Source organism: Paenibacillus sp. FSL H8-0280, from assembly GCF_045040665.1.
GTDB lineage: Bacteria > Bacillota > Bacilli > Paenibacillales > Paenibacillaceae > Paenibacillus > Paenibacillus xylanexedens_A.
Map to the genome: position 1 here is coordinate 4,613,715 of NZ_CP150296.1, position 230,686 is coordinate 4,844,400.

A 230,686-nucleotide genomic window follows, 5' to 3' on the forward strand; every position below is an offset into this window, starting at 1 on the left:
TAATGGAAATGATCCGGTTCATGCCGGCTTAAACAACGCCATTAGCTACTGAAACCTGATCTTTATGATCAGGAAGAACAATTTAGTCCTTATGGAATGACTTTTCGTTTCTGAAGGCAACTGGTTATTTTAGGATAGGAGGTGTAATCTATGTCTCGCAAATGTTATGTGACAGGTAAGAAACCGGGCACCGGTAACCACGTATCCCACGCTAACAACCGTAACCGTCGTACTTGGGGCGTAAACGTTCAGAAGGTCCGCATTCTCGTTGACGGCAAACCAAAACGTGTATACGTAAGCACCCGTGCACTGAAAGCCGGTAAAGTGACTCGCGTATAATCACGCAAAGCTACTATAAATCGGGTAAGCAAAAAGCACCTTGTTCCTTGCAGGTGCTTTTTTGGTATTCAAAAAAGGGATTCTTGAATACGCTCATTAACATGTGAATGGCCGCCGCATGGCGCTTCGCAGGTACGAATTCCAGATAAGCCTGAGCCGAAGCGGCGGTATTCCCTGTTACCTTATCAATCGGATCAGTTCTTTTGAAACGTATTAAGAATCGCCTTTACAAACCCTCCCAAAAACTTCGGCAGTTTGAATGTGTAAAATTTCATAATTCACCCTCCCCATCATGCTCATGCGTCCGCCGTATCCTATGCTTCAGGCCTTCTTTACCTCAAACACGACAAAAAAGGCTACATGAGAAACCTGCTCATGTAACCATATTTATGCGGAACCTTCGATCCCTATTCCACAATGACAAGCCCGAAGATCAGGTCATTTACGTTTGGGCAGGAATATATTGATAGGCAGCGATCATGAAAACACTCAGTAAATAATACAGTATGCCGAATATGACAAAAGTAACCCGATGTCCCGTACGATCAAATTTGCGGAAATACATAATAACAACGCCTACCCCGATTAATGACGTAATAGCATTGAACGGGGATTGAATAACCGCAAACAAAGCAAGCACAAGTCCCGTCACGAGACTCGCAGCCATCGTCCACAGTGTCTCCTTGAGGGTCATAGATCAGCCTCCGTAGCTACGGCGAATTTCAGTAATCGCGGCAGCGCGATCCTCACGGCCAAATACGGCACTCCCAGCAACGAGCACATCTGCTCCGGCTTCCACCACAAGCGGGGCTGTATCGGCAGCAATTCCGCCATCTACTTCGATATGTACATCATGGCGTCCCTTTTCGTTCAACCAGGTACGAATCTGCTTGATTTTGTTCATCGTACCCGAGATAAATGCCTGTCCACCAAATCCAGGATTGACCGTCATAACAAGAACCATGTCCACATCATCCAGAACTTCGAGAATGGCAGACGCTGGCGTTCCCGGATTAAGGGCTACTCCTGCCTTCACTCCCTGTTCCTTAATTAGATGAATAACGCGGTGCAAATGCACACAAGCCTCAGCATGAACGGTAATTACCGCTGCACCCGCTTTGGCAAATTCCTCAACATAACGCTCCGGATTCTCAATCATCAAATGCACATCGAGCGGCAAGCTTGTATGTGGAGCAATCGCCTTCACAATCGCAGGTCCAAGCGTAATATTAGGGACGAAATGACCGTCCATAACGTCAACATGAATCCAGTCTCCTCCTGCAGCTTGGGCTTCTGCAACTTCCGCACCAAGACGGGCAAAATCAGCTGATAATATCGATGGGGCAATTTTAATCATGTTAATACCTCCGCTTCTTATCTTTCATTTCGGTCAGGAACAGCACATAGTGCTGATATCGGCTTTCGGAGATCAGACCTTCCTCCTTGGCCGCAAGCACACGACAGCCTGGTTCATGTGTATGGGTACAACCTCGGAATTTGCACTGATCTGCAAACTGGGCGAATTCCCGGAAACAAGTGGAGAGTTCCTCCACACCGATCTCCAGAAAGTCCAGTTGGCTGAATCCTGGCGTATCCGCAACAAATCCACCATTATCCAACGGAATAAGCTCCACGTGCCTGGTGGTGTGTTTCCCTCGTCCTAGACGCATGCTGATCGCATTTGTCTCCAGCGTCAGGCCCGGCATCAATGCATTTAACATCGAAGACTTGCCTACACCGGATTGTCCGGAGAATACGCTGATCTTACCAGCCAGACGGTCTCTGAGCAATTCACTGCCTTCACCGGTACGTGAACTTGTGGAGATTACTTCATAACCAACCTGTTCATACAATGCTTTCACTTCAGCCACAGTGTCTTTGGCTGGATCAGCCAAGTCGAGTTTGGTTAACACAATGAGTGCATCCAGCCCCGCCTGCTCGATGTGAACAAGGAACTTGTCCAACAGGTTCAGGTTCATATCCGGTTCCTTCACAGAGAACACGAGAACAGCCAAACTTACATTGGCCACAGGAGGACGGATAAGTTCCGTCTCACGCTTCCGAATTTCATCTACCGTTCCTTCTCCGTTCTCAGTCAACATGTAGCTGACGCGATCACCTACAAGCGGTGATGTTCCCCGCTTTCTGAAGATACCTCTGGCTCGACATTGAACGGCGGAACCTTCAACCGAAGGAACCCCGTTGTCTTCCACTGGCATGACATAATAGTAACCGCTTAGCGCTTTAACGATGATACCTTCTGGCATAGCTCCGACGCCCTCCTTTAGATGGTGGTACATTTACTCCAGACGCCAGCATAAGCCGCCCTTATGGACGGCTTGATGCGTTAATGACTTCCTTTTTCTTCTCTTTTTCCTTGCCGTGCCCCTTACCATTATTCATGGCAGAAGTGTCCTCATCTACGCTGTCACCTTCACCGTCTGCCGGTGTGGACTCAGGTTCACCTTCCTGATTGGGATCAACACTTCCCTCATCAACGCTACCTTCACCTGGATCAGGCTCATTTTCTGGCGGCGTCTCAGTGCTTTGTTCCGGGTCAATGGAAGGAACGTTTACTGTTCCGTTTTTGGCTTCACTGTAGGAGACAAGATACGTATCCAGGAACTGTCCATCACGATATACGGACACAGCCCCATTTTCATTTGGAGCGAGCACAAGTGGAATGGTCAAGGTCTGGGTTGAGTTCACAGTGCGTGTTCCCCATTCCTGATTCTTGCCACGTGCATCTTCATATGTGATACGGATTTTACTGTTTTTTCCATCTTCTTTGGGTGATACAATGATATCAAAAGCATATTGCAGCGCTTCAGGCGGATACCCTGTGCTGATAAAGATCGTAATCTTATCGCCAGGACGTACGTCTGCGCCCGCTTCCACAGGCCATTGCTGCGTCACTTTGCCCTTTTCCACCGTATAACTTAGTTCTTCCTGCACCTGAGCAAGTTCCAGTCCAGCAGATTTAAGTTTTTCTTCGGCTTCACTGCGGGTAAGATTTTTCAGATCAGGCATTTTGACTGTTTCAGCACCTTTACTTACGGTTAACTCAATCTGAACTGTCTCTGGGTCGAATTCCTCATTGACACCCGGTGTCTGGGAAATAACAGAACCTGAAGCCACATCATTGGAGAAGTCATCTTTCCGCTGAATCTGATCTTCCTTAATACCAAGAGCAGTCAGCTTCTTGACAGCCTCATCATAAGTTACTTGTTTGACATCAATCATCTTCAAAAGTTCTTTTTCTGCACCAACACTGATCTGGACCTCGGATCCTTCTTTGACAACATCGCCTTCTTTTCTGCTCTGTGCATAGACGATACCGGGTTCGACACCTTCCTGGTACAGACGGATGACCTCATCACTGACGACGAGTCCTTTCTCCTCAAGCATTTCCCGCGCCTTTTCTTCCGTCTGGGTGATCACGTTAGGCACGGTTACTTCAGGTACAACCAGCATCCCCTTGACATACCATACAACGCCCACCATGGCGATTAGAATAAGAACAGTTAATGAGATGAGTAGAGCTGGCTTCTTCCAGCTCTTGGATTTTGCCTTACCCTTGCCAGTTTCTTCGTCAGACTCCATCACAGGCACTGCACCCGTCGATGTAACTCCGCGAGGTTCAGGCTTGATCGCTGGCATAACGCGAGTCTGGTCTATATCATCCTCATCCGGAAAATCAATCTTCGTTTCATTCCGTCTCTCCGGCATCAGGCAAGTTTCCAGATCGGTCTGCATTTCTTTGGCTGACTGATAACGTTCCTGCGGATTTTTACGCATGGATTTTAAGATGACATTTTCCACACTTTGCGGAATCAATGGATTGAATTTGCGTGGTTCATCGAACTCTTCCTGCAAATGCTTCAATGCCACACTGATTGGACTTTCACCCAGAAACGGAAGTTGCCCGGTAAGCATTTGGTAAAGTACGATTCCAAGAGAATATAAGTCCGATTTTTCACCAGTAACGATGCCTTTGGCATGCTCCGGTGAGAAGTAATGTACAGAACCAACTACAGAACCCGTCTGCGTAATCGTTGTAGATGTAACGGCACGAGCGATTCCGAAATCCGTTACCTTCACGCGGCCATTCCGGCCAATTAATATATTGTGAGGTTTGATATCCCGATGAATGATTTGATTATGATGTGCATGATCAAGAGCATCTGCAATCTGGGAAGCGATTCGCACCGATTCGTCCACCTGCAGAGGGGCACGTTCTTTAATAATTTCATTCAGGTTTTTGCCTTCCACATACTCCATGACAATATAATGAACGTCATCTTCCTGCCCCACGTCATAAATACTGACTACATTCGGATGAGACAGCGATGCTGCCGATTGTGCTTCCCTGCGGAAACGGCGAATAAATTCTTCGTCATGCACAAACTGTTGTCTAAGGACTTTGATCGCTACATTCCGGTTCAACAGAAGATCCTGGGCTTTGTACACAAGAGCCATGCCGCCACCGCCGACACGCTCAATCACTTCATAGCGTCCGCCTAGCTGGTGCCCAATCATGACTCACACCCCGTTTCCGTATCCACGGAACCTTCCCTCTGCAACTCGAACAAAGCAACCGTGATGTTGTCGTCTCCCCCAGCAAGTAAAGCCAACTGAAGCAGTCGGTCTGCACGATCTTCCAATGCCAGTTCCAGATTGCCGGCAACCTGAATAATCTGCTCATTGCTGACCAGGTTACTGAGACCATCACTGCACAGGAGAAGAACTTCGCCTTCCTCCAGCTTGACGGTATCCAGATCTACCTTCACCTCGGCATCTGTTCCAAGCGCACGAGTTAGTACGTTGCGACGTGGATGATGGGACACATCCTCTTTGCTAATCTGACCATTTTTGAACAATTCATTCACCAGTGTATGGTCCTCGGTTAGCTGGATCACAGCTTTGTTCGCAATTTTGTAGGCTCTGCTATCACCGATGTGTCCAATAACACCTTCCGTATCGTTCAATAAAGCCGCAACTACCGTTGTTCCCATGTTGTGATACTTGTCATCTGTTGATGCCGTGCGGAAGATAACTTCGTTGGCATGCAAAATAGCATCGCTGAGAGCCGCAGACAGAGACGCATGTGACAGACCTGGTTCCAGTGTTCCCAGATCTTTCACCAACGTCTCTACTGCCAAGCGGCTTGCCGTATCCCCTGCAAGATGTCCACCCATGCCATCGGCAACAATACCCAGAATATATCCTGTATCGAGATTACGAATCCAGGCTGAATCTTCATTCACCGAACGCACTCGTCCGATATGGCTCACATGAACTGTTTTGATCAAAACGTTCTCACCTCAACTCCATATGCTTTGCACGAAGCTGACCGCAAGCGGCAGCAATATCATGTCCCTGTTCACGACGAATGGTTACATTAACACCCTGTTCCGAGAGAATCTTCTGAAAATTGAAAATGTCGCTTCTCGATGTTCTTACGTATTTGCGTTCAGGTACATGGTTAACCGGAATCAGATTCACGTGGCACAACATGTTCTTAAGCACACTTGCCAGTTCTGCTGCATGCTCTGGCTGGTCGTTTACCCCACCAATAAGTGCATACTCGAACGTAATTCTCCGACCTGTTTTGGCCAGATAATAACGAAGGGACTCCATCACGTCTTCAAAAGGAAAACGACGGTTAACCGGCATCAATTTCGAACGCAGTGCATCATTTGGTGCATGGATCGAAATGGCGAGGTTAATCTGTGTATCTTCATCTGCAAACTTGTAGATGTTCGGAACGATTCCGCTCGTGGATACCGTGATGTGACGCTGACCGATGTTCAGCCCTTTTTCATGAATCATAATGCGCAGGAAAGTCATCGTAGCTTCATAGTTTTCGAAAGGTTCACCTGAACCCATGATCACGATGCTGCTGACACGCTCGTTGCGTTCATCCAGAATTTTCTGAGCCTGCACAACCTGGGCAACAATCTCCCCAGCCGTAAGGTTACGCTTGAGACCACCCAATGTGGATGCACAAAACGTACAACCAATACGACAACCAACCTGTGTGGTTACGCAGATGCTGTTCCCGTAGTTATGCTTCATGATTACTGTCTCAATGGCATGATCATCATGAAGACCAAAGAGGAATTTAACCGTTCCATCCTTGGATTCAAACTTGGTAATTTCCTTAAGCGTTACGAATTCAAATTGCTCTGTCAGTTTTTCACGCAACGGCTTGGACAGATTGGTCATTTCACTGAAATCATTCACGCGTTTTACATAAATCCAGTCAAAGATTTGGCCACCGCGAAACGCCGGCTCCCCATTCTCCACAGCCCATTGCTGCAGTTGTTCCAGAGAATAATCATATATAAAAGGTTTCATTTTGTTGTCAACACCTATTCCTTCTTTTCTTTTCGTTGGCTTCCTTCTTTTCGTTCCATTCGTCCTATTCTATCACAAAGACCACGTTACATCCATGTATACCCTTGATATCTGTACTTCATGCATTATAACATCTCAATGCCGCCATCGCACCCTGTCATCACATTCTCTGACAATTATATCGTAGTCCCATCACAAAGAAATCCGCCGAAGTTCCCCTCGGCGGTCATACTTCCGTGCTCTATTAAACTGTTATTTCGCTGTTTTTGTCAACCGTGCGATGAAAAATCCGTCGCTGTGAGCGTATTGTGGCAAAATCTGAATACCACCATTCACAACCTTCAAGTTCGCTGTCTCCGATTCAGACCAGACGGATGTTTCTGCTGGACTATATTCCGGATGTCGATTCAAGAAGTCTGCAACCATATCCTCATTCTCAGCAGGCTCAATCGTACACGTACTATACACCAGAATACCACCTGGTTTTAACAACGGCGCAACCTGATCAAGCAATTCACGTTGCAAGCCTGCGATATCTTCGATATCTTTTACGGTTTTGGTCCATTTCACATCAGGCTTGCGACGAATAACACCCAGACCTGAACATGGTGCATCCAGCAAAATGCGGTCAAACGACGCTTCCGGGTACCGTTCATTCAGGTCTAGCGCATCTCCAGTTACAGCATCGATACAGCTCAGACCGAGACGCTCCGCCTGATCCAGGATCAGCTGGCGCTTGTGAGCATGTACATCATTGGCGACAATACGACCGCGATCCTGCATTTTCTCAGCCATGTGAGCTGTTTTACCACCTGGAGCTGCGCAGCAATCCAATACAAGTTGGTCTACTTCTGGCGAAACTGCTTCAGCGACAAGCATGGAACTTTCGTCCTGTACAGAGAACAACCCGTCCCGATACCAGGACGTTAGAGCCATGTTTCCGCCACTACGTACAAGAATTCCATCGGAACTCAGCTGAGAAGCTTCAACGACTGCACCTGTACTGGTCATCTCATGCATCAGTTTCTCCCGTGTGGTCATTGTTGTGTTGACCCGGACACTCACCGCTGGCGGCTCATTATTCGCACGACAGATCGCTTCCGCCGTCTCTTCGCCGTACTGGGCAATCCAGCGTTCAACCATCCATAACGGGTGGGAATGCTCCAGTGAAATACGTTCGGCAACGGGCAAATGTTCTGGAATACGAAGTTCATCCCGATTGCGGATCATATTGCGAAGCACTCCATTCACCATACCCGAGATTCCCTGATGGCCCAGTTTCTTGGCCAGATTAACCGCTTCGCTCACCACGGCATGCTCCGGAATACGATCCAGGTATATCATCTGATATACGCTGATTCGCAGCAGGCTACGAACCCATGGTTGCAGTTTGGATACTCCTTTGGCGACGTAACGTTCCAGAAAATAATCAAGTGTATTCAATCTGGCGATTGTTCCATACACCAATTCGGTAGCTAGTCCAGCATCTGCGGGGCTTAGATCCGCCTCTTTCAGACGGCGGTTCAACTCCAGATTACTGTATGCTCCATCTTGCTCAACAGCACTCAGAACCTTGACTGCCAATGTACGAGCAGATGTTTTGGGTTGCTGGGAGCGCGATGCACCACCCGATTTACCCGAATTCGGACGACGGTTTCCTTCACGTCCGGATGCATTTCCATTAGCTTTCTGGCCTTTTCCTGACGAACGACCTGGTATGTTACCGCTCATCGCAGCACCGTTCCAGGTTTCAGTGTACCACCGCGAGCAAAGTCAGCGGCCTGCATCACCTTTTTACCTGCAGGTTGCACTTCAGTCAACCAGAGAGACCCATTGCCTGTGCGGACTTCAATCCCTGCCTTGTTCAATTGCAGCACCGTTCCCGGCTCTGCTTGTCCAGCATCCGAAGAAGTTGCCAGGTCCACCTGATCGGGATTAGCCGCAGCCCATACTTTGAAGACCTGATCATCCCACATCGTAAATGCACCGGAGAACGGCACTAGACCACGAATCTGATTGAACAGTTCACGTGAAGTACGACTCCAGTCCATTTTCTCGTCATCCCGAGTCAGATTGCGAGCATACGAAGCCTCGGCATCATCCTGAGGGACCGCCGTTGTCTCGCCTGCAATCAATCGTGGCATTTCTGCCTGAAGCAGTTTGGAACCAGCCTCACTTAATTTATCAAACATCGATCCTGATGTATCTTCATCCGTAATTGGCAGTTCCACACGCGAAATCATATCTCCGGTGTCCAAGCCTTCAGCCATATACATCAATGTGACTCCTGTCACGGATTCCCCGTTAATAATGGAACGTTGAATCGGGGCTCCTCCCCGATATTTCGGTAAAAGAGAGCCGTGCACGTTCACACAACCACGAACAGGCATATCCAGCACGGCTTTGGGCAGAATCTGTCCAAAGGCCGCGGTTACGATCAGATCCGGCTTCCATTCAGCCAAGCGGGATACCGCTTCCGGATCACGCAATTTAACAGGTTGAAACACCGGCAGACCGTGGCGTTCTGCCGCGGCCTTAACCGGTGTTGGCGTAAGTACTTTTTTGCGTCCTTGTGGTTTATCAGGCTGAGTCACCACACCCACCACATTGTATCCCTCTGCCATCAGCATATCGAGAGAAGGAACTGCAAATTCAGGTGTTCCCATAAAAACAATATTCAAATCGATCACTCCTTAATTACGACGCGGTCCCGTTTGATCGGCTGCAATTTCGTACACTTTCTCGGCGACATCCGTAAAGAGTACGCCATCCAGATGATCAATCTCATGCTGGAATGCACGGGACAGCAAGCCACTACCCGTAATAATCAGCTCTTTACCTTCACGATCCAGACCTTTAACTGTAACGGTCTCGAAACGGCGAACATCACCATTAATTCCAGGGATACTCAGACAACCTTCCGGTCCAAATTGTTCTCCCTCACTTGCAATGATCTCCGGGTTAATCATCTTGATCAGCCCTTGCTCATCACCTGCGTCAATAACAATCAGACGTTTCAAAATACCAACCTGTGGCGCAGCAAGACCCACACCTTCTGCATCGTACATGGTATCAGCCATATCATCCAGCAATTTTTGTACATTTGGTGTAATTTTGGTTACTTCTTTGGCTCTCTTGTGGAGCACCTCATCTGGTTCTTGCACGATAATGCGAATCGACATGTTGTAAGCACCTTCCTAATCCTCATCATAATTTCAGGACGATATCTGTATTTTGGGGTATTCATTTTAATCTATGTTTATACCGCTTGTTTACATCCGCATTGCTGCAAAATGCTTACATTAACATTTGCGGGTCTACATCCAGACTAATAAGCAATTTTTGCGCCTGAACATCATCGTCCATGCGCCGGGCCGTAGCCAGAGCGAGTCCTATGGCGTCTACATCCCCCCGCCATTTTATCATACATTGGAATCTGTATCTATTCTTGATCCGAGGAATCGGAGACGCTACTGGCCCTAGTACATCAAAGGCATCATTGCTGAATCGATCCAGACTGCCGAGCCATCCAGCCGCATTAGCCTTCTCTTTCAGTATCCGCGTGTAGTTCTCGGCAAGACGAATCAAAACCGGAAGTTGTTCATGCGAAAAGGTCACCAGAATCAGGCGACAGTAGGGCGGATATTGCAAATTGCGACGGTGCAGCAATTCCTCACGTACAAACGACACATAGTCATGCTGACTCGCATGCCCGATTGAGTAGTGTTCCGGCGTATAGGACTGAACAAACACCTCACCAGGCAATTGGTGTCGACCAGCTCGGCCAGCTACCTGTGTTAGCAACTGAAACGTTTTTTCCGCAGCACGGAAATCAGGTAAATTCAACGCTGAATCCGCTGTTATCACGCCAACCAGGGTTACATCCGGGAAATCAAGTCCCTTCGCAACCATCTGGGTGCCCAGCAATACATCCGCCTTTTTCTCACGAAACTGTTTCAGCAGCTTCTCGTGAGCCCCTTTTTCCGTTGTTGTATCCACATCCATCCGAATGACCCGAATGCCCGGAAAGAGCTTCGCAAGTTCTTCCTCGACTCGCTGTGTACCTGTACCAAAGTATCGAATATGCTCACTACCACAGTCCGGACACACTTCCGGAGCCGCTTCCGCATACCCGCAGTAATGACAACGGAGATTATTAGAGCGCTGATGATACGTCAATGAAATATCACATTCGGGACAACCTGCCACATATCCACAACTTCGGCACATGACAAAAGTCGAATATCCACGGCGATTCAGCAGAAGTACCGTCTGTTCACCACGCTCCAAGCGCTCCTCCAGCCCTTTGTGCAAAGCCCTGCTGAACATGGAGCGGTTGCCATCCTTCAATTCTTCACGCATGTCAACGATTCGCACTTCAGGTAGCTTGTTACCCAGTGCCCGTGTTGGCATCTCCAGTAAGAGTGGTGCAAAATCATCATTACTTTGCGAGCGTGCCGCATAGTAACTTTCCAGCGAAGGTGTCGCTGAACCCAGAACAACCACGGCCTGGTGCTGCTGTGCTCTTTTTACCGCCACATCACGGGCATGATATTTCGGAGTTTCCTCCTGTTTGTAGGAAGTCTCGTGTTCTTCATCCATAATGATCAACCCAAGCCGACTGAATGGAGCAAATACGGCTGAACGCGCCCCAATTGCAACCTTCACCTGACCCTCACGAATCTTGCGCCATTCATCATAACGTTCACCACCAGACAGACGACTGTGCATAACAGCAACTTGGTCCCCAAATCGCCCTTTAAAACGTTCTACCATCTGTGGTGTGAGCGCAATCTCGGGCACCAGTACGATAGCCTGCCGATCCTGTTCGATGCATTGTTGAATGGTTTGAAGATAGACTTCCGTCTTGCCACTTCCCGTAACACCATGTAACAAAAACACCCCATGGCGTTGTTCCTGCAATCGGCCATTAATATTGTCGTAGACAAGTTTTTGCTCATCGGTCAGAACCAGCGGTTCAGTCGCTTTGAACGTCCTGCCCTGATACGGGTCACGGAAGACCTCAACGTCCTCGGTGACAATTAGTCCCTTTTCCTCAAGCCCCTTAATCGTTGCAGCCGATACCTGTAGTGTAGATAACACTTCTTTCATCGGCATGGGCAGCAGTTCTTTCATTTCCAGCAAAAAAGCCAGAATCTCCTTCTGCCGCTGTGCTTTCGCCGGGAATGAAGCAAGTGCTTCCTGAGCAGCAGCAATATCTACAGCCAGATCAACGGACTTCATCGTTTTTTTATTTAACTTGTCCTTGATGGCCTGACTTTCCAGCAGCACACCACCAAGCAATAATTTCTTAATTAGTGCAGCATGATTGGGATATTTTCGACTCAGTTGTTGCAGCGGTACCTGACCCCGACTTTTGACAAAACGGATGATATCCTGCTGTACTTTCTCAGTCGTAGACTCTTCTCCCCAAACAAATAACACCTCATCATCCGGTTGTGCACCCGCCATCTGTCCATCAAGTGCATCTCCCAGCGAGATGTATCGCTCTGCTTTCCCTTTCAATGCCGTCGGCACCATGACCTGCAATGACAAAATCCGGTTACTGGCATAACGTCCACTCATCCATTCGGCCAACTCAACCAAATCCTTTGACAACGGGGGAACAATGTCCAGTAACTCCTGAATCTGCTTAAGCTTGAATGTTTCCTCTCCGGTACGCGGCACAAGATCAATCACGAATCCCTGCACCGTCCGATGACCAAAAGGCACACCCACCCGGCTGCCAATCTCGATCCATTCTCTCATCGATTCAGGTACCAGGTAATCAAACGGCCGGTCTGTTTCCTTCACGGGAACATCGACTATGACCTTGGCAATCTCCATATCCTAATTCCTCCCGGCAATGCGCTCCGCCGCAATCCGGAGCAACCGATGAGCCACATCGTCCTTGGCTATCACTGGAAGCTCCTCCACCAAACCTTCCCGGTCATAGATATGTACCGCGTTGGTGTCTGTTCCAAATCCTGCACCCGTGCGGGTTACATCATTGGCTACGATCAGATCACAGTTTTTCCGTTCCAATTTCTCACGTGCAAACATCTCAACTGACTGAGTCTCCGCAGCAAAACCAATCAAAAACTGATGGGTTTTCTGTTTGCCCAGCGTTTCAAGAATATCTATATTTTTAACAAGTTCGAGCGACAGCGTGTCGCCTTTCTTCTTGATCTTCTCGGTATAAACTTCCTTTGGACGATAATCGGCAACTGCCGCCGCCTTAACCACGATATCAGCATCGTCCCATTCGCGTGTTACCGCTTCATACATATCCTGTGCAGACTGTACAGGGATCAGCTCAACGTTCTCCGGTGGCTTGGCTTGGGTACTGCCCATAACCAATTTCACATCTGCCCCCAGATCACGCGCAGCTGCGGCGATGGCAAATCCCATTTTGCCAGATGAATCGTTCGTAATGTATCGTACTGGGTCAATGCGCTCAATCGTACCTCCAGCCGTAACAACAACCTTCTTGCCTTGTAACAATGGAGCTTGTCCCTGCCAGCTAATGTCTGCAGACTCGCGCTGTTCAAAGAAACGTTCCACCACATCCACAATGCTCTCCGGTTCTTCCAGACGTCCCTTGCCCACATATCCACACGCAAGCAGACCTTCACCTGGTTCGATCATCATAGCGCCCCGTTCAACAAGCAGGCTCATATTATGCTTTACAGCTGGATGATCATACATATGTACATTCATCGCTGGAGCAATCATGACAGGGGCTGTCGTCGCAAGAAGAGTCGTTGAGAGCATATCATCTGCCATGCCATGCGCCATCTTGGCAATGACATTGGCTGTTGCCGGAGCAACCAGAACAAGATCCGCCAGATCGGCCAGATGAATATGAGATACAACTGCTGGCTCACGTTCATCAAATGTATCGGTATATACGGTGTTTCGGGTCAACGTTTGCAGCGTCAATTCGGTAATAAACTGTGTAGCGGAAGCTGTCATGATCACATGAACATCCGCTCCCTTTTGCACCAGTCTGCTGCATAATGTTGCCGCTTTGTAAGCGGCTATGCCGCCAGTCACACCAAGCACGATTTTTTTACCGTTCAACATGTTTATTTCCCCCGATATTTATACGACGTCTAGGGCGCGTCTGAAAACTCCGAAGGAAGCAGATTTTCCCGAATTTTCGTTCCAAGCAAGGAAGTTTTCCGCAGGCGTGCCGGGGCACGTCAAGGGAAAGTGACGCAGCAGGGGGCGAAAAGGCGGTAAAAGATGCACTTCAGCGAGTTTTGAGACACGTCCTAAGTAAGATTCCGTTAAAATATGCTTATTCGTAAAAAAATAACAACCTCGCGGTTGTCAATTAATCCGGCTTGCGCCGTATGCAGTTGAAGAGCAGCCGCAGGCGGCTTACTCTTCTTCTTCGTCCTGTCCTTTGATGACAACGAGCAGGTCTCCATAGATTTCTTCCAGTGCAACGCCCACTTGTTTATGGGATCTCGCACCTCTTAAATCCGATTTTTCACCTTCACGTAGCTGTCTAGCCCGGCGGGAAGCAGCAACAACAAGGGAATACTTGCTGTCGACTTTGTTCATCATTTCATCAATAGAAGGATACAGCATATTAACAAACACCTCTTCGCATTAGTATAATCGCAAGTTGCCGCCTGACAGAACTGATGTGGCATGTCTTCACACCCGGGCATTCCGAGAAGGAGTGCTTCAGTATATGATATGACAACTGCCCCACTTATATCGCATTCTGCAGCGGCAAAAGGGATTATTTATTGATCTTACAATGTTCGGCGATTATAATGCTTTCTATTCTCTTGCACGCCAAATCAATTTCATCATTAACAACAGCGTAATCATACTGCTCCAGCAGACTGATCTCATCAACCGCCACGGACATCCGGTGATCAATGGTCGCTTGGCTTTCGGTACCACGGCCCTGAATGCGATCTTTCAGCTCGTCCAATGAAGGAGGAAGCAGGAAAACAAAGATCCCTTCCGGGAATTTCTCTTTCACTTTTAACGCGCCTTGAACCTCAATCTCCAGAATGATGTCGCGGCCTTCGTTAATCGTTTTCTCCACAAAATCACGCGGTGTTCCGTAATAATTACCAACATACTCCGCATGTTCCAACAATTGATCTTCAGCAATCATGTTCTGGAACTCTTCATGACTTCTGAAGAAGTAGTTCACACCATGTTCTTCACCAAGACGAGGCTGACGGGTTGTCGCCGATACGGAATAGATCAATTCCGGCACCCGTTTGCGCAAAGCGCTGCATACAGTACCCTTCCCGACCCCAGATGGGCCGGACAACACTACCAGTAATCCCTTAGACATATTACACTCCATTTTATTCGTCGTTATCATCATCTTTCGAAGAAAGACGATGGGCGACCGTCTCAGGCTGAACTGCAGACAAAATGACATGATCGCTATCCGTAATAATTACGGCACGAGTACGTCTTCCGTACGTTGCATCAATCAGCATGTGACGATCTCTTGCCTCTTGTATAATTCTCTTGATCGGCGCCGATTCCGGACTCACGATGGATATAATCCGGTTCGCCGATACGATGTTACCGAATCCAATGTTAATGAGTTTGATTGCCATAATCAGGTTCTTCCCCCTATACATGCGACTCTTTTGCCGAAATGTGGCCGTTCATTCGATATTCGCAGCTTGCTCACGAATCTTCTCCAGCTCCGCCTTCATCTCGACAACACGATTCACCAGAGCCAAATGGTTGGCTTTTGATCCAATCGTATTGACTTCCCGATTCATCTCTTGAATTAGAAAGTCCAACTTACGACCTACGGGCTCATCACTCTTCAGCAGTTCCCTGCTCTGTCCAAAATGACTCTGTAGACGCGTAAGCTCCTCTTCTATGTTAGAACGATCGGCAAACATTGCAATTTCCATACCCAATTTATGCTCATCAAAAGGGAAAGAGCCTTCTTCCTGCATTTCCGTAAGCCTCTGTCTTAGCTTGTTGCGGTAATCACTTACCACAGTCGGTGCAAGATCAAGCATCTCGGTATGCAGTGACTCCAGACGGGTAATCCTCCGTTCCAGATCACTGGCCAGATGAAGACCCTCGCGAGCGCGCATCTGTTCAAGGCTGGACAGAGCCTCTTTCAATCCTTCCTGCAGAACTCGCTCCCATTCGTCCTTCTGCTCTTCGGGAATGGAACTTGTCCCATCCGAATGAACCATGACGTCCGGCAGCGCAAGTATATCCACAATACTTGGTTTGCCCTGCATTCCATATTGGGTTTCCAGTTGCTCCGCAGCCTGCAGATAGGCCCTGACCGTCTGTTCATTCAGAACAGCGGGAAGAGCCTGGTCTTCCTCTTTTTCTTTCATTACATAAACATCAATCCGCCCACGTTTCAAACGACTCTGTACGATCTTCCTCAAACCGTCTTCATAATACGTCCACTCTCTTGGCAGACGCATCATCACTTCGCAGTAACGATGATTAACAGATTTGATCTCTAATTGTACCTTATAGCCGCCAAAATGAAAGGCGGATTGACCGTATCCGGTCATACTGAATGACATCGGCATCACATCCGTTTTACTATTGTAATTGATTATTAGGGTTGAAACAAGTAGGACATTGATGCTCCGACTTCTCCCATACGTATTGAGTCAGTTCGGCCGTCATGCCGTAGAACATAAACGGTGTCATAAGATAGATGCCTTTGAAATGCGCTGTTGCTACGTCCAGCAATTCCTTGGCAATTTTTACCCCCATCGCACGGCCTTCTTCGCCTTCCAGACCTGCCATACGGGAACGCACTTCATCCGAGAGCTGAATTCCGGGAACCTCGTTGTGCAGATACTCTGCATTCCGTCCACTCGCCAGCGGCATTACACCTACAAAAATGGGCACATCCAGATGTTTGGTCGCTTCGTGCATTGCTACAATCAACTCAGGATCATAGATCGGTTGTGTCATGATGTAATCAGCGCCAGAGGCAATTTTCTTCTCCAGACGTTGTACAGCTTTCTCCAAATATTTCACATTAGGATTAAATGCCGCTCCAATTACAAAACCAGCTCTTTGCTTCAGCGGTTTACCTGAGAAAGCCACTCCATCGTTCAACTGTTTGATCATGCGTATGATTTCAAAAGAAGTCAGGTCGTATACCGAGCTTGAACCCGGCAGATCACCAAATCTTGCAGGATCTCCTGTTACAGCCAGTACATGATTAATGCCCAGAGCATCAAAACCCATCATGTGTGACTGTGTTCCAATCAGATTGCGGTCACGGCAGGCAATATGCACAAGTGGACGAAGGCCCGTGCGATCCTGAACGAGGTGACCCAGCGCCATGTTGCTCATCCGTGTTACCGCGAGTGAGTTATCGGCCAGTGTCAGGGCATCGGCTCCTGCTGCTTTCAGTGTCTCGGCACCCTTCATGAACTTGGCAATGTCCAAGTCACGTGGCGGGTCAAGTTCAACAATGACCGTGTGACGCTGTTTGACCAGATCAACGATTGTAGGCTGTCCTCCACGTCCGGAACGCTCATCCACATTTTCATGCAACACGATACGTGGTTTGGATTCTGACGGATCAGGCTCCAGAATGGGCGAAGGCACATAGTCAGCAAGCGCCTCTTTCATAGCGGTAATATGATCAGGTGTCGTACCACAGCAACCACCGATAATACGAGCACCCAGTTCAGCAAATTGCACTGCCGTCTGACCAAAGTACTCCGGAGTCGCACCATAACGGAACTGACCATCCACATAATCTGCGGCACCCGCGTTCGGGTAGACGGACATTGGAATACCAATACGTCCGGAGACGGTTTCCATGGCACGCATAATCCCGTTTGGACCTGAGCGACAGTTAAAACCAATGACGTCCGCACCCTGCTCCCGCATAATACGGAAGGCTTCAGGCATTGTATATCCGTCCAGTGTGTGTCCTACATCCTCTACCGCGAACTGTCCAATCACGGGCAGATCACTTAGCTTGCGCGCTTGCAAAAGGGCAATATCCATTTCCTCGATATCATAGAAGGTCTCAAGCAAAATGCCATCCACGCCTTCATCAAGCAGTGCAGAGATCTGTTGTTGATAAAAGCGTTTCAGTTCACTCGTTGATACATTCGTCCGCTTGCCACCTCGAATGGAACCAACTGCACCAAGCACATAACCGGTATCTCCAGCTACCTCTTTGGCAATGCGTACGCCGGCACGGTTCACGTCCTCCACCTTGGACTCCAGACCGAACTTGGACAACTTGTCGTAATTGGCAGAATACGTATTTGTTTCAAATATTTCTGTACCTGCATCCCGATAACGGCGATGTACATCCGCCACTACTTCAGGTGAAATCAAGTTTAATTCTTCATATGAAATCCCCACCGGGAACCCCATTTGGTACAGAAATGTTCCCATGGCCCCATCTCCAACGAGAACCCGTTCCTGCATAACTTTGCGCAAATCCGCCTTCATCCCATTTCCCCCCGCCTAGCTGTGATCATTTACATACTAATGTAACACAAAAAACGCTAAAAAACGAAGAAAAACACAGGTTTTTAATGAGTATCCAGCTCATATGGACTTTCTTGCCATACAGCCCCCAATATGTCTCTGTACAGGAGACACGACCTGTCCTTTTTGACAAAAAAAGAGGCCCGCAGGCCCCTTTGGTTAAACCTTTCACTTTTTATGAAGTGATTCCCTTAAAAACAACTTCAGCAGGTCCAGTCATGTACACATGATTGTCAGCTTCATTCCACTCAATGTGGAGATCCCCACCCTTGAGGCTGATGACTGCTGTACGATCTGTATGTCCATTCAGGACAGAGGATACCAGTGTCGCACAAGCTCCGGTTCCGCAAGCTAGTGTTGGACCCGCTCCGCGTTCCCATACACGCATGTCCACATATCCACGGTCACGAACTGTGGCAAATTCCACATTGATTTTTTTCGGGAACATCGGATGTACTTCAAGAAGCGGTCCCCAGGTTGTCAGATCAAAATTCACAGCATCATCAACATAGATAACCGCATGCGGGTTACCCATGGATACGGCAGTGAATTTGAACGCATGTCCATTCGCTTCAATGTAGTGATCAACCACTGGGTTGGCATCCACCGTTGTAGGCACTTGAAGACCGTTCAGAATCGGCTCACCCATATCGACACGAACCGTTTCCACTTTACCATCACGAATGTTGAGACTCACAGGTTGTACCCCTGCACCAATCGTTTCAATGGTGATCTGCTCCTGGCTCACGTGACCATGATCGTATACATATTTGGACACACAGCGAATGGCATTACCGCACTGTTCTGCTTCCGAACCGTCCGAATTCATGATACGCATCTGAAAGTCCGCCTTCTCCGAAGGCAGTATATAAACCAGGCCGTCCGCACCGATGCCAAAGAAACGGTTGCACCATTTCACAGCCAATTCTGCTGCATCTGCCGGAAGCTCCTTTTCACCAAATACAACGATAAAATCGTTACCAAGTCCATGCATTTTCGTAAATTCCATAATCTTGCCCACTCCTTTTGGCAGTCTGCTGCCAAAGCTATATTCTTGCTCTTCTAAAGGATTACCATAGAAATTCATATTCAACATTACACAAAAAAGCTATCCTGCAAAATGCCAAAGCTTCCGCTTTGAATCATTTTGAGGATAGCATAACGAAATGGGTAAGGAAAAGGTATTGATTTTATGCCGAAAACTTTGTACTTTTCGGTACGAAGCGGCCAGAACCACCCATACGGCGGCGGTTACGACGACCACCCCAGACGCTGCCTGCACCCATAAGGAACGTTGGAATGCCCGCAGCAACGATGCAGATCGCCCATTCACGCAAACCAAGCGGTACGGTTTTGAAGATCGGCTGCAATGGTTCAACGTACATGACAACCAGCATCAGTACAACCGATGAAATCACAGCAAGAACCAGATATTTGTTCTGTAAAGGATTCCGGTGGAAGATCGACCGCGAACTACGGCAATCAAAGACATGAATGAGTTGCGCCAAAACGAGTGTCGCGAATGCCACCGACTGTGCCTTGATCAGTTGCCCCGGATTATCCGGTGCAGCCTGAAGGGTAAGCCAGAACGCTCCGAGTGTACATAATCCAATCAACACACCCCGGCTAACGATTTTCCAACCCAGTCTCCGCGCAAAAATATTTTCCTTGGCTCCACGGGGTTTGTGTTCCATCAAATCTTTCTCAGGCTGATCTACCCCGAGCGCCATTGCAGGCAAACCATCCGTCACCAGGTTAACCCACAGAATCTGAATAGGCACGAGTGGTAGCGGCAGGCCCATCATCATTGCAAAGAACATTGTCAATATTTCGCCCACGTTTGATGCCAGCAAATAACGGATAAACTTGCGAATGTTCTCATAAATATTACGGCCTTCTTCAATGGCAGCCACAATGGTTGAGAAGTTATCATCACTCAGAATGAGCGCCGAAGCTTCCTTCGTGACATCTGTACCCGTAATGCCCATCGCGATCCCGATGTCTGCTGCTTTAATGGCTGGAGCATCATTAACTCCATCACCCGTCATGGCGACGACATGCCCTTTGCGCTGTAACGATTTCACGATGCGAAGCTTGTGTTCCGGAGATACCCTTGAGAACACGTATATGCCCTCTACCTGTTTATCCAGTTGATCGTCTGTCATGCCTGCCAGTTGCTGACCACTTAACGAAGCCCCTCCGCGGGGAAGAATCCCCAACTGATGAGCAATGGCTTCTGCCGTTGTTCCATGATCACCTGTGATCATGACGGTACGAATGCCCGCTTTGCGGCATGTAGCAATCGCATCTCTCACTTCACGACGCGGTGGATCAATCATACCTGCAAGTCCTACGAAGACAAGCTGACTCTCGGCGGCGTGTTCGTCAGCCACTTTTTCTTCCGGCCGCACTTCACGGTAGGCCATTCCGAGGACACGTAGTGCCGCTCCGGCCATGCTCTCGTTAGCTGCCATCACTTTCTGCCGCAGCGTTCCAGTGAAAGGTACAACCTTGCCTTCCCACAAAATATAACTGCAGTGTCCGATTAACACATCCGGTGCACCTTTGGTGTAGATCATTCGGCCTCCCTGATGATGAACCAGGACCGACATGCGTTTTCGCTCCGAATCAAACGGGAATTCCTGCTGGCGGGCATACAACTCTTTGAGTCCGGCAGGAGTAAGCCCCATTTTGGAGGCCAGTGTGACGAGTGCCCCTTCCGTCGGATCGCCTTTCAGCTCCCAGAATACATTGTCTCGTTGAACGGTTTCTTCTTGGAGATCACCTTTTTTCGTATTTTTCTTGCCGTCCTTTTTGTTATCCTTGCCCTTTTTCTTGCTCCCCACCTCGCTTGCAGCACTTTCCACAATACTCGCATTGTTGCAAAGCGCGCTGATCTGAAGCATTCTGCGCAGGGACTGGTCGCTCTTCAGTTCCACCGTACGACCGTTCTCCAGCATCTGCCCTTCAGGTGCATAACCATCCCCGGTAACCTTGATGTTACGTCCCTCCAACCACACATCCGTTACCGTCATCTTGTTTTGGGTGAGCGTGCCAGTCTTATCCGAACAGATTACGGATGCACAGCCCAGAGTTTCGACAGAAGGCAGTTTGCGTACAATGGCTTTACGTTTGATCATACGCTGCACGCCTAGTGCAAGTGCAATGGTTACAATGGCCGGCAGACCCTCCGGTATGGCAGCCACCGCGAGGCTGACCCCTGCCAGAAACATGCCAACAGCTGGTTGTCCGTGCAATATCCCTGCGACGACAACCATAATGGTTAATCCCAATGCGACAAAAATCAGAATTTTGCCCAATTGCTCCAGCCTGTGCTGTAGCGGTGTTTCTTGCTCCTCCGTATTTTGGATCAGATCGGCGATTTTGCCCATCTCCGTCTCCATCCCCGTACGGATAACCACACCTTTGGCTGTGCCACGAGTGACCATGGTACCCATAAAACCAATATTCTTCTGATCACCCAGCGGAACGTCCTCGTCCGCAATCGGAAGGCAATGTTTGCTTACAGGAACCGATTCCCCGGTAAGTGCCGACTCCTCGACATCCAGACTGTTCGTTTGCAGCCAGCGCACATCAGCGGGTATACGGTCCCCACTCTCCACCATGACAATATCCCCGGGGACAAGTTGTTTGGCGGCAAGGTGTACTTCCTGGCCTGAACGAAGCACTTTGGCAAGAGGTGCAGACAACTGTTTCAATGCACGAAGAGATCGTTCAGCCCGGAATTCCTGTACAAACCCCAGAATTGCATTCAGTACGATAATAGCCACAATCGTTACCGCATCCAGATACTCACCCAGTAATCCGGATACCAACGTTGCTCCCATTAACACCAGCACCATAAAATCCTTGAACTGATTCAAGAGCAATGTAATTGGAGAAATGCGTTTCCCCTCGCTCAGCTCATTCGAACCGACCACTTTCCTCTTCTCTGCTACGGCTTCATCCGTCAATCCTTCCTGCGGGCTGACGCCAAGAGTGTTACGAAGCTCTTCATCACTAAGTTGATGCCACTTGGTATGTTCCATGCTTCAAGTTTCCCTCCCAGTCTGTATTTCATCTGCAAAATAAGCTCACATGACTCACCGGCGCGCTGGTCGACAGGCTGTACACTATGCCGGACAAACTACCTGCTCTATATGTATTCGGACAGGTCTGTGATTAGCACCCGGAAGGTGAATCCTTTCCCTGATGGACAGAATAGGCTAAAATAAAAGTCTGCGATGTTCTGCGCAGTACCAATTCCAGCGTTCAACAAGCAAGCAACGAAGAATCTGTAGCCAGTCCTTGTTTTTTTACATACCTGGTTGCACGTTTCAGTTATATAGATGAAGCATTTGGCATGATAAATGCAGATGCTCGATAGAGAGAGGAAGTGGAAAAAATGGCATTGGACGGCATTGTAACACGGGCCATTGTTCATGAACTGCAAGGCTGCATTGGTGGACGTATCAGCAAAATCCATCAGCCGAATGGCCATGACGTAGTTCTCACCCTGCGTGCTCAGCGCGGAAATAGTAAATTGCTTGTTTCGGCAAGCCCGACATATCCCCGTGTGCATTATACGGAAAAGACATTCCTTAACCCTACGGAAGCACCCATGTTCTGCATGTTGCTCCGTAAGCACTGTGAAGGTGCAATCATTGAGGAGATCCGTCAGATTGGCATGGAGCGTATTATCCACATCAATGTGCGCCAGCGCGACGAACTGGGGGATGTTTCGGTTAAACGGATCATCATTGAATTGATGGGGCGTCACAGTAATATTATTTTGCTTGATCCTGTAACTGGAACGATTCTGGATGGCATTCATCATGTGACTCCTTCCATCAGCAGTTACCGGGTAATCATGCCTGGATTCGCGTATACTGCCCCACCCGAGCAACATAAAAGTAATCCGCTCGAAGTGAGTCGTACAGCATTCGAGGACAGCTATCATGCCGCTGAGGAAGAGGCATCACGCTGGCTTGTGAACTCCTTTAGCGGTCTTAGCCCGTTAATTGCGGGAGAGATTGCTGCTCGTGGAATTGCTGCTGAGGGCACAGTGAGTACTCAAGCTTTGGTTGAGGGTGAAAGCCGAGTTGAGGCTGGTGCACTCTGGAACGCTTTTGAAGCCGTGATGGGGCCTGTCAGAGATCATATCTACACACCTGTAACCGGAATGAACGCCAAAGGCAAAATGATTTTCTCGGCCGTTCATCTTCAGAGCATTCAGGATTTGGAGAAAACCTATGACACGATGAGCAAGTGCATGGAGGATTATTACGGAGACAAGGCTGAACGGGACACGGTAAAACAGAGAGTAAGTGATCTGCTCCGTTTTCTGCAGAATGAGCGAAGCAAAAACATCAAAAAGCTGGACAACCTGAACAAGGACCTGCTGGAAGCGGACGATGCGGACAAGTTCAGACTATGGGGTGAGTTGCTGTTTGCCTCCCTGCATCAGGTTCACAAAGGGGACAAGAGCGTGGAGCTTGTGAACTTCTACGATGAAGACCAAGCCAACATTACCATTCAGCTTGATCCACTGCTCACACCGTCTGACAACGCACAACGTTATTTCAAGCGGTATAACAAATACAAGAACAGTCTGGCTGTGATTCATGAGCAGCTTGGCAAAACCAAAGACGAGATTAACTATCTCGATAACCTGTTACAGCAGCTGTCCATTGCATCCATGAACGATATTGAGGAAATACGGGACGAGCTTGTGCAGCAAGGATACCTTCGTGACCGCAATAAAAAGGGTAAAAAGAAGAAGAAAAGTGACCGTCCAACCGTACACCAGTTCACCTCCTCCGAGGGAATTGATATTCTTGTGGGCAAAAACAACCTGCAGAATGAGTACGTGACCAACCGTCTCGCTTCTTCCAATGACACTTGGCTGCATACCAAAGACATTCCAGGTTCACATGTCGTTATTCGCAGTACGGACTTTGGTGAAGCTACATTGGAAGAAGCAGCACAGCTTGCTGCCTATTTCAGCCAAGCCAAGGAGTCCAGCAGTGTGCCTGTGGATTACACGTTTATCCGTCATGTACGCAAACCAAGTGGTGCGAAGCCAGGTTTTGTGATCTATGATCATCAGAAGACCTTGTTTGTTACACCAAATGATGAATTGATCAAGAGTCTGCCATCCACGATTAAAAATGGATAAGGCTATATAAGTTAAACTAAAGATTATTTACACTGACACTACGATGACAGAACAACCTTCCAATCGCTGTTATCCCCAGATTTTTCTGATCCCCTTTTTCAAGGGTAAATCCGGGGATAAAGGCGAAGTTTATGCTTTCGAAGTAGCTTTCCTGCAGAAAGCTTTTAGCTCGGCTTTTTCAGGTTTTTTCTGTCCTCTCCGTTATCGTGTAAATGATTAGTTCAACTTATATAGATGTAACAGTAACAATAGAAAAATCCCCTGACCATTAACGGTTCAGGGGATTTTTCTATTGCATTATATGTTTGAATGATAGTTGAAGCTCAGCTTATTTATCATTTTATTGAATATTAATTCATTTATATGTATAATAATTCAATTCTAAGAAATATAAATTACTGTTAAGGAAGTGTACCATGACCATACATATCAGAGAAACTCAACCTAATGATCTGAAACCCCTAATGTCATTAATGCATGACTATGTGGTGGGATTCTACAACAACCCCTGGCCTGGTGATCAATCCATCCAGCTTTTGATTAACAACCTGCTTAATCAGCAGATCGGCGCTCAATTCGTGGCAGAACAGGACGGAGAGCTTATCGGATTTTCCACCCTGTTCTTTACCTACAGCACGATGAAAGCAGAACGTGTCGCCATCATGAATGACCTATTTGTTACGGAAACATTCAGAGAGGGCGAAGCAGAAGCTAAATTATTTGCACACTGTCAGCAATATACGCGTGACCATGGATGCGCATATATGTCTTGGATCACAGCAGTGACCAATGAGCGGGCACAGCAATTATTCGAGCGTCTTGGGGCTACACGTGGCGCTTGGGTAAACTATTCCATTACGTAGACTCTTTTGAGCACAAAAAAAAGGGACATGTAAACATGAAGGTTCAGCCCTATCATGTTTGCATGTCCTTTACTACTATGACTTAAAATGTATCCCAGTAATACAGAATTTATTATAGTCAGATAGAGCGCTGCAACGTCTCGCTTACTCTCCCTTTTGCTGTGAAGCAGCTGCCTTCAGCCTTTCCAACACATCAACCGTTACCGTCTTGCTACCAAGATCCCCGTGGAAAACAACACCTTGCCGTTTGCCATGATAATCAGATCCACCTGTTTCAATGAGGTCGTATTCCTTGGCCAGCTTACCATACCTGCGTTCCTCTTCCGGGCCATGATCCGAATGAAACACCTCAATGCCATCTGGACGAGAGTCTTCGATGATACGTCGCACCAATTCATCATCATTATAGAGACCCGGATGGGCAATCACAGCGGCTCCACCTGCGGCCCTGATCCACTCGCACGCATCCTCTGGTGCAACGCGGGGTACAGATACGAAGCCAGGCTTACCCTCAGCAAGATACCGATCGAATGCATCCCGCATGTCAATAGCGTAGCCTTTTTTCACCAGCACATCGGCCATATGAGGTCTGCCAATACTCTCATCCGGCTCTAACGGTCGTCCCAGCTCATCCAGTACCTCCTGCCAGCTTATATCAAGCCCGAGTTCTTGGAGCTTGGCGATAATCAGATGATTCCGCTCATCTCGCGCTTCTCGTAATCCGCGCAACCGTTGCAGGAACTGCTCATCCTCTGTATTCACATAATACCCGAGCACATGAATATCTTTCCCACCAGCCCGAGTGCTGATCTCCACTCCGGCAACAACATCAATATCGTACTCTTTTCCCGCTTGCTGTGCTTCCGCTACACCAGCTACTGTATCATGGTCCGTTAGGGCAACCGCAGATAGCCCTTTTTGTTTGGCAAGCTTCACATTATCAGCAGGTGGCTGCATTCCATCGGAAGCCTGACTATGCGTATGAAGATCACAGCGTCCTTGGCGCTGATCCATGATCAACAGCTCCTTTGTGTAAAATTGATTATGATTCAATCTTATCTATCATTGATGTTGCCAACTCTATTATGCCTTCCCTGTCTTGTGTACCGACTTAGGCTGCTCCTGCTGACGCAGATAATTCAGGAAAGCGACTGCTGACAGGGGCAACAAGGACGATTTTAGATGGATGGCATAGAACTGCCTTTTGAATTCGAGTCCGCGGATATCCACAATATGAACAAGTCCCAGAGCCAGTTCATGCTGCACCGAAGAAGGAGATAACATCGTAATGCCTACCCCTGCCTCCACGGCCGATTTTACCGCTCCTGTACTGCCAAGTTCCATCACAACATTCATATCCTGTGGATCAATCTTTTTCTTTTGCAATTGGTCTTCCATCACCTGACGTGTACCCGAGCCCTTCTCACGCAGCACAAAAGGATAATTCATTACATCCTCAAGATTCACTTTGCTACGCTTAGCCAGATCATGCCCGGCAGGTACGATCAGTTTCAGCTCGTCCTGCATGACAGGCTCTACAATCATGTCCGGGTGGTGCACTGGCGCTTCAATCAGACCAAAATTAAGCTGGTGCTTCAATATATCATCCATAATTTGCGTTGTATTCATCACTTTCATGACGATGGAAATATCCGGATATTGTAGTGCAAATGGTCCGAGCATGCGTGGCAGCACATATTCCCCGATCGTTAAGCTGGCTCCCAGCTGGAGTCGGCCCTGTAACATCTGAGTAAACGCCGACATCGCTTCGTCCGTCTGTCTGACCAACTCTACACTCCGTTTCGCATGAGGTAATAAAGTCCGGCCAGCCTCGGATAATTCTATTTTTTTGGTGGAACGATGCAGTAACTTGGTGCCAAAATAGTCCTCCAATGATTGAATCTGCATCGTTACTGCCGGTTGAGTCATATGTAATGCTTGTGCCGCAGCCGAGAAACTCCCTTTCTCTGCTACCGTATAAAAAATATGCAATTGGTGAAAATTCATATCTTCGCCCCTCTTCGATTACACTCTATACATTGTAGCCGATTTCCCGCTTGGCAACAAAAAAAGCATGCAGCTTGTCTGCATGCGATAATACTTGAATCTATGATTTCAACATATTGAATCTACTCAGGCTTACTTATGCTTGCGGCTATTTTTGACCAGCGTCATTCTTCTTGAATGTCTTAACCATGAATAATATGACTTCAGGTCCCTTAATTCAATGGTCTCCGACATACGTCCTAGAAACGTAACTACAATCATTTTGTGCAACGGGTTGCCCGCAATATCATATTCTCCTTCAAGTTCGGAAAATTCGGCGACCACCACCAGATCCTCATCAATCAGGTAGACGTCCTGTTCATTACGGTAGTATGGTGTTATACGGTCCTGCTTCAGACACTCCCATAACCACGCCGCAATATGGTCATCATCACTACGTGCAGGCTCAATACGGTCTGCATACCGCATCTTGGCATGATGGGTAATGACGATGTCGGCCACTTTCTTGTCTCCAAGAGCCACGAAAAACGGCTCGTAGGTGCTCCAACGTTGCATCACCTTATCACGCATGGGAATCACTCTCCACCAGATAGGACTTTCTATCTATTTATTACCAAATATATTACAACATTAGTCCCGCAACCTCAAGGCGTAAGTTTAACTTTTTTTCACAATAGCCAATTTGTGTATAATTCAAGAAAAGAGCGACCCCAAAGGGTCCCTCCAGTTTCTCGTCTATATTCCGTAAAAGCTCGTTTTGTCCATCGTTTTGCTGGCATACTCGGTTTTGATCTCATTACGATACGAGCGTTCGATCTTGCGCACATAGGAAAGTCGCTTCACATTTTTCATCGTATCATCTGCCCGTTCTGCATTAACATACATGACTACATAATGCATACGGCGGGAGATATAATGCACGGTGCCATATTTTTCGAGATTACGGGCAGCCTTCAAATCACTGACCCAAATAATGAATCCTGTCCTTTCCGCAAACATCATCGTTCCCCGCCCTTCTATAATGATGACTTAACTGCAACCACACTTGCCGCCACTACCGCAGCCGCCCTTTGGATTCGGGTCATTACTCGGTACCTTAATGGTCGTTGACACTGCAAATGCAATGGTCTCTGACATCTGGAATAACATATCATCCAGGGACTTCTCTGCCTGTTTGAAGCGGATTACCGCCTCGAAATTTTCCAACTCCTGTTCCAGAGCCTTCACCTGGTCTTTTGCTGCATGATAATCCGGGTGAAAATGACCGAAACGCTGTGTTTCTTCAAACAATTCCTTCTTGGCATTCAGCTTCCGAATCCCCATCTGAATCTCAGGGGTAGTCTCGACTTGCTGCTTCCAATATAAATAATCCGATACTTCGGCAGATTGGTTAATCATGTCGCCCAGTTCATATGCGCCCGTTAACACTTGGGCCATATCGACCGTGTTCATTTCCGCTACGCTCATGAAATATTCATCCTATCTATATATAAAGTTCTACTTAACGTAGACTACCTCATCATAGCATATCCATGAATAGTTAAGAAGAGTTTTTCCTGCAATTAGAAATAGGGGGAACTCGAAAATTCGCCTTTCAACCTGATATTCACGTGAAATAGTCAGGTTATGACATCATCTGGCAGGATAAGACGCATTGTATCCCACTCTGACGGGGAGAATGTACGCCATTCCGTCTCTGATGTATTTTCACTTAAATCCAACATGCACCAACCACTTAAAGTCCATTGTTCATGACCCTCTACCTGATGTGGAATGAGGTATTGCGTACGATTTTCCTGTTGTATCCCCAGCTTGGTCTGCCACTCAATGGCTTTGGCAACAATCTGTCGGGCGGTTGAAGTATGATATCGACGCCACTCCTTGTACCAGGTCTCCGGTATCTCCTCGAATCCCAACAGAGAGAACTTCTTCTCAATGACAGAATGATCACGCTCCAACCCATGCAGAGAAGCAGAGACATCAACCAGACCTAGATTATCGGGAGTGTAGAAAGAAGAATATACACCGCTCAACATATCTTTTTCTAATAACTTCGGATCATCTGCGGAGCCTGTACTTGCCTCCACTACCTCCCTGTTCCGCTCTACAGTCAACGGTGTAGCACCCGTCTCCTTGCCCCAATCTGCTAATGCAATCCGTACATTCTCCGGTATGCCTGTCAGCGCATATTGATCCAGAAACTCCATCACTTCATGTAATTCATACCCTCTGGCTAGGGCAGAAATGAATCGTTCTCTTGTCAGACGGTAGATGGACATTCGATCACGCGTTACCCGTTCTGCGCATTGCTCCAGCATCCAGATCACATCAGGCCCTGCTTCGGGCGGTACCAACATTTCGAAATCAGGTTGCATGTAAAATCCACAAGGCTCCGTCTCACTTACCATCTCGCGTTCTGGATATAACAGGATCTGCGGTTCGATCAGCCAACGGAATGCCAGCGCTCCCGACTGATCTTCTCCTACTTCACCATAACCCCAGCCAGCCAGTGCGTAGAGCCAGCCCCTGACCCGTGGTATCAATTCCGAATTCTCTATATGGCACCATATGTTTTTTTCTGGAGCAAACACTGCCAATTGATAACGGAAATGCTGCAACGCGGGTTCAGCTTCACCGTATCTTTCCATACACGCTTGATATATTTCCCGATGCATCTGTCTCCACGAGAGCTTCAACCATGTTTGTAACCGATGATCTACAATCTGAATTTGGCCATCTGACTTCTGAACGAGATTCAGACTGAGCAGTAGATCGAGAAGGATTGCTACGTGGGTCGGATACAAATCCGAATGTTCATATCGGATACCCAGACCTTCAAAGTCTGTCGAAGATATTACCGTGATCACACTTAATTTTTGAACACTTTTCTTATGTATAGTGCCCTTACCTGTCAAAGGAAGTCCTTCTCTTTCAATCCACGCGATCAGATGAAGTAGTTCTGCAGCAATATCCGGCTTTCCTTCCTGTAATACATGAGCATGCTGTGCCATCTGTTTAACGGTTATACCCACTCTTTGTGCGTAAGCAATCGTCAATGTCTCCAACAGCGAAGCAGGAATATAGAATAATCGCTCCCCCCAACTTTTATATACAGATTCAATCCATCTTTGCTGCCTAAGGTTGGCGAATGAAGAATTGGCTTCTGCGACACTTAGTCCTTCGATGGCCCACTGTTCTCGCGGCAGGAGGGAGGAAAAAGACTGACCGGCATGTTTGTGAAAAATTGCACCAAGCACTTTTTGTTCCACCAAAGTAAGCTTTGACCATGAATCAAGGTTCAGTATCACAGGCTCATCTATTGGTTCAAATGAAGACATATCCCAATCCTCCTCTTTTCGCGAGTATAAATGGACTATTCGTTCTCATGAACGATGGCATATTCATATCCCTGCTCCACCAAGAACATCTGACGGTTTAATGCAAACTCCTGTTCCTTACTATCCTCTGATACCAGCGCATAGAAATATGCTTTATTTTCTCCAGCTTTCGGTCTCAGAATTCTCCCCAAACGCTGTGCCTCTTCCTGCCTTGACCCGAAACTCCCGGATATCTCAAGTGCAACAGCAGCATCGGGCAGATCCACAGCAAAATTGGCAACCTTGGATACCACAATTGTTTTAATCTCTCCACGTCGAAAAGCGGCAAACCATTTGATTCGCTCTTGCTGTGACATGGTTCCCGAGATCAAAGGTGCTTCAATTTCCCGGGCAATCAACTCAAGTTGATCCAGATATTGTCCAATCACTAGCGCAGGCAAATCCCTATGACGTTCCAGCAAACGCTTGACTACACGTACCTTCGCCGGATTCTCGGCAGCCAATCGAAATTGGTGCTTAACCTCGGCTTGCAGATAATTTGATCTTAGTTCCGGGGAAAGCGGGATACGTATCTCCTGACATTGTACATCGGCAATCCACCCTTGCTGCTCCAATTGTTTCCAAGGCATATCATAGAGCTTCGGACCAATCAACGAAAACACATCCTGTTCACAGCCATCCTCTCGAACCAATGTGGCCGTTAATCCCAGCCTTCGCGTAGCTTGAATATCCGCAGTTGCACGAAACACTGGTGCTGGCAGCAAATGTACTTCATCATATATGATCAGCCCCCATTGCCGCTCACTGAGCAGTTTGATGTGGGTAAAATCAGCATCCTTTGATTTCCGGTGTGTAAGAATCTGATATGTAGCTACAGTCACAGGTTTCACCTGTTTTTTCTGACCGGAATACTCACCGATCTGTTCGCTGGTAATCGTGGTTTTGTCTTGAATTTCCTGAATCCACTGTCGCACAGACGTTGTATTGGACGTCAAAATAAGGCATTCACATTGAAGCCGCTCCAGAACGGCCATGCCAATGACCGTTTTGCCTGCCCCGCAAGGCAGCACTAGCAATCCGCTTCCTCCCATGCCCTCACTGCCTTCGAATGCATCCACGGCCTCTCTCTGATATGAACGCAACGCAAATCGCTCTGAGTGGTCCCCTGGATCATTAGACCGCCAATCAAATGTAAGCTTGGTTCCCTCCCGATACCCCACGTAATCAAGTACGGGGTAACCCAATCGTGTTAATTCCCTTTTTAATAACCCTCGCTGTTCTCCTGGGAACAGAAGTTCATGAGCGTCCTTGCGTTCCATGCGAAAGGCAGCTATCGATTTCAATCCACTTAATTCATCCAGCAACCGCTCATCCTCACTGTAAAGGCGCATTCTGGTGTGATCTGCTTCGGAATGCAGCTTTAATTTGCCATACTGATCCATGATTCTCCGAACATCCTGTATCAGTGCAGCAGGCACGTTCCAGCGCGATACCATCTCCAAACTTGCGATGACCTGATCTGCATTCCATCCCAGTGCAGCCGCATTCCAGAGCGATAACGGAGTGATTCGGTAGGTATGAAACGCTGCCGGTGTTTTAACCAGTTCTGAATACATCCCAAGCTGCTCTCTTGCTCTTTCGAATCCGGGGTGGCCAACTTCCAGCAAAACTGTAAAATCTCGCTGAACGATACAAGCATCTGTCCTTACCGTATGTTCTGTTCCTTCCATTTGGAGCCTTCCTCCTATCACAAAAAAAGTCCAGTTCCGGCAGCTTCCGAAAATGAACCTCTATAAAGTGCACGTTCAAAAAGTCTAGTTTTCAATACCGAAAAGTGGACTTTTTGAACAACATCTATAAAATCCACAAAAAAACATCCTGCCCATACCTCGGTATGAACAGGATGCCCAACTAGCTATAAAGTCATTCGGCTGTGTAACCCTTGGCCATCGCGATAAATAATCTCACGGCAGTCTGCATCGCGTCTTCATCAAAATCAAACATCGGATGATGATGCGGATAGATCGCATTTTTATCCGGGTTGCCTGCTCCAACAAACATGAAGCACCCTGGAACCTTCTGCAGATAATAGGCAAAATCTTCCGCTGGCATCAGCATCGGGGAAGCTTGCACTCGTTCTGCCCCAAATAATTCTGTAGCTTCTTTGAAGAAACGCGCTGTCTCCTGTTCATCATTAACCACAGGCGGATATCCCATAATATATTTCACTTGCGTCTCTGCCCCATAAGCTGCCCCTGTCTGGGCTACCATCGTAAGCACACGCTCTTTCATTCCGTTTCGGGTCTCTTCATCAAACGTTCTTACCGTACCGCTCATTTTGCATTGCTCTGCAATTACATTCTGAGCCGAGCCCGCCTGCATTGTACCAATGGTCAGCACCGCGGGTTGCAATGGATCAACCGAACGACTGACAACGGTCTGAAGCTGCATCACAAGCGCAGAACCCGCGATAAGACTATCTATCGTCGATTGTGGCATCCCGCCATGTCCACCTTTGCCTTTGATCTCAATGTAAAAATCGTCCGCCGCAGCCATCATCGGTCCTGCTTTACTGGCAACAACACCTACAGGCAGTGGGGTCCACAGATGAATGCCATATATGACATCCACGCCTTCAAGCGCACCATCCGCAATGACCTGGACTGCACCGCCCGGAAGCAGTTCTTCTGCTGGCTGGAACAAAAAGCGAATCTCTCCTTGGATCTCCTGCTTGTGACGGCTGAAATACAATGCCGTACCGAGCAGGATTGAGATATGACCATCGTGACCGCATGCATGCATCGCTCCTGCTTGTTGTGAAGCATACTCGATATTCTTCTCATCCTGAATTGGCAGTGCGTCCATATCGGCTCGCAGCATGACGACAGGACCCGGCTTGTCCCCACGGATTGTACCAATGACCCCGTGACCACCAACATGACGCCTCACTTCAACGCCAAAACTCTCCAACATATCCGCTACAAAAGAGGATGTCTTCTCCTCATGAAAGGAAACCTCTGGATTGCGATGAAGGTGACGCCGCCATTCCACCATGTGGATCTGCAGATCTTCCCACCATATATTATTAGTCATGTCTCTCCACCCTTTCAATCTTAAACGGGACTTGGATCAAGCCCGAACCTTCCTCTTCAAACCTATTGCTGTATATTGTAGCAGAATTGGAAGAAAACCGATACGAAACGCCTTGGGAAAGCTTGCACGGGAAGGGGAAACATACTATCATGAACTAGAGAAATACTCGAGAAATTATACTCGGAAGCTTATGAGGAGGATCAAACGCTTATGATTTTTGAGAATACAGGCTTGGATGGCTTGAAGAGCGACTTGGCATACCTGGATGAGAGCGCCGAGAAAGTCGGATTTGTCCGGTGGCAATGGGAATATTACCGTGCTACATATGACTACAAAATTGAAGATGAACAAACCAACTCAGAATACTTTGTACGCATTAATACCCGCGCTGTGGAAGGCAAATTGGAAAAACCGGATACCGTTCTTGCTGTTGAAGCAGTATACCTTGGCAAAGCCACTTTCCCTCACGGCCTGGATTATGACTCTTCCGTTCCGCAACCAGTCGTGAAGCTGGCAGCCCAAAAATTACAGCAGCTTAAAGAACTGCTGGAAGCATAGGCTGGGCCAAACGATGAAACAACAAACGGCCCAAACGAAAACGAAGAGAGGCACGCCGGATTTTCAACTGCTAATCCTCACTTTATTGTTGGTGGGCTTTGGACTGGTGATGGTATTCAGCTCCAGTTCCAGCATTGCAATCGCAAGCGATAAATTTAACAATGATGCCCTTTACTTCACGAAAAAACAACTTATGTGGGCGATTATCGGTCTATTTGGCATGTTTTTTGCCATGAATATCCGCTTCAACAAGTACAAAAAGCTCTATGCACCCTTTTTCCTGCTCACTACGGTCATGCTGGTGATTGTTTTGATCTCAGGTGCAGTATTGAACGGTGCACGAAGCTGGATTCACATTTTCGGTTTCAGTCTTCAGCCTGCAGAGTTTGCGAAAATTGCTATCATTCTCTATCTCTCTGCTCTTATTACCAAAAAAGGTGAGAAATTCAGGGTTTTCAAGACAGGGTATTTTCCCGTCTTGTTCATCGTTGGATTCATCGCAGGACTGATTATGCTGCAACCAGACTTCGGTACCACCTTTATCCTGGTGTCCACCTGTGGTCTCTTAATCTATGCCGGTGGAGCCAGTATGAAACATATCCTGGGTTCAATTCTCTTGGTTGTACTCGGTGGAGCACTGGCGTTTGGAGCAAATTCCCTGTTTTCTTCCATGTCTCCTTCCGACACAACGACTGCTGCAACAGCAGTGACTGCGGAGCAGAACTACAAGATCGGACGTATTCAAGCTTTCTTGAATCCATTATCCGATATTAATGGCGGAAGTCTTAACCTTTACCGTTCTCTTGTTGCCATTGGTGATGGCGGCATGACAGGTTCGGGAATTGGACAAGGTACGATGAAGCTGCATTATTTGCCAAATGCGTATAATGACTTTATTTTCTCCGTAATTGGGGAAGAACTCGGATTCATTGGAAGTGCATTATTCCTGCTTGTTTACCTGTACTTCATCTGGCGAGGAATTATTGTCTCTCTCCGCTGTCCCGATCCATTCGGAACATTGGTCGGCATAGGTATCATGGGACTAATCGCGATTCAGGCATTTATCAACATCGGTGGTGTAACTCAGACCATTCCGGTGACGGGGGTTACGCTTCCGTTTATCAGTTATGGGGGTACCTCACTCTTTGTAATGATGGTTGCCATGGGCATTCTGCTCAGTATCTCACGTACTAACAATCTGGACGTGATCAAGGAAGAGAAAACGAAGTCCGTGACTGTACAGACACAGACTCGTACCTCTCCTGCTCTTCGTTCACGGGAGTCCATCCGTCGGATTCGATAAAAAAGCAACACAAAAAAGGCTGTGCACCCAATGGATGCGCAGCCTTTTTCTGTGTACTGAATAAACTCTGTCTATCAAGATGAAGAACAGGTCAATATCGCTCTGTCCTCCATTGCGGATTGCGATTTCTACAGATCGTCGCCTTTGAAAGATACGCCTTCTACCTTTACATTGACTTCAACCACGCGTAATCCGGTCATGGTCTCTACCGCTTCTCTTACATTCTGCTGAAGCATACGGGAAACTTCATGAATCGGGGTTTCGTACAGGACGATGATGCGCAGGTCAATGGCTGCTTCCAGCTGGCCGACCTCAACGCTCACGCCTTTCTGTACGTTTTTACCGCTGAGTCGCTTCGCCCAGCCCTCTGACAATCCTCCAGACATTGCGGCAATTCCGGGTGTTTCCATTGCAGCCATTCCGGCAATTTTTGCAACCACGTCATCGGCAATCCGGATGTTTCCGCTCTCCAGTTGAAGTTGTTCTGCCATGCCACATCCTCCTTCACTTCGTTACTCGTATTTTAAATCCTTTCCACCCCAAAAAGCAAATTAAACTCAAAAAGATGCGTTTACAACCTACCACCATTTGGTTATATTGAAATATGAAAATAATCTCATAAGCGATTTACAATGCAATTCAAAACAAAATAATTTATAACCGAGGTGTTTGTTGTGAGAAACCGGATTTCATCCATTTTGCTGATTGCGTTCTTTGCACTCAGTGCCATCGCCCACTACTTGAAATGGGATTCGATTCTACAGTTCGTGATATCAGCCATTTCGGTTATTTTTGTGGCCGGTTTTTTAGGCAAAGCCACCGAAAATGTTGCCCACTACGCCGGACAGCGGCTGGGTGGATTCTTGAATGCCACCTTCGGCAATGCCGCCGAATTGATCATCGCCATTTTCCTCGTGAAAGAGGGACTGTTCGACATGGTCAAAGCAAGTCTGACAGGCTCCATCATCGGAAATCTGCTGTTAGTGCTCGGGTTAAGTATTTTTGCCGGAGGACTCAAGTTCAAAATCCAGAATTATAATGTTTCACTCGCAGGTCTGAATGGTTCCCTGATGATTGTTGCCATCATTGCCCTGTTTATTCCGGCAGTCTTTCTCAACACACATTCCATTACACAGAAAGACACCAATACACTTAGTCTCATCGTGGCTGGATTGCTTATCCTCGCGTATATTGCGTGGTTGCTATTCTCCATGGTGACACATAAGAACTACCTTGCAGACGTTACTGAGGATCGCGATGAAGAGCTACCTCATGAGCATGCTCCGGCGTGGTCCAAGAAAAAATCTATTCTCTACCTGGTGCTCGCAACAGTCATGGTTGCCTTCGTTAGTGAATGGCTGGTCGGGACGCTCGAAGTATTCACTTCAGAATTTGGACTTAGTGAACTGTTTGTCGGTGCATTCCTTGTGGCCATCATCGGTAATGCGGCCGAACACAGTGCAGCCATCATGCTTGCCATGAAAAATAAAATCGGAGCCGCCGTGGAAATTGCGGTTGGCAGCAGCTTGCAGATCGCACTCTTCGTTGCTCCTGTACTGATTTTTGTCAGCTACTTCACAGGCAGAACCATGGATATCGTATTCACAACGATTGAGTTGGTCGCCATCGGCGTATCCGTATTTATTGCAAAGTCCATTACCCAAGATGGTTCAACGAATTGGTACGAAGGTTTACTCCTGCTCGTGGTATATATCATACTCGGTGTATCCTTCTTCCTGGTGTAACCAGGCCCTCACATAGCGATTAAAATATACAAGCCACAAGAGGCAGCCCGAATTTACATTCGGTGCTGTCTCTTTGTTTGTGTACACCTTCCGGCTGGCTTGCATCTCCATCCCCGTTCAGACGCACAAAAAAAGCATGCATAAACGCCTGCATGCCTTCTATTCTGACCCGCGCATTTGCAGGCTATTGCTCATTCTTTTTGTTCAAGGCTTCATATAAAATTGCCAAATTCCGCTCAAGCGCGCTAACCAGCTGCTTACCTGCACCTTCTGGAAGGAGCCCTGCACGAACAGCAAAATCAACTTCTTTGGAGAACCCATACATCTGTGTATCCAATACTTCCTCATAGAGAGGGCAGTAGCGGGTAGCCAGATTCTCCATCTGTACTTCAATAAGCTTCTGTATTTTATCTGCATCTTCTTGAAGAAGACTGATCGCTTTCAAATTCAGCTGGTCCTGCAGATCAGATGAAGTCATGCATTTTTCCCCCCTATGTCCCAAAAATCGCGTAAAGACGTTCTACCTCTAATATTAGACGAAATGAAGAGCTAATACAAGAACCTGACCAAAATAAGCCCGCAAAGTTAAGCCTTCTGTTGAAGCTAAATCCACCTGTTCCAGTCACGTCCAGACGAGTATTCAGATCATTCCATGCCAAAAAACACCCCTGCCAAAAAAGGCAAAGGTGCTTCTTGAGAGCTATTACTCAGATGCGATGCTTACATTCAGTCCATGCTTGGCAAATACTTCTGACATGGCTGCTTTTGCTTCAACTGCATCTGGACCATGAACATGCAGTTCATAGCTGTGCGTGCTGATCAGCGTTGTAAACAATCCGAGAATACTTTTCACATCGATATACTTGTTCTCCGAATGAAGCACGATTGAAGAAGTAAACTTGCCTGCTGTTTGAGCAATTTCTACTACAGCCGCGTTATTACTCGACATAGGAATCCCTCCGTCTTTTTACTATTGGTATCATCTATTAATTACCACTACATGATACCGTGAATCCGCTTTCCTAGCAACAGCAAAATCCTGTTCCTACTTCAAACGGTCCGGATTCAGGCATTCCAGCTCAGGAATGACAAAGATACCGTCTTTACGAATCAGCACATCGTCAAAATAAATCTCCCCGCCGCCATAATCTGGACGCTGGATCAATACGAGATCCCAGTGGATGGACGAGCGGTTGCCATTGTCAGTTTCTTCATACGCCTGACCTGGCGTAAAGTGCAAGCTGCCTGCGATTTTTTCATCGAACAGGATATCTTTCATCGGATGAAGAATATGCGGGTTAAAGCCAATCGCGAACTCACCAATATGACGAGCACCCTCATCCGAATTCAGGATTTCATTCAAACGCTCTGTATCGTTACTTGTCGCTTCGACGATTTTGCCATCCTTGAACGTGAACTTGATATTTTCAAAAGTCACTCCATTGTACAGGGTTGGCGAGTTATAACTAATCGTTCCGTTCACGGAATTACGCACAGGGGCACTGTACACTTCGCCATCCGGGATATTTTTTTGGCCAGAACATTTCTCTGCACCGATATCTTTAATGGAGAAGCTCAGCTCTGTTCCTGGTCCGGTGATACGAACTTTATCCGTCCGCTTCATCAGATTAGCGAGCGAGTCCTGCGCTTTGTCCATTTTGGCGTAATCCAGGTTACATACGTCGAAGTAGAAATCTTCAAACGCTTCTGTACTTGTATTGGCGAGTTGCGCCATACTTGCGTTAGGGTAACGAAGTACAACCCATTTCGTATGTTTGACACGTTGTTCACTATGTACCGGGTGGGAGTACAACGAATTGTACATTTTCATTTTTTCTTCCGGCACATCGGACAGATCATTCACATTTTCTCCCGCACGAATACCGATATAACAATCCATCTGTTTCATACGGTTCAGATCAATCTCTGCCCATGTTTTCATCATTTCTTCTGTGGCATTTTTCAGCATCGCACGCTGTACGGTTTTATCAGTCAACTGTACAAAGACGTTACCACCTTTTTTGCCTACTTCTTCAATAATGGCGTTAATCAGATCACGTTCCGATCCAATCATCTCAACCAATACATTTTCACCAGGCTGTACATCTACTGAATAGCCCACCAGGTTTGCTGCAAGCTTTTGAATTCTTGGGTCTTTCATCTTGGTAAAATCCTCCTGTCATCTGCCATACTTGAATTGAACAACGGTAAATTACGATACTATTGTAGCACGCGAACAGTCATCCCGTCAGCAGGCAGTCCCTCACTTCGTTTATTGATATGACTTGAAGTTAACATCGGTGACAAGGGCTTCTTTGTTACTTTTACGGTTGTTGTCTGTGTAACTCATCTGACTTTCAGAGGATAAGCGAAGAGGCAGACTGCTCTTCCGATCTACCGTGAGATGATATACCGTCTGCACGCTCGCTTGTTTCATCATCTGTTGCATCGTTGTTTCGCCCTGTTTCCAAACTTTCTCCAGATCCTTCTCAAGCTTCTCCTTACGCGCCCCTTTCACCGTAGCTGCCTTATGCATATATTCTGCCCGAATGGCGTTCATCTCGTCGTTTAGCTGGGTTACAGCCCATGATTTGGCGTCCTCCGGTGCAAGTTCAATCCGTAATGTTCTGGTTCGACGACCGGCCCCATACTCCGATTGAATGGTTTTGTGCATCCCATCGATCTTCTCCAATTGGGCAATTGGGTTAAAACGAGAAAGAGACCCACGCAGCGGCTCATGCTGCGCTGACAATGCCATCCATTGCCCTTGTTTCCGCTCGAAAGAGGCGCTAAACCCACTGGGCTGTCCATTATTTTTTACGGCAGTTGTTTGAATGCCTGTGCCCACAGCAGTTACTTCTCCAGGTAATCGGGTCTGAAGGGTCAGACGATCATGATTCTCCAGCTTGCCTTCAAATTTGAACTGATTTTCGAACAGCCCACTGTTCTCCCGTCGAAGTCCTGCCTCTCCTTCAAAACTCAACGTTTCTTTTCCCGCGATCCCCGATAAAGCCAAGGAAAAAACCTCCTCAGGCGTTTGATCTCGCTGGATTAATCCACAACCCGGAACACCAATAATCACGATGATCACAAATAACCATAATGTACGTACTGAATGGCGGTTAAACATGTCTATCTTCACCCTTCCGTGAACTTTCTCCATAGATTGCCCCGCCCGTATACGCTTATACTTCCTGCTATACACAACTTGATCTCCGATGCACAAAAAAAAAAAAGAGAACGACTCCGCAATTGGAATTGTTCTCTCTTAACGTGTTACATCCTGTTCCTCTACAACGATTCTGTTCCGACCACCATTCTTGGCACTGTACAAAGCCATATCAGCCCGATAAAACAAGGACTCCACACTGACCTTTTCATCCATCCAATTCCACTCAGCGATGCCACTGGATACCGTAACGGGCGGTCTGGTCTCTTCTGCGACTCTCTTTCGAATCACTTCCGCATAATCTAACGCCTGCCTTACACTCACCTGTGGCATATAGATCGCCAGTTCTTCTCCACCCCATCTGGCGCAGACATCCTCCGAGCGAACAGAGCTGGTAACGATCTCACTCACTTGCTTCAATACTTGATCCCCCGTCTGGTGTCCGAATGTATCATTCACCTGTTTGAACTGATCAATATCCACCACAATGAGGGAGCCACAGAATTCATGAGCCTGTCGCTCGTGAATCACACTGTCCAGGTAATGCCTCACGTACAGACCTGTCAACATATCCAGATTAGCCAAGCGCCGAACCTCGGCATGCAGCGTGGCATTTGACAGGGCAAGCCCGATATGAATGGATAACATCTGTAAGAGCCGATAGTTATCATATGAGAAGTAGTGCTCTCTACTGTGTCCCAGCAGAATGGCACCCTTCACTTCACCATTGACTCGGATCGGTGATGCAATCAGTGACATGGATCCCGTATCTTCCATGAAAAAGGAGGACACTTTATCAAATTGCGCATAATTGGCTATAATAAGTGGTTCCTCTGTTCGATACACCAAACCTGCGATACCGTAGTCTACAGAAAAGGATTGGTGAAAAACATCTTTCACGTTAGATGACATGACTTCGAAGTCATTGGTACTGTCATTGAGTTGAAGGATGCAACACGTTTCAGCCTGGAATATTTCCTTTAACTCTTGCTCGGATAGTTGATAAATCTCCGAAAGATGCAGGCTTTTGTTCAACCGCTGTGTAAGATCATTAATTAAACGAAGTTCCTGAATTAACATATTGGATTGTTCATGCAACTTGGCGTTCTCAAAGGCCGTCCCTGCAGTGTCTACCATCATCGTAATCAATTGCAAGTCCGATTCTTCCATAATCTCTTCATTCATTTCGATATGGAACACACCGTATATGCCTTGTTTGCCTTTCAGCGGAATCCCTACATCTACAATGCGGTTCTCTGCATCATGTGAGCGAGCAATGATCAGCTTACCTTCCATAAATGAACGCACACAAATATCTTCTCCTCGCTCGTGGACAAGCAACGGTTTAATCCGTGGATCAGAGTTGCTCTGATCCTGAGACATATACAATTTGATATAAGTGGCCGGGTACAAGTAATCCATACTGTCAAATACCTCATCCAATATGGCCTCGACATCCATTTTGTCATGCATTCGCTGTACAATCTGAAAGAGGATGGACCTCCGGTGTTCCTCACGAGCTGTTTGTTCATGAGCATGTAACAGGTCCGTCATAAATATGTATTCGAATCTTCGGTAAAAGCAGGTGTGATAATGCAATGCCTCAGATTGAACCACAGCTTCAGACGTTTCATATCCATTGGATTCATAGACCACAGCAGTGAATACGGCAAACATATCCTTGTTAGTTCTGGAGAATAAGGGATGTGTTATTATAAGATATTCTCCGTGTTCGCTTGTCCCTTTAAGGGACAGGACCTGTCTCTCATCCAAACATTCCAATACCAGCCTGCGTGCATTTACGTCCGAATCAGCTTCATGATCGCTATCGTATCCTATGCAATCACCTTCCGTGTTCCACACGCTGTAAAAGGTTGATGTTCTGGCCAGCCTTGAACCCACTTTGGAGTTCCAGTCACTGTATGCCTGCTCTAGCAAGCTACCTAAATATGAAAAATCAAAAGGTGTGATATCCATTTTTTGCATCCACAACACATGCTCTTCATGAGAATGAGGAGCGGCAAAAGATGCGGAATCGCCCGAACTTCGTGAATTCAAGCTGGCAGGTAAACTTCTTAGATGTTCTAACATGTCAGGCGCTCCTTTGCACCGTTTTTGCATCCACCAGGATGCATTAATCTGCAGACGTTATCGCAAACCTGCAAATCCGTAGCGATAACCTTGTTACATAAAGATGATTTAAAGTTAAGATACAATCTATTTTACTCTGTTTAAAGCTTTTTTGCATCCATATTTCAGAAAATTGTCCCATTATTTTAGGCCCAATGACCTATCGACAAATTTAGACGTTTTTTTGCTTTTATTCTACGCTTGACTTTGTTTCTCTTAAACTGTAATATAAATTGTTGATGAAGACTACTAATGGGTCTTTAAATTTGGGCATTACCGGTTGTGTCACCCTCATTCTTTTTGTTGCTTTCAGGACAGCGGCTGAACTTTCCTGATCGTTCTATGCGAGGCCAAGCCCGCATCAACAAATTGGAGCGCAAACAGAGCCCTAATATGAACTTTAACTAAAAAGGAGCTACTTTAAACATGGCACGTTACACTGGTCCTAAATTTAAATTGAGCCGTCGCCTCGGCATTTCCCTTAGCGGAACAGGCAAAGAATTGAAACGTCCTTTCCCTCCAGGTCAGCACGGAGCTAACCAACGCAGAAAAATGAGCAACTACGGTATGCAATTGCAAGAAAAACAAAAATTGCGCCACATGTACGGTTTGGGCGAGAAGCAATTCCGCACACTGTTCTCTAAAGCTCAAAAAATGCAAGGTATTGCCGGTGAGAACTTCATGTTCTTGCTTGAGTGCCGCCTTGACAACCTCGTTTACCGCCTTGGGTTTGCTAACTCCCGCGCTGGAGCGCGTCAGTTGGTAGCACACGGTCACGTAACTGTAAACGGCAAAAAAGTCGATATCGCTTCTTACCAAGTAAGCACTGGCGATGTAATCGGCTTGCGTGAGAAGAGCCGCGCTCTTTCTTCCATTAAAGAAGCTTTGGAAGGCCGTTCGCATCTTCCAGCATACGTTGAATACAACGAAGCAGCTGTAGAAGGTAAATTCATCCGCTTGCCTGAGCGTGCTGAATTGTCCCAAGACATCGATGAAAAACAAATCGTCGAGTTCTACAACCGTTAATCGTTGCAATCACATTAAAGTTTCACTCCAAACAGCTGTCGAGATTTTCTCGGCAGCTGTTTTTCTATGCTTTTTTTTAATTATCTTCATTATAGGAACGTAAATAACGATATAAAATATAGACTCCCTTCAGGAGAAGCACACATCCATATTTACATCACAAGAATAACATCGAGGGGGATTAAAACATGCATTTTTTTCGCAATCGCAAGCTCGCTGTTAAGCTTGGACTTTTACTCGGGATCGTATTACTCTGTTGTATTGGAGCCCTAATTGCATTTAATACCAAATCCATTTACGACAAAAGCCTCCAGTACGGCGAAACCGTTGCGGGACAGGCAGCAAACCGGGCTACGAATGAGTTTATGACTGACATTAATCAGGTAAAAAACACGTTGGACACCATGAGTACCACGTTATTGGATGCCGCTCAGAACGGATCACTCAACCGTGAAGAAGTCGTCAGACTCCTTGAACAATATCTGAAAAAGGACGAGAAAGTTTTTGGCTTTTATACGGGCTGGGAACCAAATGCCTTTGATGGAAACGATGCGGAGCACATCAATAAAAAAGAATATGATGATGCTACGGGGCGATTCGTTCCATACGTTATACGCGATGGTAACTCCCTGCATTTTGAGCCTATGCCTACTTATGAGGGAAGCGGTGAAACTAGTACTTACTATCAGCAGCCAAAGAAAACCAAATCCATCTATTGGTCTGAGCCTGTTACCTACACGGTTGGCGGAAAAGAAACACTCCTCGTTTCGATTGTCCTCCCTCTATTAGATGAAAACAAAAATTTTCTCGGCATTGTTGGGGCCGATTTTACCATTGATCGTTTTCAGCAAAATATAGCTTCACTTAATCCGGATCAGGGTTATGCCATGCTTATCACTAGCGAAGGACAGATTGCTGCACATGGCTCCAAACCGGAACTGGCTAATGAAGGAGCCGTAATTCCATCTGAGATGAAGACAGTCATTCAGCGTATACAGTCTGGCGAGTCTCAGTTTTACGCTACAGACCCTGAAGTAGGTGAAGAACTGTTTATTGCCGAGCCTGCCAAGTTACAAGGAACAGATTCAAACTGGTACCTTGTATCGGCGCTGCCAAAGAGCCATATCCTTCAACCCTTCTATGACAGCTTGAACTGGTCCATACTGATTGCCGCACTGGCTGTACTTCTGCTTGCAGGCGTGGTTACCTACACCATCATCTCCATTGTAAGACAGCTGAATCAAGTCAATATCGTCGCTGGACAGCTGGCTGACGGAGATTTAACACAAAAGTTACCGGTACGATCCAAAGATGAATTTGGTGTCATGGCGGGTCATATGAATCAGATGATGGATACACTGCGTCATACCATATCGGTTATATCCGAACACGCTCTATCTGTGGGCTCTACCTCTCAACAGTTGACCGCAGGTGCTGAAGAAACAGGTAAAGCTGCAGAACTGATTGCATTAACAGGAGTGGAACTTGCAGATAAAGCAGGTAAACAGGTGCAGGAGCTCCAAGAGTCCTCCCGTTCCATGAATGAAATATCTGCAGGGATCGGAAGAATTGCAAAGGCCGCCTCCGATGTATCCGATTCATCGCGAGCTGTGGCTGAGCGAACAACGGTTGGAACCGATAAGGTTCAGTCCGCCATGCGTATGGTCGATAGTGCCACCTCTTCTGTGCAGACGTCCATGACCGCACTGGAGAATTTCCGCCAACGTTCTGAAGAGATAGGTCATATTACAGGCATGATCTCGGAAGTTAGCCGTCAAACCAATCTTCTTGCCCTTAATGCTTCCATTGAAGCATCGCGAGCAGGAGAACACGGACGCGGGTTCGGTGTTGTTGCTTCCGAGATTCGTAATCTGGCGGAACAATCCAGAATATCAGCAGCGCAGATTGCAGCATTGATTCATAACGTTCAGCAAGAGGTCCTTTCTCTCGTTGAAAATATGGAACAGGGGAATGCAGAGGTAAGCCATATAGCGGAAGTCATTCATGAAAGTGGTGAACTATTCCTCTCCATTTCATCACAGATTTCAGATGTTAATGAGCAGATTGAGCATGTCTCAGCCATTGCCCAGCAGATGTCGGCTGGATCACAGCAGGTTGATGCCACATTAGTGCAACTCAAAACCATTGGTCATGAGACAGCAGATCATGCAACTCGTGTTGCATCTGCCTCTGAAGAACAACTCGCATCCATGGAAGAGATTACGGCGGCATCTGCCTCACTGGCTAATCTTACCCAGGAATTATTAGAGCTGATTCAACGCTTCAAAACCTAATGTAAAAGACCTCCAATACGACTAATTATTCAGGTCACCCTATGCACCTCAGCATGGAGGTGGCCTGCTTATTTTGGCTTACAACTCATGAAATGTGCTTCAATATCGCATGATATATAGCATAATGCATGGCAGAATGGCAAATTTCGACCATTACTTGTATTTCTCAGGCATGCAAACCCGCCTTTTTATGCTATAATAAGTGCTGTTAAAAGGAGGAAGACACTGAATGGTTGATGTTAATAAGAAAAAGCCCGATGAACAGCCTGTACGCAAACGTAGCTTTGCCCGCAGACTGGGAAGTTTCGTCAAATGGATGGTTGTCCTTGGATTTATGGGGGCACTATTTGTAGGCGGTGCTTTGATGGGATACGTCAGTTCCATTGTGAAAGACGAGCCTGTCCGTTCAAGGGCCCTGATTGAACAAAAAGTCAGCGAAAACTCCATCACAGGCTTTGCTTACTTTGCCGACGGCAGTCCGATCGGTCAATTACGTACGGAAGAAGACAGGCGTCCGGTCACTACGGACCAGATCCCACAAAAGGTTATTGATGCTGTCATTTCGATTGAAGACAATCATTTTTACGAACATAAAGGTGTAGACATGAGCGGAACTCTACGTGCCGTGAAACAGAAAGTGCTGAAAGAATCAGTACAAACCGGCGGTAGTACACTGACTCAGCAATTGGCGCGTCGTGTGTTTTTGAATCTGGATCGCACGGAAGATCGGAAAGTGAAAGAAATTTTGCTCTCACTCCGACTCGAACGTTTCCTGACCAAAGACGAGATCATGACTGCCTATCTGAACAAAGTTCCTTTTGGTAATGGTTCCAGCGGATACAACGTTTACGGAATCAAAGCCGCCGCCAAAGGATTGTTCAATATTAACGATCTAGAAAAAATCAACATCGCTCAGGCTGCTTATCTTGCTGGATTGCCGCAACTCCCCTCCTCTTACTCCGCTTTTAACGGTAAAGGTGATTTTGTAGAGGAGAATTTTGACCGCGCAATCAACCGTCAGCATTTGGTATTACGCCGTATGCTTGAATTGGGCAAAATCAATCAGTCCGAGCATGACGAAGCTCTAGCTTTTGATATCAAAAGCTCACTCGCTCCGAAGACCATCAAGGCTTACAACACTTATCCATATCTTATGATGGAAACGGAACGACAAGCTGCACAGATTTTGATGAAACAGTTGAATTCCGACACAGCTGAATCTACAGATAAAGCTACGGATGCAGACACACCTCAGAAGGAAAGCAGTGCATTATTAGAGGAAGCTCAGACGCAACTGCGGACAGGTGGATATCGTATATACACGACCATCAACAAAAGTATCTACAAGACGATGCGTACCATTGCGGAAGATGACAGCAATTTCTCAGCAGATGATCCTGTCAAAGGAAAAGAACAAACTGCTGCTATGCTGATTAATCACAAAACCGGTGCAATTCTAGGGATGATTGAGGGTCGGGATTTCCAGGACGAACAGATGAACTATGCAACACAGATGGTGCGTCAACCAGGTTCAACGATGAAACCTATTGCAGCTTATCTGCCAGCTCTGGATGAGGGTCTGGTCCAACCCGCTTCTATTATTGATGACTCACCGATCATTCTCAAAAATGGTCCGAGCGGCTATCACATTGCCAAGAATGCCAACAACCGGTATCAGGGACTGGTCACTGCCCGCAGAGCACTGAACTATTCTCTTAATATACCGGCTCTGAAGTTGTTCAATGAAGAAGTAGGGATCGAGAAGGCTTGGACCTTCGCCAAGAAACTGGGGATTACCACCATTCAGAAGGAAGACTATCAGGCTCAGACTGGTGTTCTCGGAGGTCTCCAATACGGTGTAACCGTTGAAGAATTAACCAGTGCCTATGGTGCTATCGCCAATAATGGTGTATATAACGATTCTTACATGATTAGCAAAATTGTAGATTCCAAAGGAAACATCGTTTATAAACATGATACTGAACCTGTCCAAGCCTTCTCGGAGCAGACAGCATACCTGATGACCGATATGCTGCGGACCGTTATTACAGAAGGAACGGCAGATAAAGTACGTGAAAATTACAAATATTCCAAGAGTGTGCCAATCGTAGGTAAAACGGGTTCAACTCAAAACTACGCAGATGTCTGGTTTGAAGGTTATACACCAGATGTCACACTTGGCGTGTGGGTTGGATACAAACAGCCCGTGAATACGCTGGAAAGTAAATCACAGAGAAAACGTGCGCAGCAACTGTGGTCGAAAATCCTGAACGAAGTGATCGATACGCAAAAAGATCTGTTCGTCACGGATTCGTTCAAAAAACCATCTGGCATCGAAACGCGCACGGTGTCTGCATACAGTGGCAAGTTGCCAACATCCATGACTGATAAATTTGTTACGGATATTTTCAACAGCAAGTTTGTTCCGAAGGATAGCGATGACGGTGTAGCCAAAGCCAAGTACATTACTTACAATGGTGTAAACTATATTCCGCGTGATGGAACACCTTCGGACATGTTGAAGGAAAAAACAGTAATTAAGCGTAAAAAACCAATCTCGGATCTCATCAAAGAATTGCAAAATGCATTCTCACGTATGAGTCGACATGAGTCACTTGCTTATTATCTTCCTGAAGATGCTGGTGCAGACATGCCAACACAGATTGATCCAAGGACAGATAACGGCAAAGCTCCTGATGCACCAGGCAACGTACGCATCTCAACCTCAGGTGACAGAGCTGTCATTACATTTAATGCCACACCTGAAAATGATGTCGTGGGTTATCGTCTGTACCGTTCTGTAAACGGTGGAGGATTCCAGAACCAGGGTCAGGTTGTCTTGACTGGTGAATCCAGATCATTCTCTGCATATGCAGCGCAAGGCGGTAACTTCGCCTTCTATGTAACGGCAGTGGATGTTGCCGGCAGAGAATCTGCTCCTAGCGCTACAGTAAATAGTGCTGGTGTAGCTCCTCCTGTGGAAGAAGAGATTGATGAACCGATTGAAGTTCCAGGTACAGTCATTACGCCGGGAGAAACGCAGACCGATAATACAACAACGACAGCCCCAGGCACACCTGGTCAAGTCAGCGTATCTGCCCTCACTCAAGGACTGCGTATTCAATGGGCGGCCAGTCCAAACGCAGATAGTTATACTGTATATTACAGTGAAACAGGCTCGGCTCCATACACCAAAATTGGAACAACAGCGGGAAATACCATGGATTATGGAGTACCCGCGTCTACCAGTGGATGGTTCAAGGTATCTGCCAGCAACAGTGCGGGTGAATCCGAACCTTCTGCAGCCCTACATTTTCAACCCTGATTCAGGCATAGCGTTCCAAAACAAGCCGCATCCTCAGACTGTATCTGAGTGTGCGGCTTTTATTTGTATTTACAGCATCCAAAAAGCCTGCTTCATGCCATTGGCATAAAGCAGGCTTTTACAATCCATTTTAATGGGTAGAGTCACTGTATTCGGAACCACAGAAGATTAGCTTCTTCCCCACTACTCAATGTATCATCATTGATACCGACACATTGATGATCCTAGCACTGTCGCGTTAGTCTTCAATGGTGGATAGATCTCCTGTTGGCAGATCAAGCTCCCAGGCCTTCAGCACACGGCGCATGATCTTGCCGGAACGTGTCTTGGGCAGTTTATCCTTAAACTCAATCTCACGCGGAGCAGCGTGGGCAGACAGGCCCTCTTTGACAAAACGATAGATCTCTTCTTTCAGCTCCGGTGTCGCCTCATATCCTTCACGAAGCGCCACAAAGGCCTTGATGATCTCCCCACGTGTCACATCCGGCTTACCGATTACACCCGCCTCTGCTACCGCAGGATGCTCCACGAGCTTGCTCTCGACCTCAAAGGGGCCGATACGCTCGCCTGACGAATTAATCACATCATCAATACGTCCCTGGAACCAGAAATATCCTTCTTCATCCATATAAGCGGAGTCACCGGATACATACCAACCCGTAAGCCTGAAATACTCCTCGTATTTCACAGGGTTATTCCAGATCTTCGCCATCATGGATGGCCAAGGTGCCCGTATGGCCAGATTACCCATACTGTATGGCGGCAATTCCTGCCCGCGATCATCAATAATCGCTGCTTCGATTCCAGGCAACGGACGTCCCATGGAGCCAGGTTTAATCGGCATTCCGGGATAGTTACAGATCAGCTGAGCGCCTGTTTCCGTCATCCACCATGTATCATGAATTCGTTGACCATAGGCTTTCCACCCCCAACGAACAACCTCCGGATTGAGCGGTTCACCGACAGACATGACATGACGCAGACTGCTCAGATCATGCTGGGCAATGGTCTCTTCTCCCGCTCCCATCAGCATACGGAAGGCCGTTGGTGCACTGTACCAGATCGTGACTTTGTTCTTCTGGATGGTGCTGTACCAATCTTGAGGACTGAAACGCCCACCCCGTATCACATTGGTCACTCCGTTGAGCCATGGAGCAAAGATACCGTAAGAAGTCCCTGTCACCCAACCAGGATCAGCAGTGCACCAGTACACATCATCCTCACGTAAATCTAAGACAACCTTACCTGTATAATAGTGCTGAATCATGGCATTTTGAACATGGTACACCCCTTTGGGTTTACCCGTAGAGCCTGAGGTATAATGAATAAGCAAACCATCCTCACGATTCAGCCACTCTACTTCCATCTCATCCGAAGCGGCAGACATCTCTGCATCAAAATCGATGAGTCCTTCTTCAGTCTGCACGCCCCCACCCACAATAAATATATGTTTGAGTTCGGGCAATTCGGAACGTTTGATGCGTTTCAGTAATTCCGGAGTGGTGACGAGTGCTACTGCTCCGCTATCCTCCAGCCGATCCTTCACAGCCGTTTCCATAAAAGCTTCGAACAACGGGCCCGCGATGGCTCCAGCTTTCAATATGCCCAGGAGACTAAAATACAGCTCAGGACTTCGAGGCATAAAAATAAACACCCGTTCCCCTTTGGCTATGCCATATTTGCGGAGAACGTTCCCGAACCGACTCGACTGTTCACTCAGATCAGCGAAAGTATAGGACTCTTCACGTGAAGCATCGCTATACAATAAAGCGGTTTTCCCGCCCCTTCCTTCCAGTACATGACGATCAATTGCTTCATGCGCCATATTTACTTTTCCGCTGGCGTGCCACGTAAAGTGCCTTTCCACCGATTCCCAATCGAACCGGCTTCTCGCCTCCGTGTAATCGCCCAGATTAGATTCAGACACAACCGTTTGCAGCATCTCACCATGTGCTTGACTCATGCTTGCCAGCCTCCTTCAACTCGACATTTCGATTCCCATTAGGGGTCAATTCTCATTGCCTTTGTGTTGACTGAACTTCCAGTTAGCGCTTACATTAGTAGAGAGAACTTTTCATCATGTACTTGCTCGGCCAAACAGATGTTAACTATACTGTATTGAATTGTGAACATTTTTTGTCTACGCAATTATAGCAAATCTTTTCAATTGTCGTCTATGGCTTTTCAATTTTTTGGATTTTTGCTATAAGTAGGGGGAGAGGAGCATGAACCATGGAACATATCAAAGAACATCATATGCGTTCCATCTTCAAGTCCGGACACCGGATTACTGTTGAAGGCCCCGTGCAGGCCGAGGAGATAACCCGTCTTGCATTCCATCCGGATCTGGATGCCTTTCGGCGCCCAACGGAGCAGCAGGAAGCTCTGGCCGAGATCGCTGCATTGCCTGAAGGTCGAATCATCATTGCACACGAAAATGAAACGATTATCGGCTATGTAACCTTTCATTATGCGGATGATTGTGAACGCTGGTCCGAGGGTAACATGACTGATCTGATTGAGCTTGGGGCAATCGAGGTTGCGGATGACTATCGTTCGCTTGGCATTGGACGTGAGATGTTGCTTACCGCTTTGGAAGATAAATACATGGAGAACTACATTATTTTCACCACAGAATATTATTGGCATTGGGATCTGAAGGGCAGCGGACTAAACGTATGGGATTATCGCAAAATGATGGAGAGGCTGATGGAAACGATCGACATGACCTGGTATGCAACAGACGACCCTGAAATCTGTTCACATCCTGCGAACTGTTTGATGGTACGTATCGGAAGTCAGGTGCCCATCACATCGGAAGAACAGTTTGATCGTGTACGCTTCCGCCATCGGTTCATGTACTAATTCAATGATCTGTTCGAAAAACGATATACATAACAAAAACCGCCTCTCGCAGCGTTGCTCCATACTTCATGGAACAGCTAATCGAAGGGCGGTTTTTCAAGTTACTTCCATTACATATTTTCTAACATATGCTCCACAATGCGGTGTGAACGCTGGGAAGATTCAACCGTAAATTCAGCAAAGTTAACATGCGCCGAACCATCCGCTTTATCAGACATCCCACGCAGGACAACAAACGGTACACGATTCATGTAACAGACCTGAGCAACTGCTGCCCCTTCCATCTCGGCACATGCACCGTCCATTTCGGTATATAACATGTTAACCGTATCTTTATTTGCAATAAATTGGTCTCCAGATAACACCTTACCGATCAGGTAATTGGCTCCCTGAGCTTTACATGCTTCTTCAGCCAATGTAATAAGCGAAGCCTCGGCTGGGAATGCAGATGTCTCCTGGTAAGGAATAACCCCGCGTGCGAAACCCAGTGGCGTTACATCCATGTCGTGCTGAACACATACAGACGATATAACCATATCTCCGATGTTCAGATCGGGGTTAACTGCACCCGCAACACCTGTGAAGATAATCCGATTAACCTGAAAACGATCAATCAAGATCTGCGTTGTAACCGCTGCATTTACTTTGCCTACGCCGGATTTGCACACGACAATTTGCTTGCCCAGCCACTCGCCTGCAACGTATGTAATGCCGGTTTGTTTAACCGTCTCAAGCTGCTTCATACCTGCCAGCAAAAGCTCGACTTCCTCATCCATCGCTCCGATAATCCCAATCGTTTCACGCATCTTCCGAATACCTCCTGTTTTCACTTTTAACCTCATTCAGCACAAAAGCTCCGTCTCCGGAGCTTTCGCATATCCACTATGTAGAGAGAATGACTTCTCCCTTACTGTATATAATCCCGATTAAACTACATCTGCGTGACTTACAGACAGACGAAGAATCGTTTCATGCGGCAAAATAACCCGTGGGTTCTCCACATTTTCTTTCTTCATCAACTTGGTCAGCAAACGCATCGCTACTGCGCCAAGGTCGTACATTGGCTGAGCCACTGTTGTCAACTGAGGACGCACCATGGAAGCCATACGGATGTTATCCACACTAATAATGGAGAAGTCATCCGGTACTTTCAGACCGTCATCCTGAATGCTGTGAATGGCACCAATGGCCATTTCATCTGTAGCAGCAAAGATAGCTGATGGTTTTTTCTTGAGTCCAAGGAAATATTTCATTGCTTCCACACCAGATTCATATCGATAGTTACCGATTCGAACAAGATCCTCCTGGTATTCAATCCCGGCTGCTTCCAGTGCTTTTTTGTATCCTTGGAAACGGGCATATCCATTCGCCGGATCTTGCAGTGTACCACTGATCATCGCAATTTCCTTGTGTCCATGACGAATCAGGGTGTTTACCGCGTCAAATGCAGCCGCCTCATGGTCAATATCCACTGAAGGGAATGTGCCCTTCTCATCACTTGTTGCACAAAGTACGATCGGCACAGCAGCAGACTGGAACGCCTGAATGTGTTCGTCCGTTACTGTTCCACCCATGAAGAGCAGTCCGTCAACTTGTTTTTCGAGCAACGTGTTAATAACACGAATTTCTTTTTCTTTCTTCTTATCTGCATTACACAAAATAATATTGTAGTGATACATATTCGCAATATCTTCAATTCCGCGGGCAATCTCCGCGAAGGTTGAGTTCGAAATATCCGGAATAACAACCCCGACCGTGGTTGTCTTCTTGCTTGCCAGACCTCTGGCTACCGCATTCGGACGATATCCCAACCGTTCGATGGCTTCATATACTTTTTTCCGCGTTTGCGGTTTGACATTAGGGTTATTATTAACTACCCGTGATACCGTTGCCATAGACACTCCAGCTTCACGTGCCACATCATAAATGGTTACCGTCACAGTACTTCTCTCCATTACCAGTAAATTTTCATACCATTTTCATTAAGATTTATATTACGACAAATTTTTGCATTAATCAATTAAAATAGGCTTTAGGACTCACTCAAAACATTCGTAAGTGTGGTTCTAGTAATATCTGAATGGGAAGTATGCCATACAGGAATTCCCTTTTTGATCAGGATTGCCTGTGGAGATTCGTGCTTAACACCCAGCTTGTCTGCTGCTTCATTCGATACCGGGCGATCTTCCACAACATAGATGATGCCATATTTCACTTGTTCATTGGCATTGTTAAGCAAATAATCGTTCATCTCCTGATAAGCGTTCGAGCTGATCGGACAGCGCGTGCTGTGCTTAAACAGAAGCAAGGGTTGATCCTTGGTAGCCTCCACTGCGGAGTTTAGCTGTTCAATACTTGTCATTTTAGTCATGTCAGCCATTAGATATACATCCCCCTTTACCAGGAATACCGCTATGTTGAGCGTTTTCACTCTTCGATATCTTAACAAAAAGTGAGCGAAAAAGCCAATTTTCATGAAAACAAGCATTTTACACGTCAAAATTAGACAGCATTTGAGAAGTACTCCTGCCACACAAATCCGGATAATTGACTTAATCTACGCTCCGTGGTCTCAATCCACGCTGCATCACCAGACTTCGTTGCGTAACCCATAATGTCAAGCAGCAGATTGATACGCTCCTCCACTGCTTGCTGCATTCGATATTCCATCTCCCGATCGGTCGCATCCGGCCAGGCCAGCAGTAGCTCATGAAACAGGTCTGCCAATTCATTACGTTCACCAAAAGATACGTCTTGCTTCACGGGCTGTTCACCCAATGTGTTTATGCATTCTGTTAAGTCCGGCTTGACCGGCGGAAGCACTTCGTATGATACACAGTCTGTACACGCAAATACGGGTACGTTTCGAATCTCCACTTTTTTGGCGTATACCACTGTTCTTAATTCCAACTCCATTACATGTCCACATCTGCACGACTTGCGCACCACCATCACCTCATTCGTTCTGTACTCTATATAAGTACCATTCGACCTATTTCGGCTCAAATCCTGCTATAAACGAAAGGTTGCACAAATTACCACTCCCTCCAGATGAAGGTTGTCGAATGCAGGCAGTTACTGACTTGTAATCGCTTCCTCCAAACTGAATATGCACTTCCATGAAGTCCCTTGGAGAATCTGTTACAATTAAAGACGCAACAGACCTAATCACCGCAAAAAGGAGAGATGGACATGAGATTAACCGGTAAAAAAGTCATCGCTCTGGTCGATGAAGAATTCGAGGATTTAGAATTGTGGTACCCTGTACATCGGGTTCGTGAAGAAGGTGCAGAAGTTCATCTTGCTGGAGAGAAAAAAGGAAAAACCTATATTGGCAAATATGGTGTGCCTGCTGAAGCCGAATACAGTTTCGATGAACTCGACAGTTCAGATTACGATGGCATTCTCGTGCCAGGCGGCTGGGCACCAGACAAGCTGCGTCGTTATCCCAAAGTACTGGAGCTTGTAAAGGAAATGAATGCAGACCGGAAACCGATTGGACAGATCTGTCATGCGGGCTGGGTGCTGATTTCTGCCAAAATTCTGGACGGGGTTACAGTAACCTCTACACCAGGAATTCGGGATGACATGGAAAATGCAGGTGCGATCTGGAAAGATGAAGCGGTTGTTGTTGATGGACATATCATCTCAGCACGTCGTCCGCCCGACCTTCCCCCTTATGGCAAGGCATTCTGTGATGCACTCGCTGACAAATAAAAACAACCCCATTGTGCTCTCATGCACAGTGGGGTTGTTTTATATAACAATTTTTCCTATAAATAATATCACAAATGTAAATATATTAACTTAAAGGTATTTATATCCAGTTTCCCTAATTACGATGCGTTTGAACCACTTTGTTCATCCGGACTTCCCGTGGAGTCATTAAAGACTTGCAGTCGCTCCTCAATATCTCCGCTGGTCCGTAAAGCGAAGCACTTTCGCGCTTCTTCTTTGGCGTCCGATGCTGTTGTGTTCAGCACTCTGTGCTTCACACGTAACAGGGATTGTGGAGACATACTCAAGTGGCGAATGCCAAGCTCCAACCAAAGCGGAATGGCACGTTCGTCCCCTGCCATCTCTCCGCACACACTGACATCAATTCCAGCCGTATGAGCCGCATCTGCTGTCGCACGAAGCATCCGCAGAACAGCCGGATGATAGGGGTGATACATATGAGCGATCTGCTCATTCATTCGATCTACTGCAAGTACATATTGAACCAGATCGTTCGTACCAATACTGAAGAAATCAGCTTCCTCTGCGAGCAGATCAGCAATCATCACCGCTGCAGGAACTTCAATCATAATTCCCACCTGAATGTGAGGGTCGTATGATAATCCCCGCTCGTCCAGATCGGACATCGCCTCACGGAGAATCTCATTGGCCTGCTGAAGTTCTTCCACCGAAGAGATCATCGGGTACATGATTTTGACATTTCCGGCAGCGCTGGCGCGCAGAATGGCTGTAAGCTGTGTTTTGAACAGATCCTTGCGGTCGAGACTAATCCGAATGGCACGGTAACCCAGAAACGGATTATCTTCCTCCGGCAATTCAAAATAATCGAGTTGCTTGTCACCACCGATATCCAGTGTACGAATAACAACGGATTGTCCTGCTGTTTTCTCTGCCACAAGACGGTACACCTCATACTGTTCTTGCTCACCCGGGAAAGTAGCACGGTCCATATACAAGAATTCTGTTCGGAACAAGCCTACCCCTTTGGCTCCTTGTTTCAAAGCAAGGTCCAATTCCTTCACCGAACTGATATTGGAAGCCAAGTGCAAAACGGCCCCATCTTTGGTTACGGCATCCACGGTAGCAAGAACTTGAAGTTGTTCCTTTTTCTTCAGTTGCTTGCTGCGAAGCATGGTATACCGTTCAATGGTCTTGCGATCCGGGTCCGTAAATACCAAGCCATTGTCACCATCCACAACAAGCATATCCCCTGTCTCTACCGGCATGCCAAGACTCGCTTCCAGACCGGAAACGAGAGGAATGCCAAGGGCACGAGCCATAATCGCAGAATGTGATGTTTTCCCGCCAATCAAGGTTACAATGCCTAGTACATGGGTGGGATTCAGATGCGCCAGTTGAGATGGCGATAATTCTTTGGCAACGAGTACATACGGCTGGGTATCCGAAGGAAGTGTAATCTCCGGTGCACCGAGCAAATGCTTAAGCAGACGGTTACCCACATCCTTGATGTCAATGGCCCTCTCCTTCATATACTCGTCTTCCAGCAAGTCAAACATCGTGACAAAGTGGTCAATGGCTTCTTTGACCGCCACTTCTGCCGCCTTGTACTGACGTTCGATAATACCGCGAATTTCGTTCATGAATACCGGATCTTCGAGGATCGCCAGATGTGCATCAAAGATACTGGACTCCTCTGGACCAACGACTTCCTTGAACTCATTTTTGATATATTCGATCTCATCCTTTGATGTCCGTATGCCCTCATACAGCCGTTCGAACTCTTGGGCGAGATCCACCGAATCCATCTTCTGATCCGGCAGATCCCATTCCCAACTGGGCAGGACAAATGCTTTGCCGATGGCTATGCCTGCAGCTCCGTTGATGCCTTGTATCTTCATTCTACCCCTCCAACGTTCCTGTCATAGAGCACCACGGACATAACGGATGCCTGACCTTTCTTAACTTGCTTAAATGGAGCAAAACTCCATGATTTTACACGATCCGGATTCGTAATTACCATTGGTGTTGTCAGTGACGCCGCTTGCTCGCGGAGTACTGCCAGATCAAACTTGATCAACAACTGCCCTGGCTCCACCGTATCGCCCTCCTGAACAAAAGCTTCAAAATGGCCTTTCAACTGAGAGGTATCGATGCCGATATGCAGTAACACTTCAAGCCCCTCACGGGTAGATATACCCAAGGCATGCATGGTCGGGTACAAGTGCATAATCGTTCCGTACACGGGTGAGACCAGCTCTCCCTTTTCCGGAACAAAGGCTACACCATCACCGACAAGCTTGGCTGCAAAGATCTGATCCGGCACCTCTTCAATCGGGAGCATTTTCCCCTGAACGGGGGCACAGAACAGCACCTGTTGCAGATCTCTTTCCAGCAGCTTCGCGATTTCTTCCCGAATCAATTCTGAGTAGGTCCCGAATACCACCTGTACGTTACCGCCACCCAACTTGATCAGTCCAGCGGACCCCATACTCTTCATGGCACCCGTGTCGATCAGGCGGTCATCATGCACAGTCAGACGAAGACGTGTAATACATGCTTCAACCTGTACAATGTTACTCTTCCCACCCAATGCTTCGAGGATTAAAGGTGCCTGATAAGGAATGTTACCTACCCAATCTTCCAGCATGGAGCCCTCTTCTCGTCCTGGTGTTGGAATCTTGAACGTACGAATCGCCCATCGGAACAGAAAATAGTAAACCAGCCCATATAGTATGCCAATCGGAATGAGCTTCCAAGCATTCTCCGATAGATGGAAATTGAGTATGTAATCAATAATACCTGCGGAGTAAGAAAATCCATGCCGGATATCAAGCCAGTAACTAATCCACATGGCAACGCCGGACATCACTGCATGCACAATGAACAGATAAGGAGCCGCGAACAAAAAAGCAAACTCAATCTGTTCCGATACCCCGGTTAGAAAACAAACGAGTGCCGATGTCAGAAAAGTTTTCTTGATTTTTGGTTTCAGATCTTCCCTGGCTTCCTGAATAATAGCAAAGGCTATTGCCGGAATGGCAAACATCATGATGGGAAACAAACCTGCCATAAAGAATCCTGCTGTTGGATCACCTGCAAAAAATCGAGGCAAATCCCCTTGCACAATGTTACCATCAGGCGTCTCAAACGTCCCTAACTGGAACCAAAACACATTGTTAAGCAGGTGATGAAGCCCGAAAGCAACCAGCACCCTGTATAACACCCCGTAGATGAACAGTCCAAAACCCCCGAGACTGTATTCCCAGGTAGCAATGCCGTTCAATCCATGCTGTAGGATCGGAGCGAGCCATAACATAAAACAGGAGAACAATGCCGAACAGAGTCCGACGATGAGCAAAACAAACCTTGAACCTCCAAAAAATTGTAAAATTTCAGGCAGTTTAATGCTTTTAAACCGATTATGCATCCCACCGGCAAGCGCGCCGAGTATGATTCCGATTAAGGAAGCGGGCTGAACGGTGCCATCCCCAAAGTTCCGAGTTACCTGATCATATATCACGATACCAGCCAGAGCAGCAAGTCCCGCTTGTCCGGCCTGGTTGGAGAGTCCCAGTGCTACACCGACAGCGAACAGATACGGTAAGAAATAAAAAATACCGTGTCCGGCCACGGTAGACACTTCACCGACAATATCCAATCCCCAGGCGTCCCAAGGCAGACTGCCAACACTGAGCAAAATTGCGGCGGCGGGCAGGACCATTGTAGGCAGCATTACCGCTCGTCCGAGCTGCTGCAAGGATCCGAGCCAATTCATGGCGACCTCTCCTTTCTATCCTAGATGGTAAGCTTTACGCAACGTTTTGTCAAAGCAAAACAGTAACCAATTGGTAATTAATACGGCAAAAATAGAGCAGAAAAAATCCCGTCAACTTCAAGTTAACGGGATTCATCCTGTGTTCATTCAATTGGGACAGATCAGGAGATCATTCGATCACAGGTGAACGAGCCTCTCAGCCGCGTCCAGCGCCGCGCAGAACGATGGAATCCTCTACCTTGATACAACGATTCGTTACCGCTGTCATGCCGTTCTCTGCAGCAATCTGGACCGCTTCATCACTATGGATGCCAAGTTGCAGCCATAGCACATTGGCTTTGATGGCAGCGGCGTCACGAGCGACATCCGCGCAAAACTCTTCGCGACGAAACACATTGACAATGTCTACCGGCTCTGGAATATCCGCGAGTGTGGCATATACCGTCTCGCCAAGGATTTCACCTTGCACCTGTGGATTAACCGGGATGATGCGATAACCTCTGCTCTGCATGGCTTCTGCCACCATATAGGAAGTGCGATCTGATTTGTCTGATAAGCCGACGACTGCGATGTTGCCTGCCTTGCGCAAAAGTTGTCCAATTTCTTCACGAGTAGGGTTGTTAAATTCCATGTTCAAGCACCATCCTTTTCTGATTAAAGTGCGTGTTCAAAAAACAGGTTTTCAGTTATTTACTCTTTTACCCATTGAACCGAGGCGCCAAGCGCCTGCAAATGATCGAAATATTGCGGATAAGACTTGGCTACATGGTGTGCATCCCGAATACGAAGCGGCTCCTTGGAACGCAGACCAACGACAGTGAGCGCCATAATTACGCGATGATCGTAGTGAGCGTTAATCTCAACGCCGCCTTCAACGCCTTCTGGACGTCCATGTACGATAATCTCAGCTTGACGCTCTTCAACGTTCGCTCCTGCCTTCCGCAGTTCGTTCAAATAATCGGTGATTCGGTCACATTCCTTGTAACGCAGGTTCTCTACATTATAGAACCGTGACGTGCCTTCCGCAAACACAGCTGCGGCTACCATAGCCAAAACGGCGTCCGTCGCGGCATCCCCGTCGAATTCGATCGCTTTCAGTCTGCCATTACCTTGAACGTGTACAACATCGTTCTCATGTGTCAAGGGCACTTCCATCATGCGCAGAACGTCAACGATGGCACGTTCACCCTGTTTGCTCTGCTCCATCAGGCGCAGAATTTTCACATCAGACTGTGTAACCGCTGCTGCGGCAAGAACGGCTGCCGAGCCCGGATAGTCCCCTTGAACCGTGTAGGTCGTTGGCTGGTAAGCCTGTCCACCTGGTACACGGAAGGACATGTAATCATCACTTGCATGGATAACGATGCCTGCCTGCTCCAGCACTTCCAGCGTCTGTCCGATAACGACCTTGGACTTCAGGTCATTCAGTACTTCAATGGTGCTGTCTTCTGCAAGCAACGGCGTAACAAACAACAATGCACTCAGATATTGGGAGCTGACGGAGCCGGATACACGAATGTGTCCACCTTTGGCATTGCCACCTTTGATTGTAATCGGCAAGCGTCCTTGTTCGTGCTGTACTTCTACACCTAATTGGCCAAGCGCATCGATCAGGTCATCATGGGGGCGTTTGCCCAGTGAATCCGGGTACGTATTCACAAATGTAACGTCAGGGCAGAGCGCTGTAACGCCCATCAGGAAACGAAGTACAGCACCCGCATTCCCAACATTTAATTCACGCACATCACGGGGATGACTGCCAAAGCCCTGGATCACAATCTTACTGTCGTCTTCTTCAAGTACTGCCCCCAGATCACGAATACATCTGCGCATGGCATCACTGTCTTCACTGTGTGCCGGGAAATGGATGGTACTTGTGCCTTCTGCCAGCGCAGCAGCCAGCAAATAGCGAGTAGTGTAGTTTTTGGAGGACAGAGCCCCGATTTCCCCGTTCAGCGTGGGGGTTGGTTTAACAATAACGTCCATGGATGAAATTCTCCTTCATTGATTATATTGTGGCCAAATTGACATTCCGTGCATCGCTTGGGTATCATTATAGCGTTAAGTCCATACAGAAAAGAGGACCTGAATATGACACAAATAGCTGAAATTGAAACGTCTGAGCTGCGCCGCCGTTTACAGGCGGGAGAGAAGCTGCAGATGATAGACGTCCGCGAGGACGATGAAGTCGCGCAAGGCATGATCGAAGGAGCCAAGCATATTCCGCTTGGACAGATTCCAGACCGGCTGTCCGAGATTGAGAAATCAGGCGAGATCGTGATCATCTGTCGTAGCGGTTACCGCAGTGAGCGTGCATGTGAATATCTGCAGCAACTGGGATATGAAGGCTGTACAAACATGGTCGGCGGTATGCTTCAGTGGCAACAGAAAGACTAGAGAAACCCGAAGAGAAGCGAAGTCATATGTAACCTTTTGACTTCTGCTCTGCTCCACTCCTAGAAACGGGCCTAATGGCCCGTTTTGTTATATCTGCCACCACCTATCAACTATTAAACTTCCATGATAACAAGCTTAGACGCGGTAATGCGCTAAAATTAAACGAGTCACTTCAGCAGCGGATAACTCAGTTGTATCCACCGTATAATGTGCGAACCGATATGCGTCTTTTCGTTCTTCCATAATTGTCTTGATGCGTTCCTCTGCATTGCCTGCAAGAAGCGGACGATTGTCACAGCCGCTAACACGTTCAACAATCACTGCCGGGTCAGCAGTCAGGGCAACAACCCAACCATTCTTCGACATTACGTCACAATTATCCGAACGTAGCACCACGCCACCTCCGGTCGCTATGACCTGTGACTTTTTCTCCAGCACCGAGCATAACATGCGGCTCTCGGCATCACGGAAATACGTCTCTCCCTTGCCAGTGAACAGTTCAGGAATCGTACAGCCTTCCTCTTTTTCCACCGCGGTGTCCACATCAATCAATCGATAACCAAGCTCGCGTGCAAGCATGTCAGCGACGGTTGATTTGCCGGTTCCCATCATACCAATGAGAATAATATTGTTAGACTTGCTCAAGGTGTACACTCCTTTAATTAAAGCAATTCGTGAGCACTTTTGTCCTATCATAACACAGCCCTGCGGACTGGGAAAGACCATCTCCTCACCGACTTCCTTTCCACCATCCGCAACCTTTCAAGACAGATCAAATAACTCCCGGCATCTAAGCCTACGTCAGATCACCCTCAAGCAGTTTTGAGCCCCAAACATCTCAATCAGTAATCATCCAGCAACCTAACGAACTCCAATGACCTTATTTACAGTAAAAAAAGAGGCCCAGCGTTGACCGGCAATCACCGGAACGCCAAACCTCTTTTGAGCCCCTCAGCAGGCCAAACCTCTTGCTTAAGGGCACTTTGACCAAATCTACTTGTATATGTGGTACTACTCCATCCAGTTGTGGTGGAAGCTACCTTCTTTGTCCACACGTTTGAACGTGTGAGCACCGAAGTAGTCACGTTGAGCTTGCAGCAAGTTTGCTGGCAAACGCTCTGTACGGTAGCTGTCGTAGTAAGAAAGAGCGCTGGAGAAGCCAGGTACCGGAACACCTTGTTTTACAGCAGCCGCTACAACTTCACGCCATGCGCCTTGATAAGACTCAACGATGTTTTGGAAGTAAGGATCCAAGAGCAAGTTTTTCAGAGCTGCGTCTTTATCATAAGCTTCCTTGATGTTTTGCAGGAACTGTGAACGGATGATGCAGCCACCGCGGAAGATCATGGCAATGTTGCCGTATTTCAGATCCCAGCCATACTCGTCGGAAGCTGCACGCATTTGTGCAAATCCTTGTGCGTAGGATACGATTTTACTTGCAAAGAGGGCTTTACGCACGCTCTCGATGAACGCTTTTTTGTCGCCGGAGAACGCTTCAGTCGCTGGTCCATTCAGGATTTTGCTAGCTGCTACACGCTCGTCCTTCATGGCAGACAGGAAACGAGAGAATACGGATTCCGTAATCATGGACAATGGTACGCCGAGATCCAGCGCGCTTTGGCTTGTCCATTTACCTGTTCCTTTTTGTCCAGCCGCGTCCAGAATAACGTCAACCATTGGTTTGCCCGTTTCCGGATCGTATTTAGAGAAGATATCTGCTGTGATTTCGATCAGGTAGCTATCCAACTCTCCTTGATTCCATTCCGTAAAGATCGCGTGCAGCTCTTCAACAGAAACGTTCAATACGGATTTGAGCAAGTGGTACGCTTCACCAATCAACTGCATATCTCCGTACTCGATACCGTTATGCACCATTTTCACATAGTGTCCGGCACCATCAGGTCCAATATATGTACAACATGGATCGTCACCGACTTTGGCCGAGATCGCCGTCAGGATCGGTTCAACCAGTTTATAAGCACTTTCCTGTCCACCTGGCATGATGGAAGGGCCTTTCAGTGCGCCTTCTTCACCACCGGATACACCTGTACCGATGAAACGAATGCCTTTGTCTTCCAACTCTTTGCTGCGACGTTGCGTGTCAGGGAAGTATGCGTTCCCTCCGTCAATGATGATGTCGCCCTCATCCAGGTGAGGAAGCAGTTGTTCAATGGTAGCGTCGGTCGCTTTGCCGGCTTGTACCATGATCAAAATTTTGCGCGGGGATTCCAGGGATGCTACGAACTCTTCAATGGAGAATGAGCCTGTCAGGTTTTTACCCTCAGCTTCTTTCAGAAGATCATTGGTTTTCTCCGGGGAACGGTTAAATACCGATACTGAGAAACCTTTGCTTTCAATGTTAAGGGCCAAATTTTTGCCCATGACAGCCAGGCCAATTACGCCAATTTGTTGTTTTGTCATCTGGTCCTCCATCCTTTGCTCCAATTAATTTTATTGAAATAAATTCTCAACAATACTCCCATTTTAACGGTTTTATGTATAGAAGTGAACCCCGTGGTACAGGTACGCAACGAGAAAACACCCCAATCTGCTGAGGTGTTCATCGTATTTTCATAAATAGAACCGTGAAGACAATAGATCATGCCAGATAAATCCAATATTGTTTTGTACAATGTTATAATTATATCCAATGAAATTCGAACAAAAAGGAGGAGTGACATAATGGCCTTAGAGCAGCTCTCAAAAGAGGAACGGTTTTCCCTGGATATTCGAAGAACATTTCTTCTGGGGGCGTATATGAATGAATGGGGGGTGCCAGAGCTCAGGATCGTTCTTTCGAAGCCAGAAAGAAACATTCATGTAGAAATCTATTATTTTCCTGCCACAATTCAATCTGGCATCGCAAGATTCGTGACGGTTGGGTTGTCTCAGGCAACACGGCCCTCAGGAGAGCTTGTAGCTGCTGAATGGATGCTTGCGCTGCAACCGGATCTTGGCGGTGAAGAGGTGGAGCGTGTCAACACCTACCTGGTCGATCTGATCTCCCATCACATCGAAAATGTGCCGGATTCAACGGTTCCCCGTGTGATGGAATCAAGCGAATTAGCACCAGCCCGATGGAATGCGACTGCCTTTCTCATTGATGAATTGCGGGGAGAAAAAGAATCCCTCGAACAGATTCATGTGGGTCATGAAACGATAGCATTACTGTGGGCAGTACCCATCACTTCTTTTGAAGCCAACCTGTTGCTCACCAAAGGATTGGATGAATTTGATGCCTGGATTGAAAGCTCGCAATATTCCATTATCAACCCCTGTCGTCCGTGATGCCCGTCAGGCACAAAAATAGAGCCCTGGCTTGCGCTGGGGCTCTAATGTAGATGACTTTCAAAAGCGATATTCATCAACCTTCCAGCATTAACAGATGTCCGGACAACTGTTTCAATGCTTCGCGGCAGGCGTTTGCCTTTTCTGTATTATTCAGCTGAACTGCCGTATGCAGGCGTTCCAGTTCATCGTCCACTTCCATGCGCAACAACATGAGCCTTTCCTCACCTTCACGCGAGAGGAACATTTCTTCCATCTCTTCCGCCGTCGGCGCAGGTTCCTTTTGAAAAATGACACGTTGTTTGAACCCGGACACTTCCACAAGCCGAATGACTTCACCGAATAAAATGTTCTCCACGGTCATCTGCTGATCCTTGAACCGCTTCACAACTGCATGCCCGCGTGTATCTCCAATCAGCTTCTCCAGCCACTCTGCAAGTTTTGCATCCTTAATGATATAATCTCCAGTCATCTTGTAGTTCCCCGTGCGTGTCTGTTGAAAGCGGAGCTTTACCAGCTTGCGGCCGGTCCGGACTGACAGGATAAAAAAGGATTCGTCCTCGCTCCAATATAGTGAATATCCCTCACGAATAAGGTCTCTGATCAAATTTTGGATATGCCGACGGTTGAACCGCAGCTCCAGATTGCAATATTCAACTTCATAACTCTTATTCACGGCACTCCCTCCATCTGTACCGGATCAACTCCGGCCCTCGTCTTCAATCGCTTCTACTCAATCGGCTTACCCTATTTTATACTTCATTTTATGTAAGGGTACTTGGTTATTTGACTATTTTTCACCGAAAGGACCGCCGGATTGCAGCTTTCCGCAGACGCACAGGGGCAAGCCCCCGATTATCGTGATATAACGGACGCGAAAAAGGGAGCTCCACAACCAAGACAGTTGGTGGAACTCCCTTTTCTTTTGCTTATTTGGCCGGAGCAGTGCGAAACGGATTGCGGGATAACACAAAGTGCACAACGGCAAGTCCCGCCATGACGATGGCACTGCCAATGAATGGGGCTGGATGGCTAACGTGGTCCCACAGCAGTCCGGAAACAATAGGGCCTACAACCATGCCTGATCCCTGCAGTGTGAGGAAAAATCCCCAGATCGCTCCCCGCTCCCCTTTGGGAATTAGTGTGGCTACAAAAGCATTCCAGGCGGGCAGAATCATGGCATAACTGATGCCCACCAACATGACAACACCAAACACCACAGGAATGGATGTTATGGAGGAGAATGCGAACAGACTCGCCGCTGCCATCAAAAAACCAACGTTCAGGAACGGTTTCGTGCCAAACCTGTCTACCATTTTACCTACAGGCAGTAAGGCAATAACGGTTATTCCACCTCCCGCAATCAGCAACAAACTGTAAAGGTTCGGTGAGATGTGCAGGTCTGTGCGTGTATATAGCGTGATTACTGGACTGAGCAGCCCGATGACAAACGACTGCATAAACAAGGCAGGATACACCAGTGGATTAACATTAAGCGTGCTGCGTACCCGTTGCAGTGTGCCCTTCACACTCTTTTGCAGCCGGATGAACGGTGTGAGCAAATTCGGTTTGGCTGGATATTTCACATCACTATTCTTCGCTGCTTGCTCGGCATGCTCGCCTTCAACAATGACACGTCCAGGAAGAATCATGGCCACCAGAATAACGAGAATGGCACACCCCATTAATACAAGAAAAATGGTGCGATAATCATGATGCGTGCGCTCCAGCAGCCAGTTCATGCCTATAGGTCCAAGCCCCGTTCCGCCGAGAGCAGCCATTTCCAGCGCCCCCATTGCTGTACCATTCTTGTTCTGTGGGCCTGACATCGCCGTCACGCCTGTCATGGCGCAAGGCCAGAGCGGTGACGTACCAATGCCAAGAATCAGACAGGCCATGGCCAGTCCAACGGCACTTTTGAGAAAAAGGATCATAATAACAGCGATTAAGGTACAGATTAATGCTGTAACCATCGTTGCGCGGAACCCGATCCGTTCTGCTGCCCAGCCGGAAGGCGCCCGGAACAGATTATCTCCCAGATATTGAAGAGCAAATGCCACACCAATAACGCCTGCGGACAGACCCAGAATATTATCCATATACACGGGCAAAACAGCTACCAACAGAGCCCCTTTGATAATTTCAACTAGAAAAAGTGTCAACCACATCGCGATAAAAAATGGTGATCGCAAAATTTTGGCTGGTTTTGTATCGGTTTGCATTCTTTTTCCCCTTTCGGTGTTCATTTGCCTATTCCCTATCCTTAGTGTAACCGTGGGGAATGTGCCCAAATCTCGGCAATTTAAAAAATTGTCGATTTATACTGTTGCATTCGGTTCTTAATTTGCTATACTCATCTTTGTTTACCAATTTTATTAGGAAGGGTTGTGACAGCACTGATGAATCACCACCGTACGCCGCTGTTTACCGCTTTAAAAAATCATGCGGCACTCAATCCGGTACAGTTTCATATTCCGGGCCATAAAAAAGGATTGGGAGCGGATACCGAATTCCGTGAATTTATTGGCGATAATGCCTTCTCCATAGATTTGATTAACATCGCACCGTTGGATGACTTGCATCAGCCAACCGGTGTCATTCAGGAAGCACAGATTTTGGCAGCAGATGCCTTCGGAGCCGATTATACCTATTTTAGTGTACAAGGCACAAGCAGTGCCATTATGACCATGATTCTGTCTGTATGTTCACCAGGTGACAAAATTATTGTGCCCCGTAATGTGCATAAATCGGTTCTGTCCGCCATTATTTTCTCAGGCGCCAAACCCGTATTTGTTTCTCCTTCACAAGATGCCAATCTGGGCATTGACCATGGAGTGACTACACAGTCTATCCGTCGCGCACTTGAGCGTCATCCAGATGCCAAGGCATTGCTTGTAATTAACCCGACCTATTACGGCGTGGTTACCGATCTGAAAGAGATTGTAGAGTTGGCACACAGCTACCAAGTCCCTGTACTTGTTGATGAAGCACATGGTGTGCTCATTCATTTCCATGAGGATCTGCCGTTGTCTGCGATGGCAGCAGGTGCCGATATGGCTGCAACCAGTGTCCACAAGCTTGGTGGCTCCATGACACAGAGTTCCGTACTCAACCTGAACACAAAGAATGGGTTCGTGAATCCACAGCGTGTACAGACGATTCTGAGTCTGCTCACCTCAACATCAACTTCATACATTTTGCTTGCTTCACTCGATACATCAAGACGTAACCTGGCACTCCACGGTCGTGAAATTGCACAGAAGGCGATTGAACTAGCTGAGTTTGCCAGACGTTCGATTAACGATATGGATGGCCTGTATTGCTTCGGTAGAGAGCTGCTGGGTACAGAAGCGACTTTCAACTATGATCCAACCAAAGTAACGATCCATGTTCGCCATCTGGGTATTACAGGGTATGAGACAGAGAACTGGCTGCGTGAACATTACAACATCGAGGTTGAACTTAGTGATATGTACAATATTCTGTGTCTCATTACGCCAGGAGATACGGATAATAGTGTAGATATCTTGCTGAACGCTTTGCAGGATCTCTCCCGTACCTATTATCAAGTTAACCCGGCCCATGAACTGGTGGTAAAAGTTCCGGATATTCCACAGTTGATGCTGACTCCACGTGATGCATTCTACGGTGATACCGAAGTGATTCCGTTTAAGGAATCCGCAGGACGTATTATCTCGGAATTCATCTATGTCTATCCGCCAGGAATTCCGATCCTGTTGCCGGGTGAGGTTATCACCCAGGAAAATATCGACTACATCATCGATCATGTCGAAGTTGGATTACCCGTCAAAGGACCCGAAGATCGCAGCGTAACCAACGTTAAAGTGATCGTGGAAGCCGATGCCATTTTCTAAAACAACCCCCTTGCGCTGTGCATGGGATAAACTTAAAGGACCAAGCCCTAGCTTGGTCCTTTTTTATTTTATGGGACAAGCGAGTTTGCATTTTCCCGTCTATTTCGTCGTTCAAACCGGTGGTGTAAATGCTCGTATACCTCTTAAAAAACAAACAAAAGGCCCCCTGAGATCAAGGAGCCTTCATGTTATGTTCCAAAAGAATGACTATTCTTGTGATGCAACGAGTTCGTTGTAAGCCGCTTCAACGCGGTTCCACTCTTCTTCGTCTTCAATATTGTAGAGCACCATTTCCTCGTCTTCTTCTTCCATACGCAGGATGATGCCGTCAGCTTCAGGATTGTTACGTTCCAGCAGGAGCGCATAAACATGCTTCTCCACGTCAAACGTCTCCACCAAAACCATCTCCACGTCTTGGCCGTTCTCGTCTGTTAATGTGAGAAGGACTTCTTCATGCTCGTGGTCGTGGTCGTGGTCTTGCCCGCATCCGCAGCCATCGCCGTGTTCATGTGTGTGATCGCTCATTGAAATACCTCGCTTTATAAATAGAAATTGTGTAACCTTGCATATCGTAACATGTTCAATGACCCAGGTCAATTTAACTCACAGGGTAATTTTCGCTTCAATCGTTCAGCGCTGTAATGATTTTCTCCGCTACCAGGACGTAGCTGCTGTTTGCATTTTCTTTAATATGAAAGCCGACCTGATACTTGCCGGCACGACTGAAATCGTACGTAAAATCATATGTGCGGAACCAGAAGTTATCCTTCTGGGTCGTAAGCTCCTGGGACTGGATATCCTTCACCTGACCGCTCGGGTTAGTGATTGTTACTTTCACGGCAGCTACATCTGCTGTTAGACTATCCACTTGTGAAAATACATTAAATTTCAGCTTACCTACGTTAACGTTGCCAAATACAGTGTCTCCCTTGAAGAGAAAAATATGTACATTCGGTTTGATCACCGTTACTCTCTTGTTACTGCTGTCCCATTTGACGACGCCTCCGGCTTCCCTGACAGGTACATAGGTCGTTCCATCAATGAGATAACCTCCATCAGCTGCTTCCTTGCCGTTAATGAGAACACGAATCTTCTCGTTCACCGAATCAGCAAACAATAAAGACCCGCCGAGCAAGGAGAATACCGTGACACAAAGCAATATTCGTTTCCATTTCATCCCGTCAATATTCCCTCCCCTGCTGCTAGCTGTTGTACATTTATACTGCAGATTCATCCACAAAGTTGCGCTGTTTTTCATCATTTTTCATTTTTTATCCAGAATTTTTTCCACCCCTTGGAATGCACAAAAAGAGGCGATCCTCATTAAAGGATGCCCCTGATCTATAATTGTTATATATACGGGATTATACGAAGAGTTATGATGAAGTATGGCGGGTCAGGATACAGGGAACACCCTTGCCTAATGCCCCTTCAATTCTCATACGTGCAGCGTAATCCATGCCTCGTGTACATGGTGTCTTACATCTCTCGCATACATCCGATGTGACCAACTTCATGGATACACGTATTTTATCACTCTTTAATGCGGGAGCTTTCTTTCCTTTTGCTTTTGCCATCCCGGATTCCCCATTTCCCCAAGTGCTTACTGATGTAATGCATCATATGGGGATTCGCCCGGTTGTGTGTCTATTTAGAAAACGTATTTAAATAATAAAAATATGACAAGGAGGATACCTCCGAGAATGAGCCAGTTGCTGATTTCATACCAAATGCTCTTGCCTCCGGACAGGTATTTCTGTTCATTCTCCTGATGACGCTGACGGTGGGTATCGGTCTCAGAGCCATGGGGTGGTTTACTAAAATCCATCATAAGTACATTCCCCTTTCAGCAGTTTTGTGTAAACTTACTACCATTATAACCCACAATTGAGTGTGAAATTGATTTTTATGCATAAAACACCAAAAAAACCTCCGATTTCTCGGAGGCTTCTTATCAACAACAAATAGTATCAGTGATTACGCCAGTTCCACGTTAACATTCACGTTTCCTTTGATTCCTTTGGAATATGGGCAGTAGTCATGGGCAAGTTTCACAAACTTCTGTGCTGTCTCCTCATCCAGACCAAGAATTTTAACTTCCAAATCTACTTGAAGCTTCACGCCGTTATCCTCAGAGTCCGTCACCAGCATTACGGTTGCAGCTACGGTACTTCTTTCAATCTCAACTTTGTGTTTCTTCAATTGAAACTCCAGTGCGGAGTTAAAACAAGCACTATACCCTGCTGCAAACAACTGCTCCGGATTGGTAGCTGTCGTCACTTGTCCTCCGAGTTCAGGTGGTGCAGCAACATCCAACATAAACACGTTATCTGGGGATTGTACGATGCCTTGACGTCCACCTGTATTGATGACTGTTGTTTCATATAATGTTTTCATTTGTGAAAACTCCTTTAGTTGATTAGATTTATTTTGACTTAATTTTGACTTCTTTTGTATCGCTAACAATTACATTGTACACAATTTAATTGTGTATGTAAATACTTAATATAAAAAAATATAGTTTGAAACACGTTTGGAGAATAATTCATCTCTAACCCCGGACAGCCCAAACATAGAGTCAGAGCACTTTCTGAGTTGTTCGCTTGTATCCAATAAACTTGGCCTGACTTCATTCTCTAAATAAAAATGGTACCCAAACACTGCACTTCATTTTCAAAGTGTCCGTGTTTAGGTACCAAATTACTGCACGTATGTCTTTTATTGATCCATGCAGATAATCTATCTATTCTCGTCGTCATTCCAATACAAATCATGCACCTTGTTCATCTTCAGACATCTTCCCAGTTTGATTAATTACTCCAGATATCCACTTTCATCTGTGCACATTTGAAATACTTGGCCTCGGCCTTACTTGTAGTCAGTTTTAAAAGACATTGCAGTTCTCCATGTTGGAACACCCCACCGCTAAGGTCAGCAGCAACACCGCCATATTGATCATCCGCACCAAGCCATACGGACGGTCTCTCGAACCCAGCTGAGAACTGTAACCCTGTACAGAGCAGCACAGTGAGATTCTTACGGTTCTGTGCTTCATCTCCTGCTACGCCATGTGTGGTGAAGAACACCATGTTTTGATTAAAATCCGTGTACGTTCCATCTGCTTTATAGGCACGGACCATACCATACTTCTGATTTACGTTTTGAAAAAAGGTGATTCCGGCCTTGCTATCCTTCGATTTAATGCCAACTTGAACTGAGATTCCAATGTTCCCGTTTAATTGTAGCGCTTCCAAAGTGATTGCAATTGCTGTTACTTTCGAGCTATCAATCAGATGTTTCATTTTCAACTCTGCCGTGGCTCCTGCCGTTGTCGGTGTTGTAACGGTTATGGTCCCTCTGTCGGGCAAAGGCTCAAACGTAGGGTTGCCCACCACCTCCACCCAATCCGGTAACGTTCCGTAAAGAAAATCGGCCACAAGCTGTTTGTGGACCTTTCCAAAGGGCACGATCTGACCCGCTGCATCACGTATAACCATCTCTACACCCCCACCGAATAGGCTACACCGATATTATGATCGGTATTGTAATACACGTACACTACACCGTCCATAACGGACACCATCAAGGATTGCATGTTGGTCGTTTCCCAAGTCAATGCCGGAAAATATATATCTGTAGGTTTGTCCAGCAGTTGACGAAAGTCTGCGCTGATCTTGGCAATGGCAGGCCGAGCTACAGTCGTAACCCCACCGGAAGCATAAGCCGATAACATGCCCAGCCACCACATGCTCCCTTTGTACATAAATACACCAGCATTGGATCTCGAAATGTTTTCTCCCGCTGTTAAAGTTGCATCATTACCACCCATTAATGGTCTTGGATCAGCTAACCAGCTACGTCCGTCATGTGAATGCCAGATACATTTACGGCCAAAGTCACCACCGCCCATCACCGAGAAACCGATCCATTTGCCGCCATTTCTGAAACACGAGAAGTAACCGGTATGACCGTCACCTGGGAACCCGGGAGGTTTGTCCAAAATCAAACCTACTCTTGTCCAGTTAATCATGTCTACAGAGGTCGCAAGTGCCGTCGATTGATTGATCCCCAGTCCGTTTTGTTGATAATACATAAAGAACAATTGTTCTTCATCGTTCCAGATCACAAATGGAGTTTCCGTCGAATTCCCAACCACAGTATCGAGATACACCTGTCCGTGTTTGGTCCATGGTCCTGTCGGGCTGTTCGAGTAGGCTAGTCCAATTCCTCCGATGTGATTATGGTTGGTAGAATACGTAGCATAATAATCTGCTTTTGCATCAGGGATAAGCCCCTTTACTTTGATCGCCCGAAACCAATAGATCGATTGAAGGCCCGCCATTGCAGCGGTATACATAGGATTGTCCATTTTTTTATCAAATTGAGGCGTGTACATCCGTCTGGTTTCTGCATCGCAATAATCATAAGGCGAAACGGCCCTGTTTGCCTTCATCGCTGCGTCGAGTGCTGTCTGAGCAATATTTTCAGTCATAGACATGGGAACTCAACTCCTTTGTGAACAAGGTATTACCATTTACCGGTCGCGAATATAAAACATCCGAAGTGTCCTTTAATAGGATTGAAAAATCAACAACATTACCCTCATTCGCAGCCGGCTCCTGAATAATACAAATGATAGGACAAATTCTAGCATTATATGAATACGCTTTCATTTTGTTCATTCCTTTATTTCCTTTACAGTTGTAATCAGCAACTGTCCCTTTCATTGGTACGCCCGGATAATGTTGACCCTTCATATTAATCCCTCCTATTGTTTTCTCCCGATAAGTATATTCATGAAGTTGCCTTTGTGTTAAAGCATTATGCCCATCTTGCAGCCTATTATTCTAAGTCTGGTTTTCATATAAAACATAAACAGGCTAACCAATACAAATTGGCTAACCTGTTTGAACGAAGAAACTGCAAAACCAATTACTTATTACTCCGCAAAAAGTGAAGATATGGGATTCGCAACTTTTTTATTGGATTTCTCCTTGCCTTGGTTATCCAATACATAGTACTGGTAAAAGTCGTTAGTGAATCCGATAGACTCCTGTATTTTCAGCTTAAAAGCTTCAAGTGCCTCATCACTCAGATGATCCTCATTCCAGAAATAATGAAGCATCAATCGATTCTGGTTATAGGGATGTTTGATAACATATGCACCAGCCGCGAGAGGTTGATTCATGGAATTCTTCCAAGGAAAACCCGTCTGTTTCGTCCGGTCGATAATGTTGAATTTTAAAGCCTGCACCAACCCATTTGACTTGGCATTGCCAATGACAATAAGGTTGCTGTTGCCGATCTCTTTTTTCATCTTTTGCTTCAGTTCCTTGCGATCCCTTATAATGTCGTATTTCATACCAGTCATATCAAGGAATCCGGTCAACTGATTAACCATATCTTCCTGCTGTTTAGTTGCAAGCTTACTCACCTGATCGCTGAGCACAATGGTTAATTCCTCGCCTTGAAGGGCTTTGTCCATCAATCGATTCATCACTTCATAAGGCAGATTGGGAACCATACCCATGACAGCCTGATATTGCAGTTGTAACATGTCATGCACATAGGCGGCGGTCTCTTCCTGTGATAATTGGTATTCCGGCTTTAAGACAAAATCAGGCTGATATAGGGCCATCTGCATTTCTGAACGTATTTCTTTACCAAGCACATCTTCAATGGTTTGAAGCAGCCCCTCTACCGTTGCATTTTGGTACACGTAGCGTTTGAAATATGTCTTCATCAACTCGTCAAATTTCTCTTCACCGACGGAACGGTAAAGCTGATAGATCGCTTGTCGCCCCTTCTGATAATATACCAAACTTGCCAAATCCCCAGCTTCATCGTTTGTTGACGCAATCGCCATATCTACGGGCGCAGTATCAAACTGTATGGATCTGAACCCATTTAGCTTGTCTCCCTGTTTCTCGGCAAAATACACCATGGAGAAATCAGCAAAGCCTTCATCCAGGAAGGATTCTGTCTCCGAATTATTACCGATCAATGCATGGAACCACTGATGCGCTATTTCATGAACAAATGTTGTGTCTTCTTCTGGCACCGCACCTTCATGAATCTGTCCCATCTGGATGAGCCTCGCATACTCCACGGCAACGCCTTGTACATACGTCTCGACAATTCGGAACTCTGGATAGGGATACTTGCCATATTTCTCACTATAGAAATCGATGACCTTGAATGCCTGATTAATGTAGCGGTCAACTATCTTTCTCTTGGATGGATCATCGTTGTAATAATAGTATTCCACCGTCAGACCGTTACGAGTAACACTCTCCACTTGAAGGTTTGGGCTAGCAAAGAATACAAACTCCCTTGTGTTCTCGGCCACAGCAGAAACAACTTTACGACCATGTTCTGTACTGTTTTGAGTGGTGATCATGCCCGGCATAGCTACTTGATACTCATCAGGAACATTGAATTGAACTTCAAAGTCCGACGAGGTGTAATAATCGCTCTCGAATGTTTGACTATACGGTGCCTTATTCCACTGATGCTTAACCTCATCATATACAGACATCACCGGGAACCAGTGTGCACCATTGATCATGTCTTTGTAGTAGGAAACTCGCTGTGAGCCATAGGGTATATTCAACTGAAACTCCAGTTGGAATGATACCGATTCGCCTGGTTGTACGGGCTTCTTCAACTGCACGGTCAACGCTTGGTTTTCCTTATGGAAATCCAGCGGTTGGCTATCTGCGGTTACAGCCTGAATATCGATGCCACCCAGAAAGTCCTCTGCTGTCTTCTCCGGGTGATCTTCACTAATCTTCTCATTATGCTGTTGGTACATGCTCGCCTGTGTAGACTTGGAGAGGTTTGCATCAGCATATGTATGAAGGACCAGCTGCTGGAGTGCATCCTTGCTTGTGTTGCGATACGTTACCTTCTCGCTCCCCTGGATCGTCATGTCCTTCTCATTTAATCGAGCCTGGATCTGGTATTGAATCGGGGTCTGCTCTAAAGAGTCTTTAGGTGTGTTATATATCTTCGTAGATACAGGTGCTGGGCCTGCTTCCGCGGCAACAACCCCCATGTTGGCAAGTGGGCTTGCTGCCAGTATTAAAGCCAGTGTACCCGCGATCCCTACTCTGGCTAACTTTGATGTAAATGGGTTTGAATAATTCATAAGTTCTCTCCTTCTCCTGTTCTATGTTGACCTCAGAACCAAGTATAGAAGACGAACCTTACGCTGAATTTATGTTTTATTTAAGATTTGTTTAAAAAAGAGGAAGAAAACATGGCCAATGATTTTTTTCAACAAAAAACACCTACACATATTATTAGAGGTGGCCATAATGTTATATAAAAAAAACAACCCCTCTTGAGAAATAATTCTCAAAAGAAGTTGCCTTTCATTTTTCATATAGGACGAGTGGGGATCGAACCCACGACCCTTACCCTGTCAAGATAATGCTCTCCCGCTGAGCTATCGCCCTGTAATAAATTAAGGTACATCCATCACTACAATCTTTAGCGGAGCTAACAGATCATGATATATAATTGTTTCCCAATCAAGTAACAGTATCATATCAAGTAACCGTGTTCATTGTCAATGATTTATTTGGTTATAATTCACCTGAAATGGTGCACAATAAAGGAAAGATTACCATTTCTATAACGAGGTGAATTCCCTATGAGAAACATAAAAAAACGGTCAAAATCCAATAAATATACATTTACCAAATGCTTTTTTCTCTTTGCTGGGCTTATGATTCTCATTACAACCGTTACTGGTTGCGGCTTGGAGAGGGATGAACATACGGTTCAATTCCAACAGTTAAATCAACCCAATGAGAATGTTGAATCTCTATCCGTCTGGCTGGACGTATACTCCAAATCTGTAATTCAAGATGTGTATTCTCCACGAGGAAGCAGTGAAGTCTTGCCGTGAAGGTTAACAGGTGAATCACTCGTCTTCATCCCACTTGCGTGAGTATGCTTTCTTCGTAACGAAATACAACAGAGTAATCATTCCCGCCGACATTAGCAATGTAATTACCATGATGCCTGTCATGCCCATCACTACCCCCTCCTCTCCCAATATGTTCCAGACTTCACTATACAGGAAAAACATTTTTTTGTATAATTCAGTCTGATATGTCGCGCAAGAGCAGAAAGAAGGAATGGAATTGGCAGCTGAGATTAGTTATGTATCGACAGAGGAACAACTGGAGCAAGCCCTGGGAATTCGCCATCACGTTTTTGTGATCGAGCAACAGGTGCCTGCCGAGATTGAGATTGATCAATATGATGTCATCAGTCCGGATGTGCATCATGTATTGTTAAGTACGGATGGCCAAGCTGTAGCCACAGGACGTCTGATCTATTACAGCAAGGATACGGCCAAAATGCAGCGGATTGCGGTGCTTGAGTCTCATCGTTCATTCGGTTATGGACGTGTGCTTCTGCTCGCGATGGAGGAGCTGGCACGTGAACTCGGCTTATCCTATTCTGTACTGGATGCGCAATGTCAGGCACAGAAATTCTATGAAAAACTGGGTTATGAAGTGATTTCGGAAGAACCTTTTTATGATGCAGATATTCTGCATGTTCGTATGAGAAAGAGCCTGTAATACCTCGACGTTGGCTGGTCTTATCAGCATATGGTGCATACTTCCGATGAATTCGGATAGGCTAATCAGGTAAGCAGATTCCTATCTCGTCATATAAGGAGAGTGTGACATCATGGATCAAACAACACGCGAGAGTTTCACAGCCGTACAGAAAAATGGTGACGGTGACCTGACAGCCTTTCAGACTTCAGCAGGACGTGTACTGGATTATCAGCAGGCACTTGCAGAAGTAAAGGCTGGCGCTATTGCCGGTGTGAATGTATTTAAAGGCAAGGATGGCGAAATGTACATTCGCGGCGATGCCGACGGTGACCCAACCAACAACCTGGATCAACTTCCCCATTTCTAAAATAGATGCACATGTCGTACATGTGACACCATAAGCGCCGATCCGGTTACCCGGGTTGGCGTTTTCTAATTATGATTAGTAGTCCGTAAAATATTTTACGGAATCACCGGAAGGTTGGCTTTTGCGAATCGGCTGTTGTACCTGTTCCCATGCCTGCAAAATCTGTATCCCTTCCAGAGTAGACCGGTTCTCCCAGGCAATGTGCCCGGTGCGTTCAAGCTCCAGCAATGACTCATGAATGTAAGCTCTGCTTCGTCCCGTCTTGTTCTCCAGTTCATCCATACGCGGCAGCCTGCGCCGTTGTCCTGCATAGTTCACCATAATACGCAAAATCTTGCGTTCAAAGTCGTTCAGCATACTTTACCTCCCCATTAAGGTCCTTAACAGGACGCCATGCCAGTATACCTTGCTCCAGAAAGGTTCGGGGTGAGCCTTCTTTTCCCGCTGATGCTCTAATCATCCCGCCACGTACACTGTTAATTCGAATCTGTCGCTGCGTAATCTGCCCTGCACGATCCATGTAGACAAGCTCCACCATCTGGCCAATATATTTCCCTAGCATAATCATCCCTCCGATAAGAACGTTTGTTTGTACTTCATATTATATGCGAACATAAGTTCTTTATTCAATAGTAAAAAAAGGATTTTGTAAAATAAAAAAACCAGACTTTCACCTTAATGATTAAGGCAGTCTGGTTTCTCTAATAATGCTGCTCATATAACTACGTGACTTGTAATGACTAAGTTCAGTAACGGATCAGTGTCGATCCGATTCCGAAAATTGTACTTTCTTTAATTGCTGTGTAGATGGATTAAAATCGACATTCACATAAACTGCAAATTGCTTGCCGTCTTTAGCACGAACCCATAGCTTGAACTGTTCCCGTGATTGATCCGCTGTTAGAGAGGTACGACCGATATGCTTATAGTCCAGAATATCCACATTATACTTGGTCTGTGTTTCTTTGACCGCAATAATTCCCCACTTCGCATAATCAGGGATGGCGGCGCCTGTGCCTGATGTAATTCCCGCTAAACTCAGAACTACCGACATGACGGTAACGATGAGCATTCTCATTTCACTCACTCCTTGGGACAATATGTTTCTGTTATATTGCCCGTCCGGGTTTCATTTTACACGAATAAACGAAAGATCCAGGCCAGTGGCCGTAGGGAAAAAGGAACTACATGAACAAGTCGGTCAAACGAATCAGGAGGCTCCGTCCGGAAACTCATTCCCCAGTCACCCGAGAGAACGTGTTGTTGAGTCTGTGGTTCCTGAGGACGATCAAATCCGTATTTCTTTTCAAGTAACTGCCGTGTTTCTTCATCCACCTGAACTTCGTTTGTAACGACATATGCTGTGGCAGGCTCGCTGCTTATGTACATCTGAATCATTAGAAACATTACAATCCCAACTTTTTGTATCCAACGCTTGTTCATCTCTTACTCCTTTATGGATTCATGACTCTCTTCTCTTGTACGTGAAGACTCGTTTGAATGTTTGATTATACATAAATTTGACCGTATTGGAAATAACAAATGGGAGAAGAGTTGGGGCATGCGTTATGCGATGCTTAAGTCCCATTTGGTTGATTTTTTGTTTAAAAAACCCAACAGACGTGTAATAGGCCATGACAGAGTGACTTCACGATTTGAAACCCTACACGATCTGCAATACCAATTTGAGGAGGTTACACCCGAATGTTCAAACGCTTGGATGAAATCCTAATTGAGATTCCCAATGTCGAGAAGCCAGATCCGAATGCTGCGGCAGCCATACAAGAATTACTCGGCGGCAAATTCGGAGAAATGTCAACGTTGAACAACTACCTCTATCAATCGTTTAATTTTCGATCCAAAGAAAAGTTGAAGCCCTTTTATGACCTGGTCATGAGTATTACGGCCGAAGAATTGGGTCATGTTGAGCTCGTGTCTCATGGCATTAACAAGTGCCTCAGAGGTTCAACCGAGTACAGAGAACCCGACGATACACCGCTTGGTTTCGTGAAAGATGCTCGTCTGTCGTATCACTATCTGGCAGGTGCACAAGGCGCAATGCCTTTTGACTCTATGGGTAATCCCTGGACGGGAGCAAACGTCTTCAACAGTGGCAACTTGGTCGAGGACCTGCTGCATAACTTCTTCCTAGAATGTGGCGCCCGTACCCATAAAATGAAAGTGTATGAAATGACGGATCATCCGGCCGCCCGGGAAGTGGTTGGTTACCTGCTTGTTCGCGGTGGTGTGCATGTGGTTGCTTATGCAAAGGCGCTTGAGATTGCAACTGGCGTAAATGTGACCAAGCTGGTTCCTATTCCTTCACTGAACAACAAAGCCTTCAACGAGGCTCGCAAATATGAAGAAAAAGGGGTACACACCAAGCTGTACACCTATAGTGATAAAGACTTCAACACGATCGGCCAGATCTGGAAAGGAACTCACCCCGAAGATGGACAACCTCTTGAAGTCATCCAAGGGATACCTGAAGGATTCCCGATTCCGGAAGCTCCTACGGTCGAGGAGGAGTTCGCACCAGGTATATCGCAAGAAGACTTTAAGGAAATTGCACGTCGTCTGAAAATGGCTGGGAATATTGCGGATTAAGGAACAATTGGTTTAACAGATTCTTTCCCTATATATAAATTGTTAACTCTATGTTTAAGTGAAGCCCTCGAACCCTGCTGCTGAATGCAGAGAAGGTTCGAGGGCTTTGTTATAATAAATTTATGATACCATTTTATGGTGCATAATGAGTATATTGTGTGCACGTCATTTTCTGAGAATTTAGCTGTAAAAGTAAACCGGATCTCTGCTCACATCGTTAAACTTAGTTAAACTCCAACACCGATTCATTCCGCTGACTCATGACTTCAATCAGCATGTTGGCTCCCAGACGAAATCCTTGTGCAAACGCTGCTTCCGTATGCATGCCCTCACATCTGCCACATAAATCAAATAACTGTTCAAGCTCAAGAAATTCTTTCTCGCTCAATCGATTCTTCCATTGCTCTGTCAGAGCTGCAATCTGCCGCCCTAACGCTTGGTATTCAGGATGTGTCGGCATCATCATCTCATCCGGTCGAAGTCGTCCATTATATAATGCTTCTAATATCGAATTCATGTGCATCCTCCTGTATATCAATTCGCACCTCACTTGAATGAACGTTCTGCACATGGTAGGATATTTATGCAGTCGCTCATTCAAGTGATTGTGGGTTAGGAAGTAGCGCTGTTCTTCGAGGGACGAACGCTGCTTCCTTTTTCTATTTTTGGAGCTCGTCGTAAATCATCTCAATCCCTTTGCGAACGATGTCTGATCGATTCGTATTCAGCTTCTCAGCCGAAATATCGAGCTTGTTCATAATTTCCTCGTCAACACGTATCTCAATCGTTCTGCTTTTGGGTTTGTCAGATTTAGGCCGCCCCATCTTTTTGGTGGACATTGCTTCACCTCTTTTTTTGTCCTGACAACAACATATTATTGCCAGGACAAAAAGTCAATGTGTTTGTAAAACATACGTTCGTTTTTGTGACAGCAGATTCATAGATAAATGTATAGTCTGTAATTCGTTTGAAAGATAAAAAACAACCTTGAACGGCTAGGCGCTCAAGGTTGTTAGAGTACTATTATTGAGTAACCATTAAGATTCAGGAGACACGCAAACAAGTACGAAGAAGAATTTGGTGTTTTAGCATTTTCATCACTACGTATTCAATATATTTATCTCGAAAACCGTTTTCACTTTTCCATTGACTTTCCATATCTCACCAAGACATGCCAGAGTAATTTTAACTCTTGTAGAACTTCTTTGTAGGTTCCTCTATCACTCCAATGGCTTGGATTTTGTTTCAATTCCATAGCTGCAGAACCAATGATATTTGCATCAATAAAATCACTTTTTGCAATTCTTTTGGCTAGTGAAGGCATCGAAGGACCTCGAAAATCCATTGGAACGTCATCAACCAATAGTGTAAAGCCCATGTGCCAGTGGAGATCAATTGAATATTTTAAACATATCTGCTCTAAGATTTGTCCTGTAGGTGTGCCTTTAAATGATGGGTCGGCAACAAGCATCTTGACATCTTTTTCAAGGGAAATATCACCATGAACCTGAGCTTCGATATAATGGTCCAGATTTCGGTTTGGCTCTTGGTTTGATGGATTTTGGAATGGTTTCTCAAGATTGACGAGTATATGGTCGATTAACTTTTGAACCGTTAGATTTCTTTCACCAATGGCAAAATCACTATAGAATACATCCCTCATGAGAGCAGCCAAAACAAGGTCAAATTCCTCATACGTTCCCTTTTCCTCGGGGTCTTGGTGGGAATCCAAATATGTATACGTGCAACGTTGAGAGACCTCAGTGGATAAAAGGAAGTAACATGATCCAAAACGTGGAGCAGGTCCATCGGGATGTAACATGACATTGAGTGCCCCATACTTGGGACGTTCGCTATTGGTTGAGCCATTTATTTGGTACGCTCCGCCAAACATTTTATTCTCCCAAACGTCACGTTCACCGCCTGAAAATGCGGATACACTTCCATTCGATAAGAAAGTTTCAAACTGACTTTTATAAACCCCCTGCTCAAGTAGTGCCTCAGCCACGCTTTTCATATTCGGATCTAATCGATCTGGGTGAAAGTGTAACGCGATACTTGCATGAGATTTTAGTTTATTGATAGCTTTTTCAAATGTCTTCAGCTCGATGTTGGACATACGAAGGATTTCTCTAATGGTTTGCTCCGCCTCATTTTTGTGGCTTCTTGCATAATTGGTTACATGCTCTTGAGCTAATTGCTGAGACCTTGATAATTCCATGGGCAGAAGATTCCTTTCCATTTTTATAGAATCATAATACATGATGGACAGTGAGGGAACTTACAGGCGTTTCAAAAATCATGATAGCTTGCTTGCAATGAATCTAATCCACATCATCTCTTTCAATTCGAATCATATTCATGTGCAACACGGTTCCTCCACCATCATAAAGCTATGAACCCCTTATTCTCCGCCTTGTGTCTTAACTTTCTCCTCATCCTTCACGGTCACATGAACTACTTGCCCTTCATTCGCTGTCATCGCATCTCGAATAAGAAGGGTCCATGTCCCTGAATCTGCATCAAACCGCTTGTCCTCAATGACTGGAACACGGATGTTCTCTGCACCAGGTGAAAGAAGTCCGCTACGAATCGCATCCGCATCCGTCATATGCGCACCATCCGGTGCCACTGGACAAGATACCGCTATCTTTTCTGCTCTGGCCTGCCCAGGATAGGGTTCATTTTCCGGGCCTCCATCCGTCCAGACTTTAACATAGGAACCGATCTGTGGATCAGGCGCATTGGAGAACCATTTTGCTGGATAATACCGACTGTTTCCTCCATTGGAACTGTAATCTTCAAATACGGGATCAACAACAAGAATGGAATCGTCTTTACGTTCAACCACATAACCAGAGAAGCCCTTTTCTGTCGGTAAATTTGCAATAGTTTGTGCTGACTTGCATTCGTTTGATCCGGCACATCCCGTAAGACCTAGTATCCAGATCGAGAGCATTGTACAAACGATACGAAGATTAGACACCTCTTAGTTCCCCCTCTAACAGCGTTCACTTTCTACTTCTTATTGCTGACGTCCCAGATCAGCTTATTGTTGCATAACAATGGAGCCAACTTTGAGTGTTAGATTTACAAATACACCCAAAAGTCCTCTTGTTTTCTCTTGATACAAAACGTATCATTTATATTGGTAATATAATTAATGAGGGGGAAACCATGTATGATCCAAAGTCCAAAAGGGGTAATTCAATCATTCATGCTATGTATTTTTACTATCTTACTTTACATTACATATGCTGAAACATCTCATGCTGCTGGTCCAGTGGCGTCACCTTCCAATTACGAGGACGATATCAACCTACCGGCTGTTGTTTATGGAAAAATTACGGATAGAGTAGGAAATGTGGTCCCCCACGCCAATGTTGAATATGAACTCAATCATCTAGGAGAAATAACGAAATATAGTACAGTAGCAGATGAGAACGGAAATTACCATATTGAGGCTGTTGTACGAGATTCTACAGATATGTATTTGTACGTCAGTGCAGATGGTTTCATCACCTACATTTCATATAATAAATACGATACCTTCACGCTAAGACCTGGTGATGAGGTGAAACATGACATCCAGTTATATGAGCCTTCCACAATCATAGGCACGGTAAAAGACCAGACTGGCCAGCCCATCGCTGGCGCTAAAATTCAAGTTACAAGTATCCCATACCTGATCGAGACAGATGAAAATGGCAGATATACCGTAACGGGAATTGATTACGATTATAGTGCAAACATTGCAATGTGGGTTGATAGTGACAACTATGTTCCCTACGTGGAAGATCGTATATACATCCGAGCAGGTGAAACGATCCAAATCGACGTAGTGTTAGAAGAGGCCGCACATGTAAGGGGACAGGTGGTTGATGAAAACGGGGTACCCATGCCTGGAGTTAGAATAAGTGGTAATCCTACAAGAACAACGACTGATGCTCAAGGATACTTCATTCTCAGACGTACTATGGCAGGTTCAGTCGCACTAGCCGCAGACTTTACAGGGTATCCAAGACACATAGTATTAGTAGATTTGGTCCCAGGAGACCATAACACAGTTAATTTTGTTCTTAAAAAGAATCCATGAACCTTGGGTTCTTTTACAATAACCTTAGCATAACCTCTGAGTAGTCTTGCATGGTCATCTATCGTATTTGTAAAACTGAATTTCCAGTATGTACTCATAAACTAACCCAAAGACTCATGATGAATTCTCTATACGAATTCGGTCATGAGCCTTTCCTTATGTCCAAGCATGCAGATGTGACCATCGTAAACAGGTTATTAAACCATTCACTTCTTTATATCCCTTTTGTACACGTACCTTCCCCATACCACCAAAGCCGCACACAACAAGATCACACAATAAGCCCATACAAAAAACATGGCAAGCCCTAACCCGATGTTGGCATCCAGGCGCTTATCAAAGATCTCTGTGTATAGCGAAAAACCGAGTGGCACGGCGCCAACAATGAAAAGTCCAATGGACCATCCACCCCAGCGTTGAAAACCGGACCCCGCACGAGTACTGGAAAGTTTGCGAATCCCTTGAGCCAGTAGCCACCAAATCAGAATAAATAATAGACAGGTTATAAGAATTTTCACCATATCGTTCAACTGCATATCATGTACCTCCTACATCTTGCAAGATGATGAACATATCCTACACGTTAAGCGTTCTCTTTACTATATTACCCGTTTACATATCCATGATCACAGGCAGGCAACAACGTTGCACCTCAGACTAACACCCTAATCATAAAAAAGAAAATAACGCCACCGTCCTGACTCCTTCCAAGTCAAGAACGATGGCGTTACTTCTCATATTTACATTGTTACATCCACATCGAATAGGTTTACGCGCCAAACTGCGCATAGTGAAGGCGGCTGTACACCCCACCTGCTGCGAGTAATTCTTCATGACGTCCCTGCTCCGTAATGCCTTGTTCGGCAACGACAATAATGCGGTCTGCATTTTTGATCGTAGCCAATCGGTGGGCGATAACCAGGGTGGTCCGGCCCTCGGACAACTCAGCCAGCGATTGTTGAATGGCTGCTTCCGTTTCTGTATCCAGCGCGGATGTGGCTTCGTCCAGGATCAGAATTGGTGGGTTTTTCAGGAACATACGGGCTATGGACAAGCGTTGTTTCTGTCCACCGGAAAGCTTCACGCCGCGTTCACCAATTAACGTATCCAGCCCTTCCGGCATCGATTGAATCAAAGGTTCCATCTGTGCACGTCTGGCAGCCATCCAGATTTCTTCTTCAGATGCATCCAGCTTGCCATAGGCAATATTCTCGCGAATGGTTCCATCGAAGAGGAATACATCCTGTTGTACAATACCGATCTGACTGCGCAAAGAGTCCAGCGTCATGTCCTGTATCTCTTGACCATCAATCGTGATGCGACCTTCCAGCACATCATAGAATCGTGGCAGCAGACTGCACAGCGTTGTTTTCCCTGCACCCGATGGACCGACGAGGGCCACGGTTTCCCCTGCATGCACATTAAGATCTATACCTTTGAGCACAGGCTCCTGATCCGAATAACCAAAGGTCACTTGCTCATAACGGATATCTCCACGCAAATGGGATACCGTAACGGCTCCTGGACGATCTTCCACATCCGGTTCCATATCAAGCAACTCCGTATAACGTTTGAAGCCTGCAATCCCTTTTGGATACGTCTCAATAACCGAGTTGATCTTCTGGATCGGTGTCAGGAACACATTGGACAACATAATAAATGCAATGAACTGACCGTAGGTCATACTGCCTTGAATGACAAACCAAGTTCCGCATACCAGGACAAAGAGGGATACCAGCTTCATCAGCATATAACTGACAGAGGAGTTCCAGGCCATGATTTTGTATGCGATTAGTTTGGTCTGACGGAAACGACCGTTGTTCACAGCAAATTGTGCTTTTTCATGCTCTTCATTAGCAAAAGCCTGAACAACACGGATACCTGTAATATTGTTCTCTACACGAGCGTTGAAGTCCGCAATATCTCCGAACATTCGACTGAATGCCTTGGACATTTTGCTACCAAAGTAGAGCGACAGATAGATAATCAGCGGCACGATGATAAAGGTTAACACCGCCAGATTTCCGTTAATGCTCATCATGATGCTGAATGCACCAATCAGTGTCATGACCGCAATAAATACATCCTCTGGACCATGATGGGCAATCTCACCGATATCCATCAGATCGTTAGTCATGCGGGACACAAGATGTCCTGTTTTTGTATTATCGAAGAAACGGAACGATAACTTCTGCACATGATTAAACAGACTTTTACGCATATCCGTCTCAATGTTAATCCCCAGCTTGTGTCCCCAATAGGTAACCACGAAGTTCAGGAATGAATTCAATAAGTAGATGCCAAGCAATGCCAGACACGCCCATAGAATCCAGTCCCAGCGGCCGCCTGGCAGCAGATCATCGACTACCCGGTTGACCGCTAGTGGAAAAGCCAGCTCCAGCAGGGCGACTAAAATCGCACAACTGAAGTCAAGAATAAAGAGCTTTTTGTAAGGCCTGTAATAGGCAAAGAAACGGCGAAGCATGGACTGAAGTCCTCCTTATGCAATCACACAATGATGATTACGTTCTATTTCGTCTTGCTTAAGAGGTACAGGAAGTATGGCGCACCAATAATGGCAACCAGGATCCCCGCAGGAATCTCCGAAGGCTGCAGGATGACACGACCCAGCGTATCTGCAACCAGTACGAGCAATGAACCGATCAGTGCAGATGCGGGTAAAAGGAATTGATGTTTTGGACCCACCAGACGACGTGCCAAATGCGGTCCGATTAGACCCACAAAACCGATCCCCCCACTCACAGATACACATGAGCCGGCAAGTCCTACAGCAGCCGCAAGCAAAATCAGTCGCTCACGCTCAACCGGAGTCCCGAGTCCGCTTGCCGTCTGGTCCCCCAGATTCAGTACGTTCAATACACGTGCCTTATACAGAACTAGCGGGACAAGAATAATAAGAAACGGTAGCAATGCCGTTACAAATTTCCAGTTCGAACCCCAGATGCTGCCTGCCATCCAGGTAGCTACAAATTGATACTTTTCCGGACTAAGCCGTAACGTAAGCACGATCATGGCAGAACTGATTCCCGCCGCTACCCCGATCCCTGTAAGCAACATACGCGTAGGCAGGATACCCTCTCCTTTTTTGTAAGAGAGAATGTAGATCAGAAATGCAGCAAAACCGGAACCGATCAGGGCCAGAATTGGCAAAAGAAATACCGGCGCTGCTGTCGTTGTCGGGAAAAAGGAAACAAATAACATGACGACCAGACCAGCACCTGCGTTAATCCCGAGGATCCCCGGATCTGCCAACGCATTCCGAGATACGCCCTGCAAAATACAACCAGATAACGCAAGTCCGGCCCCGACCAGCACCGAAATCACAATACGTGGCAGACGGAATTCAAACAGGATCAATTCCTGTTTCGCCGTGCCTCCACCAAACAGGGTTCGCATCACCTCAAGCGGCGAAAGCTTGGTAAAACCTGTGTTCATGCTCACCACAAAAGCCGTAATAATTAATAGGGCAAGCACAATGAGAACAATCGTACTCTTGGTTCTCTTCTTGCGCTCTGCTCCAACTATTGTTGAGGATTCCATCGTTACAGAGTCCTCCTTTCTTTACGCGCCAGATACAGGAAGAATGGTACCCCGATGAGGGCAACCAATGCGCCAATTGGCGTCTCGTACGGCGGGTTAATCATACGTGCAGCCAGATCCGCAAATACAAGCAGCAAACTGCCCATCACAGCGGAACATGGAATAATCCAGCGATAATCGACCCCAACCAGCTTCCGCGTAAGATGGGGAATGATGAGTCCAACAAAACCGACCGCACCCACCACGGACACAGCGGTACCCGCAAGAATCAGTACAACAATCAGGCCTATGAGCTTGATCAGCCCAGTACGTTGCCCCAAGCCTACCGCAATATCTTCTCCGAGACTAAGCAGAGTAATGGAACGGGAGATGAGAAGACCTGCGATCAGTGCCGCGAGTACCCAGGGGAACATGACCTCAAGTTGAGACCACTTCGTTCCGGCTACACCACCGGCCGTCCAGAAAGCCAGATCTTGTCCAATTCTGAAATACAATGCAATCCCTTCACTGAGTGCCGACAACATCGCTGATACAGCCGCACCTGCAAGTACAAGGCGTAGTGGTGTAAGACCCGATTTGGAAGCTGCACCAAAACCATACACCAACAGGACACCAAGCCCTGCCCCAAGGAAGGAATACATGATGATATACATAAATGGCAATCCAGGGAAGAAGGCAAAACAAACTGCAAGCGCAAATCCAGCTCCCGCATTTAACCCAAGCAGACCTGAATCGGCCAGCGGGTTACGAGTCATGCCCTGCATGATCGCCCCAGCTACAGCGAAACATGCACCTACCATTGCTCCCCCAAGAATACGTGGTAACCGAATCTCCCATATGATCTGATGGGGAGTCAGCTCAGGATTGAAATCAAAGATAGCCTTCCAGACTACACTAAGCTTAATATCAGCAGCGCCAAATGAAATGGACAACGCCATACCCAGAGCGAGTAGCAAAACTCCCCCTGTAAGAATAAGTGTCGCTGCCCACGGACGAGTGTGTATCTTCGCTGTGGGTGAATCCGGATTATGTTTTTCTGGTGAAGCTTGTGAATTCATACGCGCCCACCCTCGTTATGAGTGGAGCTGCTCAAACCTATGTACATAACAATCACCTCTCTATAATACCGAACTTTAATGATATTGATTCTCATTCCCATAGACCATTGTAAGTGAATCCACGGGCTCTGGCAATGGACAAATAGGACATGTTTATTGCATATATGAAGATTTGCACACAATTTCACACGCAAAAAGGCTGCGCAAGAGCCAAAAAGCTCGAACACAGCCTTATCATTGCCTATGTAGAACATGTAAAATACAGACTCATTTAACGGGCATGTACCGTAAGTAAGGATGCCAGGACATCCGGAACATCGGTAATGATTCCTTGCACACCCATGTCAATCATGGCCTGCATCTCGGCAGGATCATTCACCGTAAATGGATAGGTAACAATGCCATGTGCCAGTGCAGCAGCAACATCTTCTTGTGTGACTGCCAGCTTGTAGGGATGAAGGCCAGAAGCTTCGAGTTTGGCGGCATAATCATAGGGACGATACAGCTTTTCCATATATAGAAGTGCTGTACGAATCTCCGGGGCAAGACGTTTACATCTCACGAGCGAAGCATGATTGAAGCTGGACAGCACGACCTGTTGCTCCAGATTCCAGTCCCGGATCGCTTGTATGAGCTTCTCTTCCATCCCCTTATAACTCACAATACCATTTTTCAACTCCAGATTAAGCAGTGTTCCTTTCCCCTGTACCAGCTTGAATAACTCCTCCAGAGAAGGAATACGTTCCCCGGTAAAATCAACATGGAACCAAGACCCGGCATCCCGTGTGCGCAATTGATCGTAAGTCGTATCCTTAACCCAACCTTCTACGCCGCCAGTTCGGCTTAACGTCTCATCATGAATCAGTACCAGCCTGCCATCACTCGTCATCTGCACATCGGTTTCAATACCTGTTGCTCCAAGCTCCAGACTTCGTTCAAAAGCGCTCATCGTATTCTCCGGGCATACGGCAGATGCACCACGGTGGGCAATAATCTCCATTTTCCTCATTCCAGCGCCTCCTGAGTTCAAGCTTCACTCTATGATCCTTACTATAAACACCGTTTGTTAGACCTGTATTAACAGAGCGTATAATGGGTTGCCTGTTCCGCTGATACTAGCGACCGGGTTCAACATCTAACGGGCTGGGGATTCACTCATTTTTGCGAACTCAATCTGAAAATCGACATAACATAGTATGAACGATGGAAGCACTGAACTCCGTTATAAGGAGGTTGACTATTGAATCCCTCAAAGAAAAAATCGATACCTACGCGTCCTCACACATCCCAGTTACAGTCGGCTTCCAGGCTTTCCAGATCATCTGTCCATATCAAAAACAAATCCGGCAAGACGGCTAATCAGCGTTCTCTTAACTCCAGTTCACCCAACACACTGGATCAGCTGGCTATTGTTGCAGCAATACTCTCCTTAATTGCAGCCGCCATCGGGCTATATATCGCCTGGAAATCGTTAAGTAATCCGGATCAAACTGCTGTTGTGGTGTAAGCTGCTTGTTGCGCAGCTAATGGCTCAGGAGGCTCTCTCCTGCTTCTGACCTTATTCAGGGGCAGGTTTTTGCTTTTTCAATTATTTACGTATGCTGGAAACGTCAAAAAACCGTTCCCCTGAAACGCCGGCATATACCAGCGTCTCTTTGGAAAGGTCATTTTTTATTCGGGCGCTGCCTCTGCAGCGTGATCCCCGTCCCGGGATACTGACCGAATTACAGAATGAATGTGCGAGAGATAATAACCAACAGAATGAACAATACCAGAATTGCACCTGTTGATGTCCATGCTCCACCACCGAAGCCTCCGCAATATCCGTAACCTGTACCTTTGAGTTCGCTCATCAATGACACTCCCCTCTTCATCGAAGTACACTATAGACTATGTCCGATAGCGTAACTTGCTTGGGCAGATCGAAAATTCTCCCGAGGAACGAGTGGGTACAGGCCCGTCTTCTTATACACTCATTTCCCGTTGAGTTGTGACCACTTCTGAGTCAGCTCTGCAGGAATATAGGATGACATTTGTTTGATCAGTTCAGCCGGATCAGCTTCCAGACTCCACAGGCTGAGATGGGAGGTGTTGGAGAATCCTTCCTGTACGCTGTGTTCTACCATCTTCATCAGCGGTCCATAATATCCGTTGACATTCAATAAACCGACAGGCTTACGATGAATACCGATCTGTGCCCAGCACAGTACCTCGAATAGTTCTTCAAATGTACCCATGCCTCCGGGAAGTGCAATGAATCCATCGGATAATTCAGCCATCGTAGCCTTCCGTTCATGCATGGTTCCCACTTCAATCAGTTGTGTGAGCCCTCCGTGAACAACCTCGCCCCGGAACAATCCGGTAGGCATAACCCCGATTACCTCTCCCCCTTGCTCAAGAGCAGCATCGGCTACTGCACCCATCAAGCCCATGCAAGAACCACCATAGACCAGTGCATAACCACTATCAGCAATCTGTTTGCCCAGTTGGACAGCCTTCTCTGTATAATCGGGGTGATTTCCCGGATTGGAGCCTGCAAAAACAGCTATACGTTTCATTGGGTCTCACTCCTTCTCATGATCTTTTTAGATTGAACTAAAGAATATTTACACTTGCCACTTCGATGACAGAACAACCTTCCGATCGCTGTTATCCCCAGATTTTTTGATTCAATTTTACAAAGGTGAAAATCTGTTGATAAAGGCGAACGCTTCGCTTCTTCAGGTTATTTCTGCCCTCTACGTTCTCGTGTAAATGTTTAGTTCAATTTTCTATTTTAATAGTATACAACAGGAATGTTATGGGTATGTACAACAGGTTAACAGAACCAATGGACAAAAAAAAACCGACCGTTTGCAGCCGGTCGGGCTCCCATTTCAATACACATCAATTTAGAAGGGGTTGTTACTACCTAATATACAGACCAAACATTAAATCCGTATGATCTTTGCATGAAATGAATATTAAATCTTCGTATAACTAACGTATCCCACGGCGTGAACGTACGACAAACATATGCTTGTCTTTACGAAGAACCCGACCATCTGCAAGTTCAACCTGATCCTCGTCATGACGCAGAATCGTCGTGGATAACGCTACAATTTTGGCCCGGCGCCAAATCATAACCTGCGACTTGAAATAGATCGCATTTTCGAACTGAATCGCCTTTTTCATCACATATCCAACCTTGTGCACTTCAGAACGTGCTTTCTTTAAGGGAAGACTCTCTTCGGGAAGAGGTCTGATCATTGCGATATTGTCAAACGATACCTTAATCCGTTTCGGTCCGATCCGCACACATTCCGCTTCTTCATCCCACTCAACCAGCGTTCCCTTCAATGGCTCCCGTATGCCTGTTGCACGATATACCGCTACTTTTCGTCCTATCCAATGTCGCAATGTTCTCACCTCCATCTGTCTAGTTTTCAGGTATCTTCCAATCAATCGGTTCAATACCTTTGGAGGTCAAGAAATCATTGGCTTTGGAAAAGGGACGACTGCCGAGGAATCCACGATGCGCAGCCAGCGGACTGGGATGTGTAGACTCCAGCACCAGATGCTTGTCCCTGTTAATAAATGCACCTTTCTTCTGGGCATGACTGCCCCACAGCATATATACCATCGGCTCTGAACGTTCATTCAGCGCGCGAATGACAGCATCCGTAAATGTCTGCCACCCTAGTGCCTGATGAGAGTTAGGCTGACCTTCACGGACCGTCAGAACAGCATTTAATAGCAGGACTCCCTGCTGTGCCCAATGAACCAGAGATCCATGATTCGGAATTGGCAAGTCCAGATCCGCCTGAAGTTCCTTATATATATTTTTCAGAGAAGGCGGTACACGTACCCCCGGTCTAACCGAAAAACTTAATCCATGAGCTTGTCCCGCTCCGTGATAAGGGTCCTGACCAATAATAACAGCCTTAACCTGATGATATGGCGTCAGCTTCAATGCGGAGAACAGGTCTTCTTTGGGCGGAAAGACCGTCTGTGTTTTGTACTCAGCGGCGAGAGTGTAACGAATCTTGTTAAAATATTCGGCTTCCGTCTCTTCCTGAAGCACCTTGTCCCAATCGTTTCCAAACATATGTATAGGCTCCTTTCCCCTGGTGAATGCAGTTTCGTTCAGCCCAACTACTGGGCTCTTCCTTCTGAGAGCCGCATGTCATGCAACTCATAGACTATCCACCATTTTAACATAACCGGGGACAGCAGACCAGAATTGCGCATCAGGTATAAGTCCACCTCAAAAAAAATCGTATTTTTGCTACACTCAGTATACTTATACAAAAAAGTCACCTCGCTATTGCGTGGTGACTTGATGACTTTATACTTGTACGGGTACCTCTTCGACTTCTTTCACAAGCACACTGCTGATTCTCCGTAATCCTTCCTGAAGAACAGAACGGGGACAAGCCAGATTCAACCGAATACAACCCTCACCATTGGCTACAAACATATGACCATCTTCGAGCAATACACCCGCTTGCTCAGCGAAGAATAAAGGTAAACTTACATTTTGTGGAGCATATGCCGAGATATCGATCCAGGCCAGATACGTGGCTTCCGGGATGTGAAAAACAGCCCGTGGCAGATGTTGCTTCACATACTGTTCTACGCAGGCGAAATTGGCGTCTAGATACCCTTTTAATTGTTTCAGCCATTCATCACCCGTTTCGTAAGCCGCTTGAGTGGCAGCGATGCTCAGTGGGTTTTTGAAACCATAATGGCGTGCCTGCCAGATGTCTCGAAGTACCTTATTCGGAATGATGACATTGGAGAACATCAGACCAGCCATGTTAAATGTTTTGCTCGGGGACATACATGTAATGATTCGATCCGTATCCGGGAACAGCTTTGCAAGTGGCGTATGTCTTTCTCCAGTCCGCAGCAGATCACAGTGAATTTCATCTGAAATGACCCATACATTGTTCCGCAGGCAGATCTCACCCACACGTTGTAACTCTTCCGTTGTCCAGACGCGTCCAGACGGATTATGGGGGTTACAGAAAATACATACCCTTACCTTTTCGTCCTTGGCCTTGGCTTCAAAATCCTCAAAATCAATCGAGTAACGCCCCTGCTCGTTGATCATATCCGAACATACCAGTTCAAGATTGTTATGCTCCGTAGCTGACTTGAAGAAACCATAAGACGGGGTCACGATCAGTACTTTCTCATCCGATTGACAGATATATTCCACCAATTCATATAAAGCGGGAATGATCCCGTTCGAGGTCTCCAAATGTTCCTTCGGGAAGGACCAGTCATAGTATCTCTTCATCCAATTCGAGACAGCTTCATAGTATGCCGGATCAAACACCTGGGAGTAACCCATAATTCTACGGTCCAGACGCTCCTTAACTGCATCCAGAATCTCGGGAGGTGTGGCAAATTCCATATCTGCAATCCACATGCGAATAAATTCTTCATCCTTGAATGGAAAAGTCATATCTTCTGACGCGTTAAAAATATATTGACGGAAACCATCCGTATTCATGGCATTTGAACCTGTGCGGTCTATAATCTCATCAAAGTTATATTTCATAGCTTCTGCTCCTCTATCTGCTTTACTTTTCATTGTCGTTTCATGTCGTATTACACCTATTATTTCATGACGCAGGAATTGCATCAAATTCAATACAATCTATTCTGACGAAACAAATGAAGTTTATTGTTTCTCCAAAATAGGTATTTCCGTGAAAAAGTGATATATTTCTCATATAACATCATTTTTATGAATGACTTTCATCATTTTCACGTACTCTCAAGAAACATTGGCATAAGGAGAACCGGTTATGAACAATATCAATCAGGAAGTTGGCAAGAAAATACGAAACTTTCGGAAGTGGCGGGGGCTGACCATTCAACAGCTTGCGGATCAGATCTTCAAGAGCAAAGGTACGCTATCCAAATATGAGAGCGGAGATATTACACTTGATCTCGTCACGTTACATCATATTGCGAACGCGCTCAACATTCAGGTGGAGCAACTCTTGTACCAAGAACCAAGGCATGCATCTCCCCTGATGAATGCGGTCCCGTCCAGCTTTTTCAAGAACTCCACACGTTTCTATTCCTACTTCTATGACGGGCGTAACAACAGTCTCATTCGTTGTGTCATTGACATGATGGCTCAATCGGATGCCAACCGTTATCGCACCGTGATGTATATGAATGTGAAGGATTTTGAGAACTACCAGGAGTGCGAGAATATGTATTGGGGCCACACCGAGCATTATGATACACTCACCACGCTGATTTTGAAAAATCAGGCCACGCCGCTGGAGAACCTATATATTAATATTCTGGCATCTTTTCAGGAATCGGAGAAAAAATGGGGACTGATGGCTGGTGTCTCTTTCAGACCTTTCATGCCTATCGCGCTCAAAATGTTATTCTCCAGAACCCCGCTGCCCGAGAATCAGGAGTTATATAATGAATTAAAAATCTCAAAGGAAGATCTGCGGACCCTGAAAATATACAACATGCTCGCTGTCACCTGAACAATGCAGCGTGTCACACATTCTCATATCATATGGATGGAGACAGTCCCTCCCCATTAGAAAAGGCACTTCTATAAGCTGTTGAAACCAGCTCATAAAAGTGCCTTTCGCGTTTGACGCTTATTGGATCGTGGAATAAACGAGACTAACGCTTAGTTTTTAATTAAATCCAGCGTTTCGTCAAACATTTGCTTCTGTTCCTCAATCTTGTTCTCATTACCAATTACGCAGCGCTGTTGCTGTTCAAGTATGGCCGATAAAAGCTCAGCAAAACCGATAATGTCGCTTTCCTTCGTGCTTAACACTTCGTCACGTTCCTGTTGCAGATCCGCTTCAGTCACATTCGACAGATAACACTCCAGAGAGAAAGCTCCTTCGCCATAAGGCGTTCTCGGCGTATCGAGATCCTGGATCGCACCAATGATATAACGCGTCATCTCCCGCTCGTCTGCCCGGAAATCGTTCAAATACTGTGGTATTTCTTCATATACTTTGTACGTTTTATCCAGGTTCGGATCACGATACGATGCAACGTAGCTGTCTCCGTTCCGTCTGAAGCCTGACATACAGCCATAAGCTCCGCCTTTGGCGCGGATATTCGTCCACAAGTAATCCAAAGACAGGATTCCCTGCAAGACCCGTAGTGAACCGGTGTATTGATATCCTTTGTTGATATAATTGCCCGTTTGCACCACGTACTGCACTTCTGACGGGGAACGGAATCCTTCCTTATGAGTAGCCGGTGTGAATGTAAATTCTTCCTTGGCAACCTCATGTGTGAACAGCTTCGCTTTCAGATCAGATACCTGTTGCTCCAGTCCTTCATATCCCTGCTCATCGGCAGTGTAACTAACAAGCAAGTTCTCCGGTCTGAATATATACCCCGTCAACTCTTGCAGACTGGAAGATAACTCTTCTTTTCTAGCCTCAAAATTCGCCTGAAGATCCTCAAGCCACTGGTAAAAGGCAATACCACTCACAGCTTCTCTGAAATCCGCAACCGCTGAATGTTTGGACGAAGACCGGCCAATGCCCGCAGAGTGTCCGCTGTTGATCAGATTACGTTGCAGGTTACCTTTCATCTGAGAGATGATCTCATACAACCGCTTCGAATTATCGAATTGGGATGTGAACACAATTTCTTTGATCATATCAAAGGCAAATCCAAGCTTGTCATACAACACTTTCGCGTTGAACTCATAAGTAGCCTTGAATTCATTGTGCTTATGCGCGTTAGCATAAGATCCAATCCCGCTATGAATACCACCTGAATGGATATGGATTTCATTGGACAATTCATTGAACGAGTAGTTTTGAGTATCCACGTAACCCAATACATTCTTGAGCAATCCTGCATACGGCAGGAGATGACGTGGCACTTCTTTGATATCAAACAGCAGTCTCAGATAACCAATTCCGTTCGTGTAAAGGTTATGATGGAGAATGGTTATGCCGTCGACCTGGTTCACCGTTTGATGCAACGTAGAGGCCTTCGGTTCAATATCTTCAATCGATAACGTCGGAATGACCTGCTGCTGTTCTTTGGTTGAAGGTGTATTCTGATACTCGGCGAGTGCCTCCGTTTTCTGAATCAACGTCTGAACTTCTTCCTCACTAAGACCGGCCTGAATAGTTTTCAGACGTTCTTTCAACGCTTCTTCTTTGCGTGAATTCAACCCTTTGTCCGGTGTCAGGGCTACAAAGGAAGTATGCGTGTTCTGCAAAATATATTTCTCAATGAGTTGCTCGAAGTAACCTTCGTTCATTTTTGTCCGCAGCTTAGCAAATACGTCATTGGCCTCCAAATGGGTGAAAGGTGCATCTTCATCATACAACCAGCTTTGCAGGGAGGAGAATCCGTAGATCAAGCCCTTCGGCATTCTGCCGTAGTCCGCTTCCCTGTGATTGAACTCATATGAGTTAATCCCTGCGAGTAGCGCTTTAGGATCAAAACCTTCTTTTACCACACGCTCAAGCACTTCTTTGACCGTTCCCAGGAAATCCTCTTTGCTAGACAGATTGCTCTTCTTCAGTCCCACAGTGAATACAGGTTGATACAGACTGTCATCATAGGAACCGTAGACGTCCTTCGCAATGCCCTTATCCAGCAACGCCTGCTTCAGTACCGCTCCCGGAGCGTTCAGCAGTGCATATAACAAAATTTGGAACGAGATGTTCAGTTCCTTATCCAGACTTGTGCCGATCACCGCGTTATAGGTTAAGAAGCTGTTATCCACTTCCGATTCCGTACTTCCCGCAGAGTAAGTCTTAACCGTGTCTACCCGTTCTGCAAAAGCAGGTTGAAGTTGAATCGCCGAATCAATCTCAATTCGATCATATGCACTCAGATAGTTCTCATCGAGCCATTGCAGCTTCTCTTCCATATCCATATCGCCGTAGAGATAGATGTAACTGTTGGAAGGATGATAATATCTCGTGTGGAAATCCAGCAGCCCCTGATACGTTAGATCCAGAATAGCTTCCGGGAATCCGCCAGACTCGGAGGAGTATGTGGTATCCGGGAAAAGGGAGTTCAGCACTTCTCTGCGCACCATTCGTTCCGGTGAAGAAAAGGCACCCTTCATCTCGTTATATACAACTCCGTTGTAGGTTAACTCATCGTCAGCAGAGGTCAGGTTGTAGTTCCAGCCTTCTTGTAGAAATATCTTTTCATTCTCATAAATATTTGTATTCAATACTGCATCCAGGTAAATATCCATCAGATTATGGAAGTCATGATCATTACGACTCGCGATCGGGTAGATCGTCTTATCGGGATACGTCATGGCGTTAAGGAATGTATTCAATGAACCTTTCAGCAACTCAACAAAAGAATCCTTGGCCGGAAATTTCTTGGACCCACAGAGCACGGAGTGTTCGAGAATATGGGCTACCCCTGTATCATCTTCCGGAGGTGTGCGGAAACCGATACTGAATACTTTGTTGTCATCCTGATTGGACAAAAGTACAATTTTGGCCCCGGATTTCTGGTGTTCAAGCAGATACGCATCCGATTTCAGTTCTTCGATTCTGCGCTCCTGTAACACCTTGTATGGCTTAAGCTGTTTCAACATAAACTTGAGTCCTCCGTCCATAAGATTGTTTTATTGGTTTTGTGACTCTACATAAGTTCAAATATGTTTATTTACACGGGCACTCCGATGACAGAACAACAGCTGTCCTCTCCGTTATCGTGTACATGTGTAGTTGAACCTATATCGTTCAGCAAGGTAAAGGTAATATATGCCTACGGATAGTATACACCATTGTTCCGTCTCTTCATAAAAGTCAGGTAAATGTACCTTCTGATATGTATTATGCAGGGTTTATGTTTATGAGCTGCAGGTGAAGTGGTCAACTATGAAGTGACGTGACATTCATATTAAAGAAGACAAAAAAAGATCGCATGCAGCTTGGTTAACAAGCGTCATACGATCTTTCTTTTTAAGATGCCGAGGACCGGGATCGAACCGGTACGGTAGTCACCTACCGCAGGATTTTAAGTCCTGTGCGTCTGCCAATTCCGCCACCCCGGCAGGATTATGTATTTCTTGGCGACAAGAAATATCTTACCATGAATTAATTAACTTTGCAACACTTTTATTAAAAATAATAAAAAAAATGAAACAGGCACTGCAAGCGTCAGCTCACAGTACCTAGAAAGTCCGAGTTGCGGTCCCGGACTTCCGGTAAACCAATCTATATTAAGGGAGGTGTGAGATAAGAATACCTCCCCAACATTAAAGAAACCTAAAATCAGCCTTAAATTAAACTAAAAAAGTAAAATGGGTCGAACACGAGCCGCTTCTTCCTCACTACACTCCACGATAACCAAGATATGGTCCTTTAACAGCCAATCTTCGTAATACCGCGCATCCTCCTCCGAGATCCCCGCTTCAGTCAGTGTAAGCACCAAATCATCGGTCTCACTTCCAATCTCATTACCAGCGAGTCTGCGCACTGCATTTCCGATCGACATCGTCTGATCCATTCGCTTCCCCAGACCAGCCAATATGCCTTTCAGAGCGCCAAAGGCACCATCTGTTCCGGCACCCTTCAAAGGTTTGGGCAGCCCCGTCTTTTCGCTCACCAGCTCCAGATTGAGCTGTTCCTTCGCCACCGCTCCCAAATATTTATCCTTGATGCCTTCCTCTTTCACCTTATTCAGCATAATTATAGCCTCGTTCTCGGTACGGGCCAGCCCAATAATCAATTGTGTCATTCCGTTCCCCTCCTTTTACCCTAATATAACCCCGTAATCCTCATTCAAAAACGGATCATCCACAGCTAAGACAAATCACCTAGAAGAATGTTGATTTCTCTTCTGGAAATCTATACCTAGTTCTGATAGACTAGATAAAGAAGACAAATTAACCATTGAAAACATTGACATATGGATTTAACATCTCACAATCAGGAGCAATGACTTATGAAAAAAGAGGTAGAAATTGCCATCCGGCGCAAACAACAGATCATGGTTCGTAATACAAGCGGTCAGACGGTAACTGGATTTCCCGAGCATACCGCTGATACATCCATCCTTTCCTTACGTACGGTTCACGGCAGTCTGTGGATACCGTTTGATGAGGTTGAACATGTTACACGTCTGTTAAGCATCCGGTCTCATCATTTAAGCGGAATGCAACTCGTTTAGTCGGCTCTGTAATCTTAGAAACTCCAGTTCCCGTATAGATACGTTAACTAGATCTATTTATACCAGCACTTTATACCAAAAAACCAGACGCATGCACGTCTGGTTTTTCTCTTCTACTTTTCCTGTACCACGCTTCCACTGACCTCACAACAAAGGCCTTACAATCCTTATTTCTGCCCAACCATATCCTGTTGTTACTTCACTACAAACTTCACTCGTGTTCCATCTGGATATGTACTTAACTGATTCCCTACCCATGAACCTGCACCACGATTATCCTTCGGGGTAATGTACTGGATATCTGCACCTGTTCCTCCCTCAGCGCACATCGCCATGGGCCACTCGTCACGATCCTTACCTTTTTTGACCGGAACACCCTTAAGTGATAAATCCCGATTGCCTTCCGCTCCATTACGATCAATGGTGCATACATCCGAATGCCCTGCCTTGATAGCAGCTTTAATATGGTTGGCTGTTTCGGGATAACGCTCTGAAGGGAACGTAATGGTATGGTCAACACTCTTATTAGTCACAGCGAATGGATTAGGTATCTCCTCGGGCCATTCGCCCCCAGCCCAGGCATAGAGGGCTACCAGCAGCATCGCTACCAGCGTCAGAACCTGCTTTTTGAAACCTTGCTTACCTTTACGCTTTCTTCTTGTGCGTCTCTTACTCATGCTGTGTCTCCCCCATTCAACACTTGCATTATAACAGAACGCCCGTTCGTAAAACAATCCAACAAAATAAAAAAACAGCCGAGACCGCCCGGCTGTCCTGCTTGATTATTATCCTACATTGGGAATGGCCTGTTGGCGCAGCAAGGGCAGTGTCACCTCAAACTGTGTGCCTTTCCCCTCGGTACTCTCCACAGAAATCTGACCATTCATCAGTTCCAGCAGTTCTTTGCAGATGGTCAGACCAAGACCGCTTCCGCCAAATCGGCGCGCATGGGAGATGTCAGTCTGGGTAAATGCATCAAACAATTGTTCGATCTGATGCTGAGGAATGCCAATTCCCGTATCACGTACAGAGAATACCAATACAACGGTATCCATCAGTTGTTGCCTCACATCCACCTGTAACTGCACTTCACCTTGTTCCGTGAACTTGATCGCATTACTCAGCAAATTATCCAGTACCTGCCGAAGTCTTAGCGGATCACCGATAAGCACATCAGGAACATTCAGATCAGCATGACAGAGCAGACGAATTTGTTTATTCCGTGCCGCAGGCTCATGTGTCTTCACAATCTGTTGAATCAGCTTCAGAGGTTGAAACTCAATGTTTTCAACATCCATTTTGCCTCTGCCCAGTTTCGCCATATCCAGGCTATTGTTAATGATGTTCAGCAGCGCCTCACCTGATTGACGTGCAAGCTCCAGATATTCTGTCTGCTCATCCGTAGTTTCACCCATACTGGCAAGTTCGATCATGCCCATAATGCCGTTAAGCGGGGTACGTAGCTCGTGATTCAGCTTGCCGATGAATTCCAATTGCCCTCTGCTGTTCATCTCAGCCATGGAAGTTGCAAACTTCAACTGCTGTTCGGCATACTTCCGTTCTGAAATATCGTATTGAATGCCTACAAAATATAAACACTCTCCGAATTCATTAAAGATCGGATCAATATTCAGTTCGTTCCAGAACTTCTGACCACTTTTTGTATAATTTAAAATATCAATCTTAATGGATTGTTGTTTCTTTAATGCATCACGAATCTGCATTACCGTTTCGGGGTCTGTATCCTGCCCTTGCAAAAATCGGCAATTGTGTCCGACTGACTCTTCATACGTGTATCCTGTCAGTTGGGTAAAGTGTTCGTTTACATACATGAGCGGAAGCTCAGGCAAGGTAGCATCGACCACCGTCACGGAGGATTTCACTTTCGAGATGATAAATTCCCATTGTAATGAGAGTTGATTATGTTGGCTCATGCCTTCCTCCTTCATCTCACACACATTAATGTTTATATATTCTGCAATCGTACATTATAAGGAGAGAAAACTAACCAGTCGGAATGTGTTGATATTAAATCAATATATTTTAATTGTAACATAGTTATTCAAGTCATGTGGTTTATGGGTAATAGTTGATAACTAACATTCCACAATAACCTAACTACTCACCAGGAGGAACATACATGAAATTTCTGTTAATTATCATCATTATTATTTTGATTGTAGTCTTTTTTACCAGACGCAAACGTTAAGATAAGATCCGTTATGTAAGTGAGAAAGGAAGATGGGTATGAGAACCCTCTTTTTTATATTCATGGTACTCTGTATCATCAATCTCTGTTTCCCAAAATTCGGCTGGTATCTGCGCTATGGCTGGATTTCCCGGGGCGAAGCCGAACCCAGCAGGCCATATATGACTATGGTCAGAACGACCAGCCTGCTGATGTTGCTCATCGCCTTCACACTTGCTATGGCATGAACTATAGGCATTAGAAGATGACTGCCCTGTTGGGCAGTTTTTTTGTGGTGAAATGACGGGAAAATGATAACTTTGTTTGTGGTGCAATGATGACAATGCCCGTAATATAGATATATCGTTTCGGAAAGGACATCATTGGCATGAACATCGCATTTTATCCGTACTGGGCCGCCAAAACGCTGCTCTCACTCATTAATGTCATATATATCATGGTTATTACTACGTTTATTTATAGTCAGACTGGATCGGTACTCTATGCTGCCATGTTTCCGTTCATTCGGATCATCGCACGCATAACAGCAGGATTTACTTTACCATTACTTGTGAAGCGTTTCTCATTCTCCAGACTACTGATCAGTATTCCCGTAGCCAAAGCATTCCTCATGACTGGGATAGCGATTTCGTTGAACCACTTGACCACACAACTGCCACTTCTGTTGATCGGGGTTGTCATTCTATCCTTTTTGGAAGGCTGGGAATCTCCGTTACTGGATACTTTAACGCCACGGTTGGTTCAGGGAGAAGATTTGGTGAAGACCAATAGTCTCCTCTCTTTCTCCAATCAGACGGTGACCATTGTCGGGTTCGCCATGACGGGATTTGCCGTGATGAACTGGGGAGCTTCACAGACCTTCTGGGCAGCTACAAGCCTGTCCTGGGCCGTTCTGATCTTCCTAATTGCCCTTGGATCGCTCACACAGGATATAGAACAACCCGAGAAGTCGATCGTCACACGGAATGTACTGCGAAAAGGCTGGAGCATGCTTTGGAAGAATCCATCCTTACGACTTATCACACTTATGGACATCGCCCAAGCTCTTGCGGGGTCCATCTGGATCGGAGCGATTACGCTGGCCTTTGCGAAAGAAGCTCTGGCACGAGGAGAAGGTTGGTGGGGACTCATGAACTCGAGTTACGCTGCTGGAACCATGCTTGGAGGTATTCTGGCTCTGGCTCTGGCCAAACGGATTCAGAAGCACTTGATCGCCAGCATGACCATGGGTTCTCTTCTCCTCAGCCTGATGACCATCGTTTATGGCCTCAACAGCCTGCCATGGCTCGCGCTGGCGTTATGTATACTTATGGGCCCTGTCTACCAGATTCGTGATATGCCTCAACAGACAGCGTTTCAGAGAAGTGTGCCCGCTGAATCCTTGTCCCAGGTATACGCCGCACATGGCGTCCTGATCTCCACGGTTATGAGTGTATCCATCGTCATCTTCGGTCTAGTCGTCGATCTACTAGACGTTCGATGGGTATACCTTATCGGTGGAGCCTTGTTTATCGTGTCTGCGATATGCTCTATATCGTTGAACCGGGTGCACAGAAACGAGCATATTGTTAAGCATACGAAAAATATGTAAATCAAAAAGACGAGCAACATCTGCTCGTCCCTCACAACCTCAATCCAATCGATAATCTGTCAGCGGCCTGCCTTTTTTATAATACAAATTAGGTGACAATATATTGAAGAAAATATGCACATCCGGCATGTATGCTTCTTCCAAAATAGCTTGCACCGACGATGCAATCCGATTATGAATCTCCTGGTCACGTTGAAACATCAGAATCTCTATAGAAGCCGGAGAAGGTGTTAGCGCTTGTACATCATGACGCTCTGCCTTCATTCTCTCTTTTGGAATATGAGTAATTAGGGCCATCTGCTCTGTAATTTGGGGTACAACTTCCTCTAGCTGAGGACCTGTGAATCCTTTAAAGCGAATAAACGGCATTGCTATCCCTTCAATCTCTGTTAATAGTCTCTTATGTGATTTTAAGCACATTGTTTTCAGTTGTCAAATGTCATGGATGGCATATGTTGCTTCTTATAAACAGGAAAAGCCCCGCTGAAGTCTCAGCGGAGCCACTGTTTGCACGTTTCTATACGTGACTTACAGCCAGAAAGATTTTGTGATGATCACAAGCAGGATGAAGAGCACGAGAATTGCACTTGTGGAAGTCCATCCACCGCCGAATCCACCAACATTGCCACAACCGTATCCAACTTGACTCATTTGATTGGCCTCCTTTGAATTTCAAGGTATGCCATAACATATGCGTATTCCGCGCAAGTGACCGGGCGAATCGGCAAGTTCATCAGCCCATTCATCTGGGATTCATGCCCGGTAACTTAACCAGATGGGGCGATGGAGATTTTCAGTTGTTTTTCTTGTGACTCCTGAGGTGAAGGGTCTGTATTTCCTCTGTCCAGAAGGATTGTACGAGTACGTGTATCACTTCGGGATGCCAGAACAACCTCTCCATCAGGTGTTATACAATAGGCGATCGGAATGGAGATCTCGCTATCACGGTACGAACCATCCGCATGGCTAGTCCCCATGACAATACATTGATGCTTCATGGCGATCTGCCGAGCCTCTTCGACCCACTCACCGTACTGCTCTTCACTGAACATGCCCACACCAATGGAATGCATCACAATGTCCACATCCCCTATATTCTCATTGCGAAATCCTTGCAGGACTAGCTCATCACACAACAAAGTGCTTATTACCCAACCCTGTTCCTCAACCGTCTCAGCAGGTGTATATTTAGCTTTCTCCAATACAATCTCTCCAGCCGTACTGATGATGATCGATCGGTCCTTTGGACGTTCGTCCAACCTGCGATGACCTGATACAATCATGGTTCCATATTCAGCCGCCAGGCGGCAAGCGTCTTTGACATTCTGGTTCAGATAACCTTCAGGAAAGAGCAATACATCTGCATCCGGGTGTTGCTTGAGTTCGGCTTCAAGCTGCAACAAATCCTGTTCGAGCCTCGGTTGTCCAATGATAATCTTCATCTGGTATCCCCCATTCATAAATAAAAGCCGGTTCATACCTGAATAAGGTACGAAACCGGCTTAAAGGTTGTACGGACAGGTAATATTCCTGCTCAACGCACTTCGCTTCAAGAGTAATTGGTTCTCATGTTATTGCTCGGTGAAACAATTACCTTTACAGTTGAATGATATGTAGTTAGGCATTTCTACGTTCAATACTATCATATATAGCCTGCCCGTCATAGCTTCGATCTGTAGCGATATCTTTCACCAATAGGACACTGTTTGCATTTCCAGATAAAATACTCAGTGCCCCCAACACCCAAGCAAGTGGATATAATGCAACGGATAACATTTTCTTCATAGCTCTGTCTCCTTTATGTACTATAGTAATGATTGGTTGAATATCCCATTAATACGATTACACCCCAAATAAGTTTCAATTTCATATACAACCATAACCAAAATTTTACATACAGGAGACAAACTAAAATTGTCCCGTTCAGATCAACTCGAAACTCTGGAGCAACGCTGCTGCCTCTTCATGATCAGGTTCCAGAGCCAGTACTTTATGGGTATATGACAGGGTTTCTTCTTCCAGTTCAAGTTCATAACAGCACACAGCCAAATCGTACAAGACGGCTGGATTATGGTTACTCGGATCTGCAACCAATGATATCTCCAGAAACCGTTTTGCATCCTCATACATATACATCTCATATAATAGCTGCCCTGCCAGAAATGCGAGACCCCCTTGCTGCTCCATCACATAGTAGGACGACCACATCGTATGAATACCAGACTGAATATCAAGCATCTCCTCATCACTTGCATCAGGAAGAAGACTGGAAATGTGGGTAGCACTGTGAATCAAGAACTCAGCATCATATCCACCCAGACGCCAAAACGGTAAAATATGCTTTAACTCCATACTCTCTATTCGAGAGTCTACCCATTGTTTCATGCTGAAAAAGTCATCCGGTCCAAAACGTTCAACAAATCGATGGTAGGCCAGACGTGTGTTCACATAACTGATGGGTTCTTCAACCATTAACATGCACCCAACATTCAGATCTTTATAATGATGTGTCGTGAATCGAGTATGAGCGCCCTGTTGTTCAAGAACATATTGAATCGCATGGTAGTTAGCCGTTAGAGAAAAACTCCCGTGAAGAACAAATTCAGGTGGCTCTGCGAACTTCCAGTTATCCAGGCGATGATCCCCTTTATCAGCAGTAATCAACACATAACCTGACTGTGACAGCTTGTTCAACCGTTCGAGACAGGACAACCCAATTGCAGGGAACAGAATGTGCGAATCCTCCAGTTCCTCTTTGTACAATGTGATAAGTTCTTGATACGGATAGTTATCCGCACTGTATTCCGGCGCTCGGCGATACTCATAACTCAGCGTCATGTTCTTCAGCATCTCAGCAGGCTCAAGATCAAGACGACGATCCGGAGACTGAACAAGCAGATCGCACTCATAGATCTCGCCATCCCCAATGTAGATTAATTCCTGCGGAATGCTGTCAAAAAAGTAATTAGCAATCAACAGCAACGGTTGTTCCAGATCACCGGGCCGAATAACCGTTCCAGCAACGACCAGATTCAATTCCGTATCCGCTACAGCGTCAAAACGTGCAAAATCCACTATACCTTGTTGAATAAAGGATTGCATGGATGGATGCTCCTGCCAACCCAGCACATTCTCCGCTACGAGATCTGTCATCACATATCTGAAAGGCGGTAACTGTATTCCAGCAAATTCCTTTAACTCAAGCAGTTTCAGGAGAATTTGGTGTGCCAAGCGCCCTACACCCGCTCCAAGTTCAAGAATGGTTACGGTCTCGTTGATCTTTCCTTTGTTCGAAAGGTCCTGAAGAAAACCAAAGATCATCTCTGCATACGCCGTGGCAATCATCGGATTACTGGTAATATATTGAGGGACTTGGTTCTCTGTCCAAGCTTGTAGCCCCTTCTGCTCATAATAAGCTCTCTGCCAATCCCATACCGGAGCTTCACTGTAACGAAAACGTTGACTTTCATTTGACGTCATTAAACGGAAACCTGCTTTCTATCACTAATTTCATACGTTTCTCAGATGTTCACGTATTATTTTATGTCCAATACCATTCATTCTCTGTAATGCATTATATCATAGAACCCTACCTACTCGATGAAGTTCAGTTTTCCCCTTCAACAGAAAAAAAACCTGCTTTTGAGGGCAGGTCCTTGAGGCCTTTCAATTAAGAGACTATTGATCTAGTTTACTTAGGCAAGGACGCTCAACATTAGTCGGAATACACGGCTCCATCAAAGTTCTCAGGGCCTACACGGATCGTACCGAGCAAGTTGGAACTGATAAATGCAGTGTACGTCAATTGAGGCGTGATAGGCGGGTTGAAGTCATCTGCAGAGAACGTAATAATCTGAGGTGCAAGGACACTCAAGCTAAACGTAGACGTTGCGGAATAGATCACAGGGTCCGTAGCCAAAGTCCCCCTAACAATCGTAATAGTTACACCAACGAGCGCCAAAGGAAGTTGCACAGACACCGTTCCTTTGAATTGTACCCGTGGGTTTGCCCCTGCTCCTGCTGTTTGCAGACCAATCTGACCGAATAATTGTGGTGTATTAATAACCAGGATTGGTATTGCGATAGAGTTAGCCAAACTCGCATTCTGAGATGTTCTTGCATCAAGAAATTGACTCATGAAATCTACCTCCTATGGGTTGGGATAAGGTAGTATATGCGAGATTTGAGATATGGCATGGACATACATCGTGATTCGAAAAAAAGGGCATACTAGAAAGACACCATTAACAAGATACCTTTTACTCCAGAGCTTACATGCAGACAGAAAAAAACCCTTGCTAGGCAAGGGTTTTAAGAGTATGGGCCCTACAGGACTCGAACCTGTGACCAATCGGTTATGAGCCGACCGCTCTAACCAACTGAGCTAAGGGCCCTAGACATAATGTATAACGTGCAGATGATGGCTGTGAATCATCCAAGTGAAACTAAATTGCGGGGGCAGGATTTGAACCTGCGGCCTTCGGGTTATGAGCCCGACGAGCTACCGGGCTGCTCCACCCCGCGTCAGTAAAAATATTAAAACAGCGACTTAATTAATATACACCATTCTATCCCGATAAGTCAAGGGGTAATGTCAGGGAATAAATCGAACACCATAACGACCTTTACGTGATCGATAAACTTCAACTTCCGCCGGTTCATTATGACCGTAAATCCACCCATCCTGCTCCATACGCTTGGCCAGACATCCTGCCTGAAATTTGGTTGCATACAACTTGCTGAAATATACCCAGTGCATACCGCTCGTCCTTTCCGGAGTCGTCATTTATTCCTGCTTTTTGTAGAATACCCCATTTTCATAAAAATAGCCGCCAAAGATTAAAATCTTCAGCGGCTATCCTTAACTTATAATATGACTACTTCATCAAATCTCATTGAAACGTAGCTTTAGGATCCTTTTTCAATTTTTCCAGCATCTCGTTTCCTTTAGCTGCCCACTCACCAAGTGCTTCTTTTGGTGTCTTTTTGTTCTCTAGTACTTGGTTGAAATATTCCATACCTTTTTCATTCACTTGCCATAAGCCTGGGGATTTTTGATACATTTTATCCAGATTGGTATTTGTTGGCGGAATCGGCTTCAGCGCATAGAATGCTTGAATGTTATAATCCAGGCCGTCTTTGGGCTTAATGAAGCTCTTCCGTGATACCATCTCATAGCTGCTACGTGCTTTGATCTTAGCCCAGTCCTCACTGTTCATGTACTTGATCAGTTCCCACGCATCATCCGGGTTCTGAGCCGCACTATTAATCGCCATGAGGTTGCTCAGGTAGATGCTACCTCCAATTTCAGGAGCTTCCGGGTGAACTGGAGGTGTTACCACATCCCAATCCACTTTCGTAAAATCTTTCATTTTATCCGCATTTTTATTGGCATCAATTAATTGATTAATATAGCTGTAATCACCAATAACCATGGCTGACTTGCCACTCAGGAATAGGTCACCCTGTACCGGATCATAACGCCCACTCGGATTCTGATCCTGTGGTTCGTCGCCTTTAGGAATAACTTTGTCAATCGCAAGTTTGCTGATAGTGCTCCACACTTTCTCCCATTGAGGAGAATCTACTGTCATCTTCTCTGCTTTGTCATCAAACGTCTTCAGCTGCAACGAGCTGTAGTACTGTTGCATGGAGTAGTACGGCGAACCACCTTGATATGTCGTGAAGGAGAAACCAAATACATGGTCTTTACCCTCACCTTTCGTTAGACGGGTACCCAGATTGAAGATATCGTCCCATGTCATGTTGTCCGTTGGCGGTTCCACGCCTGCTTTTTCAAACATACCCTTGTTATAGAACAAAGCCGATGAGGAGAACGTTGGTGTCAATGCATAAATGCTCTGATCCCCAAGGTCCTTAATTCCCTCCAGTACACTAGGCACGATATCACTGGTATCAAACTTATCTTCCTGCATCAGTGGGTCCAGCTGTTTCACCAGATTCTCCTGAATTAATGATTTCACTGTGGCGGTATCGGCCACGATAACGTCAACCGGGTTATCCCCAGTCATAATCTTCTTCAGACTTTCCATTGTATCAGGAACTTCCGGCTGTTCTTCCGTGTTGCCATACCCATACATACTGCTCTGATCAACAGCAGCTACAATTTCGATGGTTACATTGGGATGTGTCAGTTCAAAAGCATCGGTGAATTGCTGACGGAAGTAACTGTCATCCTGTCCTCCCCACAACGTAGCCACGCGTAATACACGCTGCTCGGTATCCTTGGCCTCACTTGCCGTACAGCCGGCAATCAGCGGCAGTGCTAGCGTCGCAGTAGCGATGACAGCCAGCACACGTTTTCCCCACATACTATTCTTCATTTCCCAGTTCCCCCTCTTAATTATCTTGGCGGTGTAATCACAATACGTTCACCGTCAAATTCCAATGTAGCCCGGTTATCAATGGATAAGGCCTCCAGATACTCTTTTGGCACCTGAAGACGTCCTGCACGGTCTATAATGACAAATGCTTCATGGATGTCTGGCATACCCGCCTCGGACAAGTTATGCTCATCATCCAGATTCGGGTTGCGCTTCACAAACTCGGTACTGGTCAAGCCGTCCCGAATCGCAACGATCCGGTCCACCTTGCCAGCAAGCGTCAAGTCATGGGTAACGATGACAATCGTAACGCCAAGTTCCTTGTTCATTCTGCGGAAAATGCCCATGATTGTATCACATGTCTCAGAATCGACCGAACCGGTTGGTTCATCTGCAAGCAGAATTTTGGGACGATTGGATAATGAAATCGCTATCGCTACCCGTTGCTGCTCTCCTCCTGACAATTGATGCAATTTGTTATGCATCCGATCCTTAAGGCCTACCCATTCAAGCAACTGTTTCGCGTAAGCACGATCACGCTTGCCTCCCAGAATCATGGGAGTCTCCACATTTTCCAGAGCAGTGAGATAAGGCAGCAAGTTACGACCGTTATTTTGCCAGATAAAACCTACTGTATGACGTTTGTATTCGACCAATTGGGCATCTGTCATCTTGAGCAAATCCCAGTCTCCCACAACAGCCGTACCAGCCGTAGGACGATCAAGCCCGCCCAGAATATTCAGCAGCGTGGATTTACCGCTACCGCTGTTACCGATGATGGCCATCATTTCACCTTGATTAACAGTCAGGTTGAGACCCTGAAGGGCAACGACTTCCACATCGCTGGATTTAAAAATTTTGACAAGTCCTTCGCATTGGATCACGTTTACCTCTCCTCTCCCATTTTGACCGCCTGGTGAACGCGCAGCCTGCGAATCTGCCAGAGCAACATCGTTGCACCAATGACCAGCATCACTACGGTGACCCCATACAGTTGCAACATATCTTGCTGTTCAAACACAATCCGGAACGGAGGTACCTGAGCAGATACATTATCCGTCGTTTGCAGGAATGGCAGGAATAAACGACTGGATACCTGACCAATCCCAATACCTAGCAGGATCGACAGCCCCGCTGTGAACACCTGCTCCAGCAGCAGCATACCGCTCAGTTGTGCCCGGGATAACCCCATGGCTCGTAATACACCAAACTGCACAACACGCCCGGACAGGTTGAAGAACCAGTACAGCACGTATCCGATCAACGAGATAATAACCGATACCAGGAATCCAAGGCTCAGTATCCCGAATACGCCACCTCGTGACGGATGTTTACCCTGAGATACCAATTCAGTGCGAACGTCACGCACAGAAGATAACTCAATGCCCTCTGCTGCAAGTTTCTCCATTAGTGGAGCCACTTTGGCATCCGGTTCCATTTTCAGCCATACCTCATAAGGAATCAGAGGCACCTGATCATAGATATAATCCAGATTCGCCACGAAGAATGGCATCTGATCCGGATACTGGGCTGGCCAGTAAGGAATGATCCCGAAGACTACGAATTCAATCGCCTGTCCCTGTACACCCATGGAGACGAGATCTCCAGTTTTCAACTTGAATTTGTCAGCAAATTTGGAAGAGATCAATACAGCCCCTTCATATTTACCAAGCAAGTCAAGGTACTTGTAGGGATGTGCCGGGAACAGATCGTTGCGGAACCACGCCACTTGAGCAAAGTCCACATTATCAATTCCGACCAGCATCCCCTGTCCGCCCGATTTACCAGAGACGATAATATTGCCTTTGGTCTGCAGCACGCGTGCTGCATGTTCAACCCCGTCTAATCTGCGGAACACTTCGAATGGAGGTTCGGAGTAGATGACTTTGGATGGCTGCGAAGAACCACCACCACCTGGAGCACCTCCACCGCCGTTGCCTCCGCCGGAACCCCCACCAGCAGAACCTCCTCCTCCATTGCCACCACCTTGTTGACCTCCACCCGTACCGCCATTCTGTCCGGAACCACCGGGTTTAACCTCTGGTGTTCCTTCCCACACAGTCTGCATAATCACATCAGAACCATAACGGTACAAGGTACGCTCAGTGGAATTCAGATCAATCGTCCGAGCCGCAGCCGAGTTGTACACCCCAAGTCCCAGTGTCAGTACAAGTAGGATCATCAGCGGATAATATGAAGAAGATGAACGCGATAGCTGTGTTAATGTCAGATACAACGGGACCGGGAGAAACTTGCGACCGATCAACTGAATGAGCTTTAATATCCACGGGAACAAGCGCAGGAAGAATAGTCCAAGCGCAAAGATCGCGAGTGCGGGTACAAAGAACAGAAACGGCTGTACCTGCAACTGATCCGTTGTCATTCCGGTCTGGAAGGTCAACATCTGACGTTCATAGAACAGGTAGTATCCATATCCAGCCAGACCCAGCAACACAACATCCAGGAACCAGCGTTGCCATACTGGAGCACGGTCTGTCCGTGCCTGCCGCCGTTTGGCAGATACAATGGTTGCCCGTGCATAGGTTATCGCAGGGATAAGTGATGCGATAATCGCAACAAGGACCGCTGCTACGCCCAGGAGAATAGCTTCTTTTGATACACCGATCGGAATAGACTTCCGATCTACGAACGAGAGAAAGCCACTTGCAGAGCCAATACTCTTGGCCATAAACCAACCGAGAAACGGTCCAATAATCAACGCAATAACGCCCAGGAATATACCTTCAAGCAGGTAAAGAGAGAAGATCTGCCGAGCTGAAGCTCCACGGCTGCGCAATACCGCAATATCACTCTCTTGCTTCTGTAATGACTGTCTGGCGTTCATCGCAATAAAATAAAAGACCATCGCAATCATCGGTGCTGCCAAGGTAAACAACATGGTCTGCAGTTGCAGACTCTGACTGCGGAACTGCTTAAGCAGATCACCAAAGGTGATGTCCACTTTTGTATCTTTCAGCCGCTGGTACAGATCGATATCCAGCCTTTCCAGCATGGAAGTCAGACCTGATAACTGGCTGGTTTGAATTTCTTTCAGATCAAAGGCATAATACCAACGTGAATTTTGAAGTGGAATCCCTTTTTCCTTCAGTAAAACATCATTAAAAACCGATTCATCCACATATAGTCCATTCATCATGCCGTCAAATCCTTGTACCCAGTAAGGGCTGTTTGGATCATCTGCCTTGAAGGACCCCGTAATCTTCACACGTAACGTGATATCAAGACCGCTATACACCGGATATTCCAGAATGTCACCGATATGCAGATCGTTACGGTACATGCCCTCTTCCAACATGACTGCCTCGATCGTGTCATCTTTGACCTGGTTTCCAGGTTTCACCCCGGCAGAGTAATTCACCTGTGCATCCAGCCCACTCATCGTACCCAGACTCATACTGCGCGCCCTGCTGGCATCCACTTTGGTTGGATCTTCCGGGCTCACCTCTGTGCTGCGAATGGATCTCGAATTCACATACGTATGAAAAGGAAACCCGATGTCGCGAGGAACATCCTCACGAATATAACGATCTACTTCGTCCAGACCCCGAGTGTCTGTCTTCACGCCACCAGGTGCCTGATAACTCATCAGCAACGAACCGGCTGGCAACCCTTCACTGTTATCCTGCAGCGTTTGCGCGACGACCCGTTTCAACGCACCATCGGCATACATTGGAATACTGACGGTGAACGCTACCGCCACAATCAATCCGATCAGTGTGCTGAAGGTCATCCAGCGCGTGTTCCACATTTTGCGGAACAGCAGCCGAAGCAATGGCAGCCCCATTAGCGTCCCACTACTTTCTGGCCTACGGTCAGACCTTTCAGAATCTCGACATCTGTCGATGTCTGCTGTCCAACTTCAACGTCCACTTCACGCTTGCTGCCATCACTCTCCACCACTTGTACATACGTTCTTGAACCGATGGAGCGTAAAGCGGATACAGGAATCACAATTGCGTTCTCGGTACGCTGCGTTACAATCGAGACCGATAGTGGTGTGCCACGTTCGACGCCTTTTGGCATTTTTGCAAGTGTAACGATGACATACTTATCCAGCGTTTCCTTGGTTGGAGGCGTACCGCCTTCACCCGTCCCTTCGCCACTGCCGCTTCCCGATGCTTCCGCGATAGGCATAACTTTAATTTTGCCAGCGACTTTACCAGCTCCATTAATATCTACTTCTGCCTTCATACCAGCGGAGAACTTCTCCAGATCTTCCTTGGCAAAGGTAGCTGCCACAACCAGATTGGATGTATCCGCAATCGTAGCAATCGGATCATACGCTTTCACGGCTGCACCCTTCTCTACCTGCACTGCAATAACGGTGCCGCCAAACGGAGCTGTCAACGTGGCTTTGCCCAGTTGTTCCTCCAGATCAGCGAGTTCCTGGCGTAGTTCTTCAAACGCAATCGTTGATTCTTCGAACTCTACCGGGTCCATCTCATCCTTCTTGCGGAGTGTTTCCTTCATTTGAACTTCAGACTTGCGAATAGCCAGTTTCTTGCCACGGATCTCCTTCTCTACACTCTCCACATCAAGGACAGCAAGAAGTTGACCCTTTTTCACTTTATCCCCTGGTTTAACATTTAACTCTTTGATATGCATGCCATCAAGCGTGAAGTACACTTTCTCTTCCCGCTGACTCATCATCTTGCCACTACCACTTACTTTTTTTTCCAACGTTTCCGTCCGGACTTCATATTCCGGTTTCTTGGAGATCGTTGGTGGTGTGATAGGCGGAAGCACTTCTTCCTCTGTTTCTGACGGCAGCAATGAGCAGCCGGACATCGTTGCAACCATTATCGCACCGAGTACAATAATCGCTGCGCGTTTCCCCCTCTTCGGAGCGGCCCCTTTACTTGATAAATCTGCCGTCCGCCATTTCATAAACATGGTCCGCAACCTCCAAAATTGTAGGATCGTGTGTAGTCATACATATTGTTACTTGTTCTACTTCAATAATATTGCGGAATACGGCCATGACCTGAGCGCCCATCTTGGAATCCAGTTCCGCTGTAGGCTCATCCGCAAGCAACAATCTGGGTCTATGGGCAATCGCCTTGGCTATAGCCACCCGCTGTTGCTCTCCCCCAGACATCTCGAAAGGTCGATGCTTCACCCGTTTGGATAATCCAACCAGATCCAGACAGTGACCAACCCTGTCCTTCCACTCCGCTCGCGGAACGTCCGCCATGCGCAGCGACAGTTCTACATTTTCCCAAGCAGATAATAAGGGCATGAGTGCATACGCCTGGAAAATAAAACCGATCTCTTTGCGCCGCAAAGCGGTCCGCCGCCGGTCTCCCCAATCCTGAAGAGGCTGACCAGAGAACAGAATGTCTCCACTTGAAGGCTGATCCAGTCCACCGAGCATATTCAGCAGTGTTGTTTTGCCTGAGCCCGATCGCCCCTTCAGCATGACCAGTTGTTGCGGATTCACTTCCATATCAATGCCTTTGAGCACATGGATAATGCGACTGCCTGTCTGGAAACTGCGATGCACGTTACGCACCTCCAGTACAGGCCCATCATATGGAGGCAGAATATCCTTCTTTGGTTTGATCTTCTTCTGGGGTTCATCAACGGTAGTGACAGCAGTTGCAGCCACTTCATCTGAAGCGATTTCACTTTCAGGTAACGGAGGTTTACTTGTCGGGTAATCGTGTTCATTGTTGTATGTATTTTCTCCCGACTCCGTCGATGCCTCCAACGGCGTTTCCCCCTGTTGATGTTCATCGCCTGACTGGCTCTTGGCAGGTCTTTTTCTGAGAAATAAATTCTTCATGCCAGCAATCACGCTCATCCTTTCTTGAAATCCCGTTCATTTCTTCAAAAAACCTAAAATTAGAAATCTGTTCCATCCTACACTGAATTATAAACGACCGATCCCAACTAAAAGTTACAAGCTTTTTACAACGGTAGAGTGAAAAAGTTAATATTTTGATGAACAAACAAAAAAAGCACCCCAAAGTGCGGGATGCCTCTTGCATATTCGATGGTTTTGCCGCTATGACGGCAATCATTACAATTTTGATACCGTTCATTCCTGAACATTTTTTCGAGGTATCAATGATATTATTTACCAAATGAAGAAGGATCTTCACGCCAGGATTTAAGCAACTCAAAGTCACTCTCCTGAATCGTTCCCTGAGCCAAAGCCACATCCATCAGCGCCGTGTAATTGGACAACGTCTGAAGTGGAATTCCAGCATCTTCAAATGCTTTAACACCTTTATCCAGCTGGTAGCTGAAAATGGCAAGTACGGCGAGAGGTGTTGCGCCTGCTACACGTACGGCTTCGGCTGCTTTGATCGAGCTTCCACCTGTAGAGATCAGATCTTCGATGACAACCACTTTCTGTCCTTCGGTAATCAGACCTTCGATCAGGTTCTCCTTGCCGTGTCCTTTCGCTTTATCACGAATGTAGGCCATCGGCAGATCCAGCTTCTGAGCCACCCAGGCAGCATGCGGAATACCTGCGGTTGCTGTACCTGCGATGACTTCTGCATCCGGGTACTGGTTCCGAATGATTGTTGCAAATGCTTCAGCGATATCGTTGCGAATCTCCGGATAGGACATCGTTAAGCGGTTATCACAGTATATTGGTGATTTGATGCCGGATGTCCATGTAAATGGCTGCTGCGGACGTAACGCCACGGCTTTAATTTTCAAAAGTTGGGAAGCAATATGATTCGGAATCTCATTCAGTTCGATCATGCGTTCAACATCTCCTTCAAAATGGTTTCTACCGCTTCTCGCGGATTGGGAGCGCCTGTAATGGGTCTGCCTACAACAATGTAATGACTGCCTCTGGCGATGGCTTCACCTGGGGTCAAGACGCGTGTCTGATCTCCCAGACCACTACCCGCTGGACGAATTCCTGGAGTAACGGTGTGAAAAGCACTGCCACACGTTGCCCGAATTGCGGGCACTTCCAGTGGAGAAGCAACAACTCCATCCAGTCCGGCCTCTTGGGCTAGTCCTGCATAACGGACCACAGCAGCTTCCACACTTCCGGGGATGCCAATCTCGTTATTCATCGTTTCCAGACTTGTACTGGTGAGTTGGGTGACTGCAATGATCTCGGGCTTGCTAAGGGAAGGATCGGCAGCGATTGCTGCCTCAGCACCTTCACGTGCAGCACGCATCATAAGGGCTCCACCCGCTGCATGCACATTAAACATGTCTACACCCAGACGTGTGATACTCTCAGCTCCGCCACGAACTGTGTTGGGAATGTCATGCATTTTCACATCCAGAAAAACGGAGTACCCTTTGGATTTAAGCTCCCGAATAAAGTCAGGTCCTGCTGCGTAGAACAGCTGCATACCCACCTTGAGATAACAGGGAATGCCCTCAAGAGCTTGTACCAATTCTTGAGCTTCTTCCGCTCCAGGATAATCCAGTGCCACCATCAGACGGCCAGCCATTTCATTGAAACTCGCTTGATTCATCACCAGCGCTCCCCTCCACTTGCTCATTTTTTCCGTTTTTGCCCGATATAAAGGACATCCCGCCAGCCCGCAGGCTGACTGATGTCCTTCATCAGAGAGTTATTTATTTTACAAAGACAGGCATTGCTTCCGAAGAGAAGTTGATCGTTTGCAGCATGATCAGCAGCGCACGAATCGTATCCAGTGAAGTCATACATACAATGCCGTTTTCTACCGCTTCACGACGGATACGGAATCCATCACGCTGCGGCGTTTTGCCTTTGGTGAGTGTGTTGAAGACAAAGTTTGCTTCGCCGCTGCGGATCATATCCAGAATGTTCGGCGAACCTTCACTTAATTTGTTCACAGTCGTTACCGGAATGTTCGCTGCTTCAAGCGCAGCTGCTGTTCCGCCGGTAGCCATGATTTTGTAACCCAGTCTGTAGAAACCTTCGAGCAAAGGAACCGCTTCGTCTTTGTCTTTGTCTGCTACAGTTACTACGATCGCTCCGGTTGCCGGAATTTTCATTCCTGCACCGATGAGACCTTTGAACAACGCTTTAGCGTAATTCGGGTCACGGCCCATAACCTCACCTGTAGACTTCATCTCAGGTCCGAGGGTTGGTTCTACACGACGCAGCTTCGCGAAGGAGAAGACTGGAACTTTAACAGATACATGATCCGATTCAGGCCACAGCCCGTCAACATAACCAAGATCTTTTAGTTTCACACCCAGAATGGCTTGTGTTGCCAAGTTCGCCATCGGAATGTTGGTTACTTTGCTCAGGAATGGTACGGTACGGGATGAACGCGGGTTCACCTCGATAATGTACACTTGGCCATCATGGATAACAAACTGGATGTTGACCAGACCTACCGTTTTCAGTTCTTTCGCAATTTTGATTGTAATCTCTACAATTTTCTCTTTCAAATCCTGGGACAGATGTTGAGGAGGATATACCGCGATGGAGTCACCAGAGTGAACCCCTGCACGCTCGATATGTTCCATGATTCCCGGAATCAATACCGTTTCACCATCACAGATCGCGTCAACCTCAACTTCTTTACCCATCATGTAACGGTCGATCAGGACCGGATGCTCCGGATTGATTTTAACCGCCTGTTCCATGTATGTCAGCAATTCAGCATCGGAGTATACAATCTCCATCGCACGACCGCCGAGTACATAGGAAGGACGAACCAGTACCGGGTAGCCCAGACTTTGAGCTGTTTCTACTGCATCATCAACGGAAATGACCGTTTTACCTTTTGGCTGTGCAATCTCCAGACGGGAGAGCAGACGCTCGAACTTCTTGCGATCCTCCGCCTCATCGATGCTTTCCAGATCCGTTCCGAGAATGGTTACACCTGCATTACGCAGTGGTGCTGCCAGGTTGATGGCCGTTTGACCGCCGAACTGTACGATAACCCCTACTGGTTTCTCCTGTTCAATCACGTTCATGACATCTTCGAAGAAGAGCGGTTCAAAGTACAGGCGATCCGATGTATTAAAGTCCGTAGACACCGTCTCCGGGTTATTGTTGATAATGACTGCTTCATATCCTGCTTTTTGCAATGCCCATACTGCGTGTACAGTAGAGTAGTCAAACTCAATCCCTTGACCGATCCGGATTGGTCCTGAACCCAGCACCACAACTTTTTTCTTGTCTGAAGGGATAACTTCATTTTCTGTCTCGTAAGTTGAGTAGTAATATGGCGTTGTTGCTTCGAACTCAGCCGCACATGTATCTACCATTTTGTACACTGGGCGCAGGTTCTCTGCTTCCCGACGAGTTCTAACTTCCGCTTCAGTTGTTAATGTGCCTCCTGGTTGACCTTGCGCACGTAATTCAGCAATAGCACGGTCTGTAAACCCAAGGCGTTTCGCTTGATACAGAATGTCGGAAGACAATTCGGATTCTTCACGAATGCGATCTTCGAATGCGATCAGACCTTCGATTTTGTCCAGGAACCACCAGTCAATCTTGGTCAGATCCTGTAGCTGTTGCAACGTATAACCTCTGCGGAATGCTTCGGCAATCAGGAAGATACGCTCATCATCTGCTTTGATCAGACGCTCGTTCAGGGTAGCTTCGTCCAGCGTTTCGGCATCCTTCAGGTAGAGACGATGTACGCCAATTTCCAGGGAACGAACTGCTTTGTGAATCGACTCTTCGAATGTCCGGCCAATCGCCATAACTTCGCCTGTTGCTTTCATCTGAGTTCCCAGTTTACGGTTCGCCGAGATGAACTTGTCGAACGGCCAGCGAGGAATTTTGCTCACGATATAATCCAGTGTAGGCTCGAAGCAAGCATACGTTTGGCCTGTTACCGGGTTCACGATTTCATCCAAGGTGTAACCCATGGCAATTTTCGCAGCCATTTTTGCAATCGGATAACCCGTTGCTTTGGAAGCCAGAGCTGATGAACGGCTTACCCGTGGATTTACTTCGATAACATAGTATTGGAAGCTGTGTGGGTCCAGTGCAAACTGTACGTTACATCCACCCTCGATGTTCAGGGCACGGATGATTTTCAGGGAAGCTGAACGCAGCATTTGATATTCACGGTCCGATAGGGTTTGGCTTGGTGCTACGACGATACTGTCGCCTGTATGAACACCCACCGGGTCAAAGTTTTCCATGTTGCAGACAACGATACAGTTATCGTTTTTGTCTCGCATAACCTCATACTCGACTTCTTTCATACCTGCAATGCTCTTCTCGACCAGACATTGCCCAATCGGGCTATAACGAATTCCCGCTGCGACCGTCTCGCGCAGCTCTTCTTCGTTCGCACAGATTCCGCCGCCTGTTCCGCCCAGTGTATAGGCTGGACGTACGATGATTGGATAACCAATCTCATTCGCAAATTCAAGTGATTCTTCAAGTGTCGTTACGATGACACTCTCTGGTACAGGTTGTTCCAATTCACGCATCAGGTCACGGAACAGATCACGATCTTCCGCTTTCTCGATAGATGTCAGCTGTGTTCCGAGCAATTTCACATTTTCACGTTCCAGCACGCCTGCACGAGCCAGCTCTACAGCCATGTTCAGACCTGTTTGACCACCCAGTGTTGGCAACAAGCCATCTGGACGCTCTTGACGAATGATTTGCGTTACAAAATCTAGTGTAATTGGCTCAATGTAGACTTTGTCAGCCATATTTGTATCCGTCATAATGGTCGCCGGGTTGCTGTTGATAAGTACAACTTCCACGCCTTCTTCTTTCAGAGCCTGGCAAGCTTGTGTACCGGCATAGTCGAACTCGGCCGCTTGACCGATGACGATTGGACCGGAACCAATCACCAGGATTTTTTTGAGATCTTTGTTAATCGGCATGTTATTGTGCTCCTTTCACTGCGGCTGCCAATACGGCTTGACGCGGCTTTTGCGGGTTAGTGATCTTGTGCTCGCGAATCATCTCGATGAAGCGGTCGAACAGATAGCTATTGTCGTAAGGACCCGGGGCTGCTTCAGGGTGATATTGAACCGAGAATGCCGGGAATGATTTATGTTTCAGACCTTCAATGGTCTTATCGTTATTGTTGATATGTGTAACTTCCAGGTCTGTACTCTTCACAGACTCTTCGTTTACGGTAAATCCATGGTTCTGGGATGTGATGAAGCAACGTCCGCTCTCCAGTTCTTTCACCGGGTGATTTCCTCCGCGATGTCCAAACTTAAGTTTTTCGGTGTCTGCTCCTGCTGCAAGTGCGAACAACTGGTGACCCAGGCAGATACCGAAGATCGGGTATTCGCCAAGCAGTTCACTGATCATGTTAACTGCGTGAGGTACGTCTTTCGGGTCCCCAGGGCCGTTGGACAGTTGAATGCCGTCCGGGTTCAAGCGACGAATCTCGTCTGCTGTTACATCGTGTGGAACAACAACAACGTCACAGTTACGTTTGCTAAGTTCGCGCAAGATTCCTGTTTTCGCACCATAATCCACAAGCACAATACGTTCAGCCGTTCCCGGGCTGTTGTAGACATGCTCTGTAGAAGTCATTGGCACTTGGTTACGCAGCTCGGCAATGGTAGTGTCTCCCATCATCTCCAGCAGTTCTTCCACAGGTTTCGATCCTGTTGTGAGAATTCCCTTCATTGTGCCGTGGTGACGAATCCGGCGAGTCAACATGCGTGTATCAATTTCGCTGATTCCTACGATGCCGTATTCTTTGAGCAGATTGTCTACGCTGTATTCCGCACGCCAGTTACTCGGCGTTGGCTCATGACGACGCACAACAAAACCGTGTACGTATGGACGAATCGACTCAAAGTCATCACGCGTAATGCCGTAGTTTCCGATCAGCGGATACGTCATGGTTACGATTTGACCGCAATAGGAAGGATCCGAAAGCACCTCTTGATAGCCTGTAATTCCCGTATTAAAAACGACCTCACCTGTAGTTTCACCTTCAGCACCAAATGCTTTCCCGGTGAACAGTGTGCCGTCTTCCAACAATAATCTTGCCTGTGCCTGCATCCCATTTCACTCCTCTGTGTTTATCAACGTTGAATGGCATTTGGGTTGAACATGGGGACGTTACGATTGTGCGGCTCCGCGTACAGAAAACCCTTTGATCGCTGTTATCCCCGGATTACTTTTATCATTTTTCAAATGATGTAATCCGGTGATAAAGGCGAACGCTTTGCTTCTTCGGGTCTTTTCTGTCCGCTCCGCAGTTACGTTGGTGTCCAAGTTCAAAATCATGACATTCAACTTTGCTTGTTTCGTATGTTAGACTCTCGGCATGATTTGCCTCGAGTTAGTTGAAAGATGTTACTGTGTAGAAGTTGTAAGTTTAGAGTTATAATGACTTGTTGATTAAAGAGTTAAGAATTACTGTTACTGTTTTAAAGAGTTGAAGATATAGAGTTACTGAGTTACTGATTTATTAATTTGCTAAGTTACCGTTTTACTGTTGTACCGTGTTATGCCACACGCTTTTGCCATCCACCCAAGTTTGTACGGCCCAGCCTTTCAGCTTCCAGCCTGTGAATGGGGTGTTTCTTCCTTTGGTTGCAAACGTTGCAGGATCAACTGCTTTTTCCTCGTTCAGGTCAATCATTGTGATATCCGCTGGTGCTCCTTCTTCCAGTTTGCCAGTATCCAGTCGGAATACGCGAGCCGGATCAGCTGTCATGCGTTTCACTAGGAAGTCCAAGCTCCACAGTCCTGTTTCCACAAACTTGGTGTATAGCAGCGGGAAGGCTGTTTCGAATCCTACGATTCCAAAAGGTGCCAGCTCCATGCCTTTGGCTTTCTCTTCTTCACTGTGTGGCGCGTGATCGGTTACGATCATATCCAGCGTCCCGTCTAGCAAGCCTTCAATACAAGCCTGCACATCGCGTGGTGAGCGCAGCGGCGGGTTCATTTTCCAGTTGGCGTCCATGCCCGGGATATCTTCATCCGACAGCACCAGATGGTGTGGACATACCTCAGCAGTTACTTTAATTCCGATGGACTTCGCCAGACGAATCAGACGAACCGATTGCTCTGTACTTACGTGACAGACATGGTAGTGAACTCCTGTTGCTTCTGCGAGCAAGATATCACGGCCAACGTGGATGGCTTCGGATTCATTTGGAATCCCTTTGATGCCGTGACGCTTCGAAAACTCACCTTCCGTCACATATCCACCAACAACCAGTGAGTCATCTTCACAGTGAGCGATCACTGGCATATCCATACTTGCCGCGAGGCTCATGGCATCCTTCATCATTTGAGCGTTTTGTACGCCTACACCGTCATCTGTGAATCCAATAGCGCCTGCTTCTTTTAATGCGGCAAAATTGGTAAGTTCACGACCCAGTTCGTTTTTTGTAATGGCTGCGTAAGGCAACACTTTAACCAGATCAGCTTCTTTGGCTTTATCCAATACCAGTTTCACAACTTCCGCTGTATCTGTAACTGGTCTCGTGTTCGGCATGCAAGCGATCGTTGTAAAACCACCTTGTGCTGCTGAACGGGCACCTGTCTCGATCGTCTCTTTGTGTTCGAATCCAGGTTCACGCAGATGCACGTGCATATCGATCAATCCCGGAATGACCAGTTTGCCTGATGCGTCTGTCACACTTTGCGCTGACTTTTCGGCATCCAGTACGGCTTGGTCTTCCAGACCAGCGATCTTTTTAATTTTACCTTCATCTATAATGATGGTTTTCCGTTCAAGTTCCCCTTGTTGGTTCAAGACGTTCGCGTTTTTTATAATCTGTAGCATAATTGCCCTCCGCTTCGGTTCTGTCCGGCTTACCAGGCAAGCCGGATGATTTTCTTTATCGTGTACTCTCTTATTGCTCTATAAGAACTACCGTACCGTCAGCCTATGACCCACAGCCAGACCCTGTTACAGTTTCATCGCACGTTCCATAACCGCCATGCGGATTGGAACGCCGTTTGCCATCTGCGGGAAGATCCGCGATGCTTCACTTTCCACAACCGCGTCATCTACCTCGACGTTGCGATTCACTGGAGCAGGGTGCATGATAATGGTGCTTGGTTTTAGGCGTGATGCCCGTTCTTCCGTCAATCCGTAGTGTTCGCGATAATCCTCAGCTGAAGTAATTAAGCCATGTTGATGACGTTCCAGTTGAACACGAAGCATCATGACTACATCTGCATCCAGCGCTTCTTCAAGACCGACATAAGGAGCATGCTCTGCGAGTTCCGGTGCCTGCATCGTTTGCGGTGCACAGAAGCGTACATCAGCACCAAACTTTTGCAGTGCCCACAGGTTGGAACGAGCTACACGGCTATGCAGGATGTCACCAATGATGGAAACACGCAAGCCTTTCAGTTCGCCAAATGCTTTCCTCATCGTGTAGAGGTCCAGCAGTGCCTGTGTGGGATGCTCATTGTTGCCGTCTCCGGCGTTAACGAGTGGTACATTCACTTTCTGAGCCAGTTGTTGCAGAACCCCTGCCGGTTTCAACCGGATCACGCCTGCATCAATGCCCATCGACTCAAGTGTTCGTACCGTATCGTAGATGGACTCTCCTTTTTCTACACTGGATGCAGCTGCCGTAAAGTTCAGCACTTGTGCGCCCAGGCGTTTCTCTGCCATTTCGAAGGAGAAACGGGTACGTGTGCTGTTCTCGAAGAACATGTTTGCAACGAAGCGTGATTCCAGTACAGGAACCAGTTTCTCTTTCTGCGCTTCCCAGTGAGCCGCTCGGTTAAGAATGGACTCGATTTCTCCTCGACTAAGTTCCTTCAGTCCAAGCAAGCTTCGGTCTCTCAATGCTGTCTGTGTAATCATTATGCTTGCTCCCCCCGGTTCTGAGTGATTTTGACTTCGTCCTGTCCGTCCGTTTCCATGAGTGCAACTTCAATCTCCTCTGATTTGGAAGTCGGCACATTCTTGCCGATAAAATCAGGTCGAATCGGAAGTTCCCGGTGTCCGCGGTCTGCGAGTACAGCCAGCTGAATGTTCTGCGGTCTTCCACAGTCCATCAGGGCATCCATCGCTGCGCGAATCGTCCGTCCGGTATAGAGCACATCATCGAACAAAATCACTTTTTTGTTATGGATCGAAAGTGATTCAGGTGTCATAATCAACATTTCCTTGCGATTCGCTTTATTTTCGTCCAAGCGGTCATCGCGGTAAGGAGTCACATCCAGTTCTCCCCAGGGGACTTTGGCGCCTTCGATTTCTTCAATCTTCGCGGCAATCCGTTCTGCGAGGTAAACCCCGCGTGTACGGATACCGACCAACACACAATCATCGATTCCTTTGTTTTTCTCCAATATCTCATGGGCAATCCGTGTTAATGCGCGGCGGATCGCCGTCTCATCCATAATGACATGTGTCTCTGTGCTCATGCGTTCAGCCTCCTCAGGATTTCCCTTCAGCATCATGGCCCCGTGACGAGGAGAACAAAAAAGACTCCTTGCCGTGTTTATTGGCAAGGAGTCTCCGAACTTCAGACCGCTCTGAAGAAAGTTTACTCTCGGGGATGCATCGCTTCATTTGCCGCAGCAAAAAAACGATGTATCGTTCACGTTACCTTGCCAGTCTCACGGGACTGATTTAAAGGTGCTATTCATGTCGTTCATATTGCAGGACCTCACAGGGTTCTGTAATCAATATGTCCGTTTGTCTTCATGAATTATGACAGAAAGACAACCCCCTGTCAACACCTCACCATCGCAGGTGAAAACCCTCTGCTACGTTCTTCTTAGAATCAGCAGTTAGGCTGAAAAACATCCATGCACAATACATCTCATTGGTTATTCATAATTATACAACATTTCTGCATATTTATCCATAGGCAAATGAGAAATTTGATATAACCAAAATAAACCTCTTACTATACTTAAGTAGAGACAAAACACTTCTTTTTAGAACAAACGGTGAGTTTCATCTCACAAATAATATGAAGGCTCTGCATTAGCTCCAAGTGAAATGGGTACAGTTTATAAACATGAACCCATTCATAGATGCTGCATTAATGCCGATATACATAAGATTCACAAATATGCGACATAGAAATAAGATACGCCCTACATTTATGTACATTTAGGAGGAAGTCATGCGTCACATTTGGCACGTTTACAAAACAGACTGGTTACATATTCTGAAGGTTCCCACAGGTATATTTCTAATTGTAGCTATTATTCTACTTCCCGGGGTGTATGACTGGGTCAACGTGAAGTCTGTATGGGACCCGTACAGTAACACCCAGGGGATCAAAATTGCAGTGACAAGCGAGGACGCGGGTGCGACTGTTGAAGGAACCAATATTAATATCGGAGACGAACTGGTATCCAGCCTCAAAAACAACGAAAAGCTGGGCTGGACTTTTGTAGATCGAGCTGAAGCTAGTCGGGGTGTACAAACAGGGGAATATTATGCCAGCCTACTCATTCCGGGAGACTTTTCGTCCAAAATTACAGGTATCGTTGACGGAAAGCTGGAACGCCCAGAGGTAATCTATAGCGTTAATGAGAAAGTGAATGCCATTGCTCCAAAAATCACAGGCTCTGGTGTATCTGCCATAACAACACAAATCAATGAGAATTTCACTGAAGCCGTCAGTGAGGCCGTTCTAACCAAGTTGAATGAAGCCGGGGTTGAAATTAACGCCCAGCTTCCAACTTTGCGCAAAATGGAGAATGGCATTTTTACGCTGGAGAAAAATCTTCCGGCCATTCAAGCCGCAGGTCAAAAGGTTCTGCAAGTGGAAAAAGCCATGCCTGAGATTGTAAAAGATGCTCAAAAGATCGTTGAAATCGAGAAAAAACTGCCTGAAATCAATGAAGCAGCACAGTATGTGCTCAAGGTGCAGGAGTATTGGCCACAAATTAATGATGCGGCTTCCGAAGTGCTCACTATCCAAGGGCGGATACCGGATATACAAAAAGCGGTAGAACGCATTCGAGAAGTGGATGAAAACTTTGGTCAGGTATCGGGTGTCATCCAAACGGCACTGGATAAAACCAACAAAGCTCTGTCTATCGTAACGGCAGCAGAGCAAGATTTGGACAAAGTATCACAAATCGCTGGCAACGGGATTGAGCTGGCCCAAGGCTTGAATCAATTTGTAGATTCTAGTGAAGAAGCGTTTCAGGCTATTGGCCCAACGATCCGCCAAAATCTGCTGCTGGTGCAGCAGATTACTAACGCTGCTGGAGACGTATTTGCACAATTGCAAAATTCGGATCTTAATAACCTTCCTACAGCAGAAGATCTCGACCGGATTGCTTCGCGTTTAGGGATTGCGGTAAAACTCGTTGACAGTATGGCAGAACTACTGGGCAAAATAGACAACTTGCTCCCAAGCCATCCACTTGCTGATAAAATTACGCAGCTGAACTCCGTTTCAGATAAACTTCAGTTGCAAATCCGTCTGGCTGGGATCATGAGTGATGCCATTCGTCGCAATACAACTCCGCCGACAGACGTCATCGCTCAGTTAAATGCTCTCTCGAAGGACATTAGCAGCGAGATTGGCAATATCTTAAACACCTATGAAAGTGAAATATCGCCTGCACTTGCAGCTGGTGCAGATAAGCTCAGGTCTATCCTCTCCACTTCAGCAGAAACTCTACAAGGTGCAAAAGATCGAATTCCTGATATTGCGGACATTCTTGCATCGGCCAAAGAAGGGATTACGTCTGGGCAGACCGAGTTGACAAAAATCCAGAGCGACTTGCCTCAAATACAATCGAAGATCCATGAGATATCAGAAACACTCGCGAACAAAAGTGAAGGTTTTATCCAAGCTTTGAACACCGTGTCTTCATTAATTCGAAATGATCTGCCCAAGCTGGGAACCAAACTGAACGAAGCGGCTGATTTTGTTCGTAATGATCTGCCTAATGCCGAGAAACAGATAGGCAAGGCATCCGATTTTGTTCAGAACCAGCTTCCGGAGGTCGAAAAAGGAGTACATCGTGTTGCCACGCTGGTACGTGATGATCTGCCAGCATTGGAAAGTGCCATCAGCAAGGCTGCAGACAAACTTAGGGAAGTCGAAGGTAATAACCAGTTTGCCGAACTTGCCAAGCTTCTGCGCGGCGACATTGAGGAAGAGAGTGCTTTCCTTTCGAGTCCCGTGCAAATCAAAGAACAACAGCTTTATCCGATTCCGAATTATGGATCGGCCATGTCACCATTTTATGGCGTGCTGTCCTTGTGGGTTGGCTCAACACTGCTGATTTCTCTGCTTCGTGCCGAAGCTGAGAATCCAGAGGGCAAGTTCCGAGGATATGAGTTATATCTTGGACGTCTCGCTACTTTTCTGACCATTGGGTTACTTCAGGCCATATGCGTCACCCTGGGAGATATCTTAATCCTTGGTACCTATGTCGCAGATAAACTGTGGTTTGTCCTGTTTGCCATGCTGGTGAGTGCCGTATTTGTCACCATAACGTACACCCTGCTGTCCGTTTTTGGGAATATCGGAAAAGGGATCGCCATTATCTTCATGGTGTTCCAGTTCTCCAGCTCCGGCGGTACGTTCCCAATCAGCATGACATCACCCTTTTTCCAGGCATTGAATCCGTTCATGCCCTTCACGTATGCGATCAGTCTGCTGCGTGAGTCGGTCGGCGGCATATTGTGGTCTACTGCCATCAAGGATATTCTGTGGTTGTGTATGTTTATCGTGCTGAGTCTCATTGTTGCTCTCGCTTTGAAACGTCCACTCAGCAGTCTCACCAAACGTTCAGCCGAGAATGCCAAAAAGACCAAAATTATTGCTTAACTCTTTTGCTGGACACTAAATAAGAAAAGGCCATTGGACTTTCCATCCAATGGCCTTTTCTCATTTCATTATATGAATCGATACATTTGACTATTTAACTGAGCGTTCCTGTTCCAACTGATTATAGGATTGTTTGATTGTTGTTAATGTTTCGACATGGCGATAGATGTTGTTACTTGCCGTGACGATAACACATAACATGATCAAGCCTATAACCACTTTTTTCCCCAATCCCGGACGAAGACTGATGACAAAACCTCCACTCAACAGGAAGAACGCAAACAGATAATGTCCCGCATACAGGTACATATCGTATTGAAACACAGCCAGACCAAAGCCCACTACGACATGAAGCAAAAAGGCAAACAGAATATATGGCACAAGGGTCCACACTTCACGTTCACGAATGCCCTTAATGAAGCCCATGAGTGCCAACAGTAAAATAAAGATACCTGTAATCTGCACATAGACCGGGTTGGAACGGGATAGATCCGTAACAAAGGCTGCCATGCCCGGGTCCAGTAAATGCATCTTCGGTGTCAGCATCGGATTAATAGTTAACATATTCAATGCTTTCCAGTGAACAGCGAACTGGAATGGCGTTGCATAGCTGGTTCCACCATTTTGAATGCCCAACAGCCAGTTACTAACCCAACTGCGACCTCCAAAGGCAACATACTGAATACCAGTTAATACGACGATGATCAGAACCGCCAGTGCCATGATGCCGATGTATTTTTTCAAATTCGCCTTATTGCGCCATGCATGCATATTGAAGAATGTGGCAGCAGCAAATGGTACGATATTGGTCGAGGTTAGTCCAAAGTTAATGGACGCAATCAATGCATTGGGTACATATCGTACGTCTTGACGCTCACGAGTATACTGCATGTAAACCACTGAGAACAGAATAAAGAACTGTACATACGGATACGAATCCGGGATCAACGCGGTATACATCAGGTAGGAACTGAAACCAAACAACAAAGCGAACAACAGCGGTGTGATGGTCGGCTTGTCTTCTTTTTGACTCAGGAATAGATACGCCAGCACCACTGAACCCGCATTCACCAGCGATTGCAGGATTAGAAAGAACCAGTTGCCTCCCAGAAGTTTCGCTACAGCCGCAAGGGTGACTGCTAGAAACGAAATCAGCGGATGGATAACGGAAGAACTGTTGTCCCCATAATACATTGAAGGATCAAAGTTGAATAAATTAATTGGAAACAGCGTTGTATTAAATGGGCTATACGCCCCAAGCAGTTCTGCATTATTTTCTATGTACAGAACATACGAGCCGTTCATTAAACCATAGAACAGAGCAAATCCCGCAAACAGGTAAAAGGCTGTCCAGTTGGCTCTTCGATTATAAAATAAGTAATCTAAAAAGTTCATGCTTTCATTTCACATCCAATAAATTTTATAGTGCTCGTGTAAATAATCATTAGTTCAAATTAGAACACCAGTAACAGTAGGCCACCCATAATACATGCCACACCTATCCAGCGTAAAGGGCCCACCGTCTCTTTAAATACCAGCCGAGCTATGATAAGAGTCCAGACATATGTTAATGCGTTCGCAGGCAACACTACGGTTAATGGAAGAAACTTCAATAATACAATATTCAGCAACGCACCCGTTCCGTAGAATCCAAGTCCCATGAGTACATGCAGACGATTGCGACTGGAAGCATAAGCTTTCAGTCCGGCCCCGCCCAGTGCACCACACAACGTCATGACAATTAATACGGCAACCATCCAGCTATCGATCAACACTGGTTAATGTCACCCCGATTCCAAGCAACACAACTGCTGCCAGCTTCTGCATCGTAATTTCTTCCCCAAGCAAAAAATATCCATAGATTAAGGCAAATACGTAACTGGCACACATCAGAGGATAAGCAACAGAGAGTTTCTCCAGAGCAAAAGCTTTAATCATCAAAATCGCTCCAAGTCCATAACACAGAAAACCAACACCCAGGTAGATCCACTCGGTTAGTCCCCATTTCCAGAACAATTGACCCGTTGCTGTCAGAAAAGCGGAGACGAGCATCAACCATTTACCGGTATGACGCGATTTTATTTCCCCCACGTTAATGCCTCCATGTCCGGAACACGCTTGTTAATAAAGTATCGTTGACTTACAAGCTGCATGACTGGAAGGTCGGATAAGGAGTCCGAGTAGGAACATGACTGGTCATAATCAATGACCATATTCTTCTCACTCAGATAAGCCTGAATTCGGCGTACCTTCTCTTCCCCTTTGCAATTGCTGCCATCAACTCTACATGTGTAACCATTCTCATGACGGACAAGTTCAGTTCCTATCACATGATCCACCCAGGGAAAATTATTAAAGTATTTCATATAGGCATGCGGAGATGCAGTTACCAGTAAGACATGATAGCCTGCTTCTTTACGATGTTGCATCTCTACACTGGCCTCGGCAAAAATGGACGTACGCAAACGAGTATCAAAGAAATGTTCGAGATCTTTTTCAGACATACGCTCAATTTCTTGAAAGTAGGATCGTTTGACTTGTTCAACCGTCATGAAGCCTGCCTTGAATAACACGGTATGTAATGCAATGACAGGTAATCTCCATACCTGCCACGGGTAACGGCGAACACCGTAATGCACAAATTGAAACATGGAATCACTGCGTATGATCGTTCTATCAATATCAAAAATTGCGACTTTCGTGCTTTTCACCCTGATCCCCCTCAGCCTTTATTCAAAGATTGCAAAGATTGTAACAACACTTATCACATACAACATAACCGTAATTAATATGGGCTTGTCCTCAAACAGCACCCGATCGGGCGAACCTCCCTGGTTCTTCATGTGGATCAGATACAGATAACGGAACATGCCGTAAATGACCAATGGAATCGTCCACATCAGATGAATGGTTCGATCTGAAGTAAATGTGAACAGGGAATAACTGATAATCGTAGCTGTCGTCACAATCGTATTGAATTGATCCAGTAATGTAATGGAGTAGTTATCCAAAACCTTACGGTGTGATCCTGTATTTCCCTCAAGCAACGTAAGTTCATTTCTGCGTTTGCCAATGGCCAAAAACAACGACAACAGCATGGTACAGATCAAAAACCACGGTGTGAATGGCACATGGATCAGCACACCACCTGCAATGGCACGAAGTACAAAGCCGGCTGCAATGGTCATCATATCCAGGATAACGAGATGTTTCAGCACAAATGAATACGATACATTCAACAGGAAATAGACGATACATAACACCCCGAATAGGGGGTTCATCATGAAGGCCGTTCCTACGGAAAGGATTAATAGAATAATGCCAAACAACAAAGCATGACTCGGATTCACCTGCCCAGAAGCCATGGGACGATACTTTTTCACCGGATGCTGTCGATCCCTGTCCCGGTCTACAAAGTCATTTAAAATATACACACAGCCTGCAACGAGGCTAAATAGAATAAAACCAAGCAACGTCGCAAGAATGGTTTCCGTCCGAATCTCCTCAAAAGAGAATAGTAACGCAGCAAATAACAGCAGATTTTTAGTCCACTGTTTGGGTCTTAACAATCTGATTAATCCTGACATTGTACTGCCTGTTCCTGTAGCCGGTGAGGACACCGTACTTGTTCGTGATGATAACAATTGTAAAAACTCCCTTCAACAACAACTTCTGTATATAAGAAATAACGTAAAGATCTAATCATATGTTGCTTGTATAATTTTGTAAAGGGAGTAAATGAAAAAAATCTAATATGGGCATAAAAAAAGAGACCGTTTCCGGTCTCTTCGTTAGTACATGATTTAACTATTGGGTGATGCGATTAAAATTCAAATTGTACGTCGCTCAGACGACGTTTGATCTCAGCAATAACACGTTTCTCTTCCTCTTCACCCTTCGCTTCAAAGGTTACGGAGAAACGAACAAAGTTACCGGCATCATCCCAAGGTACGGATGAGATCAGTTTCTCACGGATCAGGAATTGGGAGAAATCTTCGCCGGATTCGAAGCGACGTCCGCCAACCACACCTTTTGGTGCTTCTACATACAGGAAGAATGAACCTTTAGGTTTTTCAGCCTGGAAGCCCAGTTCGTTTAATGCGGCAACGAGCATGTCGTGACGGCGAGAATATTTCTCTGCAATTTTTTCCGTAATTTCAGGGTGATTCAATCCATAAGCAGCAGCCTTTTGAATCGCGATGAACTGACCGGAGTCATTGTTGTCCTTCACGTCACTGAATGCTTTGACTACAAGCGGGTTACCCGCTACAAATCCGATTCTCCAACCTGTCATGTTGTAGGACTTGGACAGAGAGTGCAGCTCTACGCCGACATCCTTCGCTCCAGGTACCGACAGGAAGCTGAACGGTTTTTTGCCATCATACGTCAATGCTGCATATGGAGCATCATGTACAACCACAACATTGTATTTCTTAGCCCATTCAACGACTTCAGTGAAGAACTCCACCGTCGCGCTTGCGCCTGTTGGGTTGTTCGGATAGTTCAGGTAGAGCAACTTCGCACGTTTTGCGATGTCTTCCGGGATAGCCGTCAGATCGGGCAGGAAGTTGTTCTCTTTCGTCAATTGGATGTTGAACACTTCTCCACCCAGATACTTCGTATGTGTACCCATAACCGGGTAACCTGGAACGGTCATGATCGTCACATCACCCGGATTGATGAAGCATGAAGGCATCATCGCCAAAGCCGGTTTGGAACCAATGGAGTGCACGATCTCAGTATCTGCATCGATACCTTCTACGTTGAATACGTTTTTCAGGTAGGAAGCAGCAGCAGCTTTGAATTCAGGAATACCATTGTCGGCATAACCACGGTTCTCAGGTCTGGAAGCTTCTTCTGCAAGTGCAGCTACAATGCCTGCATCAGCCATTTCGTCAGGTTCACCTACACCAAGGTCAATCAGTTCCACATCGGGAAAATCTTTTTTGGCCGAAGCTTTGGCACGTTTGATTTTCTCGAATTTATAAATGTTCGTGTCTTTACCATAGTTGGAGCCACCGATACGGTCGGCAAAATTAGTCTGAATGTAAGTTTCTTGGTATTTATCGATACTCATAACGTTGTTCATCTCCTCATTTGACGCAAATTTCTACACTTTAATATGAAGCATTTGCGTGATCAAAGCCATGGACAAAGTATCCGAACATTTGTACTTTCTTGGAGCTGTTAACGACTGCGTAGCGAGGCAAGCACGTCTTCCATATCTTGCGGAATCGGAGCTGAAAATTCAAGGTATTCTCCCGTTGTTGGATGCACAAATCCAAGAATGGCCGCATGAAGAGCCTGTCCTTGCATTTTGATGCCTTTATTCCGTCCATAAGTAGGATCTCCTACAAGCGGGTGACCAATAAATTTCATGTGAACCCGAATCTGGTGAGTACGTCCAGTCTCCAGTTTCAATTCCAGCAAGGTGTAATCATTAATCCGCTCTGTAACGGTAAAATGCGTAACGGCATGTTTACTGTTACGTTCTGTGACCGTATACATTTTGCGGTCATTGGTATCTCGTCCAATCGGTGCATCAACGGTCCCTTGATCATGATTAAGATGACCATGAACAAGCGCGATATAACGTCTGTTAACCGTATGGTCTTTCAACTGAGCAGCCAGTGATGCATGCGCACGATCGTTCTTGGCAGCCATGATCAAGCCTGATGTATCCTTATCGATGCGATGCACAATACCTGGGCGCAATTCTCCATTGATACCCGAAAGGTCTTTGCAGTGGTACATGAGTGCATTGACGAGTGTGCCAGACGTATGTCCTGGTGCAGGATGCACTACAAGACCACGCTGTTTATTGATCACGATCAGGTCGCTGTCTTCATATACCACTTCCAGTGGAATATCTTCGGCAATGATCTCTACAGCAGCTGGTTCTGGAATCTGTAACTCAACCAGATCCCCTTCGGATAACTTGGCATTGGCTTTGACTACAGCACCATTTACCGTAACCATTCCGTCTCCGATCCACAACTGAACTTGGGAGCGAGATACGTTATCCACGGCTTCCGTAATATATTTGTCAATTCGTTCTTTTTTATGTTCAGCGGCAACGGTCCATTCCATACGTTCATTGCCATTCATTAGTTCTTCGTCGTTAATCTGTTCCTTATTCGGATTACTCATGATGTTCATTCCCTTCAATCTTCGCGGCTGCTTTTTCGCGCCGTCCTTCAAGCAACGTCTCCACAATGATTAACGCTACACCGATGCAGATTGCCGAATCGGCGATGTTAAAAATGGGAAACGTATAACTTCCAAAATTAAGTTGTACAAAATCTACAACTTCTCCGGTCAATGCCCGATCAAGGAAGTTGCCAATTGCTCCACCAAGCACCAAACTAAGCGCCACAGGCAGCAATTTGTGCGGGGTATCTTTTACCTTTTGCAAATACCAAATCAAGGCAACGACCACAATCAACGTAACCACGATAAAGAACCAACGCTGGTCTTGCAGAATGCCAAAAGCTGCTCCTGAGTTACGATGTGATGTGATGACAAAGAAATTGCCGATGACCGGAATTTCTTCTCTGAGTTCCATCCGGGTTGCAATCAGATACTTGGTTCCCTGATCCAATAAAAATACGATAAAAGCGAGGATATAATACACCACGTTTGTTTGTCACTCCGTTCTTGTCTTTTCCAAACGATACCAGGCTTACGCCAGACTTGTTTATTGTAGCACAGCTGTTTGGAAATCGTCCACGACGCGCTACATCGCAATCCTTATGGCAAAAACGATAACATTTCCCTTCTGTAATCTTGCCCTTAATGGCACATCCTACAATAGAGTCAAAATCCGGATTCCAGCATGAAAGCAGAAAGGGGAAAATCATGTCACATTTTACTAACGAACAACTGCAATTTTTACGTTCCCAACTCATGTCCGATAAGCGTGATATTGAACATAGACTTTCGGAAAACGAGCATTATGGCCTTGGAGACTCCCTTAAACTACAGACAGGTGAATTATCACCAATTGATAACCATCCTGGCGACATAGCTACGGAGGTGTATGAACGTGAGAAAGATATTTCCCTGCTGGAACATGATGAATTCCAATTGGAACGTATCGATTCTGCACTCCACGCCTTCGAAGAAGGACATTACGGTACATGCGCGGTCTGCCAGCAGCCCATCCCTTATGAACGCATGGAAGCTGTTCCCTACACCAAATACTGCAAAAAACATCAACCGGAAACCGTTGTCTCCGAAAACCGCCCTGTAGAGGAAGAATTCCTTGCCCCGGCATTTGGCCGAACGAGTCTGGATGAACGGGATGACCAAAATGGCTTCGATGGTGAAGACACCTGGCAGATTGTTGAAAGCTGGGGCACATCGAACTCACCAGCCATGGCTGAAGGACGCGATATCGACAGCTATGATGTTATGGCGATTGAAGCCACCGATGAAGTGGAAGGCTGCGTTGAAGCGTACGAAAGCTTTGTTGCCACGGACATCTATGGTCATGACGTCTCCATCGTGCGCAATCGGCAATATCGCCAGTACCTGGAGAACCGTGAAGGCGATGGTCTGTTAGAACCGGATATGGAGACGGATGACACGTATTAATTGCATTTTAATATCATTTGCTTTAAATCGCTAATCGCTTAGTAAGTGTTCATATCAAGCTGACGCTGGACAATGCGCACAATATCAGCGATGTAATCTCCAACAATGGGAAGATTGAGCGCCCCAAGTAGCTGCAAAACATAAATGATCGTTGCTGCGAAAAAGGTAAACCCAATCGCAATCCCCACACCTCGTGCGGCTCCAGACAACAGGTTAAGTCCGATCAATTTCCATGGTCTGTTCAGCAATTCTGTGTATTGCGCTATTCGTGAACGTTCCAGTTCATTCGCCAGACGGTTCGTCAGGGTATGTAACTCTTCAATTTTGTCATGCGAATTCAGATCATCTGATGTTGATTGTTGTGAAGTGGATGCGGTTTGCTTGTCATGTTCGCTCATGTTTTGGTCAGTTCCTTTGATTAATATAGATTGACTGCACTATAGAATCATTGCCTTATTGCCTAAAAAACAAACGAGCCCAGATACAGGGAATATGTCCCTGCCTCTGCGGCTCGTTGGTTTATACTCTATATTCTGTCCTAATTGAATGGGACATGCTCCGAATTACGCTTCGATGTAAATACCGATCGATTTGCCTCCGGCTTCAACGCGTTCCATGGACTCATTCGAGCCAAATGTCACTTCGGTTACGAGAACATTTTCACGCAACACATCATCAAACGCCTGAATAGCTTCCTGAAGGGATGCATCCACATCCAGCGTCAAACGGACTCTTTTCTCAATCGGCAAGTCCAGTCGTTTCCGGGTATCCTGCACAGCACGAACCACTTCACGGACCCAGCCTTCCTGTTCCAATGCTGGCGTGATTTCGGTATTGAGCGCAACCGTCAGACCGTAACCTGATGCAGAAGCAAAGCCTGATTTGGCCTGTTTATCAACCAATAATTCTTCGCTCGTCACTTGCAGCTCTTCGCCTTCCGGTGAAACGATGTTCAGCACACCCTCCGAAACCACTTTACGTGTCTCATCGGCCGACATTCCCTTGAAGAAGTTTTGCAGGAATCCTACGTTTTTACCGTATTTCTTACCTGCAACTTTCAGGTTCAGCTTCAATGTAAAGTCAACGAATTCCGCATCATTATGCTCCGTACGGATTCCTTTTACATTGATCTCTTCCTTGATGATATCTTCATAACTTGCCAGGTCAAACCCTTTATCCAAAGAAACGATCAATTCGGACAGCGGCTGACGTGTCTTGATGCCTGTTTCGTTACGAACGTTACGGGCAAGTTCAACCACGCGGCGAGCCGTCTCCATATCCTGTTCCAGTCCTGCATCAATCAGCGCTTCATTGGCTACCGGATAGTCTTCCATGTGCACACTCTCACCTATTGCAAGGTTCAGATAGATGTCTTCTGCCAGCATCGGTGTGAACGGAGCAACCAACTTCGCAGTAGTCACCAGTACTTCAGTCAATGTACGGTAAGCGTCCAATTTATCGTCTGTCAGGCCACTTCCCCAGAAACGGTCACGGGAACGACGGATGTACCAGTTACTCAACTCATCAACAAATGCTTCAATCGCTTTGGAAGAGTTCAGATAGTCGTTAACCAGCAACGCTTTTTCTACAACCAGGATCAGGCTGTTCAGTCTCGACAGAATCCAGCGATCCAGCTTGTGTGCGGACAGTTGGAACGGGTGCTCCTGTGGATCAAATCCATCAATGGTAGCGTAAAGTGTCAGGAATGCATGGGTGTTGACCAGCGTATCCACCATTTTGGATTTTGCTTCGCCTACGATACCTTTGGAGAAACGTTTGCTGTTCCACGGTGCACTGTCAGACAACAAAGCCCAGCGGAATGCATCTGTACCGTATTCTTCAATGACTTCCCAAGGATCGATAACGTTACCTTTGGATTTGGACATCTTCTGTCCGTTCTCATCGAGAACGTGTCCTGTAGCCATAACCGCTTTGTAAGGCGCTTTGCCTGTCAAAAGGGTAGAAACCGCAAGCAAGCTGTAGAACCAGCCACGTGTCTGGTCAATCCCCTCACAGATCATATCAGCAGGATACTGCTGTTCGAATACTTCTTTATTTTCAAATGGATAATGCTGTTGGGCAAACGGCATGGAGCCGCTGTCGAACCAGACATCGATCACTTCCGGTGTACGTTTCATCTCATATTTGCCGCAAGAGCTCATGACTTTAACGTCATCCACATATGGTTTATGCAATTCAAGATTCTCAGGCACATCACCTACCGCACGGGCACGCAGTTCTGCAATGCTGTGTGGAGCAAATTGTTCACCGGTCTCCTCGCACACCCAGATGTTCAGCGGAGTTCCCCAATAACGATCACGGCTGATGTTCCAATCCACCAGATCCTCGAGGAATTTCCCGAAGCGACCTTCTCGAATGTGACCCGGGTACCAATCCACTTCACTGTTGTTGGCAATCAATTGGTCCTTGATGGCTGTTGTTTGGATAAACCAACTGTCCATTGCATAGTACAAAAGCGGTGTATCACAACGCCAGCAGAATGGATAGCTGTGCTCATATTTTTCTTTGCTGAACAAACGTCCATTTTCAGACAGATATCGAACGATATCAATATCACAATCCTTCACGAAACGTCCGGCAAAGTCAGTAACCTCAGCGACAAATTTACCTTCCAGGTCCACCATGTTCACAAAGCTGATTCCATTCTCACGGCATACACGGTAGTCATCTTCACCATGGGCAGGAGCCATGTGTACGATACCCGTACCACTTGCATCCGTTACAAAGCCTGCACCCAGAATGATGTTGGCCTTCTCAGCCTGTACGTAGTTGAACGGAGGATCGTACGTTTTGCCAACCAGGTCAGCACCTTTCAGTGCACCGATGATTTCATACTCACCCTTGGTATCTTTCATCACTTTTTCAACCAGATTGGTTGCCATGATGTACACTTCATCACCTTGACGAACACGGGAGTAGTCCATATCCGGATTAACGGCAAGTGCAACGTGTGAAGGCAGTGTCCAAGGTGTTGTCGTCCAAGCCAGTACAAATTCTCCGCTGTCATTCAGTTTGAATTTCGCTGTAGCACTCAGGTCTTTGACGTCTTTGTACCCTTGTGCAACTTCATGGGAACTCAGTGTTGTCTGGCAAGATGGGCAATACGGACTCACACGGTGACCACGATACAACAGGCCTTTCTCATGGATCGTCGCCAGGATGTTCCATACACTCTCGATGTAGTTGTTATCAAGGGTGATATACGGGTTATTCATATCCGTCCAATATCCGATGCCTTCTGTCAAATCACGCCATTGTTGCTCGTACTCGAATACGCTCGCTTTACATTCGTTAATGAATTTCTCCACGCCGTAATCTTCGATTTCCCACTTGTGGGAGATGCCAAGCTTCTTCTGTACACCCAGTTCTACAGGCAGACCATGTGTATCCCAACCTGCTTTACGAACGACACGGTAGCCCTTCATCGTGTTATACCGTCCAACAAAATCCTTGATTACCCGTCCCAGCACGTGACCGATATGCGGTTTACCGTTTGCTGTAGGCGGCCCTTCATAAAATACGAAGTTTGGCTTGCCCTCCCGGTTTTCGATGGATCTTTTGAATGTATTCTCCGTTTTCCATTTATCTAACACGCGCAATTCTCTGGCGCGTGCCTTCTCTTTGACGTCAACTCGTTGCATGATGATTATCTTCCCTTTCTTTGGTTGGATTGTGGACCGTCCACAAAAAGCGTTTCAATCCCCCTAAATCCCCCTTGCCAAGGGGGACCCCATAGGCGCTCCGCCCTCTGGACACCCGGGATGGGTTGTCGTTGGTGGAACAGTGGCGCTTATGGGCAAGGGTTTATGTGCGTAGTGGCGGCCATTCTGCGGCTGTTCCCTGCGTGAACGCCGCATGGCCTTACCGCGAGGCGGGTGTTGCCGGGCGCTTCGCTCCCCCGGCAGGTGGCTCTCTCCCTGAGGTCCCTGCGGGCCTCATGCACGTTCGCCTTAGCGAACCCTGATTGCCGGGTGCTTCGCTTTCCCGGCGGGTGGCTCTCTCCTTGAGGTCCCTTCGGGCCTCATGGACGTTCGCCTTGGCGAAACCCGTGTGCCGGGTGCTCCGCTCTCCCGGCGGTTGGCTCTCTCCCTGAGGTCCCTGCGGACCTCAGGGACGTTCGCCTTGGCGAAACCCGGTGCCGGGCGCTTCGCTTTCCCGGCGGGTGGCTCTCTCCCTGAGGTCCCTGCGGGCCTCATGGACGTTCGCCTTAGCGAACCCGTGTGCCGGGTGCTTCGCTTCCCCGGCGGGTGGCTCTCTCCTTGAGGTCCCTTCGGGCCTCATGAACGTTCGCCTTTTTTGGACACAAAAAAGCCCCGTCCCTGGAAAGGGACGAGGCTATACTCGCGTTACCACCCTAATTCTGTTCATCACAAACCACATCCAGGCAAGCCTGGGTATGCTCTGTCATCAACAGCGCTTATGCCCCGCTATACTACCGCAGGGTGCCGTTATAACGTACGGCTTACGGTTCGGCTTACACACGGCAATCAAGATCACCGCTTCAGCGTCACTTCTCCGGGGAGATATTCGGCTATAACTCATCCATTGGTTTGCACCAACCACCAACTCTCTGAGGGATGAGATCATAACGTACTGAACCCGTCATGGAATCACTATTCATTATGAATATAGTTATAGCCTCTTTGCAGACAAAAGTCAACCAGGCGACAGACTAATAAATTTCTTTCATCTCCCGCTCACGGTCACGCACTTCCTGCTCCCGGCTCTCCAGCACTTCCCAACCATCCTGAGTCAACAGTTCAAGCTGCGCTTCAACAAGCGTGCGGAAACGGGCACGATAAATCGAGGCCTGCTTTTTCAGTTCTTCCACTTCCAAAGCAATTTTGCGAGATTTGCCCAACGATTCGTTCACGATCCGGTCTGCATTTTTCTCTGCTTCCTTCACGATCAACTGCGCTTCTTTCTTCGCATTACCCTTCACATCATCAGCAGCTTCCTGCGCAATGATGATCGTTTTGCTAAGCGTCTCTTCAATTGTAGAAAAATGATCCAGTTTCTCCTGAACGGACAGCAACTGATTGCTCAGCTCTTTGTTCTCGCGAATGACGCCTTCGTAATCTTTGATGACTTGATCCAGGAATTCATTGACTTCATCCTCGTCATACCCGCGCAAACGTCGGGAAAATTCCTTGTTGTGTATGTCCAGCGGCGTTAATGGCATGCTGTCCACCTCCTGTTAAAGTTCCTTCCCGTCCAGAGAAGGTTTGCAGCATATGGGTACCACCCAAGGGGCCGTATCGTTGATGCCTAACCTTGGCAACGTATACGGAATGCAGGATCAGAATTGCATCCTCCAACGTTCATGTAAAGCTTTGACTTAATGTATATCGGATACACCGCGTTTTTTCTACACCTTTATGATAAACATTTCGACAAGAAAGCGGATTTTCCTGCAACAGACTCAGGCAAATTTGCCGATTTTCACTCGGCAGCGCCCTTTTTTAGTCATTCCATCCTGTTCCATAACCTTGAAACGGCCAAATCCCTGAATGGATACGACATCACCCGCTTTTAGCGATTTGGAGGGATCTTCCTCAACTTTCCAGTTCACACGGCAGCGACCAGCTTTGATCGGCACCAGCACTTTACTGCGACTAAGCCGATACACATCTGCGCAGATTCCATCCAAACGAAGAGAAGCAACCGTAATGTCCTTCGTCTCCAGTTTGCTCTCTGACCATCGCATCTGATCCAAAGGAAGTAACTCTGTGAACACATGTAACCGATGCACCTGATTCAGTTGAAGCGATAAAAAAGCGCCGGTTTCCGCCGCCACCACTGTATGGCAACCGTCCTCCAGCACTTGGATATCTCCGATCTTTCCACGTTTCATCCCAAGCCCGAGCAGGGAACCCATATAGTCCCCATGCTCCAGCTCCGAGATTTTCTGATCATCAGACGTAATACTGAGCACCTGCATTCCCATATCCTCATCATCCAGATACATATAATCAGGTGCAACCAGCGCACGCTTGCGTTCAGCAGCCTCGTAACCACCATCCAGACGAATCTGAACGTCGTTACGGCGATTGGCAAGAGTCTGTAAGATAAAAACCTGTCTTGGATCAAGGAAGTCAGTTAGCTTCATGTCATGATACTTACCTGCCCGCTCAACCCAATCCGAAGCCTTATCTACAAAATCCCGCTCATCATGGCTAAAATGTTCGTAAATTTCACCGCTCATCTATGTCACCCTACCCTAATAGTCCGTGTTCAAAAAGACCGGTTTTCAGTACGGAGAAGATGGGATAAAGCTAGAAATGGAGTAGCGGAGCGTAGAAAAAACTACGTGAGCAACGGACATTTCGGCTGAATTCCATATTCGATGCTGACGATGCCACTAGGCATCCTTCGTAATCAAAAGCGGACTTTTTGAACAACCTCTAATATGCAAAATACCGGAGTATGGAGATCAGCCCATTAAGCGCAAGTTGCAGAACAATCAGCGCCACAATCGGGGAAATATCCAGCACACCGAACAAAGGCGGTATAAATCGGCGAAACGGTCTTAGATATGGTTCCACTAATTTGCCCAGCCATTCACCGATGAAGCTTTCCCGCGCATTGGGAAGCCAAGACATCAATATGTAGACAATGACCATGTAAAAGTAAATCTGGTATAACGTGTACAACACGCTTTCAATCTGATACAAAAGTGGCTCACCTCATTCTGTTATAATCTTGCTCGCTGTCAGCCAGTATTTCCGTAATTGAGCCCTGAATTTCAACCGTATCTGGCGTACAGAGAAAAATGTTTCCGCCGATTTTGGAAATACCGCCACCCAATGCATATACCGTGCCACTCAGAAAATCAATAACGCGCAACGCTTGGTCCTGGCGAATTCGTTGCAAGTTCACCACAACGGTACGATGCGAACGCAGATGGTCGGCAATTTCCTGAGCCTCGTCATAAGAACGCGGTTCATACAGGACAACTTTAACATTTTTCTGGGAATGAATGCTCACCACATTATTCCCCCTTTGGTTTCTACGTTTATCGAGACTGGAGGTTTCAGCTTCCTGATGTTCAGCCTCATTTTCCTCCTGCGCAGCCATTCGTTCACGTTCCACAATCTCTTCCTCTTCCTGAAGTCCGAGGAAATTCATAAATTTATTCATTACGCCCATCGTGAACCCTCCTCTTTTCCTACGAGAATCGATCCTAGCCGTACCCAGGTTGCACCTTCTTCAATGGCCACTTCAAAATCATTGGACATCCCCATCGACAGCTCAGTCAATGGCTCTGCTGTAAGGGCTTGTCCATTCAATTGATCTCTCAGCTCACGCAATCCACGAAATACGGGACGCGTCAGCTCCGGATCTTCCTCATGAGGTGCCATAGTCATTAGGCCAACGACCTTGAGATTGTTGAACGAACGAATATCACGCAAAAAAGAACTTGCCTGTTCAGGCTGTAAGCCATACTTGCTCTCTTCACCCGAAATATTCACCTGCAAAAACGTTTCCACTTGAATGCCAAGTGAAGCTGCTTTTTTATCCAACTCCTTCGCCAATGACAAACGATCCAGTGAATGTATGTAACGAAACTTGCCAATCACGTCTTTCACCTTGTTTGTCTGCAAATGACCGATAAAATGCCAGGCACCCTGCTGACCAAAAGCTTCCCATTTGGCCTGTGCATCCTGCCACCGGTTTTCTCCAATATGCTCAAGACCATGATCCAGCACCGATCCCGTTGTTTCAAGTGAGACATATTTCGTGACCGCAATCACATTCACATCATCACGATGACGGTTACTGCGCCGACATGCGTCCTCGATCTTCTGATTTACCTGTTGAATACGCTCCTCCAATGACACAGAGGGTCACCTCTCTTCCAGCCCAATCCAGCTCGCCATCCGTCCTGTAACACCATTTTCCTTCCGATAGGAGAAAAATAGTTCGGGATGACAACTTGTACACCATGTTGTACATTCGATATGATCCGGCATTATTCCTGCTTTCATCATAATGTGTCGATTACATTCTTTCAAGTTTAACATCGTTTTACCGTTATTCACGGCTCGATATGCTTGTTTAGAAGCAGAATCCTTGTATTTATCATTAACCGGGGAATCATCAAACCAAACCCGTACATGCTGCATGACCGCCTCATCCACTTCATAACAGCAATCCCCAATCGACGGACCGATTGCAGATCGAATGTCCTGCCTACGGCTGCCATACTCCCTTTCCATCGTCTCCACCATGGATACAGCGATACCCGCGACTGTACCTTTCCAGCCGGCATGAGCAAGACCTACCGCCTGCTGCACAGGGTCATAGAAATAAAGCGGAACACAGTCGGCATAGAAAGAAGTCAGCAACACACCAGGCACATTCGTGACCAATCCATCCGTATCCTGCAACGCAGATTGACGATCAAGTAATCCTCTGCTCCGATCTTCAGCGGTTATTACAGCCACATGTTTGCCATGCACCTGCTCTCCACAGGTCCATGCTTCTGCTGCAAAGCCAAGCTTCTCGGTTACAAGCCTGCGGTTGTTAAGTACAACTTCAGGGTCATCCCCCACATGATAAGCACAATTGAGCGTGGCATACGGAACTTTTCCAACTCCACCATGTCTCGTCGTAAACCCGACTGACAGCTGTTCAAATTGCTGTGTCCAGGGCTCAACATATAATAATAACGGATCAGGACCGAAATCTGAATTTGGGTTCTTTGTCCGTTCAAGTAATTCTTTATCCAATACAAAGGGTTCCATTATCTCACCTCACCACTTCCAGTGTACCAAATGAGCCACATTCTGTCTCATTTATATCGTTCGACGCTGATTACGTTCCGACCGTTCAATGCGTTCCACTCGCTCTGTGCGGTTATGCTGCTGTTCATCATACAGGCGCGCTTCGCGATCACGCTCGTCATACGTATTTTCCTTCACCTCATCACTCTTCACCAGTATCACATCTGAACCAATCTTCACAATGTTTCTCCAGGGAATTACCAGATCCGTTCCCCCTCCAAAAAGACCCATAAAACGGCTGTACCCTGGCACAACAATCGCTTCAATTCGTCCCTGCTTCAGATCCAGCTCCAAATCACTGATCTGACCGAGGCGTTTACCATCCGTAATGTTAATGACATCCTTTGTCTGAAAGTCCGAGATTTTCATGCCTCGTGCCGCTACTTCGCTCGTATTTACTTTCATTCATTCCCGCCCCCTGTTATTCCTCTTCTGCCCGTTCTTCACGCTTCTATACAATATATGTTTCAGGGGCGAAAAATGTCCTGTTTTTCATCGAATGTGGAAACGGTGCAAAACAAAAAGACGACCAACGGTATACACTGCCCCGATTGATCGTCCTTCTGCCTTTGCATCGTGTTATGACTTTACATGTTTTTGCATCTGCTGTATCGCTGATTTCTCCAGACGTGATACCTGAGCCTGGGAAATGCCAATTTCATCAGCCACTTCCATCTGGGTTTTCCCTTCGAAAAACCGCATCGACAGAATCATTTTTTCCCGCTGACCAAGACGATGCATCGCTTCACGGAGTGCAATTTCCTCGATCCATGACACATCCTTGTTTCTGTCATCGCTGATCTGATCCATAACATAGATCGGATCTCCACCATCATGATAAATCGGTTCGAAGAGCGAGACCGGGTCCTGAATGGCGTCCAATGCAAAAACAACATCTTCCTTCGGCACATTCAGTACTTCCGCAATTTCAAATATCGTCGGTTCCCGGGAGTTTTTATTCGTCAGGCTGTCACGGACCTGAAGTGCTTTGTAAGCAATGTCTCTCAAGGAGCGAGATACCCGAATTGGGTTATTATCACGCAGGTATCGACGGATTTCACCGATAATCATCGGCACCGCGTAGGTTGAAAATTTGACATTCTGGGATAAATCAAAATTATCAATGGCTTTCATCAGGCCGATGCAACCAACCTGGAACAGATCATCGACAAACTCCCCCCGATTGTTAAAACGCTGAATGACACTGAGTACCAGACGCAGGTTGCCATTCACTAATTTCTCTCTTGCTGAGCGATCATGGTGTTGCTGAAGGGAATGAAACAATTCCCGCATTTCAGTGTTGGTGAGGACAGGCAATTTTGCGGTGTCCACGCCACAAATCTCGACTTTGTTTCGGGTCATCGTGATTTACCTCCCAAGGAGAAACATTAATGTACATTATCTCCGGGGCAGGCTTTTTTATTCGTACTTGGCATCCTTGCCAGTAATACCCATTCTGACCAATGATGTATTTCAGACCATTTTATTGAACTCCTTGCGGAGTCTTTTAATGATTCTTTTTTCGAGACGAGAGATGTAGGATTGGGAGATTCCTAGGAGATCCGCTACATCTTTTTGTGTCTTTTCTTCCCCATCCGTCAGGCCAAAACGAAGCTCCATAATCATTCGCTCGCGCTCCGTTAATTTTTCCAGTGCCTTGTGCAAAAGTTTCCGGTCTACCTGCTCTTCAATATTCCGATAGATTGTATCGTTTTCTGTACCCAATACATCGGATAATAATAGTTCATTTCCATCCCAATCAATGTTGAGCGGTTCATCAAAAGAAACTTCAGTTCGGATCTTACTATTACGTCTCAAGTACATCAAAATTTCATTTTCGATACAACGTGAAGCATAGGTTGCCAGTTTGATTTTCTTTTCCGGGTCAAATGTATTAACTGCCTTGATCAATCCGATCGCTCCAATGGAGACCAAATCTTCAATATTGATTCCTGTGTTTTCAAACTTTCGTGCAATGTACACCACCAGACGCAGGTTGCGCTCAATGAGCATCGCGCGAATGGCCGAGTCTCCCGAGGATAATTTTTGCAGCAAAAATTCTTCCTCTTCCCTTGTCAAAGGCGGCGGAAGTGCCTCACTTCCCCCAATATAATAGATCTCTTCACTTTTGAGTCCCAACAAAAATAACAGACGGTAATATTGCAGCTGCGCCACCAGTTTCCATTTCACAAGCATGTACGTTCCTCCTATACCACATTCAGCGGCTTTTCTGTTGCTCCCGCAGAGAGAGCCGTAGACTGCGCAGAAGCAGCGTCTTGCACAAGTTCAGGATGAATCACGGCCTGGTATTTCCCATCCGACGACAAAACACCTCCATCCAGCCCAATAAGTACCCTTGTCGTCTCATAACATGTTTCCTCCATCGTCACCTTCACCCGGTCCGGCTTCATTGCCAGCATAAACGCAGTCCCTTTGTTAATGCCCCGATAAGGCACCAGCCGCAGTCGATCCTGCCACTGAAAACTTTCCTGATCCAGCTCCAGAATAAGGTTGTCCGGCGCCTCGTCCTTGAGTCTACCCTTCCATGAAGCGGGTAACATGTCTTGCCATAACGAAACCTCCATCACCATGACCGGCATGCGCGATAAGGGATCTGTAAGTTGATTGCCCGTATCCAGAAGGCCTGTACAAGAAATGACTACCTCATCGATGCAGACCTCAACTTTACCCAAATAGGTCGTCATGCGATCCGTTTTCCGTTTTGAGCTCTGCACAGCTTTGAATAAAAACAGGACAGCAAAAAATACGATAAACGTGAACCAGAAAGCAATTTTCAGATCAAATGACATACCGCCAGAAGCCGTGAACCAAATGCCGTTAAACAACTCACCGGAGCTCTGAAGCATGTAATGCACACCCAGAATACCTCCGGCAGCGACAAAATTAATCACATAGAAGGTACCGAGCGTCCTCGCAAAAGCCTGCAGACCTTTAAAACCAAAAGCAATCGTAAGCATGACCAGCGAGAACCCGAACTTGATCAGAAAGGTGAACATAAAATCAAACTCCGGTACAAACATCATGACCACGTATAATGCACCCACAATGGCTGACAGCAACCATCGCCACCAAACCAGCTTTGTCTTGCGCATCCAGGCGGTCATTCCGATGAGTGCACCGTCAATACACAGGTTTGTCAAAAAAATTAGATCCACATAAACAACCAAAGTCTTCACCTGCCTGCGCGCAACATATCGAAATACCGGTACCCGATATCCTGATATTCATGAGCATATTCACAAGTATACGGAGCCCCCTGTTCAAAGTCTGTCTAATCATGGGGGTGTGGTTCCAACTTTTTTTGTCGGAATTGCTCAGGCCCTTTGTTCAGAATTTGTTCATTGCTGTATGCTATGATATCTAAATAAACAGAAAAAACCCGGTCACTCCATAAGGAGTACCGGGTTTCCAATAAATTGATTTGCGTATTAATCGTTGTTATTATTGCGTGAACGATTGCGTAAAAATGTCGGAATGTCCAGCTGATCATTGCTCGGCTGATTTCCGAAAGGACGCAGGTTCGGCGAACGCGTATCTGTCGTCTCCGCTGTTGCTGGAGCAGGCTTACGTCCTGGTGGTGGTGGAGCAGGTTTATCTTCAAAACCAGTTGCAATAACTGTAACCTTAATCTCCTCTTTCAGGTCTTCGTCAATGATGGCACCAAAGATCATATTCACTTCCGGGTCGGAAGCAGATGTTACGATCTCTGCCGCTTCGTTCACTTCATACAGGGACAGATTAACGCCACCCGTAATGTTCATGATTACGCCGCGAGCACCTTCAATAGAAGTTTCCAGCAAAGGACTCATAATGGCTTTCCGTGCTGCTTCTGCGGCACGATTCTCACCAGTTGATTCACCAATCCCCATAAGGGCTGAACCACGTTCGTGCATAATCGTTTTGACGTCAGCAAAGTCAAGGTTGATCAGACCCGGTACAGCGATCAAATCAGAGATACCTTGTACCGCTTGACGAAGTACGTTATCCGCTTGACGGAATGCTTCAAGCATAGGAGTCTTTTTGTCTACGATCTCGAGCAAACGATCATTAGGAATCACGATCAGTGTGTCGACTTTTTCCTTGAGAGCTTCAATACCTTGCTCTGCATGGCTGGAACGCTTGCGTCCTTCAAATGTAAATGGACGAGTTACGACACCAACGGTAAGTGCACCACACTCTTTAGCGATTTCGGCAATAACCGGAGCCGCACCTGTACCTGTACCACCGCCCATACCGGCTGTAACAAATACCATGTCTGCACCTTTCAACGTGTTCATGATCAGATCGCGGGACTCTTCCGCTGCTTTTTTACCTACATCCGGGTTGGCGCCAGCACCAAGACCACGAGTCAATTTATCACCGATTTGCAATTTATGCTCGGATTTCGCCAGGTGTAACGCCTGAGCATCCGTATTCACCGTAATAAATTCAACACCTTGTACACCATTTTCAATCATACGGTTGACTGCATTGCTTCCGCCGCCGCCTACACCGATGACTTTAATTTGAGCCAAGCTCTCCATCTCGAAATCAAATTCCAACATATTATTCCATCTCCCCCTCAATGTGCATGGATGGCCCGTCCAATTTTTGATTTGAACCGAATCAATTTCATATATCGACGAACGAAAGCGTTTATTTTAGTACCGGCGCATTCAGACGGCTTCAAGAATGTATGAAATGGATCCAACCTGTTATATAAATTCGCTGAACATATTCTTCAGCCGCTCGAACAGACCGGGTTTTTGCTCCGATTCCTGTGCCGTATTTGGCTTCGGACGGTTGGTCGGTTTCTTGTTGTTATTATTGTTGTTGTTGTTATTTCCACCGCCGTTATTGATCGAGGGACGAATGCGCAAACTGCGAATTACACTGTGCAATATGCCAACTCCGCTTGTAAACCCGGGGTCACGCACACCAATATAATCCGGAACTGCAACTCGTACCGAAGCAGCAAGCTCATGCTGAGCGACCTGCAGAACCCCCGGCATAGAGACCGTACCTCCCGTAAGTATATAACCTCCAGGAAGCTCGTTGTAACCAAGACGCTTCACTTCTTGGGATATCATCTGGAATATTTCTTGAACCCTAGGTTCAATAATTGCTGCCAGATCCTCCTGTGAAAACTCCTTGTCTACATTACTGCCAATTCGGGTGACTTTGAACATCACATCCGCAGCAGCATCATCCAACCAGGCGCAGCCATATTTCAGTTTCACTTTCTCTGCCTGATCCGTTAACGTGCGTAAGCCATAGGCGATATCATTTGTTACAAATTCCCCACCTATTGGCAACGTTGATGTTGCAACAAGACTGTCTTCTTCAAAAATGGCGATGGTTGTTGCACCTGCTCCAATATCAACAAGCACTGAACCCATCGTTTTTTCATCTTTGGACAAAGCCAGTTGACCCGCTCCAAGCGACATGAGAACCAGATCGCTTACTTTCAGACCCGCTTTTTCCACGCAGCGCAAAAGATTATGTATCGCGGTTTTTGCACCCGTAATGATCGTTGCTTCAACTTCCAGACGAACACCAATCATACCACGGGGGTCCTGTATGCCCTCCAAGCCATCTACAACATATTGCTTGGCGACAACATCAATAATTTCCCGTTCCGGCGGAACTGCAATGACTTCGGCTGCTTTCAACACCCGTTCCATGTCTTCTTCTCCGATTTCACGATCCTCGTTAGACACAGCCACGACGCCGTGACTGCTCATCAGTCCGATATGATTTCCCGAGATTCCAACATACACTTCGGATATTTGAATACCTACCATACGTTCTGCATGATCCACTGCGTTGCGAATCGACTGCACCGTCTGATCGATATCTACGATTACACCTTTGCGAATTCCCTCCGAGTCGGCAGATCCAACTCCTATAATATTAAAGGTTCCATTATTCATTTCCCCAATAATAGCGCGAATTTTGGATGTACCGATGTCCAAACTAACAATGATGTCATTGTTGCTCAAGTCTGTGGCACCTCCTGACTCCAATAGTAAATTACGTTCGAATTTAAACACTCTTAAAACATATTCAACACACTTCAGGCTTTCCCTCTTTTTTCTACAATGTTTTTGGGTGTCAAAATCTGGTTGCCAGACATAAAACATTGAAGAAAAAAGAAGGAGGCAACTCATGTGCCATAAGTTCAAGTGTATCATTTTTTCTTCATCTCAGAAAGAACAAGTTTCATTGCTCTGACGGGGTCAAACCCCGACCTGCCTAGGCTTTCATATTCAGTCCAGCCTCATCATGGCAAAGATCAGGGGCTTGCTCCTGGTTCAGCATCATCTTCCGGGTCATCCGGGATGAAAGGGACATAGGTATCTGCCTCAAGCATGGTGATTTTCCCAGGCCGTTCGGTCTCAATCACCTGATTCAGATACTCCACTTTATCCGATAAAAGAGAGACGGTTGTAATCACTTCAAACTGCGATTTGGTATACATCCGAATCTGATCCGGAAATGAAGGCGTTGGATTCGGAATAATTTCCGAAATATCCGTCGTTAATTCATTCGGAATTTTAGCCAGTGTCTGGCTCAGTTTGGCTTTGAGTGGATCATCAGCCTTCCATTGGGTCAATATAGGCTTCTCCACAGCAACACCAATTGTTGCCGGAACCGTCAAGCTTGTCCCACTGGCTAATATCGCTTTTAGCGTACCGTCAGAACCAAGCTCATAAGCAACCGTGGCATATTCCTGAACCTTGATATGGATAATTCCCGGAAATTGCTTGTCCACGGTAACGGTGGAAATCGCCTTGATGGTCTTGAGACGCTCAATAACCTCGGCAGTACTTGTCCCAAAAAATTGTTCGCCTTCTTTCAGTCCGCTTTTCTCCAGCAGTTCTGAAGTTGCTGTATATACATTACCCGTAATTTCAATTGCCGAAATCCGACTCATGGAAGAACGAAAGAATAATACAGCCAGCAATACAATAAATAATAATAAGAGAATAATTACAATTTTGCGGCTTGTGTTTCCTTTTGGCCGATTCTTCTTCAGAACCGGAATTTGACTTTTAGGCATAAGTAGCGCTCCACAAAGCCTCAGGTCCCCTCCCTTCAAGAAGGGGACTCCAAGGACGTTAATTGGCAAAATCCAACTGTTTCGAAACGGGCGACTGTCGCTCAACCGATGCTCCAAGACTTTGGAATAACTTCTCGATCTGATCGTAGCCCCGGTCAATATGATGCACTTGCTCCACAACCGTTTTGCCTTGAGCAGCCAGACCAGCAATGACCAGAGCTGCACCTGCACGAAGATCGGTTGCTTCTACTGTAGCCCCGTACAGACGGGGAACACCACGGATAAATGCTGCGTTCAGATCGACTGAAATATCAGCCCCCATCACATTCAGTTCATCCACATGTTTGAACCGGCCCTCGAATACCGTTTCCTTCATCACACTGAATCCGTCTGCCAAACTGAGCAGCACCATGATTTGCGATTGCAAATCTGTCGGAAACGAAGGATACGGAGAAGTCACAATACGGTCTACTGATTTGGGACGGCTCATACAGCTCACCGTCATTATATCATTGCAGACTGTGATTTGAACACCAGTGCGCTTCAATACATGTATAAGTGAAGTAAGATGAGCAGGATTGCAGTGTGTAAGCGTAACATTGCCTCGTGTTGCTGCTGCTGCAATCATTACGGTTCCGGCAACGATTCGATCCGGTATAATCTCATAGGAACAAGGTTTCAGTCTCTCAACGCCATTGATCGTGATTGTATCCGTTCCTGCACCAATAATGCTTGCACCCATAGCATTCAAAAAGTGTTGCAGGTCCTGGATTTCAGGTTCTCTTGCGGCGTTGCAGATGGTTGTCGTCCCTTTAGCCATAACGGCTGCCATCATGATATTCTCGGTCGCTCCCACACTTGGGAAATCCAAATGAATATCTGTACCCACCAGATTGTGCCCATGACAGATAATCTGTTGGTCCTGCTCTTCAATCAAAGCTCCGAGCGCTTCCAGGCCCCGGAGGTGAAGATCAATTTTGCGTTCTCCAATGGCACAGCCTCCTGGCTGATACACTGACACTTGCCCAAACTTAGCCAGCAATGGTCCCATCAAAAAAATGGAAGAGCGCATCTGCTTCATTAGATCTTCTGGCACATCATATGACCGGATAGACGAGGTATTAATCGTCACTGTTCCCTGTTCATGCCGACACGTGCATCCAAGCCGTTCCAGGATATACAGCATCACTTCAATGTCCAGCAAGTGTGGAACGTTATGCAGTGTAACTTCTCCATCTGCCAACAAACTTGCGGCCATAATCGGTAAAGCGGCATTTTTTGCTCCATGGATGCGTATGGATCCTGAGAGGGGTTTCCCGCCTTCAATCACCAATTTGTCCAATGTATCACCTCCGGGGTTTACCGCTCACCCACTACGAAGACTTCCGGTACCAGGTTAATACCGTTTTGAGATGATATAGTGCTCTGTATCTGCTGCATTAGGGTGATAACGTCCTCTGCTGTTGCTTGGCCTGTATTAACAATGAAATTGGCATGCATGGTGGATACCTGTGCGCCTCCCTGGGTCATTCCTTTCAGCCCTGCTGCTTCAATCAGGCGGGCTGCATGATCACCCGGTGGATTTCGGAATACACTACCTGCACATGCCATCTGCAGTGGCTGTGTGCGGCGCCGGCGATCTTTGTAAGCCGCCATCGTTTCCGAAATGACGTTGCGCTCTCCATGCTGGAGTTCAAATGTAGCTTCCAGCACGATGCCTCTCCGATCATGCAGAACAGAGTGGCGATAGGCAAAATCCATGTCCTCCTTGCTGTAACGTACCAATTCCCCTGTCTCCAGTACAATCTCAGCGAATTTGAATATCCGTGACACATCCGATCCATGCGCGCCTGCATTCATGTACACAGCTCCACCGACAGTGCCGGGGATACCGCTGCCGAATTCCAGACCGGTCCATTCCTTTTTGGCAGCAACCACACTGAGTTTTACAAAAGAATGCGCCGCTCCGGCGGTTACACCGCCTTCGTGAAATTCGGCATAATCAAAGCCCTCGCCTGGTTTCACCACAACACCACGTATTCCTTTGTCTGACACCAGCATGTTTGAGCCCCGTCCAAGTTGCATCCACGGAATCTGATACGTGTGAAGCAATTGAACGAGATTCATCATCTGCTCTTTATTCTCGGGAATGACCAGTGCATCCGCAGGACCGCCGATCTTCCATGTGGTGTATTTGGCTAGCGATTCGTTTTCAAGAACTCTGCCAACATTATTCTGGGATAGTAACGATATCCACTGATGCATGTTTGCTTCCTCCTTTGCTTCAAAACCGATGAGCACGGTATGTTCTGTTGTTACAGACCGTGTTCTGGCGCCATGGAACGATGGTCACGATTTATACGGTATCTTATGTCAGCCCCGTCTTGTGTGTGACAATCGCCCACAATCGCACTTTATCGGCGTGCAGCAAGACGCTGAATTTCATGAACAAGCACTTCAGCTGCATCGGGTTTCCCCAGTTTCCGGGAGGCTTCAGCCATTCGTTTACGTCCCGATTCATCATTCATAATCTTGGCGATGGCTTCATACAGGACTTTGCCTGTAAGATCCTTCTCCAGCATTGTGAGTGATGCGCCTCCACCTTCTAGCGTGCGTGCATTGGCTTCCTGATGATTATTAGTCACGTTAGGTGACGGAATCAGAATCGAAGGAATACCCAGTGATGTAATCTCCGCAAGGAATGATGCACCTGCGCGGTTTACAATCAAGGATGTGCAGGCAAGCACCTCAGGCATATTATGCACGTAAGGCAGGACATGCAGGTGGTTTGGCATCGTACCCAATGAGCTACGAATGGCTTCACGCGTTTCATCAAAATAGGTATCCCCTGTCACGTAAACGACATGTACATCGTCCAGTTGTTCCAGCATTGGAGCCATGTCCACCATGGCCTGATTGATTGCTTTTGCCCCGCGACTGCCACCAACCACAAGAACAACACGGCTGTTCATCGGTACACCTAACGTGGCAAAACCACGATCACGGCTAGCCTGGGCTACCGTAGTCGCTCGCGGATTACCGGTGTAGATCACCTTTTTTGCGCCGGAAAACGATTTTTCAGAACCTTCAAAGCTAACGGCAACCGTGTCCACATAACGCATCAAAAATTTGTTCGTCAGACCAGGGATGGCGTTCTGTTCATGAATTATACTCGGAATTCCCAGTTTTGTTGCTGCATATACCACAGGTCCACATACATATCCACCTGTACCAATCACAACATCCGGTTTGAATTCCTTCAGCATTTTTTTGGACTTGCGTACTCCTTGAATGAAACGCATGACCGTTTTCAGGTTTTCGATGGACAATTTCCGTCGAAAGCCTGTAATATCAATGGATTTAAAAGGAATATTTTCTTGGGGAACCAGTTTGCTTTCCAGCCCTCTGGTTCCTCCGATGTATAGAAATGTCGAGTCCGGGTTCTCCGCCTCGCATTGTCTTGCTATGGCAACGGCCGGATAGATATGTCCACCCGTACCGCCACCGCTTAGAACGACTCGCATCGCATAGTCACCTCGCATAACGGGATAAATTCACTAAAATGCCCAGTGCTGTGAGCATGAGGGTCAATGATGATCCGCCGTAACTGATCAGAGGCAATGTAATGCCCGTAACAGGCATCATGCCAATGACAACACCAATGTTAATAATGACCTGTACGGCGACCATACCTACGATACCAACACCAAGCAGACTGCCGAAGGCATCCGGAACGGTCATGGCTACACGCATCCCTCTCCACACCAGCACCAGAAACAACAATAATACAATCATTCCACCTATAAAGCCGAGTTCTTCGGCCAAAATACTAAAAATAAAGTCCGTTTGCGGTTCAGGTACATAACTGTACTTCTGCCGGCTCATACCCAGTCCCAATCCCGCTAGTCCACCAGGACCAATTGCGTATAAGGATTGAATGATCTGATATCCGGCACCCAGCGGATCGGACCACGGGTCCAAAAACGCTGTGATACGCTGCAACCGATAGGGTGCTGCTGCAATCAAAGCTGCAAACCCCGCTACGCCGCCAAGAGCAAGCAGGCTCAGATGTTTCATACGCGCTCCGGCTGTGAAAATAATAAGCATCGATGCGCCCATCATCACGGTGCCAGTCCCCAAATCAGGTTGCAGCATAATAATCCCAAAAGCCAACCCGATCAATCCCAGCGGTGGCAGAAGCCCCGATGTGAAGGTTTTGATTTTACCCGGTTCCTTGCTCAGCCAATGAGCGAGAAACAGAATCATGCCCAGCTTCATGAATTCTGAAGGCTGAATACCGAACGAACCAATGCCCAGCCAACTTCGTGCACCACCGCGAACCACACCAATTCCAGGAATGAGCACCGCAATGAGCATAATAAAACAGGCAATCAATATAGGCTTGGCATATTTCCTCCACACCCTGTAGTCTACGTTAGCAGTTACGAACATGGCCACAAGCCCAAGCACCGCAAACAGGGCCTGTCTTTTTACAAAATAAAATGAATCGCCATAGTCATGAAAGGCAAGCACCGAGCCCGCACTATATACCATAATAATGCCGATGGCAAGCAATGCCAAAATACAAATCAGCAACCAAATATCTGGTGCCGGTCGCGTCTGTTTCATCAGGAGGCCACCCCTTGCATGGAAGTAGGGGCTTTTCCACCCCCCTACTTACAAGTTATGCGCCGCCTCTTTAAAAATGCGTCCCCGCTCTTCATAGGAAGCGAACATGTCCCAACTTGCACATGCCGGGGATAACAAAACGACATCACCGGCACTGGCAAGCTTCGATGCTTCCTGCACAGCAACGGTTAACGTCCGGGCAGCGTCCTCCTCATTATCGACGACCTTAATTTGCTTTAATCCGGCAAGTTCCGCGACCTTGGCAATTTTTGTCCGTGTCTCTCCAATTGCAACGACAGCTTTTACCCGTTCCTGGAACAAGGGCAACAACTCCATCATGTCTGATCCACGATCCAGCCCTCCTGCAATCAATACGACCGGTTCCTTGAACGAATTCAGGGCCATGACCGTAGCCTTTGAATTGGTCGCTTTGGAGTTGTTGTAGTACGCAGAGCCATTATGCTCTAGAACATATTCAAGTCGGTGTTCAACCGCCTTGAAATCTGCAAGCGGAGCAGCCAGCACTGCTGGATCAGCTCCTGCCGCTACGGCAATGGCCACAGCGGCCATTGCATTTTCCACATTGAATCGTCCAGCGATGCCAATGTTCTCGATGTCAATAATGGTGTGGTGATTTCCCTTTTCATCCGCGTAGATAATCTGACGCTTCACATCATCCTCTTCTCCATCCACATAAGGAGGATCTGCATACACACCTACATCCAACTTCTCAATCATTGAGAAGGGAAGCAATCTGCCTTTGATGTAAGGAACTAGACCACGACATACCGCATCATCCCAATTCAGAATGGCCACGTCGTCAGGCTGCTGATTCGCGAACAGTTTCGCTTTGGAAGCCACATAATCATCCAGATCCCCATGATAGTCCAGATGCGTCTCTGCAACGTTAAGCAAGCTGGCAATCCGGGGACGGAAATCAACCGTTCCTTTGAGCTGGAAACTGCTAAGTTCAACAACCATCCAGTTATCTGGAGAAGCTTGCTCTGCCGCTTCACAGAGAGGTGTTCCGATATTACCGGCAACGATCGGGTTGAGGCCGGCATGTTCCAACATTTCCCCCACCCAAGTGGTTGTTGTTGTTTTGCCGTTCGAACCCGTAATCCCGATCATGGGTGCAGCACATAGATGATAAGCAACCTCTACTTCGGTCACCACTTCAATGCCCAATGCCAAAGCTTGCTGCACAGGAGCAGCATGGTATGGGATACCCGGGTTTTTGACAACCAGCTTCACACCACTGTGAATCAGATCATCCGGATGCCCTCCGCATACAACAGAAATTCCCAAAGCCTCCAATTCGGAAGCTTCGGGACATTGATCTCTCTCTTTTTTATCATTTACTGTAACCTTCGCTCCGGCGCGATCCAGCACCTTGGCGACCTGTACGCCGCTTTTGGCCAATCCGAGCACGACTACTTGTTGTCCGCGATATGATTCAGGATGGTTCATGATCTACAACCCCTTGTTGAGATAAAGTCCAAGAGCGGCCAAAATTGCACCTACCGCCCAAAAGGTAATAACAACCCGCCATTCTGACCAACCACTTAATTCAAAGTGATGGTGAATGGGGCTCATTTTGAATACACGCTTGCCACGAGTCTTGAAAGATACCACTTGAATGATGACAGACAGGATCTCGATAACAAAAATACCACCAATGATGACAAATAGAAGCTCTGTTTTGGTTACAATGGCTACCGCACCAATCGCACCGCCAATCCCCAGAGAACCGGTGTCTCCCATAAACACTTTGGCCGGATGTGCATTGTATACCAGAAAACCGAGTACGGCTCCGATCATCGCTGCTGCACACACTGCTGCCGGCATCGACGTGGCTTGCATCGCCACAATGGCAAACGCGCCAAAGGCAATCGCACTCACCCCTGACAGCAAACCATCGAGACCGTCGGTAAAGTTAACCGCATTGGTAATGGCAAGCATCATGAATACGACAAACGGGTAATAGAACCATCCGGTCCAGTCAAACGAGAATGACGTACCTGGAATAGAGATGGCTGTGCTGTGTCCATTCTGGATCAGCAAGAAACACATCACTGCACTGAAGAACAATTGGCCCAGCATTTTTTGTCTGGCCGTCAGTCCCAGCGAACGTTTGAACACAATTTTGATGTAATCATCTAGGAAGCCAATCAGCCCGAATCCCAGCGTAGCCACAAGCAAGACATAAAAGTCTGTATTCTTGACTGCCGAAAATTTCAAAAAGGCCAATGTGAACGCAACTAAAATGACGACTCCACCCATTGTAGGTGTTCCGCTTTTTTTCAAATGGCTCTGAGGCCCATCTTCCCTAACTTGCTGTCCGAATTTCATCCGGCGTAACAGCGGAATCAGGAGCGGTGCGGCAATCACCGCCAGAATAAATGAAACGCCGATTGTTAACAGTAATACCTGAAAATCCATGGGTTCACCCCTCTAGTCTACTCGATTCTGTAATGGTGCTATTTGTAGTGCTTCGACCACGTCCTCCAGCTTCATGCCTCTTGAAGCTTTGAACAAAACAACGTCTCTGGGATGTAGTTTCTCCAGTAGATAACGGGTCATTTCTTCTTTATCTATAAAAGCATGCACAGCCTCTGTAGGCATATGCTTGCTTGCTCCTTCAGCAATCTTGGCTGATAGCGGACCATATACCAGCACCATGTCCATTTTGGCCGATGTGATATACTCTCCGATTCCGTAATGCAGATCCTGCTCTTGGGGACCGAGTTCAAGCATATCACCAAGCACAGCCACTTTCATGCGGTATCCTTTCAGACCTTCTAGTACATCGATTGCGGCCTTCATGGAGGTTGGACTTGCATTGTATGCATCATTCAGCAGGGTTAGACCACTAACGCCTTGCGTAACCTCAATACGCATGCCTGTCAGCTTCAAGCGAGACAATCCCGCGGCAATCTGCTCCGTCGTCACTTTGAAATGACGGGCTACTGCCAAAGCAGCCAGACAGTTAACGACATTATGCGTTCCTAGCAGAGGTAGCGTAAATGCATGTTCTCCAGACTGTTTGGTGGTGAAAACTACGCCGTTCTGCGCATTCATAAGTCCAGTAGGATAGTCATCATTATCGGTTTGCAGACCAAATGTAAACCGCTGCAATCCATCGGGTTGTTTCGTTGCGGGCTCTTCAAGGACTTGTGCAATTAAAGGCTCGTCTCCGTTGTAGATCAGTAACCCGCCAGGCTTCAATCCCGCGGCAATCTCGGCTTTGGCTCTGGCAATCTCCAGTCTGGACCCCAGCTGAAGCAGATGTGATTCACCAATATTGGTAATGACCGCTACATCAGGCTGCGCAATAACCGACAAATCGTTAATTTCCCCGCGACCACTCATACCCATCTCCAAAATGATAATCTCGGTATCCGGGTCCATGCTTAGTACAGTCAGTGGTAAACCAATGTGATTATTGAAGTTGCCTTGCGTCTTATGCACTTTGAACGTCGTCGAGAGAATGGCATCCACGATGTCCTTTGTTGTTGTCTTGCCGTTGCTGCCTGTAATGCCGACTACAGCCGCTTTATTCTCCGTTAGATAAGCAGATGCGAGTGCTTGCAGCGCGACAAGTGTGTCGTCAACAACAATGACAGCTCCTTGTGGCGGAATACCATGATCCTTTTGCCAGATCGCGCCTGCAGCCCCCTTCTCTAAACAGGCTTGCACAAATTCGTGTCCGTCAAACCTTTCACCCACTAGCGGAATAAACAAACTGCCTTCCAGAGGTTTACGCGAATCGGTAAACACCCCTTCGACCATTACATTGCCATGAGCGGCAACATCACTTAATGTTCCTCCACACATCTCGGCCAATTGTGCCAATGTTCTTTTTATCAATTGGATTTGCCCCTTATCGCTTCTTTGGCTATGATTCGGTCATCAAAATCGGTTTTGGTTGTGCCGATAATCTGATAGGTCTCGTGACCCTTGCCCGCAATCAATACTACATCGGCTGGGCTTGCCATTTCAATAGCTTCATGAATCGCCTGGCGTCGATCCACAATCATCGTATAACGTTCAGCAGGAACGGATTCTTCAATCAGGCCCTGTTCAATGTCTTTGAGAATCAGTTCCGGATCTTCTGTCCGTGGATTATCGGAAGTAACCAGTACATAATCACTATAATTCGCAGCAATTTTCCCCATGAGAGGGCGTTTGGTACGGTCCCTGTCACCACCACAGCCAAACACGCAAATTACACGTCCTTCGGCAAATTCCTTCACCGTCCGCAGCACATTCTCCAGTCCATCCGGTGTATGGGCATAATCGACAATAACAGCAAATGGCTGTCCTTCGTCCACTCCTTCAACACGTCCATCCACGCCCGGAACCGTCTCCAGACTACGCTTGATCTCTTCCAGCGGAATACCTTCCACCAGCGCTGCAGAGATGGCTGCCATTGCATTGTACACATTGAATTTGCCTACCATGCGCAAGCGAATATCTGTGCTGCCTGCAAATGTATCCACGTGGAAAGAAGTTCCCTGAGAAGTGATTGAGATTTGGGATGCCCGTACATCCGCCTTTTCACCCATGCCATATGTAATCACTTCAGCCGCAGTCACAGAGATGAAATAAGCCGCAGCCGGATCATCTGCATTGATGACAGCGAATTTACGCTGTGAAACATCTTCCGTATAACCGTTACCCAGTCGTGCAAAGAACAATCCTTTGGCCCCGCGATATTCCTCCATGGAATGGTGGTAGTCCAAATGATCCTGCGTCAGGTTAGTGAATACCGCAGTACGGAAATTTGTTCCCTTTACTCGCCCTTGTTCCAATGCGTGAGAAGAAACTTCCATAACACAGCAGTCCGTACCCTTCTGAACCATATCATGTAGACTACGCTGCAGATCAAGCGCCTCTGGTGTTGTTCCTGACATCGGATAGGTGCGACCGTCATACCGCATTTGAATAGTGCCGATCAATCCCGTCTTGCGTCCGTAATCACTCATGATTTTTTCAATCAAATAGGTGGTCGTTGTTTTTCCGTTCGTTCCCGTTACACCAATCATATTCATTTTCTGGCTTGGCGAGTCAAAAAAGAAATCTGCCAGAACAGCCATCGCAAATCGGCTGTCCTTCACCAGCAATTGTGGTACAGGCAGATCCAGTTGCCGTTCAACCACCAATGCAACTGCACCGGCATTTACAGCTTTTTCTGCATAATCATGACCATCTACCGTATGTCCCGGAAGACAGATAAACAGATCACCCGGTTTTACCTGCCGGGAATCTGTCTGAAGGTTTTGGCATTCTGTATTTGATTCGCCCACGAGGCGGGCGGTGGTCAGCATCGATGCAAATTGTTTTAAAAGCACATGAATAACCTCACTTTTCCAATTATACTTCTGTTTTAACATATGTCTGTATTTATTAATATCGTCAATACAACCCAATAATGAAACGCACTTGGATGAATTTTGTTGCGCTAGAAGCTTCAAACTACCCCTAAGCCCCGTTATTCATCCTTTGTGTGATCATGTGCATCGTTCAGTACATTCCCCATATAAATGCGGATGGTTGATCCCTGATCTACCCTCGCCCCAGGTTTGGGTGCCTGATTAATCACGTATTTACCATTGCCAGACTTCGCCAGCATAAAATTCATGTTCAGGTCTTCGTACAGATCTTCAACAGTAGCTCCTGTCAGGTCTGGGACTGTCACGATTTTGGTTTCACCATACTTGTATTCTTTGGCGACCTGATCCTTCCGAACAGGGACATTCATATAATGCAAAGCATCTTCAAGGATGTTCTGCACAATCGGGGCGGCAACCACGCCTCCGAACTGAATTCCTTTGGGATTATCAACTGCGGTATAGACCACAATCTGAGGGTCATCTGCCGGTGCAAATCCGATAAAGGATACGATATGCTCAGTCGAGGAATAACGTCCGTTGATAACCTTCTGGGCTGTACCTGTTTTGCCACCGACCCGGTATCCATCAATGAATGCCGGACGCCCGGTACCTTTTGCGACAACACTCTCGAGTGCTTCACGTACTTGTTTGGATGTATTCTCCGAGATCACCTGACGAACCAGTTCCGGCTTGGCTTCTTCCATGACTTCTCCTGTGACCGGATGGACCCACGCTTTCGTAACATAAGGCTTGTAAAGTTTCCCCCCATTGATGGCCGCTGACACAGCAGCTACTTGCTGAATGGGCGTTACGGATACACCTTGACCAAAAGCCGTCGTTGCAAGCTCGACAGGTCCCACTCTGGACAGTTTGAACAGAATTCCACTGGCTTCTCCGCTGAGGTCGATCCCTGTCTTGGTGCCGAAACCAAAGTCTTTAATATAGGAGAAGAGCGATTCTTTGCCCAGCCTCTGCCCCAAAGCCACAAAGCCCGGGTTACATGAGTTCTCCACAACTTGTAAGAAGGTCTGACTTCCGTGGCCACCCTTTTTCCAGCAACGTAGACGGGCTCCCCCCACCTCAACATATCCGGGATCAAAAAATTGATCCTGTTGCAGATTGACCTTTTTCTCTTCAAGCGCTGCCGCCAAAGTAATGATCTTAAATGTGGAGCCCGGCTCGTAGGTCATCCAGATCGGTAAATTTCGATTGTATATCTCCGCTGGATATTGCTGATAATCGGCAGGCTCGTATCCCGGCCTGCTGGACATCCCCAAGATTTCACCCGTTTTTGGATTCATCGCTATGGCCAATGCTGAGTTCGCCTGGAACTTCACCATGGCCTGATCCAGTTCTCTCTCCATGATGGACTGAATGGATTTATCAATGGTCAGCTTGAGGTTAAGGCCGTCCTTCGGTTCCACATACTTCTCGGATGAGCCCGGCATTAGCCTTCCGGCCGCATCGGACAAGTAGGACACACTGCCATTCAAACCATTCAGCTTATCATCATATTTCTTCTCGACACCCGTTAAGCCCTGATTATCAATGCCCGTAAAACCAAGAATATGGGCAGCCAAATCATCATAAGGATAAAAACGTTTATTGTCCTCAGCAACAACGATACCCGGAAGCTTCAAATCACGGATGCGCTGAGCTTTCTCCATCGTAATTTTGCGGCCGCCGGGTTGTAGTCGTACAATGAGTTCTCGTTTCTTGATGGTTGCGAGCACTTTTTCTTCCGTCATCCCAAGCAATGGGGCCAGCGCTTTAGCCGTCGTTTCAGCTTCTTTAACCTGAGCCGGAATGGCCATAATGGTCGGTGTTGTCACATTATAGGCCAGAGAGGTTCCATTTCGATCCAGGATCTCCCCCCGCTTGGCTGAGTAAGGAATATTACGCCGCCAGGATTCTTCTGCTTTTGCTGACAATTCAGGACCTTCCCCGAGCTGTACATAAGCAAGCCTGATCATCAGGGCCGAAAATAACAAAACTAAAATCATTAAACTCCATAGCAACCTGCGCCGCAGATTTACGCTTGATCCCTTCACGAAAAGATCCCCCCACTCGTCCCAAAATCATGACATTCGTTCCATTCATGAATATTCAGGACAACCGGGGGTTAGAACAAGCTGTCAGAGCTCCCTAAGGAAGCGAAGCTCCGTTTGTGGCTGGATCATCAGAGGATTCGGATTCATTGGCAGGAGCCTTGTTGTTATCTGTTTCGTCTGTTCCGTCTGTTTCGTCGGTTTTAGCTTCTCCAGCCGAAGCCTCTTGTTCCTTCACTTCAGCTTCTGACGACGGATCAGAAGAGATTGGAGCCTCATCAGCTATACCTGTCACTGCAGCTTTGGCAGTTTGCAAGTTCAACTGCACAGTTCTCTGCTCACCTGCGACCTGCTCGGTTTGCTTCACGACATAACCCTCGCCCTTGACCGTAACCCCCACTTTCATGAGAGAAAGTACTTCAAGGGCATCACGGAGAGATTCACCTGTTAGATCGGGAATCTTCATCTTGCTGCTTTCTTCCGTTAGCAGATAGATTCGTTGGCCTGGATTCATAGAGGCGCCAGCAACCGGATACTGCCGAATTACATTATCACCTTGACCAAGAGTCACATAAGCAATACCTGCGCTTAGAAGCTGGCTTCTGGCTTGTTTGGCTGTCTTGCCACTTAAGTCAGGAGCCTTGGCTTGCACGACAGAGACTTCTTTTGACTTTTTGTCAGGAGTTTTGGCTGTATCTTTGGGTACTCCCATGTATTGAAGAGTCTGGCTGACAATCTTTTTGAACACCGGCGCAGCTGCGGTTCCTCCCCCAATGTTGGTTCCATCCGGTTGGTCAATGACAACAAGTATAGCAATCTTCGGATTATTCACGGGCGCGAATCCAATAAACGATACAACGTCTTTTGACTTGCTGTATGCTCCGTTAACAACCTTTCTTGCCGTACCTGTTTTACCAGCTACACGGTAACCTTCAATATAGGCGTTACGACCGGTACCAATCGTTTGGTCTGCAACCACTTGTTCCAGATAACCGCTCACCAGTTTGGAAGATTCCTTGGAAATCACCTGACGAACAACTTTGGGTTTGATGACTTCCGTTGTTCCATCATTCGGGTTCTTAATCTCCTTTACCAGATGTGGCTCCAGCAATTTGCCGCCGTTGGCAATCGCAGAGATGGCTGCGACCTGCTGAATTGGTGTTACCTGTACAAGACCATGCCCATAGGCTGCCGTGGCAATCTCGGATTTGTAAACCAGTGGCTTGATCGGGGACGCTGCCTCATTTGGCAGATCAATACCCGTCTTTTTGCCGAAGCCGAATTCGTCTATGTAATGACGCAGACGTTCGCCGCCAAGCATGTTGTAACCCAAGTTAACAAAAGCAATGTTACTTGACCGTTTGACACCTTCGAGATACGAGATCCAACCATAGGAATGACCATTATCACTAATCGGGAAACCACCGATATACATGCGTTTGGATTCAAAACTTGCATTGGGATCAAAGAGCTTTTCTTCAACAGCTCCTGCTAGCGTAACTATTTTGAATGTACTACCTGGCTCATAGATGGATTGCGTAGCATGGTTGATAAAATTCTTTTGATCAGGTGTACTCCCATACGTATTCGGGTTAAAGGTTGGCCAGTTCGCCATCCCTAGAATCTCCATCGTGTTTGGGTCTGCAGCAATGACCGTCATGCTCAGTGGATTATACTTGGCAACGGCTTCTTTCATTGCATCCTCAATGTAGAACTGGATCGTATCATCGATGGTCAGCGTAAGGTTCTTACCGTTCTGAGGTGGCAGATAGTTATCCTGTGAATCCGGAAGTTTAATGCCTTTGGCATCCTTCTGATAATTCAGATATCCATCTGTGCCTGTCAGTGCTTCATCATATGAGACTTCAAGTCCATTGACAGCTTTCCCATCACGGCTCATATATCCCAAGAGGTGAGAAGCAAGGGTTTCTTCAGGGTAAAAACGCTTCGACTCCTGAGCCATCACAATTGCATTACGAGCCTTGTACTCTTCTTGTAATTCCTCACGCAGTTCGTTGACTTTTTCCGCAAGCTCTGGACTTATCTTATATCCTTCACTGCGTACTTCACGTTGTTGAAAAAAATCACCATCTTTATTCTTCGCTGTGACTAGAGTACGCATCTCACTCTCATTTTTCCCTAGAAGTGCAGAGAGTTTCTCCGTGACGACATCCTGTATGCCGAGTTCATCGATCAAGAGGGGATTAACGGAAACCGTATACGCTGGAGCGTCAGTAGCCAAAATGTTTCCATTTCGATCCGTAATCGTTCCACGTGCAGCCTTAATCGTCTGCTCCCGCTCTATCAGAATAGCCGCCCGTTCCTGCCATTTACCGCCATTCACAACTTGAATGAAAAAGATTCGGGTTACGAGTACAAGAAAAAAGAGGGTAATACATCCCCCTATAAGCAACGTGCGCATCTTTATTCTTTTTATCATCGGAACACCTCTTTACTTACTGCTTGCTGTATTTGAGGACGATTCAGTGCCAGTTGATTTCGTACTTGTTGAGCGAGGTACATAAATGACATCCTTATCGGAAGCTTCAACGTAACCAAGTTGTTTTGCATTTTCGATGACCTGGTTGTTCAATGTTTCTTTTTCCACCTGCAGATCTGCAATCGTCTTTTCATACCCCTTGATATCCGAAATAGTGGACTGCGCTTGCTTGTTCAGATCATAGATATGAGCATAACGAGACATCAAGGCTCCTCCAACAAGGATAACTGCAACCAGGGTAATCAGATACAAAATCTTCTCGCGTGCCGGAAGACCCGTACGACGGGTCACCACTTTGGTGGTTTCTTTGTATCGTTGCTGGGTCACACGTTCCTGGGACGCTTTTTCTTTTACAGCGAGATTACCACGTGTATATGCCATACTCCGATTCTCTCCTCCACTCTTGATCTACAATTTCTCGGCTACGCGCAGCTTGGCTGAACGAGCACGTGAATTTTCGGTCAATTCCGTTTCCGTTGGAATCAACGGTTTTCTGTTAACTAAACGCAGGGTCCCCTTGCCGCCGCATACACACAACGGAAAATCGGGTGGACATGTACATTTTTCCAGATAACTACTGAAAATCTGTTTACATATCCGATCCTCAAGGGAGTGGAAGGTAATAACAGATACACGTCCTCCTGGTGCCAGACAACGAACAGCCTGATGCAAGCCTTCTTCAAAGGCACCCAACTCATCGTTGACGGCAATGCGTAATGCCTGGAAGCTGCGTTTGGCAGGATGTCCACCAGTACGTCGAGCTGCCGCCGGGATGCCTTCCTTGATCAGTTCCACGAGTTCACCTGTCGTCTCAATGGTAGACTGCGCTCGTTTTCCGACGATAACACGGGCAATTCTTCTCGAAAACTTCTCTTCACCATAGCGATACAAAATTCGAGCAATCTCTTCTTCTGGCCACTCATTCACAATCTCTTTGGCCGTCAGCATTGCATCCTGGTCCATTCGCATATCGAGCGGAGCATCGTGATTGTAACTGAATCCACGTTCTCCTTCATCAAATTGCGGGGATGACACACCCAAATCGTACAAAATACCATCGACCTGTGGTATACCATCCTTCATTGGCACATCCAAATCCTTGAGTACCTGTTCCAGATCCCGAAAATTGGTTTTCACCAATGTTACACGTTCTCCATAAGCAGCGAGCTTCTCGCGAGCATTATCCAAAGCCCAATCATCCTGATCAAGTGCGATCAGACGTCCCCCTGGACCGAGCTTGGAAGCAATCACGGAGCTATGTCCGCCCCCGCCTAAAGTGCAGTCCACGTATATACCGTCCTGCTTGATGTTTAATCCCTCTGTTGCCTCTTCTTTGAGTACGGTTATGTGGTGAAACAACCTGCACCCCTCCTGACTTTATAAATCAAAATTAAAATCGACCAGCTTTTCGGCAATGTCGTTGAATGCTTCTTCGGATTGATTGAAATAACTCTCCCATATGCCTTTGCTCCAAATCTCCACCCGGTTCGACACGCCAAGAACAACACAATCCTTGTCCAGCTTGGCATACTCTCTTAAATTGCCCGGCAGATTTACCCTACCCTGTTTGTCCAGTTCACATTCGGTTGCACCCGAGAAAAAAAACCGGGTAAACGCACGTGCATCAGATTTCATCAATGGCAGTGCTTTGAGCTTCTGTTCCATGACCCCCCACTCCTCCATGGGGTACACGAAAAGACACTGGTCCAAACCCCGTGTGACAACGAAAGACGGTCCCAGAGATTCGCGGAATTTAGCCGGAATGATAACCCGACCCTTATCATCAATGCTATGTTGGAACTCCCCCATAAACATTGGCCCACTCACTCCTCACCCGTTTCTCCCACTTTGCCCCACTTTCCACCACCTAAGCATAATAGATTCGCACAAAAAAATCAAAACCCTTCTTGCATGACTTGATTTTTTAATTTTTCAGCATAAAAAAAGCGTCCTTGATCCTGTCACTCAGGATCAAAGACGCTTCCCTTAAACGGGCAATCGTATGTCTACCCGCACATGAGCCATATCATCAATAAACCATTCTATACCTATTGAACCATTTCATCAGCTTGTAATTATTGGATAGTGCTTAAAATTTCCAGCTATCCAGGTATTTCTCTTGCTCAGCTGACAAGGAGTCGATGCCAATATTCAGGCTTTCAAGTTTATAGCTGGCAACCTGCTGGTCAATATCATAAGGTACATTAACAACGTTTTTACCCAAGTCTTTATAATTCTCACTTACATAACGCAGACCAAGTGCCTGCAGAGCAAACGTCGTATCCATGATTTCGGCGGGGTGACCATCTGCTGCACCCAGGTTTACAAGACGACCTTCTGCAAGAAGGTACATTTTACGACCGTCTTTGAAACGATATTCCTCAATGTTGCGACGAACTGTGCGAATCGATTCTGAACGTTTAGCCAGTTCAGGTTTATTCACTTCAACATCAAAGTGACCCGCATTACTCAGGATCGCTCCGTCCTTCATCACATCGTAATGCTCACCTGTGATAACATCCTTATTGCCTGTAACTGCGATAAAGAAATCGCCCAATTTGGCGGCTTCTACCATCGTCATGACCCGGAACCCGTCCATGTGTGCTTCTACCGCTTTGATTGGATCGATCTCGGTTACGATCACATTCGCACCAAGACCTTTGGCGCGCATCGCTACACCTTTACCACACCAGCCATAACCTGCTACCACTACGTTTTTACCAGCGATAACCAAGTTAGTTGTACGAATAATCCCGTCGAATGCAGATTGTCCAGTACCATAGCGATTGTCAAACAGATACTTGCAGTATGCGTCATTAACCGCAACCATCGGGAACTTCAATTGGCCTTCTTTCGCCAATGCTTTCAAACGGATAATACCCGTTGTCGTTTCTTCTGCTCCTCCGCGAATTGTTGCTGCGAGGTCAGGGCGCTCGGATGCAATAATGGTTGCAAAGTCTCCACCATCATCAATAATGAGATCAGGCTTCACCTCAAGCGCACGCAGTTGCAGTGATTTGAATTCCGCAGGCTCCGGATTGTACTTCGCATACACCGTAACACCGTCTTCCACCAATGCTGCGCAAACATCATCTTGTGTAGACAATGGATTGCTATGCGTAATCGTTACTTCTGCACCACCCGCTTGGATCACTTTTGCCAAGTAAGCTGTTTTCGCTTCCAGATGAAGACAAATGGCAACCTTCAAACCTTTGAAGGGCAGATCCTGTTCGAACTGGCGACGAATGCGGTTTAGTACCGGCATATGCGCTTCTACCCAATCAATTTTCAGGTGACCCTCTGAAGCGAGTCCCATATCTTTAACAATACTGTTTTGCAATGCAGGTGTAGTCATATCATATCCTCCTCGTTTTGGTGTTTCTTCTATTATAAAGGGCTCTATAGTGCAATAACCTTATGCTCTCCAAGGAATTCGCTTGAGGCCTTAATCAGTTCATCGATCCACTCGGTGCCATAACGATTCAGGTAAAAGAGTGCATTATGTACTCGTTCCTGTGGTTTGCCCGTTGGGAATAAGGAGTTCTGAATGCCGTTCCAGTGCCTTAGACTCACATTATGTTTATCTTCGATAGCTTTGTGAGTCTGTTGTTTCAGATACTGCATTTGCTCGTTGATTTTACTCAAATTGGTGTCACCAATTCGTTCCAACCCCGGATGAATCTCCGCGATCTCATCTAGCAACGGTCCATACAGATCAAGAAACGCCTCCTGAACCTTGTCAAACTGTTCATCTACCTGGAACGTCTCCTGCTGTGCGAGCCACTGCTCCTTCTTTTCTTCCATATGATATTGAACATCCTGAAAAGAAAGCCCATATTGTTTCATATGTTTGTGATGGATATCTTCCATAATGGTGAAAGACAACCGCGGCAACAAAATGGGCATTTGCAGGCCGAATTGACGGAATGCTCCCCGAGTCAAACCCCAATATGCAATTTCACCTTGCCCCAAAATAACAGCTGCTACAGGCAACACGGAATCTTGCATTAATGGTCGTGTCAATACGTTGTTACTGAAGCGCTCCGGATGTTCTCCCAGTTCCTGAAGCAAACGTTCCTCTGTGAAAGAAACCAAACCTTTGCGATCACTATATAAACCGTCCTTCAACAACAAGAGTAGACGCGTACCTTCATGAATGTAGAACAGATTGGCTCCATCCTCCGCTACTTCGGCAGGCATAGCATAACCAGCTTGTTGTACCAGCGAAGCACCTTGTGTGTATGCGCTGCGCAGCACTTCATTTTTTCGTATCAACCGCTCAAACACGGGCTGTTCCAACCTGCGTAAATCTGGATCCGATGCATCCATTAGAACAAGTCCACTGCTGGCAAACAAGGCAGATATCATGCGGGCAAATGCATCACTCAGATTTGAACTGGATTGATGGATCTCTGTGATGCATTTCATCAGTCCTGGTTTATGTATCGTATCAGGTAAAAGATGTTCCACCTGTTCGAGTACATTCATCCACTGCTGCGTATCCACATGAACATTACTCACAGAATCCCTTCCTGCGAATCGTCCTTGTAACTTGACCTTCTTCATGTCTCCCTGATGATCAGGTAGATATGTGTGATTAACCTCATCCCAGTCATGGTCTTCACCAGCAATCCAAAATACTGGGACTACCGGGCGTTGAAGTCTTTCTTCCGCTTCACGCGCAGCTGCCACTACGCTGGCGGCTTTGTATATGACGAACAGTGGTCCGGTGAGCAGACCGCTCTGCTGTCCTCCTGTAACCACTAGTGCATCTTGTTCTGCAAGACGTGTGATGGACGCATGAACCTCTCCATGGTCGTTCACCCGCTTATTATATATACGTAAATACTCTGCCAGATCACGACGATCAATACGTGTGTTTTCCGATTGGTCCAGCCACTCGGCACGCGCCTGAAGTCCTGATTCCCAGCGAATGTCATACTCGTAAAGGCCACGCGCAGCATCTCTTGAACAGATATAATCTTCTGCAAGTCTTGATCCGCTGCGGAGTGCCTCGGTAATACCGTTCATGAGGTCTGCCTCCTATTCTGCTTCAAAGAGCCTTTCTTGATTGTACCGAATTCAAGGCCGCTTCGTCAAAAGAAAGTGATTAAAATACGAAAAAAACCGCCGAACGAGTCGGCGGCATTTAATACATCAATAATAGCATATCGCATTAATATTCCTATTATACGTAAGGTTCTGCAACCCAGTGACCTTTGGAAACCTCAATCAATTGAGCATTATCCAAGTTGTACGGGTCATTTGCAGGACCACCAGATCCATTTTGAATCGGGCTCATATGCTCTTCTGGCAGCAAGATCCGACGTTTGTTCGCTTCCACTTCCGGATCAGGTACAGGGATTGCTGAGAGCAATGTTTTGGTATAAGGGTGGATAGGGTTCGCATACAGCTCTTCACTTTCTGCGAGCTCAACCACTTTACCCATGTACATTACAGCGACACGGTCACTGATATGTTTAACCATCGACAAGTCATGCGCGATAAACAGGTAAGTCAAGCCGAGACGTTGCTGAAGTTCTTCAAGCAATTTAACGACCTGTGCCTGAATGGATACATCCAGCGCAGACAATGGCTCATCACAGATGATGAATTTAGGGTCTACAGCAAGTGCACGCGCAATCCCGATCCGCTGTCTTTGACCACCGGAGAATTCATGTGGATAACGAAGAGCATGACTTGGATTCAAACCTACCAGATCAAGCAGTTCCTCCACTCGTCTCTTACGCTCTTTAGAGCTGGAAGCCAGACCATGAATATCGAGGGACTCCCCGATAATATCCATAACATTGAAACGCGGGTTAAGAGATGCATATGGATCTTGGAAGATCATCTGCATATCTTTACGCATTTCTTTCATTTTGCGCGGGGACAACTTGTAGATATCCGTTCCGTTGAAGTTAACATTTCCGCCAGTTGGCTCATAAAGACGCAGAATGGTACGACCTGTTGTGGATTTACCACAGCCAGACTCGCCTACAACGCCAAGTGTTTCACCTTCAAAGATATCAAAGCTTACGTCATTGACCGCTTTGAGAATGTTACCTTTACCCAAATTAAAGTACTGTTTCAAGTTTTTCACTTGTACCAGAGGCTTATTGCTACCTTTGATAATACCAGCCGGAGTTGGTTTTTCCTTTTTGGGCTCGTCCAGACGAGGCAAAGCATTCAGCAATTTAATGGTGTATGGATGTTGAGGGTTACTAAAGATTTCAGCAGTTGTTCCTGTTTCAACAACTTCGCCTTCCTTCATAACAACAACACGGTCACACATACCCGCTACGACACCAAGGTCATGCGTAATCAGCATGATCGATGTTCCCAGCTTTTGCTGCATGTCTTTCATGACATCCAGAATTTGAGCCTGAATTGTAACGTCAAGTGCAGTTGTCGGTTCATCCGCAATCAGAAGGGATGGACGACATGCAAGTGCGATCGCAATCATGGCACGCTGACGCATACCACCAGAGAATTGGTGAGGATAATGATTCATGCGAATAGCCGCATTTTTAATACCTACAAGTTCCAGCATCTCCAACGCAGCTTTATCCGCCGCTTGTTTGGACATGTTCTGATGCTTGCGCAATACTTCGGTAATTTGTTTACCAATTTTAATGGTAGGATTCAAAGAAGTCATTGGATCTTGGAAGATCATACCGATATCTTTACCACGAATCGCTTCCATTTGTTTGTCTGTCTTATTCAGCAGGTCTTGCCCGTGAAAAGTTATTTCTCCGCTTTTGACCTTCGAAGGCGGGGAGGGAATCAATTTCATGATGGTTTGGGCGGTAACACTCTTACCACTACCGGATTCACCTACGATCCCCAGCGTCTCTCCTTTGCCAATTTCAAAACTCACATTTTTAACGGCATCAAATTCACCAGAGCGCGTTGAAAATGACACGCTCAAGTCCTTGACTGTTAAAATCGGCTCCATAATCCCACCTCCTATTTCTATTTACGTAATTTCGGATCGAGTGCGTCACGCAGACCGTCTCCGAGCAAGTTAAATGCAAGCATAGTCAGCACCATAAGGCCTGCCGGGAACCACATCCGCCAAGGATACAGCGTCCAGCCTGTGAGTGCGTCATTGATCATGGATCCCAGGGATGATCTCGGTGCAGATACACCAAGTCCGAGGAAACTCAAAAACGCCTCAGCAAAGATCGCATTAGGAATTGACAATGTCAAAGTTACGATAATCGGGCCAATCGCATTTGGCAACAAGTGGCGGAACAATTGACGTCCTGTACTTGCACCCATGGAGCGGGCCGCGAGAATGAAGTCTCTGTTTTTGAGTTGCATAATCTCACCACGTACAATCCACGACATACTGATCCAGCCTGTAATGGTGAGGGCAATGATGATGGTTGTCAGACTTGGTTCCAATACAACCAGCAACAAGATAACAACGAGCATGTAAGGCAGGGAGTACAGAATCTCAGAGAACTTGTTCATGATACCATCAACACGTCCGCCGTAGTAACCCATAATTGCACCATAGATTACACCAATAACAAGGTCAATCAGAGCTGCTGCTAAACCTACAGTAAGAGATACACGAGCACCAACCCATGTTCTTACCCACACGTCACGACCCAGGTCGTCTGTACCAAACCAGTGCTCAGCACTTGGTGCCGCGTTGGCATTCATCAAATCATTGGAATAATAATTATAACTTGTAAACAAAGAAGTTGGACCAATCAAAGCGAAAATCACGACAAGAACCAACACACTCAGACTGATCATTGCAGCCTTATTGGTTGCAAGTCTGTACATGGCATCTTTAAAAAGGGATACACTTTCTTGCGGTTTAACCGCTGCCTGACTAGTCAGGTTCGTGTTCGCCGTTTCATTCTTTTTATTATTCGTGCCAGACAACGTTATGCCCCCTTCCGGCTTTCCAGCTTAATTCTAGGATCAATTAGTACATAAGCGATATCCGTCAGGAAGCGTGCCAACATGAGGAGAATACCATAGAAAATCGTGATTCCCATTATCATTGTATAATCCCGGTTAGTGATGCTTTCTACGAACACTTTACCAATTCCCCCGATGTTAAAGATCTGTTCAATAACAACGGAACCTGTAATGATGTTTGCTGTCATTGGACCAACATAAGTTACTACCGGTAAAATACCATTTCGTACAACGTGTTTGAACATAATCGCTGGCCATTTCAAACCTTTTGCCTTAGCCGTTTTGATATAATCGGCATGCAAAACTTCCAGCATGCTGGAACGCGTCAAACGTGCAATAAAGGCAATTGGTGATGCAGATAGTGCTGCAACAGGGAGCACATAGTCCAGTGGTCCGTCGAAGCCCATAACGTTGAACCATCCCAATTTGAAAGCAAAGACATATTGCAATAACGATGCAAGCAAGAAGCTCGGAACAGCAATACCTATGACAGCAACGACCATGGTGACATCATCAATCAATTTGCGGTGGTATACTGCTGCGAGAAGGCCCAACAATACACCAACAATAATGGAGATAAGGATTGCAAAGATCCCAAGCTTCAGTGAAGCTGTGAATGTTTGAGTAATCATATCCGTTACATCCTGGTTCAGATACCTCATAGAAACGCCGAAATCCCCTTTAAGGATTCCACCCATATACTTCAGGTATTGTTCATACATCGGTTTATCCAAACCGTACTTAACTTCTAAGAGTGCACGAATTTCTGGCGATAGTTTCTTTTCTGCTGTAAACGGGTCACCAGGAATGGCCTTCATCAGGAAGAAAGTCAGCGATGCGAGTATGAAAAGCGATAGCAGCATAAATAGTAGTTTTTTCAACACATACTTAACCAACCCTTGCACACCTCCACAAACAATATTTTGTATACAAATCGATTGTAGAATTAGACTGAAATAAAGTCCAATCCATTTATCGGAAATTTCAAGAATTATAAGGAAAATCGGTGCACATACAAAAAAATCGGGATATATATGGAATTCCACATATATATCCCGAAGTAATCATATTAGACTTCAGAACAACTTATTTCTCTTCCAGATATGCACGCGTGAAGTCAATAGCTCCACTGAAATCAAGTTGTACACCTTTCAGGTATGGCTTGGTCAAAGATACGTTAGTGTAGTAATAGATTGGCATAACGCCCATTTCATCTTGAATCAGGATTTTCTCAGCGTCAGCAAATGCAGCCATACGTGCAGCTGGATCAGCAGATTTTACAGTTTCTTTAACATCTTTGTCATACTGTTCGTTGCTGAATTTGGAATCATTGTTTGTGTTTCCAGTAGTCCACATTTCCAAGAAGTTGTATGGATCGTTGTAGTCAGCAGACCAACCTGCACGAGCTACTTGGAAGTTTTGGTTTTGACGGTTCTCAAGGAATACGCCCCACTCTTGGTTTTCTGTTTTCACATCAACACCAAGATTTTGTTTCCACATGTCAGCAACCGCCAAAGCGATTTTTGCGTGACCATCACTAGTGTTGTAGATCAACGTAACAGCTGGCAATGTTGTGTAACCTTCTTCTTTCATACCTTCAGCAAGCAATGCTTTAGCTTCTTCAACATTTTCTGTGAAGTAATCGTCTTTGTGCTCATCACGGAATTCGCCGTTTTCACCACGGATACCTGGAGGTACAAAGCCGAATGCTGGAATTTGTCCACCTTGTGTTACTTTGTCAACAATCAGTTGACGCTGAATGGACATTGCAAATGCTTTACGGATTTTAACGTTATTAAATGGTGCTTCGTTTACGTTGAACTGATAGTAGTACGTACTTGCAATACCAGTAGCTTTGAACTCGTCCGGCAATTCCGCTTTTACAGAAGGAATCTGGTCGGATGGAATTTCACCGTTAGGTGCACCAGTGTAGTCCAATTGTCCTGATTTATAAGCTTGCAGTTCGGAAGCACTGCTGTTCGTCAGAGACATATCGATTTGAGCCAATTTAATATCGGCAGCTGCATGGTAACCATCGTTTTTCTTCACAACAATTTTTTGACCTTTAGCGTATTGATCCATTACAAATGGTCCGTTAACGATCATGTTTTTGTAGTCTGTGAAAAATTTGTCATTTGTGTCAGCAGATGCATGTACTGGGTAGTACGTGTAGAATGCTGTCAGACCCAAGAAGTAAGGTGTTGGGTTTTCCAACGTTACTTCCAATGTGTGCTCATCAGTAGCTTTAACGCCTACTTGTGAGAAATCTGTGACTTTAGTACCTTTGTATGTTTCATCTTTGCTGAGGTTGTAACCTTCAGCGCCTTTAATATAGTACAATTGGTATGCATATGGAGAAGCTGTTTCCGGTTTCAAAGCACGTTCCCAAGAACGAACAAAGTCTTCGGCAGTGATTGCATCACCGTTGCTCCATTTAGCTTCCGGGTTCAGGTTGAAAACATATTTCAAACCATCTTCGGAGATTGTCCAGTCTTTAGCTACGCCAGCTTGTTCTTTACCATCAGCATCGATGCGTACAAGACCTTCATACAAAAATTTCAGAACTGTGTTGGTTTGGCTGTCTTTTGCTTGAGCCGGGTCCAACGTAGGAGGTTCAGCTGACAGGTTGATTTTCAGAATTTGATCTTTAGCAAGACCATTTCCTTCGCTTGCAGAACCAGTATCGGTGTTACCTGTGCCTTCGTTTTTCGATCCGCACGCTGCAAGTACGGTACCGAACGCCAAAATCAGCGTCAAAAGGACTAATAGACTTTTCCTTTTCATCTAACACGTTCCCCCTAAATTGATATGGTTTATATGTTTATAGATTATACAACCACCGGTCAAAAAAATCTACATTACTTTTTCAGAAAGTAATGTTTTTTTCAGTTTTCGACAAAATCGACACATTTTTTGCCTCTTTTGCGTTATGTAACCTTACATCTGTTTCATGAAGTATCTAAATAATCCAAATAAAGTAAACAAAACATACCCGAAACTCATAATGATGAAGGCCATGCGCCATACGGCCCGGAACATTCTCCCCCCATCGACCTTCCCCTTTAGTCGATTTTGCGCACCTCCGATAAATCCAAGTGCTAGTAGTATGAGTAATAATGTCAGATAAAAACCAAAATTCGAATCAAATGTTAAGTTGAATAACGCCGATACTGAAAAAACAAGAAAAAAAGTGGTTACATCCATTGCCATCCGCATGGCGTTCCGTTTGTCTTTTTTCCATACGTACATGCCCCAATAGACAAGAAAGAACGGAAAAAAGGGCAATATGCTCAACACAATAAAAAGTCCCATTAATTCACTCCTTCCGGTTGCATTCCTTCAATCAGATGAAGCAGTATTTCATGTGTAGGTGCAACAAGGTCCAACTTCTGTGCCATCTTTACAATATGACCGTTAATTGACCTCACTTCTGTACCACGTCCAGCGAGAACATCTGCAAGCATGGAGGAAGTATTCGTGGCAGTAGAACGACAGACCGATATCAGTTGATCCCACATATCCTGGTCCAAACATATTCCACTTGCAGAGTAGATTAACAATACTTCATCATATAACTGGCGCATTAGCCTCTTTCGTTCTTCCTTGACGATCAATTCTCCATTAGGGATTCGCCATAGTGCCGTAAGTGGGTTAATGACTGAATTAATCAATAGTTTCCTGTATATCAGCTTATCGATTTCATTCGACACTGTACAGTCAAATCCTGCCTGCTGCAACGATCCCGACAGAGTAAATGTTCTCTTCTCCTCTATAGAGGTAGAAGCTCCTATATGTATGTTGTACCTCCCCAGCCTGGTTTCACCTGTACCTGCACGAGTCACCTGACTTTGTGTTCGCTTCGCACCTTCTGTTGTAACCGCACTACACAGAAGCGACTTTGGCAAAGCTGCTTGAAGTTTTGTAAGATGGCCCATCCCATTCTGAAAACAAGCGACATTCAGCACATGATCTTGTAATGGACTAATCTCATGAATGAAATCATCAATGCTTGTCTGCTTAACCATGAGCAGTAACCATTCTCCTGGTTTTTTCTTCCATGTGTCAGTCAGCTTACTTATTGGTTTCGCCTGTAATTGATCCGGTAGAATATGTATTTCCTCGTCTTGTTCCACAATGATTATTCCATTATGGCTGAGGAGGTCTGCCTGAGCTGCTGTTCTCGTCCAAAATCTGACCTGGTTACCTGACGCCAGCAGTTTCCCGCCATACAAAAGACCAAGTGCTCCCGCTCCTACGATGTCAATGATCATATGATGCACTCCTCTCCGCTTCAGTAGTTTCTCTTCTATTATCTATAATAGAACAAAAACACCAAACTAAAAACCCGTCATACCTGCCGTTATGTAACGGAGGTGTGGCGGGTTCATACCTGACTTTCACCAATCAAACATCTGAACTTGTTATTCAATTCGTTCCAGATTCCCGTTGGCATCCATCTTGAAACGTGTCTTAAGTTCCTCTTCTTCTTCGGACAAAAATGCGAGTCTGCGAGCCCGATCCATAATCTGAATCAAAGCTTTGTAGTCGTCATTCACCACACGGTAATCCGTCTGAACTTCATTCACTTCCTTGGAGAGACGGTCATTCTCAAGACGTAGCTCAAGCAATTCATCTTCTTTCTCCCGAAGCTCCTTCTCCAGCATCTTGAGCTGACGATTACTCTCCTGCACTGTTCCCTTCCATTGTCGCAGGAAGCGGATTACTGCATCCATCGATAATGAATCGTCTGAGATCCCATCTGATTTGTACAGATGTTCTTCAGTGTCCAGTGTAGACAGTGCTGCAACCTGCGGTCCGAGCATAGCTGGTTGCTTTCTGAGATAACTTCGTTTTTGTCTCTGTGCCTTGGCGTTACTGATGGCAGAATCATACTTTTTACGTACACAACTGTTCCAGCGAAAACCGCATGCGGCAGATGTTCTGCCTATTTTTTCGCCCACCTCTTCAAAAGCGGCCAATTGTGTACTGCCTTCCCGAATATGACGCAAAGTAACCTCAGCCAATATCAAATCGTCCTCTGTACTCCAAGCATCCTGTCTCACTGCAGTCATGCTATAATACCCTCCTAACAACATCCTAAAATAACCGTCCGCATTACCGGAAGCCCGGTATGTGAATTAGGTATAAAAGCTGCTTCATTCATTCTTATGCCTCTCATAGAGTTCATAGAATTGATTTCATACTAAAATGTATTTCCACATTCAGGCTTGCTCATACGTGACATACGTAAAACATATCCCTCTATACTTACTTTGAGCAAAAAAAGAATTCGCTTTCATATCCAAATTTGTTTACACGTTTTTCCTTTCCCGGTATAATGTTGTGTAGACAATCTATGAACGTACTTAGGAGAGGAGGATTTACCGTGGCACGCATGTTTCGGGTACTCGGGTTCTTCACGCTTGCAATTGGCCTGATGGCTTTTGCGGGAGATCTGGTCGAAATGGCTTTGCTTTTTTTCCTGCAGACTGCGTTTTTTGTCATTTTGGGATACTTGAAATTTACCGAGCGAACGTACATATTGCTCTTCTGGGGTTATATGATCGTAACATTCACGGGGTTCAGCTACTGGACCGTATTCGAAATGGGGTTGCCGCTCTAATCCACCTGCAGCATCAAAGTGATCCGATATCTGTCGGGTTGCTTTTTTGCTGTGTTCAGATTAAATGAATGCTCATGGTGTTATGTAACCACTAAGGATATTTCACGTATTTGTTTCATATATTGTCTGGAAGACAACAAGCCTGTACGATTGTCATTTAAGAAATTGAAAGGAGAATGGATCGGTGAAACGTCAATACGGCATTTCCGCCTTTATATTATGCATCATTTTATTCCTCCAGCTACCTTTAGCCCATGCCTATGGAGAGTCTTCACCTGAGGATACACGTGAGATATTGCAAAAAAGTCTATCCATCGTTGAAATCGATCACGAAATCGAACGCATCGCCGAAAGGCAGAAGCAGCTGGCTCAACAATACGAGACATTATCCGTCCAGCTTCAGGAACAGGAAGAGCAGATACATATTCAGCAAGATCGGGCCGGAGCTGTAGTGAGGTCCTACTACACAGGAGAACGCGACAGCCTCCTCATGACGGTCCTGGGAGCCAGGTCATTCAAAGACCTGTTTGTACTGTATGATTATTACCAGATTATTATCGGACGGGATCAGGCTGTGCTGGACAAGTATCAGGACCGTTATCGCAACCTGCAACAGACTTCCACTCAGATTCGTCAGACTACAACAGAATTAACCGAAATGAAGACTAATCTTCAAAACCAGCGGGAACGTGTAGTCACCTTGCAAAAAGAAGTGGATGCCCAAATAGCCACCAGCGGAGATGCGGCAGCGATTCAGAAACTGATGGATGAACTGACCCTTTATTGGGAGAATATCGGCATCTATGAGGTGAAACGATATTTCAAAGCATTGGCATCTGCCATGCAGAACCTGCCTGATTTTATCCAAAAACAAAACGGAGGTATATCCACGACTGGAACAACGTATACGATTCGAATTGGGCAGGAAGAGCTTAATGCATTTCTACGTTCCCAAAATCCAATCTTTGAAGACTTTGCCTTTCAGTTTAATCAGGATAAGATTATAGCTTCCGGTCAGCGGGATCAGTTGCAATTAAGCATTGAAGGACATTATACGGTAGAAAATGAACCTCAAAACTCCATTCGTTTTCATGTGGACAAACTTGTATTCAACCAGCTTGAATTACCAGACACCACTCGCCGAATGCTGGAAAGAGAATTTGACCTTGGATTCTATCCACAGAAAATCCTGTCGTTTGTCAAAGCAACCGACGTTTCAACAAGTGAAGGCATACTGGAAGTAAAACTAGCCATATCATTTTAAAGAGGTTGTTCAAAAAGTCCGCTTTTGATTACGAAGGATGCCTTGTGGCATCATCAGCATCGAAGTTGAAAACCTGACTTTTTGAACACGATCTTAAAGTTAATTCGTCGTTCGAATACTGTCTACGTATTGATTCGCTGTAATTTCTCCCTTTAAGAATTGTTGTACTTTTTGATGAAAACGAGTTATTAGAGCATGACTTTCGGTCGTTGCAGCAGGGACATCTTGGGTGGTCGAGAACCAGGATTGTCCCTTTGTCATGTCATAACGTCCAACGAGTTTCTCAGACTCCATATCCAGTTCCTGTTGCTTTGCGGGCAACCGGTTAACCTGTTGGTACCATTTCAGCTGTGTCGCAGCGGACGTCATTCCTTCAATCCATCTACTGGCCTCCTCGGCCTCAACCGAACCTGCAGTAATGACAAGGCTTCTGGAATTTACAGTTTCCAAGGTTTCGAAAGAAATCTGCTCCAAAGAATCTTTATCCACTGTACTCGCTTGATCCGCATTCAATATTTGAGATAACAATGATACAACCATTGGTGTGTCGTTTTGGTCAGCAGTTGGAGAGAACCCTGGATTGGTAGACTCAAGCCTAATAAGGGGCTGAATCTGATTCATCAACTGAATCCCCTGCTGAAGATCCCCCGTTTGCGAATCTATTTGTGTTCGTTTAACTTGATCTGGTGCCATTCTCGGTTCCAAATGATTCAGCCACGCATTCGTCCCGTACATATCATTGATGTTCATTGTAATTATAGGGGTGCCTTCCGCAATGGCTTGTTGAGTAAGTTTGACCCACTGATCTTTATTTCGAGGTAATGACTCCAGACCAGCTCTCTTCAGAAATGAAGATTGGGCTGCCAGAATGTACGGATCAAAATCAAAAGGCATTCCCCACTGATAACCATTCCACTCTGTCAATCCCCGCAACCCAACTACCGTATCTCCTAGCGACTTCGATAATGTTGTTCCGTTTAACGGATACAGGTACCCTTTTTGGGCATAGTATTGCACTTCCTCACTATCAAGCAGAACAACATCACCGTTCTCTCCTAGTGAAAATTCAAGATCCAAAACATGCTTATATGTATCTGGCTTCTCATTCCGAAGATTAATCTCTACCAGCTGGGAAGCAGCAACCTCTTTGGCTATTTTTTGAAAGGCTTGAAACTCTTCATCCGACATGGCCACTACAATCTCCAGCGGAGCTTGAGCATCTTCATTACGGGAAGAAGACCCAGGAAAAGCATCCTTCTCCTGATCGCGTTCCTGATTGAGCTGCGAACCTCTAAAGTCAAAACTCGGTGACAAGATCGTTAACGAAAGCAGCAATACCGCGAATAAAACAACCTGATGTCTACGCTTCATTAACTTCCCTCCCTGTTCACCTAGTTTTTTCCTGCAGCAATTATTGTAACAAATAAGTAGTACTCTTGTCCTACCCTGCCGAAAAACACTTTTTCGGATTTTTGCATAATACGAGCATATCGAGTTCTGTGTAATAACGCTTACTTATTTTTTCAGCAAAAAGCCGACTCCAGGAGCCGGCTTTAATAACAACATTTTCCGGGAAATAAATCCCCTGAATTTTACAATAAATCAGCTGCAAGCTGTGCCAGCTTGGATCGTTCTCCTTTTTCGAGCATGATGTGTCCGCTGATTCCCTCTTGTTTGAACCGTTCCACGATATACGTCAGACCATTACTGGCAGAATCAAGATACGGATGGTCTATCTGTTCGGGGTCTCCCATCAAAATAATCTTACTGCCTTCACCTACCCTTGATACAATGGTCTTCACTTCGTGGCGCGACAGGTTCTGGGCTTCATCAATAATGATAAACTGTCCAGGTATCGATCTTCCACGAATATACGTTAAGGCCTCCACCTGAATACTGCCAAGCCCCATTAGGATTTTATCGATATCTCCGGCTTTTTTGGTGTCAAACAAAAACTCCAGATTATCATAAATCGGCTGCATCCATGGACGAAGTTTTTCTTCCTTCTCACCAGGCAAATAACCGATATCTTTCCCCATCGGAACAACAGGACGAGCAATCAACAATTTTTTGTATTTATGATCATCCTCTACCTTAAGCAGACCTGCTGCAAGTGCCAGCAAGGTTTTCCCTGTTCCAGCTTTACCGGTGATGGTAACAAGCGGGATGTCATCATTCAAAAGCAGTTCCAATGCCATGCGTTGTTGTGCGTTACGTGCGCTAATGCCCCAGACATTGTCATTGCTGAGGAAAAGCGGCTCCAGCTTTGTTCCCTCTGTGTTCACTTTAAGCAAAGCCGATTTATTGGTTCCCATCTCATCCTTGAGAATGACAAATTCATTCGGATACAACGAATAAGACAACTGCAACGGTTTGATTGGTAAAAAACGATATGTGTAAAACTCATCAATCACTGACGGATGAACTTTTAGGGCCGTATAACCTGGATATAACTCACTGAGTCCTGCCGTCCGATCTGATAAGTAATCCTGTGTGAACAGACCAAGTACATCCGCTTTGATACGCACAAGTACATCTTTACTGACAAGCACGACCTGACGTTCGACTACTTCCTTTTCATTCTCCTCAATCTGATAATTCAGTGCGACAGCCAAAATGCGATTATCGTTGGACACTTCACCAAACATTTCCTGAACTTTCACGAAACTCCGATGATTCAGCTCTACTTTCAGGTTACCTCCATTAGCCAAAGGTACCCCACTGTGCAAGTGACCCAGCTCTCGTAATCCATCTAACAGTCTGGATACATTACGGGCATTACGCCCAATTTCATCGGCATTTCTTTTTTTGGAGTCGATCTCCTCCAGTACAACCGCGGGAATGATTACCTCATGTTCCTCAAAGGCAAATATGGCATTGGGGTCATGCAGAAGCACGTTGGTATCCAATACAAAAATCTTTTTCATTCAATCCCCTCCAAAGCGGCGTCGTTAAAGGCATGAATAGTGTGATCTTTCAGCAGCGGCATGGACAATCATGATCCCATACATAAATGTATTCGACTAGGGCAAAATAATTGTCAACCATTCTGAAAAACTCCAAGAAAGGATGAACATTTATGAAAATATGGGTTTGCACGCTGCTTCTGATCTTTATACTTACAGGTTGCAACAGTTCCACACGCAGCGCTTCGCCGAATCAAGGTACACATGCGAAAGGTTACGGAGGAAATGTAACAACTCAGCAAGATCAAGGGAAAGGATCTCACATGCTCAATGCACAGGAAGATCGGATGAATCCTTCACGTTTGGACCGTCTCAATGAGAATACAGGTGAAGTCCATGATACCAACATTGCGGATGATGCACAGAGTGGCCGGATGCCCAATGAAAAACGAATCAATCACCTTAAAGCCCTTGCCAAGCAAGTAGAAGGTGTTGAAGATGCGAACTGCGTCATAATCGGTAATACAGCCGTAGTTGGCATCGATGTTGATGGTGAACTGGAACGTGCTCGAGTTGGTACTATTAAGTACGCTGTTGCCGAAGCACTTCGCAAAGACCCCGAAGGTATAGATTCCATCGTTACTGCTGATGCAGATGTCACTGAACGAATTAAAGAGATTGGTGAACATATTCGTCAAGGGCACCCAATCTCCGGTTTTGCTTCAGAACTCGCTGACATGGTGGGACGAATTATCCCTCAACTCCCGAAAGACGTCAAAGTCCGTCAAAATCCGGATGAACCCATGAATCAAAAACAACAAATGCAGCAGCTGCATTCATCAGACAAAAGACAACAAAAAGCCCAGTGATCTCTCACTAGGCTTTTTTCATGGCAGCAAAAACCTGCTCATCTAATTTCTCAGCAGCACGCTGATCATATATTTTGACATATTGAGGCACAGAGGACAATTGAGCGCCGTAAAACAGAGCATTCCTCACTGCTTCAATTGTAATGTCGAAACAGCACATATTAAATGGAACGTCCAGCAGCGGATCTTGTCGTACCGCAGCACGTCCGTTCACTGCGTACACCGTCTCTTCTCCAAAGACAGTAACCGTAATGAGCGGATTAGTAATCATGTTATTCACTAAACGTGAACGATGATCAATTGCTACACGAAAAGTAGAAGCATTCTCCGCATAAATCCAGGAGATGGCTGTTGAAGTCGGACCTCCGGATTCTACATCCACTGTGCTCAGAAGCACAAAGGTCTCATTCTTGAATTGCTGTAAAAGAGATTCAGTTAATTGTGTGACGGCTTCGGACATTCAACCAGCCCCCTAACCTTCTTTATGCAATTCTTATACTTGGTTTATGTTATTATAGCATACCGATTAACGTGCTTCCAATCCCAAAAGAATGAAGGTTATTCGCCTGAAGGCGAAGCCGTTACTTTACCTGAAAGTGTATCTTGTAAAGCCTGCTTGGCATTGGCGAGTTCCGTTTCATTAATATACACATATGGACTTCTCCACTCTCCAGTAACCGGAGTATAATGCACATCCGAAGTGGAAATGTTCCAATACGTCGAGATAAAGTTTTTCATTTGTTCCGATTCCACATCTGTCGTCATATTCTTGTCAACTGCACCAATCACTTTGCTGATCTTTGTAATGCCCCCAAGAGATTTCATCTGATCCAGCATGGAGTTCAGCACTTGGTTTTGACGTTTGTTACGATCAAAGTCATTGGATTCATCAGTCTTTGGATTACAATTGGATTTGCGGTAACGAACAAAATCTAGTGCTGCTTTACCATCGAGATGTTGTGCGCCTGCGACCAGATTGATATCTGTACCATCGGCTGTATCTCTATAACACATATTTTTATCCACAGTCACATCCACGCCACCTACGGCATTGACAGCATCACGGAATGCCTGGAAATTCAGGACGGTTGTATAATTAATATCTACATCCAAATACTTGCCCATCATTTCTTTCATCTGATCCTCTGCATTTTTGCCAGTGGTTTTTTCCTGTGCTTTGAATCTTGGATAATAGGAATTCAGCTTGTTGGATTTGTACCCATCCAATTGAATACGCGTGTCTCGAGGCAAAGATACAATGGTTGCCGTCTTGGTCTCCGGATTCAACGAAGCCACCATAACAACATCCGAGAGATATGTGCCAGTTTCAGGACGGTTATCTGTGCCTAATAACAGCATCGTGATCGGTTTGGTTGTGGCTGACATCCCGGGAGGTACCGGTTTATCGATGCCTGTATCCACGACTTGATTGTATACCCAGTACGCATATCCACCGCCTACCACAATGGCAATAACCAATAGACTTAAAAGGATTCTGCCAAAAGCATTCATTCTCTTTTTCTTCTTAGGCTGCTTGCCCTTGCCATTCTTCGATCCAGAAGCACCGGATTGCGTCGGTGCCTGTCTCCGTGGAGGCAGTCCGTTCGAATTTGAGTTCATATCTTCAACACCTTTATCACATCTGTTTTTGTCTAAATAAAAGACAACCGCTTTCCCTAAGGAAAACGGATGGTCTGTACAAGACAGGATTTATGAATTTCGAGCGGCAGCTTCCGCTTTTTTCTTTTGACGACCTTCAATAAAATAACGCACTCTCACTAATAACATCAAACCAACCGCCACCAGCAAACATTGAATGATGGGAAGCTTGTCGATTTGAAAAATAAGAAGCATGAATGTGCCCATCGCCATCAAAATATAGAGAACGATTTCCTTACCAAGTGGCAATTTCTGACGTACCCGAAACACCTTGTTATATACGTAAGTAATCAATACAAAGATGACGATGTAGGCTACGATCGGGTGTGATGCGAACCATGCTTGCATGCACAGCCAGCTCCTTTCGTGTTCATGCTAGAGTATAAGTTAACTGGTTGATGGAGTTCCCTTTAGCAACTTAGAGAGCCAGTACGTACATCGTGACCGTTTCGGTCTCAGCTCGTTCTTCTGATCGCTGTTATCCCCAGATTTTTTTGATCCTTTTCTTAATGGTAAAATCCGGGGATAAAGGCGAGCGCTTCGCTTCTTCAGAATCGATTCTGATCCCTACACTACTTTAGCTGTACAACCCTCTCGTTACTTGCCGGGCCCATCAAATGCTAACTTATATAGCTTATTTTGTTGTTATTAGGCTTTAGAAGCCATTTTGCGTTGTTTTTCTGCACGCTCACGCTCGGATTTGTTCAGGATCTTCTTACGAAGACGAATGGATTTTGGTGTAATCTCACAAAATTCATCTTCATTCAGATATTCAAGCGCCTGTTCCAACGAGAAGATAATCGGAGTTTTAATTTTAACCGTATCATCTTTACCAGAAGAACGAACGTTAGTCAGTTGTTTTTCTTTGCAGATGTTAACAACGATATCATTGTCACGTGTATGTTCACCAACAATCATACCTTCGTAGATTTCAGTACCCGGCTCCAAGAAGAGCGTACCGCGATCTTCAACGCCCATCATGCCATAGAACGTAGATGTACCCGTTTCAGTTGAGATCAGCACGCCTTGGTGACGTCCACCCACTTGACCGGATACTACTGGAGCGTAGCTGTCAAATGCATGGTTCATTACACCGTAACCACGAGTCAATGTCAGGAAGTTTGTGCTATATCCGATCAAACCACGTGCTGGAATCAGGAACTCCAGACGAACTTGACCACTACCTGTGTTAACCATGTTAACCATCTCTGCTTTACGTGCGCCCAGGCTCTCCATTACGGAACCCATGCTCTCTTCAGGGATATCAATCAACAAGCGCTCAACAGGTTCCATTTTCTTACCGTCAACTTCTCTTACGATAACTTCTGGTTTGGATACTTGAAGCTCATATCCTTCACGACGCATATTTTCAATCAGGATACCCAAGTGAAGCTCACCACGTCCGGAAACGATAAATGCATCAGGGCTATCCGTTTCGTCAACACGTAGGGAAACGTCTGTTTCCAACTCTTTTAACAAACGCTCACGAAGTTTACGGGAAGTTACCCATTTACCTTCACGACCTGCGAATGGACTGTTGTTCACGAGGAACGTCATTTGCAGTGTTGGCTCATCAATTTTCAGAACTGGCAAAGCTTCCGGGTTGTTAGGGTCGGCAATGGTTTCACCAATGTTGATGTCCTTGATCCCTGCAATGGCAACGATGTCGCCTGCTCCTGCTTCTTCCGTCTCAATACGTTTGAGACCTTGGAAACCAAACAGTTTCTCGATACGTGCAGTTTTGCTCTTACCATCACGCATAATAACCGTTACCGATTGTCCTTGACGGATCACACCGCGGTTAACACGACCAATGGCAATACGGCCAAGGTATTCATTGTAGTCCATCAAAGTAACGAGGAATTGAAGCGGTTCTTCAACATTTTCGGTAGGGTGTGGGATATGACTAACGATGGTGTTGTAGATCGCCATCATGTTGTCATCTTGTTTGGCAGGATCATTATCCATGCTGGATGTTCCGTTCAATGCGGAAGCATATACAACAGGGAATTCGAGTTGTTGGTCGTTGGCACCCAGTTCAATGAACAGGTCCAATACTTCATCAATAACCTCAGTCGGACGAGCCGCTGGACGGTCAATTTTGTTTACAACAACGATTGGTGTCAGGTTATGCTCAAGTGCTTTACGAAGTACAAACTTCGTTTGTGGCATACAGCCTTCATAAGCATCAACAACGAGCAATACACCGTCAACCATTTTCATGATACGTTCAACTTCACCACCGAAGTCGGCGTGTCCTGGTGTATCCACAATATTAATCAGGTAATCTTTATAAGTTATAGCCGTGTTTTTGGCCAAAATCGTAATACCGCGTTCACGCTCCAAATCGTTGGAGTCCATTACGCGCTCCTGTACCGTTTCGTGATCTCGGTAAGTACCGGATTGCTGGAGCAACTTGTCAACGAGTGTTGTTTTTCCGTGGTCGACGTGGGCAATAATCGCAATATTGCGAATGTGTTCTCTTGAATGCATGTTTTGTATCCATATCCTTTCCAATTTCAAATCATATCTACTTAAACTTCCCGCAATTTCACAGGTTACTCACAAAATAAGCGTCGGTGATATCCCGACGCATGTCTATATCCCTTATATTATAGTTTATTATAGGTAAAAATCAAGATATTTCGCACGAAAAGACCACTGGGAATGTTACCAGCCTCTCCCTTGACGTCCTCGTCCGAGTAATAACCAGACTCCACCCAAGATCAAAAGGACAGCAAGTACATAGATTATTCCCGTTTGCAGCAAGGTAAATCCGAATAATATGATGGACACCGCACCAAGGATCAAAGCTGCAGGTAACACATATTCCGGTCTTCGTCGTTCAGCCATTCCATATTCGAGTAACCCTATGGCGATCCCAAGCAAGATTGCTGGCCACAGCCTGCTCATAAGTCCAGCGCCCCATGTATTCGTTATACTGAATAAAACACCATACACCGTTAGTATGCCGGCAGGAACGAGTGACCACGATGGTGAAATACGCGCATAATATAACGCATGAAGGGCGATGCCTGGCAGCAGGATCAGCAAAGGCCAGAAATTACGACCAATAAATCCAAACACGCCAAACTTGCCAAGCAGAATAAAAATTCCCGCAGCTGCAATAAATAGTCCAATCGCTTTTTCATTTCTCATCCTCATCTAAAATCACCTCTTATACTATGGCTATGTACTTTATTTCTTCATAAACGATAGACATTCCATGCTGACTGTTGATAATCCAACCTTTAATCATGCTTCTAGTGTATCCGATGTTTCGGCAAAAAACTATACTTTATGTCGCACTTTGCGTGCGTCCTTTACCTGTATTACCCTAAAATGTGCAACTTATGACCAGCCCAATGGTTGTTGTATTGACAAGCGGATTATCTCACCACAAAACCGCCTAAACCGGACGGTTCAGACGGTCATATGTTCAAGCTTTTATCCAAAATTAAACTATGCGTTCTTCCGCACAAATTTATGTGCGCCTCCAATCGCAACCACAAGACAAGCCATGGCTACGGGTAGCAGCGTATGCACCTCTGATGTCATACCTCCCAGCCATTCTCCTAACTTGGGGTCTTTCATTACCATCTCACCTGCTGTGAAGGCCAGGATGCCTGATCCAACGAATACAAGAATCGGAAATCGCTTCAACAAACCAACAATCAACCCACTCCCCCATACGACGATGGGGATACTGATTGCAATCCCGATGACGATCAGAGCCAAATCTCCATCTGCCAAAGCAGCTATGGCCAAAACATTATCCAAGCTCATTACAAAATCGGCAATCAGAATGGTTTGAATGGCTTTCCAGGTCGTAGAAGCTTCTCGAATATGTACTTCATCCTCATTTTGAAGCAGCAGCTTTACTGCAATCCAGAGTAACAGCAGCCCACCTGCCGCTTGGATAAAGGGAATTCCCAGCAATAATACCGCTACAAAGGTTAACACACAACGCAGCAGCACCGCACCAAAAGCTCCCCACCATACCGCTTTTTTGCGTTGTATTGGTGGCAGATCCTTGCTGGCAAGTGCAATAACAACCGCATTATCTCCACTTAATACCAGATTGATCATTAAAATTTCAGTTAACAGCCATAGTGTATCCATGTCCTCATCCCCCCACATTAACTTGTATGTCGGAGTTGTCCATGCTATTCTTAATGATTGAACCGTATATAAGGAGTGACATATCTCATGGAGCTATTTAGTCCCACATTCTGGCTGGCTTTGCTGAACGTTGTCTTTATTGATCTAATTCTGGCTGGGGATAATGCCATCGTCATTGGTCTCGCAGCTCGAAACTTGCACCCTTCCGTGCAGAAAAAGGCGATTCTATATGGAACTGGCGGCGCACTTTTGATTCGAATTTTAGCAACAGTTGTTGTTTTATGGTTGCTTAAAGTTCCGTGGCTCTTGCTTGTGGGAGGCATACTTCTGATCTGGATTGCCTATAAATTATTGGCGGATCAGGGAGATGAACACAATGATGTCCAGGCGGGAACTTCCTTGTGGACCGCTATTCGTACCATCGTGATTGCGGATGCAGCCATGGGATTAGATAACGTGATTGCAGTTGCTGGAGCAGCGCAGCAGCATCTCGTGCTTGTCATCCTTGGACTCCTGATTAGTGTACCTATTATCGTCTGGGGAAGTACCCTGTTTATCAAGCTAATTAATCATTTTCCTTGGATCATCTATGTCGGAGCCATTGTTCTCGGGTATACGGCTTCCAATATGATCACTGAGGAACAGCGATTCTTGCCTTACTTTACTGAACATCCGGCATTGCGCATTCTCTTTATCGTTGTAGTTATTGCAGGTGTAGTCTTTGCAGGTTATCGCAAACGCTCCAGCAGTTCCAGCCACAAGGGATCTGGTGGGGAACAGCAGCGCTCCTATTCGTAGGCTAATTTAAACTAAAAATTTCATCTGAATACAGCAAAGGACTGAACGATATTTCATCGGACAGTCCTTTTTTGCAGTTAACATAGCCCTTATTATGTCAGCCATGCTAATTTTTATTGAGTTTAGAACCAGTCATCCTTCATGCCATTGTCTCCTGTTGGATTCGTTACCACAGAAGTTTCACCGGCGTGCAGCGTGATCGTTTCAGTTTGTTCCACCGCTTGATCCACCCATTCTGACAGATGGCTCATTGTTGATTCAATTTTATCCACAATTCGAAGATTTGGATTGGTTGAAGGTGACTTTGGCACAAAGAGAGTACAGCAATCCTCATATGGCAAAATAGATATGTCATACGTTCCGATCTGTTTGGACAAGGTAATGATCTCCTGTTTATCCATCATAACCAGTGGTCGCAAAAGTGGCAGATCCGTCGCACGACCAATGACATTCATACTTGGAAGAGTCTGACTCGCTACTTGGCCCAGGCTATCCCCGGTGATCAGTGCTAATGCCCGCTCACGCTCAGCAAGTTTGGAGGCAATTCGCAGCATTGAACGTCGCATCAGCGTAATAATCAGGTTATCCTGACCCAGCTGGGTAAATGCCGTTTGGATCTCCGTAAACGGAACCAGATGCAGCTTGATTGTTCCTGCATGATCAGCAAGGGCACGTGCCAAATCAATGACTTTCTCTTTGGCGCGCTCGCTTGTGAACGGGTAACTGTAAAAATGTACACATTCCACTTCAAGTCCACGGCGCATGGAAGACCAGGCTGCAACCGGGCTGTCTATACCACCTGATAGCAGTACCATTGCTTTGCCATTCGTGCCCAGCGGAAACCCGCCTACTGCCGGAATGGTTTCGTTGAAAATATAGGTGCCCTGATCCCGAATTTCCACTCGCAGTTCAATATCAGGTTGGCGAACATCAACACTCAATTGCTGAAACTTCCGAAGGATCGGGGAACCAACCAGATGATTCATTTCATGGGAAGAGTTTGGGAACTCTTTCCATACCCGTCTTACATTTACCTTAAATGTGGTGCCTTCTTTGAATTCGTCCTCCCTTTCGTCCATAAACGCAACTGCAGTTTTCACAATCTCATCAAGCTCGGATGGAGTAACTTTAACCGGACTAATCGACATCACACCGAATACCCGCTTCAGCACCTTAATCAGTTCAGTATGTGATTCACCGCCAAGATCCACATAGACACGGCCATATTCTTTGCGAAGGCTCGCTCCTGGATAAGGTTTAAGCAAAGCTTTCACCTGTGTAATGATCGTTTTCTCAAATCGGGCGCGATTCTTGCCTTTTAACATAAACTCTCCGAAACGGAGAAGTAGCATATCATATTTCATATCCATTCACATCCGCCTTTCAAGGGGTCGCAACTGCGCCACCATCTGATGTAAAGCCTGCTCAAGCAAGGCTACATCTTCTTCTGTATGTTCATCTCCAAGACTAATACGCAATCCACCAGCAGCACAAGCTGCATCTCTGCCCATTGCAAGTAAAGCCCGACTCGGTTCAGCCGAACGTGAAGAACAGGCAGATTGGGTCGATATGGTTACGCCAAGTTGCTCCAAGGTGTGCAGCGCCACTTCTGCCTTCATCCCGGGATAGGAGAAGTGTACAATATGAGGTGCACCCTCTGTGCGACTGTTCAATTCAAATTCAGGAATGGAACGTATCGTTTCCATCAATCGATTACGGAGCACCGTTGTACGCCGGGCAAAATCAACCTGATCTTCTGCTGCCATCCGCATGGCCTTTGCCATACCTACCAGCAAAGCCACGTTCTCTGTGCCTGCTCTAAGGCCCTGCTCCTGTGATCCTCCTGACAATAGTGGCGTAAGCTCCACTCCACTTCGCACATACAGGAGACCTGCTCCCTTCGGTCCACGAATCTTGTGAGCAGACAGACTGTACAGATCTGCACCCCAATCGGCAGGTCTCGCCTCCATTTTCCCAAAACCCTGAACACCATCTACATGGAAAAGCACCCGTGGTGCTTTCTTTTTGAGTTGTTTGCCAATCTCTGCAATCGGATGGATGGCTCCTGTTTCATTATTTACATGCATCAGACTCACAAGCACCGTGTCGGGCCTGATCGCGTCTACAACCTTCTGAGCGTTCACTACTCCATCGGAATTCACAGGAACTAATGTCACATTCCATCCCCACTGCTGCAATTGCATAACACTTTCGTACACAGAGGCATGCTCCGTAGCTGTTGTGATGATGTGTCTGCCTCGTGACTGATAACGTAATGCCACACCTTTTATCGCAAGATTATTGCTCTCGGTCGCACCGGAAGTAAATACAATCTCTTCAGGCTTAACGCCGATTGCCGCAGCACATCCAGATCGAGCACGACGCAGCAACTGATCGGCACGCTCTCCATACCCATGGATGGAGGACGGATTACCGAATTGTGTCTCCATAATTTCGGCCATCGTACGAATCACATCAGGATGGGGAGGTGTGGTTGCAGCATAATCAAAATATTTCAAATGAGGTTAGACCTCCCTTATCTCTTCGTTCATGAACCTACAGTGAGCATTGTAACACGATACCCATACAACACAAAAAGACCAACCGGGAACAGGCGTTTCAAGCGCTTCTGCTCCCAAATTTGATCTCATCCTGCCTACCATGTGTTTTCACAAATGTCTATCTGTGAGTTTAGATCACATATTTCGACTGTGCCTTCTCCACCTTGGAGATATAATTCTGTGTTTCTGAAGGCAGACGGTTAAGTACACTCATCAGTTCGCTATCACTCGACACGCCAAGACGTGAAACACGACCTGGTCCTGCATTATATGCAGCAAGTGCCATCTTCACTTCTCCACCAAAACGCTGGAGCTGAAGGGAAAGATACTTCGTACCCGCATCAATGTTCTGGGCAGGATCAAATGAATTACTCACACCAAGCCCTGCAGCCGTGCCATCCATTAATTGCATGAGCCCTTTGGCACCAGCAGAGGACACGACATTTGGGTTGAAATTGGACTCTGTGTCAATGACGGCCTTGATCAATGATTCAGGAACACCGTACTTCGCACTTGCCTCAGCAATCAAAGATTCATAATCCGTAGGTACAGATGCACCGGAATCCACGATTCCTGTATTGGATGAAGATAATAAAGACTCAACGATGTTATTGGAGACAGAGGACGATCCTGCCGTATTTATATCCGGATTGTACGTGCTTCCGAGTTGCAGCCACAACAAACCATCACTGGATCTTTTGGAGACCGTCGCGGTGGAATCTGTATTGCTCGTCGAATTGGCACCCGTACCTAACAGCCCGTCCATCACATTGGCGAAATCCACTGTTGAACCAGCATCCGATGGTGATCCACTGGTTTGGTTATTCACATTGGACAATTGCAGTTCCAACAACTGCCGCGATCCGCTTGGATCAATCTGCATGAGTTATACCCACTCCCGTATAATTAAGCGTATTATGACCTTATTCTACATCGTTTTACAGCAAGGTTCCATTGTTTTCATAAAAATATATGAATCTTCCCACCTAGCCTGCGCATATACGAAAAAAACCTTCTGTAATTCACCGTATTTGGGTGAGAACAGAAGGCTTTTGAATGAATCATTTTACACGTTAACGAGCGAATGGAATCATGAAAAAATAACTCAGCGTAGCTACAACACCCAGTCCAATGGACCAGGCTCCCGCTGTCTTCCGACCATTCACATATGCATAGTAACCCAGTACAGCTGCGGCCGGTCCAAGTACGATTGACCACATGAACAAAGACGCGATCCCGAAGGCAAGTCCCATGTAACCCGCAACCTTGCCTGTTGATTCCATGACCCGGTCTGCCTCATGCTTCTCAGGTACAGGCTCTGCCCGTTCGGTACCTCCAGTTCTTACGACAGTCGGAGGAGCGACCTCTGCCCCGTATTCTTCCCGATGTGCTTTTCTGGGATAATCGACGCGCATACGCTGTTTTTCACCGTCAACATTGATTTTAGGGCGATCCTGAAAATTAAACTTATTATCGTCATTTTTCATTGGGAAGCACCTCCGTTATGAATAGGGATGACTGCTCACTTGGGTTTGAACGTGTGACAGCATGTTGCAGAGGATGTGCGTGCATGATCATGATGATCGGAGTCAAATGTCTCACCGGCAAATTCCTCATGCAGACGACGGGTGGCATGTTGGTCAATGTCAATCATGATGGCATCAGCGTGGCAGAAGTTGTTCTCTCCCCAAAAGTTGCAGTTGGAGACGCTGCATTTGACAATTGGTTTGTCTTGGCTCATTTTTTATCACCTCGACTACTATTGTCTCCCCGCCACAAACCTGATATTCCCCGTCAAAATGCCAGATGATGACATGATCACACTTCGTCTGATTCTCACTAAAAACACAAAAAAACCGCCACAAGGGCGGTTTCGTCCAATTTCATATTCAGGTTTAAACGTTAATTAGGCGTGATTCCGTTGATTTTGCATACGGCGCTGAGTCAGGTAATCACTTTCATAATATGCCAGATCATCGCGCAATTCTTCGTACGTTTTGGAAACCTCAAGAATGACATCCCGTACTGCACGGATTGGCTTGTCACGGAAACGAATGGCATCTTGTCCTGTGTAAGCGTATCTTCCGTCTTCGGAATAACATTCATTTTTGGGATAGAAAAAGCTGTTTACGCATTGGTGATACGTATTATAAAGAGCCTTTTCGGCAAAATCGACATCAAAGTTGGCACGACGCAGCACAACGCCAAGTTTTTCGTAAGAAACTTCAGAAAAAACGAGCAAATGACGGAGATCTGAAAGAAATCCTTTGTAGAAGGCTGTTGATTCTTCCGTCTGATTCTGATCCAGTTCAGGCAAAGCATTCTCATTCAAAAATTTTTCAATCCGATCGATAGCCGGTTTTAACTTTTCCCTAGTTGACTCACATGTTTTCTGTACATTGGCTGCTGACATAAAGGTAGCTCCCCCTTAAATAAGTCCTTACATATAGGTCGGCCAACGGTGGTTTTCCCCTGACCTTTGAATTCTCAGCTATAATCCTACCATAAAAAGATGACGAGCGGTATCCCTTAATCATGCTTTCCGCTTCTGCCGTTAAACATGCCTATTATACGCAGTTAGACTCGAACCCGCCTGCATAAAAATATCCGCTTTTTCTAACGATAGATATAACCAGTGACAACGACGAAGCACTGTTAATGATTGTCCAAAATGAACGAAGGAGGTTCCATCCACCATGTCCAGACCGAAATGGATTAACTGGGCCCTTGCAGCTGGTGCAGGAGCACTCGCTCTGACGCTCCTGCTTCCAACATCCAATCGTCCCGAACCTAAGCCAGGTGCCCTGTCTGACTCTGCTCATGAGGAACACACGAGTAAGCAGCGTCTAAAAGTGCAGGATGTCAAAGCAACCGATCTTCTGACCCGTATGGATGCCAAGCAACATCTCAGTATCATGCTGGAGAAAACCGCCACAATGAATGCTGCGCAGGTTAGCCGATATGTGAATGATCTCCAAAGTTCACATGAACATATCAGATCCATTCATCTCATGAATACCAATGGCTCTTTTAACAAGCCCTTTGATCACGCCTCCACACAAGGAAGCAAGTTGGAACAACAGAAGCTTCAACATTCGCTCAACCTTGCCAAAAAAGCGGTAAACAAACATCAAAGTTTTGAATCCTCATCTTTTCCTTTGGGAAAAGAAAAATACTTTGTTATGGGGCAACCCTCCAAAGATGGCAAAAGAGCTGTAATTGCCTTGTTCAGTCAGAACGTATTAAATGCTGTTGAACAACATCAGCGCAAAAATCTGCGCATGATCCCTTATCCGCGTGAGGGTAAATTCAAAATTGAGTCTGTTCACCCGGATACGCTTAACGAAATCACAGTGAAGACCGGACATGATAATGCCAATGCCAGTCATTTTTATGAAAATGAAATCGTCATCCGTTTTCGCCAAGATCCCGGTGAACGGGATATGCGTATCATTAAATCCGATCTAAGAGCGCAATCTGCGCGCAAGCTGGGATACACATATGTTTTTCGATCAGAACACATGAGTTACAAACAATTGCATAGTTATTTCGAAAGCAAATGGAATCCACTCTATATGGAGCCCCACTATATGTATTTAACCAATGATACTGTAACTGAACAAACAGATGTAACGATACCCAATGACATTTTGTTCTCCGATTATCAGTGGAACCTGCCTGCAATTGAGACAAACAGAGGTTGGAATATTACCAAGGGAAACAAAGATGTCATCGTTGCGGTGGTCGACACGGGGGTTGATATGAATCATCCTGACCTGAAGGGCAAGCTCCTTGAGGGTTATAATGTGGTCGAGCCGGGAAGCCAACCGATGGATGATGTGGGACATGGGACACACGTCGCAGGCATTATCGGCGCTACTGTCAACAATAATGAAGGCGTGGCAGGTATGAGCTGGTATAACAAGGTACTACCAGTTAAAGTACTCGACAACTCGGGTTCTGGTACCACGTATGCCGTTGCCGAAGGCATCATCTGGGCAGCCGATCATGGAGCCAAGGTTATCAACATGAGTCTCGGCAATTATGCTGATGCGCAATTTCTTCATGATGCCATTAAATACGCTTTTGACCGGGATATCGTCCTGATTGCAGCCACGGGGAACGATAATACCGAGCGTCCAGGATACCCTGCTGCTTATCCGGAAGTATTTGCCGTATCTGCTACGGACCCGGATATGAGCAAAGCTTCCTATTCCAACTACGGGGACTATGTGGATGTGATGGCTCCGGGGTCCAGTATCGCCAGTACCTATCCAAACAATCAGTATGCGGCCTTGTCTGGAACGTCCATGGCTAGCCCTCATGTAGCCGCACTTGCAGGTTTGATTCGTTCATTGAACCCGGACTTGACCAACACAGAAGTGATGGATTTGATGCGCCAAAGTGTTATTGACCTCGGTGATCCGGGTCACGATAAGTATTTCGGCTATGGGCAAATCGATGTCTATAAGGCACTGCAAGCCGCATCAGGCAACAGCGCTCCTTTGCAGTTCTGGCCGCAACATGTCAGACAACAAATGGATAATACGATGAAAAAGTATACGCAGTAAGCGTAATGAGGATAATCTGCAAAAAATACAAAAGCAGCTGCGCCCCGGGGCGTACGCTGCTCTTTTTGGTTTATCTCCAATTCCCCGGGGCACCCGCTGCGATTAGCGTTTGCGAGAAGTTGTGCGGGCTTTGCTTGATTTTTTCACGGATTTTTTCTTCGGATTATGGCTGGATACATAACAAGGGTCTTCTTCTTTGACAACAACAGGATACATGTGGTGATGAATCGGAACACAGTGATGTTTTTTGATCACTTCAATCGGGTGAATTACAGGCACGATTTGTGGGATGTAATAATCCTCAACAACCTGGATCGGGTCACAGACAATCGGGCAAAGCGGTGGACAGTAATGGTTCATTTCAAAACCAACTCCCTTTCTGGTGATACTATAACCTATTGCAACAGATCGAAAGTGGATTGGATGTATGTCCATAGTCCGAAAAATTAAATGAGCGGTAGCCTGTCCGCCACTGTCCCACCCTGCCCAGGTGTTACTCTGTCAATGACTTGGCATAGTACACGAAGTCCTTCACACAAAAGCTCAACGTTTGTTACAGTGAAGCAAATACGCAGACTTGGTGTATCCATCTCCCCTACATAACAGGCGGAACCCGGGAGGAAAGAGACCCCTGCAGCAAGTGACTGATGATGCAACTCACGCATATCCAAGTTACTCGGAAGTTGGAGCCACAGATTGAGTCCTCCCTCTGGCAAGCGCCATTGCATACCCATAGTAGCATGTTCTTCCAGCACTTCAGATGCTGCGCACAAGCGAGAATACAATTCATCCCTCAATCGGGATACATAGGCACCGTACTGATTCTGAATGAAAGATTGCAATGCCTTTTGTGTAAGCAGCGGACTCCCCAAGTCCGCCGTAGATTTTGCGGCCACAAGCCGGGTCAATACACTTCCGTCTGCGATGGCGCAGGCTATACGGCAACCTGGAGACAACACCTTGCTGAAGCTTTTGATATATACGACATGACCTGTCCCATCCATCGATTTAATGGAAGCCGGGGGAGGGTCCCGAAAATAAAGATCTGCAAACGGATCATCCTCCAGAATGAGGCAGTGGTAGCTTTGAGCGAGATTAAGAAGCTGTGCTCGTCTTCTTGCACTCATCGTGATACCTGTTGGATTGTGATAGGTCGGGATCGTATAGATCAGCTTGGGCGGATAGGTATCACATAATCGTGTCAACAGATCAATACGCATGCCTTCGTCATCCATCGGGACCGTAATGATCTTCGCGCCTCTACTCGTAAATACATCAATGGCTCCGGTATAGCTTGGTGCCTCCATGTATACAACATCCCCAGGTCCGACAAAAGTTCGTGCCACAAGATCGATCCCCTGCTGAGCACCACTTGTAATTAACATGCGTTCAGGTGCAGCCTGTAGTCCACGCTCAGCAAAGTGTTCGGCAAAGATCTGTCTAAGTTCCCGATCTCCCTGAAAAGATCCATACGCCGCCATACGCTCTGTATGATCGGAGGAGAGTCGGTAGGCGCTGTCGATAATCTCGCGTGTAGGCAACAGTTCAGGCTGAATTGCTGACATATGAAGTTCATACCGCACTTGAGGTGACGTATCAAAATGTCTCCAGAGCTGCGCTCTCGGTAAATAATCCACCAGTGCCATCTGCCAATTCCATGACGTACTGGATTCACTGTTGGCATGGTTTCGCTGCGTTCGGTCCATATCCTCCGTCTGATCCACGTTCAATGTACCTCTCACATAACAACCTTTCCCCTGGGAGCAGGTGATCAATTGAATCGCTTCAAGTTCAGCATACGCTTTGGATACAGTGACCAGGCTGACACCCAAATCCGCAGTCATTTTACGCACAGAAGGAAGCCGGGTTCCGGGTTCAATGAGTCCTGATCTGATGCGATCGGCAATCGTTAGCGCAATCTGCACGTACAATTTGGTACTGCTTCCCCGTTTTAATTCAATATGCATATGTGCTCCCCCAACTGTTATGATCTTCATTTTACTGTTATAGTGTAGTCCGTCTATTATAGTTTATAATATCAGTATAACAGTGAATAACAGGAGATGAGAATAACATGAGTATCCCTTGGTCCAAAATGGCACAAAAAACCCCGTCCTCTGTCGTTCGCGACATGCTCCAGGCCGCTCAGGCACCTGGAATGATCTCACTAGCCGGTGGATTACCAGCCCAGACTTCATTCCCGCTGGAAGCCATCCGCGTTGCATATGAAAAAGTATTTATGAGCGGAGCAGCCGCTCTTCAATATGCGGAGACTGAGGGTTACCGTCCTCTTCGCGCCAAAATCGCCGAACGTCTTGAATCCAAGGGCATTCCCGCTTCACCCGATCACATGCTTCTCACTACGGGTTCACAGCAATCCATTGACTTGGTTTGCCGCATCCTTCTTGACCCGGGTGACCGCGTATTGGTTGAATCACCAACCTACCTCGCTGCTCTGCAAGTCATTCATTCCTATCAGGCTGAATCTCACGGCGTAGCCTGTGATGATCACGGCATGTTGCCTGAATCTCTCGAGGAACAGCTCCAGTTGCATCGTCCAAAACTTGTCTATATTAATCCAACGTTCTCCAATCCTACGGGAAAAGTGTGGTCACGAGAAAGAAGACAGCAGGCTGTGGATCTGTGCCGCAAATATGGTGTACTCATTCTGGAAGATGACCCCTATGGTGAAATTCGGTTCAATCCGGAGCAATTGGATGTCCCTGCTCTCGCAGAACTGGATGCAGTATCCTATGACGGCCCTTCCAACGTTATCTACACCAGTACATTCTCCAAAACGGTAGCACCTGGCCTTCGTACGGGCTGGATACTGGCTGCTCCCGATATTGTCAAAATGGCAGCACGAGCCAAACAAGGTGCCGACTTGCACTCCAGCAGCATTGACCAAAGAGCGCTTCATGCACTGCTTGAATCTTTCGATCTGGATGCACATATCCGCCATATTTCAGAGGATTACGAAAAACGCATGAAAACATTGACTACTCTTATGGCAGCCAAAGCATGGAAAGGCATCTCGTGGAATTCACCACAAGGTGGCATGTTCTTGTGGCTGCAATTGCCTGAAGGCATGCTTGCAAGCAATCTGTTCACTTATGGTATCCAGGAGAAAGTGTGCATTGTCCCTGGTGATTCCTTCTATGCAGGTACACCAGAGTTAAACCGCATGCGGATCAACTTTACTCATACGGACCCTGAGCTCCTTCCGGAAGCCGTGGAAAGAATGGATCGCGCCATCCAACGTTGGCATGCTTCCTTAACATCCGACAGTGTTGTTACACTGTAATGAACTGTCATAAAAGTTTCGCTATTCCATTAGCGTATGAAGATTAATAAATTGATATGAGAAACAAAAATAAGGCGGCAGGCCCGAGAATCTCGGAACTGCCGCCTTATTTTTATAGAACCTGTTATCAACAGGAATTATGTTTTTTTAGATGTTCATGGGTCCTTCTGATCAGTCAGGCCATCGGATGATTCATACGAGTTGTCCTCGACTGATAGGTGGACTACATTGTGTTGCAATAGTGTTGTTGTTGCAGTTAGGAAAGCTTACCGTAAGCCGGGTTCTGTGCTCTTCGTGGTTCATACGGGAACTACCCTCCCACCAGAAGCGACAATCATCTATCTAGGCCATACATTGCTGCACAGCTCAAGCGACCAACCTAGACACACCTCGGGCTAAGGTTGCCTCCTCAGAAGAGGCGGCTGTGTCCCATTAGGTCTTGCTCCAGATGGGGTTTACCAGGAACGAAGTCACCAGCGTTCCTCGGGGTCTCTTACACCTCGGTTCCATCCTTGCCTGTGCCGGAAAATCCGGCCATCGGCGGTCCATTTCTGTGGCACTATCCTTCAACTCGCGCTGACTGGACGTTATCCAGCATCCTGCCCTGTGGAGCCCGGACTTTCCTCTCGTGGCAACAAAGGCCACCAGCGATTGTCTGTCAAGCTTTCCGAACAACATTACATAGTATACAGGCATTTAGGTTCCCAGACAAGCTTAATATTACTGGGAACTACACAGCAACGGTCTTTTTAGATAAATTGGAATACCTCCGTATCAACCTCTGAAGCTGTAACTTGCGTATCATATCGTTTCTCTTCCAAACGGGAACGAAGCCAATCCGCTGTTTTTGGTTTCATAATCTTCTCGGAATTATGTCCCGGGTCGATGATACACATACCTGCCATTAACGCATCATGAGCCGTGTGATAATCAATATCTCCGGTCACAATAACATCCGCACCTTTGAAGCGGGCAGTGAGCGCGTAACGGCTGCCAGAGCCGCCAAGAACCGCTGCTTTTTTGATCTGCTTGTTCAGATCTCCTACCACACGTACATGAGGCACATTGAATTGGGTCTTCACAACCTCCACAAGCTCACCTAATGTCTTAGGCTCCCTAAGGGGTCCCAAGCGTCCCAGACCGAGCGTACGGCCCTTTAAATCCATTGCATAGAGGTCATAGGCCACTTCCTCATACGGATGAGCCTTAAGCATCGCCTGAACGACCTTACTTCTCAGACTTTGGGGTACGATGGTCTCAATCCGCATTTCTTCCACACGTTCCATCTGCCCTTGGGTACCGATAAACGGTTGAGTCCCTTCACCAGGCACAAACGTTCCTGTACCTTCCGTGTTAAAGCTGCACTTATTGTATTGACCGATACTCCCCGCTCCGGCTTCCAAAATGGCCTGAAGAACCTGTTCATGATGGGTACGAGGCACAAACACAGCCAGCTTGTACAGATGATCTGTGTGTACATCTTCCAGCGATTCTTTACTCTCGATGCCAAGTGCCTCGGCCATCCAGTCATTCATACCACCCTCGGCCACATCCAGGTTTGTATGACTGATATAGACAGCGATATCATGTTTAATCAGCTTTTCATACAATCTACCCATAGGTGTATCTGTACTCAGTGATTTAACTGGACGGAAAATGATAGCGTGATGAGCGATAATCAGGTTGGCACCAATACGAATCGCTTCGTCCACCACTTCATCCGTCACATCCAAAGCAATTAACACGTGACGGATTTCTTTTTGCAAACTGCCGAGCTGGAGACCAATGCGGTCATCCGGTACAGCCAGATGTTTGGGAGCGAGTTGCTCCATCAGTTGAATTACAGTTTGACCTTTGGCAAACATGCCAAAACCTCCTTCAAGTTTGCGATAAGGCGCTCTACCTCAGCCGCCTTGTCCCGGGAAGAATCCTGATCGGATTTGGAGATGGAGTTAACAACCCCTTGCAGTTTGATGATCTCACTTTCCCATTTGGCAAAAAATACATCCGTCGGTCGATCAACCAAATAAGGCCCCATCCTTAGCAGCAAATCTTCCGTCAATTCTGTCCCGCCTTGAAGCGGACGTGCACGATACACCTCTACATTGGCGATCGGGCTTACAGATTGTGGCATCGCCGTTATAATCTCATAAATCTTTCCATCTTCTTCGAGCAACTGTTCTGCTACAACTACCCAGTGATGCTCCAGTAACCAGCGTCTGAGGATATCCTCACCCACATTTGGTTGCAAAATAAGTAACTGGACTCCTTCCAGTTTGGATAAACCTCTGTCCAAAATAGAAGCAATCAAGGCACCGCCCATGCCTGCGATGGTGATGACATCCACTTCACCCGCAGAGATCACATCAAGACCGTCTCCACGACGCACCGTGATTTTTTCTTTCAGGCCAGCATCGCTGACTTGTTTGCATGCAGCATCATAAGGGCCAGGATTGACTTCCCCGGCTACTGCATTTGCAGCTTTCCCACTGCGGATTGCGGCTACTGGCAGCAACGCGTGGTCTGAACCGATATCAGCCATGCGGCTGCCATCGGGAATTTGATCATGTATTCGCTGTAATCGATTCGAAAGTTTCATGAAGCACCTACACCATTCATTTAATTTATTGATTTGCATTGAACAAGGAAAAGCGATAAAATAAAATCCAATAAAACATTTCAACATTTCAAGGATGAATTTCCAAAACCAAGAAATCAAGACGTTTAAATTAAAAATAAAGGAGACCCCGCCGCCGCTAAAGCGTCTTGCGGAAAGTCTCCCATAGTTCGATTATTCGAGGAAATCCTTGAGCCGTTTACTACGACTCGGGTGACGCAACTTACGAAGAGCCTTGGCTTCGATCTGACGAATACGCTCACGCGTAACACCAAATACCTTGCCGACTTCCTCCAGCGTTCTCGTCCGTCCATCGTCCAGACCAAAACGTAGACGAAGCACGTTCTCTTCACGTTCAGTCAATGTATCCAATACATCTTCGAGCTGTTCTTTCAGCAACTCATACGCAGCAGCATCCGCCGGAGCAAGTGCTTCCTGATCCTCAATGAAGTCACCCAGATGGGAATCATCTTCCTCACCAATTGGTGTTTCCAGAGAAACCGGTTCCTGTGCAATCTTCGTAATTTCACGAACTTTCTCTACACTCAGATCCATCTCAGCAGCGATTTCTTCTGGTGTCGGTTCACGCCCAAGTTCCTGCAACAGCTGACGGGATACCCGGATCAGCTTATTAATCGTCTCCACCATGTGCACAGGGATACGAATTGTACGCGCCTGGTCAGCAATAGCACGAGTGATCGCTTGGCGGATCCACCATGTTGCATACGTACTGAACTTGTATCCTTTTTTGTGGTCGAACTTCTCAACCGCTTTGATCAGACCCATATTACCTTCCTGAATCAAATCAAGGAACAACATTCCACGTCCAACGTAACGCTTGGCGATACTGACAACGAGCCGTAAGTTAGCTTCAGCCAGACGACGCTTGGCTTCTTCATCCCCGTTCTCAATCCGTTTAGCCAGTTGTACTTCATCATCTGCGGACAACAGTGGCACACGACCAATTTCCTTGAGGTACATACGGACAGGGTCATTGATTTTGATACCTGGCGGCAAGCTCAGATCATCATCAAAGTGGAATTCGTCCTCTCCCTCTCTGGTGTTGTTCTCGGAATCTTCACTAGGACGAAGTGTAACCTCTTCATTGTTTTCATTCACTACATCGATACCCAGATCGCTCAGTTGCTCATAGAACTCATCCATTTGCTCTGCATCCTGCTCAAAAGGAGAGAGTTTCTCTATAATTTCCTTGTAATTCAGCGAAGCTCTTTTTTTACCTGATTCAATCAATTGATCTTTAACCTGATCCAGTGTCAATTCTGTTTCTAGTTCAGTATGCTGATCATTCGCCATAATTCGACTCCCTCCTCCCTAGAAACATCTAATCATCAGACGTTCACTGTCTCTCTAGGGCAATCATTTCAATTGCAATCTGTGCCGCGCGTACAGAATCACCTGCCCGCTCTGCAGCAATCATTTCTTCTTTTTTCAAATCGTACTCTTTCTTACGCGGATGCTTCAGCACTTCCCTGATGCAATCATCGAGCATTTGAATACTCCATTCACCTGGACCATCCATCATCGAGATTGAACTGACCGTTTTTTCCAGGCGATCGTCATGCAGTGAAGACATAAAACGGCTTGTATCCGACGGTTTGCCTTGCGCATAGTAGGCATATAGATAAGCAGCAATAGCTGCATGATCATCCAAGTTAAAAGCTTCACCAAGATGCTCATTCACGTACTGGGCAGCCTCATCATCCTGCAACATCCAGGCGATCAGTTTGCGTTCAGCTGCGTGGTAAGCCGGCAACAGATTGGGTGTAGGCACCTGCCTATTTTGTTGCCTACCATTATTCCACCTTTTCGGGTTATTATCCCCAAACTGGAGGTTATTTTTCATCGCCTCCCGTTCTTCATTACACTCCTGCTTCAATGTTTCGAAGGATACGTCCACTTCTGCAGCCAGTTCACGAAGATACACTTCCCTTTCTGTTGGAGAAGGTAAGGGTGCAATCAACTTTACTGCTTCTTTCGAATAGGCGATTTGTCCGCCACCCTCTAGCAGTATATGGCTTTTTTTTAAGTTTATAAGTTTAAATTTTGTAGTTGTCACGGCGCCGTCCACAATCTGGTTTCGGAACCGTTCACCACCATGCTTCCGGATAAAATCATCCGGGTCAAGTCCCTCAGGAATGAGAGCCACTTTGACCTGCAATCCAGCTTCCTCAAGAATAGGGAAGTTTTTGAGTGCAGCAGCCTGACCTGCTTTGTCGCCGTCATAACATATGATGACTTCGTCGCACATCCCTTTGAGCATTAGTGCCTGATTCTCGGTTAACGCAGTACCCATTGCTGCTACACCATTCTGGATATCCTGATCCCATGCGGAGATGACATCACCATATCCCTCGAACAAAATGGCTTGTCTTTGTTTGCGAATTGCATTTTTGGCATGATGCAGATTATAGAGAACACGGCTTTTGTTAAATAACCGGGTTTCCGGTGAATTTAGATACTTCGGTTGCCCATCTCCCAATATGCGTCCTGCAAATGCAATCGGCTTACCGCTCCTGCCATTAATCGGGAACATAATCCGGTCTCGGAATCGATCCACATATCCCTGACCTTCATTTCGCGGTGACAGAAGTCCACCCTTTTCCATCTCTTCGAGCGGATAGTTACGTTTCTCAAGAAATTGTACCAGTGTGTCCCAACGATTTGGTGCAAAACCAATCTGGAACTGGTCGATTAACTTGTCGCCAAAACCTCTTGAGCGTAAATACTCCATGGCTGACTTGCCGTGCTCTGTATTTTTCAACAAAAAATGATACAGCTTCGCGGTAAGCTCATAAGCCTCCAACAGACGTTCCGTCTCCGGATTCACATGAGCAGATTCACGCCCTTGCCAGTCCCCCATAGAGATGTGACTTTCTTCCGCCATCGTTTTGACAGCCTCGGGAAAGGATAACCCTTCGATTTCCATCCTGAATTTGATGGCATTTCCACCCGTGCCGCAACCGTAGCAGTAGAAAATTTGTTTCTCAGGTGTAACGGTGAACGAAGGCGTCTTCTCGGAATGAAAAGGACAGAGGCCTTTCATATACTTCCCCTGTTTGGTCAGATGCACAAATCGGCTCACCGTATCGACAATATCATTCTGCTGTAACACCGATTCAATAATACTTTCGGGTATACCGCCTTGTCCGGTACTCATCTCTGGCCACCTTCATCTCTTCAACACGTAAATATAATTCGATAAACTTACACATTCTCCTGCAAATCTTTTAAAAGTTTTGTCAGTTTATGTTGAAACATTTCTCGATCCTGCTCTGTGAAAGGCTTTGGGCCTTTCCCGTAATGGCCTCTTTTTCGTGCTTTGGCCGCAGTATGACGAGAATCCAACATGAAATCAATGTCACGATCGTTAAACTCACGACCACGAAAGGACAAAACATAACAACGTTTGCCAAGCGCAAGTGCCGCAAGTCCATAGTCCTGAGTGATAACCACATCATATGGCTTAATATGATTAGCAATATACAGGTCTGCGCTCTGATCACTGCGATCCACTTGCACGGTTCGTACCCCTTCTCCTCCTTGAAGCAAATGATCAAATGAAGAGACTAACAATACGGGGATGTTGAAAAGGCGAGCGGTTTGCGCAATCTCGGTTTTGACCGGGCAAGCATCACCATCCACAACAATGTGGCGTATATTTAACTCACTCAAACCCAGACCACCCGGTTTCATAAAATAGCTGCATATTGTTATATACGACCCCGGCCAGGCAAAATCCTTCTGCCGGAACGAGGGAAATCAAAGGCTAAAATACGGAGCGGTTGTCAAAAATACATTTCACAACCCGTTCCGTATATTTATACCCTCATATATCCTTCTTTAATACTGAATTTTAGCTTTGCGCCAAGTCTGTGAAAAACGACTCATGAAATCCGCCCAATTACCAAACCAACTTGGAAAAATCAGCAAATCCTTTCAAGTCACGATCAATAGCCGCGAGCAAGGCAAGTCGATTCGCCCGAACAGCCTCATCTTCGGCCATAACCATGACCGAATCGAAGAACGAGGTAATACCATCCTTCCAGGCAGATGCAATAGCCAGTGCTTCAGCAGCATGATGCTGAGTCAACGCCTGACGATATTCTGCATTCGTTTTGCTCCATGCCTCATGGAGCTGACGTTCTCCATCTTCTGTGAACAGTTCTGGATGTACGGAAGCATTGGATGCTTTGGCAGCCAGATTGCCCACACGGTTGAATGATTCAACCGTTGTTTTGAATGCGTCTCCTGTCAGAACAGCCGCCATCAACGCTTCACCTTTTGGAACCACAGCGCTGATATCATCGAATCCGGAAGAAATTACGGCATCCACTACGTCGTAGCGAACTGTTTCGGACAACAATTTTTTCACACGAAGACCAAAGAAGTCTTGCAGATCTTTACGAACCTCTTCATCTGCACGTTTCAACAGGTTCATCTGGGCATGTACTTGAAGTGCTACTCCAAACACGTCAGACAATGTCAGCGGAAGCTTGTGATCCAGCAAAATCTGTACAATACCTGCAGCCTGACGGCGCAGCGCATACGGATCCTGAGAACCCGTTGGAATAATGTTGATGGAGAAACAACCCACGATTGTATCCATTTTGTCCGCAGCACTCACAATGGCACCGACAAGAGAAGCAGGGGATTGATCTCCAGCGAAACGTGGCTGATAGTGTTCAAATACCGCTTTGGACACCTCTTCTTTTTCGCCAGCTTTACGAGCGTAATCCTCACCCATCACACCTTGCAGTTCCGGGAATTCTCCCACCATCAGTGTCACCAGATCGAATTTGCAGATATCTGCTGAACGGCTAACGGATTCAGCAACATCACCGGATACTTGTAGTTTGGCAGCAAGTCCATCGGCAATCTTGCGAATACGACGCACTTTATCTCCAACCGTTCCTAATTCTTCCTGGAAGACGATACTTTCCAGCTTCGACAATGCATCCTTAATCTGTAGCTTCTGATCTTCCTCATAGAAGAACTTGGCATCAGACAGACGTGCACGCAGAACTTTTTCATTCCCTCTGGCAATAACGTCCAGTGAATCACTTCCACCGTTACGTACCGTCACGAAGAATGGCAACAATTGTCCTTCACTGTCCAGTACAGGGAAATAACGCTGATGCTCACGCATGGAAGTAATCAATACTTCTTGTGGAATATTCAAGAATGAGGAGTCAAATGTCCCGAACAATACGGTAGGTGTTTCCACCAGGAACAGAACTTCCTCCAGCAAGTCTTCCTTAATCGCAATATCCCATTTTTTCTCCGCAGCCAGTGCCTGAATCTGGGATACAATCATCTGTTCACGTTCTTGGATATCAGCAATGACATGTTCGGAACGCAACACTTCCACGTATGAAGACGGAGTGGAGATCACAGCTTCCTTACCGAGGAAACGATGTCCGCGAGTTACATTACCCGACTTAACACCTGTCACTTCCAGATCGATAACATCACTGCCGAGCATAGCCACAATCCAGCGGATTGGACGTACAAATTTGAAATCATAGGAAGCCCAACGCATGAATTTTGGGAACGTCATGGCATGTAATACAGAAAGTAATCCTTCGCCAACTACAGAAGCCGTCTCCACACCTTTGCTGCTCTTCGTTGCATAGATATATTCGACACCGTTCAGTTCCTTGAACGTGAACTGGTCCGGTTCAACACCTTGACTGCGGGCGAATCCGAGTGCAGCCTTGCTCCAATTGCCACTGTCGTCCAGGGCAATTTTGCGTGAAGGACCTTTCACTTCTTCCTCGATATCTTCCTGCTTTTCAGCCACATTCTGAATCAAAACAGCCAGACGGCGCGGTGTAGCATATGCATTCACTTCACCATAAGCAATGCGGGATGCGTCAAGCCATTTCACGACACGCTCTTGCAGCTGTGCGATTGCTGCGCGCATAAAGCGTGCAGGTACTTCTTCCAGCCCGATTTCAAACAACAGATCCTTAGACATGCTCGGCTCCCCCTTTCTTGATCAGCGGGAAGCCTAGCTTCTCACGCTCTTCCATATATGTAGCAGCGACTTGGCGAGCCAGATTACGAACACGTGTGATGTAACCCGTACGTTCCGTTACACTGATGGCTCCACGTGCATCCAACAGATTGAACGTGTGGGAACATTTCAGCACATAGTCATATGCCGGGAATACCAGATGCTGCGCCATGGCCTTGTTTGCTTCTTCTTCATGCATGTTGAAGAGTGTAAACAGCATTTTGACATCAGATACTTCAAACGTATATTTAGAGTGTTCGAATTCTGGCTGACGGAATACATCACCATAAGTGATACCTTCCACCCATTCCAGATCAAACACATTCTCTTTATCCTGAATGTAAGAAGCCAAACGCTCCATACCGTACGTAATTTCAACAGCTACCGGATTTGTCTCGATTCCACCAACCTGTTGGAAATACGTAAATTGCGTAATTTCCATCCCGTCCAACCATACTTCCCAACCAAGACCTGCACAACCAAGGGAAGGATTCTCCCAGTTATCTTCAACAAACCGAATATCATGTTTGAGCGGATCAATGCCCAGACGCTTTAGACTTTCCAGGTAAATTTCCTGAATATTGTCCGGAGAAGGTTTGATGATTACCTGGAACTGATGATGCTGGTACAGCCGGTTAGGGTTCTCACCATAACGTCCGTCCGAAGGACGACGGGAAGGCTCCACATAGGCCACTTTCCAAGGTTCGGGTCCAAGCGAGCGTAAAAAGGTCATCGGGTTCATCGTACCTGCCCCTTTTTCCGTATCGTATGGCTGGACAATAATACAGTTATGCTCGGCCCAGAATTGTTGCAGCGTTAGAATCATCTGCTGAAAATTCATAATCATGCTCCTTTTCAATGGTTTGTTAGCAAGCTTAGGACGGTGAAGACAACAATAAATAGCCCCCGTCCTACGCCTGTTGTACAGACGTAGGGACGAGAGCTATTCCCGCGGTTCCACCCTACTTGGCTTAGATCAAACAAGATGATCCTGTTCGTTCCAGCCCACTTTTCCGTGTCCATTCATGCTCCCGAGTGCCGTTTCAAAAACCGATTCAGCCAGGCTCCCACCATCCCCGGCTCGCTCATTCATGATTCGCAAGTGTTATACAACGACTTGTCTCCATAAATGCAATAAATCCAGTCTTTTACTTTCTCGTTCAATGCATGTCTCATAAAGAGAAATTATATTTCATAATATATAAAATCTAGTATGAAGTCAAGATATAGTTTCACTTCCACCAAAACGCCTCAAATCCCGTACTTCTCCATCTGATCGAGGAAAGAACGGGATTTAAGATTCAGACCGAGCTGATGATCCATGAAAGCACGCATCAACTTTTTGATCTCATCACGGGTAGACTCACTCACTGATATATTCCCCAAGCGCTGCAGATCCAACTGTGCGAACAAACGCAACAACTTCAGAGCCTTTGGACTAACTGACATCGCTGGAGGATCAAAATGTTTGCATGCTCGACACAAGACGCCACCAAGTCTGGGACTTATAAACAACTGCTCATCTGGTCGCTCCTGATTGCAGGAGATACACTCATCGAACTGTGGACCATATCCGGATGCCTGTAATATTTTCATTTCGTACAGACTTGTAATAACAACCGGATCTTTCTCTTCCTTCAGCGCCTGCAAACACGCCTTTAACTGTTTGAACCAAAATGTACCTGTCTCTTCATCCTGAAGCACCCGATCCAATAGCTCACACGCATAAGAGGCATAAGAGGCCTTGATCAGATCTTCACGCAACTCATGATAGGATTCAACAATTTCTCCAGCGTTCAGTGTGCCTAGACCTGTATTGCGAAAATATACATATTGACCATACGTAAACGGCTGCACCAGTGCAGCATGTCGGCTCTTGGGCTTTTTGGCACCGCGGACGAGTACCCCTACTTTCCCGCCGCTTTCGGTGCAAAGCGTAATGATTTTGTTCCCTTCGCCGTAGTCCATGCTGCGGATGACAATCCCTTCCACCCTGTATAGCATGCCTCGTCACCTAACCATTCCCGAATCAGCCAGTTATCCTTCGGCTTCTTCATCTTCAATCACTTCCCTTGCATTATCCGACTCCTGTCCTAACGAGTTACACGCCTCGGTATATAACAAATAGGACTCCACATCCCCCGTCATCGCAAAAACCTTCCACGAAAAATCTCGCATCGGAATTTCATCCTCTCTTCGGAAATGACGTCTGCATCTACCAAATAGGATGGAGTCTTGCAAGGTAAACTATGTGTTGCAATTACTGGATACAATTCCGACGATCAGTCACGGCCAAAGCCAAGGTCACGCAGAACTCTATCCTGATTTCTCCAATCTTTTTTCACTTTAACCCACAGGTCCATGAAAATTTTGGAGCCGAGCAAGTTCTGAATGTCGTGTCGAGCTCGTTTACCTACTTCTTTCAGAAGGGCACCTTGCTTCCCGATAATGATCCCTTTTTGGGAATCCCGTTCCACAAAAATGACAGCTGAGATATAAACGACACCATTATCCTGCACTTTCATATCTTCGATCGTTACAGCAATGGAGTGAGGCACTTCTTCACGAGTCATTTGCAGAATTTTCTCACGAATCAACTCGGCACATACAAACTGCTCCGGATGGTCAGTAACCTGGTCATCAGGATAGTACTGTGGACCTTCTGGCAAATACTTGCCGAGCTGTTCCAGCAACGTGCTGACATTGCTGCCAAGCATGGCAGAGACAGGAACGATTTCAGCGAAATCGTGAAGCTTGCGATACGTCTCAATGAGTGGCAGCAGTGCTTCCGGCTCAATTTTGTCAATTTTATTCATGACAAGAATGACAGGTGTACGGATATTTTTCAACTGTTCCGCAATATAACGGTCACCGCCACCCAAGCCTTCCGAAGCGTCGATCAGGAACAGTGCTGCTTCTACTTCTCCGAGCGTATTCAGAGCAGTCTGATTCATGTAATCGCCAAGTTTGGATTGACGTTTGTGAATACCCGGTGTGTCCAGGAATACGATTTGCTGATGTTCGGATGTATACACCCCATGAATTTTATTACGTGTGGTTTGTGGCTTGTCCGACATAATCGCAATCTTCTGTCCGATCACTTGGTTCATCAGTGTGGATTTACCTACGTTTGGACGTCCAATAATGGCTACAAAACCGGATTTAAATGCTTGTTTTTTCATATGTTCCTCCTCAGGCGCCTAGGCCTGGAATATTGGTTTATTTTTTGGCAGAATTCAGATCAGAAGGCCCAAATGCCCAAGGTAACAGTTCAGCAACGGTGGTCTCTTGCAGATCACCTTTCAAGTTCCCCAAGATGACTTTCATATCAGGTTCACACAGTTCGTACATGACCTGACGACATACGCCACACGGAGCAATCGGACCATCCGTGTCTCCCACAATGGCAATCGCTGTGAAGCTGCGAGGCTTCTGCCCACCTGCAATGGCACTGAACATCGCCGTACGCTCAGCACAATTACCTGGTGTATACGCAGCATTCTCAATATTACAACCATGATGCACATGACCTTCGCTGTCAAGCAAAGCCGCGCCTACACCAAAATGGGAGTAAGGCGTATACGCCTTCGTACGTGCCTTAATTGCTTCTTGCATTAACAAACTGTTATCCATTCATATTCTCTCCCTTAGGGTGCAATATAAAATCAAACTAGTGCATTTACACTGGACACTTCGCTGTCAGAACAACCTTCCGAGCGCTGTTATCCCCAGATTTTTTTGATCCCTTTTAATAAGGTAAAATCCGGGGATAAAGGCGCACACTCCGTTTCTTCAGGTTTTTTCTGACCTCTCCGTTATCGTGTTTGCATCAAGTAAATTTATATTAGTGTGTAGTATTAAAACCAAATCAAAACGAATCAAAACGAATCAAAACAAAACAAAATCAGTACAAACCCAGCCAGTTCATCACCGGCTTAGTGAAGACGATGCAACCGATGATGACGGCGAATACCGCAGCCAGCAAAACTGCACCGGCCGCGGTATCCTTTGCCGCTTTTGCCAGCGGATGGATATGGGGGTGTGCCAAATCAACTGCCGCCTCTACAGCCGTGTTCATTAATTCAGTCACCAGGACCAAAAAGACAGCGGTCAGCACAAACATCCAATCCGTTCTTGAGATTCTGAAAAAAAAGCCGGCTACACACATCAAAATAGCCACTCCCGTGTGAACTCTCACATTACGCTGAGTCCGCAACCCATATGCGATTCCTTCCGCAGCATTGCGGAATACCAGACCCCAGGAGCGTCTTTTCATTATCGTGTCAACCCGGCCTGGGCCAATACCGCTTCTTGTTTACCCATCATTTCAGCCTCGCTGGCTTCATCCTGATGGTCGTATCCAAGCAGATGCAAGAAACCATGGACAAACAGAAAACCAAGTTCACGTTCAAATGAGTGTCCATACTCTTCACTTTGCAGGGTGGTCCGTGGTACGGAAATGATGATGTCTCCAAGAACATCCGGCATTTCTTCCATTTCTTCATCTTCGTCAAGCTCATAGATAATATCGAGCTCTTCATCCACCGTCTCGTTCATCGCAAAAGACAGTACATCCGTAGGACGGTCAATGCCGCGATAATCACGGTTCAACTCATGAATCTGCTCATCATTCACAAAAGTCAGAGCCACTTCCCCGTCTGCAACACCTTCCGCTTCTCCGGCAAGATTCAGCAACTGTTCCAGCATTGCAATCATCGGTTCTGTAATTTCTTTGTCCTGTTGTTCATTATTCCATGCCAGATTAAGACTCATTCTTTCATAACTCCTGTCTACTAATATTAGAGGTTGTTCAAAAAGCCCGCTTTTGATTACGAATGATACCTAAGGGCATCATCAGCATCGAATATGGAATTCAGCCGAAATGTCCGTTGCTCACGTAGTTTTCCCTACGCTCCGCTACTCCATTTCTAACTTCATCCCATCTTCTCGGTACTGAAAACCAACCTTTTTGAACACGAACTATTATTGAATTAGCCCGCTTCGGGTGAAGTTGGCTTTGGTTTCTTGATCTCCTCCGGATATTCTATCCTGGAGTGGAAGATACCCATCACCGTTTCCTTCAATGTTCTGGCGACGATATCCAGTTCACGCATCGTAAGGTCACAATCATTGAATTGATGATCGTCCAATCGTCCTTTAATAATCTTCTCAATCATGGACTCCACTTGTTCCACTGTCGGTTTGCGCAAAGATCTCACAGCAGCCTCTACACTATCAGCAATGCCAACAATAGCCGATTCCTTGGACTGAGCCTTCGGCCCAGGGTAACGGAAATCTTCTTCCGTGAAATCAGGCTCAACGCCTGCTTCTTCCGCCTGGCGCAGTGCTTTGTGATAGAAATAGTGGAGAAATGTCGTGCCGTGATGCTGTTCCGCAATATCCCGAATAGGTCTGGGCAGCTTATAATCCTTCTGCATTTCTACCCCATCGCGCGCATGGGCAACGATAATGGATTTGCTCAGTTTCGGATCAATTGAATCATGCGGATTCTCCATATTATTCTGATTCTCAATAAAATAGATGGGCCGCTTCGTCTTGCCAATATCATGATAATACGAACCCACTCGGCAGAGCAATCCGTTAGCTCCTATGGCTTCTGCTGCTGCTTCAGACAGATTCCCTACCATAACACTATGATGATAGGTACCCGGTGTCTCCGTCAGCAACTTGCGTAGAAGCGGATGGTTCGGATTAGATAGTTCTACCAGTTTGAGCGCTGACAAAATGCCAAATGAAGTTTCAAAAAATGGCATCAGCCCAATAACCAGAATCGCAGTCAGTACGCCACCAGCGAATGCAAACCCAACGCCATACAGTGTCGTTGTTCGATTCCAATCGCCCGAGTCAATCAAAGCCAAGGTGAAGACGGCTATGGACCCGAACAGACAGACCATAATGGCTCCTTTCAGGATCGTGGATCGCTGGCTAGCCTTATGAGTTGCGAATATCGCAACAAATGAAACCAATACAGCAAAGAAACCTAGTTCGAAGTCAAAAAGTTGACCCTGATGCGTATTCAAAATAATGCTGGACAACATACCGATCAATATCGAACATACAAAGGCAAGCGACGTATCCAGTAACAAGGCAATTAACATCGCTCCTACCGCAACAGGTGCAAGGAAGCCCACATAAGACCGCTCATTGGTTTGGATAATCGCCGTCACATGCATAACTACAATCGTAATAATAAAAATGAGAACAAGCATCAACAGCTGCGCATTATTATATTTGAAATGCGTACCGCTGCCTTGCTGAATATACATCAGAATGGCTGCCGACAACAGGCAGGAAAACATAAGAAGTCCAAGCTGCGGCCAGTAGTTCACTTCATTTTTCAGCAGATCATTCTCATCCAGCAAAGTATACATCTCCGGGGTGATCATCTCACCCTTGGCAACTAATGTGTCCCCTTGCTTGATAAAGACGGTTTGCGTGTTCTCACGCGCCTGAACTTTCGCTTCCTTGGTTCCCTCTTCATCGTAGAAACGATTAGCGGTCACCACGAGGCGAGCAAGCTCTTGCACGACCTCACGTTGCGTTCGCTTACCAAGAGAGCTGACACTCACCATCTCGGCTACTTTGGCACGGGCAGTGGTTGCATCGCTGATCTGATCCGTCATTAACCGAGCAACAATATCCCTCGCAACCGGTTTCATCTCCTGAATATCATCCGATGTCAGACGTGAGATTTTGATGTAAGTTTCTTCGGGAATACGGTAGCTTTGCTCCTGTACCACATTTCTGATCTCTTCCAAAAGAGTCTCGGAGTATGTACCTGCTTTCCGATTATTATTGATATAGTTGGTCACAAAGTCCTTCTGGCGCTGCGGAATTTCATCCCGATATATATCAATCTTGTCCTGACTTGAAATCTGATCATCCTGATTCAATCGATCTACACGATCAAGCAGGGTAGTCATCAAATTTTCGTTTCGCAACTGGACAATCTGAAATATCGGCTGTACCCGTTCAGCAGCCTCTTCCTGTGCTTTGAGTGTGGCCTTGTTATTCGGAATCTGCATGGGCGCAGCAATATCCACTTCACTCCGTGTACCTTCCTGAATATCATACCGCTCAGGGAGCAGCTTAGAAGCCAGACTCACGTAGAAAAGAATCACCAGAAACAAAAACAGAAGATAGCGTGCCCACACGCTATACTTCCATCCTGTAGCCTTATTCTGAAAAGATTTGCCTTTTGACGGTTCCTTCGAGGTCACTTTAGACAATCCCTTTCTATGCTTGATTTTCTGCGGCGTGGTTGTAAGCCACGATAATTTTCTGGACAAGGGAATGCCGTACAACATCTTGCTCGGCAAAATAGACAAATCCAATCTCGTTAACTTCATTCAAGATCGTATTCGCTTCCACAAGCCCGGATTTCTTACCACGCGGTAAATCAATCTGTGTCACGTCTCCGGTGATGACCATTTTGGAGCCAAAACCAAGACGGGTCAGAAACATCTTCATCTGTTCCGGCGTTGTGTTCTGTGCTTCATCGAGAATGATGAACGAGTCATCCAAGGTACGCCCCCGCATGTAGGCAAGTGGTGCAATTTCGATTAACCCACGCTCCAGTGCCTTAGCGGTCTGTTCCTGTCCCATAACGTCATATAGGGCATCGTACAGCGGTCTCAGATACGGGTCTACCTTCTCTTGAAGATCACCTGGCAAAAACCCAAGACTCTCTCCTGCTTCAACAGCAGGCCGTGTGAGCACAATGCGTTTGACGCTGCCTTCTTTAATTGCGGCAACAGCCAGTACAACAGCAAGGTAGGTTTTACCCGTACCGGCAGGACCAATGCCAAATACAATATCACGTTTTTTAATTGTAGTTACATAGTGCTTCTGTCCAATGGTTTTAACACGGATTGGTTTACCTCGGTATGTCGTTGTAATCTCGCCCTTGAACAGATCCAATAGCTGGTCTGCCCGCATATCCTTGGCAAGTTCAATCGCATACTTCACATCTCTCTCGGTTAACACATATCCATTGCGTATCAATTGCAGTAACACATCAAATAATTGTTCAAGCGATTCCACCTGCTGTGCGTTGCCAAAAATCACAATCTCCGCTTCACGGGATGCAATCTGGGCGGGAATCTCGGATTCAATCAGTTTAAGAAAAGTATCTTGGGGTCCAAAAAGAGATTGGCCCTCTCCCGCACTCTGGAGGGAGATTTGTATGCTGCGTGTTTGCTCTGACAAATATCCTCATTCTCCTTGACTATGGACTAGCGGAAGTTCTTCCGCAATGCTTTCTTCTACTTCAAATAAGACTTTCATATAAACTTTACCATTCTCTTTCTTCTCATGCAAAATTTTTTCACTTATAATTTTTGTTCCTTTGCCGTTTTTGGCGATAATATCGTTCCTTGCTCCTTCCAATCCTTTCGTTCTGGCCCATTCTATCGTCTGTTGTTGCTCATGCTCTTGGGTCTCCAGATCTTTCTCTGTCAGCCAACCCATAGGAAGTGTAAAGGATCGCCACGTCAATGGTTTATGATTACTCTCGGTATCAAATGAAGCGAATGGTGTACTTCCGTACCCCCACAGCTGGATCGCCCAATTCCCCAGCACCATGTAAAAACGTTCTTTGCTCTCACCTGTCATTGTATTATGTTTTTGCACCAGCGGAACCTCTACCTGATACTCACGCCATACCAGACCACGAACTTCGCCTTTGGCAACGATGGTTTTGGTGTTCTCCTCATCTCCGAGAATCCCCGAGATCAATACCTGACCCTTTTTGACACGCATGTCCTTCTGAACAACAGGGCGTCCCTGCTCCGCATAGATTTGAGTGACAACAGCATCTGACTTGCTGATCAGATGTCTGGGATTCAGCAATGGTTCGCGCTTTGGTTGCGCCGATTCTACGACCTGAATGGTAATGGTTGTCCCTTCTTTGCTCACGCCAATCCAGGTTACATCCGGCAGAGCGAGTGCAAGCTGCCTGGAGAGCTTGTCTTGGCTTTGCAGACGGAACCCCCATTGCAAAGGATATATGCCCTCTTTCTTCGCTGCTGCAAGCACCTCGTCGGTGGGAATGGTGACGTTACCCTTGACCTCCACACTCCATACCATGGACGACAACGCAAACAAAGCTGCCACAAAAAACAGCATACCCCCAAGAAAGAACTTCCTCCGCAATAATCGGGCTGCAAAAAAAGGGAAACCGCTGCGATGGGTTACTTTCACCCTGCAGCCTGTCCGTTTCAACACAGGACGCAACCTGAAAAAATGCGGCAGCAGAATGTTCATCTCTGCCACGCGTCCATCGTGAGCACGCAGGTTCCAAACTTCCAGTCCCTGCTCTGCCACCGTGTTGATTAATGTTTCAATGTCTCCCCCAGTGACCGTGATTCGGACTGCTCCCCGCAGTTTGTACAGACTGGGCTGCTTCATCCGTTCCCCTCCACTCCATTCATATGAATATCCAGAATCGTTCCTTCAACAGCTACTTCATCCGGCAAAATGTTACGTATCACCAAGGCAGTTCCTTTGATCTCTAACTGGCCTTGGGAAAGAGCCAACACGATACGATCCGGCGTGAAATGGATGACACCGCGATGATTCTCTATATACAGTTGCTTACTGCCGATCAGGGTTAACCGTGGCATATCATAAAGCACATCCTGCGGCAGATCCAACACTTCACTGGTCCATCTGCGCAGCTTGCGGCTGATCCGGGTCATTCGAAGGTCTTCCCCCTTCCTCTACAGTTCAACTTATGCGCAGATTCATGAAATTATGAAAATTCCGGGGCGTGTTAGGGACGAATGTTGAGAAAAAAGGATAGAACACAGAAAAAGCCGTCTCCGGCGGCTTTATGCTCACCAGAGACGGCTTTATTTCCGTCCTGCAATTTAATTATTTACAGTTTCCCTCTTGTGCCAAACGGCTGTTTGGAACGAGGGGAACCCAGTACTTCTGCCCACAGGACACCTGTACGAATATCAGCAGGACGAAGTGGGGACGCTCCCGATTCATCGGTGCTGGTCTCATCCCAACTGGAATCAGACACAACTGGCCGATTCGCAGAAGAGATGCGATTCAAGCGTTCTTCAATCAAGCGCTGCTGTTCTTCCATACCTCTCATCTGTTCCTCAAGTGAATTTTCCATGGCACTCATCGTGCCCTCACTTCTGTAGTCAGTTGCGGGGCGAGAAGATGCAGCAGGCTCCGAATACGGCTGATCATACTGATTCTCATATTGCACGTCATCATACCGATCGTCATACTGTTCATCATAGCGGGGGTCTGTAGGTCCGGAAGACTGCTGCGGAGATGAATTGTCTCTTGAACGTTCATCCCGGCCTGAATCACCACTGCCTCCAAATGTAGGCATCCCGTTGGCAGAACGCTTTTTGTTCGGATCAGCCGATTTGGCAGCTTTCCCCAAGAAGGAGAAGAGTGCAAAACCGATGACGGCCACAATATACAGATTATCAAAAATCCATTCAAATAGGCCCATATGCACTCACCGCCTATCTTCCGTTTTTGGAATCACCCTGATCGTTGGAATTCGAACCTTCACCAGGTTTTCCCAATGTGTTACGCATTTGAGTATCCGCTTCAATGTTCTTCAGGTTCATATAATCCATCACACCGATTTTACCGTTACGAAGTGCCTCAGCCATTGCCAAAGGTACTTGGGATTCGGATTCAACAACGCGTGCTCTCATTTCCACTACGCGTGCTTTCATCTCTTGCTCTTGGGCTACGGCCATTGCACGACGCTCTTCCGCTTTTGCTTGAGCGATACGTTTGTCAGCTTCTGCTTGCTCTGTTTGCAAGAAGGCACCAATGTTTTTACCTACATCAACGTCCGCAATATCAATGGACAGGATTTCAAATGCAGTACCTGCGTCCAGACCTTTGGACAATACGGTACGTGAAATCAGGTCCGGATTTTCCAGAACGTCTTTGTGAGAATTGGAGGAACCGTTCGTACTTACGATACCTTCACCAACACGGGCGATGATCGTTTCTTCACCAGCACCACCGACGAGACGGTCAATGTTGGCACGAACCGTAACCCGCGCTCTAACTTTAACTTCAATACCATCTTTGGCTACCGCAGAGACAATCGGTGTTTCGATAACTCGTGGGTTAACGCTCATTTGTACAGCTTGTAATACGTCACGACCTGCGAGGTCAATCGCAGCAGCACGTTCAAATTCGAGTGGAATGTTGGCACGTTGTGCAGCAATCAGAGCGTTTACAACACGGTCAACGTTACCACCGGCCAAGAAGTGACTTTCCAGTTGGTTCATTGAAAGTTTAAGACCGGCTTTAGTTGCTTTAATCATTGGATTAACAATACGGCTAGGCGTTACACGTCTCAGTCTCATCGCTACCAGTGTAATAATACTTACGCGTACGCCGGATGCAATCGCCGAAACCCAGAGCATAACCGGGAAAAAGCTGAAGAATACGCTCAATACGATAATACCTACTACCGCAATGAGCAAAATCGTAATCATAGATGTGTCCATTGTTTAATTTCCTCCATTTGCAATTTGAATTTGATGAAAATGTTTTAGAAGACACTCATGAGTCCGCTGCTAAATGAAAGAATGCACCACCTCGCTGGCAGCTTCAGCACGTGGTTATGTACATTGCCGAAGCGTTGATCCGCTTCGACAACAGAGCGAGTTACACCGGCAAAGCTTGCTGAACCACAATCCGGGTACCTTCCGCTTTAATCACAATAATCGGTGTATCAATGGGAATAAAATCTCCGTCGGTCACAACGTCAATTCGTTCCCCTTCAAACATCGCTGTTCCAGAAGGACGAAGTGGTGTCAGACTGATTCCTTGCAGACCAACCAGCTCTTTGCGTTCTGTGGCTGATGAATAACCCCGATCCGCAGACATGCTATCACTCAGTATGAAGCGATTCCATATCCCTCGATCCTTAAAGATAATTGAGATGATCGCAATGACTACCAGTGCTGCTCCAAAAGCGATACCCAGAGATACAAATGCATCACTCGTATCATAAGCAGCCCTTACAACACCGGCCACAAGCGCAATTGATCCCAAAATCCCCAGAATACCAAAGCTCGGAATAAACATCTCCAGAATCATCATGATGAGTCCAACGGTAAATAGCACCCATGTCTCTGCTCCGGCAAATCCCGCAATGTAATTACCCGAGAAATACAACACGAAACACACGATACCTACAATACCAGGGACTCCAAAACCAGGAACAATCAATTCAATGATCACACCCGCGATTCCGAGGAACAATAACACAGTCATAACAACCGGATTGGTAAGAAAAGAGGAGATATTCTCCGCTGTTGTTCGTTCTACCTTAAATACGTCATCCTGACTGTAACCGAGCCAAGCTGCCGCTTCTTCCGGTGTGTTGCTGATGTGGTCGGCATAACCAACTTTCAGCGCTTCTTCAGCCGAGAGAGCAATAATTTCACCTTTTTGCTTGGTTTTATTGATCTCTGGCATTTCAACAACGATGTTAACATCCGTCATTCCAGCTGCAATCTTGCCATCACGACCACTGATTTCAGCCGCTCCCTGCATTTTGCTTTTCCAGAATGCAACAAGCTTTGGATCATCAACATGTTTACCCGTACTGTCCACCATTGCTGCCGCACCAATCATACTGCCTGGTGACATTACGATCTTATCTGCATTCAGAGCCAGAAAACTCCCGGCTGAAGCAGCATCTCCACGAACAAATGCAACAGTCTCAATCGGACTGTCCTTAATTAGGGTACCCAATGCTTCTGCAGTGTCGACACGGCCTCCCGGCGTATTGATATCAAGAACGATCAGGCCAGCATTCATCTCTTCTGCTTGCTTGAACCCGCGTTCCATGAACTTGCCAAGTCCCTGCTCGATTGGTTTATCAACCGGAATAATATATACGGCACCACTCTTCTCAGCTGCATGCGCTGACGGTGATCCAATCCAGACAGGAAGCAACAGCGTCAGCAGCATTAAGAGCATCAATGGCCCCGTAAGCTTCTTCCGGCGCTTTCCCTTCACAATAGTCCCCCCTTTTCCATTAATGTTATACTGTCCAGCTTATGGTATTTATTACGTGCAATGCAACATTTCGTTTCAAAATCTTAAAATTATATTTGAAAACTCGATCAATTGCAAGAATAAAAATCCATAATAATATATATTAACCATTAAAAAGAAATTTCGTCATCCCAAGGACATCATGTCTTCTGATAAATGGAAAAAACACCTCCTGACAAGTCAGAAGGTGTTTATTGATTTGCTTTATTGCAGAAATTGTTGAACTGCTTGATTTACCAGTTTGCCGTCCGCTTTGCCTTTAACTTTCGGCATAAGGGCCGCCATGACTTTCCCCATCTCGGCTTTCGAAGAAGCACCGGTTTCCTGGATGGTCTGCTGTACAATAACTTTAATTTCTTCTTCGGTAAGCTGTGTGGGAAGGTACTGGATGAGTACTTCAATTTCCGCTTTTGCATTTGCCGCGAGATCTTCACGGCCCGCTTTGTCAAATTCTTGGAGGGCATCTTTGCGCTGTTTGATTTCACGACTCAGGATATCAAGCACTTCGTTGTCATCCAAATCTCTTTTCAAATCTATTTCAAGATTCTTGATCGTCGAACGAATCAACCGAATGTTGGAGAGTCTGAACTTGTCCTTACTCTTCATCGCTTGCTTCATATCTTCGTTCAATCGTTCGCTAAGATTCATGTAATTAAAATCCTCCTAAAACTTTCTCTTACGAGCAGCCTCGGACTTTTTCTTGCGCTTTACGCTTGGCTTCTCATAATGCTTACGTTTCTTCACCTCAGCCAATACGCCATCTTTAGCGATGGAGCGTTTAAAACGACGAAGTGCAGCATCAATAGTCTCGTTTTTGCGAACTTTAGTTTCAGACACCAGTTTTCCCTCCCTCCGACCAGACCGTCCAAGAGCAATAACACGGTTCATCATCTTACATTATAGGCGAAAGATAATAAAGGTGTCAACCTCAATGTAATGATCACTTATTTGAATCCATTTTATAACTCAAAGGTATTATGAAATGGATTCATTATATAAGCATTTGGTCACACATTCGTGGATTTAATGCATATGACTAAATCCTCAATAGTAGTACCCATTAGCTCGTTTATTTGTGAGAATCGGAAAGACTTGTCAACACGCCAAGTCTGGTACCACCCAACAAATGGTAATGCAGATGATGAACGGTTTGTTCTCCATCCTTACCACAATTGTTGATTAATCGATATCCTGTTTCCTCCACGCCAAGACGCTTCGCAGCTTCTTGAACAGCCAGATGAATCTCGCCGATCAACGGCAGATCTTCTGCAGTAACTTCATTCATGGAAGCAATATGTTTCTTCGGAATGACAAGAACATGTGTCGGTGCAGCGGGCTGGATGTCATGAAAAACGATAACATGGTCATTCTCCAGTACTTTATTGGAGGGAATGCTGCCCTCTACAATTTTGCAAAATAAGCAATCCATAGTTCATACCCTCCTTTGTATTCCAGTGTATGTATTCCCTTCTATCATACTAGAAGTAAAAACCCACGTCCAATCTCTAGACACACAACCAGGTTAATCTAGGTAACTCTCCATCTATCATCGAGCCGAACACTATACGACATTGGATGTATACCAAGCTCTTTTATCGAAATATGGTTTTGTCACGCACTTTTCCCAATTAAACAAATATGTATGGTTAATGACACACAAAAGGAGATTGGTTAATTTGACCGTTTATCAACATGTACAGGAACTTATAGGTAATACACCTCTGCTTGAATTAACTCGTTATCCATTACCGGAAGGAATCCGCCTGTTCGCCAAACTGGAATTCATGAATCCCGGAGGAAGTGTGAAAGACAGAATCGGCAAGTATTTATTGGAGAAGGCCTTGGCACGAGGAGATGTTAAGCCAGGTGGAACGGTGATCGAAGCTACAGCAGGCAACACAGGAATTGGTCTTGCAATGGCGGCTGTAGGCCTGAATTTAAAGGTCATTTTCACGGTACCTCAGAAGTTCAGTGTTGAGAAGCAGCAGTTGATGAAAGCCCTTGGTGCTACGGTCGTCAACACACCCACATCCGAAGGAATCACTGGTGCCATACGCAAGGCGGAATCGCTGGCGAAAGAAATACCGGGTTCGTATATTCCAGGTCAGTTCTCCAATGCAGATAACCCACTCGCACATTATGAACATCTGGGTCCTGAGATTTGGCGTGATCTGAACGGGCAGGTGGATGTATATGTCGCCGGAGCCGGGTCTGGCGGAACTTTCATGGGAGTATCTCGTTTTTTGAAGGAGCAAAAACCGTTAATTAAAACATGTATCGTAGAACCCGAAGGTTCGATACTCGCAGGAGGTCCATCGGGACCACATCGTACAGAAGGAATAGGGGTCGAAACGTTATCTTCTTTTATGGATGTGAGTTACTTTGATGCCATTCATACGATCTCAGATGAAGATGCCTTTGAGCGGGTAAAGGATCTGGCCTTGTTGGAAGGCTTACTGGTAGGAAGTTCCTCAGGTGCAGCTATGCAAGCCGCATTAAACGAAGCTGTTCACGCAGCTCCCGGAAGTAACATCGTCGTTATTTTCCCGGATAGCAGCGAACGGTATTTAAGCCAAAATATCTATAATGGAGGACAATGAAATGAGACCAAAAACCAAGCTGATTCATGCAGGTATTGTTGGTGATCCACACACTGGAGCAGTGAGTGTACCCATCTATCAAGTAAGCACGTATGAGCAAGAATCGGTTGGCGTACACAAAGGATACGAGTATTCACGTACAGGCAACCCTACCCGTCATGCGTTGGAAGAAGTCATTAAAGAGCTGGAGGATGGCGTTCGAGGTTTTGCTTTTAGTTCGGGCATGGCTGCAATTCACGCTGTACTGTCTCTGTTAAAAACAGGAGATCACGTCATTCTGACGGATGACGTATACGGCGGGACTTACCGCATTTTCACCAAGGTGCTGAATCGTCTAGGGATCGAGTCTACCTTTGTAGATACCACCTCACTACAAGCACTGGAGGAGGCTTTGCAATCCAATACAAAGGCCATTTATGTAGAAACACCTACCAATCCGTTACTCAAGGTCACCGATATTGCTGCTGTAGCGAAATGGTCAAAACAACATGAATTGTTGTTCATCGTGGATAACACGTTTAGTACGCCTTATTGGCAAACCCCGCTGGCTCTGGGGGCAGATATTGTATTACATTCTGCAACGAAATATATCGGCGGTCATAGTGATGTCGTGGCAGGACTTGCGGTTGTCAACAGCGAGCAACTTGGTGAAGATCTGCATTTTATTCAAAATGCAATTGGCGCAGTTCTGGGACCTATGGATTCCTGGCTGTTAATGCGAGGTCTTAAAACATTAGGATTGCGGATGGAAGCGCAAGAGCGCAATACAGAGCAGCTTGTGACATTTCTGAATCAGCATCCAACAGTGAATAAAGTTTATTATCCCGGACTGCCCGACCATCCGCAGCACAAGCTTGCTTCCATGCAAGCGAGAGGATATGGCGGTATGGTTTCCTTTGATGTAGGCAGTGCTGAAAAAGTAGATGACGTGTTAAGCAAAGTCCGTTATTTCACATTGGCTGAAAGTCTGGGCGCGGTGGAAAGTTTAATCTCTGTACCTGCCCGAATGACGCATGCCTCCATTCCTTATGAACGTCGGCAAGAATTGGGGATCACGGATGGTTTGATTCGGATCTCCGTTGGGATCGAGGATGTTGAAGATTTACTTGAGGATTTGAAATCTGCATTAAGTTAAGGGCATTTTGAAGTCCATGCTGGCTGATACTCGCGAATGGGTAGTCGACGATTTTCTAAGGAACACAGGACGTCTTATTTGATGTTCAAGCACTTATTTGAAATTATAAGGAACAGCAGGCACGTTATTTCCCAAAATAAGCTCAAAAAAATGCTCATAGCGGCTCTTTATTCGGTTATAACGTGTATCAGATTCCTTAAAATTCTGAGTGCTCTTCAAAGCCTTGAATAAGATGCCTCAGATTCGTCAGCATTCACATCATGCTTTGCTCCTCCAATCGTGGCAAGAGAACAGCATGGATTCCACCCGAAGCGAAGCTTTTTATCGGGATAGAGAATTAAAGCTTATCGGTGTCTTGATCGTAAGCTTGCACATAGGCACGTTCTCGCATACTCAGGATGCGGTACGCCGATTGCTGCTGCGGACGTTCAGGCCAGGTCTGCTTTCAGTAGGTTTAAATACACGTTATGTGCCATCCGTTCATCATCGACCTTACACTAATTAGATTCAAAAAAAGGTCATACCTTACAGAAGTTCGCTTCTGCACAGGCATGACCTTTTGGATGTTCGTATGTTGCCAGTTGTATTGCAATGACTGTTGCGATACATCAGGCTGAGACTACATATGTGATAAGACCTCTCTATTTCATGCTGTACGGTACCATGAATGAAACACCCATCCTCAGCTTGTTATTTTCAAGATTTTCATAGGATGCCCATAGGGTACATAAGAGTGTGTCACTTGCAGTTATGCCTGTTTTTTCTAATTTCAATAGTACGGTAAAAGGGTTAACGCTGTAAGCGCAAATAACGGGAGCACCAGTCGGTTAAAACGTCTACGGCCATAACCATAGTACGGATAAGGCGTAGGGTAGCCGTAACCTGGATAAAATCCGCGAGTATGACCTATCGGATAGTTTGCTCCAGGCATTGCATTTGGAGCCCAGTTCGCATGATTCACCATGGCTTCCGGTCCAACGGGTACAGCCAGGTAGATCATTTCGTCATCCACATTTTCCATAATGCCATCGTAGTGCATACCGTCATTCATCTGTACACATACATAACGGTGCATGTGTTCCTTACATATTTTCTTTGCTTCCACTTTTTCCACTTGCCAACGCCTCCCTGATTCTGCTCTTGATCACCTTTTCATGGTATTCAGAACTGGGCGAATTGACACTACTGACGAAAAAACACAAAAAAAGAAGCACCCCGTGAGCGGCTTCCTTGGAAGTCTGCTGCGCGGACATCTATTCAGGAAACGTCCTGATCAGATGTCCGCCGGGGTACTTAAATAAAGTTTGTCGGCTTAACTGTAGTATAACAGCGGGATGAACCTGTATCTGTGATGTAACTCACTCCGCTAAGTTATAAAAGCAAGAAAAGAAATATTTTTACAAAATAATATTCCGTAATAGTGCGTGTTTAATAGGCACCATTCGTAATCAAAAGCGGACTTTTTGAACAACCTCTAATATTCATTTTGCTTGGACTATTAGAGGCGCTTCTATGATCTATATTGCTTACACATTGCCCTCTACAGAGTCTCCAAGACCACACGTGAGCCGTTTCCGGCCTCACCTGCCGGAATCACCACAAGTTTGCGCGGCAAGCGTGCACGCAGTTCAGGCACGTGACTGATGACACCAACAGCCAATCGATCGTCATGCAATTTTTCCAGAGACGTAATGACGGTATCCAACAGTTCAGGGTCAAGTGTACCAAATCCTTCATCCAGGAAGAAGAATTGAAGTGGGTACTGACCTCGCAGCTGAATCTGGGCCGACAGTGCCAAGGCCAGTGACAACGAAGTCAAAAACGTCTCGCCACCTGACAACGTTGATACCGGTCGTTTGACTCCCCCGTTGGCATCATCACAGATTACAAAACCACCGCCGGAATCCACCTCCAGTGAATAACGCTGTTTGGTCAGGAAGCGTAGACGCTGAGATGCCGCATGACTAACCTGCATCAGTTGTTCTTCGGCAATATACTCGACAAAAGCATTGCCTCTAAACGCGGATTGCAGCTTGCTGAGCAGTTCGCCTTGACGGCTTACCTCCACCCGCTTGTTCTCCAGTTCGGTCCAGCGAACATGTCGCTGCTCCACATCCTCCAGATCACGTTCTGCACGTGCTTTAGCACGAAGGGCAGCCTCGTCCTCAATTCGGACCTGCTGCAAACGTT

At 46.4% G+C, this 230,686-nt stretch carries 216 protein-coding genes, 4 tRNA genes, 1 other RNA gene and 1 other annotated feature (1 of these 222 running past the window's edge); of the genes, 34 read left to right on the plus strand and 187 right to left on the minus strand.

The window, feature by feature from the left end; all coding sequences use genetic code 11:
- The first annotated feature begins 150 nt into the window (after positions 1-150).
- A complete protein-coding gene (rpmB, locus tag MHI12_RS20190) occupies positions 151-339 on the plus strand; it encodes a 50S ribosomal protein L28 (RefSeq protein ID WP_017687459.1) in 189 nt (62 codons plus the stop codon).
- 194 nt (positions 340-533) lie between these two features.
- Here rpmB and spoVM read toward each other — a convergent pair whose 3' ends face one another.
- The 19 genes from spoVM to MHI12_RS20285 all read right to left on the minus strand — a co-directional run bounded on the left by spoVM (position 534) and on the right by MHI12_RS20285 (position 22,250).
- A complete protein-coding gene (spoVM, locus tag MHI12_RS20195) occupies positions 534-614 on the minus strand; it encodes a stage V sporulation protein SpoVM (RefSeq protein ID WP_019424875.1) in 81 nt (26 codons plus the stop codon).
- Between the two features lie 167 nt (positions 615-781).
- A complete protein-coding gene (locus tag MHI12_RS20200) occupies positions 782-1,033 on the minus strand; it encodes a hypothetical protein (RefSeq protein WP_047843680.1) in 252 nt (83 codons plus the stop codon).
- Positions 1,034-1,036: 3 nt separating this feature from the next.
- Complete coding sequence (gene rpe, locus MHI12_RS20205; RefSeq protein WP_017687456.1) at positions 1,037-1,696, minus strand: ribulose-phosphate 3-epimerase; 660 nt, start codon at positions 1,694-1,696, stop codon at positions 1,037-1,039.
- Between the two features lies 1 nt (position 1,697).
- Positions 1,698-2,606 carry a ribosome small subunit-dependent GTPase A gene (gene rsgA / locus MHI12_RS20210; protein WP_017687455.1) on the minus strand — a complete coding sequence of 303 codons (909 nt, stop codon included), beginning with the start codon at positions 2,604-2,606 and terminating at the stop codon, positions 1,698-1,700.
- Positions 2,607-2,667: 61 nt separating this feature from the next.
- A complete protein-coding gene (gene pknB / locus MHI12_RS20215; RefSeq protein ID WP_405170156.1) occupies positions 2,668-4,878 on the minus strand; it encodes a Stk1 family PASTA domain-containing Ser/Thr kinase in 2,211 nt (736 codons plus the stop codon).
- Positions 4,875-5,651 (minus strand): Stp1/IreP family PP2C-type Ser/Thr phosphatase, encoded by a 777-nt coding sequence (locus MHI12_RS20220; RefSeq protein ID WP_036614606.1) that lies wholly within the window; start codon positions 5,649-5,651, stop codon positions 4,875-4,877. The genes pknB and MHI12_RS20220 overlap by 4 nt, the downstream gene beginning before the upstream one ends.
- 7 nt (positions 5,652-5,658) lie before the next feature.
- Complete coding sequence (gene rlmN, locus MHI12_RS20225) at positions 5,659-6,699, minus strand: 23S rRNA (adenine(2503)-C(2))-methyltransferase RlmN (protein ID WP_017687452.1); 1,041 nt, start codon at positions 6,697-6,699, stop codon at positions 5,659-5,661.
- A gap of 252 nt (positions 6,700-6,951) precedes the next feature.
- Positions 6,952-8,430, minus strand: coding sequence for a 16S rRNA (cytosine(967)-C(5))-methyltransferase RsmB (gene rsmB, locus MHI12_RS20230; RefSeq protein ID WP_405170157.1), 1,479 nt, complete (start codon positions 8,428-8,430; stop codon positions 6,952-6,954).
- On the minus strand, positions 8,427-9,380 hold the full coding sequence (fmt, locus tag MHI12_RS20235; protein ID WP_405170158.1) for a methionyl-tRNA formyltransferase: 954 nt from the start codon (positions 9,378-9,380) through the stop codon (positions 8,427-8,429). The genes rsmB and fmt overlap by 4 nt, the downstream gene beginning before the upstream one ends.
- A 12-nt stretch (positions 9,381-9,392) precedes the next feature.
- Positions 9,393-9,881, minus strand: coding sequence for a peptide deformylase (def, locus tag MHI12_RS20240; protein ID WP_017687449.1), 489 nt, complete (start codon positions 9,879-9,881; stop codon positions 9,393-9,395).
- A gap of 115 nt (positions 9,882-9,996) precedes the next feature.
- The gene (priA, locus tag MHI12_RS20245) at positions 9,997-12,546 is read right to left on the minus strand and encodes a primosomal protein N' (RefSeq protein ID WP_105599619.1); all 2,550 of its coding nucleotides are present in this window, start codon (positions 12,544-12,546) and stop codon (positions 9,997-9,999) included.
- A 3-nt stretch (positions 12,547-12,549) separates the two neighbouring features.
- Positions 12,550-13,785, minus strand: coding sequence for a bifunctional phosphopantothenoylcysteine decarboxylase/phosphopantothenate--cysteine ligase CoaBC (gene coaBC / locus MHI12_RS20250; RefSeq protein WP_405170159.1), 1,236 nt, complete (start codon positions 13,783-13,785; stop codon positions 12,550-12,552).
- 300 nt (positions 13,786-14,085) lie between these two features.
- Positions 14,086-14,298 (minus strand): DNA-directed RNA polymerase subunit omega, encoded by a 213-nt coding sequence (rpoZ, locus tag MHI12_RS20255; RefSeq protein WP_091028645.1) that lies wholly within the window; start codon positions 14,296-14,298, stop codon positions 14,086-14,088.
- Positions 14,299-14,455: 157 nt separating this feature from the next.
- Positions 14,456-15,028 (minus strand): guanylate kinase, encoded by a 573-nt coding sequence (gmk, locus tag MHI12_RS20260; protein ID WP_017687445.1) that lies wholly within the window; start codon positions 15,026-15,028, stop codon positions 14,456-14,458.
- A 13-nt stretch (positions 15,029-15,041) separates the two neighbouring features.
- A complete protein-coding gene (gene remA, locus MHI12_RS20265) occupies positions 15,042-15,302 on the minus strand; it encodes an extracellular matrix/biofilm regulator RemA (RefSeq protein WP_006209218.1) in 261 nt (86 codons plus the stop codon).
- Positions 15,303-15,353: 51 nt separating this feature from the next.
- On the minus strand, positions 15,354-16,253 hold the full coding sequence (locus MHI12_RS20270; RefSeq protein ID WP_341008138.1) for a YicC/YloC family endoribonuclease: 900 nt from the start codon (positions 16,251-16,253) through the stop codon (positions 15,354-15,356).
- Between the two features lie 19 nt (positions 16,254-16,272).
- On the minus strand, positions 16,273-18,162 hold the full coding sequence (locus tag MHI12_RS20275) for a bifunctional homocysteine S-methyltransferase/methylenetetrahydrofolate reductase (RefSeq protein WP_017687443.1): 1,890 nt from the start codon (positions 18,160-18,162) through the stop codon (positions 16,273-16,275).
- Positions 18,163-18,376: 214 nt separating this feature from the next.
- Positions 18,377-19,210, minus strand: coding sequence for a diaminopimelate epimerase (gene dapF / locus MHI12_RS20280; protein WP_076251213.1), 834 nt, complete (start codon positions 19,208-19,210; stop codon positions 18,377-18,379).
- A 181-nt stretch (positions 19,211-19,391) separates the two neighbouring features.
- Positions 19,392-22,250 carry a cation-translocating P-type ATPase gene (locus MHI12_RS20285; RefSeq protein WP_405170160.1) on the minus strand — a complete coding sequence of 953 codons (2,859 nt, stop codon included), beginning with the start codon at positions 22,248-22,250 and terminating at the stop codon, positions 19,392-19,394.
- 356 nt (positions 22,251-22,606) lie between these two features.
- Here MHI12_RS20285 and MHI12_RS20290 point away from each other — a divergent pair, with 356 nt between their 5' ends.
- Positions 22,607-24,379, plus strand: a complete 1,773-nt coding sequence (locus tag MHI12_RS20290) for an NFACT family protein (RefSeq protein ID WP_405170161.1) — start codon at positions 22,607-22,609, stop codon at positions 24,377-24,379.
- A gap of 416 nt (positions 24,380-24,795) precedes the next feature.
- On the plus strand, positions 24,796-25,242 hold the full coding sequence (locus MHI12_RS20295) for a GNAT family N-acetyltransferase (RefSeq protein ID WP_405170162.1): 447 nt from the start codon (positions 24,796-24,798) through the stop codon (positions 25,240-25,242).
- Positions 25,243-25,386: 144 nt separating this feature from the next.
- On the opposite strand, the gene MHI12_RS20300 is transcribed toward MHI12_RS20295, so the two are convergent.
- From MHI12_RS20300 to MHI12_RS20335, 8 genes are all read right to left on the minus strand, one after another.
- Positions 25,387-26,256, minus strand: coding sequence for a PHP domain-containing protein (locus MHI12_RS20300; RefSeq protein WP_405170163.1), 870 nt, complete (start codon positions 26,254-26,256; stop codon positions 25,387-25,389).
- A 69-nt stretch (positions 26,257-26,325) separates the two neighbouring features.
- On the minus strand, positions 26,326-27,249 hold the full coding sequence (locus tag MHI12_RS20305) for a selenium metabolism-associated LysR family transcriptional regulator (RefSeq protein ID WP_405170164.1): 924 nt from the start codon (positions 27,247-27,249) through the stop codon (positions 26,326-26,328).
- Positions 27,250-27,381: 132 nt separating this feature from the next.
- On the minus strand, positions 27,382-27,819 hold the full coding sequence (locus MHI12_RS20310; RefSeq protein WP_017687436.1) for a hypothetical protein: 438 nt from the start codon (positions 27,817-27,819) through the stop codon (positions 27,382-27,384).
- Positions 27,820-27,984: 165 nt separating this feature from the next.
- Entirely contained in the window at positions 27,985-28,248 is a 264-nt protein-coding gene (locus MHI12_RS20315; protein WP_026080981.1) for a YlbG family protein, read from the minus strand.
- 30 nt (positions 28,249-28,278) lie between these two features.
- Positions 28,279-28,716, minus strand: a complete 438-nt coding sequence (locus tag MHI12_RS20320) for a YlbF family regulator (protein WP_036614642.1) — start codon at positions 28,714-28,716, stop codon at positions 28,279-28,281.
- A gap of 152 nt (positions 28,717-28,868) precedes the next feature.
- Positions 28,869-30,587 carry a helicase-associated domain-containing protein gene (locus MHI12_RS20325; RefSeq protein WP_405170165.1) on the minus strand — a complete coding sequence of 573 codons (1,719 nt, stop codon included), beginning with the start codon at positions 30,585-30,587 and terminating at the stop codon, positions 28,869-28,871.
- A 35-nt stretch (positions 30,588-30,622) separates the two neighbouring features.
- The gene (locus MHI12_RS20330) at positions 30,623-32,317 is read right to left on the minus strand and encodes a DNA repair helicase XPB (protein WP_405170166.1); all 1,695 of its coding nucleotides are present in this window, start codon (positions 32,315-32,317) and stop codon (positions 30,623-30,625) included.
- A 193-nt stretch (positions 32,318-32,510) separates the two neighbouring features.
- A complete protein-coding gene (locus tag MHI12_RS20335) occupies positions 32,511-33,680 on the minus strand; it encodes a M20 family metallopeptidase (protein WP_405170167.1) in 1,170 nt (389 codons plus the stop codon).
- A 210-nt stretch (positions 33,681-33,890) separates the two neighbouring features.
- Between MHI12_RS20335 and MHI12_RS20340 the strand changes: the two genes are divergently transcribed.
- Both MHI12_RS20340 and ftsW read left to right on the plus strand, forming a co-directional pair.
- The gene (locus MHI12_RS20340; RefSeq protein WP_017687430.1) at positions 33,891-34,238 is read left to right on the plus strand and encodes a YugN family protein; all 348 of its coding nucleotides are present in this window, start codon (positions 33,891-33,893) and stop codon (positions 34,236-34,238) included.
- 13 nt (positions 34,239-34,251) lie between these two features.
- Entirely contained in the window at positions 34,252-35,541 is a 1,290-nt protein-coding gene (ftsW, locus tag MHI12_RS20345; RefSeq protein WP_405170168.1) for a putative lipid II flippase FtsW, read from the plus strand.
- 128 nt (positions 35,542-35,669) lie between these two features.
- On the opposite strand, the gene MHI12_RS20350 is transcribed toward ftsW, so the two are convergent.
- A complete protein-coding gene (locus tag MHI12_RS20350) occupies positions 35,670-36,032 on the minus strand; it encodes an Asp23/Gls24 family envelope stress response protein (RefSeq protein WP_017687428.1) in 363 nt (120 codons plus the stop codon).
- A 183-nt stretch (positions 36,033-36,215) separates the two neighbouring features.
- On the opposite strand from MHI12_RS20350, the gene cax reads away from it, so the two are divergent.
- Positions 36,216-37,286 (plus strand): calcium/proton exchanger, encoded by a 1,071-nt coding sequence (gene cax / locus MHI12_RS20355; protein WP_036674882.1) that lies wholly within the window; start codon positions 36,216-36,218, stop codon positions 37,284-37,286.
- 184 nt (positions 37,287-37,470) lie between these two features.
- Here the strand turns inward: cax and MHI12_RS20360 are convergent, their stop codons facing one another.
- From MHI12_RS20360 to MHI12_RS20380, 5 genes are all read right to left on the minus strand, one after another.
- Entirely contained in the window at positions 37,471-37,764 is a 294-nt protein-coding gene (locus tag MHI12_RS20360) for a YlaN family protein (protein ID WP_017687426.1), read from the minus strand.
- Positions 37,765-37,989: 225 nt separating this feature from the next.
- Entirely contained in the window at positions 37,990-38,235 is a 246-nt protein-coding gene (locus MHI12_RS20365; RefSeq protein ID WP_036614658.1) for an HPr family phosphocarrier protein, read from the minus strand.
- Positions 38,236-38,331: 96 nt separating this feature from the next.
- On the minus strand, positions 38,332-39,447 hold the full coding sequence (locus tag MHI12_RS20370) for an aminopeptidase (RefSeq protein WP_076328038.1): 1,116 nt from the start codon (positions 39,445-39,447) through the stop codon (positions 38,332-38,334).
- Between the two features lie 111 nt (positions 39,448-39,558).
- Positions 39,559-40,449: a hypothetical protein gene (locus MHI12_RS20375; RefSeq protein WP_405170169.1), complete on the minus strand. Its 891-nt coding sequence runs from the start codon at positions 40,447-40,449 to the stop codon at positions 39,559-39,561.
- 105 nt (positions 40,450-40,554) lie between these two features.
- Complete coding sequence (locus tag MHI12_RS20380; protein ID WP_405170170.1) at positions 40,555-42,546, minus strand: diguanylate cyclase; 1,992 nt, start codon at positions 42,544-42,546, stop codon at positions 40,555-40,557.
- Positions 42,547-43,011: 465 nt separating this feature from the next.
- Between MHI12_RS20380 and rpsD the strand changes: the two genes are divergently transcribed.
- The 3 genes from rpsD (at position 43,012) to MHI12_RS20395 (ending at position 49,230) form a co-directional block, all read left to right on the plus strand.
- Entirely contained in the window at positions 43,012-43,611 is a 600-nt protein-coding gene (gene rpsD, locus MHI12_RS20385) for a 30S ribosomal protein S4 (protein WP_076211410.1), read from the plus strand.
- A 188-nt stretch (positions 43,612-43,799) separates the two neighbouring features.
- Positions 43,800-45,905, plus strand: a complete 2,106-nt coding sequence (locus tag MHI12_RS20390; protein ID WP_405170171.1) for a methyl-accepting chemotaxis protein — start codon at positions 43,800-43,802, stop codon at positions 45,903-45,905.
- A 229-nt stretch (positions 45,906-46,134) separates the two neighbouring features.
- Positions 46,135-49,230, plus strand: coding sequence for a transglycosylase domain-containing protein (locus MHI12_RS20395; protein WP_405170172.1), 3,096 nt, complete (start codon positions 46,135-46,137; stop codon positions 49,228-49,230).
- Positions 49,231-49,468: 238 nt separating this feature from the next.
- On the opposite strand, the gene acsA is transcribed toward MHI12_RS20395, so the two are convergent.
- On the minus strand, positions 49,469-51,193 hold the full coding sequence (gene acsA / locus MHI12_RS20400; RefSeq protein ID WP_047843699.1) for an acetate--CoA ligase: 1,725 nt from the start codon (positions 51,191-51,193) through the stop codon (positions 49,469-49,471).
- A gap of 269 nt (positions 51,194-51,462) precedes the next feature.
- On the opposite strand from acsA, the gene MHI12_RS20405 reads away from it, so the two are divergent.
- Positions 51,463-52,095 (plus strand): GNAT family N-acetyltransferase, encoded by a 633-nt coding sequence (locus MHI12_RS20405; protein WP_101313583.1) that lies wholly within the window; start codon positions 51,463-51,465, stop codon positions 52,093-52,095.
- Between the two features lie 110 nt (positions 52,096-52,205).
- Here the strand turns inward: MHI12_RS20405 and MHI12_RS20410 are convergent, their stop codons facing one another.
- The 4 genes from MHI12_RS20410 to MHI12_RS20425 all read right to left on the minus strand — a co-directional run bounded on the left by MHI12_RS20410 (position 52,206) and on the right by MHI12_RS20425 (position 55,011).
- Positions 52,206-52,901, minus strand: a complete 696-nt coding sequence (locus tag MHI12_RS20410; protein ID WP_047843701.1) for a 5'-methylthioadenosine/adenosylhomocysteine nucleosidase — start codon at positions 52,899-52,901, stop codon at positions 52,206-52,208.
- A gap of 120 nt (positions 52,902-53,021) precedes the next feature.
- Positions 53,022-54,035, minus strand: coding sequence for a catabolite control protein A (gene ccpA / locus MHI12_RS20415; protein WP_036614690.1), 1,014 nt, complete (start codon positions 54,033-54,035; stop codon positions 53,022-53,024).
- Positions 54,036-54,127: 92 nt separating this feature from the next.
- On the minus strand, positions 54,128-54,475 hold the full coding sequence (ytxJ, locus tag MHI12_RS20420; protein WP_036674876.1) for a bacillithiol system redox-active protein YtxJ: 348 nt from the start codon (positions 54,473-54,475) through the stop codon (positions 54,128-54,130).
- Between the two features lie 122 nt (positions 54,476-54,597).
- Positions 54,598-55,011: a hypothetical protein gene (locus tag MHI12_RS20425; RefSeq protein ID WP_017687413.1), complete on the minus strand. Its 414-nt coding sequence runs from the start codon at positions 55,009-55,011 to the stop codon at positions 54,598-54,600.
- 276 nt (positions 55,012-55,287) lie between these two features.
- Here MHI12_RS20425 and MHI12_RS20430 point away from each other — a divergent pair, with 276 nt between their 5' ends.
- Positions 55,288-55,812, plus strand: coding sequence for a type 1 glutamine amidotransferase domain-containing protein (locus MHI12_RS20430; protein WP_036674874.1), 525 nt, complete (start codon positions 55,288-55,290; stop codon positions 55,810-55,812).
- A 119-nt stretch (positions 55,813-55,931) separates the two neighbouring features.
- On the opposite strand, the gene ptsP is transcribed toward MHI12_RS20430, so the two are convergent.
- From ptsP to aroA, 4 genes are all read right to left on the minus strand, one after another.
- Positions 55,932-57,692, minus strand: coding sequence for a phosphoenolpyruvate--protein phosphotransferase (gene ptsP, locus MHI12_RS20435; protein ID WP_091014243.1), 1,761 nt, complete (start codon positions 57,690-57,692; stop codon positions 55,932-55,934).
- Positions 57,689-59,569 carry a glucose PTS transporter subunit IIA gene (locus MHI12_RS20440; protein ID WP_036674872.1) on the minus strand — a complete coding sequence of 627 codons (1,881 nt, stop codon included), beginning with the start codon at positions 59,567-59,569 and terminating at the stop codon, positions 57,689-57,691. The genes ptsP and MHI12_RS20440 overlap by 4 nt, the downstream gene beginning before the upstream one ends.
- 196 nt (positions 59,570-59,765) lie before the next feature.
- On the minus strand, positions 59,766-60,200 hold the full coding sequence (locus MHI12_RS20445) for a CoA-binding protein (RefSeq protein WP_017687409.1): 435 nt from the start codon (positions 60,198-60,200) through the stop codon (positions 59,766-59,768).
- Positions 60,201-60,259: 59 nt separating this feature from the next.
- Positions 60,260-61,555, minus strand: a complete 1,296-nt coding sequence (gene aroA, locus MHI12_RS20450) for a 3-phosphoshikimate 1-carboxyvinyltransferase (RefSeq protein ID WP_341008153.1) — start codon at positions 61,553-61,555, stop codon at positions 60,260-60,262.
- A 105-nt stretch (positions 61,556-61,660) separates the two neighbouring features.
- Between aroA and MHI12_RS20455 the strand changes: the two genes are divergently transcribed.
- Positions 61,661-61,966: a rhodanese-like domain-containing protein gene (locus MHI12_RS20455; protein WP_405170173.1), complete on the plus strand. Its 306-nt coding sequence runs from the start codon at positions 61,661-61,663 to the stop codon at positions 61,964-61,966.
- A 135-nt stretch (positions 61,967-62,101) separates the two neighbouring features.
- Here MHI12_RS20455 and MHI12_RS20460 read toward each other — a convergent pair whose 3' ends face one another.
- Both MHI12_RS20460 and gndA read right to left on the minus strand, forming a co-directional pair.
- Complete coding sequence (locus MHI12_RS20460; protein WP_255319713.1) at positions 62,102-62,611, minus strand: shikimate kinase; 510 nt, start codon at positions 62,609-62,611, stop codon at positions 62,102-62,104.
- A 366-nt stretch (positions 62,612-62,977) separates the two neighbouring features.
- Positions 62,978-64,387, minus strand: a complete 1,410-nt coding sequence (gene gndA / locus MHI12_RS20465; protein WP_036614715.1) for an NADP-dependent phosphogluconate dehydrogenase — start codon at positions 64,385-64,387, stop codon at positions 62,978-62,980.
- 261 nt (positions 64,388-64,648) lie between these two features.
- Here gndA and MHI12_RS20470 point away from each other — a divergent pair, with 261 nt between their 5' ends.
- Complete coding sequence (locus MHI12_RS20470) at positions 64,649-65,254, plus strand: suppressor of fused domain protein (protein WP_405170174.1); 606 nt, start codon at positions 64,649-64,651, stop codon at positions 65,252-65,254.
- 76 nt (positions 65,255-65,330) lie between these two features.
- On the opposite strand, the gene MHI12_RS20475 is transcribed toward MHI12_RS20470, so the two are convergent.
- Together MHI12_RS20475 and MHI12_RS20480 are read right to left on the minus strand one after the other, a co-directional pair.
- The gene (locus MHI12_RS20475) at positions 65,331-65,930 is read right to left on the minus strand and encodes a hypothetical protein (RefSeq protein ID WP_076328050.1); all 600 of its coding nucleotides are present in this window, start codon (positions 65,928-65,930) and stop codon (positions 65,331-65,333) included.
- A 253-nt stretch (positions 65,931-66,183) separates the two neighbouring features.
- Positions 66,184-67,476, minus strand: a complete 1,293-nt coding sequence (locus MHI12_RS20480) for an MFS transporter (protein ID WP_076328051.1) — start codon at positions 67,474-67,476, stop codon at positions 66,184-66,186.
- 177 nt (positions 67,477-67,653) lie between these two features.
- Between MHI12_RS20480 and MHI12_RS20485 the strand changes: the two genes are divergently transcribed.
- Entirely contained in the window at positions 67,654-69,129 is a 1,476-nt protein-coding gene (locus MHI12_RS20485; RefSeq protein ID WP_026080977.1) for an aminotransferase class I/II-fold pyridoxal phosphate-dependent enzyme, read from the plus strand.
- A 207-nt stretch (positions 69,130-69,336) separates the two neighbouring features.
- Here the strand turns inward: MHI12_RS20485 and MHI12_RS20490 are convergent, their stop codons facing one another.
- The 10 genes from MHI12_RS20490 to MHI12_RS20535 form a co-directional block, all read right to left on the minus strand.
- A complete protein-coding gene (locus tag MHI12_RS20490) occupies positions 69,337-69,654 on the minus strand; it encodes a DUF1292 domain-containing protein (RefSeq protein WP_036614722.1) in 318 nt (105 codons plus the stop codon).
- Between the two features lie 97 nt (positions 69,655-69,751).
- Positions 69,752-70,306 (minus strand): copper amine oxidase, encoded by a 555-nt coding sequence (locus tag MHI12_RS20495; protein WP_036614723.1) that lies wholly within the window; start codon positions 70,304-70,306, stop codon positions 69,752-69,754.
- A gap of 199 nt (positions 70,307-70,505) precedes the next feature.
- Positions 70,506-70,706 (minus strand): hypothetical protein, encoded by a 201-nt coding sequence (locus MHI12_RS20500; RefSeq protein WP_074095792.1) that lies wholly within the window; start codon positions 70,704-70,706, stop codon positions 70,506-70,508.
- A gap of 74 nt (positions 70,707-70,780) precedes the next feature.
- Positions 70,781-70,960, minus strand: coding sequence for a hypothetical protein (locus MHI12_RS20505; protein ID WP_017687398.1), 180 nt, complete (start codon positions 70,958-70,960; stop codon positions 70,781-70,783).
- A gap of 146 nt (positions 70,961-71,106) precedes the next feature.
- Complete coding sequence (locus MHI12_RS20510) at positions 71,107-71,526, minus strand: organic hydroperoxide resistance protein (RefSeq protein WP_017687397.1); 420 nt, start codon at positions 71,524-71,526, stop codon at positions 71,107-71,109.
- A gap of 413 nt (positions 71,527-71,939) precedes the next feature.
- A complete protein-coding gene (locus MHI12_RS20515) occupies positions 71,940-72,626 on the minus strand; it encodes a hypothetical protein (protein ID WP_405170175.1) in 687 nt (228 codons plus the stop codon).
- Between the two features lie 2 nt (positions 72,627-72,628).
- Complete coding sequence (locus tag MHI12_RS20520) at positions 72,629-73,627, minus strand: hypothetical protein (protein ID WP_405170176.1); 999 nt, start codon at positions 73,625-73,627, stop codon at positions 72,629-72,631.
- Positions 73,614-73,886 carry a hypothetical protein gene (locus tag MHI12_RS20525; RefSeq protein ID WP_405170177.1) on the minus strand — a complete coding sequence of 91 codons (273 nt, stop codon included), beginning with the start codon at positions 73,884-73,886 and terminating at the stop codon, positions 73,614-73,616. The genes MHI12_RS20520 and MHI12_RS20525 overlap by 14 nt, the downstream gene beginning before the upstream one ends.
- Before the next feature lie 182 nt (positions 73,887-74,068).
- Positions 74,069-76,279 (minus strand): M1 family metallopeptidase, encoded by a 2,211-nt coding sequence (locus MHI12_RS20530; protein ID WP_405170178.1) that lies wholly within the window; start codon positions 76,277-76,279, stop codon positions 74,069-74,071.
- 238 nt (positions 76,280-76,517) lie between these two features.
- Positions 76,518-76,589, minus strand: a tRNA-Val gene (locus tag MHI12_RS20535).
- A 197-nt stretch (positions 76,590-76,786) separates the two neighbouring features.
- Between MHI12_RS20535 and MHI12_RS20540 the strand changes: the two genes are divergently transcribed.
- The 3 genes from MHI12_RS20540 to MHI12_RS20550 all read left to right on the plus strand — a co-directional run bounded on the left by MHI12_RS20540 (position 76,787) and on the right by MHI12_RS20550 (position 78,075).
- Entirely contained in the window at positions 76,787-77,044 is a 258-nt protein-coding gene (locus MHI12_RS20540; protein WP_405170179.1) for a hypothetical protein, read from the plus strand.
- Positions 77,045-77,282: 238 nt separating this feature from the next.
- Positions 77,283-77,726 (plus strand): GNAT family N-acetyltransferase, encoded by a 444-nt coding sequence (locus tag MHI12_RS20545; RefSeq protein ID WP_036614958.1) that lies wholly within the window; start codon positions 77,283-77,285, stop codon positions 77,724-77,726.
- A 112-nt stretch (positions 77,727-77,838) separates the two neighbouring features.
- Positions 77,839-78,075 carry a DUF3892 domain-containing protein gene (locus MHI12_RS20550; protein ID WP_017687389.1) on the plus strand — a complete coding sequence of 79 codons (237 nt, stop codon included), beginning with the start codon at positions 77,839-77,841 and terminating at the stop codon, positions 78,073-78,075.
- A gap of 75 nt (positions 78,076-78,150) precedes the next feature.
- Here the strand turns inward: MHI12_RS20550 and MHI12_RS20555 are convergent, their stop codons facing one another.
- The 4 genes from MHI12_RS20555 to MHI12_RS20570 all read right to left on the minus strand — a co-directional run bounded on the left by MHI12_RS20555 (position 78,151) and on the right by MHI12_RS20570 (position 79,518).
- On the minus strand, positions 78,151-78,432 hold the full coding sequence (locus tag MHI12_RS20555; RefSeq protein ID WP_047843713.1) for a hypothetical protein: 282 nt from the start codon (positions 78,430-78,432) through the stop codon (positions 78,151-78,153).
- The gene (locus MHI12_RS20560) at positions 78,416-78,637 is read right to left on the minus strand and encodes a hypothetical protein (RefSeq protein WP_076328059.1); all 222 of its coding nucleotides are present in this window, start codon (positions 78,635-78,637) and stop codon (positions 78,416-78,418) included. Before MHI12_RS20560 ends, MHI12_RS20555 begins: the two co-directional genes overlap by 17 nt.
- 195 nt (positions 78,638-78,832) lie before the next feature.
- Positions 78,833-79,153: a DUF3889 domain-containing protein gene (locus MHI12_RS20565; RefSeq protein WP_036614744.1), complete on the minus strand. Its 321-nt coding sequence runs from the start codon at positions 79,151-79,153 to the stop codon at positions 78,833-78,835.
- Between the two features lie 56 nt (positions 79,154-79,209).
- On the minus strand, positions 79,210-79,518 hold the full coding sequence (locus MHI12_RS20570) for a hypothetical protein (protein WP_405170180.1): 309 nt from the start codon (positions 79,516-79,518) through the stop codon (positions 79,210-79,212).
- Between the two features lie 261 nt (positions 79,519-79,779).
- On the opposite strand from MHI12_RS20570, the gene MHI12_RS20575 reads away from it, so the two are divergent.
- Positions 79,780-80,682 (plus strand): manganese catalase family protein, encoded by a 903-nt coding sequence (locus MHI12_RS20575; protein WP_405170181.1) that lies wholly within the window; start codon positions 79,780-79,782, stop codon positions 80,680-80,682.
- Between the two features lie 223 nt (positions 80,683-80,905).
- Here the strand turns inward: MHI12_RS20575 and MHI12_RS20580 are convergent, their stop codons facing one another.
- The 4 genes from MHI12_RS20580 to MHI12_RS20595 all read right to left on the minus strand — a co-directional run bounded on the left by MHI12_RS20580 (position 80,906) and on the right by MHI12_RS20595 (position 83,668).
- A complete protein-coding gene (locus tag MHI12_RS20580) occupies positions 80,906-81,199 on the minus strand; it encodes a DUF6809 family protein (RefSeq protein ID WP_405170182.1) in 294 nt (97 codons plus the stop codon).
- A 142-nt stretch (positions 81,200-81,341) separates the two neighbouring features.
- Positions 81,342-81,521 carry a ribbon-helix-helix domain-containing protein gene (locus MHI12_RS20585; RefSeq protein WP_405170183.1) on the minus strand — a complete coding sequence of 60 codons (180 nt, stop codon included), beginning with the start codon at positions 81,519-81,521 and terminating at the stop codon, positions 81,342-81,344.
- A 296-nt stretch (positions 81,522-81,817) separates the two neighbouring features.
- Positions 81,818-82,903 (minus strand): DUF3626 domain-containing protein, encoded by a 1,086-nt coding sequence (locus MHI12_RS20590; protein ID WP_405170184.1) that lies wholly within the window; start codon positions 82,901-82,903, stop codon positions 81,818-81,820.
- A gap of 183 nt (positions 82,904-83,086) precedes the next feature.
- Complete coding sequence (locus MHI12_RS20595; RefSeq protein ID WP_405170185.1) at positions 83,087-83,668, minus strand: DUF3221 domain-containing protein; 582 nt, start codon at positions 83,666-83,668, stop codon at positions 83,087-83,089.
- Between the two features lie 195 nt (positions 83,669-83,863).
- Between MHI12_RS20595 and MHI12_RS20600 the strand changes: the two genes are divergently transcribed.
- Positions 83,864-84,778 carry a carboxypeptidase-like regulatory domain-containing protein gene (locus tag MHI12_RS20600; protein ID WP_340905953.1) on the plus strand — a complete coding sequence of 305 codons (915 nt, stop codon included), beginning with the start codon at positions 83,864-83,866 and terminating at the stop codon, positions 84,776-84,778.
- A gap of 206 nt (positions 84,779-84,984) precedes the next feature.
- On the opposite strand, the gene MHI12_RS20605 is transcribed toward MHI12_RS20600, so the two are convergent.
- From MHI12_RS20605 to MHI12_RS20625, 5 genes are all read right to left on the minus strand, one after another.
- Positions 84,985-85,314: a hypothetical protein gene (locus tag MHI12_RS20605; RefSeq protein ID WP_405170186.1), complete on the minus strand. Its 330-nt coding sequence runs from the start codon at positions 85,312-85,314 to the stop codon at positions 84,985-84,987.
- A 233-nt stretch (positions 85,315-85,547) separates the two neighbouring features.
- Positions 85,548-87,263 (minus strand): ABC transporter ATP-binding protein, encoded by a 1,716-nt coding sequence (locus MHI12_RS20610; protein WP_076328068.1) that lies wholly within the window; start codon positions 87,261-87,263, stop codon positions 85,548-85,550.
- 44 nt (positions 87,264-87,307) lie between these two features.
- Positions 87,308-88,339, minus strand: a complete 1,032-nt coding sequence (locus tag MHI12_RS20615; RefSeq protein WP_074095819.1) for an iron ABC transporter permease — start codon at positions 88,337-88,339, stop codon at positions 87,308-87,310.
- A 2-nt stretch (positions 88,340-88,341) separates the two neighbouring features.
- On the minus strand, positions 88,342-89,397 hold the full coding sequence (locus MHI12_RS20620; RefSeq protein WP_074095820.1) for an iron ABC transporter permease: 1,056 nt from the start codon (positions 89,395-89,397) through the stop codon (positions 88,342-88,344).
- A 271-nt stretch (positions 89,398-89,668) separates the two neighbouring features.
- A complete protein-coding gene (locus tag MHI12_RS20625; RefSeq protein WP_405170187.1) occupies positions 89,669-90,406 on the minus strand; it encodes a glycerophosphodiester phosphodiesterase in 738 nt (245 codons plus the stop codon).
- Between the two features lie 231 nt (positions 90,407-90,637).
- On the opposite strand from MHI12_RS20625, the gene MHI12_RS20630 reads away from it, so the two are divergent.
- Entirely contained in the window at positions 90,638-90,904 is a 267-nt protein-coding gene (locus MHI12_RS20630; protein WP_036614763.1) for a hypothetical protein, read from the plus strand.
- A 217-nt stretch (positions 90,905-91,121) separates the two neighbouring features.
- Here the strand turns inward: MHI12_RS20630 and MHI12_RS20635 are convergent, their stop codons facing one another.
- The 5 genes from MHI12_RS20635 to MHI12_RS20655 all read right to left on the minus strand — a co-directional run bounded on the left by MHI12_RS20635 (position 91,122) and on the right by MHI12_RS20655 (position 94,945).
- Complete coding sequence (locus MHI12_RS20635) at positions 91,122-91,250, minus strand: hypothetical protein (RefSeq protein WP_255319930.1); 129 nt, start codon at positions 91,248-91,250, stop codon at positions 91,122-91,124.
- A 120-nt stretch (positions 91,251-91,370) separates the two neighbouring features.
- Positions 91,371-91,955, minus strand: coding sequence for a TIGR00730 family Rossman fold protein (locus MHI12_RS20640; RefSeq protein WP_017687370.1), 585 nt, complete (start codon positions 91,953-91,955; stop codon positions 91,371-91,373).
- A 421-nt stretch (positions 91,956-92,376) separates the two neighbouring features.
- Positions 92,377-92,796, minus strand: coding sequence for a hypothetical protein (locus tag MHI12_RS20645; RefSeq protein WP_017687369.1), 420 nt, complete (start codon positions 92,794-92,796; stop codon positions 92,377-92,379).
- 19 nt (positions 92,797-92,815) lie between these two features.
- Positions 92,816-93,484, minus strand: coding sequence for a uracil-DNA glycosylase (gene ung / locus MHI12_RS20650; RefSeq protein ID WP_047843722.1), 669 nt, complete (start codon positions 93,482-93,484; stop codon positions 92,816-92,818).
- A 240-nt stretch (positions 93,485-93,724) separates the two neighbouring features.
- Positions 93,725-94,945, minus strand: coding sequence for a MalY/PatB family protein (locus tag MHI12_RS20655; RefSeq protein WP_405170188.1), 1,221 nt, complete (start codon positions 94,943-94,945; stop codon positions 93,725-93,727).
- Between the two features lie 250 nt (positions 94,946-95,195).
- Here MHI12_RS20655 and MHI12_RS20660 point away from each other — a divergent pair, with 250 nt between their 5' ends.
- Complete coding sequence (locus MHI12_RS20660; RefSeq protein WP_017687366.1) at positions 95,196-95,903, plus strand: helix-turn-helix domain-containing protein; 708 nt, start codon at positions 95,196-95,198, stop codon at positions 95,901-95,903.
- A 152-nt stretch (positions 95,904-96,055) separates the two neighbouring features.
- On the opposite strand, the gene MHI12_RS20665 is transcribed toward MHI12_RS20660, so the two are convergent.
- The 3 genes from MHI12_RS20665 to MHI12_RS20675 form a co-directional block, all read right to left on the minus strand.
- On the minus strand, positions 96,056-98,977 hold the full coding sequence (locus tag MHI12_RS20665; protein ID WP_405170189.1) for an insulinase family protein: 2,922 nt from the start codon (positions 98,975-98,977) through the stop codon (positions 96,056-96,058).
- 376 nt (positions 98,978-99,353) lie between these two features.
- A tRNA-Leu gene (locus MHI12_RS20670) sits at positions 99,354-99,439 on the minus strand.
- Between the two features lie 236 nt (positions 99,440-99,675).
- Positions 99,676-100,125, minus strand: a complete 450-nt coding sequence (locus MHI12_RS20675) for a general stress protein (protein ID WP_047843724.1) — start codon at positions 100,123-100,125, stop codon at positions 99,676-99,678.
- A 207-nt stretch (positions 100,126-100,332) separates the two neighbouring features.
- Between MHI12_RS20675 and MHI12_RS20680 the strand changes: the two genes are divergently transcribed.
- Positions 100,333-100,557: a hypothetical protein gene (locus MHI12_RS20680; protein ID WP_405170190.1), complete on the plus strand. Its 225-nt coding sequence runs from the start codon at positions 100,333-100,335 to the stop codon at positions 100,555-100,557.
- 194 nt (positions 100,558-100,751) lie between these two features.
- Here MHI12_RS20680 and MHI12_RS20685 read toward each other — a convergent pair whose 3' ends face one another.
- Positions 100,752-101,234 carry a DNA-entry nuclease gene (locus MHI12_RS20685; RefSeq protein ID WP_405170191.1) on the minus strand — a complete coding sequence of 161 codons (483 nt, stop codon included), beginning with the start codon at positions 101,232-101,234 and terminating at the stop codon, positions 100,752-100,754.
- A 108-nt stretch (positions 101,235-101,342) separates the two neighbouring features.
- Positions 101,343-102,491 carry an ATP-binding protein gene (locus MHI12_RS20690; RefSeq protein ID WP_405170192.1) on the minus strand — a complete coding sequence of 383 codons (1,149 nt, stop codon included), beginning with the start codon at positions 102,489-102,491 and terminating at the stop codon, positions 101,343-101,345.
- Between the two features lie 313 nt (positions 102,492-102,804).
- Between MHI12_RS20690 and MHI12_RS20695 the strand changes: the two genes are divergently transcribed.
- Together MHI12_RS20695 and MHI12_RS20700 are read left to right on the plus strand one after the other, a co-directional pair.
- Positions 102,805-102,993, plus strand: a complete 189-nt coding sequence (locus MHI12_RS20695; RefSeq protein ID WP_051447369.1) for a DUF6199 family natural product biosynthesis protein — start codon at positions 102,805-102,807, stop codon at positions 102,991-102,993.
- Positions 102,994-103,133: 140 nt separating this feature from the next.
- Positions 103,134-104,357, plus strand: a complete 1,224-nt coding sequence (locus MHI12_RS20700) for an MFS transporter (RefSeq protein WP_405170193.1) — start codon at positions 103,134-103,136, stop codon at positions 104,355-104,357.
- A gap of 39 nt (positions 104,358-104,396) precedes the next feature.
- On the opposite strand, the gene MHI12_RS20705 is transcribed toward MHI12_RS20700, so the two are convergent.
- The 21 genes from MHI12_RS20705 to pyrR form a co-directional block, all read right to left on the minus strand.
- Positions 104,397-104,726: a DUF1904 family protein gene (locus MHI12_RS20705; RefSeq protein ID WP_405170194.1), complete on the minus strand. Its 330-nt coding sequence runs from the start codon at positions 104,724-104,726 to the stop codon at positions 104,397-104,399.
- A gap of 159 nt (positions 104,727-104,885) precedes the next feature.
- Positions 104,886-105,008, minus strand: coding sequence for a sporulation protein YjcZ (locus MHI12_RS20710; RefSeq protein WP_083679583.1), 123 nt, complete (start codon positions 105,006-105,008; stop codon positions 104,886-104,888).
- Positions 105,009-105,124: 116 nt separating this feature from the next.
- Entirely contained in the window at positions 105,125-105,799 is a 675-nt protein-coding gene (locus MHI12_RS20715) for a hypothetical protein (protein WP_405170195.1), read from the minus strand.
- A 175-nt stretch (positions 105,800-105,974) separates the two neighbouring features.
- Positions 105,975-106,142, minus strand: coding sequence for a hypothetical protein (locus tag MHI12_RS20720; RefSeq protein ID WP_307534362.1), 168 nt, complete (start codon positions 106,140-106,142; stop codon positions 105,975-105,977).
- 138 nt (positions 106,143-106,280) lie between these two features.
- Positions 106,281-107,837: a tetratricopeptide repeat protein gene (locus MHI12_RS20725; RefSeq protein ID WP_341008176.1), complete on the minus strand. Its 1,557-nt coding sequence runs from the start codon at positions 107,835-107,837 to the stop codon at positions 106,281-106,283.
- A gap of 235 nt (positions 107,838-108,072) precedes the next feature.
- Positions 108,073-108,495, minus strand: a complete 423-nt coding sequence (locus MHI12_RS20730; RefSeq protein WP_036614795.1) for a hypothetical protein — start codon at positions 108,493-108,495, stop codon at positions 108,073-108,075.
- Positions 108,496-108,677: 182 nt separating this feature from the next.
- A tRNA-Ile gene (locus MHI12_RS20735) sits at positions 108,678-108,751 on the minus strand.
- Between the two features lie 56 nt (positions 108,752-108,807).
- A tRNA-Met gene (locus tag MHI12_RS20740) sits at positions 108,808-108,881 on the minus strand.
- Positions 108,882-108,951: 70 nt separating this feature from the next.
- Complete coding sequence (locus MHI12_RS20745; RefSeq protein WP_047843730.1) at positions 108,952-109,143, minus strand: hypothetical protein; 192 nt, start codon at positions 109,141-109,143, stop codon at positions 108,952-108,954.
- 106 nt (positions 109,144-109,249) lie between these two features.
- Positions 109,250-110,701, minus strand: a complete 1,452-nt coding sequence (locus tag MHI12_RS20750) for an ABC transporter substrate-binding protein (protein WP_074095833.1) — start codon at positions 110,699-110,701, stop codon at positions 109,250-109,252.
- A gap of 20 nt (positions 110,702-110,721) precedes the next feature.
- The gene (locus MHI12_RS20755; RefSeq protein ID WP_036614799.1) at positions 110,722-111,585 is read right to left on the minus strand and encodes an ABC transporter ATP-binding protein; all 864 of its coding nucleotides are present in this window, start codon (positions 111,583-111,585) and stop codon (positions 110,722-110,724) included.
- Positions 111,586-111,587: 2 nt separating this feature from the next.
- Complete coding sequence (locus MHI12_RS20760; RefSeq protein WP_405170196.1) at positions 111,588-114,506, minus strand: ABC transporter permease; 2,919 nt, start codon at positions 114,504-114,506, stop codon at positions 111,588-111,590.
- Positions 114,506-115,615, minus strand: a complete 1,110-nt coding sequence (locus MHI12_RS20765; RefSeq protein ID WP_047843733.1) for an efflux RND transporter periplasmic adaptor subunit — start codon at positions 115,613-115,615, stop codon at positions 114,506-114,508. Before MHI12_RS20765 ends, MHI12_RS20760 begins: the two co-directional genes overlap by 1 nt.
- Entirely contained in the window at positions 115,578-116,525 is a 948-nt protein-coding gene (locus tag MHI12_RS20770) for an ABC transporter ATP-binding protein (RefSeq protein ID WP_405170197.1), read from the minus strand. Before MHI12_RS20770 ends, MHI12_RS20765 begins: the two co-directional genes overlap by 38 nt.
- Positions 116,526-116,797: 272 nt before the next feature.
- A complete protein-coding gene (pyrE, locus tag MHI12_RS20775; protein ID WP_036614805.1) occupies positions 116,798-117,439 on the minus strand; it encodes an orotate phosphoribosyltransferase in 642 nt (213 codons plus the stop codon).
- Positions 117,436-118,176 carry an orotidine-5'-phosphate decarboxylase gene (gene pyrF, locus MHI12_RS20780; protein WP_076250785.1) on the minus strand — a complete coding sequence of 247 codons (741 nt, stop codon included), beginning with the start codon at positions 118,174-118,176 and terminating at the stop codon, positions 117,436-117,438. The genes pyrE and pyrF overlap by 4 nt, the downstream gene beginning before the upstream one ends.
- Before the next feature lie 103 nt (positions 118,177-118,279).
- Positions 118,280-121,498 (minus strand): carbamoyl-phosphate synthase large subunit, encoded by a 3,219-nt coding sequence (carB, locus tag MHI12_RS20785; RefSeq protein ID WP_047843734.1) that lies wholly within the window; start codon positions 121,496-121,498, stop codon positions 118,280-118,282.
- Position 121,499: 1 nt separating this feature from the next.
- Positions 121,500-122,642 carry a glutamine-hydrolyzing carbamoyl-phosphate synthase small subunit gene (carA, locus tag MHI12_RS20790; RefSeq protein ID WP_047843735.1) on the minus strand — a complete coding sequence of 381 codons (1,143 nt, stop codon included), beginning with the start codon at positions 122,640-122,642 and terminating at the stop codon, positions 121,500-121,502.
- Positions 122,643-123,075: 433 nt separating this feature from the next.
- Complete coding sequence (locus MHI12_RS20795; RefSeq protein ID WP_405170198.1) at positions 123,076-124,380, minus strand: dihydroorotase; 1,305 nt, start codon at positions 124,378-124,380, stop codon at positions 123,076-123,078.
- Between the two features lie 126 nt (positions 124,381-124,506).
- The gene (locus tag MHI12_RS20800; RefSeq protein ID WP_036674848.1) at positions 124,507-125,418 is read right to left on the minus strand and encodes an aspartate carbamoyltransferase catalytic subunit; all 912 of its coding nucleotides are present in this window, start codon (positions 125,416-125,418) and stop codon (positions 124,507-124,509) included.
- A complete protein-coding gene (gene pyrR, locus MHI12_RS20805) occupies positions 125,418-125,981 on the minus strand; it encodes a bifunctional pyr operon transcriptional regulator/uracil phosphoribosyltransferase PyrR (protein ID WP_017687330.1) in 564 nt (187 codons plus the stop codon). Before pyrR ends, MHI12_RS20800 begins: the two co-directional genes overlap by 1 nt.
- A gap of 710 nt (positions 125,982-126,691) precedes the next feature.
- Here pyrR and MHI12_RS20810 point away from each other — a divergent pair.
- Positions 126,692-129,367 (plus strand): YhgE/Pip family protein, encoded by a 2,676-nt coding sequence (locus tag MHI12_RS20810; protein WP_405170199.1) that lies wholly within the window; start codon positions 126,692-126,694, stop codon positions 129,365-129,367.
- Positions 129,368-129,457: 90 nt separating this feature from the next.
- On the opposite strand, the gene MHI12_RS20815 is transcribed toward MHI12_RS20810, so the two are convergent.
- The 8 genes from MHI12_RS20815 to lspA all read right to left on the minus strand — a co-directional run bounded on the left by MHI12_RS20815 (position 129,458) and on the right by lspA (position 136,004).
- A complete protein-coding gene (locus tag MHI12_RS20815) occupies positions 129,458-130,762 on the minus strand; it encodes a DUF6080 domain-containing protein (protein ID WP_405170200.1) in 1,305 nt (434 codons plus the stop codon).
- Between the two features lie 59 nt (positions 130,763-130,821).
- Positions 130,822-131,142, minus strand: a complete 321-nt coding sequence (locus MHI12_RS20820) for an EamA family transporter (RefSeq protein WP_336886750.1) — start codon at positions 131,140-131,142, stop codon at positions 130,822-130,824.
- Positions 131,129-131,419, minus strand: coding sequence for an EamA family transporter (locus MHI12_RS20825; RefSeq protein WP_301291408.1), 291 nt, complete (start codon positions 131,417-131,419; stop codon positions 131,129-131,131). The genes MHI12_RS20820 and MHI12_RS20825 overlap by 14 nt, the downstream gene beginning before the upstream one ends.
- Positions 131,420-131,445: 26 nt before the next feature.
- A complete protein-coding gene (locus MHI12_RS20830; protein WP_405170201.1) occupies positions 131,446-132,078 on the minus strand; it encodes an HAD-IB family hydrolase in 633 nt (210 codons plus the stop codon).
- 18 nt (positions 132,079-132,096) lie between these two features.
- On the minus strand, positions 132,097-132,987 hold the full coding sequence (locus tag MHI12_RS20835) for a decaprenyl-phosphate phosphoribosyltransferase (RefSeq protein WP_405173029.1): 891 nt from the start codon (positions 132,985-132,987) through the stop codon (positions 132,097-132,099).
- A gap of 203 nt (positions 132,988-133,190) precedes the next feature.
- On the minus strand, positions 133,191-134,444 hold the full coding sequence (locus MHI12_RS20840) for an LL-diaminopimelate aminotransferase (protein ID WP_036674844.1): 1,254 nt from the start codon (positions 134,442-134,444) through the stop codon (positions 133,191-133,193).
- A gap of 110 nt (positions 134,445-134,554) precedes the next feature.
- Positions 134,555-135,517, minus strand: coding sequence for an RluA family pseudouridine synthase (locus MHI12_RS20845; protein ID WP_405170202.1), 963 nt, complete (start codon positions 135,515-135,517; stop codon positions 134,555-134,557).
- Positions 135,510-136,004 carry a signal peptidase II gene (gene lspA / locus MHI12_RS20850; RefSeq protein WP_091028497.1) on the minus strand — a complete coding sequence of 165 codons (495 nt, stop codon included), beginning with the start codon at positions 136,002-136,004 and terminating at the stop codon, positions 135,510-135,512. The genes MHI12_RS20845 and lspA overlap by 8 nt, the downstream gene beginning before the upstream one ends.
- A gap of 221 nt (positions 136,005-136,225) precedes the next feature.
- On the opposite strand from lspA, the gene MHI12_RS20855 reads away from it, so the two are divergent.
- Positions 136,226-136,963 (plus strand): TraR/DksA C4-type zinc finger protein, encoded by a 738-nt coding sequence (locus MHI12_RS20855; RefSeq protein WP_405170203.1) that lies wholly within the window; start codon positions 136,226-136,228, stop codon positions 136,961-136,963.
- Positions 136,964-137,001: 38 nt separating this feature from the next.
- Here the strand turns inward: MHI12_RS20855 and MHI12_RS20860 are convergent, their stop codons facing one another.
- From MHI12_RS20860 to MHI12_RS21040, 37 genes are all read right to left on the minus strand, one after another.
- Positions 137,002-137,361 carry a DUF5665 domain-containing protein gene (locus MHI12_RS20860; RefSeq protein ID WP_405170204.1) on the minus strand — a complete coding sequence of 120 codons (360 nt, stop codon included), beginning with the start codon at positions 137,359-137,361 and terminating at the stop codon, positions 137,002-137,004.
- Positions 137,362-137,526: 165 nt separating this feature from the next.
- A complete protein-coding gene (gene ileS / locus MHI12_RS20865; RefSeq protein ID WP_405170205.1) occupies positions 137,527-140,625 on the minus strand; it encodes an isoleucine--tRNA ligase in 3,099 nt (1,032 codons plus the stop codon).
- Positions 140,626-141,306: 681 nt separating this feature from the next.
- Positions 141,307-141,599: a binding site (T-box leader), on the minus strand.
- Positions 141,600-141,656: 57 nt separating this feature from the next.
- A complete protein-coding gene (locus MHI12_RS20870; RefSeq protein ID WP_017687316.1) occupies positions 141,657-142,166 on the minus strand; it encodes a DivIVA domain-containing protein in 510 nt (169 codons plus the stop codon).
- A gap of 240 nt (positions 142,167-142,406) precedes the next feature.
- On the minus strand, positions 142,407-143,189 hold the full coding sequence (locus MHI12_RS20875) for an RNA-binding protein (protein WP_405170206.1): 783 nt from the start codon (positions 143,187-143,189) through the stop codon (positions 142,407-142,409).
- Positions 143,190-143,388: 199 nt separating this feature from the next.
- Positions 143,389-143,658 (minus strand): YggT family protein, encoded by a 270-nt coding sequence (locus MHI12_RS20880; RefSeq protein WP_036674839.1) that lies wholly within the window; start codon positions 143,656-143,658, stop codon positions 143,389-143,391.
- Between the two features lie 7 nt (positions 143,659-143,665).
- Complete coding sequence (locus tag MHI12_RS20885; RefSeq protein WP_036614853.1) at positions 143,666-144,133, minus strand: cell division protein SepF; 468 nt, start codon at positions 144,131-144,133, stop codon at positions 143,666-143,668.
- The gene (locus MHI12_RS20890) at positions 144,124-144,825 is read right to left on the minus strand and encodes a YggS family pyridoxal phosphate-dependent enzyme (RefSeq protein ID WP_341008189.1); all 702 of its coding nucleotides are present in this window, start codon (positions 144,823-144,825) and stop codon (positions 144,124-144,126) included. Before MHI12_RS20890 ends, MHI12_RS20885 begins: the two co-directional genes overlap by 10 nt.
- A 6-nt stretch (positions 144,826-144,831) precedes the next feature.
- Positions 144,832-145,731: a peptidoglycan editing factor PgeF gene (gene pgeF, locus MHI12_RS20895; protein ID WP_405170207.1), complete on the minus strand. Its 900-nt coding sequence runs from the start codon at positions 145,729-145,731 to the stop codon at positions 144,832-144,834.
- 51 nt (positions 145,732-145,782) lie between these two features.
- Entirely contained in the window at positions 145,783-146,175 is a 393-nt protein-coding gene (locus tag MHI12_RS20900) for a YlmC/YmxH family sporulation protein (RefSeq protein ID WP_405170208.1), read from the minus strand.
- Between the two features lie 174 nt (positions 146,176-146,349).
- Positions 146,350-147,132 (minus strand): RNA polymerase sporulation sigma factor SigG, encoded by a 783-nt coding sequence (gene sigG / locus MHI12_RS20905; RefSeq protein ID WP_017687309.1) that lies wholly within the window; start codon positions 147,130-147,132, stop codon positions 146,350-146,352.
- Positions 147,133-147,243: 111 nt separating this feature from the next.
- The gene (gene sigE, locus MHI12_RS20910) at positions 147,244-147,966 is read right to left on the minus strand and encodes an RNA polymerase sporulation sigma factor SigE (protein ID WP_017687308.1); all 723 of its coding nucleotides are present in this window, start codon (positions 147,964-147,966) and stop codon (positions 147,244-147,246) included.
- 11 nt (positions 147,967-147,977) lie between these two features.
- A complete protein-coding gene (gene spoIIGA, locus MHI12_RS20915) occupies positions 147,978-148,958 on the minus strand; it encodes a sigma-E processing peptidase SpoIIGA (protein WP_091014080.1) in 981 nt (326 codons plus the stop codon).
- Between the two features lie 261 nt (positions 148,959-149,219).
- Positions 149,220-150,335: a cell division protein FtsZ gene (ftsZ, locus tag MHI12_RS20920; RefSeq protein WP_017687306.1), complete on the minus strand. Its 1,116-nt coding sequence runs from the start codon at positions 150,333-150,335 to the stop codon at positions 149,220-149,222.
- Positions 150,336-150,485: 150 nt separating this feature from the next.
- Positions 150,486-151,772 (minus strand): cell division protein FtsA, encoded by a 1,287-nt coding sequence (gene ftsA, locus MHI12_RS20925; protein ID WP_074095848.1) that lies wholly within the window; start codon positions 151,770-151,772, stop codon positions 150,486-150,488.
- 293 nt (positions 151,773-152,065) lie between these two features.
- Positions 152,066-152,833 (minus strand): cell division protein FtsQ/DivIB, encoded by a 768-nt coding sequence (locus MHI12_RS20930; RefSeq protein WP_017687304.1) that lies wholly within the window; start codon positions 152,831-152,833, stop codon positions 152,066-152,068.
- A gap of 58 nt (positions 152,834-152,891) precedes the next feature.
- Positions 152,892-154,175 (minus strand): UDP-N-acetylglucosamine 1-carboxyvinyltransferase, encoded by a 1,284-nt coding sequence (murA, locus tag MHI12_RS20935; protein ID WP_100527062.1) that lies wholly within the window; start codon positions 154,173-154,175, stop codon positions 152,892-152,894.
- 17 nt (positions 154,176-154,192) lie between these two features.
- Complete coding sequence (gene murB / locus MHI12_RS20940; protein WP_076250757.1) at positions 154,193-155,098, minus strand: UDP-N-acetylmuramate dehydrogenase; 906 nt, start codon at positions 155,096-155,098, stop codon at positions 154,193-154,195.
- A 149-nt stretch (positions 155,099-155,247) separates the two neighbouring features.
- The gene (murG, locus tag MHI12_RS20945; RefSeq protein WP_036674835.1) at positions 155,248-156,357 is read right to left on the minus strand and encodes an undecaprenyldiphospho-muramoylpentapeptide beta-N-acetylglucosaminyltransferase; all 1,110 of its coding nucleotides are present in this window, start codon (positions 156,355-156,357) and stop codon (positions 155,248-155,250) included.
- Positions 156,358-156,364: 7 nt separating this feature from the next.
- Positions 156,365-157,462, minus strand: coding sequence for a stage V sporulation protein E (spoVE, locus tag MHI12_RS20950; RefSeq protein ID WP_074095851.1), 1,098 nt, complete (start codon positions 157,460-157,462; stop codon positions 156,365-156,367).
- Between the two features lie 48 nt (positions 157,463-157,510).
- Complete coding sequence (gene murD, locus MHI12_RS20955; RefSeq protein ID WP_405170209.1) at positions 157,511-158,932, minus strand: UDP-N-acetylmuramoyl-L-alanine--D-glutamate ligase; 1,422 nt, start codon at positions 158,930-158,932, stop codon at positions 157,511-157,513.
- 3 nt (positions 158,933-158,935) lie between these two features.
- Positions 158,936-159,904 carry a phospho-N-acetylmuramoyl-pentapeptide-transferase gene (mraY, locus tag MHI12_RS20960; protein ID WP_047843751.1) on the minus strand — a complete coding sequence of 323 codons (969 nt, stop codon included), beginning with the start codon at positions 159,902-159,904 and terminating at the stop codon, positions 158,936-158,938.
- Positions 159,905-159,916: 12 nt separating this feature from the next.
- On the minus strand, positions 159,917-161,329 hold the full coding sequence (gene murF / locus MHI12_RS20965) for a UDP-N-acetylmuramoyl-tripeptide--D-alanyl-D-alanine ligase (RefSeq protein ID WP_047844438.1): 1,413 nt from the start codon (positions 161,327-161,329) through the stop codon (positions 159,917-159,919).
- Positions 161,329-162,816 carry a UDP-N-acetylmuramoyl-L-alanyl-D-glutamate--2,6-diaminopimelate ligase gene (locus tag MHI12_RS20970; RefSeq protein WP_405170210.1) on the minus strand — a complete coding sequence of 496 codons (1,488 nt, stop codon included), beginning with the start codon at positions 162,814-162,816 and terminating at the stop codon, positions 161,329-161,331. The genes murF and MHI12_RS20970 overlap by 1 nt, the downstream gene beginning before the upstream one ends.
- Positions 162,817-162,956: 140 nt before the next feature.
- Positions 162,957-164,909 (minus strand): stage V sporulation protein D, encoded by a 1,953-nt coding sequence (locus tag MHI12_RS20975; RefSeq protein WP_405170211.1) that lies wholly within the window; start codon positions 164,907-164,909, stop codon positions 162,957-162,959.
- Positions 164,910-165,003: 94 nt separating this feature from the next.
- Positions 165,004-167,346 carry a penicillin-binding transpeptidase domain-containing protein gene (locus MHI12_RS20980; protein ID WP_405170212.1) on the minus strand — a complete coding sequence of 781 codons (2,343 nt, stop codon included), beginning with the start codon at positions 167,344-167,346 and terminating at the stop codon, positions 165,004-165,006.
- Between the two features lie 12 nt (positions 167,347-167,358).
- A complete protein-coding gene (locus MHI12_RS20985) occupies positions 167,359-167,787 on the minus strand; it encodes a hypothetical protein (RefSeq protein WP_341008197.1) in 429 nt (142 codons plus the stop codon).
- Positions 167,788-167,814: 27 nt separating this feature from the next.
- Complete coding sequence (gene rsmH / locus MHI12_RS20990; RefSeq protein ID WP_405170213.1) at positions 167,815-168,765, minus strand: 16S rRNA (cytosine(1402)-N(4))-methyltransferase RsmH; 951 nt, start codon at positions 168,763-168,765, stop codon at positions 167,815-167,817.
- Between the two features lie 18 nt (positions 168,766-168,783).
- Entirely contained in the window at positions 168,784-169,221 is a 438-nt protein-coding gene (gene mraZ / locus MHI12_RS20995) for a division/cell wall cluster transcriptional repressor MraZ (RefSeq protein ID WP_017687291.1), read from the minus strand.
- Positions 169,222-169,495: 274 nt separating this feature from the next.
- Complete coding sequence (locus MHI12_RS21000; protein ID WP_211080785.1) at positions 169,496-170,761, minus strand: adenosylhomocysteinase; 1,266 nt, start codon at positions 170,759-170,761, stop codon at positions 169,496-169,498.
- A 44-nt stretch (positions 170,762-170,805) separates the two neighbouring features.
- On the minus strand, positions 170,806-172,437 hold the full coding sequence (gene bshC / locus MHI12_RS21005; protein ID WP_405170214.1) for a bacillithiol biosynthesis cysteine-adding enzyme BshC: 1,632 nt from the start codon (positions 172,435-172,437) through the stop codon (positions 170,806-170,808).
- A 157-nt stretch (positions 172,438-172,594) separates the two neighbouring features.
- On the minus strand, positions 172,595-174,364 hold the full coding sequence (locus MHI12_RS21010; RefSeq protein WP_405170215.1) for a dipeptide ABC transporter ATP-binding protein: 1,770 nt from the start codon (positions 174,362-174,364) through the stop codon (positions 172,595-172,597).
- 17 nt (positions 174,365-174,381) lie between these two features.
- Positions 174,382-175,263, minus strand: a complete 882-nt coding sequence (locus tag MHI12_RS21015; RefSeq protein ID WP_405173030.1) for an ABC transporter permease — start codon at positions 175,261-175,263, stop codon at positions 174,382-174,384.
- Between the two features lie 47 nt (positions 175,264-175,310).
- Complete coding sequence (locus MHI12_RS21020; protein WP_100527052.1) at positions 175,311-176,243, minus strand: ABC transporter permease; 933 nt, start codon at positions 176,241-176,243, stop codon at positions 175,311-175,313.
- A 190-nt stretch (positions 176,244-176,433) separates the two neighbouring features.
- Positions 176,434-178,131: an ABC transporter substrate-binding protein gene (locus MHI12_RS21025; RefSeq protein ID WP_405170216.1), complete on the minus strand. Its 1,698-nt coding sequence runs from the start codon at positions 178,129-178,131 to the stop codon at positions 176,434-176,436.
- Positions 178,132-178,284: 153 nt separating this feature from the next.
- Entirely contained in the window at positions 178,285-178,659 is a 375-nt protein-coding gene (locus MHI12_RS21030) for a DUF3397 domain-containing protein (protein ID WP_047843759.1), read from the minus strand.
- Positions 178,659-179,618: a ketopantoate reductase family protein gene (locus MHI12_RS21035; RefSeq protein WP_405170217.1), complete on the minus strand. Its 960-nt coding sequence runs from the start codon at positions 179,616-179,618 to the stop codon at positions 178,659-178,661. Before MHI12_RS21035 ends, MHI12_RS21030 begins: the two co-directional genes overlap by 1 nt.
- Before the next feature lie 150 nt (positions 179,619-179,768).
- Entirely contained in the window at positions 179,769-180,419 is a 651-nt protein-coding gene (locus MHI12_RS21040; RefSeq protein WP_076211575.1) for an RsfA family transcriptional regulator, read from the minus strand.
- 314 nt (positions 180,420-180,733) lie between these two features.
- Here MHI12_RS21040 and MHI12_RS21045 point away from each other — a divergent pair, with 314 nt between their 5' ends.
- Entirely contained in the window at positions 180,734-180,970 is a 237-nt protein-coding gene (locus MHI12_RS21045) for a DUF2626 domain-containing protein (RefSeq protein WP_017687281.1), read from the plus strand.
- Between the two features lie 184 nt (positions 180,971-181,154).
- On the plus strand, positions 181,155-182,234 hold the full coding sequence (locus tag MHI12_RS21050; protein WP_405170218.1) for a hypothetical protein: 1,080 nt from the start codon (positions 181,155-181,157) through the stop codon (positions 182,232-182,234).
- 99 nt (positions 182,235-182,333) lie between these two features.
- On the opposite strand, the gene MHI12_RS21055 is transcribed toward MHI12_RS21050, so the two are convergent.
- Positions 182,334-183,605 carry an extracellular solute-binding protein gene (locus MHI12_RS21055; protein ID WP_405170219.1) on the minus strand — a complete coding sequence of 424 codons (1,272 nt, stop codon included), beginning with the start codon at positions 183,603-183,605 and terminating at the stop codon, positions 182,334-182,336.
- 221 nt (positions 183,606-183,826) lie between these two features.
- Positions 183,827-185,161, minus strand: coding sequence for a PhoH family protein (locus tag MHI12_RS21060; protein WP_024628438.1), 1,335 nt, complete (start codon positions 185,159-185,161; stop codon positions 183,827-183,829).
- 152 nt (positions 185,162-185,313) lie between these two features.
- Between MHI12_RS21060 and MHI12_RS21065 the strand changes: the two genes are divergently transcribed.
- Positions 185,314-186,009 (plus strand): YhcN/YlaJ family sporulation lipoprotein, encoded by a 696-nt coding sequence (locus tag MHI12_RS21065; protein ID WP_405170220.1) that lies wholly within the window; start codon positions 185,314-185,316, stop codon positions 186,007-186,009.
- Positions 186,010-186,016: 7 nt separating this feature from the next.
- Here MHI12_RS21065 and MHI12_RS21070 read toward each other — a convergent pair whose 3' ends face one another.
- The 6 genes from MHI12_RS21070 to MHI12_RS21095 all read right to left on the minus strand — a co-directional run bounded on the left by MHI12_RS21070 (position 186,017) and on the right by MHI12_RS21095 (position 191,790).
- Entirely contained in the window at positions 186,017-186,469 is a 453-nt protein-coding gene (locus MHI12_RS21070) for a pyridoxamine 5'-phosphate oxidase family protein (protein WP_017687276.1), read from the minus strand.
- Between the two features lie 98 nt (positions 186,470-186,567).
- On the minus strand, positions 186,568-187,629 hold the full coding sequence (locus MHI12_RS21075) for an LCP family protein (protein ID WP_036614987.1): 1,062 nt from the start codon (positions 187,627-187,629) through the stop codon (positions 186,568-186,570).
- 90 nt (positions 187,630-187,719) lie between these two features.
- A complete protein-coding gene (locus MHI12_RS21080) occupies positions 187,720-188,016 on the minus strand; it encodes a YlaH-like family protein (protein WP_036614990.1) in 297 nt (98 codons plus the stop codon).
- 300 nt (positions 188,017-188,316) lie between these two features.
- A complete protein-coding gene (gene typA, locus MHI12_RS21085) occupies positions 188,317-190,161 on the minus strand; it encodes a translational GTPase TypA (RefSeq protein WP_340913955.1) in 1,845 nt (614 codons plus the stop codon).
- A 177-nt stretch (positions 190,162-190,338) separates the two neighbouring features.
- On the minus strand, positions 190,339-190,833 hold the full coding sequence (locus MHI12_RS21090; RefSeq protein WP_405170221.1) for a hypothetical protein: 495 nt from the start codon (positions 190,831-190,833) through the stop codon (positions 190,339-190,341).
- A 297-nt stretch (positions 190,834-191,130) separates the two neighbouring features.
- Positions 191,131-191,790: a TerC family protein gene (locus MHI12_RS21095; RefSeq protein ID WP_340913951.1), complete on the minus strand. Its 660-nt coding sequence runs from the start codon at positions 191,788-191,790 to the stop codon at positions 191,131-191,133.
- An 87-nt stretch (positions 191,791-191,877) separates the two neighbouring features.
- Here MHI12_RS21095 and MHI12_RS21100 point away from each other — a divergent pair, with 87 nt between their 5' ends.
- A complete protein-coding gene (locus MHI12_RS21100) occupies positions 191,878-192,588 on the plus strand; it encodes a TerC family protein (protein WP_405170222.1) in 711 nt (236 codons plus the stop codon).
- Positions 192,589-192,710: 122 nt separating this feature from the next.
- On the opposite strand, the gene thiI is transcribed toward MHI12_RS21100, so the two are convergent.
- The 6 genes from thiI to MHI12_RS21130 all read right to left on the minus strand — a co-directional run bounded on the left by thiI (position 192,711) and on the right by MHI12_RS21130 (position 197,562).
- Entirely contained in the window at positions 192,711-193,952 is a 1,242-nt protein-coding gene (gene thiI / locus MHI12_RS21105) for a tRNA uracil 4-sulfurtransferase ThiI (protein WP_036615288.1), read from the minus strand.
- Positions 193,953-193,958: 6 nt separating this feature from the next.
- Positions 193,959-195,107, minus strand: a complete 1,149-nt coding sequence (locus tag MHI12_RS21110) for a cysteine desulfurase family protein (RefSeq protein WP_405170223.1) — start codon at positions 195,105-195,107, stop codon at positions 193,959-193,961.
- Positions 195,108-195,279: 172 nt separating this feature from the next.
- Positions 195,280-196,032: a lytic transglycosylase domain-containing protein gene (locus MHI12_RS21115; RefSeq protein WP_405170224.1), complete on the minus strand. Its 753-nt coding sequence runs from the start codon at positions 196,030-196,032 to the stop codon at positions 195,280-195,282.
- A 190-nt stretch (positions 196,033-196,222) separates the two neighbouring features.
- The gene (locus tag MHI12_RS21120) at positions 196,223-196,636 is read right to left on the minus strand and encodes a hypothetical protein (RefSeq protein ID WP_036615008.1); all 414 of its coding nucleotides are present in this window, start codon (positions 196,634-196,636) and stop codon (positions 196,223-196,225) included.
- Positions 196,637-196,671: 35 nt separating this feature from the next.
- Positions 196,672-196,890 carry a DUF1540 domain-containing protein gene (locus tag MHI12_RS21125; RefSeq protein ID WP_074095869.1) on the minus strand — a complete coding sequence of 73 codons (219 nt, stop codon included), beginning with the start codon at positions 196,888-196,890 and terminating at the stop codon, positions 196,672-196,674.
- A 165-nt stretch (positions 196,891-197,055) separates the two neighbouring features.
- The gene (locus MHI12_RS21130) at positions 197,056-197,562 is read right to left on the minus strand and encodes a YpuI family protein (RefSeq protein WP_062835484.1); all 507 of its coding nucleotides are present in this window, start codon (positions 197,560-197,562) and stop codon (positions 197,056-197,058) included.
- A 283-nt stretch (positions 197,563-197,845) separates the two neighbouring features.
- Between MHI12_RS21130 and MHI12_RS21135 the strand changes: the two genes are divergently transcribed.
- Positions 197,846-199,720, plus strand: coding sequence for a S8 family peptidase (locus tag MHI12_RS21135; protein ID WP_405170225.1), 1,875 nt, complete (start codon positions 197,846-197,848; stop codon positions 199,718-199,720).
- Between the two features lie 102 nt (positions 199,721-199,822).
- On the opposite strand, the gene MHI12_RS21140 is transcribed toward MHI12_RS21135, so the two are convergent.
- Both MHI12_RS21140 and MHI12_RS21145 read right to left on the minus strand, forming a co-directional pair.
- A complete protein-coding gene (locus MHI12_RS21140; protein ID WP_036615016.1) occupies positions 199,823-200,080 on the minus strand; it encodes a hypothetical protein in 258 nt (85 codons plus the stop codon).
- Between the two features lie 86 nt (positions 200,081-200,166).
- On the minus strand, positions 200,167-201,687 hold the full coding sequence (locus MHI12_RS21145) for a PLP-dependent aminotransferase family protein (protein ID WP_405170226.1): 1,521 nt from the start codon (positions 201,685-201,687) through the stop codon (positions 200,167-200,169).
- Between the two features lie 107 nt (positions 201,688-201,794).
- Between MHI12_RS21145 and MHI12_RS21150 the strand changes: the two genes are divergently transcribed.
- Positions 201,795-203,024 (plus strand): PLP-dependent aminotransferase family protein, encoded by a 1,230-nt coding sequence (locus tag MHI12_RS21150; protein ID WP_405170227.1) that lies wholly within the window; start codon positions 201,795-201,797, stop codon positions 203,022-203,024.
- A gap of 257 nt (positions 203,025-203,281) precedes the next feature.
- Here the strand turns inward: MHI12_RS21150 and rnpB are convergent.
- The 24 genes from rnpB to MHI12_RS21270 form a co-directional block, all read right to left on the minus strand.
- Positions 203,282-203,691, minus strand: an RNA gene (gene rnpB, locus MHI12_RS21155) — RNase P RNA component class A.
- A gap of 82 nt (positions 203,692-203,773) precedes the next feature.
- Positions 203,774-204,889 (minus strand): Nif3-like dinuclear metal center hexameric protein, encoded by a 1,116-nt coding sequence (locus tag MHI12_RS21160; protein ID WP_405170228.1) that lies wholly within the window; start codon positions 204,887-204,889, stop codon positions 203,774-203,776.
- Complete coding sequence (locus MHI12_RS21165; RefSeq protein WP_405170229.1) at positions 204,865-205,623, minus strand: tRNA (adenine(22)-N(1))-methyltransferase; 759 nt, start codon at positions 205,621-205,623, stop codon at positions 204,865-204,867. Before MHI12_RS21165 ends, MHI12_RS21160 begins: the two co-directional genes overlap by 25 nt.
- Before the next feature lie 192 nt (positions 205,624-205,815).
- Positions 205,816-206,955 carry an RNA polymerase sigma factor RpoD gene (rpoD, locus tag MHI12_RS21170; protein WP_017687256.1) on the minus strand — a complete coding sequence of 380 codons (1,140 nt, stop codon included), beginning with the start codon at positions 206,953-206,955 and terminating at the stop codon, positions 205,816-205,818.
- Positions 206,956-206,998: 43 nt separating this feature from the next.
- Positions 206,999-208,819, minus strand: a complete 1,821-nt coding sequence (gene dnaG / locus MHI12_RS21175; RefSeq protein ID WP_340913934.1) for a DNA primase — start codon at positions 208,817-208,819, stop codon at positions 206,999-207,001.
- 47 nt (positions 208,820-208,866) lie between these two features.
- A complete protein-coding gene (locus tag MHI12_RS21180; RefSeq protein WP_017687254.1) occupies positions 208,867-209,334 on the minus strand; it encodes a YaiI/YqxD family protein in 468 nt (155 codons plus the stop codon).
- A gap of 229 nt (positions 209,335-209,563) precedes the next feature.
- The gene (gene glyS / locus MHI12_RS21185; RefSeq protein ID WP_340913932.1) at positions 209,564-211,639 is read right to left on the minus strand and encodes a glycine--tRNA ligase subunit beta; all 2,076 of its coding nucleotides are present in this window, start codon (positions 211,637-211,639) and stop codon (positions 209,564-209,566) included.
- Positions 211,632-212,519, minus strand: coding sequence for a glycine--tRNA ligase subunit alpha (gene glyQ / locus MHI12_RS21190; RefSeq protein ID WP_017687252.1), 888 nt, complete (start codon positions 212,517-212,519; stop codon positions 211,632-211,634). Before glyQ ends, glyS begins: the two co-directional genes overlap by 8 nt.
- Positions 212,520-212,929: 410 nt before the next feature.
- Positions 212,930-213,682 (minus strand): DNA repair protein RecO, encoded by a 753-nt coding sequence (gene recO / locus MHI12_RS21195; RefSeq protein ID WP_405170230.1) that lies wholly within the window; start codon positions 213,680-213,682, stop codon positions 212,930-212,932.
- A 33-nt stretch (positions 213,683-213,715) separates the two neighbouring features.
- Complete coding sequence (locus MHI12_RS21200; protein ID WP_074095877.1) at positions 213,716-213,856, minus strand: YqzL family protein; 141 nt, start codon at positions 213,854-213,856, stop codon at positions 213,716-213,718.
- Positions 213,857-213,960: 104 nt separating this feature from the next.
- Positions 213,961-214,860: a GTPase Era gene (era, locus tag MHI12_RS21205; RefSeq protein WP_047843779.1), complete on the minus strand. Its 900-nt coding sequence runs from the start codon at positions 214,858-214,860 to the stop codon at positions 213,961-213,963.
- 37 nt (positions 214,861-214,897) lie between these two features.
- Entirely contained in the window at positions 214,898-215,311 is a 414-nt protein-coding gene (locus tag MHI12_RS21210; RefSeq protein WP_074095878.1) for a cytidine deaminase, read from the minus strand.
- Between the two features lie 271 nt (positions 215,312-215,582).
- Positions 215,583-215,954 (minus strand): diacylglycerol kinase family protein, encoded by a 372-nt coding sequence (locus tag MHI12_RS21215; RefSeq protein WP_405170231.1) that lies wholly within the window; start codon positions 215,952-215,954, stop codon positions 215,583-215,585.
- Positions 215,954-216,451 carry an rRNA maturation RNase YbeY gene (gene ybeY / locus MHI12_RS21220; protein WP_405170232.1) on the minus strand — a complete coding sequence of 166 codons (498 nt, stop codon included), beginning with the start codon at positions 216,449-216,451 and terminating at the stop codon, positions 215,954-215,956. The genes MHI12_RS21215 and ybeY overlap by 1 nt, the downstream gene beginning before the upstream one ends.
- A 218-nt stretch (positions 216,452-216,669) precedes the next feature.
- Complete coding sequence (locus tag MHI12_RS21225; RefSeq protein ID WP_036674803.1) at positions 216,670-218,919, minus strand: HD family phosphohydrolase; 2,250 nt, start codon at positions 218,917-218,919, stop codon at positions 216,670-216,672.
- A 16-nt stretch (positions 218,920-218,935) separates the two neighbouring features.
- A complete protein-coding gene (locus MHI12_RS21230) occupies positions 218,936-219,907 on the minus strand; it encodes a PhoH family protein (protein WP_017687243.1) in 972 nt (323 codons plus the stop codon).
- Positions 219,908-219,913: 6 nt separating this feature from the next.
- Complete coding sequence (gene yqfD / locus MHI12_RS21235; RefSeq protein ID WP_405170233.1) at positions 219,914-221,107, minus strand: sporulation protein YqfD; 1,194 nt, start codon at positions 221,105-221,107, stop codon at positions 219,914-219,916.
- Positions 221,104-221,397 carry a sporulation protein YqfC gene (gene yqfC, locus MHI12_RS21240; RefSeq protein ID WP_017687241.1) on the minus strand — a complete coding sequence of 98 codons (294 nt, stop codon included), beginning with the start codon at positions 221,395-221,397 and terminating at the stop codon, positions 221,104-221,106. Before yqfC ends, yqfD begins: the two co-directional genes overlap by 4 nt.
- A gap of 179 nt (positions 221,398-221,576) precedes the next feature.
- Positions 221,577-222,176, minus strand: coding sequence for a hypothetical protein (locus tag MHI12_RS21245; RefSeq protein WP_405170234.1), 600 nt, complete (start codon positions 222,174-222,176; stop codon positions 221,577-221,579).
- A gap of 13 nt (positions 222,177-222,189) precedes the next feature.
- Complete coding sequence (gene floA / locus MHI12_RS21250; RefSeq protein ID WP_036615045.1) at positions 222,190-223,200, minus strand: flotillin-like protein FloA; 1,011 nt, start codon at positions 223,198-223,200, stop codon at positions 222,190-222,192.
- A gap of 160 nt (positions 223,201-223,360) precedes the next feature.
- Positions 223,361-224,683 carry a nodulation protein NfeD gene (locus MHI12_RS21255; protein WP_051450046.1) on the minus strand — a complete coding sequence of 441 codons (1,323 nt, stop codon included), beginning with the start codon at positions 224,681-224,683 and terminating at the stop codon, positions 223,361-223,363.
- A gap of 282 nt (positions 224,684-224,965) precedes the next feature.
- The gene (locus tag MHI12_RS21260; protein ID WP_017687237.1) at positions 224,966-225,409 is read right to left on the minus strand and encodes a GatB/YqeY domain-containing protein; all 444 of its coding nucleotides are present in this window, start codon (positions 225,407-225,409) and stop codon (positions 224,966-224,968) included.
- A 15-nt stretch (positions 225,410-225,424) separates the two neighbouring features.
- On the minus strand, positions 225,425-225,598 hold the full coding sequence (rpsU, locus tag MHI12_RS21265) for a 30S ribosomal protein S21 (RefSeq protein WP_005547957.1): 174 nt from the start codon (positions 225,596-225,598) through the stop codon (positions 225,425-225,427).
- A 232-nt stretch (positions 225,599-225,830) separates the two neighbouring features.
- Positions 225,831-226,190: a histidine triad nucleotide-binding protein gene (locus MHI12_RS21270; RefSeq protein WP_405170235.1), complete on the minus strand. Its 360-nt coding sequence runs from the start codon at positions 226,188-226,190 to the stop codon at positions 225,831-225,833.
- Between the two features lie 220 nt (positions 226,191-226,410).
- On the opposite strand from MHI12_RS21270, the gene MHI12_RS21275 reads away from it, so the two are divergent.
- Both MHI12_RS21275 and MHI12_RS21280 read left to right on the plus strand, forming a co-directional pair.
- On the plus strand, positions 226,411-227,361 hold the full coding sequence (locus tag MHI12_RS21275; RefSeq protein WP_405170236.1) for a PLP-dependent cysteine synthase family protein: 951 nt from the start codon (positions 226,411-226,413) through the stop codon (positions 227,359-227,361).
- 1 nt (position 227,362) lies between these two features.
- Positions 227,363-228,496: a bifunctional cystathionine gamma-lyase/homocysteine desulfhydrase gene (locus MHI12_RS21280; RefSeq protein ID WP_405170237.1), complete on the plus strand. Its 1,134-nt coding sequence runs from the start codon at positions 227,363-227,365 to the stop codon at positions 228,494-228,496.
- A gap of 769 nt (positions 228,497-229,265) precedes the next feature.
- Here MHI12_RS21280 and MHI12_RS21285 read toward each other — a convergent pair.
- Positions 229,266-229,610 (minus strand): hypothetical protein, encoded by a 345-nt coding sequence (locus MHI12_RS21285; RefSeq protein WP_036674796.1) that lies wholly within the window; start codon positions 229,608-229,610, stop codon positions 229,266-229,268.
- Between the two features lie 426 nt (positions 229,611-230,036).
- Positions 230,037-230,686, minus strand: partial view of an SbcC/MukB-like Walker B domain-containing protein gene (locus MHI12_RS21290; RefSeq protein WP_405170238.1) — the 3' end only. 2,770 nt of this gene lie beyond the right edge of the window; the window shows 650 of its 3,420 coding nt (coding positions 2,771-3,420); its start codon lies off the right edge, out of view; the stop codon is at positions 230,037-230,039.

Bases quoted from the DNA above. Each gene is read 5' to 3' on its own strand.
- rpmB (WP_017687459.1), top strand. From the start codon at position 151: ATGTCTCGCAAATGTTATGTGACAGGTAAGAAACCGGGCACCGGTAAC.
- spoVM (WP_019424875.1), bottom strand. From the start codon at position 614: ATGAAATTTTACACATTCAAACTGCCGAAGTTTTTGGGAGGGTTTGTA.
- MHI12_RS20200 (WP_047843680.1), bottom strand. From the start codon at position 1,033: ATGACCCTCAAGGAGACACTGTGGACGATGGCTGCGAGTCTCGTGACG.
- rpe (WP_017687456.1), bottom strand. From the start codon at position 1,696: ATGATTAAAATTGCCCCATCGATATTATCAGCTGATTTTGCCCGTCTT.
- rsgA (WP_017687455.1), bottom strand. From the start codon at position 2,606: ATGCCAGAAGGTATCATCGTTAAAGCGCTAAGCGGTTACTATTATGTC.
- pknB (WP_405170156.1), bottom strand. From the start codon at position 4,878: ATGATTGGGCACCAGCTAGGCGGACGCTATGAAGTGATTGAGCGTGTC.
- rlmN (WP_017687452.1), bottom strand. From the start codon at position 6,699: ATGAAACCTTTTATATATGATTATTCTCTGGAACAACTGCAGCAATGG.
- rsmB (WP_405170157.1), bottom strand. From the start codon at position 8,430: ATGAGCGGTAACATACCAGGTCGTTCGTCAGGAAAAGGCCAGAAAGCT.
- def (WP_017687449.1), bottom strand. From the start codon at position 9,881: ATGTCGATTCGCATTATCGTGCAAGAACCAGATGAGGTGCTCCACAAG.
- priA (WP_105599619.1), bottom strand. From the start codon at position 12,546: ATGGAGATTGCCAAGGTCATAGTCGATGTTCCCGTGAAGGAAACAGAC.
- coaBC (WP_405170159.1), bottom strand. From the start codon at position 13,785: ATGTTGAACGGTAAAAAAATCGTGCTTGGTGTGACTGGCGGCATAGCC.
- rpoZ (WP_091028645.1), bottom strand. From the start codon at position 14,298: ATGCTGTATCCTTCTATTGATGAAATGATGAACAAAGTCGACAGCAAG.
- gmk (WP_017687445.1), bottom strand. From the start codon at position 15,028: ATGTCTAAGGGATTACTGGTAGTGTTGTCCGGCCCATCTGGGGTCGGG.
- remA (WP_006209218.1), bottom strand. From the start codon at position 15,302: ATGGCAATCAAACTCATTAACATTGGATTCGGTAACATCGTATCGGCG.
- MHI12_RS20270 (WP_341008138.1), bottom strand. From the start codon at position 16,253: ATGTCATTCAGTATGACCGGATACGGTCAATCCGCCTTTCATTTTGGC.
- MHI12_RS20275 (WP_017687443.1), bottom strand. From the start codon at position 18,162: ATGAAGGCGGATTTGCGCAAAGTTATGCAGGAACGGGTTCTCGTTGGA.
- dapF (WP_076251213.1), bottom strand. From the start codon at position 19,210: ATGGAATTTACGAAAATGCATGGACTTGGTAACGATTTTATCGTTGTA.
- MHI12_RS20285 (WP_405170160.1), bottom strand. From the start codon at position 22,250: ATGGAACATACCAAGTGGCATCAACTTAGTGATGAAGAGCTTCGTAAC.
- MHI12_RS20290 (WP_405170161.1), top strand. From the start codon at position 22,607: ATGGCATTGGACGGCATTGTAACACGGGCCATTGTTCATGAACTGCAA.
- MHI12_RS20295 (WP_405170162.1), top strand. From the start codon at position 24,796: ATGACCATACATATCAGAGAAACTCAACCTAATGATCTGAAACCCCTA.
- MHI12_RS20300 (WP_405170163.1), bottom strand. From the start codon at position 26,256: ATGGATCAGCGCCAAGGACGCTGTGATCTTCATACGCATAGTCAGGCT.
- MHI12_RS20305 (WP_405170164.1), bottom strand. From the start codon at position 27,249: ATGAATTTTCACCAATTGCATATTTTTTATACGGTAGCAGAGAAAGGG.
- MHI12_RS20310 (WP_017687436.1), bottom strand. From the start codon at position 27,819: ATGCGTGATAAGGTGATGCAACGTTGGAGCACCTACGAGCCGTTTTTC.
- MHI12_RS20315 (WP_026080981.1), bottom strand. From the start codon at position 28,248: ATGTTTGCGGAAAGGACAGGATTCATTATTTGGGTCAGTGATTTGAAG.
- MHI12_RS20320 (WP_036614642.1), bottom strand. From the start codon at position 28,716: ATGAGCGTAGCGGAAATGAACACGGTCGATATGGCCCAAGTGTTAACG.
- MHI12_RS20325 (WP_405170165.1), bottom strand. From the start codon at position 30,587: ATGTCTTCATTTGAACCAATAGATGAGCCTGTGATACTGAACCTTGAT.
- MHI12_RS20330 (WP_405170166.1), bottom strand. From the start codon at position 32,317: ATGGAAGGAACAGAACATACGGTAAGGACAGATGCTTGTATCGTTCAG.
- MHI12_RS20335 (WP_405170167.1), bottom strand. From the start codon at position 33,680: ATGACTAATAATATATGGTGGGAAGATCTGCAGATCCACATGGTGGAA.
- MHI12_RS20340 (WP_017687430.1), top strand. From the start codon at position 33,891: ATGATTTTTGAGAATACAGGCTTGGATGGCTTGAAGAGCGACTTGGCA.
- ftsW (WP_405170168.1), top strand. From the start codon at position 34,252: ATGAAACAACAAACGGCCCAAACGAAAACGAAGAGAGGCACGCCGGAT.
- MHI12_RS20350 (WP_017687428.1), bottom strand. From the start codon at position 36,032: ATGGCAGAACAACTTCAACTGGAGAGCGGAAACATCCGGATTGCCGAT.
- MHI12_RS20360 (WP_017687426.1), bottom strand. From the start codon at position 37,764: ATGACTTCATCTGATCTGCAGGACCAGCTGAATTTGAAAGCGATCAGT.
- MHI12_RS20365 (WP_036614658.1), bottom strand. From the start codon at position 38,235: ATGTCGAGTAATAACGCGGCTGTAGTAGAAATTGCTCAAACAGCAGGC.
- MHI12_RS20370 (WP_076328038.1), bottom strand. From the start codon at position 39,447: ATGAAAGACCCAAGAATTCAAAAGCTTGCAGCAAACCTGGTGGGCTAT.
- MHI12_RS20375 (WP_405170169.1), bottom strand. From the start codon at position 40,449: ATGGAGAAAGTTCACGGAAGGGTGAAGATAGACATGTTTAACCGCCAT.
- MHI12_RS20380 (WP_405170170.1), bottom strand. From the start codon at position 42,546: ATGTTAGAACATCTAAGAAGTTTACCTGCCAGCTTGAATTCACGAAGT.
- rpsD (WP_076211410.1), top strand. From the start codon at position 43,012: ATGGCACGTTACACTGGTCCTAAATTTAAATTGAGCCGTCGCCTCGGC.
- MHI12_RS20390 (WP_405170171.1), top strand. From the start codon at position 43,800: ATGCATTTTTTTCGCAATCGCAAGCTCGCTGTTAAGCTTGGACTTTTA.
- MHI12_RS20395 (WP_405170172.1), top strand. From the start codon at position 46,135: ATGGTTGATGTTAATAAGAAAAAGCCCGATGAACAGCCTGTACGCAAA.
- acsA (WP_047843699.1), bottom strand. From the start codon at position 51,193: ATGAGTCAAGCACATGGTGAGATGCTGCAAACGGTTGTGTCTGAATCT.
- MHI12_RS20405 (WP_101313583.1), top strand. From the start codon at position 51,463: ATGGAACATATCAAAGAACATCATATGCGTTCCATCTTCAAGTCCGGA.
- MHI12_RS20410 (WP_047843701.1), bottom strand. From the start codon at position 52,901: ATGCGTGAAACGATTGGGATTATCGGAGCGATGGATGAGGAAGTCGAG.
- ytxJ (WP_036674876.1), bottom strand. From the start codon at position 54,475: ATGGCTGACATGACTAAAATGACAAGTATTGAACAGCTAAACTCCGCA.
- MHI12_RS20425 (WP_017687413.1), bottom strand. From the start codon at position 55,011: ATGGAGTTGGAATTAAGAACAGTGGTATACGCCAAAAAAGTGGAGATT.
- MHI12_RS20430 (WP_036674874.1), top strand. From the start codon at position 55,288: ATGAGATTAACCGGTAAAAAAGTCATCGCTCTGGTCGATGAAGAATTC.
- ptsP (WP_091014243.1), bottom strand. From the start codon at position 57,692: ATGAAGATACAAGGCATCAACGGAGCTGCAGGCATAGCCATCGGCAAA.
- MHI12_RS20440 (WP_036674872.1), bottom strand. From the start codon at position 59,569: ATGAATTGGCTCGGATCCTTGCAGCAGCTCGGACGAGCGGTAATGCTG.
- MHI12_RS20445 (WP_017687409.1), bottom strand. From the start codon at position 60,200: ATGGAATTTAACAACCCTACTCGTGAAGAAATTGGACAACTTTTGCGC.
- aroA (WP_341008153.1), bottom strand. From the start codon at position 61,555: ATGGACGTTATTGTTAAACCAACCCCCACGCTGAACGGGGAAATCGGG.
- MHI12_RS20455 (WP_405170173.1), top strand. From the start codon at position 61,661: ATGACACAAATAGCTGAAATTGAAACGTCTGAGCTGCGCCGCCGTTTA.
- gndA (WP_036614715.1), bottom strand. From the start codon at position 64,387: ATGACAAAACAACAAATTGGCGTAATTGGCCTGGCTGTCATGGGCAAA.
- MHI12_RS20470 (WP_405170174.1), top strand. From the start codon at position 64,649: ATGGCCTTAGAGCAGCTCTCAAAAGAGGAACGGTTTTCCCTGGATATT.
- MHI12_RS20480 (WP_076328051.1), bottom strand. From the start codon at position 67,476: ATGCAAACCGATACAAAACCAGCCAAAATTTTGCGATCACCATTTTTT.
- MHI12_RS20485 (WP_026080977.1), top strand. From the start codon at position 67,654: ATGAATCACCACCGTACGCCGCTGTTTACCGCTTTAAAAAATCATGCG.
- MHI12_RS20490 (WP_036614722.1), bottom strand. From the start codon at position 69,654: ATGAGCGATCACACACATGAACACGGCGATGGCTGCGGATGCGGGCAA.
- MHI12_RS20495 (WP_036614723.1), bottom strand. From the start codon at position 70,306: ATGAAATGGAAACGAATATTGCTTTGTGTCACGGTATTCTCCTTGCTC.
- MHI12_RS20500 (WP_074095792.1), bottom strand. From the start codon at position 70,706: ATGGCAAAAGCAAAAGGAAAGAAAGCTCCCGCATTAAAGAGTGATAAA.
- MHI12_RS20505 (WP_017687398.1), bottom strand. From the start codon at position 70,960: ATGATGGATTTTAGTAAACCACCCCATGGCTCTGAGACCGATACCCAC.
- MHI12_RS20510 (WP_017687397.1), bottom strand. From the start codon at position 71,526: ATGAAAACATTATATGAAACAACAGTCATCAATACAGGTGGACGTCAA.
- MHI12_RS20515 (WP_405170175.1), bottom strand. From the start codon at position 72,626: ATGGTTATACGTGATGCAGCGGGTCAGATCGTGCCCTTTGGAAAGGTC.
- MHI12_RS20520 (WP_405170176.1), bottom strand. From the start codon at position 73,627: ATGTCTATGACTGAAAATATTGCTCAGACAGCACTCGACGCAGCGATG.
- MHI12_RS20525 (WP_405170177.1), bottom strand. From the start codon at position 73,886: ATGAAGGGTCAACATTATCCGGGCGTACCAATGAAAGGGACAGTTGCT.
- MHI12_RS20530 (WP_405170178.1), bottom strand. From the start codon at position 76,279: ATGAATTATTCAAACCCATTTACATCAAAGTTAGCCAGAGTAGGGATC.
- MHI12_RS20540 (WP_405170179.1), top strand. From the start codon at position 76,787: ATGAGAAACATAAAAAAACGGTCAAAATCCAATAAATATACATTTACC.
- MHI12_RS20550 (WP_017687389.1), top strand. From the start codon at position 77,839: ATGGATCAAACAACACGCGAGAGTTTCACAGCCGTACAGAAAAATGGT.
- MHI12_RS20555 (WP_047843713.1), bottom strand. From the start codon at position 78,432: ATGCTGAACGACTTTGAACGCAAGATTTTGCGTATTATGGTGAACTAT.
- MHI12_RS20560 (WP_076328059.1), bottom strand. From the start codon at position 78,637: ATGCTAGGGAAATATATTGGCCAGATGGTGGAGCTTGTCTACATGGAT.
- MHI12_RS20565 (WP_036614744.1), bottom strand. From the start codon at position 79,153: ATGAGAATGCTCATCGTTACCGTCATGTCGGTAGTTCTGAGTTTAGCG.
- MHI12_RS20570 (WP_405170180.1), bottom strand. From the start codon at position 79,518: ATGAACAAGCGTTGGATACAAAAAGTTGGGATTGTAATGTTTCTAATG.
- MHI12_RS20575 (WP_405170181.1), top strand. From the start codon at position 79,780: ATGTTCAAACGCTTGGATGAAATCCTAATTGAGATTCCCAATGTCGAG.
- MHI12_RS20580 (WP_405170182.1), bottom strand. From the start codon at position 81,199: ATGAATTCGATATTAGAAGCATTATATAATGGACGACTTCGACCGGAT.
- MHI12_RS20585 (WP_405170183.1), bottom strand. From the start codon at position 81,521: ATGTCCACCAAAAAGATGGGGCGGCCTAAATCTGACAAACCCAAAAGC.
- MHI12_RS20590 (WP_405170184.1), bottom strand. From the start codon at position 82,903: ATGGAATTATCAAGGTCTCAGCAATTAGCTCAAGAGCATGTAACCAAT.
- MHI12_RS20600 (WP_340905953.1), top strand. From the start codon at position 83,864: ATGATCCAAAGTCCAAAAGGGGTAATTCAATCATTCATGCTATGTATT.
- MHI12_RS20605 (WP_405170186.1), bottom strand. From the start codon at position 85,314: ATGCAGTTGAACGATATGGTGAAAATTCTTATAACCTGTCTATTATTT.
- MHI12_RS20610 (WP_076328068.1), bottom strand. From the start codon at position 87,263: ATGCTTCGCCGTTTCTTTGCCTATTACAGGCCTTACAAAAAGCTCTTT.
- MHI12_RS20615 (WP_074095819.1), bottom strand. From the start codon at position 88,339: ATGGAATCCTCAACAATAGTTGGAGCAGAGCGCAAGAAGAGAACCAAG.
- MHI12_RS20620 (WP_074095820.1), bottom strand. From the start codon at position 89,397: ATGAATTCACAAGCTTCACCAGAAAAACATAATCCGGATTCACCCACA.
- MHI12_RS20625 (WP_405170187.1), bottom strand. From the start codon at position 90,406: ATGAGGAAAATGGAGATTATTGCCCACCGTGGTGCATCTGCCGTATGC.
- MHI12_RS20635 (WP_255319930.1), bottom strand. From the start codon at position 91,250: ATGAGCGAACTCAAAGGTACAGGTTACGGATATTGCGGAGGCTTCGGT.
- MHI12_RS20640 (WP_017687370.1), bottom strand. From the start codon at position 91,955: ATGAAACGTATAGCTGTTTTTGCAGGCTCCAATCCGGGAAATCACCCC.
- ung (WP_047843722.1), bottom strand. From the start codon at position 93,484: ATGTTTGGAAACGATTGGGACAAGGTGCTTCAGGAAGAGACGGAAGCC.
- MHI12_RS20655 (WP_405170188.1), bottom strand. From the start codon at position 94,945: ATGAAATATAACTTTGATGAGATTATAGACCGCACAGGTTCAAATGCC.
- MHI12_RS20660 (WP_017687366.1), top strand. From the start codon at position 95,196: ATGAACAATATCAATCAGGAAGTTGGCAAGAAAATACGAAACTTTCGG.
- MHI12_RS20665 (WP_405170189.1), bottom strand. From the start codon at position 98,977: ATGTTGAAACAGCTTAAGCCATACAAGGTGTTACAGGAGCGCAGAATC.
- MHI12_RS20675 (WP_047843724.1), bottom strand. From the start codon at position 100,125: ATGACACAATTGATTATTGGGCTGGCCCGTACCGAGAACGAGGCTATA.
- MHI12_RS20680 (WP_405170190.1), top strand. From the start codon at position 100,333: ATGAAAAAAGAGGTAGAAATTGCCATCCGGCGCAAACAACAGATCATG.
- MHI12_RS20685 (WP_405170191.1), bottom strand. From the start codon at position 101,234: ATGAGTAAGAGACGCACAAGAAGAAAGCGTAAAGGTAAGCAAGGTTTC.
- MHI12_RS20690 (WP_405170192.1), bottom strand. From the start codon at position 102,491: ATGAGCCAACATAATCAACTCTCATTACAATGGGAATTTATCATCTCG.
- MHI12_RS20695 (WP_051447369.1), top strand. From the start codon at position 102,805: ATGAGAACCCTCTTTTTTATATTCATGGTACTCTGTATCATCAATCTC.
- MHI12_RS20700 (WP_405170193.1), top strand. From the start codon at position 103,134: ATGAACATCGCATTTTATCCGTACTGGGCCGCCAAAACGCTGCTCTCA.
- MHI12_RS20705 (WP_405170194.1), bottom strand. From the start codon at position 104,726: ATGCCGTTTATTCGCTTTAAAGGATTCACAGGTCCTCAGCTAGAGGAA.
- MHI12_RS20710 (WP_083679583.1), bottom strand. From the start codon at position 105,008: ATGAGTCAAGTTGGATACGGTTGTGGCAATGTTGGTGGATTCGGCGGT.
- MHI12_RS20715 (WP_405170195.1), bottom strand. From the start codon at position 105,799: ATGAAGATTATCATTGGACAACCGAGGCTCGAACAGGATTTGTTGCAG.
- MHI12_RS20720 (WP_307534362.1), bottom strand. From the start codon at position 106,142: ATGAAGAAAATGTTATCCGTTGCATTATATCCACTTGCTTGGGTGTTG.
- MHI12_RS20725 (WP_341008176.1), bottom strand. From the start codon at position 107,837: ATGACGTCAAATGAAAGTCAACGTTTTCGTTACAGTGAAGCTCCGGTA.
- MHI12_RS20730 (WP_036614795.1), bottom strand. From the start codon at position 108,495: ATGAGTCAATTTCTTGATGCAAGAACATCTCAGAATGCGAGTTTGGCT.
- MHI12_RS20745 (WP_047843730.1), bottom strand. From the start codon at position 109,143: ATGACGACTCCGGAAAGGACGAGCGGTATGCACTGGGTATATTTCAGC.
- MHI12_RS20750 (WP_074095833.1), bottom strand. From the start codon at position 110,701: ATGAAGAATAGTATGTGGGGAAAACGTGTGCTGGCTGTCATCGCTACT.
- MHI12_RS20760 (WP_405170196.1), bottom strand. From the start codon at position 114,506: ATGGGGCTGCCATTGCTTCGGCTGCTGTTCCGCAAAATGTGGAACACG.
- MHI12_RS20765 (WP_047843733.1), bottom strand. From the start codon at position 115,615: ATGTTTATGAAATGGCGGACGGCAGATTTATCAAGTAAAGGGGCCGCT.
- MHI12_RS20770 (WP_405170197.1), bottom strand. From the start codon at position 116,525: ATGAGCGTGATTGCTGGCATGAAGAATTTATTTCTCAGAAAAAGACCT.
- pyrE (WP_036614805.1), bottom strand. From the start codon at position 117,439: ATGATCGAACTGAATGAGATTCCGAATCATATTGCTTCCCAACTTTTG.
- pyrF (WP_076250785.1), bottom strand. From the start codon at position 118,176: ATGAATCAAGCGAGTTTCAATGAAATGGCTGGCCGTCTGATGGTGGCA.
- carB (WP_047843734.1), bottom strand. From the start codon at position 121,498: ATGCCGATTAACAAAGATCTCAAAAAAATCCTGGTGATTGGTTCCGGT.
- carA (WP_047843735.1), bottom strand. From the start codon at position 122,642: ATGCAGGCACAGGCAAGATTATTGTTGGAAGACGGCACACTGTTCACC.
- MHI12_RS20795 (WP_405170198.1), bottom strand. From the start codon at position 124,380: ATGCTACAGATTATAAAAAACGCGAACGTCTTGAACCAACAAGGGGAA.
- MHI12_RS20800 (WP_036674848.1), bottom strand. From the start codon at position 125,418: ATGATTACACAGACAGCATTGAGAGACCGAAGCTTGCTTGGACTGAAG.
- pyrR (WP_017687330.1), bottom strand. From the start codon at position 125,981: ATGAGCACAGAGACACATGTCATTATGGATGAGACGGCGATCCGCCGC.
- MHI12_RS20810 (WP_405170199.1), top strand. From the start codon at position 126,692: ATGCGTCACATTTGGCACGTTTACAAAACAGACTGGTTACATATTCTG.
- MHI12_RS20815 (WP_405170200.1), bottom strand. From the start codon at position 130,762: ATGAACTTTTTAGATTACTTATTTTATAATCGAAGAGCCAACTGGACA.
- MHI12_RS20825 (WP_301291408.1), bottom strand. From the start codon at position 131,419: ATGCTCGTCTCCGCTTTTCTGACAGCAACGGGTCAATTGTTCTGGAAA.
- MHI12_RS20840 (WP_036674844.1), bottom strand. From the start codon at position 134,444: ATGAGTATCGATAAATACCAAGAAACTTACATTCAGACTAATTTTGCC.
- MHI12_RS20845 (WP_405170202.1), bottom strand. From the start codon at position 135,517: ATGAGTAATCCGAATAAGGAACAGATTAACGACGAAGAACTAATGAAT.
- MHI12_RS20855 (WP_405170203.1), top strand. From the start codon at position 136,226: ATGTCACATTTTACTAACGAACAACTGCAATTTTTACGTTCCCAACTC.
- MHI12_RS20860 (WP_405170204.1), bottom strand. From the start codon at position 137,361: ATGAGCGAACATGACAAGCAAACCGCATCCACTTCACAACAATCAACA.
- ileS (WP_405170205.1), bottom strand. From the start codon at position 140,625: ATGCAACGAGTTGACGTCAAAGAGAAGGCACGCGCCAGAGAATTGCGC.
- MHI12_RS20870 (WP_017687316.1), bottom strand. From the start codon at position 142,166: ATGCCATTAACGCCGCTGGACATACACAACAAGGAATTTTCCCGACGT.
- MHI12_RS20875 (WP_405170206.1), bottom strand. From the start codon at position 143,189: ATGAGCGGTGAAATTTACGAACATTTTAGCCATGATGAGCGGGATTTT.
- MHI12_RS20885 (WP_036614853.1), bottom strand. From the start codon at position 144,133: ATGGGCGTAATGAATAAATTTATGAATTTCCTCGGACTTCAGGAAGAG.
- pgeF (WP_405170207.1), bottom strand. From the start codon at position 145,731: ATGGAACCCTTTGTATTGGATAAAGAATTACTTGAACGGACAAAGAAC.
- MHI12_RS20900 (WP_405170208.1), bottom strand. From the start codon at position 146,175: ATGAAAGTAAATACGAGCGAAGTAGCGGCACGAGGCATGAAAATCTCG.
- sigG (WP_017687309.1), bottom strand. From the start codon at position 147,132: ATGACCCGAAACAAAGTCGAGATTTGTGGCGTGGACACCGCAAAATTG.
- sigE (WP_017687308.1), bottom strand. From the start codon at position 147,966: ATGCTTGTGAAATGGAAACTGGTGGCGCAGCTGCAATATTACCGTCTG.
- ftsZ (WP_017687306.1), bottom strand. From the start codon at position 150,335: ATGTTGGAATTTGATTTCGAGATGGAGAGCTTGGCTCAAATTAAAGTC.
- MHI12_RS20930 (WP_017687304.1), bottom strand. From the start codon at position 152,833: ATGCCTAAAAGTCAAATTCCGGTTCTGAAGAAGAATCGGCCAAAAGGA.
- murB (WP_076250757.1), bottom strand. From the start codon at position 155,098: ATGCATCAGTGGATATCGTTACTATCCCAGAATAATGTTGGCAGAGTT.
- murG (WP_036674835.1), bottom strand. From the start codon at position 156,357: ATGCGAGTCGTTCTAAGCGGTGGCGGTACGGGTGGACATATCTATCCG.
- spoVE (WP_074095851.1), bottom strand. From the start codon at position 157,462: ATGAAACAGACGCGACCGGCACCAGATATTTGGTTGCTGATTTGTATT.
- murD (WP_405170209.1), bottom strand. From the start codon at position 158,932: ATGAACCATCCTGAATCATATCGCGGACAACAAGTAGTCGTGCTCGGA.
- mraY (WP_047843751.1), bottom strand. From the start codon at position 159,904: ATGGATTTTCAGGTATTACTGTTAACAATCGGCGTTTCATTTATTCTG.
- MHI12_RS20980 (WP_405170212.1), bottom strand. From the start codon at position 167,346: ATGATAAAAAGAATAAAGATGCGCACGTTGCTTATAGGGGGATGTATT.
- MHI12_RS20985 (WP_341008197.1), bottom strand. From the start codon at position 167,787: ATGGCATATACACGTGGTAATCTCGCTGTAAAAGAAAAAGCGTCCCAG.
- mraZ (WP_017687291.1), bottom strand. From the start codon at position 169,221: ATGTTTATGGGGGAGTTCCAACATAGCATTGATGATAAGGGTCGGGTT.
- MHI12_RS21000 (WP_211080785.1), bottom strand. From the start codon at position 170,761: ATGACTACACCTGCATTGCAAAACAGTATTGTTAAAGATATGGGACTC.
- bshC (WP_405170214.1), bottom strand. From the start codon at position 172,437: ATGAACGGTATTACCGAGGCACTCCGCAGCGGATCAAGACTTGCAGAA.
- MHI12_RS21010 (WP_405170215.1), bottom strand. From the start codon at position 174,364: ATGGAGCCGATTTTAACAGTCAAGGACTTGAGCGTGTCATTTTCAACG.
- MHI12_RS21025 (WP_405170216.1), bottom strand. From the start codon at position 178,131: ATGAAAAGGAAAAGTCTATTAGTCCTTTTGACGCTGATTTTGGCGTTC.
- MHI12_RS21030 (WP_047843759.1), bottom strand. From the start codon at position 178,659: ATGGGACTTTTTATTGTGTTGAGCATATTGCCCTTTTTTCCGTTCTTT.
- MHI12_RS21035 (WP_405170217.1), bottom strand. From the start codon at position 179,618: ATGATCATTGACATCGTAGGAGCGGGAGCACTTGGTCTTTTGTATGGC.
- MHI12_RS21040 (WP_076211575.1), bottom strand. From the start codon at position 180,419: ATGACTGCAGTGAGACAGGATGCTTGGAGTACAGAGGACGATTTGATA.
- MHI12_RS21055 (WP_405170219.1), bottom strand. From the start codon at position 183,605: ATGAAGCGTAGACATCAGGTTGTTTTATTCGCGGTATTGCTGCTTTCG.
- MHI12_RS21060 (WP_024628438.1), bottom strand. From the start codon at position 185,161: ATGAAAAAGATTTTTGTATTGGATACCAACGTGCTTCTGCATGACCCC.
- MHI12_RS21065 (WP_405170220.1), top strand. From the start codon at position 185,314: ATGAAAATATGGGTTTGCACGCTGCTTCTGATCTTTATACTTACAGGT.
- MHI12_RS21070 (WP_017687276.1), bottom strand. From the start codon at position 186,469: ATGTCCGAAGCCGTCACACAATTAACTGAATCTCTTTTACAGCAATTC.
- MHI12_RS21075 (WP_036614987.1), bottom strand. From the start codon at position 187,629: ATGAACTCAAATTCGAACGGACTGCCTCCACGGAGACAGGCACCGACG.
- MHI12_RS21080 (WP_036614990.1), bottom strand. From the start codon at position 188,016: ATGCAAGCATGGTTCGCATCACACCCGATCGTAGCCTACATCGTCATC.
- typA (WP_340913955.1), bottom strand. From the start codon at position 190,161: ATGCATTCAAGAGAACACATTCGCAATATTGCGATTATTGCCCACGTC.
- MHI12_RS21090 (WP_405170221.1), bottom strand. From the start codon at position 190,833: ATGAGGATGAGAAATGAAAAAGCGATTGGACTATTTATTGCAGCTGCG.
- MHI12_RS21095 (WP_340913951.1), bottom strand. From the start codon at position 191,790: ATGGATACACTATGGCTGTTAACTGAAATTTTAATGATCAATCTGGTA.
- MHI12_RS21100 (WP_405170222.1), top strand. From the start codon at position 191,878: ATGGAGCTATTTAGTCCCACATTCTGGCTGGCTTTGCTGAACGTTGTC.
- thiI (WP_036615288.1), bottom strand. From the start codon at position 193,952: ATGAAATATGATATGCTACTTCTCCGTTTCGGAGAGTTTATGTTAAAA.
- MHI12_RS21115 (WP_405170224.1), bottom strand. From the start codon at position 196,032: ATGCAGATTGATCCAAGCGGATCGCGGCAGTTGTTGGAACTGCAATTG.
- MHI12_RS21120 (WP_036615008.1), bottom strand. From the start codon at position 196,636: ATGAAAAATGACGATAATAAGTTTAATTTTCAGGATCGCCCTAAAATC.
- MHI12_RS21125 (WP_074095869.1), bottom strand. From the start codon at position 196,890: ATGAGCCAAGACAAACCAATTGTCAAATGCAGCGTCTCCAACTGCAAC.
- MHI12_RS21130 (WP_062835484.1), bottom strand. From the start codon at position 197,562: ATGTCAGCAGCCAATGTACAGAAAACATGTGAGTCAACTAGGGAAAAG.
- MHI12_RS21135 (WP_405170225.1), top strand. From the start codon at position 197,846: ATGTCCAGACCGAAATGGATTAACTGGGCCCTTGCAGCTGGTGCAGGA.
- MHI12_RS21140 (WP_036615016.1), bottom strand. From the start codon at position 200,080: ATGAACCATTACTGTCCACCGCTTTGCCCGATTGTCTGTGACCCGATC.
- MHI12_RS21145 (WP_405170226.1), bottom strand. From the start codon at position 201,687: ATGCATATTGAATTAAAACGGGGAAGCAGTACCAAATTGTACGTGCAG.
- MHI12_RS21150 (WP_405170227.1), top strand. From the start codon at position 201,795: ATGAGTATCCCTTGGTCCAAAATGGCACAAAAAACCCCGTCCTCTGTC.
- MHI12_RS21160 (WP_405170228.1), bottom strand. From the start codon at position 204,889: ATGTTTGCCAAAGGTCAAACTGTAATTCAACTGATGGAGCAACTCGCT.
- MHI12_RS21165 (WP_405170229.1), bottom strand. From the start codon at position 205,623: ATGAAACTTTCGAATCGATTACAGCGAATACATGATCAAATTCCCGAT.
- rpoD (WP_017687256.1), bottom strand. From the start codon at position 206,955: ATGGCGAATGATCAGCATACTGAACTAGAAACAGAATTGACACTGGAT.
- dnaG (WP_340913934.1), bottom strand. From the start codon at position 208,819: ATGAGTACCGGACAAGGCGGTATACCCGAAAGTATTATTGAATCGGTG.
- glyS (WP_340913932.1), bottom strand. From the start codon at position 211,639: ATGTCTAAGGATCTGTTGTTTGAAATCGGGCTGGAAGAAGTACCTGCA.
- glyQ (WP_017687252.1), bottom strand. From the start codon at position 212,519: ATGAATTTTCAGCAGATGATTCTAACGCTGCAACAATTCTGGGCCGAG.
- recO (WP_405170230.1), bottom strand. From the start codon at position 213,682: ATGCTATACAGGGTGGAAGGGATTGTCATCCGCAGCATGGACTACGGC.
- MHI12_RS21200 (WP_074095877.1), bottom strand. From the start codon at position 213,856: ATGCGAGATTTTTCGTGGAAGGTTTTTGCGATGACGGGGGATGTGGAG.
- era (WP_047843779.1), bottom strand. From the start codon at position 214,860: ATGAAAAAACAAGCATTTAAATCCGGTTTTGTAGCCATTATTGGACGT.
- MHI12_RS21210 (WP_074095878.1), bottom strand. From the start codon at position 215,311: ATGGATAACAGTTTGTTAATGCAAGAAGCAATTAAGGCACGTACGAAG.
- MHI12_RS21215 (WP_405170231.1), bottom strand. From the start codon at position 215,954: ATGAAAAGACGCTCCTGGGGTCTGGTATTCCGCAATGCTGCGGAAGGA.
- ybeY (WP_405170232.1), bottom strand. From the start codon at position 216,451: ATGAGTCTTAATCTGGCATGGAATAATGAACAACAGGACAAAGAAATT.
- yqfD (WP_405170233.1), bottom strand. From the start codon at position 221,107: ATGAAGCAGCCCAGTCTGTACAAACTGCGGGGAGCAGTCCGAATCACG.
- yqfC (WP_017687241.1), bottom strand. From the start codon at position 221,397: ATGACCCGGATCAGCCGCAAGCTGCGCAGATGGACCAGTGAAGTGTTG.
- MHI12_RS21245 (WP_405170234.1), bottom strand. From the start codon at position 222,176: ATGGGCCTATTTGAATGGATTTTTGATAATCTGTATATTGTGGCCGTC.
- floA (WP_036615045.1), bottom strand. From the start codon at position 223,200: ATGGACACATCTATGATTACGATTTTGCTCATTGCGGTAGTAGGTATT.
- MHI12_RS21255 (WP_051450046.1), bottom strand. From the start codon at position 224,683: ATGCTCTTAATGCTGCTGACGCTGTTGCTTCCTGTCTGGATTGGATCA.
- MHI12_RS21260 (WP_017687237.1), bottom strand. From the start codon at position 225,409: ATGAATCTTAGCGAACGATTGAACGAAGATATGAAGCAAGCGATGAAG.
- MHI12_RS21270 (WP_405170235.1), bottom strand. From the start codon at position 226,190: ATGGATTGCTTATTTTGCAAAATTGTAGAGGGCAGCATTCCCTCCAAT.
- MHI12_RS21275 (WP_405170236.1), top strand. From the start codon at position 226,411: ATGACACACAAAAGGAGATTGGTTAATTTGACCGTTTATCAACATGTA.
- MHI12_RS21280 (WP_405170237.1), top strand. From the start codon at position 227,363: ATGAGACCAAAAACCAAGCTGATTCATGCAGGTATTGTTGGTGATCCA.